A 225,181-nucleotide genomic window follows, 5' to 3' on the forward strand; every position below is an offset into this window, starting at 1 on the left:
CACCCGTTACGAGAAGACAGCCACCATCTACTTGGCCGGACTCCACATCGCGGGCATCTTCCTCTGGTCCGCCCGATGATCCAAACGAAACTGCCGGACCTCTCGGCCCGCACCTGTCCGGGCCTTCCCGGTTGCCGTTACCGGCGGGGCGGGCGCAGGCCCAGGACGCGGTCCTTGAGCGCGGGGAACTGCTCCCGGGTCGTCGCGGTGCGCGCAGGGTCGAACTCGACGGTGAGGACCTCCTCGCCGGCGCCCGCCTCGGCCAGCACCTCGCCCCACGGGTCGACCACGATCGAGTGACCGGCCTGCGGAACCCCGGCGTGCGTCCCGGCCGTTCCACAGGCGAGGACGAACGCCTGGTTCTCGACCGCCCGGGCCCGGGCCAGCAGCGTCCAGTGCCCGCGCCGCCGCTCGGGCCAGCCCGCCGGGATCACCAGGGTCTCGGCGCCGTCGTCGACCAGGGCGCGGAAGAGTTCGGGGAAACGGAGGTCGTAACAGGTGGCCAGGCCCAGGGTGGTCGCGGGCAGACGGACCGTCACCGGCTCCCGCCCGGCGCCCATCAGCACGGCCTCGCCCTTGTCGAAGCCGAAGCGGTGGATCTTGCGGTAGGCGGCCGCGAGGTCCCCGGAGGGGGAGAAGACGAGGGAGGTGTTGTAGAGGGTGCCGTCGGGGTCCCGTTCCGGGACGGAGCCCGCGTGCAGCCAGACGCCCGCGTCGCTCGCCGCCTTGGCCATCGCCTCGTGCGTGGGACCGTCGAGCGGCTCGGCCTCGCGGCCGAACTCCTCGTAGGCGAAGGCGCCCGTGGTCCACAGCTCGGGCAGGACGACGAGGTCGGCACCGGCCTGCTCGCGCACCAGTGCGGCCGTCCGGCGCCGCCGGGACTCGGCCGATTCGTCCTCGTCCACGGCGATCTGGATCAGCGAGGCGCGCACACTACCACCGTCCTGCACTCTAGTTGTCCACACAGGCCTACGATCGTCACACGAAAGCACTGCCGGGGTACCGCACAGCAGCGTAACTTGGGGGTCCCCCAGATTCGAGCGCAGCCGACAGCCGGGGGGAGTTTCCGAGACACCCGCCGTCAGCAGCCACGCCCGCCGGCAGCGCCGCCGCCACCTGCCCGAGTACCGACCGCCGAGGGGTCCCGTTTCCGTGAGTCTGCATCCCACCCTCCAGCCCTACGCCGACGCCTGGACCCACTCCATCGACGCGATATCCGAGCTGGTGCTGCCCCTTGCGGAGGGCGAGTGGAACCGGCGGACCCCGTGCCCGGGATGGTCGGTCCGCGACATCGTGTCCCACGTCATCGGCATGGACTGCGAGATGCTCGGCGACCCGCGGCCCATCCACACCCTCCCCCGCGACCTCTTCCACGTCACCGACGCGCACCAGCGGTACATGGAGATGCAGGTCGACGTCCGCCGCCACCACACGGCACCGGAGATGACGTCCGAGCTGGAGTACACCGTCATCCGCCGCAACCGGCAGCTGCGCAACGAGTCCCGTGACCCCGGCACCAAGGTGCGCGGCCCGCTCGGCACCGAGATCACCCTCGAAGAGGCCATGCGCAACCGGGCGTTCGACGTGTGGGTGCACGAGCAGGACCTGCGCGCCGCCCTCGGCCGCCCCGGCAACCTCGACTCGCCGGGCGCGTACGTCACCCGGGACGTGCTGCTCGGCGAACTGCCCCGGGTCGTGGCCGAGGCGGCGAACGCGCCGCGCAGCTCGGCGATCGTCTTCGACGTGCACGGGCCCGTGGAGTTCCTGCGCACCATCCGCGTCGACATCCAGGGCCGCGGCACCCTGGAGAGCACCCCCGCGCTCGGCCCGGCCGCCACCCTCGGCCTGGACTGGGAGACCTACGTGCGGCTGGCCTGCGGGCGGGTGACGCCGGAGGCGGTCGCGGACCGGGTGAAGGCCGAGGGCGACCCGGAGCTGACGGCGGCGATCCTGCGCAACTTCCGGGTGACGAAGTAGGGCCTGCCGCCGCGCGCAAATCCGGTGTCGCCGGGGGCGGTGCCGGAACTAGCGTGTGCCGCCATGACGACCGACAGCGCCCCCGCACCCGCGGCCCTCGACGAGCGGCCTCCCCGCCTCACCCGCCTCACCTTCCACAACCCCCTCTCCGAGGGCCGGGCCGAGGCCCTGGTGCGGCGCCTAGCCGCGAACGCTCCGCGCAGCGTGCTCGACATCGGCTGCGGCTGGGGCGAGTTGCTGCTGCGGGTGCTGGACGCCGTACCGCAGGCCCGGGGCACCGGGATCGACGTCAGCGGTGAGGACCTGGCGCGCGGGCGCCGCAACGCCGAGGAGCGGGGCCTGGCGGACCGGGTGAGCTTCCACGAGGAGTCCGCGACCGGGACGACGCGCGGCCCCGCCGACCTGGTGCTGTGCCTGGGCTCCGGGCACGCCCTGAGCGACGCCGAGCCGCCCGAGGGCACCGCCGAGGCGCTGGGCGAGCTGCGCCGGCTGGTGAGCGACGGCGGGCGGGTGGTGTTCGGCGAGGGGTTCTGGCAGCGTGAGCCGACCGGGGCCGAGCTGGCCGGTATGTGGCCGGGTGCCTCCGCCGGCGACCAGCTCCCCCTGGCGGCGCTGCTGGACGCCGCCGTGGCCGCCGGGTTCCGGCCCGAGTGGGTGGAGACGGCGAGCCTTCAGGAGTGGGAGGAGTTCGAGTCGGCGTACCAGGCGGACGCGGAGGTGTGGCTGGCCGCGCATCCGGGGCATCCGCTGGCGGCCGAGACCCGCGAGCGCCTCGACCGGCACCGGGGGCAGTGGATGAGCTACCGGGGCGTCCTCGGACTCGCCTACCTCACCCTCGTACCGGTCGCCGCCTGAGCGGCTGACGGCCCGAGCGGCTGAGGGGCGGGCGGACACCCGGGCGCCCGCCCGTCGGGCGGCGGTGCCCTCACGCGGGCACGTGCACCGTCTCCACGCGGCTCGCCACCCGGCGCTCCCGTTCCCGGCGGGCCGCGCGGGCGCGCAGCCGCAGGATCTGGGAGACCCCCAGGGCCTGGAGGACGAAGACGGAGGAGAAGGCGACGGCGTAGTCGTCGCCGGTGGCGTCCAGCAGGACGCCGACCGCGAACAGCGTCGTCATGGAGGCGACGAAACCGCCCATGTTGGTGATGCCGGAGGCGGTGCCCTGACGCTCGGGCGGGTTGGCCGGGCGGGCGAAGTCGAAGCCGAGCATCGACGCCGGGCCGCAGGCGCCCAGCACGGCGCACAGCACCACCAGCAGCCACCTGGGCGCGTGGTCGCCGGGCCAGGCGAGGGTCGCCGCCCACACGGCGGCGGTGGCCGCGACCGTGGACAGGGCCAGCGGCAGCCGGGCCGCGTGGTGCCGGGCGACGACCTGGCCGTAGACCAGCCCGACGGCCATGTTGGACAGCACGACCAGGGTGAGCAGCTCGCCCGCGGTGCCCCGGGTCAGGCCCTGGTCCTCGACCAGGAACGGCAGGCCCCACAGCAGCAGGAAGACCATCGCCGGGAACTGGGTGGTGAAGTGCACCCACAGACCCAGGCGGGTGCCGGGTTCGCGCCAGGAGGCGGCGATCTGCCGGCGCACGTAGCGGGCGCCCTGGTGCGGGAGGGGGCCCGGCTCGTCTTCCTCGGGGTGGTCCTTGAGGAACAGCAGGACCAGGACGAGGACGACCGCGCCGGCCACCGCGCTGCCCGCGAACGCCGGGGTCCAGCCGACGCCGTGCAGCAGGCGGGCCAGGACGAGCGTGGAGACCAGGTTGCCGGCCATGCCCACCAGCCCCGCGAGCTGCGCGACCAGCGGGCCGCGGCGGGCCGGGAACCAGCGGGTGCCCAGCCGCAGCACGCTGATGAAGGTCATCGCGTCCCCGCAGCCGAGCAGCGCCCGGGAGGCGAGGGCCGTGCCGTAGGAGGGGGAGAAGGCGAAGCCCAGCTGCCCGGCCGTGAACAGCACCGCGCCGATGCTCAGCACCTTCTTGGTGCCCAGCCGGTCGACCAGCAGGCCGACGGGTATCTGCATGCCGGCGTAGACCAGCAGCTGGAGGATGGAGAACGTCGACAGGGCCGAGGCGTTGACGTGGAAGCGGTCGGCCGCGTCGAGGCCGGCCACCCCCAGGGAGGTGCGGAAGATCACCGCCACGAAGTAGACCGCGACGCCGATGCCCCAGACCGCGACGGCGCGCCGGCCGCCGGGCGGCTCGCCGGGCCTGCCGAGCGGCGCGGCGGGGTCACCCGGACGGGTGGAGCGTCCGCTCACCGGACCTCACCCCGCGCCAGGTGGGAGAACCAGCTCACGTGCCGGTGCACGACCTCGACGGCCGCGTCCGCGTCCCCGGCGCGCAGCGCCTCCAGGATCTCCGCGTGCTCGGCGAGCGTCTTGGCGATCCGGTCGGGGTGGGAGTGCATGACGGCGACGCCCATCCGCAGCTGGCGGTCGCGCAGCTGGTCGTAGAGCCGGGAGAGGATCTCGTTGCCGCCGCTGCGCACGATCTCGGCGTGGAAGCAGCGGTCGGTGACGGCGGCGGCGGCCAGGTCACCGGCGGCGGCCTGCGCCCGCTGCCGCGCCAGCAGCTCCGCCAGCCGTTCGAGCAGGGCGGGCGGCGCGGGCACGGCCTTGCGCGCCGCGTGCTCCTCGACCAGCTGCCTGGTCTCCACCACGTCCGCGATCTCCTGCGCGGAGACGGGCAGCACCAGGGCGCCCTTCTTCGGGTAGAGCCTGATCAGCCCCTCGACCTCCAGCCGCAGCAGGGCCTCGCGCACGGGGGTGCGGGAGACGCCGACGGCCTCGGCCAGCTCGCCCTCGGTCAGGAGCGTCCCGCCCTCGTAGCGGCGCTCCAGGACGGCCTCTTTGACGTGGGCGTAGACGCGGTCGGCGGCGGGCGGCCGGCGGAGCGGGGCGGGGGGCGCGGAAGGCATGCCCACAGCATAGATACAACACGTACGCAAGGCGTTCCCCGTCCGCGATGTGGACGGTTCCGCGCAGGACGCACAACCTTCTGTGCTACTTACGTGTCACACACGTGCGGCCCTCCTTTCCCGCCACCAACTCGGCCGCATATCAAGGGCATTCAAGACAATCGGGGTACATCACTTTGATTACCGGTATTGCAGGCACCCGCGTCCGCAGAGCAACCGCCGTCGCCGTCTCCTCCGGCGCGCTGCTCGCCGCGGGCGCCTTCTCCGCGGCTCCCGCGCAGGCCGTCACGACGCCCTCGATCGTGGCCAAGGGCGGCTATGTGATGAACAACGCGACGGCCAAGACGCTGTACACCAAGGCAGCGGACACCAAGCGCTCCACCGGTTCCACCACGAAGATCATGACCGCCAAGGTCGTGCTGGCCCAGTCGAACCTGAACCTCGACTCCAAGGTCACCATCCAGAAGGCCTACAGCGACTACGTCGTCGCCAACAACGCCTCGCAGGCCCACCTGATCGTCGGCGACAAGGTGACCGTCCGCCAGCTGCTGTACGGCCTGATGCTGCCGTCCGGCTGCGACGCCGCCTACGCGCTGGCCGACAAGTACGGCTCCGGCTCCACCCGCGCCGCGCGCGTGAAGTCCTTCATCGGCAAGATGAACACCACCGCCAAGAGCCTCGGCCTGACGAACACGCACTTCGACTCGTTCGACGGCATCGGCAACGGCTCCAACTACTCGACGCCGCGCGACCTGACCAAGCTGGCCAGCAACGCGCTGAAGAGTTCCACGTTCCGCACGATCGTCAAGACCAAGTCCTACACGGCGAAGACGGTCACCAAGACCGGCGGCACCCGCACGATGAACCCGTGGACCAACACCAACGGGCTCCTCAGCAGCTACAGCGGCACCATCGGCGTCAAGACCGGCTCCGGCCCCGAGGCCAAGTACTGCCTCGTCGTCGCCGCCACCCGCAACGGCAAGACGGTCGTCGCCACCGTCCTCGCCTCCACCTCCATCGCCCAGCGCGAGGCGGACGCGAAGAAGCTCCTCACCTACGGCTTCGCCAAGATCGGCTGACACCGGTCACCGCACGGCAGAGGGGCCCGCCGCGGCATGCGGCGGGCCCCTCTGCGTACGGCCCCTCTGCGTACGGCCCCTCTGGGCGCGGGCTCAGGACCAGGTGGTCAGGCCCAGGTGATCAGGCGCTTCGGCTGCTCCAGGACCGCGGCCACGTCGGCCAGCACCTTGGAGCCCAGCTCGCCGTCGACCAGGCGGTGGTCGAAGCTGAGCGCCAGGGTGGTGACCTGGCGGGGCTTGACCTTGCCCTTGTGCACCCACGGCTGGAGCTTGATCGCGCCGACCGCGAGGATCGCCGACTCGCCGGGGTTGAGGATCGGCGTGCCGGTGTCGACGCCGAAGACGCCGACGTTGGTGATCGTCACCGTGCCGCCCTGCATCGCGGCCGGGGACGTCCGGCCCTCCCGGGCCGTGGACACCAGCTCGCCCAGCGCGGCGGCCAGCTGCGGCAGCGTCTTGGCGTCGGCGTCCTTGATGTTCGGCACGATCAGACCGCGCGGCGTGGCCGCGGCGATGCCCAGGTTGACGTAGTGCTTGAGCACGATCTCCTGGGCCGCCTCGTCCCAGGAGGCGTTGACCTCCGGGTTGCGCCGGATGGCGACCAGCAGGGCCTTGGCGATGAGCAGCAGCGGATTGACCCGCAGACCGGCCATCTCCTTGTCCTGCTTCAACTCCTCGACCAGCTTCATCGTGCGCGTGACGTCCACCGTCACGAACTCCGTGACGTGCGGCGCCGTGAACGCCGAGCCGATCATGGCCTGCGCGGTCGCCTTGCGCACGCCCTTGACCGGGACGCGGGTCTCACGGGCGCCGTCGTACACCGCCACCGGCGCGGCGGAGGGCGCGGCCGCCGCAGCGGACTCCCGCGTCTGCGGGGCGGCGGGCGCGGACTGCGGCGGGGCCACCGCCGCGTGCACGTCCTCGCGCGTGATGACGCCGCCGGGGCCGGACGGGGTCACCGCGGCGAGGTCGACGCCCAGGTCCTTGGCCAGCTTGCGCACCGGGGGCTTGGCCAGCGGGCGCGCCGCACCGCCGGACGGGGCCGCGGGTGCGGGCTGGGCCACCGGGGCGGGCGGGGCCACCGCGCCGTGCCCGTTCAGCTCGGCCGGGACCTCCTGGGCCGGTGCCGGGACCGTGCTGTCCTGGCCCTTGCGCGGGCGGCGCCGGGTGGAGGAGGCGGCGACGCCGTAGCCCACCAGGACCGGCTGGCGGGCCGCGGGCGCGGACGGCTCGGCCGGGGCCTGCGCCGCCTTCGGCCGTTCGGCCGCGGGCTGCTCCGGGGCGGCCGGTGCGGCCGCCCCGCCCGACACGTCCACCGCGATGATGGACGTGCCCACGTCCACCGTGGTGCCCTCGGGGAAGTGCAGGGCGCGGACCACGCCGTCGTAGGGGATGGGCAGTTCGACGGCCGCCTTGGCGGTCTCGACCTCGCACACCACCTGGCCGTCGGTGACCGTGTCACCCGGCTGTACGTACCACTTGAGGATCTCGGCCTCGGTGAGTCCCTCGCCCACGTCGGGCATCTTGAACTCGCGCACGGACGCTTCCGTCATCGTCGTCACGACCCTCTCCTCAGTACGCCAGGGCACGGTCGACGGTGTCGAGCACCCGGTCCAGACCCGGCAGGTACTCCTCCTCCAGGCGGGCCGGCGGGTAGGGGGCGTGGTAGCCGCCGACCCTGAGCACCGGGGCCTCCAGGTGGTAGAAGCAGCGCTCCGTGATCCGGGCGGCGATCTCCGCGCCGGAGCCGAGGAACACCGGCGCCTCGTGCACCACGACCAGGCGGCGGGTCTTCTCCACCGAGGCCTGGACGGTGTCGAAGTCCAGCGGCGAGATGGAGCGCAGGTCGACGATCTCCAGCGACTTGCCCTCCTCGGCGGCCGCGTCGGCGACCTCCTGGCAGAGCTTCACCATCGGGCCGTAGGCGACCAGGGTGAGGTCGGTGCCCTCGCGGACCACGCGCGCCTTGTGCAGCGGGCCGGGGATCGCCTCGGTGCTGACCTCGGCCTTGTCCCAGTAGCGGCGCTTGGGCTCGAAGTAGATCACCGGGTCGTCGCTCTGGATGGCCTGCTGCATCATCCAGTACGCGTCGGAGGCGTTGGAGGGGCTGACCACCTTCAGGCCCGCCACGTGCGCGAACAGCGCCTCGGGGGACTCGGAGTGGTGCTCGACCGCGCCGATGCCGCCGCCGTAGGGGATGCGGATGACGACCGGCAGCTTGACCTTGCCCAGGGAGCGGGCGTGCATCTTCGCGAGCTGGGTGACGATCTGGTCGTAGGCCGGGAAGACGAAGCCGTCGAACTGGATCTCCACCACCGGGCGGTAGCCGCGCAGGGCCAGGCCGATGGCCGTGCCGACGATGCCGGACTCGGCGAGCGGGGTGTCGATGACGCGGCTGTCGCCGAAGTCCTTCTGCAGGCCGTCGGTGACGCGGAAGACGCCGCCGAGCTTGCCGACGTCCTCGCCCATGACGACGACCTTGGGGTCCGTCTCCAGGGCGCGGCGCAGCGACTCGTTGATCGCCTTGGCCAGTGCCATCGTCCTGGTGCCGCTCTCGGTGGCCACGGTGTTCGTTGCCATGGTCAGACCCCCTCTGCGTCCGCGAACGACGCCTGGTAGGCGGCGAACTGGGCTCGTTCCTCGTCGACGAGCGCGTGCCCGTCCGCGTACACGTTCTCGAAGATGGCGAGGTGGTCCGGGTCCGGCATGGCGCGGACCGCTTCGCGCACCTGCCTGCCCAACGTCTCGCTCTCCGTCTCGAGTTCCGCGAAGAACGCCTCGTCCGTGTGGTTCGAGGCCTCGAGGTACCGGCGCAGCCGCAGGATCGGGTCCTTGGCCTCCCAGGCGGCCCGCTCGTCGTCGTGGCGGTAGCGGGTGGGGTCGTCGGAGGTGGTGTGGGCGCCCATGCGGTACGTGTACGCCTCCACCAGGGTGGGGCCCTCGCCGTTGCGGGCCCGCTCCAGCGCCCACTTGGTGACCGCGAGGCAGGCCAGCACGTCGTTGCCGTCCACCCGGACGCCGGGGAAGCCGAAGCCCTGGGCGCGCTGGTAGAGCGGCACCCGGCTCTGCTTCTCGGTCGGCTCGGAGATCGCCCACTGGTTGTTCTGGCAGAAGAACACCACGGGCGCGTTGTAGACCGCGGAGAAGGTGAACGCCTCGGCCACGTCGCCCTGGCTGGAGGCGCCGTCGCCGAAGTAGGCGATGACGGCGGAGTCGGCGCCGTCCATGGCCACGCCCATCGCGTAGCCGGTGGCGTGCAGCGCCTGGGAGCCGATGACGATCGTGTAGAGGTGGAAGTTGTTGCCGTTGGGGTCCCAGCCGCCGTTGTTCACACCGCGGAACATGCCGAGCAGGTTGGTCGGGTTCACCCCGCGGCACCAGGCGACGCCGTGCTCCCGGTAGGTCGGGAAGACGTAGTCGTCCTCGCGCGTGGCGCGGCCGGAGCCGATCTGCGCGGCCTCCTGGCCCAGCAGCGAGGCCCACAGGCCCAGCTCGCCCTGGCGCTGGAGGGCGGTGGCCTCGGCGTCGAAGCGGCGGGTGAGCACCATGTCGCGGTACAGGCCGCGCAGCTCCTCGGGGGTGATCCCGGCGACGTACGCGTCGTACGCCGCGTTCTCCGCGTTCTGGACGCGTTCACCCTCGGGCGTCAGCAGCTGGACGAGCTGGGGTTCGCCGCTCTGCTTCGCGCTGGTGCGGGTGGTGCGCTTGGTGCCGGTGGTGCCGGCCTTGCCTGCGGCGCTGCGTCGCGGCTTGCGCGCGGCACTGCTGTCCACGGTCACGTGTGCTCCTCCGTCGGTCCGGCCCCCGGGGTTGCCGGTAGGCCTGGGGTCCCCCGGCTCGTATCAGAGCCTGGGGGAGGCTCACCTGCTTCCGACCACCGGGCACGGGGTGGGTGCCACTCGGCCGGGAACAGGCGTGACAGGTGCCCCGGCGAGCGCCCTGCAACAAGCACGTTACCCAGTGCGCCACATTTCTGTGAAACCCCACCTGACCTGCGTTTTTGCTTGGATTTCCAAGTAAATCGACGCGGTGGGGAAGGTCGCTGGTCACAGCCTTGCAGGAGGCCGGAGCAACGGCACGTTATCCCGCCCACCCAGGTCACGGGAAGAGTTCGCGGGTGAATCCGACCCAGGGCGCGAAAGCGGAGGAATGCGGGTGTTCCGCCCGATGGATCACGAAGTTCCCCGTGCGGAGCCGGCACGGGCGGCCTCGGCGGGGCGGGGCCGGGCGAGCCGCGGACCCGGAACATGGCCGGTCGCGACCGAAAGCGACCGGCGATGACTGTCTGTGACAAGGCCCAGCTCACGGCCGCTTTCCGTGCCCTAGCATCGGGCGCGTGCCGCCCCCATGTGTACCACCCCCCGCGCCTCAAGCGCCCCCTCTGGGTGCCTTGCTGCGCCTGTACGCCGCCGGTTCCGCCCTCGCCTGCGAGCCCGTCGACCAGGGCCTGCTCAACCGCGGCTACCGCCTGAGCACCACCCGCGGCCGCTACTTCCTCAAGCACCACTTCGACCCCGACACCGCCGACCCCGCGGCCATCGAACGCCGCCACCGGGCCACCCAGCGCCTGGCCGACCTCGGCGTCCCCGTCGCCCCGCCGCTCGCCCACCGCGACGGCCGCACCGTCGCCGTCGTCGGCGGCCACGCATACGCCCTGCACCCCTGGATCGACGGCAGGCACCGGCACGGCGGCCAGCTCACCCGGGGGGAGAGCGCACGCCTCGGGGCGCTCCTGGGGGCCGTACACGCCTGTCTGGAGCGTGTGATGCCCCCCAAGGGGCACACCCGGCCCGCCACCGGCCCGCACCCCGTGGAGAGCGCCGACCCGGCCGCCACGTTCGCGCTCATCGACGACCTGCTCGCGCACGTGCGCCGCCACCGCCCCCCGGACGCCTTCGACGAGCTGGCCCGCCACCGGCTGCTGGAGCGGCGGGCGCTGCTGGAGCAGCACGTGGACCGGCGCCCGCCGCGCGGCGGCCCGGTCGGCTGGGTGCACGGGGACTTCCACCCGTTCAACCTGCTCTACCGGGGCGACGCCCCCGCCGCGATCGTGGACTGGGACCGGCTCGGCGTGCAGCCGCGCGCCGAGGAGGCCGTACGGGCCGCCGCCATCTTCTTCGTCCGGCCGGCCGGCGAGCTGGACCTGCCGAAGGTGCGGGCCTACGCGCGCGCGTACCGGCGCGCGGCCCGCGCCACCCCGTCGGAGCTGGCGGCGGCCGTGCACCGGGTCTGGTGGGAGCGGCTGAACGACTTCTGGATGCTGCGCTGGCACTACGAGCGCCGCGACACGCGCGCGGACCCCCAGTTCCCGGCCGCCTCGGCGCTCGCGGTGTGGTGGACGCGCGAGTACGACGCGGTGTGCGACGCGTTCGCGGAGTGAGCCGCGCCGCCCGGGCGGCGCGGCTCAGGGCTCAGGTGCTCAAGGGCTTCAGGACGCGCTCGGCGGGGCCGTGGGTGTCCTTCAAGGGCCGCCCTGCCCGGTGCCGTCCGTGGTGCCCTCGTCGGTGCCGCCCGCGGTCTCCGTCGCCGGGTCGGACGGCGGCGCCTCGGACGTCTCCGGGGCCGTCGGCTCCGCGGAGGTCTCGGGGTCCGTCGGCTCGTCCGTGGGGTAGCTGGAGGCCGTGTGCGACGGGGTGTACGACGGGGTCGGTGTCGGCGAGTAGTGGGTGCCGGTGCCCGTGCCCGTGGAGTCGTCCGTGGACGTGTCGGTGGACCGGTCGGTCGCCGTGTCGCTGGGCTTCTCGCTGGGCGTCTTCTTGTCGTCGGTGGTCTTCGTCTGGGTCGGCGACTGGGTGGTGCCCGTGCCGCCGCTGCCGGAGCCGGTGGTGTTCAGCGCCAGCGCGACGCCCGCGGCGATGGCGACCACCGCGAGGACGGCCAGGATCCACAGCTTGCCGCGGCCGCTGCCCTTGTTGCCGTGGCCCTCGAAGCCGCCGTCGTCATGGCCGCCGTACCCGCCGGGCAGGATCGGCTGGGGGATCTGCGTGGTGCCGGAGGCGTCCATGGGATGCGCCATGACGCTCGTCCCGGCGAACCCGGCCACCGGGGTGTGCCGGCCGTCGTGCGTCTCCACCGGGCCGGTGTTCCAGGTGCCGGTGTGGCTGCCCTGCTCGTACAGCATCTGCAGGGCGTACTGGACCAGGCCGCGCATCTCCTCGGCCGTCTGGAAGCGGTCGTCGGGGTCCTTGGCGAGCGAGCGCATGACCAGCCCGTCCAGCTCCGGCGGGCACGCGTCGGAGGCCTCGGAGGGCGGCGTGGGGATGTCCTGCACGTGCTGGTAGACCACCGACAGCGGCGTCTCACCGGTGAACGGGGGCCGCAGCGACAGCAGTTCGTACAGCAGGCAGCCGGTGGCGTACAGGTCGGAGCGGTGGTCGACGGCCTTGCCGAGCGCCTGCTCGGGGGAGAGGTACTGCGGGGTGCCCATGACCATGCCGGTCTGGGTCATCGTCGTGGACGCGCCGTGCAGCGCGCGGGCGATGCCGAAGTCCATCACCTTGACCGCGCCGTTGTCCGTGATGATGACGTTGGCCGGCTTGATGTCGCGGTGCACGATGCCGTGCTGGTGCGAGTAGGCGAGCGCCTCCAGCACCCCGGACACGATGATCAGGGCCTGCTCCGGGCCCGGCGCCTCGGCGTTGAGCAGCAGATCGCGGATGGTGCGGCCCTCGACCAGCTCCATCACGATGTACGGCACCGACTGGCCGCCCACGAAGTCCTCGCCGGAGTCGTACACGGCGACGATCGCGTGGTGGTTCAGCCCGGCGACCGACTGCGCCTCGCGCGTGAAGCGGGCCTTGGAGACCGGGTCCTCGGCGAGGTCGGCGCGCAGCAGCTTGACCGCGACCGTCCGGCCCAGGCGTACGTCCTCGGCCGCGAACACCTCGGCCATGCCGCCCCGGCCGAGCCGGTGGGTCAGCCGGTACCGGCCGTCGCCGACGAGCCCGCCGTTGCCCCACATCTCCGGCGTCTCTGACATGCCGCCGCCAGCCGCCTCGGGGTCGGACGGGCCCTGGGCGCTGTGCGTCTGTGCCATCGGTCCTCGCCGTCGTTTCTGCCCGCGGTGCGCGCGGTGTTGTCACGGTCTCCGTCGGCCACGCTACAGCCTCCGCGCAAGCCGCCGGTCCGGGATCCGCTCCGTGCCCGGTACGGGGACCGGCCCGGGACGGACCGGTCATCAAACCCGCAGCACGCGCTGTCGTGCAAATCCTGTGCACCGGTCGTACGCCCGCTGTAACGCTTGCGCGACGCTTCCTTCGCGTACGGTCACGGAACGGGCACCGAGCTTGACGTGTCGGTGCCCTCGGGCAGACTTGGCCGGGAATGAGACATTCGATCATCGACGGCGCCTGACGGCCAAGTGGGGGACGCGGAATCATGAGCCAGGACGGCGTACAGGGCCGGTACGCGGGGCGGGGGCTGGCGGGGGGCCGCTACCAGCTGCGCGACCTCCTCGGCGAGGGCGGCATGGCCTCGGTGCACCTGGCCTACGACGCCGTCCTGGACCGGCACGTCGCGATCAAGACGCTGCACACCGAACTCGGCCGGGAGCCGGCCTTCCGCGAGCGGTTCCGCCGCGAGGCGCAGGCAGTGGCCAAGCTCACCCACACCAACATCGTCTCCGTCTTCGACACCGGCGAGGACACCGGCGGTTCGCCCGCGGGCGACTCCATGCCGACGCCGTACATCGTCATGGAGTACATCGAGGGCCGTCCGCTGGGCTCGGTGCTGGAGGAGGACATCCGGCGGTTCGGCGCGATGCCCGCCGACAAGGCGCTGAAGATCACCGCCGACGTGCTGGCCGCCCTGGAGGTCAGCCACGAGATGGGCCTGGTCCACCGGGACATCAAGCCGGGCAACGTGATGATGACCAAGCGCGGTGTCGTGAAGGTCATGGACTTCGGCATCGCCCGCGCCATGCAGTCCGGCGTGACGTCGATGACGCAGACCGGCATGGTCGTCGGCACCCCGCAGTACCTCTCCCCCGAGCAGGCGCTGGGCCGCGCCGTGGACGCCCGCTCCGACCTGTACTCGGTCGGCATCATGCTGTTCCAACTGGTCACCGGACGGCTCCCGTTCGACGCGGACTCGCCGCTCGCCATCGCGTACGCGCATGTGCAGGAGGAGCCGGTGGCGCCCTCCTCGATCAACCGCGCGCTGCCCCCGGCCGTGGACGCGCTGGTCGCCCGCGCGCTGAAGAAGAACCCGAACGAGCGCTTCCCGACGGCCGAGTCCATGCGCGACGAGTGCCTGCGGGTCGCCGCCTCCTTCCAGCCGAGCGCGCCGAGCATCGTGCCGGGCGCCGGCCCCACGCAGTCCGGCTCGGGCGTCGGCTCCGCCGTGTTCCCGCCCGTCGACCAGAGCGGCCCCCAGCCCACCGGCCCGGTGCAGACGCCGTACCAGCCGGCCCCGGCGCCGCACCCGTACGGCACCCCGGCGCCCTCGCCCGCCTACGGCTACCCGCAGCAGGGCGGCTACCCGACCCCGGCCCAGGCCGGCTACGGGCAGCACGCGCCCTCGACGCCGCCGCCGTACAACCTCACGCCGCAGACTCCCGCCCCGTCCCCGGGCGGGGGCGGCGGCCGCGGCAGCCGGCCGGTGGTCATCGGCGCCGTCGCGGTGTCGCTGGTCGCCGTCGTCGGGCTGATCGTCGCGCTGACCCTGAACAACAACGGCGGCGACCCCGAGGGCGGCGGTCCGAGCGCCTCGGGCTCCGCCTCCGCGCACGCGGCGGGCTATCGCGGGCCCGACACCTCGAAGACGATCGACAAGACGGAGTGCACCGAACCGCAGGAGTCCTACGACGACCCGGACAAGATCCGGGTCCCGGACTTCAAGTTCAAGTACATCAAGTCCGTCAAGGAGTGCTTCCAGGCCGCCGGCTGGGAGCTGAAGGAGATCCCCGTCGACGAGAACACCTACGGCGACGGCACGGTCATGGAGCAGTTCCCGGCCGCCGACACGGACGTCTCCCCCGACGACATGCCGAAGATCCAGCTCAAGGTCTCCACCGGCAACCCGCCCAGCTGAGCGGAGGCCGCACGCGGGACGAGAGACGAGAGAAGGGCCCGGCGGGAGACCGCCGGGCCCTTCGTACCGACAGGACCGTGGGAAAAGCCCGGGAGCCTAGAGGTAGGGCCCGCCCGAGCGGCCGCCCGCGCGGGGGTCGTCGCCCTCGACGGCCACGCCCGGGGGCAGCGCGCGGCGCATCTGCTCCAGCTGCGCCCGCGCGGCCATCTGCTGGGCGAACAGCGTCGTCTGGATGCCGTGGAAGAGGCCCTCCAGCCAGCCCACCAACTGCGCCTGCGCGATCCGCAGCTCCGCGTCGCTCGGGGTGGCCTCGTCGGCGAACGGCAGCGAGAGCCGCTCCAGCTCCTCCACCAGCTCCGGCGCCAGGCCGTCCTCCAGCTCCTTGACCGAGCTGGCGTGGATCTCCTTCAGCCGGACCCGGCTGGCCTCGTCCAGGGGAGCGACGCGCACCTCCTCCAGGAGCTGCTTGATCATGCTGCCGATCCTCATGACCTTGGCCGGCTGCTCCACCTGCTCCGTCAGCGGGGTCTCCCGGGAGTCGTCGTCACCTCCGCCACCGAGCGCCATGCCGTCCTGGCCCAGGACCAGGATTTGCGGGTTCTGCGGATTCTCCGGCGACCGTTCGTTCCTCGGCATCTCCATGCCGCCATTGTCTCGCACGTGCGCACCTCACCGGCGTGGTGCCCCCCGGGAGAGCCGGTCCACCCGTTCCACCCGTCGGCGCAACCCGGAGTGCCGGGACCGGCACCGGATGTGAGGGTGGTGTCCGTCGGTCCTGACGACTGGGTTCCGGGAGGTGGCCGACGTGACCTCGTGGTCGCGGTACTCACTGCGCGCCCTGCGGCCCCTGCTGGTCCTGGCGGCGGTCCTGCTGCCGTACGCCACGGCCGCCGCGTACGCCCCCGCTCCCGCCCCCTCGGGCTCCGCCCGTCCCTCGGCCTCCCTCAGCCCCCCGGCGTCCGCGCCGCCGTCCTGGGCCGGGAACCTGGCCGGTGAAGGGCGGGTGCGGCCGGGCCGGCCGGAGGGACCCGCCGCGCAGGTCGAGGGCGAGGACACCGGCACCGGGGAGGAGCCGGGGCAGGAGGAGGCGGGGGAGGGCCGCGAGGAGGAGGACACCGCACCGGACGCCGTCGCCTCGGAGGAGGCCGGCACCGGCGCCTCCGAGGGCGCGGCGGTCCGGGACGACGGCGCGCGGACCCCGGAGGCCTCCGGCGGCCCCCGGGAGGCGGACACTCCCCCCGGGACGCCCGAGCCGCCGCCCGCGCCCCAGGACGCCATCGGCACCGAGGGGGTCCCCAGCGGTCCGGTGCTCCAGATCCTGCCGCTGGGCAGCGGACTGGTCCTCATCGGCCTGGGCCTGGGCCTGGCGTTCGTGGGACTGCGGGTCCGGCGGGGTTAGGGCCTTGCGGCCCCGGCCGGGTCAGCCTGCCGGCGGGGCGAGCAGCAGGACCTTGCCGATGTGTCCGCTGGCCTCCACCACCCGGTGCGCCTCGGCGGCCTGCGCCATCGGCACCTCGCGGTCGACGACCGGGCGGACCTTCCCGGCGGCCAGCAACGGCCACACGTGCTCGCGTACGGCCGCCACGATGGCCGCCTTCTCGGCCGGCGGACGCGCGCGCAGCGAGGTCGCGCTGACCGTGCCCCGCTTGCCGAGCAGCGCGCCGATGTTCAGCTCGCCCTTGGCGCCGCCCTGCATCCCGATGATCGACAGCCGCCCGTTGACGGCCAGCGCCTGGACGTTGCGGTCGAGGTACTTGGCGCCCATGTTGTCGAGGATGACGTCGGCTCCGGAGCCGTCCGTGGCCTGCCGGACCTCGGCGACGAAGTCCTGCTCGCGGTAGTTGACCAGGATGTCGGCGCCCAGCTCGGCGCAGAAGTCCAGCTTCTCCTTGGTGCCGGCGGTCACCGCGACCCTGGCTCCGAAGGCCCTGGCCAGCTGTACGGCCATCGTGCCGATGCCGCTGGAGCCGCCGTGCACGAGCAGGGTCTCGCCTTCCGTGAGGCGGGAGACCATGAACACGTTGGACCAGACCGTGCAGGCCACCTCGGGCAGCGCCGCCGCCCGCGCGAGGTCCACGCCGTCGGGTACCGGCAGCAGCTGCCCGGCCGGGACGGCGACCTTCTCGGCGTAGCCGCCGCCGGAGAGCAGGGCGCACACCTCGTCGCCGACGGCCCAGCCGGAGACGCCGGGGCCGAGCGCGGCGATCCTGCCGGAGCATTCCAGGCCGGGGTAGGGGGAGGCGCCGGGCGGAGGGTCGTAGAAGCCCTGGCGCTGGAGGATGTCGGCGCGGTTGACGGCGCCTGCCACCACCTCGACCAGCACCTCGCCCTCACCCGGCACCGGATCGGGGACCTCGTCCCACACCAGCGCCTCGGGACCACCAGGTTCGGGAATCGTGATCGCATGCATGCCGGCGACGCTACTCCCCACCCGGGCGCCACCGGTGGCAGGCCCGCCCGGTTCAGGCCGGGGGCATCCGCCGGACGTCCGGGGCGACCTGGGCGCCGGGGGTGACCCGCTGGATCGCGATCAGACGGTCGGTCAGCTCCAGCGCACCGACGGTCGGATCGTCGTAACCGAGCACCCGGTGGCCGCGGACTACGCTGACCACCAGGTCGTCCGTCTCGCGCGGGCTCTTGCCCACCTCACCCCGGACCACGGGGCGTTCGACGATGTCCAGCCCGCTGCCCTGGTGGACGAGGTCCTCCATGACCATGCCTGCGGCGGGGCTGAGCACGGACAGGCCGAGCAGCCGGCCCGCCGCGCTGGCACTGGTGATGACGGCGTCGGCGCCGGACTGCCGCAGCAGCGGGGCGTTCTCCTCCTCGCGCACCGCGGCCACGATCTTCGCTCCCCGGTTGAGCTGGCGGGCCGTCAGCGTGACGAGCACGGCGGTGTCGTCGCGCTGCGGGGCGACGATGATCTGCCGGGCCCGGTGCAGTTCGGCGCGCTTGAGCACCTCGCTGCGGGTGGCGTCCCCGATGACGCCCGCGTATCCCTCGGCGGTCGCCGCGTCGATCACCTTCGCGTCCGGGTCGACCACGACGACCTGCTGCGGGCGCAGGCCCGTGGCGCGGACGGTCTCGATCGCCGACCGCCCCTTGGTGCCGAAGCCGACGACGACGGTGTGGTCGCGCAAGGCGGACCTCCAGCGGTTCAGGCGCCACTCGTCCCGGGTGCGCTCGGTGAGGACCTCCAGCGTGGTGCCGACCAGGATGATCAGGAAGAGCACCCGCAGAGGCGTGATGACCAGGATGTTGATCAGCCGCGCGCTGTCGCTGACCGGGGTGATGTCGCCGTATCCGGTGGTGGAGAGGGTGACGGTCGCGTAGTAGAACGCGTCGAGGAGGTCGATGGAGGTGTCGGCGTCGTCGTGGTAGCCGTCGCGGCCGGCGTAGACGACCAGCGCGGTCACGACCAGCACGACCAGGGCCATGACGAGGCGCTTGGCGACCTGGCGGATCGGGCGGTCCACCACTTTCTTCGGGAGTTTCACCCGCTGGGTCGTCACGCGTTCGCCCGACTGGCGGGCGATGGCGTCCTGGCCCGGGAGTTTCACGTGAAACACACCCCGATCCCGGCGGCCGCCCAGGGCAGGTCCAGCAGCGCCGCCTCCTGCCCCGGCCGGGCCCCGCCCGGACCCACGACGGCCAGCGCGTCGGCGACGGCGATGCCCCGCAGCATGGCCGGGCCGTTGTAGTGCAGCGGCACGGCGTGGTCGCCGCGCAGCACGACCGGGACGAGCCGGGTGTCGTACGGGTGCCCGTGCACCTCGTCGCGCAGCGGCAGCGTGTACGCCTCGGCGGCGGGGCGGGCGGCGAGGGTGCGCAGCAGCGGTTCGGCGAGCGTGAGCAGGCCGGAGACGGCCGCGAGCGGGTTGCCGGGCAGGCCGACCAGGTGCTGGTCCTCCTTGGTGCGGGCCAGCAGCATGGGGTGGCCCGGGCGCACCTTGACCCCGTCGACGAGGAGTTCGGCGTCGAGGCGGCGCAGGGTGGGATGGACGTGGTCGACCGGGCCGGAGGCGGTCCCGCCGGTGGTGACGACGAGGTCGGCGCCGGAGTCCCGGATCGCCCGGTGCAGGGCCTTGGCGTCGTCGCCGAGCCGGCGCACGGCGGTCACCTCGGCGCCGAGCGCGCGCAGCCAGGGCGGCAGCATCGGGCCGAGCGCGTCCCGGATCAGCCCGTCGTGCGGGAGCCCGGCGGTGAGCAACTCGTCGCCCAGGACCAGGACCTCGACGCGGGGCCGGGGGACGGCGGTCACGGTGTCGTAGCCGGCGGCCGCGGCGAGGCCCAGGACGGCGGGGGTGACCAGGCTGCCGGCGGGCAGCAGCTGGTCGCCGTTGCGGCACTCCTGGCCCCGCGGGCGGATGTCCTGGCCGTGTCCGGGGTCCCGGGTGGCGTGCAGGCGGTCCTTGGCGTCCAGGCGGCCGTGTTCGCTGCGCAGGACGGCGGTGGTGTCGGCCGGGATGCGGGCGCCGGTCGCGATCCGTACCGCCTCGCCGTCGGTGAGCGGCTCGGGCTGGGCGCGCCCGGCGAGCAGGCCCTCCTCGCGGACCGTCCAGGGGCCGGGCCCGGAGACCGCCCAGCCGTCCATCGCCGAGGTGTCGAACGACGGCAGGTCGGTGAGCGCGTCCAGGGGGGCGGCCAGGACCAGGCCGAGGGCGTCTGCGAGGGGAACGGAGACGGGCTCGCGGCGGGTGGCCGCGCGGGCGGCGCGCCCGGCGATCTCCCGGGCCTCCGGCCAAGGGGTGGCCCGGTGCCGCTCGGCGGGCTGCTCGCCGCGCGGTCCGGGGGCGGGCACCTGGCCGGCCGGGGCGCTGTCGTCCTGGGGTTCCCGCACGAGTGCGAGGGCCTCCTCGACATCGAGGTCGTCGCTGTCACCGGCGGGCGCCTGGGCCCGGGTGCCGTGGGCGGTCATCAGGCGTCCGGACCCGGTGCGGAGCGGGCACCGCCGGTGTCGTCCGCGTGGCGCAGCGCCAGCGCGGCTGCCTTGCGGGCGGCCTCGGCCACGGCTTCGGGACCGCCACCGGCCCGGGCCGCGGCGTACCCGACGAGGAAGGTGGTCAGCGGGGCGGCGGGACGGGCGACGCCGTGCGCGGCGTCGCGGGCGAGATCGAGCAGGACGCCGGTGTCGACGTCCAGGTCGATGCCGAGTTCTTCCTTGACTTCGGAGATCCATTCATCCAACACGTGCCCATGCTCCCTGATGCGTGCCCTGGCGGTGGCGATGTCGTCCCAGGTGTCGCAGTCGAAGGACGCGATCGGGTCCGGGACACGGGTGAGGTCGAGGGCGCCGGTCAGCCGGCGCAGGGGCAGGCCGGCGAGCCCGCCGGGGCCGGCGGACAGCGCGGCGAGCGCGCGGCGCAGCGCAGCCGTGCGGTAGGCGGCCACCAGCGGCTGGTCACGGCCGTCCGCGTCGGTGAGCAGCGCGCCGTCGGCGCCGGTGGTGTCCAGCGCGCCGAGCAGCCGGTCCACGGTGTCCTGCCGGAGGAAGGGCAGGTCGGCGGAGAGGACGACGGCGCGGGCCGCCGTGGTGCGGCGCAGCCCGGCGTCCAGCGCGGCGACCGGCCCGCCGCCGGGCGGCTCCTCGCGCGCCCAGCGCACGGGGCGTGCGGTGGGCCGGGGAGCGGCCACCACGACGGTGGTGCGCGCCGTGGCGCAGGCCGCCAGCACCCGGTCGAGCAGCGCCCGGCCGCCGACCCGCAGGCCGGGCTTGTCGGCGCCGCCGAGCCGCCGGGCGGCACCGCCGGCCAGCACGACGGCGTCGTACGGCGCGGCGGCCGCGGAGCCGGAGGGGGCGGCCGGGGTGTGGTCGGTCACCCACCGAGTATGGGCCGCGAGGGGGATCGGCGCCGTCCCCGGTACGGCATGCGGACACCGGCGCGGTCCGCATGCCGGGGGGGCGGGTGCCCGAAGACACCCGCCGCGGCCGGGGTCAGAGGGTGCGCAGGAGGACCGCCGGCTGTTCCACGCAGTCCGCCACGTACCGCAGGAAGCCGCCCGCCGTGCCGCCGTCGCACACCCGGTGGTCGAAGGTGAGCGAGAGCTGGACGACCTGGCGCACCGCGAGCTCGCCCTCGTGCACCCACGGCTTGGGGACGATCCGGCCGACGCCGAGCATGGCCGCCTCGGGGTGGTTGATGATCGGCGTGGAGCCGTCGACCCCGAAGACGCCGTAGTTGTTCAGCGTGAAGGTCCCGCCGGTGAGGTCCGCGGGGGTGAGCCGCCCGGTGCGGGCGGCCTCGGTGAGCCGGGCGAACTCGGCGGTCAGCGCCTCGGTGTCCCGGGCCTGGGCGTCCCGGACGACCGGTACGACGAGGCCGCGGTCGGTCTGCGCGGCGAAGCCGAGGTGCACCTGCTCCAGCCGGACGACCTCGCGGGCGTCGGTGTCGACGAAGGAGTTCAGCTCGGGGAAGCGGGTGAGCGCGGTGGTGCAGATCCGGGCCAGCAGCGCGAGCACGGAGATCTTCGGTCCCCCGGCGGCGTTCATGGCGGCCCGGGCGCGCATCAGCTCGGTCGCGTCGGCGTCCACCCAGCAGGTGGCGTCGGGGATCTCCCGGCGGCTGCGGGACAGCTTGTCGGCGACGGCACCGCGCACGCCCTTGAGCGGCGTGCGCAGACCCCCGGCGCCCGGGATGCCCGGGGCGGCGCTGTGCGCGGGGGCCGGAGCGGTCACGGCCGGTACCGGGGCCGGGGCCGGGGCCGTGCGGGTGCCGGTCGTCCGGGCGCGCAGCGCGTCCTCGACGTCCGCCCGCAGGATCAGCCCGTCCGGTCCCGAGCCCGCCAGCTCGCGCAGGTCCAGGCCGTTGTCCCGGGCGAGCCGGCGCACCAGTGGTGAGATCACCGGCACGGGCCCGCCTGCCGGTACGAAGTGCGCGGGAGAGGCGGGGGCGGCTGGGGTGGCCTCACGGACGGGGGGCGGCGGGGGCGCCGCGGGGGCCGGCGCGAGGGCGGGCGCGGGGCGCTGCGCCGCGCCGTTGCGGGAGGCGGTGACCGACGACGCCCGTACCCGGCGCCGCCGGGCCGCCGGAGCCGCCGTGCCGTAGCCGACCAGCACGTTCCCGGAACCCTCCGGCTCGGCCGCCGGGTCCGCCGGGCCGCCCACCGCGACCGTCAGCAGCGGAGCGCCGACGGGCAGCTCGGCGCCCTCCTCGCCGAAGCGGGCGGTGACGACACCGCCGTAGGGGCAGGGGACCTCGACCATCGCCTTGGCCGTCTCCACCTCGACGACCGGCTGGTCGACGGCGACGACGTCACCGACCCGCACCAGCCAGCGCACGATCTCCGCCTCGGTGAGCCCCTCCCCGAGGTCGGGGAGCCTGAACTCCAGCACCTGTGCCATCAGCCCTCGGCCTCCCACTGCAGACGCGCCACGGCGTCCAGGACACGGTCCACGCCGGGCAGGTGGTGCCGCTCCAGCATCGGCGGCGGGTAGGGGATGTCGAACCCGGCCACGCGCAGCACCGGGGCCTCCAGGTGGTGGAAGCAGCGCTCCGTGACGCGGGCCGCGATCTCCCCGCCCGGTCCGCCGAACCCGCCCGACTCGTGCACGACGACCGCGCGCCCGGTGCGCCGGACCGACGCGCAGACCGTCTCGTCGTCGAACGGCACCAGCGAGCGCAGGTCGACGACCTCCAGGTCCCAGCCCTCCGCCTGGGCGGCCTCGGCGGCTTCGAGACAGACGGGGACGGACGGCCCGTACGTGATGAGCGTGGCACTGCGGCCGGCCCGGCGCACCGCGGCGCGGCCTATCGGCTCCACGTCCGCCGGGTGCTCGGGGTTCCAGGTGTCCTTCGACCAGTACAGCCGCTTGGGCTCCAGGAAGACCACGGGGTCGTCGGAGGCGATGGCCGCGCGCAGCAGCCCGTAGGCGTCGGCGACGGTGGCCGGGGTGACGACGTGCAGCCCCGGGGTCGCCATGTAGTAGGCCTCGGAGGAGTCGCTGTGGTGCTCGACGCCGCCGATGCCGCCGCCGTAGGGCACCCGGATCGTCAGGGGCAGCGGCATGCGGCCGCGGGTGCGGTTGCGCATGCGGGCGGCGTGGCTGATCAGCTGCTCGAACGCCGGGTAGGCGAAGGCGTCGAACTGCATCTCGACGACCGGCCGCAGGCCGTACATGGCCATGCCGACGGCGGTGCCGAGGATGCCCGCCTCGGCCAGCGGGGTGTCGGTGCAGCGGTCCTCGCCGAACTCCTTGGCGAGCCCGTCGGTGACCCGGAAGACCCCGCCGAGGGTGCCGACGTCCTCGCCCATGACGTGCACGGCGGGGTCGGCGGCCATCGCGTCGCGCATCGCGCGCGTGAGGGCCTGCGCCATCGTGGCGGGCTTCACGGCGACGGTGGTCATCGGTGTCCACCTTCCCGGCCGTCGCCGCGGCCGCCGGTTCCTTCGTGGTCGTCGTGCTCGGCGTCGAGTTCGGCGCGCAGCAGGGCGCGCTGTTCGCGCAGCTGCGCGGTGGTCTCGGCGTAGACGTGGTCGAAGAGGTCCATGGGGTCGAGTTCCGGATCGCGGTTCATGCGCTCCCGCAGGTCGGCGGCCATGGTCTCGGCGTCCTCGCGGGCCGCCCGGATGCCGTCCTCGTCGAGCAGTCCGCGCTCGGTCAGCTCCCGCTCCAGCAGGTCGACGGGGTCGTGCCCGCGCCAGGTCTCGACCTCGGTGACGCCCCGGTAGCGGGTGGCGTCGTCGGCGTTGGTGTGGGCGTCGATGCGGTAGGTGACCGCTTCGACGAGGGTCGGGCCGCCTCCCTCACGCGCGCGGCGCACGGCGTCGCCGAGGACCTCGTGCACCGCGGCCGCGTCGTTGCCGTCGACCAGGCGGCCCGGCATGCCGTACCCGACGGCCTTGTGGGCCAGAGAGGGGGCGGCGGTCTGCTTGGCGAGCGGCACGGAGATGGCGAAGCCGTTGTTCTGGACCAGGAAGACCACCGGTGCCTGCCAGACGGCGGCGAAGTTCAGCGCCTCGTGGAAGTCACCCTCGCTGGTACCGCCGTCGCCGACCATGGCGAGGGCCACCACGTCGTCGCCCTTGAGGCGGGCGGCGTGCGCGAGGCCCACGGCGTGCGGGAGCTGGGTGGCGAGCGGGGTGGACAGCGGGGCGACCCGGTGGGCGTAGGGGTCGTAGCCGGTGTGCCAGTCGCCGCGCAGCAGGGTGAGGGCCTGGACGGGGTCCACTCCGCGCGCGATGACGGCGAGCGTGTCGCGGTAGCTGGGGAAGAGCCAGTCCCGCTCCTGGAGGGCCAGCGCGGCGGCCACCTCGCAGGCCTCCTGGCCGGTGCTGGAGGGGTAGACGGCCAGGCGTCCCTGCTTGGTCAGGGCGGTGGCCTGGATGTTGTAACGACGGCCGCGCACCAGCTGGGTGTACAGCCGGCGCAGCAGCTCCGGGTCGGCCTTCGCGGCGGCCTGGGTGCCGAGGACGCGGTAGGGCTCCGCGTCGGGCAGCAGCGGCGCGGGGTCCGTGCGGGGCTGCCAGGCGGGCGGCGGCGACGGCCGGTACGCGCCTCGCTGCTCCATGACCGTCATGACGGCACCTCCTCGTGGGAGTGGCGGGGAGGCGGGACGGCTGTGGCCCGCCTCACCTACCGATTGTTCGGTCGTCGGCACAATTTGGCTACAGGCACCTTCAGGCTGTGGACAAACGGTTCTGCACAGCCTGGAATGAACGCAGGACGTCCACGGCGGTGAGGCGGGGGGACATGGCACCTGAACAAATGGCCGACGGTCCGCAGGAGGGCGCCGTGCTGCCGCCGGCCCGGCCGCTGGACGCCATCGACCAGGACATCCTGCAGATGCTCCAGGCCGACGGCCGGGCCTCGATACGGTCGGTCGCCGAGCGGGTCCACGTCTCCCGCGCCAACGCCTACGCACGCATCAACCGCCTGGTCGAGGACGGGGTGATCCGGGGCTTCGGCGCCCGCGTGGACCACCAGCGCGCGGGCCAGGGCACCTCGGCCTACATCACGCTGAAGATCGTCCAGAACACCTGGCGCACGGTCCGCGAGCAGTTGCGCAAGCTGCCCGGCGCAGCCCACATCGCCCTGGTGGGCGGCGACTTCGACGTGCTGCTGCTGGTGCACACGCCCGACAACAGGGCGCTGCGCGAGCTGGTGCTGACCCGGCTGCAGGCCATCCCGGAGGTGCTCAGCACCCGGACGCTGCTGGTGTTCGAGGAGGAGGACGTCGAACCGCAGGCCTGACCCGGCCGGGGCGGGAACCCGCGGGCCTGACCGGCCGGGGCGCGAGCCCTCAGGCCTGGCCCGGCCGGGGCGGGAGCCCGGCCGGACCGCCGCGCGGGTCAGCCCCGGCGCAGACCGGAGAAGACCAGCCGCGCCACGGCGTCGGCCACCTCGCGCTCGTCCATGCCTCGCCCGTCCGGCCGGTACCACTCCACGATGGAGTTGATCATCCCGAACACCAGCCGCGTCGCGAGCCGCACCTCGACGTCGTCGCGCACGTCCCCCTCGGCGGCCGCGGCCCTCAGCAGCTCGGCCACCCGGTGGTCGAAGTCCCGGCGCCGCTCCAGCGCCCACCGCTCGGTGCCGGTGTTGCCGCGCACCCGCAGCAGCAGCGTCACGTACGGCAGTTCGGCTATCAGCACCTCGACCATGCGCCGCACCACGTACTCCAGGCGGTCCGCCGGCCGCCCCGTGCCCGCCCGCTCCTCCTCCAGGATGGCGAAGAGGCCGTCCAGCGCCCGGCTCACGGCGCGGCGCAGCAGCTCCTCCTTGCCGGTGACGTGGTGGTATATCGACGACTTGGAGATGCCGGCCGCCCTGGAGAGGTGCTCCATGGACGTGCCGTCGTAGCCGCGCTCGTTGAAGACCCGGACGGCGACCGACAGCAGCGTCTCCGGGGTGTACGTGTCGCGCTTGGCGGTGGTCATGAGGTGCCCTCCCGCTTCTCGGATGCGTACGCGTGACGGTAGAGCGCCAGGGAGGGCGCGTACCGTCCGGAGGGGTCGCGCAGGTGCAGGTCGTCCAGGACGTCGTAGGCCCAGCCGCGGCCCAGCCTGCGGCTCCACTCGAAGGGGCCGAGCGGGTAGTTGACGCCCAGGCGCATGGCGGTGTCGATGTCCTCCTCGGTGGCCACGCCCTTGGCGACGGCGTCGTGCGCCAGGTCGACGATCCGGGCGACCGTGCGGGCGACGATCAGCCCGGGCACGTCCCCGATGACGCTGACGTCCTTGCCGAGCGCCTGGAAGAGGCCGGTGGCCTCGGCGAGGGTCTGCGGCGAGGTGTCCTGGGAGGCGGACAGGGCGATGCGGGTGGCGCGGCGGTAGTCGAGCGCGAGGTCGAAGTAGACGACGTCCCGGAACTCCACCGACGTCTGGCCGTCGGCCAGGACCAGCTGGCCGCCGCTCGGCAGCAGCAGCCGGGTGCCGTGGTCCTCGTCCTCCTCGTCCACCTGGATGCCCGCCTCGCGGATCAGCGCCACCAGGCCGGCCGCCGGGCCCAGGTCGCCCTCCACGACGACGCGGGCGGGCGGCCGCGCCGGCTCCGCGGTGTGCGGTTCGGGGCGGTCGGCGCCGTCGGCGTAGTCGTACCAGCCGTGCCCGGACTTGCGGCCGAGCCGGCCGGACTCGACGAGCCGGCGCTGGGCGAGCGAGGGCGTGAAGCGGACGTCCTGGAAGAAGGCCTGCCACACGGAGTGGGTGACGGACTCGTTGACGTCCTGCCCGATGAGGTCGGTCAGCTCGAAGGCGCCCATCCGGAAGCCGCCGCACTCGCGCAGGACGGCGTCGATGGTAGCCGGGTCGGCGGCCTGCGCCTCCAGCACGGCGAAGGCCTCGGCGTAGAACGGGCGGGCGATGCGGTTCACGATGAAGCCGGGGGTGTCCGCGCAGGCCACCGGCGTCTTGCCCCAGGCGCGGGCGGTCTCGTACGCGCGCGTGGCGGACGTGACGTCGGTGGCGAACCCGGAGACGACCTCGACGAGCGGGAGCAGCGGGGCGGGGTTGAAGAAGTGCAGGCCGACGAAGCGGCCCGGCAGGCGCAGGGCGCCGCCGATCGCGGTGACCGACAGCGAGGAGGTGTTGGTGGCCAGCAGGCAGTCCTCGCCGACGACGTCCTCCAGGTCCCGGAAGAGCTGCTGCTTGACGTCCAGCCGCTCCAGGACGGCCTCGACGACGAGCGCGCAGTCCGCCAGCTCCGCGAGGCCGTCGGCGGGCGTGAGCCGGGCTCGGGCGGCGTCCCGGGCCTCGGCGGTGAGCCGGTCCTTCGCGACCAGCCGGTCGAGGCGGGCGCCGATCGCCGCGGCGGCGTCCCGGGCGCGCCCGGGAACGGCGTCGTAGAGCCGCACGGGGTGGCCGGCGACCAGCGCGACCTGGGCGATGCCCTGGCCCATGGTGCCGGTGCCGACGACGGCCACGGGGCTGCTGAGGTCGAGTGCTGTCATGTGCGCGATCCTCCCGCACGGGGTTTTCCACAGATGCGGCAGGCCCCCTTGTCCCGACCGATCGTTCGGTTACTCTAGCTCTGACCGCCCGCTTCCGCTGCTCTTTCCGCCCAGGTCATGAACTCGACGAAGAGTTCTTCAGACGAGGAGTTGGTCCCCCATGGCCGCCCAACTGACCGCGCACGAGCTGATCGCCAGGCACCGGCCCACCCTGGACCAGGCCCTCGAGGCGATCCGCACGCGCGCGTACTGGTCGCCCCACCCCGAGCACCCCAAGGCCTACGGCGAGCACGGCAGCCTGGACGCGGCCGCGGGCAAGGCCGCCTTCGACGCCCTGCTGGGCACCCGTCTCGACCTCGGCCAGCCCGGCACCGACGACTGGGTCGGCGGCGAGGTCTCGCCGTACGGCATCGAGCTGGGCGTGACCTACCCGCACGCGGACATCGACACACTGCTTCCCGCCATGCGGGCCGGGCAGCGCGCGTGGCGGGACGCGGGCGCGGAGACCCGGGCCGTGGTCTGCCTGGAGATCCTCAAGCGGATCAGCGACCGCACGCACGAGTTCGCGCACGCGGTCATGCACACCTCCGGCCAGGCCTTCATGATGGCGTTCCAGGCCGGCGGCCCGCACGCCCAGGACCGCGGTCTGGAAGCGGTGGCGTACGCCTACGTCGAGCAGGTCCGCACCCCCGACACCGCGGAGTGGACCAAGCCCCAGGGCAAACGCGACCCGCTGGCGCTGACCAAGCAGTTCACCGCGGTCCCGCGCGGCACCGCGCTGCTCATCGGCTGCAACACCTTCCCGACCTGGAACGGCTACCCCGGCCTGTTCGCCTCCCTCGCCACCGGCAACGCGGTCCTGGTCAAGCCCCACCCGCGCGCGGTGCTGCCGCTCGCCCTCACCGTGGCGGTCGCCCGGGACGTGCTCACCGAGGCCGGCTTCGACCCCAACCTGGTGGCGCTGACCGCCGAGCGGCCCGGCGAGGGCGTGGCCAAGGCGCTGGCCACCCGTCCGGAGATCCGGATCATCGACTACACCGGCTCCACCTCCTTCGGCGACTGGCTGGAGGCCAACGCCCGCCAGGCGCAGGTCTACACGGAGAAGGCCGGCGTCAACACGGTCGTCGTGCACTCCGCCGCCGACTACAAGGGGATGCTCGCCAACCTGGCCTTCTCGCTGTCCCTGTACAGCGGCCAGATGTGCACCACCCCGCAGAACCTGCTGATCCCGCGTGAGGGCATCCGCACCGACGAGGGACCCAAGACCTTCGACGAGGTGGTCGCGGACCTCGCCCGAGCGGTCGACGGCCTCCTCGGCGACGACGCCCGGGCGAACGCCCTGCTCGGCGCGATCGTCAACCCGGACGTCAAGGCCCGCCTGGAGGCCGCCGCCGGACTCGGCGAGGTCGCCCTGGCCTCCCGTGAGGTCGCCAACCCGGAGTTCCCGGACGCCGTGGTGCGCACCCCGGTCATCGTGAAGCTGGACGGCGCCAAGCCGGACGACGAGGCCGCCTACATGAGCGAGTGCTTCGGCCCCGTCTCCTTCGCCGTCGCCGTCGACTCGGCCGCCGACGCCGTGGAGCTGCTGCGGCGCACGGTCCGGGAGAAGGGCGCGATGACGGTCGCCGCGTACACCACCGACGACGAGGTCGAGCAGGCCGTGCGGGAGGTCTGCCTGGAGGAGGCGGCCCAGCTCTCGCTGAACCTGACCGGCGGGGTCTACGTCAACCAGACGGCCGCGTTCTCCGACTTCCACGGCTCCGGCGGCAACCCGGCGGCCAACGCGGCCCTGTGCGACGGCGCCTTCGTCGCCAACCGCTTCCGGGTGGTGGAGATCCGCCGGGAGGCGTGAGGCCTCACACCGGCGCGCCCCCGGTGGCACTCCAGTGGTACAGCGTCATCGCCACGCTCGTGGCGAGGTTGTAGCTGGAGACCTGGGGGCGCATCGGCAGCGCCAGCAGCCGGTCGGCACGCGCGCGCAGCGGCGCCGACAGGCCGCTGCGCTCCGACCCGAAGGCCAGGACGGCGTCGTCGGGCAGCTCGGTGCCCCGGATGTCCTCGCCCTCCGGATCGAGGGCGAACAGCGGCCCCGGCGGCAGCTCCCCGGCGTCCAGGCGCTCCACGGCGGTCGCGAAGTGCAGCCCGGCCCCGCCGCGCACCACCGTGGGGTGCCAGGGGTCGAGCGTGCCGGTGGTGACCACCCCGGTCGCCCCGAAACCCGCGGCCAGCCGGATCACCGCACCGGCGTTGCCCAGGTTGCGCGGGTCGTCGAGGACCACGACGGGCGCGGTGCGGGGCATGCGGGCCAGCTCCCGCAGCTGCGCCGCGCGGGAGGGCCGTACGGCCAGGGCGGCCACGCCCGTCGGATGCGGCCGCGGCACCAGGGACGCGTACGCCTCCGGCGCCACCTCGGCCAGCAGCGCGTCCAGCGTCCCGCGCACGTCCGGGGCCAGTTCCTCGGCCAGGGCGAGTGCCGCCGCCCGGTCCGCGGCCACGGCCACCAGCACCTCGGCCCCGAAGCGCAGCGCGTGCTTGACGGCGTGGAAGCCGTCGAGCAGCACGGCGGCACCGGCGTGCGCACGCCAGCGGGACAGCGGGTCGGTCATGCCGGGAAGCCTACGCGGGCGGGCTCCCCCTCCCCGCTGTCCCCTTCGCCGCCCCTGACGGGCTTGTCCGCACCGGCGCCGCCGTCCCCGGCGGTGCGGGGCGCCGGCAGCGCTCCCGAGGGCCGCCCGGACAGCCTCCGGCGCCCGCCCGCCACCCAGCCGCCCAGCCGCCGCAGGAAGGACGTCGGCAGGAAGACCGAGTCCGCCGCGATCATCGCCAGCGAGAAGAACGGCAGTCCGAGGACGACCGCGATCACGGCGTGCTCGATCATCATCAGCCCCAGCAGGACGTTCTTGACCCGCCGGTTGAACAGTGTGAACGGGAAGGCCACCTGCACCATGACGGTCCCGTAGGTCACCAGCATGACCATCGTGCCGCTGGCGGACAGCAGGTCGCCGAGCAGGGGCCAGGGGGAGAAGTAGTCCAGGTGCAGCGGGTAGTAGACGGCCGTGCCGTCCTGCCAGCGCGAGCCCTGGATCTTGTACCAGCCGGCCGTGGCGTAGATCAGGCACGCCTCGCCCATGACGACCACCAGGGCGCCGTTGTGCAGGATGTTGGCGATCACGTCCAGCAGGACCCGCGGCTCGGCGGAGCGCGCCCAGCGTCCGACGGCCCACCACAGACCGAGCCCGGCCCACACCGTCCACACCAGCGCGGGCACCAGCCAGCCGCTGCCGAACCGGCCCAGCACGGCCACGGCCGCCAGCGCCAGCCCCAGCAGCACCCACAGCACCGGCCCGACCCGGTCGGCCTGGGGGTGGCCGGGCACCTCCCGCGTCCCGGCGTCACCGGCGCGGCCCTCCCCCGCGCGCGCCGCCCGCCGTGCGTCCAGGGACCACACCTGACCGCAGCGCGTGAACACCAGGTAGACCGACATCAGGTGCAGGACGTTGTCGCCGCCGTCGCCCACGAAGACGCTGCGGTTCTGCAGCGACAGCACGCCCAGCATGAACAGCACCGAGGCGGTGCGGGTGCGCCAGCCCAGCAGCAGCATCACGCTCGCGGCGATCGCCAGCAGGTAGCAGACCTCGAACCAGGCCTGCCCGTCGAACCACAGCAGCGCGGTGAAGGCGTGATTGTCCGCGGTCAGCTGCTGGGCGAGGTCCCGGCTCCACGGGCCGTCGGGGCCGTACAACTCCTGGCGGTGCGGGAACTCGCGCAGCAGGAACAGCAGCCAGGTCCCGGCGAAGCCGATGCGGATCACGGCGCTCTGGTAGGGGCCGAGCGCGGATTCGGTGACCCGGGCGATGGCCCGGGACAGCGTCAGGGAGAACGAGTTCACCGCACACCTCCGGCGGCCTCGGCCGCGGTGACCTGCCACCAGGGCAGCACCCGGTAGACGGGCTTGTCCGAGATCGACTCCGTGCTCCAGTCGGGCGGCAGGACGTTGGTGGTCCGGGAGCGGACCTGGACGCGCTGGACGGCGCCCTCCCGGGCGAGCGTGTCGTTCTCCCGCTGGAGGCGCATGACCACGATCCGGCGCAGGTACTGCTCGGAGAGCGCACCGCGCATGCCCATGGCCTGGTTGTCGGAGCCGTGCGTACCGGAGAAGAAGTCCCAGGCCCGGCGCAGTTCGTTCTGCTGGGTGTGGCTGGGCACCGGGCTGCCGTCGATCGCCGCGCCGTCCTGGGCCGACAGGTCGCTCCAGCCGGTGGTGCGCACCCCGCCGTCCGCCGTCCGCACCTCGGCGCGCACCTGCACCGCGATGTTCTGCTGCAACGGGTTGGGCGCGAACAGCTTCCAGTTCTGCTCGAACTCGGGGTACACCCACGCCTCGATCGCCTTGCCGTGCTTCTTGGTCACGGTGTTCGACGGCGCCAGGCTCAGGAACACCATGCCCAGGTGCACGCAGACGGCCACCGCGATCACGGCGAGCGCCACCGCGGCACCGACCTGGTAGCGGGGCGACAGGGCGGCGACCCCGGTACGCGGCTCGAAGACCGGTGCCCCGGCCTCGGCGGCCCCCGCCCCGGCTTGCGTGGCCCGCGTCCCGGTCTCGGCCGACGGCTCGGCCGCCGGAGCGTTCACCCGGGCCGGGGGATCGGCCGCATCGCGGTGCCCCTCGGCGCGGTGCCCGTCGTCGTCCTCCCGGTCTCCGGCCGCCGGTCGCGCCTGGTCCGATCCGCTCCGGCCGCGCCGGGCCGGCGGATCCTCGTCGTACGCGTCCATTCCGCCCCGATTCCCCGTCTCCGCCGTGTGGTGCGGACGCCCACCACAGGCGCCGCATGCTTCACGGGCACCACTGCGGGCGCCCGACGGAACGGTACTCAGCCCCACCCGTCCGGCGCAGCCCCCGGGGAACCACCCGCGCACACAGCCGTCCCCGATTTCGCCCGCCCGCCGCCCGTTCCGTCCGCCTGTGCACCGGGGAGCCCCACTTGGGCGGCGGGCCGGACCGCCTCCGTCAGAGGACCGAGCCGGGCTTTCCCTCGTCGGTGACGACCGGGCGGCCCACCGCCTCCCAGACCTGCATGCCGCCGTCCACGTTCACCGCGTCGATGCCCTGCTGGACCAGGTACATCGTGACCTGGGCCGAGCGGCCGCCCGAGCGGCAGATGACGTGCACGCGGCCGTCCTGCGGGGCGGCCTCGGTCAGCTCGCCGTACCGGGCCACGAACTCGCTGATCGGGATGTGCAGCGCGCCCGCGGCGTGGCCGGCCCGCCACTCGTCGTCCTCGCGCACGTCCAGCAGGAAGTCGTCGTCCGTGAGGTCCGTGACCTCGACCGTGGGCACACCAGCTCCGAAGCTCATGCCCGCGACGCTACCCGACGCCGGGCCGCTCACGACCGGCCCGCCCCAGCCGATTACCGCCCCTGCCCCTGACCCTGCTCCTGCTCCGGCTCTTCGTCCAGCAGAGCGGCCAGCGCCGCCTCCCGCTCGGCGATGTCGGCGCGGAGGCGGCCGGCGATCTCCTCCAGCAGGGAGTCCGGGTCGTCCGGGGCGAGCCGGAGCATCCCGGCGATCGCGCCGTCCTCCAGTTCCCGGGCGACCAGGGTGAGCAGTTCCTTGCGCCGGGCGAGCCATTCGAGGCGGACGTACAACTCCTCGCTGCGGCTCGGGCGGCGCTCGGCGGGAACCGGACCGGCCGCCCACTCCGCCGCCAGCTCCCGCAGCAACGCCTCGTCGCCCCGCGCGTAGGCGGCGTTGACGCGGGTGATGAACTCCTCGCGCCGCTCCCGCTCGTCGTCCTCCTGCGCCAGGTCGGGGTGGGCCTTGCGGGCCAGCTCGCGGTAGAGCCGGCGCGCCTCCTCGCTGGGCCGGACCCGCTCGGGGGGCCGGACGGCCTGGTCGGTGAGCATCGCGGCGGCCTCCGGGAACAGCCCGTGGCCGTCCATCCACCCGTGCAGCAGTTCCTCGACGCCGGGGATGGGCAGGACCCGCGCCCGGGCCTCCTCGGCGAGGCGGAGGTCCTCCGGGTCGCCGGTCCGGGCGGCCCTGGCCTCGGCGATCCGGGCGTCCAGCTCCTCGATCCGGAGATAGAGGGGCCCGAGCCGCTGCTCGTGCAGCCGGGAGAAGTTCTCGACCTCGACGCGGAAGGTCTCCACGGCGATCTCGAACTCGATCAACGCCTGCTCCGCGGCCCGCACGGCCCGTTCGAGCCGCTCCTCGGGCCGAGGCGGCTGGGACTGCTCAGCTTCCGGGGTCGTCACCCGACCAGCGTAGGCCACGGCCGGAAGCCACCGGACGCGACCGCTCCGCCACGCCGGACAGTCCCCCGGGACCACGTGGTCCCGCCACCCCGGCCAGCCCGCACACGCCGATCGCACACGCCGGTCCGCACCCGCGACCCCGCACACGCCGATCCGCTCAGACCCCCGTATCCGCCGCGATCCGTCCCGCGCGCACCGCCGCCACCAGCTCCGCGTGATCCGCCTCGGTGCGGTCGGCGTAGGCGACCGCGAAGGCGGCTATCGCCTCGTCCAGCTCCTCGTTCTTGCCGCAGTACCCGGCGATCAGGCGCGGGTCCGCGCTGTGCGCGTGGGCGCGGGCGAGGAGGGCGCCGGTCATCCGGCCGTAGTCGTCGACCTGGTCGGCGGCGAGCGCGGCGGGGTCGACGCTGCCCTTGCGGTTGCGGAACTGCCGCACCTGGAACGGGCGCCCGTCGACCGTCGTCCAGCCCAGCAGGATGTCGCTGACCACCTGCATCCGCTTCTGGCCGAGCACCACCCGGCGTCCCTCGTGTTCGGCCCGCGGGGCGTCGAAGCCGGCCGTGGCCAGATGCGGGAGCAGCGCCGACGGGCGGGCCTCCTTCACCTGGAGGACCAAGGGCTCGCCGCGGTGGTCCAGGAGCAGGACGACGTAGGACCGGGTGCCCACGCTGCCGGTGCCGACCACCCGGAAGGCGACGTCGTGCACGGCGTGCCGGGCCAGCAGCGGGCGGCGGTCCGCGGAGAGCGTCGTCACGTACTCCTCCAGGGAGGACGCCACCACCGCCGCCTCCGCGTCCTCGACCCGCCGCAGCACCGGGGCCGCGTCCACGAACCGGCGGCCGCCGTCCCGCGTGGTCCGCGTGGCTCGGGCCGCGAACCGCCCGCTGGTGTTGGCCCGGGCCTTCTCCGAGACCCGCTCCAGCGTGCCGAGCAGGTCGTGGGCGTCGGCGTGGGAGACCAGTTCCTCGTCCGCGATGGCGTTCCAGGCGTCCAGCACCGGCAGCCGGGCCAGCAGCCGCATGGTGCGCCGGTAGGCGCCCGCCGCGTCGTGCGCCGCCGCCCGGCAGGTGTCCTCGTCGGCGCCCGCCTCCCGGCCCGCCAGGACCAGGGAGGCGGCGAGCCGCTTGAGGTCCCACTCCCAGGGGCCGTACACGGTCTCGTCGAAGTCGTTGAGATCGATGACCAGGCCGCCGCGCGCGTCGCCGTACAGCCCGAAGTTGGCCGCGTGCGCGTCGCCGCAGAGCTGGGCGCCGATCCCGGTCATGGGGGTGCGGGCGAGGTCGTGGGCCATGAGTCCGGCGGAGCCGCGCAGGAAGGCGAAGGGCGTGGCCGTCATCCGGCCCACCCGTATCGGCGTCAGCTCGGGGATGCGGCCGCCGTTGGACTCCTCCACCGCCTCGACCGCGCCGGGGCGGGAGCCGTCCCGGTCCAGCGTGCGATGCGCGTCGCGCGGGACGGCGGAGCGCAGCGCCTTGCCCTCCCGCTTCGGTGAACCCTGCGGCGGCCACTGGGCGAACCCGTCCACCCGGGGCAGCCGCCGGGCCGCCCCGCCCACCACGTCCGCCGTCTCCGGCGTCTGCGCCGTCTCTGGCGCCTGCGCGTCGGCCTCGGTCACCGCGACCGCCTCCCCCGGACCGGGCGCCCGCCTGCGCGAACACCCACACGAACATCAACTCGTGCAGACCGTACAGCCGGCGGCGACAACGCGTCAGAGCCTGTGGACAACACCGCGCCTGTGGACAAAGCGGCGGCACCCGCGCGACGAGGCGACGGCCTGAGAGACTCGTCACACCACCCGCACCCGCCGCGCACGCGGCCGGGCACTCGCCGCGAACACGACTACGGGCCCACCGTTTTCACGATGGGCCCGTAGCCACTGTGTGCGCGAGGGGGGAGTTGAACCCCCACGCCCTTTCGGGCACTGGAACCTGAATCCAGCGCGTCTGCCTATTCCGCCACCCGCGCATTGGGTGTGTCTTCCGGGCCCCGCCTTGCGGGCCGGCCCCTTCCGACATCGAGAACATTAGCACGTGGGACAGGGTGGATTCACATCCCTTGTGCGACGCAGGCTTCCGCGCGGGACCCGCCACGGCCGCCCGCGGCGCCCCGCGGGCACCCGGCGCACCGCCCGCCGTCCCGCCCAGGTTTGAAGGAGTCCCTGTTCACGTATCAACCTCGTACCGGTCCAGGCCATCTCACCAGGAGGCGGGCAGGGTCCACAGCCAGGTGCGGGACACTGGTCTTCGGCCGCCTCTACGATCCATGCCAAGAGGAGTCCGGTGACGAGTTCCAAGAGGAGTTCCACGGGCAGTCGCTGGGGGAACCGGCTGATTGCCGGGCGCGTAGATACGATCAGTGAGCAGTACCGGCACGACCAGCACGACAGACAGAGCGGCAGCGACGGAGGAGGTGCCCCATGGGAGTCCTGAAGAAGTTCGAGCAGCGTCTCGAAGGTCTGGTCAACGGCACCTTCGCCAAGGTCTTCAAGTCCGAGGTCCAGCCCGTGGAGATCGCCGGCGCGCTCCAGCGCGAGTGCGACAACAACGCCACGATCTGGAACCGCGACCGCACTGTCGTGCCCAACGACTTCATCGTGGAGCTGAGCGCGCCGGACTTCGAGCGCCTCAGCCCCTACTCCGGTCAGCTCGGCGACGAACTGGCCGGCATGGTGCGCGACTACGCCAAGCAGCAGCGCTACACCTTCATGGGCCCGATCAAGGTCAACCTGGAGAAGGCCGACGACCTCGACACCGGCCTGTACCGGGTGCGCAGCCGTACGCTCGCCTCCTCCGCGAACCAGCAGGCCCCCGGAGGGGCCGCCGGGCCCTCCGCCCCGGCCGGCCGGCCCGGCCCCGGCGGCGCGCCGGGCGGCTACGGCTACCCGCCTGCCGCCGGCCCCGCGGCCGCGCCGCCCATGCCGGCCGCGCCGCCGCCCGGCGCCCGGCCCGGCGGCTACGGCTACCCGCAGCCCGCGGCCCAGCGGCCCGCCGCCGCGGCCGCCGGCCGCACCCGCTACTGGATCGAGATCAACGGCACGCGCCACCAGATCTCCCGCCCGACCCTGGTGCTGGGCCGCAGCACCGAGGCCGACGTGCGGATCGACGACCCCGGCGTCTCCCGCCGGCACTGTGAGATCCGGACCGGAACGCCCTCGACGATCCAGGATCTCGGGTCCACCAACGGCATCGTGGTGGACGGGCAGCACACCACCCGCGCTACGCTCCGCGACGGCTCGCGGATCGTCGTGGGCAGCACCACCGTTATCTATAGGCAAGCCGAAGGGTGAAGCGGGGGCAATGTCAGAGCTGACCCTGACGGTCATGCGGCTGGGTTTCCTGGCCGTACTGTGGCTGTTCGTGATCGTGGCCGTGCAGGTCATCCGCAGCGACCTGTTCGGTACGCGCGTCACCCAGCGCGGATCGCGCAGGGAGGCGGCGCGCCCGCAGCAGGCGGCCAGGCCGCAGCAGCAGGCCGCGCCCCCGCCCCAGCGCGGCCAGCAGGGCGGCGGCCGGCAGCGGCGCAACGCCCCCTCCAAGCTGGTGGTGACCGAGGGCACCCTGACCGGCACCACCGTCGCGCTCCAGGCGCAGACCGTCACCCTGGGCCGCGCGCACGACTCCACCATCGTGCTGGACGACGACTACGCCTCCAGCCGCCATGCCAGGATCTACCCGGACCGCGACGGCCAGTGGATCGTCGAGGACCTCGGTTCCACCAACGGCACCTACCTGGACCGGTCGCGGCTGACGACCCCCACGCCGATCCCGCTGGGCGCGCCGATCCGCATCGGCAAGACCGTCATCGAGCTGCGGAAGTAGTGCTACGTCATGAATGAGCGCGAGCGGAGCGAGCACGCAGCGGCGGACCGCACCCCGGGCCCCGGCGCGCTCCCGACCGGAGGGTGGGCACCGTGCGGATGTACCCGGAGCCGACGGGCGAGGTGCGCATGAGTCTGTCACTGCGCTTCGCCGCCGGATCGCACAAAGGCATGATCCGGGAGGGCAACGAGGACTCCGGGTACGCCGGTCCGCGCCTGCTCGCCATCGCCGACGGCATGGGCGGCCAGGCGGCCGGCGAGGTGGCCTCCTCGGAGGTCATCTCCACGCTGGTCACGCTGGACGACGACGTGCCCGGCTCCGACATCCTCACCTCCCTCGGCCACGCCGTGCAGCGCGCCAACGACCAGCTGCGCTCCATGGTCGAGGAGGACCCGCAGCTGGAGGGCATGGGCACCACCCTGACCGCGCTGCTGTGGACCGGTCAGCGCCTCGGGCTCGTGCACGTCGGCGACTCCCGCGCGTATCTGCTGCGCGACGGCGTGCTGACCCAGATCACCCAGGACCACACCTGGGTGCAGCGGCTGGTCGACGAGGGCCGGATCACCGAGGAAGAGGCCACCACCCACCCGCAGCGCGCCCTGCTGATGCGCGCGCTGGGCAGCGGGGAGCACGTCGAGCCCGACCTGTCCATCCGCGAGGTCCGGGCCGGCGACCGCTATCTGATCTGCTCCGACGGCCTCTCCGGCGTCGTCTCCCACCAGACGATGGAGGAGACGCTCGCCAGCTACCAGGGCCCGCAGGAGACCGTGCAGGAGCTGATCCAGCTCGCGCTGCGCGGCGGCGGCCCCGACAACATCACCGTCATCGTCGCCGATGTCCTCGACCTGGACACCGGTGACACCCTCGCCGGGCAGCTGTCGGACACCCCGGTGGTGGTCGGCGCCGTCGCGGAGAACCAGAACCACCTCCAGGACAACGGGATCATGCAGACCCCGGCCGGCCGCGCCTCGCACCTCGGCCGGCAGGGCCAGGGGCAGCAGGGGCAGAGCCAGGGCAAGGGAGGCGGCGAGTTCGGCCCGCCCGGCTCCGGCGACACCACCGGTTACGTCCCCGCCGGCGGCTTCGGCGACTACACCGACGACGACTTCGTCAAGCCGCGCAAGGGCCGCAGGTGGCTGAAGAGGTCCTTCTACGGCGTCCTCGCGCTGGCCGTCGTCGGCGGCGGCCTGTACGGCGGTTACCGCTGGACGCAGACGCAGTACTACGTCGGCGCCAAGGGCGAGCACGTCGCCCTGTACCGCGGCATCAGCCAGGACCTGGCCTGGGTGTCGCTGTCGAAGGTGGAGCGGGACCATCCCGAGATCGAACTCAAGTACCTGCCGCCCTACCAGCAGAAGCAGGTCAAGAACACGATCGCCGAGGGTGGGCTGACGGACGCCCGGACGAAGGTCCAGGAGCTGGCCGTGCAGGCCTCCGCCTGCGAGAAGGCCGCCCAGCGGCAGGCGGCCGAGAGCGCCCGGAAATCCGCGTCGGGGAAGGACCAGGCCGGCGGCACCGAGGGAACCGCTCGCAGCTCCCTGGCGTCCAAAGCCTCGCCGACACCCACCCCCTCGGCTTCTTCGGCGTCCCCGAAGTCCCCGTCCACGACCCCGTCCGCGACCCCCAGCCCCGGCCCCACCCTCTCGGAGGATGAGCAGAAGGTCGTCTCGCTGTGCGGTAAGCAGTAGGCAAGCCGTGAGAGGCCCTGTCACACGATGAGCAGTACTACCAACACACCGCAGCACCACACGTCGACCATCGGCTCCATCGGCGCGCCGAGCCGGCGCAACACCGAACTGGCGCTCCTGGTGTTCGCCGTCGCCATCCCGGTGTTCGCCTACGCCAACGTGGGCCTGGCCATCGACGACCAGGTACCCGCCGGCCTGCTGAGCTACGGCCTCGGCCTCGGTCTGCTGGCCGGCGTCGCCCACCTCGTCGTCCGCAAGTTCGCGCCGTACGCCGACCCGCTGCTGCTGCCGCTGGCGACGCTGCTGAACGGGCTCGGCCTGGTGATCATCTGGCGGCTGGACCAGTCGAAGCTGCTGCAGTCCCTGCACGTGTCCGGCGGCAAGGCGACCAACCAGCTGATCTACACGGCCCTGGGCATCGCCCTGTTCGTCGCCGCGCTGATCTTCCTCAAGGACCACCGCACGCTCCAGCGCTACACCTACATCTCCATGGTCGGCGCGCTGCTGCTGCTGCTGCTCCCGCTGGTCCCGGGCCTGGGCGCCAACATCACCTACGGCGCCAAGATCTGGATCCAGGTCGGCAGCTTCACCATCCAGCCCGGTGAGTTCGCCAAGATCGTGCTGGCCGTGTTCTTCGCCGGCTACCTGATGGTCAAGCGGGACGCGCTCGCCCTCGCCAGCCGCCGCTTCATGGGGCTGTACCTGCCGCGTGGCCGCGACCTCGGCCCGATCCTGGTCGTCTGGGTGATCTCGATCCTCATCCTGGTCTTCGAGACCGACCTCGGCACGTCGCTGCTGTTCTTCGGGATGTTCGTCATCATGCTGTACGTCGCCACCGAGCGGACCAGCTGGATCGTCTTCGGTCTGCTGATGTCCGCGGCCGGCGCCGTCGGCGTGGCGAGCTTCGAACCGCACGTGCAGACCCGTGTCCAGGCCTGGCTCGACCCGATGCGCGAGTACACGCTCAGCCGGACCGGGGCGAACGACGGCATCGTGCACTCCGAGCAGGCCATGCAGGCGCTGTGGGCGTTCGGCTCCGGCGGCACCCTCGGCACCGGCCTGGGCCAGGGCCACTCCGAGCTGATCCGCTTCGCCGCCAACTCCGACTTCATCCTCGCCACCTTCGGCGAGGAGCTGGGCCTGGCCGGCATCATGGCGATCCTGCTGGTCTACGGCCTGATCGTGGAGCGCGGTGTGCGCACCGCCCTCGCCGCCCGCGACCCCTTCGGCAAGCTGCTCGCCATCGGCCTGTCCGGCGCCTTCGCCCTCCAGGTGTTCGTCGTCGCCGGCGGTGTCATGGGGCTCATCCCGCTGACCGGTATGACGATGCCGTTCCTGGCGTACGGCGGTTCCTCCGTCATCGCCAACTGGGCGCTGATCGGCGTACTGATGCGGATCAGCGACACCGCCCGCCGCCCGGCGCCCGCCCCCGCCGGCAACCCCGACGCCGAGATGACCCAGGTGGTCCGCCCGTCATGAACAAGCCCCTGCGCCGGATCGCGATCTTCTGCGGTCTGCTCGTCCTCACCCTGCTGCTGCGCGACAACTGGCTGCAGTACGTCAAGGCCGACAGCCTCAAGGACGACCCCAAGAACCGCCGGGTCACCATCGCCCGCTACTCCACCCCGCGCGGCGACATCATCGTCGACGGCGACCCGGTCACCGGGTCCACCGACACGAAGACCAGCGGCCTGAACGACCTCAAGTACAAGCGGACCTACAAGAACGGCCCCATGTGGGCGCCGGTCACCGGCTACGCCTCCCAGGCCTTCGGCGCCAACCAGCTGGAGTCCATCGAGGACGGCATCCTCACCGGCAACGACGACCGGCTGTTCTTCCGCAAGACCCTCGACATGGTCACCGGCAAGGAGCAGCAGGGCGGCAACGTCGTCACCACGCTCAACGGGGCCGCGCAGAAGGCGGCGTACGAGGGCCTGAAGAACGTCGGCGGCAAGGGTGCCGCGGTGGCCATCGAGCCGTCCACCGGCAAGATCCTGGCGCTGGCCTCCTACCCGTCGTACGACCCCGCGTCCTTCGCGGGCACCTCGGACACGGACGCCAAGGCCTGGAAGAACCTCCAGAAGAAGTACAACCCCAGCGACCCGATGCTGAACCGGGCGCTGCGGGAGACGTACCCGCCGGGCTCCACCTTCAAGGTGGTCACCGCGGCGGCCGCGCTGGAGAACGGCAAGTACACCTCGGCCGACGCCAAGACCGACTCGCCGCTGCCGTGGACCATGCCCGGCACCACCACCGAGCTGAAGAACGAGGGCAGCATCCCCTGCAAGAACGCGACGATGCGGGTCGCGCTGCAGTACTCCTGCAACACCGTCTTCGGCAAGATCGGCGCCGACCTCGGCAACGACAAGATGCTGGCCGAGGCCAAGAAGTTCGGCTTCGACTCCGAGCAGTTCACCCCGGTGCGCTCCAGCGCCTCGGTGTTCTCCGACGACATGAACGACTCGCAGACCGCGCTGTCCTCCATCGGCCAGTACAACACCGCCGCCACCCCGCTGCAGATGGCCATGGTCGCCTCGGCGGTCGCCAACGACGGCAGGCTGATGAAGCCGTACATGGTGGACAAGCTCCAGTCGTCCAACCTCGACACGGTCGCGCAGACCGACCCCGAGGAGCTGAGCCGGCCGCTGTCCTCGCAGAACGCGCAGATCCTGCAGTCGATGATGGAGACGGTCGTCACGAAGGGCACCGGCAAGAACGCGCAGATCCCCGGCGTCACCGTGGGCGGCAAGACCGGTACCGCGCAGCACGGTGTGGAGAACAGCGAGAACCCGTACGCGTGGTTCCTCTCCTACGCCAAGCTGAGCGACGGCAGCGCGCCGGTCGCGGTCGCCGTGGTCGTCGAGGACGAGAACGCCAACCGCGACGACATCTCCGGTGGCGGCCTCGCCGCCCCGATCGCGAAGAAGGTGATGGAGGCGGTCATCAACTCCAAGAAGTGACCCCGCTCACGTCCCTTTCCCATCGGTGCACGTTGCGATACCGGTCCTGTATCGGGTTACGGGCTTGGCCAGGTCACACGGAGCGAGCCGGGTACGGTAGGCCCGGACGGCAGCCTCCGGCCGCACACAGACGTGGCGGCCGGGACCGACGGAGAGGGCTGGTAGGTAGCTATGGAAGAGCCGCGTCGCCTCGGCGGCCGGTACGAACTGGGCCATGTGCTCGGCCGCGGTGGCATGGCGGAGGTCTACCTCGCCCATGACACCCGCCTCGGCCGCACCGTGGCGGTGAAGACGCTGCGCGCGGACCTCGCGCGTGACCCGTCCTTCCAGGCCCGGTTCCGCCGGGAGGCCCAGTCGGCCGCCTCGCTCAACCATCCCGCGATCGTCGCGGTCTACGACACGGGCGAGGACTACATCGACGGGGTCTCGATCCCGTACATCGTGATGGAGTACGTGGACGGCTCCACGCTCCGTGAGCTTCTCCACTCCGGCCGCAAGCTGCTGCCCGAGCGGGCCATGGAGATGACCATCGGCATCCTCCAGGGCCTGGAGTACGCCCACCGCAGCGGCATCGTCCACCGCGACATCAAGCCGGCCAACGTCATGCTGACGCGGGGCGGCCAGGTCAAGGTGATGGACTTCGGCATCGCCCGCGCCATGGGCGACTCCGGCATGACGATGACGCAGACCGCGGCGGTCATCGGCACCGCCCAGTACCTCTCGCCGGAGCAGGCGAAGGGCGAGCAGGTCGACGCCCGCTCGGACCTGTACTCGACCGGTTGCCTGCTGTACGAGCTGCTGACGGTGCGGCCGCCCTTCGTGGGCGACTCCCCGGTGGCCGTGGCCTACCAGCACGTCCGTGAGGAGCCGCAGCCGCCGAGCGTGTTCGACCCCGAGATCACGCCCGAGATGGACGCGATCGTGCTGCGGGCGCTGGTGAAGGACCCCGACTACCGCTACCAGTCCGCCGACGAGATGCGCGCCGACATCGAGGCCTGCCTCGACGGCCAGCCGGTCGCGGCCACCGCCGCGATGGGCGCGGTCGGCTACGGCGGCTACCCCGACGACCAGCCGACGACTGCCCTGCGCTCCGACGCGGGCGCCGGCGCGACGACGATGCTGCCGCCCATGAACCCGGACGACGGCGGCTACGGCTACGACGACCGCCCCGACCGGCGCCGCCAGCAGAAGAAGAGCGGCAACAACACCTCGACGATCCTCCTCGTGGTGGCGGGCATCCTGGTGCTGGTGGGCGCGATCCTGATCGGCAGGTGGGCGGTCAGCGGCGACGACTCGGGCAACGAGAAGATCCCCACACCGGCGTTCGTGGGCAACACCAAGTCCGTCGCGCAGAAGATGGCCCAGAACGTCGGCCTGAACCTGACGTTCTCCAGCGCGCCGTGCGACAACCAGCCCAAGGGCAGCATCTGCAAGCAGAACCCGAAGCCGAACACGGACATCACGAAGGACGGGACGGTCGCCCTGGTGGTGTCCACCGGAGCGCCGAAGGTCACCGTGCCGGACGTCCAGGGCCTCACCTTCGACAAGGCGAAGGCGCAGCTGGAGGCCAAGGGCTTCGACGTCGACAAGAAGACCCAGGTCTCCGACCAGACCCCGGGTGTCGTCATCGACCAGAACCCGGCGGGCGACACGGAGCGGCAGAAGGGCACCACGATCACCCTCACCGTGGCCAAGGCCGAGGAGAAGATCCAGGTCCCGGACGTCACCGGCAAGTCCTGCGACGAGGCGAAGGCCGAACTCCAGGGCAAGGGCCTGGTGCCGACCTGCGCCGACGTGAACACCACCGACGCCAACCAGAACGGCAAGGTCGTCTCGACCAACCCGGCGGCGGGCAGCTCGGTCTCCAAGAACACGCCGGTGACGGTCAACGTGGGCAAGGCGCAGCAGCAGAAGCAGGTGCCGAACGTGGTCGGCCAGACCGTGAAGAACGCCCGGCAGATTCTTCAGCAGAACGGCTTCACCAACATCCAGTTCGCGGGCGGCAGCTCCTCGGACGACAACGCCTTCGTGGCCAAGCAGGACCCGAACGCCAACACCGGGGTCGACGACCCGGGCAGCACGACGATCACCCTGACGACCATCGGGGGGAACGGCGGCGACGGCGGCAACGGCAACGGCGGCAATGACAACGGCGGGACCAACTTCTTCGGCGGTCTCGACGGCTGACCCGCCGCGACGGAAGACGGGCCCCTGCCGGACGTACCGGCAGGGGCCCGTTGCCGTCCGCGCCGGGGTCCGGCGCGCTCAGCGCAGTTCGCGCGGCGGCGTCCGCTCGCCGTCCACCGGGTCGACCCGGACCAGCTCGCCCCACACCACGTACCGGTACCGGCTGGTGTACACCGGCGTGCACGTGGTGAGCGTGATGTAGTGGCCCGGCTTCGTGCGGCCCGACTCCTTCGGGACCGCGCCGAGGACCCTGACGTTGTACTTGGAGGTCTCCGGGAGGATCGCGTAGACCTTGTAGACGTACCAGTCGTCCTTGGTCTCGAAGACGACCGGGTCGCCCTTGCGCACCTTGTCGATGTTGTGGAACTTGGCGCCGTGGCCGTCGCGGTGCGCGGCGAGGGCGAAGTTGCCGTCCTTGCCGGTGGTGGGCAGCGTGGCCCTGACAGGGTCGGTGTAGTACCCGGCGACGCCGTTGTCCAGCACGGTCGTCGAGGTGCCCTTCTCCACCAGCACCTCGCCGCCGCCCAGCGCGGGCACGTGCAGGAAGCCGATGCCGTCCTTGGTGTCCAGCGCCCCGGGGCCGGTGTCCCGCGCCCAGTGGTCGCGGACCCTGTCGGCCTGCCGGTGGGCGGTGCGGTCCGCCACGACGTTGGTCCACCACAGCGAGTAGACGACGAACAGGCCCATCACCAGGCCCGCCGTGATGAGCAGTTCCCCGAGGACGCTGACGGCGGTGGCGAGCCGTCCGGGGCGCCGGCGCGGCGGTGCGGGCACCTCGCCGGGGACGTCGTCCGTGTGCTCCTGCGTGCCGTCGGCGGTCGCTGCCACTGTTCCTCTGCCCCTACTCGACGAGCGCATCCGGTTTGCCCTTGCTGCGCGGGCGTTCCTCGACCATCCTGCCCCAGACGATCAACCGGTACTTGCTGGTGAACTCCGGTGTGCAGGTGGTGAGCGTGATGTAGCGGCCCGGCCCGGTGAACCCGGAGCCCCGGGGAACCGGGTTCAGCACGCTGGTGTTCGAGGGCGGCGTCACCGGCAGCATCGACGTCACCTTGTACACGAAGTAGGTGTTCTGCGTCTCGACCACGACCGCGTCCCCGGCCCGCAGCCGGTTGATGTAGCGGAACGGCTCGCCGTGGGTGTTGCGGTGCGCGGCGAGTCCGAAGTTGCCGGTCTTCGCGTCCGGCATCGCCGTCTTCAGCGGGGCCTCGCCGTAGTGGCCGACCATGCCCTTGTCGAGCACCTTCTTGTTGCTGACGCCCTCGGCGATCGGTGCCACCACGTCCAGCTCGGGGATGTGGAGTATGGCGAAGCCCTGGCCGGGCGCGAAGACGCCCGGGGAGCGCTTGCCGTCCGCCCAGTCCTGCTGGAGGCTGCTGGTCTCCTTGCCGGCCTGCGCGTGCGCGCGCACGTTCGTCCACCACAGCTGGTAGGTGACGAACAGCAGCATCAGCACGCCGGTGGTGATGAACACCTCTCCTATCGCCCGGCTGGCGACCACCGCGGGGCCCGGGCGGCGCATCCGGGCCTGCCGGCGGGCCTCGACGCGGGACCGCGGTGCCCCCGGCGCGGTCTCCGGCGCGGGTGCGGCCTCCCGGGGGCCGCCGTGCCGCCCGCCACGCCGCTTGGCGGCCTTCCTGCGGGCCGCGCGGCCGCCGGGTGTGGTTCCTGTGGCCGAGGAGGCGGAAGAGGCTCCAGCGGCCCGCCGGGAGCCGTTCGCGCCCGCCGGGGGCGGCTCGGGCAGCCGCAGCGCCATCGTCTCGTCGTCCAGCGGCGCCGACCGCGCCGGACGCGCCCGCCGCGCCGCCGACGGGGTGCCGTCACTCGCCCGGGACACGGAGGCGTACGACGCGTGCGGCGGCGGTTCGCCGTACGCGTCCTCGCGCTCCGGGCGCAGCGCGGTCACGCCGTGGCCCTGCCCACCACCGGGGCGAGCCCCGCAGACCTCGCCACGGCACCCTGGTCGCCGCACTCAGCCAGCCAGTTGGCCAGCATCCGGTGCCCGTGCTCGGTCAGCACGGACTCGGGGTGGAACTGCACGCCCTCGACGCGCAGTTCCCGGTGGCGCAGGCCCATGATGATCCCGTCCCGGGTGCGGGCGGTCACCTCCAGCTCCGCCGGGACGGTGGCGGGCTCGGCGGCCAGCGAGTGGTACCGGGTGGCGGTGAAGGGCGAGGGCAGGCCCGCGAAGACGCCCTCCCCGTCGTGCTCGACCAGGGACGTCTTGCCGTGCAGCAGCTCCGGCGCGCGGTCCACCACGCCGCCGTAGGCCACCTGCATCGACTGCATCCCCAGGCAGACGCCGAAGACGGGCACCCCGGTGGCGGCGCAGTGCCGGACCATGTCCACGCACACGCCCGCCTCCTCCGGCGTGCCGGGTCCGGGCGACAGCAGCACGCCGTCGAAGCCGTCCCCGGTGCCCGGGGCGCGGCCGCGCGCGTGCGCCGTGGTCACCTCGTCGTTGCGCAGCACCTCGCACTCGGCGCCCAGCTGGTAGAGGTACTGGACCAGGTTGAAGACGAAGCTGTCGTAGTTGTCGACGACGAGAATCCGCGCGCTCACTGGTTGTCCACCGTCACATCGTTGAAGGGCAGCAGCGGTTCGGCCCAGGGGAAGACGTACTGGAACAGGACATAGACCACGGCCACGACCAGGACGAGTGAGACCAGCGCCCTCGTCCACGTGTTCCCCGGCAGATGCCGCCAGATCCAGCCGTACATGCCGTCCCTTCCGTCCGCCACGGCACCTGACCCACGCCGTACACCACCAGACTAACGGCGCGCGGCCCCGGGTTCGCGTGTCTCCACGGGGCTGCGCGCGTGTACCCGGACGTACGTGCCGCGGGGCCGATCGCCTCACCGGCGGCGGGACGCTACCGCGCGGGTTCGGCGTAGTGCAGGTCGACGGTGCCCGTGTAACCGGGAAGGGTGACGGTCCCGTCCTCGGTGACCTTCCAGCCGAGGCCGTAGACGTTGACGTACACCATGTAGTTCTGGATCGCCGGCGCGTCGGCGAGCGCCTGCTGGAGAGCCTGCGGGTCCCCGACCGCGGTGATCTTGTACGGCGGTGAGTAGACGCGGCCCTGGAGGATCAGGGTGTTGCCGACGCAGCGGACCGCGCTGGTCGAGATCAGCCGCTGGTCCATGACCTTGATGCCCTTGGCGCCGCCCCGCCACAGCGCGTTGACCACGGCCTGGAGGTCCTGCTGGTGGATGACCAGGTAGTCGGGCTGCGGCTCGGGGTAGCCGGGGAGCTTGGCGGTGGCGTTCGGCGGGGCGTCGTCGAGGGTGACGGTGAGGGCCCGGCCGGACAGTTTCCGGGTGCCCGCGCTCTTCTCCAGACCCGAGAGTTTCTCGTCCTGGGCCCTGGTGCTGCCGTCGTCGCCCTCGGCGAGCGACTCGACCGTGCCGCGCAGGGCCGCGTTGGACTCGTCGAGCCCCTTGTTCTTGTGGCTGCGCTCCTGGATCAGGTCGGACAGCTTGAGCAGGGAGGCGTCCGTGCGGATGTCGGTGCCCTTGGCGGTGTCGAAGCTGGTGAAGAAGATCAGGCCGGCGAGGGCGAACACGGCCGCCGTGAGCAGACGCACCGGCCGCAGCCGCGGCCCACGCCGGACCGCGCCACCCGTTGATCCCGTCCCGGGGGAGTCGGCAGAATTGCTCAACGTACCCTTATCTCCTTCGGCGCCGCGGAAGCACTACGCTAACGGACGCCCGGGGGAGCATTCAGTGAGCCCTTGCTGTCCCCTTGTACGCTGCCCCGGACCCGACCCAGTTACCTGCGCGGCCACGCAGCGCATCGACAGGAGAGACCCTCGTGCCGAAGTCACGTATCCGCAAGAAGGCCGACTACACGCCGCCGCCGTCGAAGCAGGCGACGGCCATCAAGCTCAACAGCCGGACCTGGGTCGCGCCGGTGATGCTGGCCATGTTCCTGATCGGGCTGGCCTGGATCGTCGTCTTCTACGTGACCGACGGTTCGCTGCCCGTCGACAGCCTCGACAACTGGAACATCGTGGTCGGCTTCGGCTTCATCGCCGCCGGGTTCGGTGTCTCCACGCAGTGGAAGTAGCGGATCGGCGCCGGGGTTCCCAGCTCTGCCCAGGACACTCCGGTTAGTTATCCACAGCGGTTTTCCACATGGGGAAAAAGAAAGACGATCTGTGGATAACCTCTCGGAGGTTGACGCCGGTGTGACTGGCTCACCGGCCTCCGCAAGCTTGTTCGCCCCCTGTCCGACCTGGCACAACACACCTGAGCGACAGGGGGCACAGCTGTTCCCGGAGAGTATGCACAAGATCCGGCACACACTGTGGACAACCCGTAGCCGTCAGGTGAGCTGACCCGTCCTGACCAGGGTGAGGACCGCCAGCACGGCCAGCACCAGGACGCAGGAGCCGTACTGGACCAGCGTGCGGTGGCGGCGCGGGGCGTGCACCATCGCGTACCCGGTGAGCACGCCGCCGACCAGCCCGCCGATGTGCGCCTGCCAGGCGATGCCCGGGACCCCGAAGGTGAAGATCAGGTTGACCACCAGCAGGCCGGCGATCGGCCGCAGGTCGAAGTTCAGCCTGCGCATCAGCACGGCCGTGGCGCCGAAGAGGCCGTAGATCGCCCCGGAAGCGCCGAGGGACGGCTGGTTGGGCGCGGCGATCAGATAGGTGAGGACGCCGCCGGCCAGACCCGAGACGAGGTACAGGGTGAGGTAGCGGGCCCGGCCGAGGGCCGCCTCCAAGGGGCCGCCGAGCCACCACAGGCTGAGCATGTTGAACAGGATGTGGACATAGCCGCCGTGCAGGAACATGGCGGTCAGCAGCCGGTAGTACTGCCCCTCGGCGATGCCCTGGAGCGGGCCGTACAGCGTCATGGTGGCCCTGCCGACCAGTTCGAACCGGTCGGTGAAGCTCTTGCCCACGGCCTCCTGCACCAGGAACAGGGCCAGGTTCAGCCCGATCAGCACCTTGGTGACCAGCCTGGGGTCGGCCGTGACGGTGCCGCCCGCGACCGTACGGGGCCGGGCTGCGGCGGCCGGTGCCCGGCCCGGGCCGGAACCGCCGCGGACGCACTCGGGGCACTGGAAGCCCACCGAGGCGCTGACCATGCACTCGGGGCAGATGGGACGCTCGCAGCGGGTGCAGCGCACGCCGGTCTCCCGGTCCGGATGGCGGTAGCACCCGGGCAGGCTCCCGGCGTCCTGCGGAATGCCTCCGGCCTGCTCCATGCGGTCCCCTTGCTCGTCGTGGCCCTGCCCCGGCACTGCCCGGCCCCGATCATCCTTACGGACGAGCGGGACGAATGGTTCCCCCTGCCGGACGACGGCGCGGCCCAGCCCAGCTCGGCCCTGGCCGCTCAGCTCTGGCCCGCTCGGCCCTGACCCGCTCGGCTCTGGCGGCGCTCAGCCCTGGCGGCGCTCGACGACCACCGACTCGATGACGACGTCCTCGAGCGGCTTCTCGTTGGGACGGCTGGTCGGCACGGCGGCGATCGCGTCCACCACCTTCTGGCCGGCCGGGTCGGTGACCTCGCCGAAGATGGTGTGCTTGCGGTTCAGCCAGGTCGTCGGGGCGACCGTGATGAAGAACTGCGAGCCGTTGGTGCCCGGCCCGGCGTTGGCCATGGCGAGCAGGTAGGGCCGGTTGAAGGACAGGTCCGGGTGGAACTCGTCCTCGAACTCGTAGCCCGGGTCGCCCAGGCCGCTGCCCAGCGGGTCGCCGCCCTGGATCATGAAACCGCTGATGACCCGGTGGAAGATCGTGCCGTCGTAGAGCCGGTCCGTACTCGTCACACCGGTGGCCGGGTGCTTCCACTCCCGCTCGCCCTGGGCCAGTTCCACGAAGTTGCGCACCGTCTTCGGCGCGTGGTTCGGGAACAGCCGGATCTCGATGTCGCCGAGGGTGGTCTTCAGGGTGGCGTAAAGCTGCTCAGCCACGGTCTGCCTTCCGTTGTCTTCCTGTGGCTCCCGATCCTCGCACGGATCGGCCCGGCGAAAGCCGGCCGTGTCCTCGCGGCAGGGGAGCGCCGGGCAGCGATCCGTGGCATTGTCGTCGGCGAACTCCGTTGCCCGTTATTCATGCATTTAGGCACCCGGATGCGCGTCTTTGCATGCCCGGCCGTGCCCGGACAGGCATGATCCGTAAAAGGGCGGAAAGTCGAAATAGCGTACCGCCACCGAGGAGGAGGAACCCGTGACCCGCATCGACAGCGTGCGCGCCGCGACCGGCTCGGCGAAGGACAGCGTGCTGCACGCCGCGGAAGTGGTGGCGCCCTACGCCGACACGGCCAAGGAGCGTGCCGCGTTCTACGCCCAGGAGGCACGCGTACGGCTCGCGCCCGTGGTGTCCCAGGCCGCCGAACAGGCCCGCGTGCAGTACGACGCCCGTCTCGCCCCGCGTCTCGACCAGGCCCGTGCGCATGTGCCACCGAAGGTGGACCAGGCCGCGCACGAGGCCGCCGTCCGTACCCGCAAGGCCGCGCGCCAGGCCGCCGCGTACTCGCGCCCCAGGATCGAGCAGGCCGTCGCCGCGGCCGGCCCGGTGCGTGAGGAGGCCGCCGCGCGCGGCGCCGCCGCGCTGGCCGCGCTGCGCGGCCAGGTGACGCCGAAGGAGATCCAGAAGCTGGCCCGCAAGCACCGGCGGCGGGCCAGGGCCGGGCGCGCCTTCAAGACCCTGGCCGTGGTGAGCGCCGTGGCCGGCGGCGCCTACGCCGTCTGGAAGTGGTGGGACAAGCAGGCCAACCCGGACTGGCTGGTCGAGCCCCCCGCCCCGACCGAGGTGAACGACGCCGGCCGCATCGGCGCCGTGGACGGCAGCCCCGACGCCTCGGTGCTGGACCCGGAGGTCCAGGCCAAGGAGGCGGAGGAGCAGGCGAAGGGCGACGACGCCTGATCCGCTCCGAGAGCGACGACAAGAGCCCCCCACCCGCGTTCGCGCAGGTGAGGGGCTCTTCTCTGTGGAGCCTAGGGGAGTCGAACCCCTGACATCTGCCATGCAAAGACAGCGCTCTACCAACTGAGCTAAGGCCCCGTGCGGGAGCGTCCGGCCGGAACAACCGTGTTCCGGCGGGCGCCGCAGACCAGAGTACCGGGTCTCCCCCCGTGCTCCGCAAAAAGATTGGGGGTCCCCGCGCATGACCACTCTCCGTAAGATGCTCGGCGGGGTTCGCGGCAGCGAACCGTGGTTTTTCTGGGGAAGCGATGGGGAGACGCAATGGACGCCGCACAGCAGGAAGCCACCGCCAGAGCGCGGGAGCTGCAGCGGAACTGGTACGGGGAACCGCTGGGGGCGCTGTTCCGCAAGCTCATCGATGATCTCGGGCTGAACCAGGCCCGTCTCGCCGCCGTCCTCGGGCTGTCCGCCCCGATGCTGTCGCAGCTGATGAGCGGCCAGCGCGCGAAGATCGGCAACCCCGCGGTGGTCCAGCGGGTGCAGCTGCTGCAGGACTTGGCCGCGCAGGTCGCCGACGGCAGCGTCAGCGCGGCCGAGGCGACCGAGCGCATGGACGAGATCAAGAAGTCACAAGGGGGCTCGGTGCTCAGCAACGCCACGCAGACCACGAACAGTTCGGGGGCGCCCACGGTCAAGCGGGTGGTCCGCGAGATCCAGTCGCTGCTGCGCTCGGTGGCCGCCGCCGGCGACATCATCGCCGCCGCCGACACCCTCGCGCCCAGCCACCCCGAACTGGCCGAGTTCCTGCGGGTGTACGGCGCCGGCCGCACCTCGGACGCGGTGGCCCACTACCAGTCCCACCAGAACTGAGGGCACCCGCGCGGGAACAGGACCGGCAGGAGCACGGGCACGGAGGACATCCGAGGGGGAGGAGCGGCGGACTGCCATGGGTGAGGTCTTCGCCGGCCGGTACGAGCTGGCCGACCCGATCGGCCGGGGCGGCGTGGGCGCCGTCTGGCGTGCCTGGGACCACCGCAGGCGCCGGTACGTGGCCGCCAAGGTGCTCCAGCAGCGCGACGCGCACGCCCTGCTGCGCTTCGTACGGGAACAGGCGCTGCGCATCGACCACCCCCATGTGCTCGCCCCGGCCAGCTGGGCGGCCGACGACGACCAGGTCCTGTTCACCATGGACCTGGTGGCCGGCGGTTCGCTGGTCCACCTGGTCGGGGACTACGGCCCGCTGCCGCCCGCGTTCGTCTGCACCCTGCTCGACCAGCTCCTGTCCGGGCTGGCGGCGGTGCACGGCGAGGGCGTGGTGCACCGGGACATCAAGCCCGCCAACCTCCTGCTGGAGGCCACCGGAACGGCCCGTCCCCGGCTGCGGCTGTCCGACTTCGGCATCGCCATGCGGCTGGGCGAACCTCGGCTGACGGAGACCAACCTCGTGGTGGGCACGCCCGGTTACCTCGCACCGGAACAACTCCTGGGCGAGGAGCCCGACTTCCCCGCCGACCTGTTCGCGGTGGGCCTGGTCGCGCTGTATCTGCTCGAGGGCGCCAAACCCGACGCCAAGGCGCTCGTGGAGTACTTCGCGGAACACGGCACCCCGGGAGCGCCCAAGGGCGTTCCCGAGCCGCTCTGGCAGGTCGTCGCCACCCTGCTCCAGCCCGACCCGGCCGCCCGGTTCCGCACCGCCACCGGCGCCCGCAAGGCCCTCGCGGCGGCCGCGGAACTGCTGCCCGAGCCCGGCCCGGACGACGAGCGAATAGAGGTTTTCGACCAACTCGGCCCGCTGCCGCCGGGGTTCGGCCCGGACGGCCCGCTGACGCGCTCCGCGGAGGTCGACACGTCCACCGGCACCGGCACCGAGTCCGGCTCGGAGACCGGCACGGGGCCCACCGCGGACGCGGGTGCGGGCGCAGCCGTACGGCACGAGCGGCAGCACGGCGACTCCACCACGGGCGGCGTCCGGGCCGGCGTACCGGTCGATCCGCGCCTGACCGGCGGCGGACCGGCGGCGCCGCCCTGGGCGCCCGCGCCCCACGGGCCCTACGCCGGGGCCGGGGACGCGGCCGGTCCGCCCCGGCCGGACACCGGCGGCTTCCCGCTTTCCCCGCCCCGGCAGCCGGTGGACACCTTCACAGCCGCGTACACCGCCCAGGACCGGCCGGCCGCGCCCCTTTCCCCTGCCCCTGCCCCGGCGCGTCCACCGAAGGGCGGTGGCGGGCGGCGCCGGCGCCGGGCGGTCCGCCGCCCCGGTCCCCCGGCCGCGGTGGTGATCCCGCTCCTGCTGCTCGCGCTGGCCTGCTACGCCGTGGGGTTCTGGGCGCTGGCCCGCGTCTGAGCCCGCCGGGCCGCCACCGTCCACACCCCGAGCCCCAGCAGCAGCGCGGTCCCGGCGCCGATCCCGCCCACCGCCAGCGCGGTCATCGCCGTACCGCCACCGCCGTCGCCGCCGTCGCCGCCGCCCGTGCTGCCGGCCAGCGCCGCCGCCCGGTCGGCGGCCGTGACCGTGAAGAGGCCGTCCGGCACCGATGCCCCGGCGTAACCGGGACCGGCGTGCGCGCTGCCGGCCACCCGCACCCGCAGGGTCACCCCGAACGGCCCCGGCCCGAACGTGCCGGCCATCTGCCTGCTGAGGTGCACGGCCAGGTAGTACGCACCGGCGAAGCGCATCGCGTTCACCCGGTCCAGGACGGCGTACCGGTTGGCGTACTCGACGGGGGGCAGCGGATCGAGGGCGGCCGTCCGCCGGGTGCCGTTGTAGCTGACGGAGACGTCCTCGACGCGGCCGCGGGCCGGGTTGTGCAGCGACAGGCCGAGGGCGCCGCTGACATAGCCGCCGGGCGCGGGGGAAGCGCCCAGCTCGGCGGTGACGGACAGCTGCTGCCCCCAGTCGACGGGCACCTTGTAGAAGACGGTCCGGCCGGGGGCGATGGCGGTGCGCCACACCCCCTGGCCCAGGGCCCGCGCGTAGGCGAAACCGGCGCCGCCGTCCCGTGTGCCGGGCTCACCGGTGACCGGCTCGGGCGTGGCGGAGTCCCAGGTCCCGGGCGCGTCGGTGGCCGGCGCGTGCACCGGCCGCGGCTCGGTGGCCGGGGCGAGTTCCAGGTCCCACACCGGTGACGCGGAGGCCCCGGACGTGCCGGACGCGCCGCCGGACCCGGTCGCGTCGACCCGCTCGACCACCACGTAGTACGGCCCGGCCCCCTGGCACAGCGTCCTGCCGGTGTCCCGCCGCGCCAGCGCCGTGACGGGGTGCGGGCTCAGCCCCGCTCCCATGCTCGCGGACGCGTAGGAGCAAGGGCTGCCGGCCGCGTCCTGGAGGGAGACCCGGACGCCGTCGGTGGCGGCGACCGTGGCGTCGGCCGGGGGTACGGCGGTGACGGGCACGTAGGCCGATGCCGCGGCGGACAGGTCGAGGCGGTAGTACAGCTTGCCGTTCTCCGGCAGGGCGCTGCGGTAGGTACGGCCCGGCTCCAGCCGTGCGGCGCCGGTGGTGCTCGCGGCCCCGGTCACGCGCCGGGCGCCCGGCGCGAAGGCGTACGCGCCCGGCGCTCCGGCGCTCGCTGCGCCCTGGGTGGCGGCGGCAGCACCGCCCGGTGGTGCGGTCACCCCGGCGGCGACGGCGCACAGGACGGCGCCCACGACGGCTGCGCGCGCCGCGGTGGCCGCCGTCCCGCCGCCGTGGCCCGCCGCCCGCCGCCACGCCGTACCCCACCGCCCCATCACGCGCCACCCCTCGTCGTCCTTGCGGCCACTTCCGCCGTACCGGTCACCCGGAGCCCGCCCCGGCCCGCTCAGGCCCTCGCCGTACGGGCACGCGGGGCGGACTCCGCCCCATCCTGCCCCCACCACGATCCGGCGGTCCGGGCAACACAAAACCCCGACCGCGAGGGCGGTCGGGGTCTGATCAGATACCGGTGTCGGTGCTCAGGAACCCGTGGGCACGGAGTCGGTCGCCTCCGTCCACAGATCCTGCTCGGCGCGATCCGCCTGGATCTGGCGGTACACGAGGAGCCCGCCGATGGCGGCCAGTGCGACCAGGAGAAGCTTCTTCACCGCGCTACCTCGTCTTTCCTTGACGTAGGGGACCTCTGGCGCCCGACTATACACACCGCCCGAGACCGATCGGTGACCTGGCACCGGGCCCCAACTCCCGCCCCTGGCAGCGCTTTGCGCCAGGTCCGCGCCACCCGGCCCGGAGCGTGATCACCCCCGCACGGACGGTGAATTTGCTCCCCCTTCACCCGCCCCCACCCCGCTTCGGGAGTTTTCGCCACCTCTTGCGGCCATTCGAGTGCTGTTCATCTGAACATCCACGCGGCGCGGGCGTCGGTCCACCACTTCGCGGTCCACATACACATCATGAGGAAAGTACGCAAATCGCCCGACCCGAAAGTGAGGGGCCATGGACCGCACCAAGGCCATGAAGCTGTGGACCGCCATCGTCACCGCCATTCTCGCGCTGTGCACGGCGCTCGGACTCGTCACCGCGACCACGGCCACGGCCGCACCGCGGACCGAGACGCCGAAGAACGCCGGCACCCACCCGGCGATCCCGGCGACGATGCCCCACCGGACCTGGAGCACCACCACGGCCCTGCCCCCCACGATGAAACAGCGCATCCACGCCGAGGCCCACGGAAAGTCCCCGAGCTGCCGCCACCGCCCCCTCGCCGACACGGACGCGGAGTCGGACGTACCGTCGGAGCCCGTCGCGCCGCTCGCCTGCTGACCCACCGACACCGCACCGCGGCCGCACCGGCCCCGGTGATGCACCGACCAGAGACGTAACGGCGACCTTGCGTACAGACGCCCTACCGACCCGCCGAAGACCCGCGACCACCCCGGTCGCGGGTCGACGCGTTTTCCGGGCCCTTCACCGGCCATGCACCGCCCTGACGCCGTTGACCAGGTTGACGACCGCCCCCAGGACGAAGAACCAGCCGACGACGACGTACACCCGGCCCCAGACCCGCTTGCCCTTGCTGGCCGGCATGACGGGCAGCAGTACGCGGCCCACCCGTACCGGTCTGCCCGGGTGGACGATGCTGCGCCCCGTCCGGCGCTGGTGGCGGCCGACCGCGACGAGCGCCACTCCCACGGCGAGGCAGCAGGCCACTGCCTGGAGGTAGCTCCCGGGCGACGCCGGCTGCGCCGCCGCGTACCGGTGCATCACGTGCGTTCCCTCCCCGGGCCGGACACCCCGCCGCAGCACAGCCGGGCCGACCCCACCGACCGTGCCCATGGACGCCGAAGACCCCCGGTCCTGCTGGACCGGGGGTGTTCGTGCCGGTGGGGCTAACAGGATTTGAACCTGTGGCCTCATCCTTATCAGGTCGATCATGGCGCCCCTGAACGCCGCGGCCAACTCGTCTCCCGCCTTGACTAGTTGTCCGTCGAGGTTCGGCCGTGTCTGTTGCTGTCCAGCCTTGTTGGTGCCAGGTACTGGTGTCGGCGAAAGGGGGCGCTCTTGACAACCCAACACAGTGGACTGGTCCGAGCGTCGTGCCGGTCTCATAGCCCTGGGTCGGCAGCGCGCAGAATGGCGCCATGACGGAACACAACGCTGACTACACGCGTGCTCTGAACAACGCCGAGGAGATCCTTGGTTTCAGCCTGGCGCCGTATGTCGATCCAAGGCCGACGGAACCCGACAACGCCTACGACTTCACACGGATCGCGACCGAACACGCCTTCAATGACGCATGGACTCGCAGCGAGCATCTCGACCTTCGCACCCGTGCGCTCATCTCGGTCACCATCACGGCGAGCCTGGGCATCCTCGAGCCGCTTCGGGGCCAGCTGCGTATCGCTCTGCACAATGGCGTGACCAAAGAGGAGATCGTCGAAGCCTTCATCCAGATGGCCGTCTACGCGGGTGTGGCTCGCGCGTTTGACAGCTACGCCGTGGCACGCGAGGTCTTTGCCGAGCACGCCGAAGCGGACTCGCCCGAGAACTGAAGCGCCGACGTCAGCCGCGTCCGCTGCACCACAACCCTCCCCGGGATGGGAGCACCCCTCACACGCCACTACGCGCCCGCGGCCGGGAGCGGCGCCCCCTCCATCCCGGTGCCGGCCGATCCCCCCGCCGGAGGCTCGTTCTGACCGGGCTGACGTGGGCCGGGGCGGCGCGGGCTGATCGACCCGGTGGGTTTCTCCCGGACCTTCGACCGGCTCGTCAAGCGCGCCGGTGTTCGCCGTATCACGGTCCGCCTCGCCCGGCACACCTGCGGCACCCTGCTGGCCTTCCTGAAGGGGCACCCCAAGGTGGCCCAGGCGATCCTGCAGCACAGTCAGATCGGCATGACCATGGACGTCTACACACACGTGGTGGGCGAGGGTGAGCGGGAGGCGGTCGGCATGCTGGCCGAGCTTCTGGAAGATCCACTCATCGGCTGATGTCAGCCGTGGATGTCAAAGACCCCCAGCCGTTGCCGACTGGGGGTCTTCGTACTGGTGGGGCTAACAGGATTTGAACCTGTGGCCTCATCCTTATCAGGGATGCGCTCTAACCAACTGAGCTATAGCCCCGCCGCGCTCTGCGGTATGTCCCGCGCGCTGACTCCTGAAGATTAGCGCACGACCACGGCAGTCCCAAAATCGGTTGTCCGGGGACCGTCGGCCGAGGTCAGGGGGAGGGACGGGAGCGGGCCGGGGAGGCCGCTCACTCGTCCTCGGCGAGCGTCAGCTCGATGCCGCCCACGAAGCCCGCGGAGAGGTTGTAGATGAACGCGCCGAGGGTCGCCAGGGCCGTCGCGAGGACGACGTCGATGACCGCGATGATCGACGCGAACGTCAGGACGTGCGGCAGCGACAGGTACGCCTGGAGGTCGAAGCCGTTCGCCTCGTTGGAGCCGGTGGCCTCCGAGATCGTGCCGCCGACGGTCGAGAACACGCCCATCGCGTCCATGACCATCCACAGCACCGCCGACGCGACGATCGTGCAGATGCCCAGCGCGATGGAGAGCAGGAAGCTGACCTTCATCACCGACCACGGGTCGGCCTTGGCCACCCGCAGCCGTGCCTTGCGGGTGCGCGGCGTGGTGCGCGCGCCGGTGCGCGGGCGGCGTACCGAGCCGGTGCCGGTCCCGGCGGCCTGCGCCGGGTAGGCCTGCGGCGGGTGGTAGGGCCCGCCGGTCTGCTGCGGCCGGCGCTCTCCGGGCAGCGGCGAGGCCGTCTGCCCGTCGGCGTCGGCGGCCGGACCGGCTCCGGCCGCGTGCTGCCGGGTCCGGGAGCCTCGGGTGTCCGTCACAGTTCCCCCCTGGGATCCATGCGAGTGGGGCGAGGACGAGTCGGCCGCGGGCGCGCTGACCGCCTTCAGGTTGGTCGTCTGCGGGTCCGTCGGGTCCGCGGCGCCCACCGCGCTCGTCGCGGCGGCCGGCACGGTCGTCGTGCCCTTCGTGGCCTTCGCGCCCTTGGGGCCCGCCGCGGTCGCGGCGCTCGTGGCGCTCGTGGCACTCGCGGCGGAGCCACGGCCGCCGCCGTCCGTCTCCGTACCCCTGGAGGTACCGGCCGATCCGGCGCCCGTGGCTCCGCTCACGATGACTCTCTCCTCGTGCTACTCGGCCGAGGGCGCCTCACCCTCGTCCGTGCCGGTGTCCGCGGCACCCTCGGCGGTCTCGTCCACGGCCACGTCGCCGTCGACTTCCTCCGCCTCGCGTCCCGCCTCGGCGTTACGTGCGATACCGACCACGGCATCGCGCTTGCCCAGGTTGATCAGCTGGACGCCCATGGTGTCACGGCCCGTCTCCCTGACCTCGCTGACTCGCGTACGAATCACACCGCCGGAGAGGGTGATGGCGAGGATCTCGTCGCTCTCCTCGACAATCAGCGCGCCGACCAGCGAACCGCGGTCCTCCACGATCTTGGCGGCCTTGATGCCGAGGCCGCCGCGGCCCTGGACGCGGTACTCGTCGACGCGGGTCCGCTTCGCGTACCCGCCGTCTGTGGCAGTGAACACGAACGTACCGGGTCGAACAACATTCATCGAGAGCAGTTCGTCCCCCGGACGGAAACTCATGCCCTTGACGCCCGAGGTGGCACGGCCCATGGGGCGCAGGGTGTCGTCCGAAGCGGTGAACCTGATCGACTGCGCCTTCCTGCTGATCAGCAGCAGGTCGTCGTCGGCCGACACCAGCTCGGCGCCGATCAGCTCGTCGTCGGAGCCGTCCTCGCGCGCGCGCAGGTTGATCGCGATGACACCGCCGGCGCGGGGCGAGTCGTAGTCCTTCAGGGGCGTCTTCTTGACCAGGCCGCCCTTGGTGGCGAGCACCAGGTAGGGAACGGCCTCGTAGTCGCGGATCGCGAGGATCTCGGCGATCGCCTCGTCCGGCTGGAAGGCGAGCAGGTTGGCGACGTGCTGCCCGCGCGCGTCCCGGCCGGCGTCCGGCAGCTCGTAGGCCTTGGCCCGGTAGACCCGGCCCTTGTTCGTGAAGAACAGCAGCCAGTGGTGGGTGGTGGAGACGAAGAAGTGGTCGACGATGTCGTCTTCCTTCAGCTTCGCGCCCCGCACGCCCTTGCCGCCGCGCTTCTGCGCCCGGTAGTCGTCCGCCTTGGTCCGCTTGACGTAACCGCCGCGGGTGACGGTGACGACGATGTCCTCCTCGGCGATGAGGTCCTCGATGGACATGTCGCCGTCGTAGGGCACCAGCATCGTCTTGCGGTCGTCGCCGTACTTCTCGACGATCGCGGCCAGCTCCGCGCTGACGATCCCGCGCTGGCGGACCGGCGAGGCCAGGATGGCGTTGTACTCGCGGATCTTCGCCTGCAGCTCGTCGTGCTCCTGGACGATCTTCTGGCGCTCCAGGGCGGCCAGCCGGCGCAGCTGCATCTCGAGGATGGCGTTGGCCTGGATCTCGTCGATCTCCAGGAGTTCCATCAGGCCGCCGCGCGCGATGTCCACGGTGTCACTGCGCCGGATCAGCGCGATGACCTCGTCGATGGCGTCCAGCGCCTTCAGCAGGCCGCGCAGGATGTGGGCGCGCTCCTCGGCCTTGCGCAGCCGGAACTTCGTCCGGCGGACGATGACCTCGATCTGGTGCGTCACCCAGTGGCGGATGAACGCGTCCAGGGACAGCGTGCGCGGCACCCCGTCGACCAGGGCCAGCATGTTGGCGCCGAAGTTGGTCTGCAGGTCGGTGTGCTTGTAGAGGTTGTTCAGCACGACCTTGGCGACGGCGTCCCGCTTGAGGACGATCACCAGGCGCTGGCCGGTGCGCGAGGAGGTCTCGTCGCGGACGTCGGCGATGCCGCCGATCTTGCCGTCCTTCACCAGGTCGGCGATCTTCTGCGCGAGGTTGTCCGGGTTCACCTGGTACGGCAGCTCCGTCACCACCAGGCACTGGCGGTTCTGGATCTCCTCGACCTCGACGACCGCGCGCATCGTGATGGAGCCGCGGCCGGTGCGGTACGCCTCCTCGATGCCCTTGCGGCCCACCACCAGGGCGCCGGTCGGGAAGTCCGGGCCCTTGATGCGCTCGATCAGGGCGTCGAGCAGTTCCTCGTGCGTGGCCTCGGGGTTCTCCAGGTACCACTGGGCGCCGGCCGCGACCTCGCGCAGGTTGTGCGGCGGGATGTTGGTCGCCATGCCGACCGCGATGCCGGCGGAGCCGTTGATCAGCAGGTTCGGGAAGCGGGCGGGCAGGACGGTCGGCTCCTGGGAGCGGCCGTCGTAGTTGTCCGTGAAGTCGACGGTCTCCTCGTCGATGTCGCGGACCATCTCCATCGACAGCGGCGCCAGCTTGCACTCGGTGTAGCGCATGGCCGCCGCCGGGTCGTTGCCCGGGGAGCCGAAGTTGCCGTTGGAGTCCACCAGCGGCATCCGCATCGACCACGGCTGGGCGAGGCGCACCAGGGCGTCGTAGATCGAGGAGTCGCCGTGCGGGTGGTAGTTGCCCATGACGTCGCCGACGACACGGGCGCACTTGTAGAAGCCGCGCTCGGGGCGGTAGCCGCCGTCGTACATGGCGTACAGGACGCGGCGGTGGACGGGCTTGAGACCGTCGCGGACGTCGGGCAGCGCGCGGGACACGATGACGGACATCGCGTAGTCCAGGTACGAGCGCTGCATCTCCGTCTCGAGCCCCACGGGCTCGACGCGCATCGCGACCTCGCCGCCCTCTTCAGGGGTGACGGGAGTGTTCTCGTCGGCCATTGCTGGTGAAGATCCTTCCCTGTGCGGTCAGCTGAGACCGACTCAGATGTCGAGGAACCGGACGTCCTTGGCGTTGCGCTGGATGAACGCGCGGCGGGCTTCGACGTCCTCGCCCATGAGGACCGAGAACAGGTCGTCGGCCTGGGCGGCGTCGTCCAGGGTGACCTGGCCGAGGACCCGGTGCTCCTGGTCCATGGTGGTCACGCGCAGCTCCTCGGCGTTCATCTCGCCGAGGCCCTTGAAGCGCTGGATGGAGTCCTCGCGCACGCGCTTGCCGCGCTGCCGGCCCAGCTCGATCAGCGCGTCGCGCTCGCGGTCCGAGTAGGCGTACTCGATGTCGTCCCGGCCCCACTTGATCTTGTACAGCGGGGGACGCGAGAGGTACACGTGCCCGGCCTCGACCAGCGGCCGCATGAAGCGGAACAGGAAGGTCAGCAGCAGGGTGCTGATGTGCTGGCCGTCGACGTCGGCGTCCGCCATCAAAATGATCTTGTGATAGCGGAGCTTGGCGATGTCGAAGTCCTCGTGCACGCCGGTGCCGAAGGCGGAGATCAGCGCCTGGATCTCCTGGTTCTGCAGGATCTTGTCGATCCGGGCCTTCTCGACGTTGAGGATCTTGCCGCGGATCGGGAGGATCGCCTGGTACTGCGGGTTGCGGCCGGACTTGGCCGAGCCGCCGGCGGAGTCGCCCTCGACGATGAAGATCTCGCACTTGGTGGGGTCGTTCGACTGGCAGTCGGACAGCTTGCCCGGCAGCGAGGCCGACTCCAGCAGGCCCTTGCGCCGGGTCAGGTCGCGGGCCTTGCGGGCCGCCACGCGCGCGGTGGCCGCCTGGATGCCCTTGCGGATGATGTCCGCCGCCTCGACCGGGTTGCGGTCCAGCCAGTCGTTGAGGTGCTCGTAGACCGCCTTCTGCACGAAGGTCTTGGCCTCCGTGTTGCCCAGCTTGGTCTTCGTCTGGCCCTCGAACTGCGGCTCGCTCAGCTTCACCGAGATGATCGCGGTCAGACCCTCGCGGATGTCGTCACCGGTGAGGTTGTCGTCCTTCTCGCGCAGCAGCTTCTTGTCGCGGGCGTACTTGTTGATCAGCGAGGTCAGCGCGGCCCGGAAGCCCTCTTCGTGCGTGCCGCCCTCGTGGGTGTGGATGATGTTGGCGAAGGAGTACACGCCCTCGCTGTAGCCGCTGTTCCACTGCATCGCGACCTCGAGGGACAGGCTCTTGTCCTTGTCCTCCGCCTCCAGGTCGATGACGGTGGGGTGCACCGCGTCTCCCTTGCGGGAGTTGAGGTACTTCACGAAGTCGACGATGCCGCCCTCGTAGTGGTACGTGACGGTCTTGACCTCGTCCTTCTCGTCCGCACCCGCCTCGTCCGCCCCGGCCGTGGCCTTCGCCGACTCGCGCTCGTCAGTGAGTTTGATCGTCAAACCCTTGTTGAGGAACGCCATCTCCTGGAAGCGCCGCGACAGCGTCTCGAAGGAGTACTCGGTGGTCTCGAAGATGTCCGCGTCGGCCCAGAAGGTGACCGAGGTGCCCGTCTCCTCGATGGCCTCGTGCTGGGCCAGCGGGGCCGTCGGGACGCCCATCTTGTAGTCCTGCGTCCAGCGGTGGCCGTCGGTCCTGACCTCGACGGAGACCTTGGAGGACAGGGCGTTCACCACGGAGACGCCGACGCCGTGCAGACCACCGGAGACCGCGTAGCCGCCGCCGCCGAACTTGCCGCCCGCGTGCAGCACGGTCAGCACGACCTCGACGGCCGGCTTGCCCTCGGAGGGGACGATGCCCACCGGGATGCCACGGCCGTTGTCGATGACGCGCACGCCGCCGTCGGCGAGGATCGTCACGTCGATCGTGTCGGCATGACCGGCCAGTGCCTCGTCGACGGAGTTGTCCACGACCTCGTACACCAGGTGGTGCAGACCGCGCTCCCCGGTGGAGCCGATGTACATACCGGGTCGCTTGCGGACCGCGTCCAGCCCTTCGAGGACGGTGATGGCGCTGGCGTCGTAGGAGGCGGTGACCTCACCGTTGGCGCCGGCGCCGGTGGACGGGATGTTCTCGTTGGGGTTGCCGGAATCGGCCACGAAGCGCCCTTTCTGGCACAGCACGAGCCGGGCTCGTCGGCGGGTTGCCGGAGCGGCTGCGGCATGTTGCGTTGGTAAGCCTTGATCAGCGTTGCTCAGCTTCTCCCGGGCGGTCCCCACGAGTGGGGCGGGATCGGCTTCCAGTCTACCGGTAGCGCCGACAGTGATGGGGGTTTGCCGGTACCTGAGTCCCCATGTGCCGCCCTCAACCGGTCTCGGCCGGGTCCCGATATGCGGAAGGGGGCTCCAAGAGCCCCACGGAGGCATTCAGCGCTTCGAGCGGTCAACCCCTGGCTACTCGGGGGTCAGGGGACGGTACGAACCCCTGTGCGGGCGTACGGCGGACCCCGTGCCGGTGTCTCGGCACGGGGTCCGCGCGGGCTTCCTACGTGAGGTACGTCACCCGTACGTGTCGCCGGGTCCGGTGCTTCCCGGGGCCCGCAGCGGGCCGTACCGGCGGGGCGGGCCACCGGGGCCGCTCACCTTGATCACCTTCACCGTGCCGTGCCCGAGGTCCTCGTTGAGGCGGGCCACCAGCGCGGGCGCGAGCAGCCGCAGCTGGGTCGCCCAGGCCGTCGAGTCGCACTGCACCGCCAGGACCCGCTCGTCCTCGTCGTAGGTGTGCGGCACGCAGTGCTTGGCCAGGTCCTCCCCGACGATCTGCGGCCAGCGGCCCATCACGCCGCCCACCGCGGCCGGGGCCTCCCAGCCGCGCTCGGTGAGCAGCCGGTTGATCGCGGCGCCGAGCGCCATCGGGTCACGGCCGTCGGCGCGGGCGCCGGAGCGCAGACCGCCGCGGCGCGCCTGCCGCGTCTGCCGGGCCGCGTCCCCACGCGCGCGTGCCTGTTCCTTCGCCGCGCGCAGCGCCACGCGCGCGAGGTCGACACCGGAGGGCTCGTCGGCCGCCCCGGCGCCGTCCGCCGTCCCGGCGGCGGGCGGCTCGGCCGCACCGCCGCTCCCGGACGCGCTCCGCCCGCCGCCCGCGGCGCCCCTGCCGGGCGCGGGCCCGTCCGTGGTCATGCGCGCTCCACCGTCCCGTCGGACACCGCGTACCGGGCGCCGGCCAGCACCTGCGGGACGTCGTCGTCGACCGCCGCCGTCACCAGCACCTGCTCGCCGGGCGCCACCAGCTCCGCCAGCCGCTCGCGCCGGCGCACGTCCAGCTCGGCGAACACGTCGTCGAGCACCAGCACCGGCTCGTTGCCCTCGGCGCGCAGCAGGTCGTACGAGGCCAGCCGCAGCGCCAGCGCGTAGGACCAGGACTCGCCGTGCGAGGCGTAGCCCTTGGCGGGCAGCGGGCCGAGTCTGAGGACCAGGTCGTCGCGGTGCGGGCCCACCAGGGTGACACCGCGCTCGATCTCCTGCTTGCGTGCCTCGGCGAGCGCCGCCATCAGCTGCCCGTACAGGTCCTCGCGCGTGTGCGCCTCACCGGGCGCGGACGGCTTGTACTCCAGGGAGACCGGCCCGCCACCGGGGGCGAGCTGCTCGTAGGCCTTGTCGGCCAGCGGCTGGAGCGCGGCGACCAGGTCGAGGCGGGCGGCGAGCAGGTCGGCGCCCACGCGCGCGAGGTGCTGGTCCCACACGTCCAGGGTGGACAGGTCCGTCCCCGGGCCCGCGTCCGCCCGCCCGGCGGGTCCCGCCTTGCGTCCGCCGTGCCGGCGGGCCAGGGCGGCCGTCTTCAGCAGGGTGTTGCGCTGCTTGAGCACCCGCTCGTAGTCGGAGCGCACCCCGGCCATCCGCGGGGAGCGGGCGGTGACCAGCTCGTCCAGGAACCTCCGACGCTCCCCGGGATCACCCTTGACCAGTGCCAGGTCCTCCGGCGCGAACAGCACCGTCCGTACGATCCCCAGCACGTCCCGGGGTCTGACCTGCGAGGACCGGTTGATCCGGGCGCGGTTGGCGCGGCCCGGGTTCAGCTCCAGCTCGACCAGCTGCTGCCGGTCGCCCTGGCGGACCTGCGCCCGGATCACGGCCCGCTCGGCGCCCAGGCGGATCAGGGGGGCGTCGGTGGCGACGCGGTGGCTGCCCAGGGTGGCGAGGTAGCCGATCGCCTCGACGAGGTTGGTCTTGCCCTGGCCGTTGGGGCCCACGAAGGCGGTGACGCCCGGGTCGAGCGGGACTTCGACCCGGGCGTAGGAGCGGAAGTCGGCCAGCGACAGATGCGTGACGTGCATGGTCGTTCGCCGACCTCCCCAAGGGTGTGGATCGCTGGGCGACCCTGTGGATTACTTCTTCTCTACGGCGTGGCCGCCGAACTGGTTGCGCAGCGCGGCGATCATCTTCATCTGCGGCGAGTCCTCCTGTCGGGAGGCGAACCGCGCGAACAGCGACGCGGTGATCGCGGGCAGCGGCACCGCGTTGTCGATGGCCGCCTCCACCGTCCAGCGTCCCTCACCGGAGTCCTGTGCGTAACCGCGCAGGCCCGTGAGGTGCTCGTCGTCGTCGAGGGCGTTGACCGCGAGGTCCAGCAGCCAGGAGCGGATGACGGTGCCCTCCTGCCAGGAGCGGAAGACCTCGCGGACGTTCTCCACGGAGTCGACCTTCTCCAGCAGCTCCCAGCCCTCGGCGTAGGCCTGCATCATGGCGTACTCGATGCCGTTGTGGACCATCTTCGCGAAGTGGCCCGCGCCGACCTTGCCAGCGTGCACCGCGCCGAAGTCGCCCGCCGGCTTCAGCGCGTCGAAGACCGGCTGCACCTTGGCGACGTTCTCCGCGTCGCCGCCGTACATCAGCGCGTAGCCGTTCTCCAGGCCCCAGACGCCACCGGAGACGCCGCAGTCCACGAAGCCTATGCCCTTGGCCGCCAGCTCCTCTGCGTGCCGCTCGTCGTCCGTCCAGCGGGAGTTGCCGCCGTCGACGACCACGTCACCGGGCTCGAGCAGCTCGCCGAGCTGGTCGATCGTGGACTGGGTGGGCTCGCCGGCCGGGACCATCACCCAGACCACGCGCGGGGCACTGAGTTTGCCCACAAGCTCTTCCAGGCTGTGGACATCCGCGAGGTCCGCGTTGCGGTCGAATCCGACGACGGTGTGGCCGGCGCGGCGGATCCGCTCGCGCATGTTGCCGCCCATCTTGCCGAGGCCGACGAGACCGAGCTCCATCAGTTGGTTTCCTTCGGTTGCTGGAGGACGTGACGGGCACGTTCGTACCCGCGTCCGAGCCTAGACCCGGACGCTCACGCACATCCGTGGGCATACGCGCTCATACGTAGGCCCTCACCTGGGGATTCCGTGACGGGAGCAGGACTCCGTGACGGGAGCGGTCAGCCGCTCAGGCGCACCGGCATGATCAAGTACTTGTAGGCCTCGTCCGCCTCCGCGTCCACCGCCGGCCTGCCGCTCAGCAGCGCGGGCTTGGTGGACGTGGTGAACGACAGCTGGGCCACCGGGGAGTCGATGGCGCTCAGGCCGTCGAGCAGGAAGGTCGGGTTGAAGGCGATCGAGATGTCGTCGCCCTCCAGCTGGGCGTCGACTCTTTCCACAGCCTGTGCGTCGTCGCTGGACCCGGCCTCCAGGATGAGCACGCCCTGCTCGAAGCTGAGCCGCACCGGGGTGTTCCGCTCGGCGACCAGGGCCACGCGCTTGACGGCCTCCACGAAGGGGGCGGTCTCGATGACGGCGATCGAGTTGAACTCCGTCGGGAACAGCGTGCGGTACTTCGGCAGGTCGCCCTCGAGCAGGCGGGTGGTCGTCCGGCGCCCGGCGCCCTCGAAACCGATCAGGCCCTCGCCCTTGCCCGAGCCGGACAGCGCCAGGATGACGCTGTCACCGCTGGTCAGCGCCTTGGCGGTGTCCAGGAGCGTCTTGGCGGGCACCAGGGCGACCGCGGAGGCGTCCGGGTTCTCCGGCTTCCACATGAACTCGCGGACCGCGAAGCGGTAGCGGTCGGTGGAGGCCAGCGTGACGGTGTCGCCCTCGATCTCGATGCGCACACCGGTCAGCACGGGCAGCGTGTCGTCACGGCCGGCGGCGATGGCGACCTGCTGCACGGCGGAGGCGAAGACCTCGCCGGGGACGGTGCCCGTCGCGTTCGGCATCTGCGGCAGCGCCGGGTACTCCTCCACAGGCAGGGTGTGGAGGGTGAAGCGGGAGGAGCCGCAGACCACGGTCGCCCGTACACCGTCTGTGGAAATCTCCACCGGGCGGTTGGGCAGGGCCCGGGAGATGTCGGCGAGCAGCCGGCCGGAGACGAGGACGGTGCCCTCCTCCTCCACCTCGGCCTCGACGGAGACGCGCGCGGAGACCTCGTAGTCGAAGCTCGACAGGCTCAGCTGGCCGTCCTCGGCCTTCAGCAGCAGGCCGGCGAGCACAGGCGCCGGCGGACGGGCCGGGAGGCTGCGGGCCGCCCAGGCCACTGCCTCCGCGAGTACGTCGCGTTCCACCCGGATCTTCACCGTAAGCCGCCTCCTGCTTGTTGCTTCTGAGTCCTTCGACTCGGTGTCACCGCCCACAGCGGAGGGCAGGACACCGGGGACCAGTCTGACGCACCGCACTGACAGTAGGTGCCGGTCGGGGTCAAGTCGCCCGGAGGGGCGGTCGGGCAACCGAGAGCGAGTTGTGCACAGGGCCCGCTTCGAAACGGTTTCCCAGCTCTCTCTAGTTGGCAGTAGTAGTAGGGCCTGTGGATACCGTGGATAACCCCGTTTTCCCAGCTCAGAGTGGGAATTTTATCCACTGCCCCTGTGGGTGGAGCCGGTGGACAACTCGAGGTGTCTGTGGAGAACAGAAAGTTCTGCACACTCCGCCCACAGGCCGGGGCTAGTTCTCCCCAGCTGCGTCCCCAGGTTTACCCAGGTTTCCCACACCCCAATCCGGCACCTTGGTGTGACGGCTTTCACTCGACACGGTGATCAGGCCCTTCCGGTTGCCGAACAGTGGACAAGGGTGTGGAGAAGCCGTTGATCACTGGGGACAACCGGCCCCAGCCTGTGGGCCGTCGGTGGACAACTCCGTGCACAGCCTGTGGACCGCCGCTTCGTCCACAGGCTGTGGAGATCTTTTGTCCACCAATCCACAGCCGTGTGAGCTGGGCCGATGCCGTGCGGGCCGTCCGCCTGTGGACGGCGTTCGGGACAACTTCACAGTCCCCAGGGTGTGGACGCAAGAAAGTCGCCCAATCTGTGGAGGGCGGCCGTAACCCGGCGGCCAATCGAACACCAGGTGTCGGCCCAGCCACGGTCGCGTCCGCCCCGGCCGACGGTCGCGGTCGCCCCGGCCCACGAAAAAGGCGCCTCCGGAGACCTCCGGAGGCGCCCTCGGCGGCGCACGGCCGCGGCTGTCAGCCGTTCTTGATGCGGTTGGTCAGCTCGGTCACCTGGTTGTAGATGGAGCGCCGCTCGGCCATCAGCGCGCGGATCTTGCGGTCGGCGTGCATGACGGTGGTGTGGTCGCGGCCGCCGAACTGCGCGCCGATCTTGGGCAGCGACAGGTCGGTCAGCTCGCGGCACAGATACATGGCGATCTGGCGCGCGGTGACCAGCGCACGGCCGCGCGAGGTGCCGCACAGGTCCTCGACCGTGAGCCCGAAGTAGTCGGCGGTCGCCCCCATGATGGCCGTCGCCGTGATCTCCGGCGCGGCGTCCTCCCCGCCCGGGATCAGGTCCTTCAGGACGATCTCCGTCAGGCCCAGGTCCACCGGCTGCCGGTTGAGCGACGCGAACGCCGTCACCCGGATCAGCGCGCCTTCCAGCTCGCGGATGTTGCGCGAGATCCGCGAGGCGATGAACTCCAGTACCTCCGGCGGGGCGTTGAGCTGCTCCTGCACCGCCTTCTTGCGCAGGATCGCGATGCGGGTCTCCAGCTCCGGCGGCTGGACGTCGGTGATCAGACCCCACTCGAAGCGGTTGCGCAGCCGGTCCTCCAGCGTCACCAGCTGCTTGGGCGGCCGGTCGGAGGAGAGCACGATCTGCTTGTTGGCGTTGTGGAGGGTGTTGAACGTGTGGAAGAACTCCTCCTGCGTCGACTCCTTGTCCGCCAGGAACTGGATGTCGTCGACGAGCAGGATGTCCATCTCGCGGTAGCGCTTGCGGAAGCTGTCGCCCTTGCCGTCGCGGATGGAGTTGATGAACTCGTTGGTGAACTCCTCCGAGCTGACGTACCGCACCCGCGTGCCCGGGTAGAGGCTGCGCGCGTAGTGCCCGATGGCGTGCAGCAGGTGGGTCTTGCCGAGCCCCGACTCCCCGTAGATGAACAGGGGGTTGTACGCCTTGGCCGGCGCCTCGGCCACGGCGACCGCGGCCGCGTGCGCGAACCGGTTGGAGGCGCCGATGACGAAGGTGTCGAAGAGGTACTTCGGGTTCAGCCGCGCCGTCGGCTCACCGGGGCCGGCGGCCGGCCCGGGCTTCGCGGCCGGCAGGCCGGGCGCGCCGGCGGACGGGTTCGCCCCGCCCGGGCCGCCGCGGTGGCCCTGACCGGGTCCGCCCGGCGACTCGGGCCGCTCGCGGCGGACCGGGTCGCGCTGGTCGTAGTCGACGCGCTCGTAGTCCGGGCGGGACTGCTCGTACTCGCCGCGGGGGCTCTCGTAGTCGCCACGCTGCTGCTCGTAGGGGGGCCGCTCCCTGGGTTCGCGGCGGTAGTCCCGCGACGGCGGGCCGTAGGAGTCCGCGCCGGATCCGTAGGAGTCCTGCGACGACGGCGAGGCGTAGGGGTCCCGCTCGGGGAAGCCGAGCCGGGGCTGCTGCCAGGTGTACTCGTCCTGCGCGGGCCGCGGCCAGGCGCCGGGCTCGGGGCGCTGGTACTCCGACGGGTACGCGGGGCGCGCGGTGGGCAGCTGATCGCCGCGGGAGGCGGGCGGCTGGTCCCCGCGGGGCGCCTGCTCCCCGCCCGGCTGCTGCTCGGCGCGGTGCCGGCCGTAGCCCTCGTACTGCCCCGACTGCGCCCCGCCCTCGTAGGTGTCGTAGCCGTCCTGGTGGCGTTCGTCGTACCGCTCCTCGTAGCGCGACTGCTGCGCGGAGGGCGCCGGTGTGGGCGGGGGCTCACCCGCGGAGTCGTCCACGGTGATCGCGATCCGGATCGGGCGGCCGCACTCGCGGCTCAGGGTCTCGCTGACCACCGGCGCCAGCCGGCCCTCGAGCACGCCCTTCGCGAATTCGTTCGGTACGGCGAGCAGTGCGGTGTCGGCGACCAGCGCGAGGGGCTGGCAACGCCGGATCCAGTGCTCGTCCTTCGCCTCCACACCCTGCCCGCGGCCCTCACCGAGGAGCTGCTCCAGTACTCGTGGCCACACTGCGGCAAGATCGGCAGGTACGTCAGCCACAGGGCACGCTCTCTCACAGGTCCCACGAACGTGTGGTTCGGGGAGGGTCGGGGTTGTTCATGGGTGGCGGGTGACACAGGGGAACGAATCGGGGTTCAGCCAAGGTAGTCAGGGCGGCGGGTAGGGTTCAAGTTGTTGTCCCCAGCCTGTGGACAGTGTCTCCCGGTGACCCCTGGTTTGACCGGATGGCGTAGCCGCGCGTACCGTAACCAGGTCGAGTTGTCGATGGCTGCTGCCGCCTGCCTCCGATGGGCACAGATCACGTCGGGTGATCGGACAGCGGTGCACTCGGGCGTAACGCGAGCTACTCGTGGGCGCACGGTGACAGCCAGGACGGCACCCCGCCACTACCGATTAATCTCTGGAGCCCCCGAGTGAGCAAGCGCACCTTCCAGCCGAACAACCGTCGTCGCGCGAAGACCCACGGCTTCCGGCTGCGTATGCGCACCCGTGCCGGCCGCGCGATTCTCGCGTCCCGCCGTGGCAAGGGTCGCGCCCGCCTGTCCGCCTGATCCCGATCAGGTCATGACGTCGTGCTGCCCACCGAGAACCGGCTGAGGCGGCGCGAGGACTTCGCGACCGCGGTACGACGAGGTCGTCGGGCAGGCCGCCCGCTCCTCGTCGTCCACCTTCGTAGCGGTGCCACGAACCCGCACGCGCCTGGGGAGAGCGCTCCCCCGACGCGTGCGGGTTTCGTCGTCAGCAAGGCCGTCGGTGGCGCTGTCGTGCGCAATCACGTCAAGCGCCGACTTCGCCATCTGATGCGTGACCGAGTCGCCCTCTTCCCCCCCGGTAGCCTGGTAGTCGTACGAGCGCTGCCCGGAGCGGGCGACGCAGACCACGCACAGCTGGCCCGAGACCTGGACGCCGCCCTCCAGCGGCTCCTGGGAGGGGGCGCGCGATGAAGTACCCGCTGCTGGCTCTGATCAAGCTGTACCAGTGGACCATCAGTCCGCTGCTCGGGCCGGTGTGCAGGTACTACCCGTCGTGCTCCCACTACGGCTACACGGCCATCGACCGGCACGGTGCCCTCAAGGGAACGGCACTCACCGCCTGGCGCATCCTGCGGTGCAATCCGTGGTCGCCCGGCGGTGTGGACCACGTTCCGCCGCGCAAGCGTCCGCGGTGGCACGAAATGCTGCGCGGCGCCTGGCGCGCACGCACGGGCGGGCCCTCCGCCGCCGAACCGGCCATCGACGCGAAGCTCGCTTCCGAGTCTCCTTCGAGCCCGGCCGCAGAGACCTCGTCCCATGCCCAAGGAGCATGATTAGTGGACACGATTGCCAGCCTCTTCAGCTTCATCACGACACCCGTCTCCTGGGTCATCGTCCAGTTCCACACGGTGTACGGCAAGATCTTCGGCCCTGACACCGGGTGGGCCTGGGGCCTGTCCATCGTGTCTCTGGTGATCTTGATCCGCATCTGCCTGATCCCGCTCTTCGTGAAGCAGATCAAGGCGACCCGGGCGATGCAGACGCTGCAGCCCGAGATGAAGAAGATCCAGGAACGCTACAAGAACGACAAGCAGCGTCAGTCCGAAGAGATGATGAAGCTGTACAAGGAGTCGGGTACCAACCCGCTCTCCTCGTGCCTTCCCATCCTGGCGCAGTCCCCGTTCTTCTTCTCCCTGTACCACGTGCTCAACGGCATCGCGACGGGCCAGACGATCGGCGTCATCAACGACCCGCTGCTCGCCAGTGCCCGGCACGCGCACATCTTCGGGGCCCCGCTGGCCGCGAAGTTCATGGACAGCTCCGCCAAGGTCGAGGCGCTGGGCGCCACGCTGCTGGACGTCCGTGTCGTGACCGCGGTCATGATCGTCATGATGTCGTTCTCGCAGTTCTACACGCAGCGCCAGCTGATGACGAAGAACGTCGACACGACGATCAAGACGCCGTTCATGCAGCAGCAGAAGATGCTGATGTACGTCTTCCCGGTCATGTTCGCCGTCTTCGGCATCAACTTCCCGGTCGGTGTCCTCGTCTACTGGCTGACCACCAACGTGTGGACCATGGGCCAGCAGATGTACGTCATCCGCAACAACCCGACCCCGGGTTCGAAGGCACAGGCCGCCTACCTGGAGCGTCTGACCGGCCACGTGACGCAGCACGGCAGGATCCGCCGGCGCAGCGAGAAGGCCATCGTCAAGGCGATCGTCGCCAAGGGCCGCGACCGCAACGAGTTCGAGCGCAAGTTCATCAACGCGCTGAACAAGTCGGGTCTCGCCGCCCAGGCCGACGGCACCGTGACCAAGAGCGAGAGCCAGGTCGCCGTCCAGGTCGCCGAGGACGGCAGCACCGTCACTCCCCCCGCTGCCGCGGCCAAGCGCCAGCAGCCCCGGCGCCAGACCAAGGCCCAGCGCCAGTCCGCCCTCAAGCAGGCGGGCGACGACACGCCGGCCACCTCGCTGGAGAAGCCGGACCAGCCGCAGGACACCAGGCCCGCCGCCGCCCAGCAGGCCGCCAAGCCAGGCTCCGGCACCCGCAGCAAGGCCCAGTCCGGCCAGCGCAAGGGTGGCCCGCAGCGGCCCAAGTCCCCGTCCAAGAAGTAAGAAGGAGTCCATCCCGTGACGGAAGGCACCACCTCCGCCGCTGCCGAGGGTGCAGACACCCTCACCCGCCTGGAGCAGGAGGGTGAGATCGCGGCGGACTACCTGGAGGGTCTGCTGGACATCGCCGACCTCGACGGCGACATCGACATGGACGTCGAGGCGGATCGCGCAGCCGTGTCGATCATCAGCGACTCCGGCGGCCGTGATCTGCAGAAGCTCGTCGGTCACGACGGCGAGGTGCTCGAGGCGCTGCAGGAGCTGACGCGGCTCGCCGTCCACCGGGAGACCGGGGATCGCAGTCGGCTCATGCTGGACATCGGGGGCTACCGCGCCCGCAAGCGCACCGAGCTGTCCGAGCTGGGTGCCAAGGCCGCCGCCGATGTCAGGACCAGCGGCGAGCCCGTGAAGCTCAAGCCGATGTCGCCCTTCGAGCGCAAGGTCGTGCACGACGCGGTCAAGGCCGCGGGACTGCGCAGCGAGTCCGAGGGCGAGGAGCCCGAGCGGTTCGTCGTCGTGCTTCCGGCCTGATCGGTCACCACGTTCCACCGGCCCCGTCTGTAGCGCAGGCGGGGCCGAACTTTGTCAGCCTGGTAGTTCTGGTGGTCGGCGCTCGGAGCGCCGGCACGGTACGGAAGGACGGTCCCCGTGACGGAGGCAGCGGAGCAGCTCCCCCCTGCGCCCGAGCAGGCCCGGGAAGTATTTGGCGATCGATTCGCCGATGCGGTCCGCTACGCGGAACTGCTCGCCGAGGCGGGCGTGCAGCGAGGCCTGATCGGTCCACGGGAAGTGCCCCGGCTGTGGGAAAGGCACCTGCTGAACTGCGCGGTGCTCTCCGAGGCCGTACCCGAGGGGGTGACGGTGTGCGACGTCGGTTCCGGGGCGGGCCTGCCGGGCATCCCGCTGGCCCTGGTCCGTGAGGATCTGAACATCACGTTGCTGGAGCCGTTGCTGCGGCGGACGAACTTCCTCTCGGAGGTCGTCGAACTGCTGGGCCTGGACCATGTGACCGTCGTCCGGGGCCGCGCCGAAGAGGTGCTGGGCACGCTTCAGCCGGTGCATGTCGTGACCGCCCGGGCCGTGGCACCGCTGGACCGGCTGGCCGCCTGGGGCATCCCGTTGCTGCGGCCGTACGGCGAGATGCTCGCGCTCAAGGGCGACACCGCCGAGGAGGAACTGAAGGCGGCGGCCAGCGCCCTGAGCAAGCTCGGTGCGGTGGAGACGTCCATCCTCCAGGTGGGTGAGGGCGTGGTGGACCCCCTGTCCACCGTCGTACGGGTCGAGGTCGGGGAGAGTCCGGGCGGTGTGCGGTTCGCCGCCAAGCGGGCCAAGGCGGCCCGGACGGGCCGTACCCGGCGACGCCGCTGATCCAGTGGTCGGGTAGTAAGAATCCCTGATCGTCCGGTGTCCGGGAGCGAGGGTCACTGATCCGGTCCAGCGATGCGGCGCCGCTGGGCCGGTCCGCCGGTGCGGCGGCACTGATCCGTTGTGACGAAGAGACGTACTCCACACAAGCTGCCGAGCCCACGCAGCTCGGAGTGTCGCGGGGGTTCGGCCACGGCCGCTGTGCATCGTGTTTCACGTGAAACGTCGCTCACTGCTGCACGGCATCATCAGTCGCGGCCGCGCTGCGGCCGAACCCCGCGACCGCAAGCCTCTCGGTTCACTCGGCGAGGCGCCGGTTCCCGAGGCCCCTCCGTCCCCCGAGGGGGGTACGGAGTTGTCCACAGAGGTGGATTTCTCCACAGAACGCCAGGCCTCACTGGTTCACGACCCCGAAGACATGGGAGGCTCTGTTCATTGCGAGCCTGAAGTCGAGGAGAGTGAATCCTTGCGGTCCGACGCCAACATCGCGGGACCGATGACCGACCCGGTCCCCGGTCCCCGTACCGAATCGATGGGGGCGGATGTTTCACGTGAAACACCGCCCCCGATGGACGACACTCCCATCGGTCGTGCTGCCCAGCTGGCGGTAGAGGCTCTGGGACGCGCCGGCGAAGGGCTGCCGCGTCCGGAGAAGACCCGCGTCATGGTGGTCGCCAACCAGAAGGGCGGCGTCGGCAAGACGACGACGACCGTCAACCTTGCCGCCTCGCTGGCTCTGCACGGCGCCCGCGTCCTGGTGATCGACCTCGACCCCCAGGGGAACGCGTCCACCGCTCTGGGGATCGACCATCACGCGGACGTGCCCTCCATCTACGACGTGTTGGTGGAGAGCAAGCCGCTGGCCGAGGTCGTTCAGCCGGTCCTGGATGTGGAGGGCCTCTTCTGTGCTCCTGCCACCATCGATCTCGCCGGTGCGGAGATCGAGCTGGTGTCCCTGGTGGCGCGGGAGAGCCGGCTGGAGCGGGCGATCCGGGCCTACGAGCAGCCGCTGGACTACATCCTCATCGACTGCCCGCCATCGCTGGGCCTGCTGACGGTCAACGCGCTCGTCGCGGGCCAGGAGGTCCTCATCCCGATCCAGTGCGAGTACTACGCGCTGGAGGGTCTGGGTCAGCTGCTGCGCAACGTCGACCTGGTGCGGGGACATCTCAACCCCACCCTGCACGTGTCGACCATCCTGCTCACCATGTACGACGGCCGGACGCGACTGGCGTCCCAGGTCGCGGACGAGGTCCGCACCCACTTCGGCGACGAGGTACTGCGGACCAGCATTCCCCGCTCGGTCCGTATCTCCGAGGCACCCAGCTACGGGCAGACGGTACTGACCTACGATCCAGGATCGAGCGGTGCCCTCTCCTACCTGGAGGCGGCCCGAGAAATCGCGCTGAAGGGGGTCGGCGTCGGCTATGACCCGACGCAGGCCCACATCGGCGCACAGAGCAACCCGAGCATGGTGGAGGGGATCCAGTGAGCGAGCGACGGAGGGGTCTGGGACGTGGTCTCGGTGCCCTGATCCCTGCTGCCCCGACGGAGAAGACGCCGACGCCGGCCGCGATCGGCGGGGGCTCCACCTCGCCCGCCGCGGTTCCGCTGCTGACGACCGAGCGCGGTGTGGCCGCGGCCGCGGTGGCCACGTTGCCGCCTGTCACGCAGGACCTCGGCGAGTCCCCGGTTGGCGCCGACCCGGAGGTTCCCGCACCGCCGGTGGGCGCCCACTTCGCCGAGCTTCCCCTGGACTCCATCTCGCCGAACCCACGTCAGCCGCGTGAGGTCTTCGACGAGGACGCCCTCCAGGAACTGGTCACCTCCATCCAGGAAGTCGGCCTTCTCCAGCCCGTCGTCGTACGGCAGCTGGGTCCCGCCCGGTATGAGCTGATCATGGGCGAGCGGCGCTGGCGTGCCTGCCGCGAGGCGGGACTCGAGGCCATCCCGGCGATCGTGCGAGCCACGGACGACGAGAAGCTCCTGCTGGACGCGCTGCTGGAGAACCTGCATCGCGCGCAGCTGAACCCGCTGGAGGAGGCCGCCGCCTACGACCAGCTGCTGAAGGACTTCAACTGCACGCACGACCAGCTGGCGGACCGCATCGGTCGCTCACGCCCGCAGGTCTCCAACACCCTGCGGCTGCTGAGGCTGTCGCCGTCGGTGCAGCGCCGGGTCGCCGCCGGAGTCCTTTCCGCCGGGCACGCCCGCGCACTGCTCTCCGTCGAGGACTCGGAGGAGCAGGACCGGCTCGCCCACCGGATCGTCGCCGAAGGACTGTCGGTGCGGGCCGTCGAGGAGATCGTGACCCTGATGGGTTCGCGGCCCCAGTCCGCCCAGCGCTCCAAGGGGCCGCGGGCCGGCACCCGGCTCTCCCCGGCGCTGACCGACCTCGCGACGCGGCTGTCGGACCGCTTCGAGACCCGGGTGAAGGTCGACCTGGGCCAGAAGAAGGGCAAGATCACCGTTGAGTTCGCCTCCATGGAGGACCTTGAGCGCATCCTCGGCAGCCTCGCCCCCGGCGAGGGTCCCGTGCTCCAGAAGGGGCTGCAGGACGGCGAGAGCGAGGAGTCGGACGCCTGATCACGGCGCTCCGCTCGTTCGGCCGTAAGGGCGGACCGTGTCCGGTGGACACCGGAACACGGTCCGCTCTTTGCTGTGTGCCGGTGTCGAGGAAATGGCCTGGTGGATACGATGCGAACGGTAGGACGCATCCACCCGGCAGCACCTTCGAGGGGGAGGCGGTGCCCATGCGATCGATGAGCCGCACCGGGCTGCTGAGCGCGGGCCTGGGGCTCGGCGCCATCGGCGGATTCGTCGGCGGCCTGCTCACCGAACGACATGCTCTGACGGCCGCTCGCGACGCAGCGGGCGCAGGAAGCGAGGAACAGCGTTCATGGGGCGTCGGCTCGTACCGCTCACACTGGACAACCTTCAGGACCTCCCGGAGCGCTGTGCCTCGTGCGTGTTCTGGGAACTCGACCCGGTCAGCGGCGAAGCCGCGATAGGGGCGGGCACCGCCGCGCTGGAGAAGGAGTCCTGGATCTCCGCCGTCCTGCTGGACTGGGGATCGTGCGGCCGGGTGGCCTACGTCGACGACGTTCCGGTGGGCTTCGCGCTCTACGCTCCCCCCGCCTACGTGCCCCGGTCCACGGCGTTTCCCACGAGTCCCGTCTCCCCGGACGCCGTCCAGCTCATCACCGGCTTCATCCTGCCCGGCTATCAGGGACAGGGTCTGGGCCGGGTGCTGGTTCAGACGGTGGCCAAGGACCTCCTGCGGCGCGGCTTCAAAGCGATCGAGGCGTTCGGTGACGCCCGCTGGAAGGAACCGGCATGTCTGCTGCCCGCCGACCATCTGCTGGCCGTGGGCTTCAAGACCGTCCGGCAGCACCCCGTCCATCCCCGGCTGCGGCTGGAGCTGCGCTCGACGCTGTCCTGGAAGGAAGACGTGGAGCTGGCGCTCGACCGGCTGCTGGGTGCAGTGCAGAAGGAGCCGGCGCTTCGGCCCCTGTGATCCTCGCCCACAACGAATGGGCCAACCCAAGTGGGTTGGCCCATTCGTGTTTCACGTGAAACATCCGCCACCGGAAGACGGCAGTGGCGTGCGGACGGCGGCGACTACTTGGCCGGCTGCTCGGCGATGAAGTCCTCGAGGTCGCGGACGAGCGCGGCCTTCGGCTTGGCGCCGACGATGGTCTTGGCGACCTCGCCGCCCTGGTAGACGTTCAGGGTGGGGATGGACATGACCCCGTACTTGGCGGCCGTACCAGGGTTCTCGTCGATGTTGAGCTTGACGATCTCGATCTGGTCGCCGTACTCGGCGGCGATCGCCTCGAGGGACGGGGCGATCTGGCGGCACGGGCCGCACCACTCGGCCCAGAAGTCCACCAGAACAGGCTTGTCGTTCTTGAGGACGTCCTGCTCGAAGGTGTCGTCGGTCACGTTCTTCAGAGTGCCGGCCACGGCGGGCTCCTTAACTCGGTCTTGCTGCGGTGGGGCGGAAAGGGGGCTCAGACGGAGGTCTTCTCGGGCTCGGCCTGCTCCTCGTCCGCCAGGGCGGCGAGGAAGCGCTCGGCGTCGAGAGCGGCGGAACAGCCGGTACCGGCTGCGGTGATCGCCTGGCGGTAGGTGTGGTCCACCACGTCGCCGGCGCCGAACACACCGGTCAGGTTGGTCCGGGTGGAGGGCGCGGCGACCTTCAGGTAGCCCTCCTCGTCCAGGTCCAGCTGACCCTTGAACAGCTCGGTGCGCGGGTCGTGGCCGATCGCGATGAACAGGCCCGTCACCGGGAGGTCCGACAGCTCGCCGGTCTTGAGGTTGCGCAGCTTCAGACCGGACAGCTTCTGCTCGCCCTGGATCTCGGCGACCTCACTGTCCCAGACGAACTTGATCTTCGGGTCGGCGAAGGCGCGCTCCTGCATCGCCTTGGAGGCGCGCAGGGTGTCCCGGCGGTGGACGATGGTCACAGACTTGGCGAACCGCGAGAGGAAGGTGGCCTCCTCCATCGCGGTGTCACCGCCGCCGATCACGGCGATGTCCTGCTCCCGGAAGAAGAACCCGTCACAGGTGGCACACCAGGAGACACCACGCCCGGAGAGGGCGTCCTCGTTCGGCAGACCCAGCTTGCGGTGCTGGGAGCCGGTGGTCACGATGACGGCCTTCGCCTGGTGGACCGTGCCCGAGGTGTCCGTGACCGTCTTGATCTCACCGGTCAGGTCGACGGAGACGATGTCGTCCGGAATGAGTTCGGCACCGAAGCGCTCGGCCTGCGCGCGCATGTTGTCCATGAGGTCGGGACCCATGATGCCGTCGCGGAAGCCGGGGAAGTTCTCCACCTCGGTGGTGTTCATCAGGGCGCCACCGGCGGTGACGGCGCCCTCGAACACCAGGGGCTTCAGCGACGCGCGCGCGGTGTAGAGCGCCGCCGTGTAACCGGCGGGCCCGGAGCCGATGATGATCACGTTACGGACGTCGCTCACGGCTTGGTTCCTCGTCTCTGGTCTGTCTGGTCGACCGGTGGAGCCCTTCTCAGGACTCTCACCCCACCCAACGGATCCTACGGGGCCCGCATTCCCGGTGTGTCCGGCCACACGGCGAGCGCACACCGTACGGATTACCGCGCAGGGCGAGACGAAGCGTCCCGCGGCGCGGGGGACGTGGCGATCCGGCCCAGCCGATCCGCAGGAGGGGCTCCGGGAGGGTTCCTCAGTGCCGGGCGAAGGACTGCTTCACCAGCACCGTGCCCGGGGAGACCGGCTGCTTGCCGATACAGGAGGCGTCGACGACGTAGGCCGACACGCGCTTGCTGTCCTGTGCGTCGGACAGAACCACGAGATAGGCGGGCTTGCCCTCGTACATCCCCGTCTTGGCGCCGAGGACGTCACCGGAGCGGTTGATGCCCTCACGCACGCAGTCCGGGACCGCGACCTCGGTCTGGATCAACGTGTTCGCGCTCTCGCCCGAGCCGGGTACGTCCCCGGAGCCGAGGCTGCGGCGCGGCTGCTGACTGTCGGAGCCGTGCGGGGTGCTCTTCTCCGTGGCGAGGAGACCTTCCACCTGACTGGCGAGACTGCCACCGGAGAAGGCGCCCGCGGTCGCGGTGGTCTTCCCCTGGGCCTCGCTCGCAGGCTTGTCGCTCCCGAGCGACTGCACGATCAGTGTGCCCGCGCCCAGCACGGCCGCGGTCAGTACGGCTCCCAGGGCGATCGTCCTGCGGCGCCGTCCCCGTCCGCCGTCCTTGCGGCCCGGTCCGGTCGCGGCCTGCGGGCGGCCTGCGGGACGACTCGGTCCTGCCGGTGTTTCACGTGAAACATCGCCTTCGGTGCCGTCGTCTGCCTGGGCAGGTTCAACGGGGACCGGCGGGGGCGGTGCGGCGGAACCGGGTGCGGCGGCGCTGGGCAGGGCCTCGGCGGCCAGTGCGGCGTCGATGCGTCCGGCGACGTCGGACGGCATACGCGGAGGGCCCGGCAGGCTTCCCAGCAGCCCCCGGATCTCCTGAAGCGAGTCGTGGACGTCCGAGCACAGCGCACACGTCTGCAGATGACGCCGTAGGTCCGCCGTCCGCGCGGGCGGCAGGAGGCCCTCGGTGAGGTCGGAGATCTCCGCGACGTCCGGGTGCCCGGTCGTGTCGTTCGTCGAGGTCACGCTCGCCCACCTCCGCCCTTCACTGCGGCTGGATCATTCGGTCCGGTGCTCCGGGGACCCTTCGGGGAAGGCCCCGCTGCGGGTGGGACGGATGTCCCCTGCGTCCGGTTCCGTGCCGGGCCGAGGTCCTTCCCGTCGCCGGTGTTCTCCGGTCGCAGATGGGTGAGCAGTGGGAGGAGTCTGGCTCTGCCCCGGGCGCAACGGCTTTTCACCGTCCCGGTCGGCACGTCGAGGATCCGGGCGGCCTCGGCGACGGGGTACCCCTGCATGTCCACCAGGACGAGGGCGGCGCTCTGCTCGCGGGGGAGGGTCCCGAGCGCCTCGATGAGCTGGCGGTGCACGTCATTGCGTTCGGCGGGTGCCGCGGCGGATTCGTGCGGGTCCAGCAGCTGTTCCAGTCGCTCGGTGTCGTCCACCGGAGCGGTCTTGCGGGAGGCCGTCTTGCGGGCGCGGTCGAGACAGGCGTTCACCGTGATGCGGTGCAGCCAGGTGGTGACGGCCGACTGGCCCCGGAAGGTGTGGGCGGCCCGGTAGGCGGACACCAGGGCGTCCTGGACGGCGTCAGCGGCCTCCTCGCGGTCCCCCAGCGTCCGCAGGGCGACCGCCCACAGCCGGTCCCGGTGCCGGCGCACGATCTCACCGAAGGCCTCGGGGTCGCCCTCGACGTGGCGGGCGAGCAGCTCCTCGTCCGGTGCGTCGCCGTATCCGGCGCCATCTGCCATGGGCCCCTCCCTCGGGGCATCCTCACGGAATCCGTGGCGGATATCCAGATGCCCTGGTCGAACAGCCCGCGAGGGGCCTCGGCGCCCCTCGGGAGCCGTCAGCTGGTCACCTTGATGTCCGTCACCCGGCCCCGGTACCGGCCCTCGTCCGTCTGCAGCGGCAGTTCGGTCAGCCACACCAGGAGGTAGCGGGCCTTGAGGGCGGAGCCGGGCCTGAGCGCCACGGACTGACCCGAGCCGGTGGCCACCTGGCGGTAGGAGTCGAAGGAGGTGGGCCACGATCCCGGGTCACCGTCGACGGCCCGCAACTGGACCGAGGTGGCCCCGACGAAGCTCACCGTGACCTTGCCGACCTTCTGCACCGTGCCGAGGTCGAGAATGACGCCGAGGCCGGACTTGAGGTTGCCGAACCTGGCGCCCTGATAGAAGTCGGTCTGCCAGTAGGTGGCCGGGTCGTTGTCGAAGATCTTCCCTATGTCGGCAGGCTTCTCCGTCTGGTCCGTGCCGAACGGGTCGAAGTCGCGGGCGCGCTTGACGGCGATCGGCTTGCCGGCCACCACCTGCTTCTGCGGGCTCTTGTCGTTGCTGTCCGTCGTCCGGGTCTTGTTGGTGTCCTCGGACGAGCCGCCCTGGTGCATCAGGGCGTCCGCCAGCTGCCAGCTGCCCAGGCCCAGGGCCGCGATCAGCAGGGCGGAGACCGCCCACTTCAGGGCCTTGCCGGTGCGGCTCTGCAGCGGCGGCGGCGGTGCGGCCAGCGACTGCGCGACACCGGGATGGGACGCCGGACGGCCGTAGGTGCCCTGCTGGTAGGTCGTGCGCTGATACTCCGGCGGTGCGGTGAACGCCGGCTCCGGCGGCCGGATGCGCGGCATCTCGCCGATCGCCTTGACCAGTTCCTCGGGTGTGGTGCACGCCGACTCGTGGCGGGAGGCGGTGGCCCCGTCGTTGACCAGGGCGCGCATCGTGAGTTCGGACAGGCCGCGGTGCACACCGGCGCGTACCTGGTCGGGAGCGATCAGCCCGATGTCCTTGGGCAGCCCGGACAGGCCGTAGGCGTCGTTCTCGTACGGCCAGCGCTGGGTCAGCGCCGCGTACAGCAGGGCACCGATCGACTCGGTGTCGGTGCGCTGCGGGGTCTGCGAGCTGATGCCGCGCAGCGCCGCGTTCACGGCGAGACCGCGGATGCGCCACTGACCGGTGGAGGCGCGCAGCACCGCGTTCGGGTTCAGTCGCAGATGGGCGAGACCCTCGCGGTGGGCCGCCGCCATGGCGGAGGCGACCTGACTGACCATCTGGTAGGCGTCGTGCGGCTCCAGCGGACCGGCCGACAGCAGCGTGGTCAGCTCGGTGGCGTCGGGCAGCCACTCGTGGACGACGTAGACGAGGTCGTTCTCCTCGACGGCGTCCAGCACCTGGACGAAACGGGGGTCACCGAGCAGCGCCGACGAACGGGCGGCGGCCAGTACGGTCCTGGCCCGCGCGTGGTCCGCGGGCAGGATGTGGACGCCGACGGCACGACGGAGCTTCTCGTCGACCGCTCGCCAACTGCTGAAACCGTCCAGACGGGTGACGCACTCCTCGAGACGGTAGCGTCTGGCGAGCTTGTGACCGCTGTGCAGTTCGGGAGTCGAGGCCTTCTCCCCGGGACCGTCCGTCCCGCCGCTCCCCTGTGCCTCGTCGCTGTCCGTGTCCCGCTCCGGGTTCTGGGCCACCCCGTCGGCCGTGGACTGGTCCGCCTTGGCGGTCAGCGGCTCGTCACCGCTGTTGTCTGCCACGTCGACGGCAGCCGTGCTGCGTTCTGCCACCGTCGTTCCTGCCTCCCCATCCGTTGCACGCTGTCCGACGCCGAAACCAATTGTGCCCACAGTCCGCCGCTGTGCACGACACACGGGGGCGGACGATGGTTGTGCGCCTACCCTCGCCTCAGCGCCCCAGACGCCCGCGCACCATACCCACGAGCGAGTTGAGTTCCTCGATGCGCATGCGGCGGGCGGCGACGAAGAAGACGCCGAGCAGTACGGCGCCACCGGCCACGAGTGCGGCGAAGGAGCCGGCGACTCCCTGCCCCAGAGTGTGCCCGATCCCGTAGACGGCCGCGCCACTGAGGAGGGCGGCCGGCACGGAGGCGATGCACAGCCTGGCATACGTCCGCAGCACCCGGGCGCCGTCGAGGTCGCCGCCGAGCCGCTTGCGCAGCCGGTTCCAGGCCACGCCGACACCGGTCGCGTATGCCAGGCCGTAGGCGGCGGACATGCCGATGACCGCCCAGCGGGCCGGCAGCAGCAGGTAGCAGAGCACCGACGCGCCCGCGTTGACCGCGGCCACGATGACGGTGTTGTAGAAGGGGGTGCGGGTGTCCTCGTAGGCGTAGAAGGCCCGCAGCACGACGTACTGCACCGAGTAGGGGACCAGGCCGAGGCCGAAGGCCATCAGCATGTAGCCCATGTTGGTGGCCGCGCCGGTGCCCGAGGAACCGAAGATCAGGGTGCACATCGGAATGCCGAGCGCGAGGAAGCCGAAGGCGATGGGCACGATCGCGACGGCGGTCGTCCGCAGGCCCTGGGAGATGTCGTCGCGGACCGCGCCCGAGTCGCCCTCGGCGGCCGAGCGCGAGATACGCGGCAGCAGCGCGGCCATCAGGGAGACGGTGATGATGGCCTGCGGCAGGCCCCAGATCAGCTGGGCGTTGGCGTAGGCCGCGAAGCCGGTTCCGGCGATCGGGTCGTGGTCGCCGACCACCGTCTTCAGCTGGGCCGACGTGGACAGCTGGGAGACGACCAGCGCGCCCGCCTGGTTGGCGAGGACGAACAGCACGGTCCACTTGGCGAGGGTGGCGGCCTTGCCGAGACCGTGGCCCCGCCAGTCGAAGCGCAGCCGCAGCCGGAAGCCGGTCTCCCGCAGGTACGGGATCATCGCCAGGGCCTGGACGACGAGGCCGAGCAGCACGCCGATGCCGAGCAGCCGCTGGCCCTCCGGCGGAATCGAGGTGACCTGCATCCCGGAGTGCGCGGCGGTGCCGTACACCCAGATGAACAGGCCGAGCGTCACGATGATGACGATGTTGTTCAGCACCGGGGTCCACATCATCGCGCCGAACTTGCCGCGGGCGTTGAGGACCTGACCCATCACCACGTGGATGCCCATGAAGAAGATGGAGGGCAGGAAGTAGCGGACGAAGGTGATACCGACCTCGTTCGCCGCCGCGTTGCTGGCGACCGAGTCGGACAGCAGCCGGATCAGGAACGGGGCGGCCAGGACGGTGACCACGGTGAGGGTGCCGAGCGCCACCATCACCAGCGTCAGCAGGCGGTTGGCGAACGCCTCGCCGCCGTCCTCGTCCTCCTTCATGGCCCGAACGAGCTGCGGCACGAAGACCGAGTTGAGGCCGCCGCCGACGGTCAGGATGTAGATCATCGTCGGGAGCTGGTAGGCGACCTGGAAGGTGTCGCCGAGCAGACCCACGCCCAGCGCGGAGACGATCAGCGCCGAGCGGACGAAGCCGGTCAGCCGGGAGACCATCGTGCCCGCCGCCATCACGGCACTGGACTTCAGCAGCCCGGAGGCCCGGCCGCCCGACTTCGGGGCGGGCGCGGCGGGCGCGGTGTCCGGGCCGGGAGCGGCGGCCGAGGGCGGCACCGCGGCGGCGCCGGGAGCAGGGGCCCCGGCCGCGGGGGCCGCCGGCGGGTAGGCGGCCCGGTACGCGGGCCGGGTCTGCTGGTACGCGGCCTGCGGGTTGGCGGGCTGGGGGTGTCCGGTGTACGGCTGCGTGGTCTGCGGGTGCCCGGGGTGTGCCGTCGGGTACTGCCCGGCGGGGGACGGCGCGGTGGCCGGGCCGGGGACGGACGGCGGGTCCACGGCGGGGTTGCTGCCGCCCTGCTGCTGGTCCCGGAAGAGATGCGCGAAGGCGTCCGGCTCGTGGCGCTCCTCGGCCGAGTGCGTGACCAGGTCGTCGACGCCCACGAACTGCGTGGTGCGGGGATCGTCGCCGTACGGCAGGTGCTGCGTGGCACCCGCCGGCTCGGGCGGCGGGGTCTGCGCCCACACCTGCGGGTCGGGAGCGTACGGCGACTGCGCCGGTGGACCGTACAGCGGCTGCTGCGGCCGGTAGGAGCCCGGGGGCGGCGGGGGGTGCGCGGCACGGTCGTAGAGGGCCTCGGCGACCGGGTCCTGGGCGGCGAGGTCCTGCGCCCGGTAGGGATCCTGGTCGTAGGCGTCCTGGAGGTACGCGTCCGCCGCGTGCTGCGGCGGTACCTGGCCGGGCTCGGGCGGCGGATCGGGGTAGCCCGAGCCGGCCGCGCCCTGGCCGCGGTCACCCTCGTACGGCGCGTTCATGGTTACCCCACCTCATCGTCCCCGGGCCGACCGGCCACGACATCGCTCAACGGTCCACTCTCTCACCCGTGCCGGACGGGTCGGCGCTTTCCGGAGCGGTGTCCGGTGTCGGGTCACTCGGGTGCTCCGGCTCCCCGGCCTCGCCGTCGGCGCCGGACTCGTCCGTGAGACGGTCCTCGGAGCCGTCCTGGTTGCCCGGTCCGCCGGGCTGCGTCTCCTCACCCGGCTCCGGCGGGCCGTCCTCCCTCGCCTGCCGGGCGGCCGCGCGCTTGCGCTGCGTGTACATCCGGAATCCGGCGAGGACGAGGAGCAGCACGCCACCGCCGATCACCAGCATCACCGTGGGGGTGACCTCGGTGACCTTCACGTCGAAGCTCACGGGCGTGCCGTACTCCTGGCCGTCCTCCGTGTACAGCTGGGCGATGACGGTCACGCGGCCGTTGGCGTTGGCGGAGGTGGTGAACTTCACGGACTGGCTGTGCCCGCCGGAGACGCTGACGGGCTGCTCGTAGTAGGCCTCGCCGCCGATCTTCAGACGTGTCGGCATGGTGGAGGTCAGCCGCAGGACCAGGTGGTCGACGCCCTGCACCAGGTTGTTCTGCACGGTCACCGGGATGGTGGCGCTGCGTCCCGAGAGCTTCGTCTCGGACTTGTCGATCAGCTTGACCTGGTCGGTGAGGCCGTCGAGCCAGGTCTCCACGCCGCCCCGGAAGGCCGCCGCCTCCGTGGCCCTGCCGCGCCAGGACGCGGACATCTCGCGGTTTATGGCCCGCCCGAAGGGCGTCACCACCCGGGACTCGTCGCTCAGGATCACCTGGAAGTTGTCGAGCTTGTCCCGGGTGCGGGCGATCTGCTCGAAGGCCGTCGTCGGCAGCTCCTGCCTGCGCAGCGAGGACGGGTAGGCGGACCTCGACGGGATCCGGGTGGTGGCGTCCGCGTCGGGCTTGTCCTTGGCGGCCGCCGTGAGGTTCTGGGGCTGCGACCAGTTGCCGCCCTGCAGCGCCGTCAGCGCCGCGGCCATGGCCTGGGCCTCGCTCGGCGACGGCATGCGCTGCGGGGCGACGACGATGCTGCGCTGCTTGTCCGTCTGTGCGTTCAGCTCCAGGCTCTGTGCGAGGAACTCCTGCACGGCGAGCGTGGCCGAGTCCGCCTTGGTCAGATCGCCCTCGAACGCCGTGGACAGCCGCGCGTCCGCGACGACCGCGGTGGTGCCGCCGCCGATCGGACGGGCCGCGGAGGGCGTGTAGGGCAGGCCGCCGGTCTCCTGGAGGCTGTCGCTGCGGGCGATGACCTTGTCCGCGCCGGCGGAGGTCGCGACCTTGATGATCGACGGGTCGACCGCGCCCTCCACCGGCCAGGCGAAGTCGGCGGTCGGCGTGACGTGCAGGACGGTCTTCACGGTGGTCGCCGCGGCGTCGGTGGCGTCCTTGAGGTGACTGAGGGAGCCGGTGACGCTCGTGCCGTTGTGCGCGAGGGAGGCCAGGTCGGGGTCGGCGAAGGGCAGCGCGACGACCTCCTTGTCGGTCACCGCCTTCTGCAGCTCCGCGAGGAACTGCTTGGCCAGCGCCTGATGGGTGCCGGCCGTGCTGGTGCCACCGGCGCCCTGGACGCTGTAGCTGCTCGTCATCGCGTCCAGGGAGGCCAGCAGGTCCGGGTCGATCACCCAGGTGACGTCCAGGTCCTTGCCGAGCGCCAGCATCTGGGCCAGGCGGCCGCCCGGCGCGATCTCCTCGGCCAGGTCGTCGTTAAGGAAGTAGGGCGTCTGCTGCTCACCGGCGCCCGTCTTCGCGGTCACGTGGACCGTGGAGATCAGCGGCCACAGGTACGTCGTCCTGGTCCTCGTGTCCGCCTCGGCCGGCTGCCACGGCAGGAACGTCCGCTCGATGCCGAGTACCTGGTCCCAGGGCTGCGCGGCGGTCCGGCCGGAGAGGGAGACGCCGAACTCGTAGACCCCGTCCCCGCCGAGGTCCAGCTTGTCGACCGGCACCGAGATGCTGAAGGGCTCGGCGACTCCGGGAGGCAGCTCGGCGAACTTGGTCACGTACTGGCCGCCGACCTCGGCGCCGATGGAGGTGGGGAGGTCGTCGGCGTGCTGGGCGACGTCGTCGATCGCGGAGCGGGTGTCCAGGAGGGGGCCCGTGCGCAGTCCCACATGGGCGTCGGTGACGGCCTGCTTGCCGTTGTTGGTCACCGTTCCGGAGACGGTCAGCGTGTCCCCGTCCGTGGGAGCGCTCGGGCTGAGCGTGTTCAGGGCGACGGACACCGTGTCGGAGACGGCGGCCTGCGCCGGCGCCGCCGCGGGGAGCTGCAGGAGCCCGGCGAGCAGGGGTACTCCGGTGAGGAGCGCTCCGGTGCGCCGCAGCCACCGGCGGGCAGGTGAGGCACTGGTCGCCTGGAAGTCTGCCGCCTCGGCCACGCGCTCGCCCGTCCTCGTCGTGTCAGTGGTCGTCGGAATGTGCGTCCACGCATGGTAACGATGCGCGCTGAGGGGAAGTGCCGCGGTCTGCTCCGCAAGATCGCGGCGTACCACGCACCTGTCCCCTATGGCCAGTATCGGGGGAAGAAGGTGTGAACGCCGTGAGAGCGGCCACTTGCGGGCGTATGGGTGGAGCCGTGCGCCCCCGGTAATGGAGGCGCCCCCGGCCGCCCGGGCCACGTACCCTCTTCTGTTGTGCCGAACGCCAACGAAGACACTCCCCCTGCCCTGAGCCAGGTGCAGCAGCGCGCGGTGAGCGAGCTGCTGCGGGTGGCTCCTGTCGCCGACGACCTCGCCCGACGCTTCCAGGATGCCGGGTTCTCGCTCGCCTTGGTCGGCGGTTCGGTCCGCGACGCGTTGCTCGGCCGGCTGGGCAACGACCTGGACTTCACCACCGACGCCCGCCCCGAGGACGTACTGAAGATCGTGCGGCCCTGGGCGGATGCCGTCTGGGAGGTCGGGATCGCCTTCGGCACCGTCGGCGCGCAGAAGGACGGTTACCAGATCGAGGTGACCACTTACCGGTCGGAGGCGTACGACCGCACCTCCCGCAAGCCGGAGGTGTCGTACGGCGACTCCATCGAGCAGGACCTCGTCCGGCGGGACTTCACGGTCAACGCCATGGCCGTGGCGCTGCCGGAGAAGGAGTTCATCGATCCGCACGGCGGTCTCGCGGACCTCGCGGCACGGAGGCTGAGGACGCCGGGCACGCCCGAGGAGTCGTTCTCGGACGACCCCCTGCGCATGATGCGTGCCGCGCGTTTCGCTGCCCAGCTGGCTTTCGAGGTGGCTCCCGAGGTCGTCACGGCGATGACCGAGATGGCCGGACGGCTGGAGATCGTCTCGGCCGAGCGGGTCCGGGACGAGCTGAACAAGCTCCTCCTCTCCGCGCACCCGCGCACGGGCCTCACGCTGCTGGTCGACACCGGGCTCGCCGAGTACGTCCTGCCCGAGCTGCCCGCTCTGCGGCTGGAGAGTGACGAGCACCACCGGCACAAGGACGTCTACGAGCACACGCTGATCGTCCTGGAGCAGGCGATGGCGCTGGAGGAGGAAGGGCCCGACCTCACGCTCCGGCTGGCGGCGCTGCTGCACGACATCGGCAAGCCGCGCACGCGCCGCTTCGAGAAGGACGGCCGGGTCTCGTTCCACCACCACGAGGTGGTCGGGGCGAAGATGACCAAGAAGCGCATGACGGCGCTGAAGTACTCGAACGAGATGGTGAAGGACGTCTCGCGGCTGGTCGAGCTGCACTTGCGCTTCCACGGCTACGGCACCGGCGAGTGGACCGACTCGGCCGTGCGCCGGTACGTCCGGGACGCGGGACCGCTCGTCGAGCGCCTGCACAAGCTGACCCGGTCCGACTGCACCACCCGCAACAAGCGCAAGGCGGCCGCTCTCTCCCGTGCCTACGACGGGTTGGAGGAGCGCATCGCCGAGTTGCAGGAGCAGGAGGAGCTCGACGCGATCCGCCCCGATCTCGACGGCAACGAGATCATGGCGATCCTGGCTGTCGGGCCGGGGCCGGTCGTCGGCAAGGCCTACAAGCACATGCTGGAGCTTCGCCTGGAGCACGGGCCGATGGAACCGGACGCGGCGGCGGCGGCCCTCAAGGAGTGGTGGGCCGAGCAGCAGGGGTGAGGGCAGTGGAGGTCGTGTTTCACGTGAAACACGACCTCCCGTCGGATGATCCGGGGGCGATGTTTCACGTGAAACATCGCCCTTCGGCGTACCGTGCCGCTCGCGTACCGAGTCGCCCCGTCCGGTGTCCGCCTACGTCGCCCGAGGCGCGGGGATCTCCGTGGCGTGGTCCTCTCGTGAGGTCCGGCGACGGCCGGCTCGGGCCATCGCCACGGCGACGCCTGCGTAGATCACGGCGACGGCGATCACCAGCGTCACCGAGCGGCCGTCCGGGGGGAGGAGCAGTGCGGCGACTGCGGCGGCACCGACGAAGGCGACGTTGAACAGCACGTCGTACACGGAGAAGATCCGGCCGCGGAAGCCGTCGTCGACGCCGGCCTGGACGATCGTGTCCGTGGCGATCTTCGCGCCCTGGGTGACCAGACCGAGGACGAAGGCAGCGGCGAGCAGGGGGCCGGTGGCGAAGGGCAGACCCAGGACAGGGACGAGGATCGCGGCGGTCCCGGAACACACGACGATCCACTGGGCCCGCCCGAGCCGTTCCGCTGCCCACGGCGTCACCACGGCCGCCACGAAGAAGCCCGCGCCGGACACGCCCAGCGCCAGGCCCAGCAGGCGCAGTCCCCCCTCCGGGCTCGAGGTCAGGGCGTACCGGCACAACATGAGGAGCAGGACCAGCAGGGCGCCGTAGCAGAAGCGCATCAGGGTCATCGCCAGCAGCGACCGGGCGGCTTCGCGGCGCCCGGGTGCCGCGAGGTGCCGGACACCCGCCAGCAGTTCCCGGGCGGTGCCGGCGAGGACCGCTCCCAGGCGGGGCGGCACGGCTCGCCGGTCGGGGCCGAGCAGCCCGGGAGCCATGGTCAGGGACACGAGGGCGGCGCACAGATACAGGGCGGCGCCCACCAGGACCACCGCGGCGTCGGAGCCGGAGGTCATGAGCCGTACGGCCAGGGCCAGACCGCCGCCGGCCGTCGCGGCGAGCGTGCCGGCGGTCGGGGACAGCGAGTTCGCCAGCACCAGGCGCTCGGGGCCGACGACCCGGGGCAGGGCGGCGGACAGGCCCGACAGCACGAACCGGTTGACGGCCGTGACACAGAGCGCGGAGACGTAGAACAGCCGGCCCGGGGCGTGACCGGCCACCAGGACGGCGGTGGCGGCGGCGAGCAGGGCCCGCAGCAGATTGCCGTACACGAAGACCTGCCGACGCCGCCAGCGGTCCAGCAGGACACCCGCGAAGGGGCCGACCAGGGAGTACGGGAGCAGCAGGACCGCCATCGCGGCGGCGACGGCACCGGCCGAGGTCTCCTTCTCCGGGGAGAACACGACGTACGCGGCGAGCGCGACCTGGTAGACGCCGTCCGCGCCCTGGGAGAGCAGGCGTACGCACAGCAGGCGCCGGAAGTCCCGCAGGCGCAGCAGGAGGCGCAGGTCACGGACGACGGGCATGGGGAACAGCCTCACACACGACGGAGGGTCCCCGGGCGGTGAACCCGGGGACCCTCACAGCCCTGGCAGGAGCGTGCTGCGGCGACTAGCGCTCGACCTCGCCGGCGATGAACTTCTCGACGTTCTCGCGCGCCTGGTCGTCGAAGTACTGGACCGGCGGGGACTTCATGAAGTACGAGGACGCCGACAGGATCGGGCCGCCGATGCCGCGGTCCTTCGCGATCTTCGCGGCGCGCAGAGCGTCGATGATGACACCCGCGGAGTTCGGGGAGTCCCACACCTCGAGCTTGTACTCGAGGTTCAGCGGGACGTCACCGAAGGCGCGGCCCTCGAGGCGGACGTAGGCCCACTTGCGGTCGTCGAGCCAGGCGACGTAGTCGGACGGGCCGATGTGGACGTTCTTCTCGCCGAGGTCCCGGTCGGGGATCTGGGAGGTGACGGCCTGCGTCTTGGAGATCTTCTTGGACTCCAGGCGCTCGCGCTCGAGCATGTTCTTGAAGTCCATGTTGCCGCCGACGTTCAGCTGCATCGTGCGGTCCAGGACGACGCCCCGGTCCTCGAACAGCTTCGCCATGACGCGGTGCGTGATGGTGGCGCCGACCTGCGACTTGATGTCGTCACCGACGATCGGGACGCCCGCCTCGGTGAACTTGTCCGCCCACTCCTTGGTGCCGGCGATGAAGACCGGGAGGGCGTTGACGAAGGCGACCTTGGCGTCGATGGCGCACTGGGCGTAGAACTTCGCCGCGTCCTCGGAACCGACGGGCAGGTAGCAGACCAGAACGTCGACCTGCTTGTCCTTCAGGACCTGGACGACGTCGACCGGCTGGGCCTCGGACTCCTCGATGGTCTCGCGGTAGTACTTACCGAGGCCGTCGAGGGTGTGGCCGCGCTGGACGGTGACCCCGGTGTTGGGCACGTCGCAGATCTTGATGGTGTTGTTCTCGGAGGCGCCGATGGCGTCGGCGAGGTCGAGGCCGACCTTCTTGGCGTCCACGTCGAAGGCGGCGACGAACTCGACGTCACGGACGTGGTACTCGCCGAACTGCACGTGCATCAGGCCCGGCACCTTGGACGCCGGGTCGGCGTCCTTGTAGTACTCGACGCCCTGCACCAGCGACGCCGCGCAGTTGCCCACGCCGACGATGGCTACGCGAACCGAACCCATTCCGGTTGCTCCCTGTGTGTACGAGTGAGGCCCTGAGTGGGTCTCACGTGGCGGTGTCGTCGGGCGTATCCGGCCGGGACGTCGTCCCGGACCGGGGCAGGCCGCCCGGCGCTCCATGTGTGGTGTCCTGCTGTTGAGCGGGCTCCCCGGGTGCGGAACCCTTCAGGTCCCGCCCGGCCCGTTCGCTCTCGATGAGCTCGTTCAGCCAGCGCACTTCGCGCTCCACGGACTCCATTCCGTGGCGCTGGAGCTCAAGCGTGTAGTCGTCGAGGCGCTCCCGCGTGCGAGCCAGCGAGGCGCGCATCTTCTCCAGCCGCTCCTCCAGCCGGCTGCGCCGGCCCTCCAGCACGCGCATGCGCACATCGCGCGACGTCTGGCCGAAGAAGGCGAAACGTGCGGCGAAGTGCTCGTCCTCATACGCGTCGGGACCGGTCTGCGAGAGCAGTTCCTCGAAGTGTTCCTTACCTTCGGCCGTCAACCGATAGACGATCTTGGCACGCCGCCCCGCGAGCGGAGCGGCGAGGGCGTCCTCGTGGGTGCTGCCCGGTTCCTCGATCAACCAGCCGTCGGCCAGCAGCGTCTTGAGGCAGGGATACAGCGTCCCGTAGCTGAACGCGCGGAACACGCCCAGTGACGTGTTCAGGCGTTTACGCAGCTCATAGCCGTGCATCGGAGACTCGCGGAGCAGACCGAGTACGGCGAACTCAAGAATGCCGGAACGCCGGCTCATGATCGCCTCCTCTCGGCCCGCGGTGTCTTTATCTCACGCTGATGTATCGACTCGATACATCAGCACGATAGAACGGGCTCCCGGCTGCGACAAGAGGGGGGATGGTGAACGGGATCACATCACTGATTCGTAGGAGCCGACTTGCCTGATTTGGGGTGGACTCCGGGGCTAGGGAGGTTTTGACGGTGCGTAGTCTGTGCGGCATGCACACCACCGGGAACCACGTGATGCCGGGGGGCGTCGTCGTCCTCGGTGCAGTACGGGTGAATGCGGGAGCGACCACATCCGTACTTCGGGGGGACCGGAAACCAGCCGCCGCTTCCAGGCGCGCACGGGTGCGCCTGCCCGAGGAGTAATCGTTCGATGAGCGAGCACCGTCGCAAACCGCCGCAGCCGCAGGGAGGCGGACGTGCCGCGGCCCGACGTGGCCAGCCCGGTCCGTCCTCCGGCCGCCGCGCGGCACCGCGAGGCGCCAATGAGTCTCCTTCCGACTCCTACGAGTCCGGTTCCTACGGGGCGGACTCCGCCGGTCCGGGGGGTGAGGAGCGTCCGTACAGCGGCCGCGCCGAGGCCCGCCGGGCGGCGCAGCGCAACGGAGGCGGCCGCCGCAGGGCGGTCGACAGCACGGGACGGCAGGGGCCGGGCGGTCCGGCCGGTCCCGGGCGGGGCAGGGGCCGGGCCCCGGCCGCGCCCGCCAAGAAGCGCCTGGTCGACTACCCCAGGGCCGGGAGGTTCGGCTGGCGCCGCTGGGTGCCGTCGTGGAGGCTCGTCTCCGGTCTGTGCATCGGTTTCCTCGGCAGCCTGGTCGCCATGGTCGGCGTCGGCTACGCGATGGTCTCCATCCCCAACGAGAACGACGCGGCCAAGTCCCAGAACAACGTCTACTACTGGGCCGACAAGACGCAGATGGTGGCCACCGGCACCGGTGCCAACCGGCAGAACATCGACATCGCCCAGATCCCCGAAGCGATGCAGTGGGCGGTGATCTCCGCCGAGAACAAGAGCTTCTACACGGACTCCGGCGTCGACCCCATGGGCATCGCCCGGGCCCTGGCGAACATGGCACGCGGTGGTCAGACCCAGGGCGGTTCGACCATCACCCAGCAGTACGTGAAGAACACCTACCTCAGCCAGGAACAGACGGTCACCCGCAAGTTCAAGGAGATGTTCATCTCCATCAAGGTGGGGACCAAGCTCAAGAAGCCGCAGATCCTGCAGGGCTACCTGAACACGTCGTACTACGGCCGCGGCGCGTACGGCATCCAGGCCGCGGCGCAGACGTACTACGGCAAGGACGCGGTGAGGCTCACGCCCAGCGAGTGCGCGGTCCTCGCGGCGCTCCTCAAGGGCCCGACGTACTTCGACCCGGCCGGCAACCAGGACCTCGACAAGACGGCGACCCCCACGGCCAACCGCAAACGGTCGGAGGAGCGCTGGGCCTGGATCCTCGGCGAGATGCACAAGGACAAGCGCCTCAGCGACGTCGACTACCAGAAGGCGATCAAGCGGTACCCGATGCCTCAGCCCCGCAAGGCGACCAAGGGCATGACCGGTCAGATCAGCTACCTGGCGGACACGGCCAAGAAGTACGTCCTGAGCCACTCCGACATCACCGAGGCCCAGTTCGACCAGGGCGGCTACCAGATCTACACGACCTTCGACAAGAACAAGGTCAACGCCCTGAGCGCGGCGGTGCACAAGATCCAGAAGGACCGCCTCGACTCGAAGAGGAGCCTGGACAAGTACGTCCAGTTCGGTGCGGCGTCGGTGGTTCCGAACGACGGCAGGATCGTCGCCCTCTACGGCGGCGACGGCTACGAGAACGGTCACTTCACCAACAACGCCGACACCCAGGGTGTCCCGGTCGGTTCGACGTGGAAGCCGTTCGTGCTGGCCGCCGCCATGCAGTACGGCACCTACGACAGCGACGGCGAAGGCATCTCGCCGCTGAGCAAGTACAACGGCAACGATCACCTGAAGGTGAGGAAGCCGGACGGGACGTACTACCTCAACAAGGACAACTCGTACTTCTTCCAGAACAACGAGAGTCCCCACCCCTGGGGATACATCACCCTCCGCAAGGCGATGGAGCAGTCGATCAACACCCCGTTCGTCCAGCTCGGCGTGGACGTGGGGCTGACGAAGGTGCGTGACGTCGCCAAGGCGTCCGGCATCCTCGACGGGAGCTTCGAGACACTCAACCCGTCCTTCGCCATCGGTACCTCCACCCCGAGCGCGATCCGCATGGCGGACGCGTACGCGACGTTCGCCGCCTCCGGCAAGCACACGGACCCGTACTCGGTGGTCCTCGTCAAGCACGGCGGCCAGGCGGAGCCGGGCTTCACCCCGCCGAAGGCGAGCCAGGCGATGCCGGCGAACGTGGCCAACAACGTCACGGACACGCTGGAGAACGTCATCCAGAACGGTACGGGCACCAACGCCAAGGCCCTGGGCCGTACGGCGGCGGGCAAGACCGGTACCACCGACAAGAACAAGTCGGCGTGGTTCGTCGGCTACACCCGGCAGCTGTCGACCTCGGTGGCGATGTTCCGCGAGAACCCCAAGGACCACAAGCTGCTGTCCATGAACGGTACGGCGGGTGTGGACTCCATCCACGGTGGCGACATCCCGACGTCGGTGTGGACCGAGTACATGAAGGTCGCGCTGAAGGGCAAGTCCGACATCGGCTTCCCGGACGCCACGGAAATCGGTGGCGTGCACGACGAGGCGGGGGCCCCGACCCCGAAGCCGTCCGTCACCATCACGCCCAGCGCGACGCCGAGCGACACGCCCACGCCCACGCCCAGCAAGACCTCCACCTCGCCGACGCCGACCCCCAGTGACTCCTGCCTGTTCGGCTCGGGCAACTGCGACGACAACGGAGGCGGCGGCAACGGTACGGGCGGCGACGGCATCGGCGGCACGGGTGAGAGCAGTCCCGCGCCGACCCCGACGGACACGGCCGAGCCCGGCAGTACCAGAGGCAATGGCAACGGGGGCTTCTTCGGAGGAACGACGGGTTAGACCACGGTCTGACCGGTTGGCGGCCCTTTCGCCCGCCTAGTGTGTTTCACGTGAAACATGGGCCGCCGTACCCACCGGGTATGGCGGCCCCCGGCGTATTCCCAGACTGGTACGGCAGGATGTGCCCCATGCCCAGTGCAGAGACGACGCCCGCGGGCGTGCAGGAGCCGGATCCGGTGCGGCCGACCAGGGAGGACGAGGTCGCCGCGGCCGGCAGCGAGCTGATCGGCGGCCCCGTCGGGCGCTTCGCCCTGCTCGGGTCGGACTGGTGGACGCCCGTGCGGATCGTCGCCCTGGTGGCGATCGGCATGTTCGCCCTCGGTCTGGTCCAGAAGGCGCCGTGCTACCACAGCGGCTGGTTCTTCGGCGCCAGCTCCCAGTACACGCACGCCTGCTACTCGGACATCCCGCACCTCTACCAGGGACGCGGTTTCGCCGACGGGCTCGTGCCGTACTTCGACAAGCTCCCCGGCGACATGGACTATCTCGAATACCCGGTCCTGACCGGGTTGTTCATGGAGGTCGCCGCCTGGCTGACCCCGGGCAGCGGCAGCATCCAGCACCAGGAGCAGTGGTACTGGTTCGCCAACGCCGGGATGCTCATGGTGTGCGCGGCCGTCATCGCCGTCTGTACGGCCCGCACCCACCGCCGGCGCCCCTGGGACGCCCTGCTGGTCGCCCTGGCACCCGCCTTCGCGCTGACCGCCACCATCAACTGGGACCTGCTGGCGGTCGCCCTGACGGCCGCCGCGATGCTGATGTGGTCCCGGGGCCGCGCTGTCGCCTTCGGGGTGCTCCTGGGGCTGGCCACGGCCGCCAAGCTCTACCCCGTCTTCCTGCTGGGGCCGCTGTTCGTGCTGTGCTGGCGCGCCGGGAGGTGGCGGGCGTTCTTCACGGCGACGGCCGGCGCGGTGGTCGCCTGGCTCGTGGTGAACCTGCCGGTGATGTTCTTCGCCTTCGACGGGTGGTGGAAGTTCTACTCGTTCAGCCATGACCGGGGCGTCGACTTCGGGTCCTTCTGGCTGATCTGGGCCCAGAACACGACGCATCCGCCCACCACCGACTTCGTGAACACCGCGGCCGCCGCGCTGGTGGTCCTGTGCTTCCTGGGCATCGCGGCGCTGACCCTGACCGCCCCGCGCCGGCCGAGGTTCGCGCAGCTGGCGTTCCTGATGGTGGCCGCCTTCATCCTCACCAACAAGGTCTATTCCCCGCAGTACGTCCTGTGGCTGGTTCCGCTGGCCGCGCTGGCCCGGCCCAAGTGGCGGGACTTCCTGATCTGGCAGGCGTGCGAGGTGGCGTACTTCCTCGGGATCTGGATGTACCTGGCGTACACGACGAGCGGGGACGCGCACAAGGGACTGCCGACGCACGGATATCAGTGGGCGATCGCCGTGCACCTGCTGGGCACGCTCTACCTGTGCGCCGTCGTCGTGCGGGACATCCTGATGCCCGAGCGGGACGTGGTGCGCCGCTCGGGCGACGACGATCCCTCGGGGGGCGTGCTCGACGGCGCCGAGGACGCCTTCGTGTTCGGGGCGGCTGCCCGTCCGCCGCGCCACGCGGCCCACTTCGGGGCGCCCCAGGTGGAGTGGGGCCGCTCCGAAACGGCATCCCCCGGAGAGCGTTCGCTCTGAGCGAACAGCGCTGGCTGGTCGGCTTCGACGCGGTCATCGAGGCATGCGAAAGGCCGTACCCGGCGGACGCGGGTACGGCCTTCCGGCTGCCGGGGAATGGCTCAGCGGTCGACGATCCGGTCGAACTGGGTGGTGGTGTGCCGCAGATGGGCCACCAGCTCCTCACCGACCCGCGGCTCCGCGGCCTCGGCCGGCACGAACAGGATCGACACCTGCATGTGCGGCGGCTCCGCGAACCAGCGCTGCTTGCCGTCCCAGACGAACGGGGAGAGGTTCCGGTTGACCGTGGCCAGGCCGGCCCGTGCGACACCCTTGGCGCGCGGCATGACACCGTGCAGGGCCTTCGGTGCCTCCAGACCCACCCCGTGCGACGTACCGCCCGCCACGACCACCAGGAAGCCGTCGGAGGCCGCCTTCTGCTGGCGGTAGCCGAAGCGGTCCCCCTTGGTGACGCGCGTGACGTCCAGCACGGCACCGCGGTACTCGGTGGCCTCGTGATCGCCCAGCCACAGCCGGGTGCCGATGCGGGCGCGGAAACGGGTCTGCGGGAACTGCTGCTGGAGCCGGGCCAGGTCGTCCGCCTTGAGGTGGCTGACGAACATCGTGTGCAGCGGCAGGCGGGCCGCGCGCAGCCGGTCCATCCAGCCGATGACCTCCTCGACGGCGTCCGAGCCGTCGGTGCGGTCCAGCGGCAGGTGGATCGCGAAGCCTTCGAGGCGGATGTTCTCTATGGCGGCGTGCAGCTGCGGCAGTTCCTGCTCGCTGATGCCGTGCCGCTTCATCGAGGACATGACCTCGATGACCACGCGGGCGCCGACGAGGCCGTAGACCCCGTCCACCGACGACACCGACCGGATGACCCGGTCGGGCAGCGGGACGGGCTCCTCGCCGCGCCGGTAGGGCGTCAGCACCAGCAGGTCACCGCCGAACCAGTCCTTGATCCGGGCGGCCTCGTAGGTCGTGCCGACGGCGAGGACGTCCGAGCCGAGCCGCGTGGCCTCCTCCGCCAGCCGCTCGTGCCCGAAGCCGTAGCCGTTGCCCTTGCAGACCGGGACGAGTCCGGGGAACTGCTCCTGCACGTGCTTGTGGTGCGCCCGCCAGCGCGCGGTGTCGACGTAGAGCGTGAGCGCCATGGCCGGACCCGGGACCTTTCTCGTGGCTGCGGTGGAGAAGTGTGAGACCTGTGAAGGCTAGGCGATCGGACGCCCGCCGCTCAGCGACGCGACATGTAGATGTCGAGCGCCTTGTGGAGCAGCTTGTTCAGCGGGAAGTCCCACTCGCCGAGGTACTCGGCGGCCTGCCCGCCGGTGCCCACCTTGAACTGGATCAGACCGAACAGGTGGTCGCTCTCGTCGAGCGAGTCGGAGATGCCGCGCAGGTCGTACACGGTGGCGCCCAGCGCGTAGGCGTCGCGCAGCATCCGCCACTGCATGGCGTTGGAGGGCCGGACCTCGCGGCCGATGTTGTCGGAGGCCCCGTAGGAGTACCAGACGTGGCCGCCGACGATCAGCATGGTCGCCGCGGACAGGTTCACGCCCTCGTGCCGCGCGAAGTACAGCCGCATGCGGTTGGGGTCCTCGGTGTTGAGGGCCGTCCACATGCGCTGGAAGTACGACAGCGGGCGGGGCCGGAAGTGGTCGCGCACCGCGGTGATCTCGTACAGCCGCTGCCACTCGGCGAGGTCCTGGTAGCCGCCCTGGACGACCTCCACACCCGCCTTCTCGGCCTTCTTGATGTTGCGGCGCCACAGCTGGTTGAAGTTCCTGTGGACCTCTTCCAGGGAGCGGTTGGCCAGCGGCACCTGGTAGACGTAGCGGGGCTGGACGTCACCGAAGCCGGCGCCGCCGTCCTCGCCCTGCTGCCAGCCCATCCGGCGCAGCTTGTCGGCCACCTCGAAGGCGCGCGGCTCGATGAAGTCGGCCTCGACGTCGCGCAGCCGCTTCACGTCAGGGTTCTGGATGCCCTGCTTGATGGAAGCGGCCTCCCAGCGCCGGATGATCACCGGCGGGCCCATCTTCACCGAGAAGGCGCCCTGCTGCTTGAGGTGCGCGAGCATCGGCTGGATCCAGTCGTCCAGGTTCGGTGCGAACCAGTTGATGACCGGGCCCTCGGGAAGGTAGGCCAGATAACGCTTGATCTTGGGCAGCTGCCGGTAGAGGACCAGACCCGCGCCGACCAGTTCACCGGTGCGGTCGTCGAACCAGCCGAGGTTCTCGGAGCGCCACTCCGCCTTGACATCGGCCCAGGCCGGGACCTGCATGTGGCTAGCCGACGGCAGGCTCTGGATGTAGGCCAGATGCTGCTCTCGGCTGATGGTCCTCAGGGTCAGGCTCATTCAGGGCGCTCCTCGGGCTGGTGTGTCCCCATGGGTACAGGGGCTCCGGCTCTAGGCCCTGTCGTCACATCCCCGTCTGTCCCGCGACGCCATGCACGCACTCTCACCGCGCCGGGCCCAGACCCGAGTACATCCAGTACGAGGGCCTGGGCCCGGCGCGGTGAGAGTGCGTGCATGGCGTCGCGGGACCCGCCCTCCGGGCGGATGACGGGAATCTGACGACAGGCCCTAGCGCCGAAGCCTACTGCTCCCTACGAGCGCCCCGAATGGGCGTACGGCACCTTCGTCCCGGCGGGAGGGCCGGGACGGGGTCCCGCGTGTGCTGCGCGCCTGTCCGGGCCGTGCCCGGGGCGTCAGTGGAAGAGTCCGCCGAAGAGGCCGCCGTTCGCCATGCCGAGGAGGAACCCGACACCGGAGGCACCGAGACCCAGGATGAGGCCGAACCGCTCGCGCGTGGTCTCCGAGATCCACTGTCCGTACGCGCCGGTGCCGATCCCCAGCAGGCCCGCCCAGGAGCTGAGCAGGTGGAGGCCGGGGAAGAACGCGCTGATGAAGGCCGTCACTCCGAGCACCAGCGTGGTCGCCGCCATGGCCCGCTGGCGCGGATGGGGCCGGCCGTCCGTGGCGAAGAGGGATCCGGCGGTGTTGGGTCGCAATGCCTGTGCCATGGGGCACCTCCTGCGGATCGCGGCGCACGGTAGCGCCCTCCGTACCCGATGTGTACAGATTGACCGCCCTCACCGCCGGATTTCAACCGGAAGCCGGTGTGCGGGTAGTCTGTAGCGTCTGTACCGGTGTCTGCCCAGGCATGTCCTGGTCACTGCGCGGGTCCCCGGGGAAATCCTCGGGGAAGCCCGGTTGTCAGTGGTGGCGGATACCGTTGCGTACGCATCACGACCCTCCTGCCACGGAACGACCGTGGCCGCTGAGTCCAAAGGAGGTGGGTTCCACATGCGTCACTACGAAGTGATGGTCATCCTCGACCCCGATCTCGAGGAGCGCGCTGTCTCCCCGCTGATCGAGAACTTCATGTCTGTCGTCCGCGACGGCGGCGGCAAGGTGGAGAAGGTCGACACCTGGGGCCGTCGTCGTCTCGCCTACGAGATCAAGAAGAAGCCCGAGGGCATCTACTCGGTCATCGACCTGCAGGCCGAGCCTGCGGTCGTCAAGGAGCTCGACCGCCAGATGAACCTGAACGAGTCGGTCCTCCGGACCAAGGTCCTCCGTCCCGAGACCCACTGAGCCTCCCGCTCAGCTGATACCGGGATCCGAGTAGCAGCACCCAGCAGCCAGCAGCAAACCCGCCGAGAGGTTCCCCCATGGCAGGCGAGACCGTCATCACGGTCGTCGGCAATCTTGTCGACGACCCCGAGCTGCGCTTCACCCCGTCCGGTGCGGCCGTCGCGAAGTTCCGTGTCGCGTCCACGCCCCGCACCTTCGACCGCCAGACGAACGAGTGGAAGGACGGCGAGAGCCTGTTCCTGACCTGCTCGGTCTGGCGTCAGGCGGCGGAGAACGTCGCCGAGTCGCTCCAGCGAGGCATGCGCGTCATCGTGCAGGGCCGGCTGAAGCAGCGGTCCTACGAGGACCGTGAGGGCGTCAAGCGCACGGTCTACGAGCTGGACGTCGAGGAAGTCGGCGCCAGCCTGCGCAGTGCCACGGCCAAGGTCACCAAGACCGCCGGTGGCGCTCGTGGCGGCCAGGGCGGTTACAGCGGCGGGGGCGGCCAGCAGGGTGGCGGCGGCTGGGGCGGCGGCCCCGGTGGCGGCCAGCAGTCCGGCGGCGCTCCGGCCGACGACCCCTGGGCCTCCGGCGCTCCTGCCGGTGGCGGCAGTGCCAACCAGGGCGGCGGCGGTTGGGGCGGCAGCTCCGGCGGCGGTGGCGGCTACTCGGACGAACCCCCCTTCTGAGCCTCGGCACCGGGTCCTGCGGGACCTGGTCGGGGTCGAGGGCGGGTCGTTACCCACACTTCTTGATCACACAGGAGAAACACCATGGCGAAGCCGCCTGTGCGCAAGCCTAAGAAGAAGGTCTGCGCTTTCTGCAAGGACAAGGTCACGTACGTGGACTACAAGGACACGAACATGCTGCGGAAGTTCATTTCCGACCGCGGCAAGATCCGTGCCCGCCGCGTGACCGGCAACTGCACGCAGCACCAGCGTGACGTCGCCACGGCCGTCAAGAACAGCCGTGAGATGGCGCTGCTGCCCTACACGTCCACCGCGCGATAAGGGAAGGGTGACCGACTCATGAAGATCATCCTCACCCACGAGGTCTCCGGCCTCGGTGCCGCGGGCGACGTCGTCGACGTCAAGGACGGTTACGCTCGCAACTACCTGATCCCGCGGAACTTCGCTATCCGCTGGACCAAGGGTGGCGAGAAGGACGTCGAGCAGATCCGCCGTGCTCGCAAGATCCACGAGATCCAGACCATCGAGCAGGCCAACCAGATCAAGGCCCAGCTCGAGGGCGTGAAGGTCCGTCTGGCCGTCCGCTCCGGCGACGCCGGTCGTCTCTTCGGTTCCGTCACCCCCGCCGACGTCGCTTCCGCGATCAAGGCGTCCGGTGGCCCCGAGGTCGACAAGCGCCGCATCGAGCTGACCGCTCCGATCAAGACCCTGGGCGCCCACGAGACGTCCGTGCGTCTGCACCCCGAGGTTGCCGCCAAGGTCAACGTCGAGGTCGTCGCGGCCTGATCGCCGCGCTCGGTCTGAGCAGCTCCGAAAGGGGTCGCACCCACTCGGGTGCGGCCCCTTTCGCACGGTGTTTCACGTGAAACGCTCAGCGGACGGCGCCGGTCACGATCCAGCGGCCCGAGCGGGAGCGCAGCCACAAGGTGAGCATGCGGACCGTCATCATCAGTGTCATGGCCGCCCACAGCGCGGTCAGGCCGCCGCCGAGGACCGGGACGAGCAGTGCCACCGGGCAGAACACCGCAAGGGTGAGGACCATGGCCCAGGCCAGGTACGGTCCGTCACCCGCGCCCATGAGGACGCCGTCCAGGACGAAGACCACTCCGCAGATCGGCTGGGAGAGCGCCACCATCAGCAGCGCGGGGAGCGCGGTGTGCGTGACCAGGGAGTCGCCGGTGAACAGGGGCAGGAACAGCGGCCGGGCGGCCACGACGAGGACGCCCAGGACGACACCGGTCGCGACACCCCACTCCACCATGCGGCGGCATGCCTGACGGGCCCCTTCGGCGTCGCCCGCACCGAGGTAGCGCCCGATGATGGCCTGTCCCGCGATGGCGATCGCGTCGAGGGCGAAGGCCAGCAGGCTCCACAGCGACAGGACGATCTGGTGGGCGGCCATGTCGGCGTCCCCGAGCCGGGCCGCCACGGCCGTCGCGATCATGAGGATCGCCCGGAGCGACAGCGTGCGGACGAGAAGGGGGACACCGGCCTGGGCGGAAGCCCGGATGCCGGCGGCGTCGGGGCGCAGGGAGGCCCGGTGCGCGCGGGCCCCTCGGACGACCACGGTCAGGTAGACCGCCGCCATGCCGCACTGGGCGATGACGGTGCCCCAGGCGGAGCCGGCGATGCCGAGACCGGCTCCGTAGACGAGCCCGACGTTGAGGACGGCGTTGGTGACGAAGCCCGCCACGGCGACGTAGAGGGGGGTCCTGGTGTTCTGCAGTCCGCGCAGTACGCCGGTGGAGGCGAGCACGATCAGCATGGCCGGGATGCCGAGGGCGGAGATGCGCAGATAGGTGGTCGCATTCGTGGCCGCCGCGGCCGAGGCGCCGAAGAGGTGGACGATGGTACCCGCCAGGGGCAGGACGACGGCGATGACGGCGACGCCGAGGAGCAGGGCCAGCCAGATGCCGTCCATGCCCTGCCGGATGGCTGCCGGGAGATCGCCGGCGCCGACCCGGCGGGCCACGGCGGCGGTGGTGGCGTAGGCGAGGAAGACGAAGACGCTGACCGCGGTGGTCAGCAGGGCCGAGGCCACGCCGAGGCCGGCGAGCTGGGCCGTGCCCAGGTGACCGACGATGGCACTGTCGGCCAGGACGAACAGAGGCTCGGCGACGAGCGCACCGAAGGCCGGGACGGCCAGCGCGACGATCTCTCGGTCGTGCCGTCGGCGGGTGGTCCCGGGGGGCGCGGAAGCCTGTGTCATGAGCACCAATCTAATCGTCCACAGGTAAGAGATGCAAACGGCTTGCAACCCTTACTTGGTCCGGTGTGGCGTGTGTTCTCGCGCACTGTTCGAGGCGATCTTGGTCCGACTGGGAAACTTTTTCTTCTGCACAGCCAGTGGACGGTGAAATAGCAGGTCAGAGGCTTCCGCTTGTGATGATGGAGGGCTTGTTCACAGGGCTGTCCACCGGGTCGTGCACAGGTTTCGGCGAGTTCTCCACAGCATCGGGCCCGTCGTCCACATGGCCTGTGGATAACCAGATTGGCTGACGGTGCCGACAGGCCTACGGTGGTCCGGCGCTCGCTCCGTCCGCCGGCCTCGGAAACCCCGTGAAAAGGCCGTGCGACAACCGGAGTCGAGCCTCTCAATTTGTCAGAGCCGTGCCGTACAACAGAGGGCACGGCGAAGTCCGCCGCGCGGACGGGAGGAGGTGGCTCGGTGAGTATTTCCGAGCCCTTGGACGATCCGTGGGCCGACAGCGGACCCAGTGATCGTCTGCCCGCTTCCCGCAGGCGAAGTGACGGCGGCCGGGGGCGTGACGAACAGCACGACCGGGGCCGGGAGGGCGGTGCGTGGGACACCGCCGGCTCGTCGTTCGAGCGGGTGCCACCGCAGGATCTGGACGCCGAGCAGTCCGTCCTCGGCGGCATGCTGCTGTCCAAGGACGCCATCGCCGACGTCGTGGAGGTCCTCAAGGGCCACGACTTCTACAAGCCCGCGCACGAGACGATCTACCAGGCGATCCTCGACATCTACGCCAAGGGGGAGCCGGCCGACCCCATCACCATCGCCGCCGAGCTGACCAAGCGCGGCGAGATCAACAAGGTCGGTGGCGCCGCCTACCTGCACACCCTCGTCCAGACGGTGCCCACGGCGGCGAACGCCGAGTACTACGCGGAGATCGTCCACGAGCGGGCCGTGCTGCGGCGCCTGGTCGAGGCCGGCACCCGGATCACCCAGATGGGATACGCGGCCGACGACGACGTCGACGAGATCGTCAACCGCGCGCAGGCGGAGATCTACGCCGTCACCGAGCAGCGCACCAGCGAGGACTACCTGCCGCTCGGCGACATCATGGAGGGCGCCCTCGACGAGATCGAGGCGATCGGCTCCCGCAGCGGCGAGATGACCGGTGTGCCCACGGGGTTCACCGACTTCGACTCCCTCACCAACGGTCTGCACCCGGGGCAGATGATCGTCATCGCCGCACGTCCCGCCATGGGAAAGTCCACGCTCGCGCTGGACTTCGCCCGGGCGGCGTCGATCAAGCACAACCTGCCCAGCGTGATCTTCTCGCTGGAGATGGGCCGCAACGAGATCGCGATGCGCCTGCTGTCCGCCGAGGCACGGGTCGCCCTGCACCACATGCGCTCCGGCACGATGACCGACGAGGACTGGACCCGGCTGGCCCGCCGTATGCCGGACGTCTCGGCCGCCCCCCTCTACATCGACGACTCCCCGAACCTGTCGATGATGGAGATCCGGGCCAAGTGCCGCCGTCTGAAACAGCGCAACGACCTCAAGCTGGTCGTCATCGACTATCTCCAGCTGATGCAGAACGGCGGCTCCAAGCGCGCCGAGAGCCGTCAGCAGGAGGTCTCGGACATGTCCCGTAACCTCAAGCTGCTCGCCAAGGAGCTGGAGCTCCCGGTCATCGCGCTCTCGCAGCTCAACCGTGGTCCCGAACAGCGCACCGACAAGAAGCCGATGGTGTCCGACCTGCGGGAGTCCGGGTCCATCGAGCAGGACGCCGACATGGTCATCCTGCTGCACCGCGAGGACGCGTACGAGAAGGAGTCCCCGCGCGCGGGCGAGGCCGACCTCATCGTGGCCAAGCACCGCAACGGCCCCACGGCGACGATCACCGTGGCCTTCCAGGGCCACTACTCCCGCTTCGTGGACATGGCCCAGACCTGACCGGGCGGCTGTGGGGTCTCAGATGTCGTGTCGGAATCTCACGGTCGACTTCGGACAGAAGCCGGATCCGACATCGACCGAGCCGAAGGGGTGGAGGAGCATGCGGGTCGCCATTGACGGGGCACACATCGGAAGCCAGGCGGACCTGCACCGGGTTCTTGCCGGGCCTCTGGACTTCGGTCCGTACTACGGGCACAACCTGAGCGCCCTGTGGGACCGTCTGAGCAGGGATGTCGAACGCCCGGTCGAGATCGTCTGGGAGAACGCTGCAGTCAGCCGTGGTCGCATGGGCGATGAAGCGTTCGAGGCGATCGCGTCCGTCCTGGTCCGAGCTGCCGCGGAGGACGAGGTGAACGCGCCGGACAAGAGGCTGACCGTGCGTTTCACCTGATGTTGAGTCCGGCGGCGAGCGGTCGAACGTCGTCAAGACGCGTCATACGTCGCTGAAACGGGTCAAGCGGGTCGGGCCGCCGCAAGCGGTCTCGGCGCGGCGGCGACCACCGCCGTCTGCACCGCCTGCGGCCGGACGGGCTCCAGCCTCCTCGGCGCCGGATCGCGGCCTGCGCGCTGGCGGTCTGGGGGATCTGGGGGACCGACAGGTGGCTACCGCGCGACGACGCGCTCTTCGTCCTCGTCCGTGCAAGCGGGCGCGCGTCAGGCGGAGGCGGACTCGACCGGCCCCGGCCAGGTTCCCCGCCGCACCCCCATCGGCCTCGCAGCGCTAGCTCCCGGGCCCCTCGGCACGCCCTCGGTTCGGCGGAGACTCCCCTGCCGAGTTGCCGAGTTGCCGAGTTGCCGAGCCACGGTCGGGCGGGCTGGGCGGCCGTCCCCGGGGATATGGATTCGACGCCGGCCGCCCTCAGCGGATGGACTGGGGGCATGACGACATCGCAGGAAGAACTGCTCCCCGGGACCCGGCGGGCGCTGGCGCACCGGATCGCCGTGGCGCAGGCCGAAGGGCGGGCACCGTCGCTGGTGGCCGCCGTCGTACGGGGCGGACGTGCCGTGTGGCACGGCGCGCGGACCTCGGTCGACGGACACGGGCCGGACGAAGGCGTCCAGTACCGGATCGGGTCGATCACCAAGACGTTCACCGCCGTCCTGGTGCTGCGACTGCGGGACGAGGGGGTGCTCGATCTGGGCGATCCGCTGGAGAAGCACCTGCCCGGCACCTCAGTGGGGGAGGCGACGATCGCCGAACTCCTCGCGCACACCGCCGGTTTGGCCGCCGAATCACCGGGGCCGTGGTGGGAGCGGACCCCGGGCTCGCTGCGTCCCGAGCTGAGCGATGTGCTCGGCGAACAGCCCCTCCTGCACCCCGTCGGCAGGCGCCACCACTACTCCAACCCGGGTTACACCCTGCTCGGCGCTCTGGTGGAGGAGGTGCGGGGCGCACCCTGGGAGGACGTCCTGCGCGCGGAAGTGCTCCTCCCACTGGGCCTGAACCGCACGAGCAGCCGGCCGCAGGCGCCGCACGCGGGCGGCTGGGCGGTGCACCCCTGGGCCGACGCACTGCTGCCCGAGCCGCTGGAGGACCTCGGCCGCATGGCACCGGCCGGTCAGCTCTGGTCCACCACCGGGGACCTGGCGCGGTTCGCCGCCTTCCTCGCCGGGGGAGACGACCGGGTGCTGAGTGCGGACTCGCTGCGCGAGATGAGGACGCCCGCCGCGCCCGCCGAACCCGCGGACGTCATGGACGGGGCCACCTACGGGCTCGGCATGCAGATCCAGCGTCGTGGCGGCAGGCTCCTCGTCGGGCACTCCGGCTCGCTGCCCGGCTTCCTGGCGAACCTGACCATCAGCGTGGAGGACGACGTGGCCGCCGTGGTCCTCGCCAACTGCACCTCCGGCCCGCTGCTGGGAGTGCTGGGAGGCGACCTCGTCCGTATCGTCGCCGAGGCCGAGCCGCGCATCCCGGAACCGTGGCGGCCGCTGCGGCACGTGGACCCGGAGGACCTGGAGATGACCGGGCAGTGGTACTGGGGGACGCATCCCTTCGCCGTACGGCTGAGCGCCGACGGGCTGCTCTCGCTGGGGCCGCTGGCGGGGGCCGGCCGCCGTGCCCGCTTCCGGGCCAACGGCGACGGGACCTGGACCGGCCTGGAGGGCTACTACGCCGGCGAGCCGCTGCGTCCCGTGCGTCGCGCCGACGGTTCCCTGAGCCATCTCGACCTCGGGTCGTTCGTCTTCACCCGTCGGCCGTACGACACGGAGGCTCCCGTGCCCGGTGGAGTGGACCCGGACGGATGGCGAGGCATCGGATAGGCACCGACGCGGGACGCTGCCGCCCGACGACCGTCCTCCGGCCGTGGAGGTGAAGGGGCACGGGCGGCGTGTTTCACGTGAAACGGGCCGCCCACCGCGAGCGCGCCACACTCACCCGCCGGCTCACAGGGCCAGCTTGAACCCCTCGTGCGAAGCCGTGAAACCCAGTCGCTCGTAGAAGCGGTGAGCGTCGGTGCGCGACTTGTCGGAGGTCAGCTGTACCAGCCCGCAGCCCTGCTGCCGGGCGGTGTCGACAGCCCACTCGATGAGCTGGGTGCCCAGCCCGCTGCCGCGTTCCCCGGAGTGGATGCGTACCCCCTCGATGACCGCGCGGGTCGTCCCCCGGTGGGAGAGGCCCGGGATCAACGTCAACTGGAGCGTGCCGACGACGCGGTCGTCGCGGACCGCCACCATCACGTACTGGTTCGGGTCCGCGATCAGCCGGTCCAGGGCCGCACGGTACGGCGTGAGGTCGTCCGGAGACTCCCGCCGGGCGCCCAGCGGGTCGTCGGCGAGCATGGCGACGATCGCCGGGAGGTCGTCGGCGGTCGCGCGTCGCACAGCGAGATCGGTCATGGCCGCACCTTACGCGGTGACGTGCAGTGACTCCACGGCCCGCACCAGCGGCGCGAGTTCGGGGCTCCGGGCGGCTTCGTCCAGGGCCGCGCGCAGGGCGGCGTCATTGGTGGGCCGCGCTTCCTCGAGCAGGCGCAGACCGGTGTCGGTGACGTCCGTGTAGATGCCGCGGCGGTCGGTCGGGCACAGGTAGCGCTGCAGCAGGCCGCGGTCCTCCAGGCGGGTCACCAGCCGGGTCGTGGCGCTCTGACTGAGGACGACGGCGTCGGCGACCTGCTTCATCTGCAGATGGCCCCCCACACCGTCGTGCTGCCGGCTGAGCACGTCGAGCAGCGAGTACTCGCGCACGCTCAGATCGTGCTCGGCCTGCAGGACGCGCTCGATGTGCGCCTCGATCCTCCCGTGCAGCAGCGAGAGAGCGCACCAGCCCTGTGCGAGAGCGGTGAGCGCGGGGTCCGTCGCTGTCATTGGCGTTTCCTCCGTCCCGGAGCGGCTGACACCAGGGTAGAGCACCCGTGCAATATCCCGCGTTTGCAAGTATCCCGCGTTTGCAACTATTGTGGACGCACGCTAAGCGCTCCTGCAATCATTTGAAAGGTATCTCCTCCATGCCTCTCGCGCTTCTGGCCCTCGCGATCGGGGCCTTCGGAATCGGCACGACGGAATTCGTGATCATGGGCTTGCTGCCCGAGGTCGCGGGTGACTTCGGGGTCTCGATCCCCACCGCCGGCCTGCTGGTCACCGGGTACGCGCTCGGGGTGGTGATCGGAGCCCCGCTGATGACCGTCCTGGGCACCAAGGTGCCCCGCAAGCGGATGCTGATGCTGTTGATGGGCCTGTTCATCGTCGGCAACCTGGTCTCCGCCGTGGCCCCGGCCTTCGCCGTCATGCTGATCGGGCGGGTGATCGCCTCCCTCGCCCATGGCGCTTTCTTCGGTATCGGCTCGGTCGTCGCGGCCGAACTGGTGGCCCCGGACAAGAAGGCCGGCGCCATCGCGATGATGTTCACCGGCCTGACCGTCGCCAACGTCGTGGGCGTCCCGCTGGGCACGCTCCTGGGACAGGCCATGGGCTGGCGGGTCACCTTCGCCGTCGTGGCCGCCCTCGGCGTCATCGGCCTGGCCGGTGTCGCCAAGCTCGTTCCCGAGATGCCCCGGCCGCAGGGCGTGCACCTCCGGCACGAACTGGCCGCCTTCAAGAACGCCCAGGTCCTGCTCGCCATGGCGATGACCGTGCTCGGCTTCGGCGGCGTCTTCGCGGCCATCACCTACATCGCGCCGATGATGACCCACATCGCCGGTTTCGCCGACGGCTCGGTCACCTGGCTGCTGGTCCTCTTCGGACTCGGCATGGTCGGCGGCAACCTCGTCGGCGGCCGGTTCGCCGACCGGGCCCTGATGCCCATGCTCTACGTCTCCCTGGGCGCCCTGGCCGTCGTCCTCGCGCTGTTCACGCTGACCGCGCACAACAAGATCGCGGCGGCGGTCACCATCGCGTTGATCGGCGCGCTGGGCTTCGCCACCGTCCCGCCGCTGCAGAAGCGCGTCCTGGACCAGGCCCACGGAGCCCCGACGCTGGCCTCGGCCGTCAACATCGGCGCCTTCAACCTGGGCAACGCCCTCTCCGCCTGGCTCGGCGGCATCGTGATCGCCGCCGGCTTCGGTTACACCGCCCCCAACTGGGTCGGTGCCGCCCTCGCCGCGGGCGCCCTCGTGCTCGCCGTCTTCTCGGCCGCCCTGGAGCGCCGCGGCAGCGTCCCCACCGGCGCGACGGCCACCGGTGCGCCCGTCGCCGAGCGGACCGCCGTCCCCCACTGAGCCCACCCGGAGCGCCGGTCCGGACACCCGGTCCGGGGCTTCCCCCGGCCGCACGGCACATCACGTGCGCGCCGACAGCACCAGATCCCCTCCAGCACAGGCACAAGGAACACCACTCATGAGCACCACCGCAGTCGCCCCGCTCACCGTCGAGGACGCCGAGCTGCTCGTCACCGCGGCCCGCCGCGCCGCCGAGGACGCCGGAGTCGCCGTCAGCATCACCGTCCTGGACGCCGGTGGCCATCCGCTCGCCTTCCGCCGCGACGACCGGGCCGTGCTGATCTCCGGCGAGACCAGCACCCGCAAGGCCTACACGGCGCTGCAGCTGGACGCCGCCACCGCCGATGTCGTCGACGCCGTCCAGCCCGGCGGGCTGTTCCACACGCTGCCCACCGCGCTCGACCGCCCCCTGCTGTTCATCGCGGGTGGCGTGCCGCTTCACCGGGAGGGCCGGCTGATCGGCGCCGTGGGTGTCGGCGGCGGAGCCCCGGACCAGGACCACGCGTTCGCCACCGCCGCGGTGCGAACCCTCGCCTGACCAGAGCCCGGCAGCGGCGAACGCCGGCCCCGCGCGACCGCGGGGCCGGCGTTCGCGGTGCCACTCAGCCCGCGGCCACCGTCAGCGGTGCGAAACGCCGTGTCCAGTCACCGGGCAGCGCCGTGATGCCGTAGGTCATGACCGCGTTGAACGCCACCGACGCCAGCCCCCGTTGCTTCGCCCATGCCACCAGCTCCTCGTGACGCACGTCGATGTCGGTGCGCAGCGGGCGGTCGGTGTGGGCGGCGAGCGAGGCGATCAGAGCCTTGGCGGTCTCGGTGTCACGGGCGATCAGCGGCCCGACCACATGCGTGTCCATGTTCGGCCAGGCAGCCGTGTACCCGGTGATCCGGTCGTTGTCCTCGGCTACGCGCAACTGGTCGGCGAAGGCCGGCAGCCTGGTGATCAGCGGCGTGCGATCGGTACCGAACACCTCCTCGTCCAGCCGGAGGATCGCGGGAAGGTCCTCCGCGGTGGCCGCACGGGTCGCTGCCCGTGGCTCCGGGTCGCCCGGGACGAAGCGGCCCAGCAGCATCTCCGCCCGGCCGGTGACCTTGAAACCCAGCTCCTCGTACAGCGGGCGGCCGTACGGCGTGGCATGGAGGGTCAGGGGTGTGGTGCCCATCGCCGCGATCACGTGACGCATCAGCCGGCGTCCGACTCCCTGGCGGGCGTGCCGTCCGGCCACCAGGACCATGCCGATCGCGGCCAGATCCGGCCGGTCCCACGGGCCGTACTCCGTGACGACGCAGGCGGCGACGAGGCCGCCCTCGGGATCCTCGATGCCGTATCCCTTTCCGGCGGTGAGCAGAAAGCCCCACTTGTGTTCCTCGCGTGGCCACCCCCGGTCTTCGGACAAGTCGGCGCAGGCGGTGAGATCGCGAAGCGTCAGACGGCGAATGGGCAGCGCGGTGAGAGAAGGAGTAGGCACGCAGGTCAGGCTGTCTGACCGCCACCCCGTGCGTCCACCGCTTTCGGGGTGGACGTACGTGCTTTTGGCCATGTCGTGGCCATCCGTACAGCGCAAGGACAGCCAGACGCTGTTTCACGTGAAACAGCGGCCGCCCTCATGTACCTCAGTGACGTCCTCTTCGAACTGGCGCGTGCCGAGCCGGACTTGAGGGCGTCCATGATGCGCTCCGGCATGATCCGCCGATGGCGGGCAGGGTACTTGTGTGTGTCGCGGCGGCCGGTAGGGTCGACTGCGGTTCACGCCCAGGGGCGAGGTCGCGCACCTGTCCCCCGCGTGCCGAGAACGGGGCAATGCACTTCAACGGGGCGGGGAGATCGAAGACCTGTATTTCCGGGTATGCGACCGACGCATTCGAGCAGGACGGGATGCTGCCGTTCCTGTGCGGTCGAACGGATCGCTGGGCCAGAACGGGAGACCCGAGCCGTCTGCGGGAATGAGGCGCTTTCCGGCCGGGAAATGCGCAGACCGACCGAAAGATGTTCGAGGCGAGGCACACCATGGACGCTCCGACCACCGGGTCGGCCGACAACGGGACGTCCGGCGGGACCGGCTGGTTCACGCCGCGCAAGCCGCCGGAGGAGGACGTGGAGAGGCCCGCGGAGCGCCGCCCGGCGGTGGTGCGACGAGTGGGCCGGCCCTCGGCGGAGGAGAACACGCCACCTGCGGTGGACGTGCCCGTTTCGCAGGCTCCCGGCGGCGCCGCCGGGGCGGACCGGGAACGTGTCCCACCACCGGGACAGCTCACGCCCGCCGTCATCGCCCCCGCACCCCCGCAACGTGTGGCGGCCGAGGGCGGCTCGTCGGACGCGGTCCGCATCCGACGCACCATGACCGAGATCGCCGCGGTGGCCGACAAGGTCACGTCCTACTTCTACGCGCTGCTCTTCGTACGCCACCCCGACCTGCGCTCGCTGTTCCCGGCCGCCATGGACACCCAGCGGGACCGACTGCTGCAGGCTCTGCTCACGGCGGCCGAGCACATCGACAACAAGCCTGTCCTGGTCGACTACCTGCGCGCCCTGGGACGCGGGCACCGTAAGTACGGCACTCGCCCCGAGCACTACCCGGCGGTCGGTGAATGCCTCATCGGCGCGCTGGGCAGGTTCGCCTCGGCGGTCTGGGACCCGGAGACGGAGGCGGCCTGGGTCCGGGCCTACACGACCATCTCCCAGGTCATGATCGACGCGGCGGCCGCGGACGAGCTGCGCGCCCCCGCCTGGTGGCACGCGGAGGTGGTCACCCACGAACTGCGGACGCCCGACGTCGCCGTCCTCACCCTCCGCACGGACCAGCCCTACCCCTTCCTCGCCGGGCAGTACACGAGCCTGGAGACGCCGTGGTGGCCACGGGTCTGGCGGCACTACTCGTTCGCCTCCGCGCCCCGGTCGGACGGCCTGCTGACCTTCCATGTGAAGGCCGTTCCCGCCGGCTGGGTCTCCAACGCGCTGGTGCACCGGGCCCGGCCCGGTGACGTCGTCCGCCTCGGGCCGCCCGCCGGCTCGATGACCGTCGATCACACCACCGACAGCGGACTGCTCTGCCTGGGCGGCGGTACCGGCATAGCGCCCATCAAGGCACTGGTCGAGGACGTGGCGGAGCACGGTGACCGCCGTCCGGTGGAGGTGTTCTACGGGGCCCGCACCGACCACGACCTGTACGACATCGACACCATGCTCCGGCTCCAGCAGAGCCATCCGTGGCTCTCGGTCCGCGCGGTCATCGACCAGCAGGCGCACCGCCGGCTGCCCGACGCCGTTCGCGAGTACGGCCCGTGGAGCGAGTGCGACGCCTATCTGTCGGGACCGCCCGGCATGATCCGCAGCGGCGTCGACATGCTCCGCAAGGCCGGCATCCCGACCAGCCGGATACGGCACGACTCGGTAGAGGAACTGGTGGTCGTCGGAAGCTGACCCGGACCGGACCCGACCGGCACCCTGCCGTCACCCGAGGTCGGGCGCGTGCATGGCGCGTACGCCCTCGATGTTGCCGTCCAGATAGTGCCGCAGCGACAGCGGCACGAGGTGCACGGAGGCGATGCCGACCCGGGTGAACGGCACGCGGACGATCTCGTACTCGCCCGCCGGCTCCTCCACCTCGGGTCCGTGACGCAGAGCGGGGTCCATGGACTCCAGCCGGCAGACGAAGAAGTGCTGCACCTTGACGCCGGTGGCACCGCCGTCCTCACCGATGTGTTCCACGGTGTCGACGAAGCAGGGCACCACGTCAGCGATCTTGGCGCCGAGTTCCTCATGGACCTCGCGGTGCAGGGCGTGCACCACGGTCGGGTCCTCCGGTTCGACGCCGCCACCGGGGGTGATCCAGTAGGGATCGAGACCGGGCTTGGTGCGCTTGATCAGGATCAGGTCGTCACCGTCGAGGAGAACGGCGCGGGCGGTGCGCTTGACCACGGGTCGAACGGTCATGGGAGGAATGTGGCCCGGCTGGTTCCACGTGAAACATCGCGCAGCGCCATCTCGTACGACCGCACAGCGCGCGCGGGGCGATTCAGCACCAGGCCGTGGCCGCCCGCTGCAGCCACTCGTGCGCCCGTGCGATGTGCGGCAGGGCGAGCGTGCCGGTGCGCACCGCCAGGAAATACGTCCGCAGCGGGGGCACCGCCGGCTCGTGCAGCGTCAGCACCTCACCGCGTTCGAGAGCGGCGGCACACAGATAGCGGGGCAGTACGGCGAGTCCGGCGCCCGCCCTCGCACACGCCAGCACCGCCCGCAGGTCGGGCACGATGACGGCGCCCGAGGCGGTGGGGCGGGAGTCGAAGACGGACGCCCAGTAGCGGGCGACGAACGGCAGCGATTCATGGACCTCGACGAGGGGCAGGCCCTCCAGGACCGGCGCGCCCTTGTGACGCAGTGCCTCGGAGTCGACCTGCCCGGCCCAGCGCGGCGCGGCGACCAGCACATGCTCCTCGTCGCAGAGCGCGGTCGCGGTGAGCAGGCCTCCGCGCGGCCGTACCGTGCTGATCGCCAGGTCGTGGTGTCCGGCCGCCAGTCCTTCCAGGGTCTCCTCGGCGGTGCCGAAGGAGGCGCGCAGCGCATAACCCTGGCCGTCGTCGCCGGTCAGCTCGGTGAGCGCGGGAAGAGCGCGGGCCGCGGTGAACTCGGGTGGTCCGGCCAGGTGCAGGGTCCGCACCGCGGACTCGTCGTCCAGGCCGGTCTCCGTTATCTCCACCAGGGCGTCGAGATGAGGCGCGGCCTTGTGGGCGAGTTCGTTGCCGATGCTCGTGGGCGTCACCCCGCGGGCCTGCCGCAGGAACAGCGGGCGGCCCACCTGCCGCTCCAGAGTGCGGATCTGGGAGGTGACCGCCGGCTGCGAGAGGCCGAGCAGTGCGGCGGCGCGTGTGAAGGAACCGGCCCGGTGCACGGTGACGAAGGTGCGCAGCAAGGCCAGATCCACGGCACGCCCCTTTCCCTGCCCCGCTCCGGCCCCGGGCAGGGCCCAACTATAAATAAGTCGATAGGCCTCTGTCGCTAGCGTGATTGGACACTGACACAGAGTCAACTAGCCTTGTCGACACGGTTCTTGGCCCGCGGAACCGGGGACGGTCCGAGCCACGAGGGGGGAGGTTCGGACCGTCCGCCGCGCGCGGCCAATCCGGCGGGACGTGCCTTCTGTGGTCAGCCGGCCGACTCGTCGAGCGCGTGCAGCACGTCCGCCACCAGATCCTCCGGGTCCTCGGCACCGACGGACAGCCGGATGAAGCCCTCCGAGACCGCGTCCCCGCCCCAGCGCCGCCGACGCTCGGCCGTGGACCGGACCCCGCCGAAGCTGGTGGCGTCCTCCACGAGCCGCAGCGCCCGGAGGAACTGCTCGGCACGCGCGCGCGTGGACAGCTCGAAGGAGATCACGCACCCGAAGCGGCGCATCTGCTGCGCGGCGACCTTGTGCGAGGGGTCGCCGGGCAGCCCCGGGTAGCGCAGCCCGGTTACCTCGGGCCGCTCCCGCAGCGCTTCCGCGAGCACGCGCGCGGTGGCGTTCTGCCGGTCCACGCGCAGCTGGAGCGTGGCGATGGAGCGGTGGGCCAGCCAGGCCTCCATGGGGCCGGCGATCGCGCCGACGATCTTGCGCCAGCGGCGTACGGCGGCCATGTTCCGCGCGTCGCGGCCGACGACGTAGCCCAGCAGGAGGTCCCCGTGCCCGGTGAGCTGCTTGGTGCCACTGGCCACGGAGAAGTCGGCGCCCAGTTCCAGCGGCCGCTGGCCGAGCGGTGTGGCGAGGGTGTTGTCGACCGCGACCAGGGCGCCGCGCGCGTGTGCCGCCTCGACGAGCCGCCGGATGTCGCAGACGTCGAGCCCCGGGTTGGACGGTGACTCGATCCACAGCAGCTTCGCGCCCTCCAGCACCTCGAGCTGGGCGTCGCCGCCGGTCGGCGCGGTACGCACCTCCACGCCGTACGCCTCCAGCTGGGCGCCGACCATGGGCAGCACCTGGTAACCGTCGGAGGGCAGCACCACCGCGTCGCCGGCGCGCAGCTGCGAGAAGAGCACCGAGGAGATGGCGGCCATGCCGGAGGCGAACACCAGCGTCTCCGCGTCGTCCCGGCCGGGGGCCTCCAGCTCACCGATGGCACTCTCCAGCAGCGACCAGGTGGGGTTGTCGTCCCGGCCGTAGGTGAAGGGCCCCGTCACGTCGCCCGGCAGGTGGAAGTGGGCGGCGAACACCGGACCGGGCAGGGTCGGCTCGTGCTTGACCGGCTCGGGCAGACCGGCCCGTACCGCGCGCGTCCCGTCGCCGGTACGGCCGTCGTCCTCGGTGTGGTGGCTCATGCGGCCCGTCCCTCCAGTTGTTCCCGTACGGCGGCGAGCAGACCGGTGCTCGCCGCCTCCACCTTCTCAAGGCACTCCTGGAAGCCGTCCGCGCCCCCGTAGTAAGGGTCCGGGACGTCGAGATCGTCGCCCGCGGCCGGGTCGTAGGAGCGCAGCAGCCGCACCTTGCGCGCGTCCTCCTCGGTGGGCGCGAGGCGGCGCAGGGCGGTGAGGTGGCCGCTGTCGAGGGCGATGACGAGGTCGAGGCGGGCGAACCACGACGCCTGGAACTGCCGGGCCGTGTGGTCGCTGTCGTAGCCGTGCTCCCGCAGGACGGAGACGGTGCGCGGATCGGCGTCCTCGCCCTCGTGCCAGCCCCCGGTGCCGGCGCTGTCGACCTCGACGCGGTCGGCCAGCCCGGCGTCCGCCACCCGGCTGCGGAAGACGGACTCGGCCATCGGGGAGCGGCAGATGTTGCCGGTGCAGACGAAACAGACGCGGTAGGTCATGGGCTGTTCAGTCCTCGTCGGGCAGGACGATGTGCAGTGCCCAGGACACGATCGCGATGATCAGGCCGCCGACGATGGCCGTCCAGAAGCCCTCCACGTGGAAGCTCAGGTCGAGCTTGCCGCACACCCAGGAGGTCAGCAGCAGCATCAGGGCGTTGACGACCACGGCGATCAGGCCGAGGGTCAGGATGAACAGCGGAAAGGTGAGCACCTTCACCAGCGGCTTGATCAGGAAGTTCACCAGGCCGAAGATGAGGGCGACGACGATGAGGGTGCCGGTCTTCTTGGCCGTGCTGTCACCCGTGAGGGTGATCTTGTCGAGCAGCCACACGGCGACCGCCAGCGCGCCCGCGTTGGCGATCGTCTTGACTAGGAAATTCTTCATGTGTCTGATCGTGGCAGAACGGATCCACGGCGAGCAGTGTGGCGAGGGCGGCAACGGCGATGAAGGCATTCCGGCTGGACGATCTGGAGGCGGAGCGCGCCGCCAACGACGGGGCCTACCTGCAGTTCCTGCGGGAGCGGAACATGTCGGTCGGCCTGTACGCCCTCGGCAAGGGGGAGCACGACCCCCAGCAGCCGCACAACCAGGACGAGGTCTACTTCGTCGTGAGCGGCCGGGCGTCGGTCAGCGTGGGCCTGGAGACCACCGAGGTGGCGCGGGGCAGCGTGGTGTACGTGCCGGCCGGGGTCGCGCACAAGTTCCACCACATCAGCGAGGACCTGAGGGTGCTGGTGGTCTTCTCTCCACCTGAGGCGTGATCCGCGCCGGTGATTCCCTAGGGGACGGTTCAGGGGTGGACAGGGGGTGCGAGGTGCCCTCGGGGACCCTTCACGGCCCTAGCATCGAGTGCAGGACAACGGGACGCTCGAGACGCAAAGGACGAGGCAATGCGAGAGATCTTCGCGGGACTGCCGTGGTGGGTGAAGTGGGTCGCGGTGCCGGTCATCGCCCTGGTCGTGTTCGGTGGCCTGATCGCCACGGTGGTGGGTTTCGTGATCGGCCTGCTCTTCAAGGCGCTGATCTTCGTGGCCCTGGTCGGGGGGCTGGTCTACATCGTGCGCAAGTTCACGGCATCCTCGTCGCGCGGCGACTGGTGAGAACGGCGGGAGCCGGCGAGGGGTAACAGAAATCGCCGGTTCCCTCGGGGGAGGGAAGTTTCCCCCGCGGTCCCTCGGCGAGCGGTGGCAGACGGTTAGAGTCCGGAACCCCACGCGGGATCCAGCCCGCGGGCGGCGTAGCCCCCACCCGTGTAGCTCCGCACGGGCTGCCCCTCGCCCTTCGGGAGTGACCCTTGGCCACGGTTGACACCGCACCGGCAGAACCCCACGCACCCCCCGCCCAGCCGCGCTCCTGCGCGCCGCCCCTGCAGCGGCCGCCCGGCCCGGCCGCAGCCGAGCAGACGCACTCCGCGACCCTCATCGGGTCCGTGCAGCGTGCGATGCGCCTGCTGGAATGCGTCGCCGGACACGAGCACGGCGCACCGGCGAAACAGCTGGCCCGCGAGACCGGCATCGCGCTGCCCACCGCCTACCACCTGCTGCGCACCCTGGTGCACGAGGGATATCTGCGCCGCGACAAGGGCCTGTTCTTCCTCGGTGAGGCGGCCGAACGGCTGAGCGGCAGCGGAGCGCGGCAGAAACGTCGCACCCAGGTCGTCGACACCCTCGCGCACTGGCGGGACGCCATCGGCGTCCCGGTGTACTACGCGATGTACCAGGACGGCGAGATCGAGGTCATGTGCGTCTCGGAATCCCCGGGCGCCCCGGCGGTCGAGGAGTGGGCCGACTTCCGCGAGACGGGGCACGCGCACGCGATCGGCCAGTGCCTGCTGTCCCAGCTGGACGAGGACGGCCGCCGTGACCACCTCGGCCGCTACCCGGCGCAGTCCATCACCCCGTACACGGTCCGCGACGGCCACGTCCTGCTGCGGCGGCTGGACCGGACACGGCGGATGGCGCCCGTCGTGGAGCGGCAGGAATACGCGCTGGGGACGGTCTGCGCGGCGATCCCCATCACCGTCGGGACGACGGCGGCCACGATGGCGATCTCGCTTCCCCTCCACCAGGCCGACCGGCTGCTGCCCGCCGCCCGGCAACTGCAGACCGAGATCGGACGTCACCTGGGTGCGCTCAGCCTCTCTATCAGCATCTGAAAACTTACTCCTTGTGATCTATCGCATACGTTGAGCAAGATTTGACCACAGTCACAGGGATCCCTCCCGGCCGGTCGGCCTCATCTGACGGGGTAAGCGATGCGCGAGTCCGTACAAGCAGAAGTCATGATGAGTTTCCTCGTCTCCGAGGAACTCTCCTTCCGCATCCCCGTGGAGTTGCGCTACGAGACCTGCGATCCCTATGCCGTCCGGCTGACCTTCCATCTGCCCGGAGACGCCCCGGTGACCTGGGCCTTCGGGCGGGAACTGCTGATCGACGGCGTGGGCCGGCCGTGCGGGGAGGGGGATGTGCACATCGCGCCCGCCGATACGGAAGTGCTGGGCGAGGTGCTGATCCGGCTTCAGGTCGGGGGCGACCAGGCCCTGTTCCGGTCCTCGGCGCCGCCGCTGGTGGCCTTCCTCGACCGGACGGACAAACTCGTCCCGCTCGGCCAGGAGGGAGCGCTCGCCGACTTCGACGCCCACCTCGAAGAGGCCCTCGACCGCATCCTGGCCGAGGAGCAGAGCGCCGGCTGAGGCATCGACACGCCGCGGGCCTCCGCCCTGTCCCCTGTCCGCCCTGACGTCCGACACGGAGCAGGAACGCTTCTCCACAGGGGTCCGGCCCTCAGCCGCCGGGCCCGCCGGGTCTCACCGCTTGCGCCGTCGGCCCCCGCGACCGCGTGCCGTGGTGGACCGGGTGCCCGCCGGCGCCCCTCCCGCCGGAAGCTCCGTCAGGGCGGGCCGGTCGGCGGACACCACCAGGGCGGCGAGGGCGGTGGTGACCGGTACCGAGGCGACCAGCCCGATCGAGCCCACCAGCGTGCGCACGATCTCCTCGGCCACCAGTTCACTGTTGGCCACGGTCGCCACGCTGCTCTGCGCGATCGAGAACAGCAGCAGCAACGGCAGCGCGGCCCCGGCGTAGGCCAGGACCAGGGTGTTGACCACCGACGCGATGTGGTCGCGGCCGATGCGGATGCCCGCCCGGTACAGTCCGCGCCAGCCCATCGACGGATTCGCCTCGTGCAGCTCCCAGACCGCGGACGTCTGGGTCACCGTCACGTCGTCCAGCACGCCCAGCGACCCGATGATGACGCCGGCCAGCAGCAGGCCGCTCAGGTCGATCGACGGGTACAGCCCGTGGATGAGGCCGGTGTTGTCGTCCGTGTTGCCGGTCAGCGCCGCCCAGTCGATGAACTCCGAGCCGAGCAGGCCGATCAGCGACAGGGAGACCAGGGTGCCGAGCACCGCCACCGACGTACGCGCTGACAGGCCGTGGCACATGTACAGGGCGATCAGCATGATGGCGCTCGAACCGACCACCGCCACCAGCAGCGGGTTCGCCCCCTCCAGGATCGCCGGCAGGATGAAGAAGGTCAGCACCAGGAAGCTCACGGCCAGGGCCACCAGCGCCATGACCCCGCGCAGCCGGCCCACCACGACGACCGCCAGTGCGAAGACCCCGGCGAGCAGCGCCATCGGGAACGTGCGGACCACGTCGGTGACCGAGTACTGGAGGTCCTTCGGCGCCGAGGGCTCGTAGGCGACCACGACCTTCTCACCCTGCTCCAACTGCCGGGTCTGGTCGGGCTGCACGATCTCGATGAACGTACGGCCCGTGTCGTGGCCGGTGTCGACCCGGACCGTCGCCTTCTTGCAGGTGCCGTTCTCCTTCTGCCGCGCGGGGTCGGTCCCGGAGGCGGTTGCGGTGGGGGAGCCGCCGGAGGCGTTCACCGACCGGCAGCTGACCTCGGCGACCGCGGTGACCGTGGCCTGCTGCGTCTGCCGGTCGAAACCGACCCCGGTGCGCTCGTGCACCGGTGCACCGCCGGGCCACAGCACCACGAGGCCGACCACGACGGCCGCCGTGAACGGGATGAGCACGGCCGCGATGACCTTGCGCAGGTGCTGGGAGACGGGCGCGGCCGGGCCGTGACTGTGCGTGTGACCGTGGCTGTGCCCGCCCCCGGCGATGTGCCGGTGCCCGCCGCCCGTTGCCCGCTCATGCCCAGCCTCCCGCCCATGGCCTCGATCCGCGCCGTGCTCGGATCCGCCCTCTCCGGAGCCGTCTCCGCGCGGGGGCTCGGGGGGCAGACCGGGATACTGCTGCGTCGTGGTCACCGCCCGATCATCGCAAGAACGGCAGGGGCCCTCTGTTCACCGCGCCCGAATTGACGCTAGCGTGGAGGCACCTTTGCACACGCGGGAGCTCGGAGCACCGGGCTGAGAGGGCGCTGACCTCCGTATTCGCGATGTTTCACGTGGAACGAGCGACGTTCCACAACAAACGCCGCCGGACGGAAGCCGCTGCGTCGACCGCCGAACCTGTTACCGGGTAATGCCGGCGTAGGGAGTAGGTCTCATGACCCACAAGGACGCACGCACGCCTGCCTCCGCTCAGGACGAACAGTCCCCGGAGGCCGGAAAGTCCATCGGCTGGCACAAGGCGTACGTCGAGGGTTCGCGCCCCGACCTGCGCGTGCCGGTCCGTCAGGTGCACCTCACCAACGGGCAGTCGGTCACGCTGTACGACACCTCGGGCCCGTACACCGATCCGCTCGCCGAGACGGACGTCCGCCGGGGGCTCGCGCCGCTGCGGGAGAACTGGATCATCGGCCGCGGGGACACCGAGGAGTACACCGGCCGGCCCGTCCGTCCCGAGGACGACGGCATCAAGCACACCTCGCCCCGGGGCGGTCTGCGCAACCTCGACGCGGTGTTCCCCGGCCGTCCGCGTCAGCCGCGCCGCGGCCGCAGCGGTCAGGCGGTCACCCAGCTCGCGTACGCCCGCCGGGGCGAGGTCACCCCGGAGATGGAGTTCGTGGCTCTCCGGGAGAACGTCTCGCCCGAGGTGGTCCGGGAGGAGATCGCCGCGGGGCGCGCGGTCCTTCCGGCCAACGTCAACCACCCGGAGATCGAGCCGATGATCATCGGCAAGCGGTTCCTGGTGAAGGTCAACGCCAACATCGGCAACTCCGCGGTGACGTCCTCCATCGAGGAGGAGGTGGAGAAGATGACCTGGGCGACCCGCTGGGGCGCCGACACGGTCATGGACCTCTCCACCGGCCGCAACATCCACACCACTCGCGAGTGGGTGCTGCGCAACTCCCCTGTCCCCATCGGCACGGTGCCGCTCTACCAGGCCCTGGAGAAGGTGGACGGCAGGGCCGAGGAACTGACCTGGGACATCTACAAGGACACGGTCATCGAACAGGCCGAGCAGGGCGTGGACTACATGACGGTGCACGCCGGGGTGCGCCTGCCGTACGTCCCGCTCACGGCCAACCGCAAGACCGGCATCGTCTCGCGCGGCGGCTCGATCATGGCCGCGTGGTGCCTGGCGCACCACAAGGAGTCCTTCCTGTACGAGAACTTCGAGGAGCTGTGCGAGATCCTCGCCGCCTACGACGTCACGTACTCGCTGGGCGACGGCCTGCGGCCGGGCTCCATCGCGGACGCCAACGACGAGGCGCAGTTCGCGGAGTTGCGCACGCTCGGGGAACTCAACCGGATCGCGAAGCGTTTCCATGTACAGACGATGATCGAGGGCCCGGGACACGTCCCGATGCACAAGATCAAGGAGAACATCGACCTTCAGCAGGAGATCTGCGATGAAGCTCCGTTCTATACGCTCGGCCCGCTGACGACGGACGTCGCGCCGGCGTACGACCACATCACCTCCGGCATCGGTGCGGCCATGATCGCCTGGTGGGGGACGGCGATGCTCTGCTACGTCACGCCCAAGGAGCACCTGGGGCTGCCCAACCGGGACGACGTGAAGACCGGTGTCATCACCTACAAGATCGCCGCCCACGCGGCCGACCTCGCCAAGGGGCACCCGGGCGCGCAGGAATGGGACGACGCGCTGTCCGACGCGCGGTTCGAGTTCCGGTGGGAGGACCAGTTCAACCTCGCCCTGGACCCGGACACGGCACGGGAGTTCCACGACGAGACGCTGCCGGCCGAGCCCGCCAAGACGGCCCACTTCTGCTCGATGTGCGGCCCGAAGTTCTGCTCGATGAAGATCTCGCAGGACATCCGCCGCGAACACGGCGGCAGCCGGGGTGAGATCGAGGAGGGAATGGCCCAGAAGTCGAAGGAGTTCGCGGCCGCGGGCAACCGGGTCTATCTGCCCCTCGCGGAGTGACCAGGCCGTCGCCGACCCGCCCGTCGCCGGGCGGGTGGTGCCGGTCGAGCCGTCACTCCGGCTGGTGTTCCGGTCCGCCGTAGTCCGGGCTGCTGTAGTCCGGGCTGGTGAAGCTGGGGCGGGAGCCGGACGCGGTGCCGTCGTCGGGGCTGCTGAAGCCGGGGCGTCCGTAGCCGAGGCGGGGCATGCGGCCGGCCGCGGCGGGTGGGGTCGGGCGGCGCCGCGGCGGTCCCGGCTCGGCGAGCGCGTCCCGCAGGAAGGGCAGGATGCCGCGTTCCAGCAGGGCCTCCCGCCAGGCCTCTCTGGCCCGGGCCACCTCCCCGCCGGCCTCGCCCTCGGGTCCCGTGGACGGCGCCGGGCTGTTGCGCAGGGCGGTGAGCAGCAGTCCGACGGCGGCGACGAGGATCGCGGCCGCGGTGACCGCGGCGAACACCCAGCCGACGGTGAGCATGGTCCGGGCGAACACCGGCTCGGGGTCCAGCAGAGTGAGGATGTAGCCCACGAGCAGGAAGAGCGCGGCGGCGGTCCCGGCGAGCACCGGGGCCAGGACGGCGACCACGGCGACGGCTCCCGCGCCGGTGGCGGCCTCGCCGAGGGCGGTGGCGACGCCCGGCTCGACCGTCTCGGGGGAACCGGACTCCCGGAGCGACGAGGTGGGGGCCGGCGTCGGACGGCGCAGCTGTTCGCGGACCGTCACGTAGTGCTGGTACTCGGCCGTCGCGGCCGCGGTGATCAGGGCGATGGCGTTCAGTGCCATGGTGCGCAGCTGTTCGGTGGTGAGCCGCTGCCCCACAGCGGCCAGTTCGGGCCGGTGCGGTGCGGAGCGCAGCGCCTCATCGAGGATCCGCTCGTATTCCTGGCGGTCCTCGCTCAGCAGGTGCTGCGGAACGCTGTTCATGTGCATCCCCCGATGCTCCGTAGGGCTGGGGGCTCGCACGCCGGCGAGCCGTCGGGCAGAAACGGAGGGGAGCCTGCTACGGATAAGCCGATGGTAGAGCCGCGACGGGACGCGGTGACAGGGGGTTGCCGGAAAATTGGGTGCCGGACCCGCGCGGTCCGCCTGCGGGATGCTGCCGAGGGAACGGTCAGTTGTCCAGGGGAAGTTGCTGGACCAGCAGCTTTCCGGCCATGGTCACTCCGCCGTCCATCGCGATGGCGAGCCCGCCCGCGTAGACGTGCGGTCCCTCGACCACGGGGCCGCCGTCCTCCTCGCCGTCCTCGGAGCCGACCTCGCCGAGCAGGTACGGGATGGGGCTGTGACCGTGCACCACCCGGCTGCCGCCGTAGGTGTCGAGGAGGGAGCGCACGGCGTCCGCGCCGCCCTCGTCGCGGAAGGAGAAGCGCTTGGTGAACTTGCGGAACAGGTCCCAGACCTCGTCCGCGTCGTTACGGGTGAGGGCCTCGCGGACGGTGTCGTTGACCGCCTCGATCGAGTCGCCGTAGTCGAGGTAGGCGGTGGTGTCGGAGTGCAGGAGCAGGTAGCCGTCGACCTCCTCGACCGCGTCGAGCCGGGACATCCACTGCAGGTGGTGGTCCTGCAGACGGTCCATGTCGGTCTTCTGGCCGCCGTTGAGCAGCCAGGCCGCCTGGAAGGTGGCGGTGCCCGCGCCGGAGGTGACGGGCGTGTCGCCGAACCGCTTGGCACCGAGCAGCAGCAGTTCGTGGTTGCCCATCAGGGCCTTGCAGTAGCCGCCGGCCGCGGCCGCCTCGGCGGACAGCCGCATGACCAGGTCGATGACGCCGATGCCGTCCGGGCCGCGGTCGGTGAAGTCGCCGAGGAACCACAGTCGGGCGGTGCCCGCGCACCACTGGCCCGCGGCGTCGATGAGGCCCTGCTCCCGCAGGGCGCTCACCAGTTCGTCGAGGTAACCGTGCACGTCACCGACGACGAACAGCGGGCCGGGGCCGGCCGAGGGAGGTTGCGGGGCCGGGGCGGGAGCCGGTTCGGCGGGGACCTGAAGCGTGTCACCACGGGTGATGACGGGCAGGTCGCGCTGGGTCGGCGTGTACCCGTCCGGGTAGGTGTCCGGAACGGGCCGGGTGGTCTCGCCCGGCTGGGTGCTGGTGGCGAACGGACCGGTCTCGTGCACGTACGCGGGTACCCGGAAGTCGCGCAACGTCGCCGTCCGCTCCACCTCGGGTCCCCGACCGGCCCCCTGAGTCATCAGACCCCTCCACCATCGCGCCGCAGCTGCACCGCTTCGGACTGCCTGGTCGCAGCGGCCCGCGGTGTCGTGGGCCCATCATAGGAATGCGCGTAGCGCTGTGTGGTGACCCAGGGGTGGTGAATCAGAGCAAGACTCCGGTTCGCCGCGGCTTTCGCCCCGTTTGGGCAGGGGTTCGTCCAGGTGCCGGGCCTCTCGCTCCGGTGCGGGAGCTCCGCCGGACCACCGGCGGCGGGTTCCGCCGCCGGGTGTGCCGGGGGCCGCGCTCACCCTTCCGGGAGCCGCGGCGGGCTGATGGTCGTGCGCGGCGGGCGCCGCTGCGATGAGGTGCGCACGATCAGCTCGGTCGGTATCACCTGCTCGACGGGCCGGTCCGAGTCGACCCCCTCGATGGCGTCGATGAGCAGCTGGACCACGGCCGTGCCGATGCGGCGGGGCTTGAGGGAGAGCGTGGTGATGGCCGGTTCGGTGTTGGCGTACACGGTGGACTCGCTGCAGCAGACCAGCAGCAGGTCTTCGGGGACGCGCAGGCCGTAGCGGCGGGCGGCGGCGAGCAGGTCGGTGCCGTTGGGGTCGAACAGGCCGTAGACGGCGTCGGGGCGGTCGGGCCGGGCGAGCAGCCGGTCGGCGGCGACGGCACCCGCACACGGGTCGTGCGCCGGGTAGGCCTCGTACACCGGGTCCTGGCCGACCCGGTCGCACCAGCGCAGGTAGGCGGTGGTGGACAGGTGGGTGTAGGTGTCCGTGGTGGTGCCCGTGAGCAGGCCGATGCGGCGGGCGCCCGCGGCGGCGAGGTGGTCGAGGATGCCGAGGACGGCGGCCTCGTGGTCGTTGTCGACCCAGGCGGTGACCGGCAGCGAGCCGGCCGGGCGGCCGTCGGAGACGACCGGCAGGCCCTGCCGGACGAGTTCGCTGACCACCGGGTCCTGGTCGGAGGGGTCGATGACGACCGTGCCGTCCAGGGCGACGTTCGACCACACGTCGTGGCGGGAGGTCGCGGGCAGGATGACCAGGGCGTAGCCGCGGGCGAGCGCGGCCGAGGTGGCGGCCCGGGCCATCTCCGCGAAGTACGCGAACTCCGTGAAGGTGAAAGGTTCATCCCCGTACGTCGTCACGGTCAGGCCGATCAGTCCGGACTTGCCGGTACGGAGGGTGCGGGCGGCGGCCGAGGGGCGGTACCCCAGCCGGTCGGCGACCTCACGGACGTGGCGCCGGGTGGCATCCGGGAGCCGGCCCTTGCCGTTGAGGGCGTCGGAGACGGTCGTGATGGAGACCCCGGCGGCGGCGGCCACGTCTCTGATGCCCGCCCGGCCCGGCCGGCTTCCTCGACGTGAGGTTTCCGCGCGGCTCACCTGGTGCTTCCCTGCTGCTGTCATGGCGAGCCGATAGTAGGGCTCATGCGGTGGGGTAGTGCGGACGCATATGCACACATTGACAGGCACGTTTCTGCAAGGTCGATAAGCATCAACTGCCTTGGAAACAAAGGCAGTTGATCGCTTTCTTTGCAGGACGTGACGTGTCGACGCGTATGGGCCTGCCGACCCCCCGATGTCTCGAAGAGGTCTCAACTCACCTTCACGGGGGATGCGCGCCAGGGAGTGAGCTACCGGCGCGTAGATATATGTACGGCGCGCCCCCCGGTACGTACGCCTTCGGGCGATGATGCCCGTGATGCCCCCGGGGTCGGAGGGGTTCGTCGCACAGCTGTGTCCGGCGGCGGCGAATCCTCATAAGGTAAGCAGCATTGGAAGCCGGCGGCGTCGACGGTCCGCCGGTGGTCGCGAGGAGGACTGCGGTGAGCGAGACGAGCCCCAAGCTGCGCGCCGAGCTGGCGGGTATCCCCACCTACAAGCCGGGCAAGCCCGCCGCGGCCGGCGGGCAGGCCGCGTACAAGCTGTCCTCCAACGAGAACCCGTATCCGCCGCTGCCCGGCGTGATGGAGAGCGTCACCGCGGCGGCCTGCTCCTTCAACCGCTACCCGGACATGGCCTGCACCGGACTGATGGAGGAACTGTCGGACCGCTTCGGTGTGCCGCTCTCCGACCTGGCCACCGGCACCGGTTCGGTCGGTGTCGCCCAGCAGCTGATCCAGGCCACCAGCGGCCCCGGGGACGAGGTCATGTACGCCTGGCGGTCGTTCGAGGCGTACCCGATCATCACGCAGATCAGCGGGGCCCGGTCGGTGCAGGTGCCGCTCACGCCCGGCGAGGTGCACGACCTGGACGCGATGGCGGACGCGATCACCGACCGGACGCGTCTGATCTTCGTCTGCAACCCCAACAACCCCACGGGGACGGCCGTGCGGCGTGCGGAGCTGGAGCGGTTCCTCGACCGGGTGCCCGCTGACGTGCTGGTGGTGCTGGACGAGGCCTACCGGGAGTTCATCCGCGACCCCGAGGTGCCCGACGGTGTGGAGCTGTACCGCAAGCGGCCGAACGTCTGCGTGCTGCGGACCTTCTCCAAGGCCTACGGCCTGGCCGGACTGCGCGTCGGTTTCGCCATCGCGCACGAGCCGGTGGCGGCGGCGCTGCGCAAGACCGCGGTGCCGTTCGGGGTGAGCCAGATCGCGCAGGAGGCGGCGATCGCCTCGCTGCGGGCCGAGGACGCGCTGCTGGGGCGGGTCGGCTCGCTGGTGTGCGAGCGCACCCGCGTGGTCGACGCCCTGCGCGGCCAGGGCTGGACCGTTCCCGACTCCCAGGCCAACTTCGTGTGGCTGCGGCTGGGGGAGCGCACGCTCGCGTTCGCGGCGGCCTGTGAGGAGCACGGCGTCGTCGTCCGGCCGTTCGCGGGCGAGGGCGTCCGGGTGACGATCGGGGAGGACGAGGCGAACGACATCTTCCTGAAGGCGGCGGAGGAGTTCCGCAAGCAGCTGTGAGGGTGAGCGGCTTCACCGCTTCCCGAGGATTCTCATGGGGGCCCGGGGAACTTCGTGGCGGCTCGCTCCCCGCTGAGCGGGACCTTCCGCACCCGATCCGTGCGGGGCGCGTCGTCCCCGCACGGTGATCATTCGCCCACCACCTCCACACGCACGGGGTCGCCGTCCCGCACGGTCGCCAGGATGCCGGCGTCCCCGTCCACGCGCCCCAGGACATTGCACGGGCTCGCGAGGCGGCACTCGTCGCCTCGCGAGATCGGCGTCGGCCCATAGGGGAGGGCGAGGGCGTCGCCGTCGGTCCAGAAGGCCACCGTGCCCCGCTCGACGACCTGCCGGGCGTCCGTTTCACGTGAAACAGACACTCCCGTATCGAAATAGACCTCCTCGCCCCAGGTGTGCGCGCTGGAGGCGAGAGGCAGCGCCTTGGCGAGTGCCTGGGTCGTCGGGGTGTCGCCGAGGGTCGCGGTGAGGTGTCCCGCGGGCCAGGAAATCCGTATCTGCATGGCGCGCAAGTCAACAAGATGTTGAAGTCGCTGCCAAGGGGTTGACCGTTCCGGCGAAGGTGACCCCCCGGTGCCACGTCGAAAATCGGTACGTCATAATGGCTTGTGAATGTGAACGCTTTCACAAGCGCGTCCGGTAGCTCCCGTGATGTGCGTGACAAAAGGGGCAAGCCGCCGCTGTAGCTCGGCGACGTAAGGAGACTGAGACGTGGAGTTGGCTTTGGCGCCGGAGACACTGGCACGCTGGCAGTTCGGCATCACCACCGTCTACCACTTCCTGTTCGTCCCCCTGACGATCTCCCTGGCCGCCCTCACGGCCGGGTTGCAGACCGCGTGGGTGCGCACGGAGAAGGAGAAGTACCTCAGGGCGACGAAGTTCTGGGGCAAGCTCTTCCTGATCAACATCGCGATGGGTGTGGTCACCGGCATCGTGCAAGAGTTCCAGTTCGGCATGAACTGGTCGGACTACTCGCGCTTCGTCGGAGACATCTTCGGCGCGCCGCTCGCCTTCGAGGCCCTGATCGCGTTCTTCTTCGAGTCCACCTTCATCGGCCTGTGGATCTTCGGCTGGGACAAGCTCCCCAAGCGGATCCACCTGGCCTGCATCTGGATGGTCTCGGTCGGCACGATCCTGTCGGCCTACTTCATCCTCGCGGCCAACTCGTGGATGCAGCACCCGGTCGGCTACCGGATCGATGAGGCGAAGGGGCGCGCTCAGCTCACCGACTTCTGGGCCGTGCTGACCCAGAACACGGCGCTCAGCCAGGCCTTCCACACCCTCTCCGCGGCCTTCCTGACCGGTGGCGCCTTCATGGTCGGCGTCGCCGCCTTCCACCTCTCCCGCAAGAAGCACATCCGCGAGATGAAGACCTCGCTGCGGCTGGGCCTGATCACCGTGGTCGTCGCCGGCCTGCTCACCGCGGTCAGCGGCGACACCCTCGGCAAGGTCATGTTCAAGCAGCAGCCGATGAAGATGGCCGCCGCCGAGGCGCTGTGGGACGGCCAGGGCCCGGCGCCGTTCTCGATCTTCGCCTACGGCGATGTGGACAAGGGCCACAACAGTGTCGCCGTCGAGGTACCGGGCCTGCTGTCCTTCCTGGCGAACGACGACTTCACCTCGTACGTCCCCGGGATCAACGACGTCAACAAGGCCGAGCAGCAGAGGTTCGGCCCCGGCGACTACCGGCCCAACATCCCCGTCGCCTTCTGGGGCTTCCGCTGGATGATCGGCTTCGGCATGGCGTCCCTGACCATCGGCCTGGCCGGGCTCTGGCTGACGCGGAAGAAGTTCATGCTGCCGGAGCACCTGCGTGTGGGCGAGGACGAGGTGCCCCACCTGGTGCTGCTCCCCCGCAAGGCCCTGAGCCCGAAGCTCACCGCCTGGTACTGGCGCATCGCCGTCTGGACACTGGCTTTCCCGCTGATCGCCAACTCCTGGGGCTGGATCTTCACCGAGATGGGCCGCCAGCCGTGGGCCGTCTACGGCGTCCTGCAGACCCGGGACGCGGTCTCCCCCGGTGTCTCCCAGGGCGAGGTGCTCACCTCGCTGCTGGTGTTCACGGCGCTCTACGCCGTTCTCGCCGTGGTCGAGGTCCGGTTGCTCGTGAAGTACGTCAAGGCCGGACCGCCCGAGCTGACCGAGGCCGACCTCAACCCGCCCACGACGATCGGCGGCGACACCCGTGACGCCGACAAGCCGATGGCCTTCTCGTACTAGGCCGAAGGAGCAGTCATGGAACTTCACGACGTCTGGTTCGTCCTGATAGCCGTCCTGTGGACGGGCTACTTCTTCCTCGAGGGCTTCGACTTCGGGGTGGGCATCCTCACCAAGCTGCTGGCCCGCGACCGTCCGGAGCGCCGGGTGCTGATCAACACCATCGGTCCCGTGTGGGACGGCAACGAGGTGTGGCTGCTCACCGCGGGCGGTGCGACCTTCGCCGCCTTCCCCGAGTGGTACGCCACGCTCTTCTCCGGCTTCTACCTGCCCCTGCTGGTCATCCTGGTCTCCCTGATCGTCCGGGGTGTGGCCTTCGAGTACCGTGCGAAGCGGCCCGAGGAGAACTGGCAGCGCAACTGGGAGACGGCGATCTTCTGGAGTTCGCTGGTCCCGGCGTTCCTGTGGGGCGTGGCCTTCGGCAACATCGTGCGGGGCGTGAAGATCGACCGGGACTTCAACTACGCCGGCAACGTCGTCGACCTGCTCAATCCGTACGCGCTGCTCGGCGGCCTGGTGACGCTGACCCTGTTCACCTTCCACGGTGCGGTGTTCACCGCGCTGAAGACGGTCGGGGACATCCGGGAGCGGGCCCGGAAACTGGCCGGACGGGTCGGTCTCGTCACCGCCGCCGTGGCGCTGGTCTTCCTCGTGTGGACCCAGGCCGACAGCGGGGACGGCAAGAGCCTGGTGGCCCTGGTCGTGGCGGTCGCCGCGCTGCTCGCCGCCCTGGTGGCCAACCGGGCGGGGCGTGAAGGGTGGTCCTTCGCCCTGTCCGGCGTGACCATCGTGGCGGCCGTGGCGATGCTCTTCCTGTCGCTCTTCCCGGACGTCATGCCGTCCTCGCTCAACGCGGACTGGAACCTCACGGTCACCAACGCCTCGTCGAGCCCGTACACCCTGAAGATCATGACGTGGTGCGCGGCGATCGCCACGCCGCTCGTCCTGCTCTACCAGGGCTGGACCTACTGGGTGTTCCGCAAGCGGATCGGCACACAGCACATCGCCGACGCCGCGCACTGAGTCCGACGGGGTGTGTTTCACGTGAAACACACCCCTGGGCCGAAGGGCATGTTTCACGTGAAACCGATCGATCCACGTCTTCTCCGCTACGCCCGTGCCACGCGGTGGTTCATGGTGGCGGTCACCGGCCTGGGGGCCCTCGGGGCGGGGCTGGTCATCGCCCAGGCCATGCTCATCGCCGACCTCGTGGTCGGCGCCTTCCAGCGCGGCCTGTCGGCCGGCGAACTGCGCGCTCCCCTGCTGCTCCTGGTGGCCGTCGCGGCCGGCCGGGCACTGGTCGCTTGGGCCACCGAACTCGCCGCACACCGGGCGAGCGCGGCGGTGAAGTCCGAGCTGCGCCGCCGGCTGCTGGCACGGGCCGTGGACCTCGGGCCGCAGTGGCTGGACGGACAGCGCACCGGCTCGCTGGTCACCCTCGCCACCCGCGGTGTCGACGCCCTCGACGACTACTTCTCCCGCTACCTCCCCCAACTGGGCCTCGCGGTGGTCGTGCCGGTGGCCGTGCTCGCGCGGATCGTCACCGAGGACTGGGTGTCCGCGGCGATCATCACCGCCACGCTGCCGCTCATCCCCGTGTTCATGATGCTGATCGGCTGGGCCACCCAGTCGCGCACGGACCGGCAGTGGCGGTTGCTCTCGCAGCTGTCCGGGCACTTCCTCGACGTGGTCGCCGGGCTGCCCACGCTCAAGGTCTTCGGGCGGGCCAAGGCGCAGGCGGAGTCCATCCGCCGGATCACCGGTGAATACCGGCAGGCGACCATGCGCACCCTGCGCATCGCCTTCCTCTCCTCGTTCGCGCTGGAGCTGCTCGCCACGCTCTCGGTCGCCCTGGTCGCCGTGACGATCGGGATGCGGCTCGTCCACGGCGACATGGACCTGTACACCGGGCTCGTCATCCTGGTGCTGGCCCCCGAGGCCTATCTGCCGCTGCGTCAGGTGGGCGCGCGGTTCCACGCGGCCGCGGAGGGCCTGGCGGCGGCCGAGGAGATCTTCGCCGTACTGGAGAGTCCGCTGCCGCGGTCCGGGACGGGCGCGGTGCCCTCGGGCGCGCTGGCCTTCGAGGACGTCACGGTCCGTTACCCCGGGCGCGCCGAGGACGCCGTGTCCGGGGTGTCGTTCACCGTGCGGCCCGGTGAGACGGTCGCGCTGGTGGGGCCGAGCGGCGCGGGCAAGTCGACGCTGCTCGCCGCCCTGCTGGGATTCGTCCGGCCCACCGCGGGCCGGGTGAGCATCGGGGGAGCCGACCTCACCGGCCTCGACCTGGAGCAGTGGCGGTCGCGGGTCGCCTGGGTGCCGCAGCGGCCGCACCTGTACGCCGGGTCGATCGCGGAGAACGTACGGCTCGCCCGGCCCGGGGCGGACGACACCGCCGTGCGTGCGGCGCTGCGGGACGCGGGCGCGCTGGAGTTCGTGGACGCGCTGCCCGAGGGGGCCGGCACGGTGCTCGGCGAGGACGGTGCCGGGCTGTCCGCCGGCCAGCGGCAGCGGCTCGCGCTGGCCCGGGCCTTCCTCGCGGACCGGCCCGTACTGCTGCTGGACGAGCCGACGGCAGCGCTCGACGGCGCTACGGAGGCCGAGGTCGTGGCGGCCGTACGGCGGCTGGCCGTGGGCCGGACGGTACTGCTCGTCGTCCACCGCCCGGCGCTGCTCGGGCTGGCGGACCGGGTGGTGCGCCTGGAGACGCCCGAGGCGCACGCGCGGCCGGAGCCGGAGCCGGCAACCGCGCGAGACCCCGGTTCCCCAGCCCTGCTCCCCGGCCCCAGGGCACCCCGTTCCTCCATGACCCCCGAGCGGGACGGCGGCGCGGACGCCGGTGACGGGACACCGGCGGATGGTGCGGCGCCGGGCGGAGGGCGCGTCCTCGGCCGCGTCCGCGCGCTCGCGGGACCGCGGCGCGGACGGCTCGCCCTCGCGCTGCTGCTCGGCACCCTGGCGCCGGCCAGCGCGGTCGGACTGATGGCGACGTCCGGCTGGCTCATCTCACGCGCCGCGCAGCAGCCCCCGGTGCTCTATCTGATGGTGGCCGTGACGGCGACCCGCGCCTTCGGGATCGGCCGGGCCGTCTTCCGGTACGCCGAGCGGCTGGTGTCGCACGACGCCGTGCTGCGGATGCTGGCCGACACCCGGGTCGCCGTCTACCGGCGCCTGGAGCGGCTGGCGCCGGCCGGGCTGCGCACCACCCGCAGGGGCGACCTGCTGTCCCGGCTGGTCGCCGACGTGGACGCGCTCCAGGACTACTGGCTGCGCTGGCTGCTGCCCGCCGCGGTCGCGGCGGCCGTCTCCGCGGTCTCCGTCGCCTTCACCGCCTGGCTGCTGCCCGCGGCCGGCGCCGCGCTCGCGGTGGGCCTGCTGGCGGCGGGCGCCGGGGTGCCCCTGGTGACCGCCGCCGTGGCCCGGCGGGCCGAGCGGCGGCTGGCGCCCGCCCGCGGCACCCTGGCGACCCGGGTGACCGACCTGCTCACCGGCACCGCCGAACTGTCGGTGGCCGGCGCGCTGCCCGCCCGCACCGAGGCGGCCCGGAAGGCCGACGGCACCCTCACCCGGATCGCCGCACGCTCCGCCACCGCCACCGCGCTCGGAGACGGGCTCACCGCGCTGGTGTGCGGCCTGACCGTGACGGCCGCCGCGCTGCTGGGCGCCCAGGCGGTCGCCGCTGACCGGCTGGACGGGGTCACGATGGCCGTGGTGGTCCTCACCCCGCTGGCCGCCTTCGAGGCCGTACTGGGCCTGCCGCTCGCCGTGCGGCACCGGCAGCGGGTCGGCAGGAGCGCCGAGCGCGTGTACGAGGTCCTGGACGCCCCCGAGCCCGTACGGGAGCCTCGGCGGCCCCGGCCGGCACCCGCGTCGCCGTTTCCCCTCGTGCTCGCCGGCCTGACCGCCCGCCACCCCGGACGGCACCGGGACGCACTCGCCGGTCTCGACCTCACCCTGCGCCGGGGGCACCGGATCGCCGTGGTCGGGCCGTCCGGCGCGGGCAAGTCGACGCTCGCGCAGGTGCTGCTCAGGTTCCTCGACCCGGCCGCCGGCTCCTACACGCTCGCGGGCACGGACGCCCGCGCGCTCGACGGCGACGACGTCCGCCGGCTCGTCGGACTCTGCGCCCAGGACGCGCACCTCTTCGACAGCTCGGTGCGCGAGAACCTGCTGCTCGCCAGGAAGGGCGCCACCGAGGCCGAGCTGCGCGACGCGCTGGCCCGGGCCCGGCTGCTCACCTGGGTGGACGGACTGCCCGACGGCCTGGACACCTTGGTGGGCGAGCACGGCGCGCGGCTGTCCGGCGGCCAGTGCCAGCGCCTCGCACTCGCCCGCGCGCTGCTCGCCGACTTCCCCGTCCTCGTCCTCGACGAACCGGCGGAACACCTGGACCTGCCCACCGCGGACGCCCTCACCGCCGACCTGCTGGCCGCGACCGAGGGCCGTACGACCGTGCTCATCACGCACCGGCTGGCGGGTCTGGAAGCCGTGGACGAGGTGATCGTGCTGGACGCGGGGCGGGTGGCGCAGCGCGGGAGGTACGAGGAGCTGATGGCGGTGGACGGGCCGCTGCGCGGCATGGCGGAGCGGGAGGCACGGGCGGAATCGCCGACCGAACCCCTGGTGGGGTCGCCCGCGTGGTCCCGCTCCTGAGCCCGGCGCCGCGGGAGAGCGGCGCCGGGACCGCTACCGCTGGGCCAGCAGCTTCTCGATGACGACTGCGACACCGTCCTCGTTGTTGGCCGCGGTGCGGCCCGAGGCGGCGGCGACGGCGTCCGGGTGGGCGTTGCCCATCGCGTAGGACTGCCCGGCCCAGGTCAGCATCTCGACGTCGTTGGGCATGTCACCGAAGGCCACCACCTCCTCGTGCGAGATCCCGCGCTCCGCGCAGCACAGGGCGAGGGTGCTGGCCTTGGAGACGCCGGGTCCGCTGATCTCCAGCAGGGCGCTCGGGCTGGAGCGGGTGACGGTGGCCCGGTCCCCGATGGCGAGGCGGGCGAGGGTGAGGAAGGCGTCGGGGTCGAGGTCGGGGTGGTAGGCGAGGATCTTGAGCACGGGCTCGTCGCCTCCCGGGCCGTCGGCCGCGAGCAGGGCCTCGGCGGGCGCCAGGGTGTCCGGTATCTCCACGTGCAGCTTGGGGTAGTCCGGCTCCTGGTGGAAGCCGTAGGTCTGCTCGACGGCGAACACCGTGCCGGGTGCCGCGTCGCGCAGCAGTCGTACGGCGTCGAGCGCGTTGCGCCGGGCCAGGTCGCGCACCTTCACGAACCGGTGGGCGCCGGGCCCGCCGTGCAGGTCGACCACGGCGGCGCCGTTGCCGCAGATGGCGAGGCCGTGACCGTGCACGTGGTCGCTGACGACGTCCATCCAGCGGGCCGGGCGGCCGGTGACGAAGAAGACCTCGATGCCCGCCTGCTCGGCCGCGGCGAGGGCGGCGACGGTTCGCGGCGAGACCGACTTGTCGTCGCGCAGCAGGGTGCCGTCGAGATCCGTGGCGATCAGCCGTGGCGGGACGACGAGGGCACCTCCTTGCTCCAGCGGGGTCTCAGGCGTGGGGGAGGCCGGGGGCTCGGGCTGTCGCGTCGCAGAGGTCACCGGGCCATTCTCGCGCATATGCGCGCACGGCCGGGCGGAACCGTGCACAGATGAGTCACGGATCGCACCCGGCCGCATACAGCGCAGGCCCCGCCGAACCGTCCCACCGGGCGGGCACGGCAGCCCGGTTCAGCCCAGCTGGGTCAGGGCCTCCGTGGCGATCTGCTCGAACACCTTCTGGTCCGCGGCGAAGTCCGAGTCCGGGATGGGCCAGTGCACGACGATCTCGGTGAAGCCCAGCTCGCGGTGGCGGCCCGCGAAGTCCACGAAGGCGTCCAGGGACCGCAACGGCTCCCCGCGGTCCGGGGTGAAGCCGGTGAGCAGCACCTTGTCGAGCGCGCCGACGTCCCGGCCCGTCGCCGCGCAGGCCTCGGCGAGCTTGCCGATCTGCCCGCGCAGCGCCTCGACCGACTGCTGGGGCGTGCCCGTCTCGTAGAGCTTGGGGTCGCCGGTGGTCACCCAGGCCTGTCCATGGCGCGCGGCGAGCTTCAGCCCGCGCGGTCCGGTGGCCGCGACCGCGAACGGCAGCCGGGGGCGCTGTGTGCAGCCGGGGATGTTGCGCGCCTCGAAGGCCGAGTAGAACGTGCCGTCGTAGGACACCGTGTCCTCGGTGAGCAGCCGGTCCAGCAGCGGGACGAACTCGGCGAAGCGGTCGGCGCGCTCGCGCGGGGTCCAGGGGGCCTGGCCGCTCGGCATCAGGGCGGTCGCGTCGAAGCCGGTACCGCCGGCGCCGATGCCGAGGGTGACCCGGCCGCCGGAGATGTCGTCAAGGGAGATCAGCTCCTTGGCGAGGGTCACCGGGTGCCGGAAGTTCGGTGAGGTGACCAGCGTGCCCAGGCGCAGCCGGTCGGTGACGGCCGCGGCGGCGGTCAGCGTGGGCAGGGCCGCGAACCACGGCCCGTCGCGGAAGGTGCGCCAGGACAGGTGGTCGTAGGTGTACGCGGTGTGGAAGCCCAGCTGTTCGGCCCGCTCCCACGTCGAACGGCCACCCTCGCTCCAGCGGCGGTACGGCAGGATCACGGTACTCAGACGCAGACTCATGCCTACGAGCCTAAGCGGCCGCACCGGGCACGCCGAAACGGACACCGGGCCTCAGTGCGGTCCGGGGAAGCGCAGGTAGCGGGGCGGCACCGAACGCGTCAGCCACACCCCGTTGGCACTGACGTGGAAGACGTGCCCGTCGCGGTGCATGGCACCGGCGTCCACCGCGAGGACGACGGGGCGGCCGCGGCGGGCGCCGACGCGGGTCGCGGTCTCGCGGTCGGCCGAGAGGTGCACGTCGTGCCGGTTCATGGGCCGCAGGCCGTCGGCGCGGATCGCGTCCAGGTGACGGGCCACGGTCCCGTGGTAGAGGTACGGCGGCGGGGTCGCCGGGGGCAACCGGAGGTCGACGTCGACGCTGTGGCCCTGGCTGGCGCGGATCCGGGTGCCCTCGACGGCGAAGCGCTGTTTGTCGTTGGCGGCGACCACGTGGTCGAGTTCGGCGCGGGTGAAGGGGAAGCCGTGCGCGGCGGCCGCGGCGATCAGTGTGTCGATCTCGACCCAGCCGGCCGCGTCCAGGGTCAGCCCGATCCGCTCGGGCTGGTGGCGCAGGTGTTTCGAGAGGTACTTCGACACCCTCACCGTGCGTCTGTCGTCCATGGGACTCTCGTTCATGTCCACAGGGTGCCGGGCGAGACACGCGTCACGCAGGTTGTTTTCGCCCCGAGGTTTGATCCACAGGCAAGTGTGGTTATCCACAGGCCAGTTGAAGCTTTTGTGGACAACTACTGGACATCACCACGCCTTTCGTCAAGAGCACCACCTGTGCCGGTTCTTGGTGCCATATCGTCCAAGGCGCGTGCCAGGACCTCCCGTTCGGCGGCCAGCGCGATGAACTCCGGTGCCCGCTCCGCGCCAACCAGCCGCTGCACGGCCCGGATCGTCTCCGCGGGCAGGTGCACGGGCCGGGTCCCTTCCTCCGGTCGCGGCGCCTGCGCCGCTCCGAGTCGCGTGCGCAGGGTGCTGGTGGCGAACATCCGCATCGCGCGCGCGAGTTCGGCGTCCACCGTCTGCTGGGCCAGCGGGCGAAGGCGCCGTACGAGGCAGGCGGCCTCGGCGGCGTGGGCGTCGGTGCGACGGCCGGGATCGTCGAGGTAGCGGCCGAAGACGTGCTCGGTGGTGAACTCCAGGAAACGGGACGCTATGTGCTCGACCTGCACCCTCAACTCCCTCAAGTGGTCCGCGATGGCGGTGAGGGGTACCCCGGCCGCGTACAACTCGGCGGCGACGGACAGCTCTTGGAGGCTGGGGACGACGAACGAGTCCGGGTCGTCGTCGGCCGGCCGCAGCACGCCGAGGTCGATCGCCTCGGCCACGGCGCTGTCACCGGGGGAACCGCCGAAGCGGGCGTCCAGCTCCGCGCGGGAGACGCGGGCGGGTTCCTCGTCGGTCCACGGACCCTCCACCTCGGCGACCAGGCCGAGGACGCCGCCCAGGCCGCGCCCGGTGTCCCAGGCGTCCAGCAACTCCTTGACGGACGCCAGGGTATGGCCCCGGTCGAGCAGGTCGGCGATCTGGCGGAGGCGGGTGACGTGGACGTCGGAATAGACGTTGGCCCTCCCGCGGCGTTCGGCGCGCGGGAGGAGTCCGCGGTCCTGGTAGGCGCGGATGGTGCGGACCGAGGTGCGGGTGTGGTGCGCGAGGTCCTCGATGCGGTAGGCCGTGGGCTCGTCGGTCATGCGGTTCTCCTGCGGCGCACCGGAGCGGTCACAGCTTCGGGTCGACGCGCGCGAGCGCCCGCAACGCCCCTGGCAGGAAACGCGACATGACGTGCGCCCCGCGCGCCTCCGGCGTCACCGGGACCACGGCCCGGTTGTGGACGACGGCCTCCAGGATCGCCCTGGCGACCTTCTCCGGCGGGTAGTTGCGCAGCCCGTACAGGCGGGCCGACTTCTGCTGCCGGCGGCGTTCCTCGGCGGGGTCGGCGCCGGCGAAACGGGCGGTGGAGGTGATGCCGGTGTTCACGATCCCGGGGCAGATCGCGCTCACCCCGATGCCCTGGCCGTCGAGTTCGGCGCGCAGGCACTCGGAGAGCATCAGCACGGCCGCCTTGGAGGTGCTGTAGGCGGGAAGCACCCGGGAGGGCTGATAGGCGGCCGCGGAGGCGATGTTGACGATGTGGCCGCCCTGGCCGCGCTGCGCCATCCGTCCGCCGAAGAGGCGGCAACCGTGGATCACACCCCACAGGTTGACGTCCAGGACCGCGCGCCAGTCCTCGGTGGTGGTGTCGAAGAAGGAGCCCGACAGACCGATCCCGGCGTTGTTGACCAGCACGTCCACCACGCCGTACGCGCTGTGGACCCGCTCGGCGAGCTTCTCCATGGCCTGCTCGTCGGAGACGTCGGCCGTCTCCGCCCACGCCTCGGGGGCGCCGATCAGCCGGGACCGCTCGGCGGTGCGGGCGGCGGCCCCGGCGTCGCGGTCGACCGCCACGATGCGCGCGCCGGCCTCCGCGAACGCGAGCGCCGTGGCCCGGCCGATGCCGCCGCCCGCGCCGGTGACCAGCACGAGCTGCCCGCCGAAGCGGTCGGCGTGCCGGCCGGGGGCCGAGGGCCCGGGGCGGCCGTCCTCGACGGAGGCGACGAACTCCCCGATCCACGCGGCGAGCTGGTCCGGGCGGGTGCGCGGCACCCAGTGCTTGGCGGGCAGCGTGCGCCGGGTCAGCCGCGGCACCCACCGCTCCAGGTCGTCGTAGAGCCGCTGCGACAGGAAGGCGTCGCCCTCCGGGACGATCAGCTGCACGGGCGCGTGCGCGTAGGCGTCCGGGCGGGGCCTGCGCAGCCGGGCGCGGACGTTGTCCCGGTACAGCCACGCCCCGTGCGCCGCGTCGGTGGGCAGCGACGGCGTCGGGTAGTCCTCCCCGGAGATCTTCTCGGCCCGCCTCAGGATGCCCGGCCAGCGCTTGCCGAGCGGGCCGCGCCAGGCCAGCTCGGGCAGCACCGGTGTGTGGAGCAGGTAGACGTACCAGGACTTGGCGCCCTGGCCCAGGAGCTGGCCCACCCGGCGGGGCGTCGGGCGCTTCACGCGCGCGTCGATCCAGTGCCCGAAGTGGTCGAGGGACGGGCCGGACATCGACGTGAAGGAGGCGATGCGGCCCTCGGTGTGGGCGACCGTGACGAACTCCCAGGACTGCACCGAGCCCCAGTCGTGCCCCACCAGGTGCACCGGGCGGTCCGGGCTGACCGCGTCCGCGACCGCGAGGAAGTCGTCCGTCAGCTTGGCCAGGGTGAAACCGCCGCGCAGCGGCTTCGGCGCCGAGGAGCGGCCGTGGCCCCGGACGTCGTACAGCACCACGTGGAAGCGGTCGGCGAGGCGGACCGCGACCCGCGACCAGACCTCCTTGCTGTCCGGGTAGCCGTGCACCAGCAGCACCGTCGGCCGCGCGGGGTCGCCCAGCTCCGCCACGCACAGCTCGACCCCGCCGGTGCGCACCCTGCGCTCCCTCGCGTCCCCGAGTCCCGCCGGTGTGCCCACTGCCGTCACCTGTCCTCCGCCCAGCGCGTCCGGGCCGTCCCCACCGGCCGCGATCCGCGTTCGTACGTGACACCGGTGAATGTGACAGTTGTCAGAGGTCGCGTCAACAGGGGATGCCCGGACCCGGCACACAGGGGTACCCCGACCGCGGACACCGCGTCGTCCGGGCCGGTGGCGACCGCGCGTAGCCCTCAGGCAGGGGATCCCCTAAGGCCCCGTACGACTGGAGGCGGATCCGGGAACGGCTCTGAGGTCTGATGACCGCAGTGGTCCGCGTCACTACTGTCGGAGGCGTGACTGTGATCGCGACCGAAAGCCTGAGCAAGCGGTTCCCCCGGGTGACCGCGCTTGACCGGCTCTCCGTGGACGTCGGACCCGGTGTGACCGGGCTCGTCGGCGCCAACGGGGCCGGCAAGTCCACACTGATCAAGATCCTGCTGGGTCTGTCCCCCGCCACCGAGGGCCGCGCCGAGGTGCTCGGGCTCGACGTCGCGACCCATGGGGCCGCCATCCGCGAGCGCGTCGGCTACATGCCCGAGCACGACTGCCTGCCGCCGGACGTCTCGGCCACCGAGTTCGTCGTCCACATGGCGCGGATGTCCGGCCTGCCGCCCACCGCGGCCCGCGAGCGCACCGCGGACACCCTGCGACACGTCGGCCTCTACGAGGAGCGCTACCGGCCCATCGGCGGCTACTCCACCGGCATGAAGCAGCGGGTGAAACTCGCCCAGGCCCTGGTGCACGACCCGCAGCTGGTCTTCCTCGACGAGCCGACCAACGGCCTCGACCCGGTCGGCCGCGACGAGATGCTCGGCCTGATCCGCCGCATCCACACCGAGTTCGGCATCTCGGTCCTGGTCACCTCCCACCTGCTGGGCGAGCTGGAACGCACCTGCGACCACGTCGTCGTCGTGGACGGCGGCAAGCTGCTGCGCTCCAGCTCCACCACCGACTTCACCCAGACCACGACCACCCTCGCGATCGAGGTCACCGACAGCGACGCACACCCCGACGGCACCGAAGCGGTCCGCGAGGCGCTGCACGCGCGCGGGGTGGCCACCCACGCCGAGGGCGGCGGCCTGCCCGGCGCCGGACACATCCTGCTGCTGACCGCGCAGGGCGAGGACACCTACGACCTCGTGCGCGACGTGGTCGCCGACCTGGGCCTCGGCCTGGTGCGCATGGAACAGCGCCGGCACCGCATCTCCGAGGTCTTCCAGGACAGCGACGAGCAGCAGCAGAAGGAGGCGGTCGGCCATGGCGGTTGAGCAGCCCCTGCGGACCCCGGCCCCGCCGCCGGGTGAGCAGACCCGTATCCACAACATCGGCTACCGCACCTACGACGGCCCCCGGCTGGGCCGCGCCTACGCGCGCCGCTCGCTGTACTCGCAGTCCCTGCGCGGCTCCTACGGCCTGGGCCGCTCGGTGAAGTCCAAGGTGCTGCCCATGCTGCTGTTCGTGGTGATGTGCGTGCCGGCCGCCATCATGGTGGCCGTCGCCGTCGCCACCAAGGCCAAGGACCTGCCGGTCGACTACACCCGCTACGCGATCGTCATGCAGGCCGTGATCAGCCTGTACGTCGCCTCGCAGGCACCCCAGTCCGTCTCCCGCGACCTGCGCTTCAAGACCGTGCCGCTGTACTTCTCGCGGCCCATCGAGACCGCCGACTACGTGCGCGCCAAGTACGCGGCGCTCGCCTCGGCGCTGTTCGCGCTGACCGCCGCCCCGCTGCTGGTGCTGTACGTGGGCGCCCTGCTGGCCAAGCTCGACTTCGCCGACCAGACCGAGGGATTCGCACAGGGGCTGGTCTCCGTGGCACTGCTCTCCCTGCTCTTCGCCGGCCTCGGCCTGGTCATCGCGTCGGTCACCCCGCGCCGCGGCTTCGGCATCGCCGCCGTGATCGCCGTCCTGACCATCTCCTACGGCGCCGTCTCCACGCTCCAGGCCATCGCCGACGCGCACGGCAGCACCGGGGCCATCGCCTGGATCGGCCTGTTCTCGCCCGTCACCCTCATCGACGGCGTGCAGTCCGCGTTCCTGGGCGCGAGTTCGGCGTTCCCCGGCGGCGTCGGACCCACGAACGCCGAGGGCGCGGTGTACGTCCTGGTCACCCTGGGCCTCGTCGCCGCCGCCTACGGCCTCCTGCTGCGCCGCTACCGAAAGGTCGGACTGTGACCACGCTCACCATCGATCACGTCTCGCGCTGGTTCGGCAACGTGGTCGCCGTCAACGACATCACCATGACGATCGGCCCCGGCGTCACCGGCCTGCTCGGACCCAACGGCGCCGGGAAGTCCACCCTCATCAACATGATGGGCGGCTTCCTCGCCCCCTCCACCGGCACCGTCACCCTCGACGGCCGGCCGACCTGGCGCAACGAGGAGATCTACAAGCACATCGGCATCGTCCCCGAGCGTGAGGCCATGTACGACTTCCTCACCGGGCGCGAGTTCGTCGTCGCCAACGCCGAGCTGCACGGCCTGGGCGCCAAGGCCGCCCAGAAGGCGCTGGCCACGGTGGAGATGGAGTACGCGCAGGACCGGAAGATCGCCACGTACTCCAAGGGCATGCGCCAGCGCGTGAAGATGGCGTCGGCGCTGGTGCACGAGCCGTCGCTGCTGCTGCTCGACGAGCCCTTCAACGGCATGGACCCCCGCCAGCGCATGCAGCTCATGGACCTGCTGCGCCGGATGGGCGACGAGGGCCGCACGGTGCTGTTCTCCTCGCACATCCTCGAAGAGGTCGAGCAGCTCGCCCGGCACATCGAGGTCGTCGTCGCCGGACGCCACGCGGCCAGCGGCGACTTCCGCCGCATCCGCCGCCTGATGACCGACCGCCCGCACCGCTACCTGGTGCGCTCCAGCGACGACCGCGCCCTCGCGGCCGCGCTGATCGCCGACCCGTCGACCGCCGGCATCGAGGTCGACGTGGCGGAGGGCGCGCTGCGCGTCCAGGCCGTCGACTTCGGCCGTTTCACGGCCCTGCTGCCGAGGGTCGCCAGGGACCACGGCATCCGGCTGCTCACGGTCTCGCCGTCCGACGAGTCCCTCGAGTCCGTGTTCTCGTACCTGGTCGCGGCGTAGGAGGCCCTGATGTACGACCCCACAGTCGCCCGGCTCACGTACCGAGCCCTGCTCGGCCGCCGCCGGGCCCTCATCCTCGGGGCACTGCCCCTGCTGCTGATCGCCGTCTCCGTGGTGGTGCGCGGCCTCGCCGGAGCCGACGACCAGACGGCGTCGGACCTGCTGGGCGGGCTGGCGCTGGCCACGATGGTGCCGATCATCGGCGTCATCGCCGGCACCGGCGCGATCGGTCCGGAGATCGACGACGGCTCGGTGGTGTACCTGCTGTCCAAGCCGCTGAAGCGGCCGACGATCATCTTCACCAAGCTGATCGTGGCCGTCGCCGTGACGATGGTCTTCTCCGCGCTGCCGACACTGATCGCCGGGCTCATCCTCAACGGCAACGGTCAGCAGATCGCGGTCGCCTACACGGTGGCGGCGCTGGTCTCCTCCATCGCGTACGCGGCGCTGTTCCTGCTGCTGGGCACGGTGTCCCGGCACGCGGTGGTCTTCGGCCTCGTCTACGCGCTCGTCTGGGAGGCCCTGTTCGGCTCCCTCGTGCCCGGGGCGCGCACGCTGAGCGTCCAGCAGTGGTCGCTGGCCGTCGCCCACAAGGTCGCGGGCGGCGACCTGGTGACCTCCGACGTCGGACTGACCACGGCCACGGTGCTGCTGGTCGCCGTCACCGTCCTCGCCACCTGGTACGCCGGGCAGAAGCTGCGCGCGCTGACCCTCGCCGGCGAGGAGTGACGGGACCCGGCTCCTGACGTGGACCTCACCTCCGCCCGGCGAGACCGGGCGGAGGTGAAGGACGACGGGGAGGTGCCGGGACGGCCGGTGAGGCGTCACCGTACGACGGACCCGGACGGCCCGACGACAGCGGCGAGGCCGGCGAGAGCGGCGTGAGCGGTAAGAGCGGCGACGCCCGGGACGAGGTCGTCCTCGACGAGGACTCCATACGGTCCGCCGGGACCGCCGAGCCGTCCGCCCGGGCCCGGATGCTCGCCGCCCGCCGGCGCGCCGGGGGTCCCGAGCCGCAGCCGTGGCGCACCGACGAGCCGCCCGCGGGCTGCTTCTTCAGCACGGCCCGCCGCCGCGGACGGCGCCGCCGGTAGGTGCCCTGGCAACGAAGACCGGCGGCCGCCGGGCGGCGCCGGATCAGCTCAGCAACCGCTCCAGGACGACCGCGATGCCGTCGTCGTCGTGGGAGGCGGTGACCTCGTCCGCCACCGCCTTCAGGTCCTGGTGGGCGTTGGCCATGGCCACGCCCCGGGCCGCCCAGCCGAACATCGGGATGTCGTTGGGCATGTCGCCGAAGGCGATCGTGTCGGCCGCCTTCAGGCCCAGGCGGCGGGCCGCGAGCGAGAGCCCGGTCGCCTTGGACAGACCGAGCGGCAGCAGCTCCACTATGCCCTCGCCCGCCATGGCGACCGAGACGAAACCGCCCGCCGTCGCGCGCGCGGCCTCGGCCAGCTCGTCGTCCGTCAGCGTCGGGTGCTGGATGTAGATCTTGTTGAGCGGCGCGGCCCACAGGTCGGACACGTCCGTGAACGGGACGGCGGGCAGCCTGCCGACGACCGCGTACCCCGGGCCCACCAGCACCTCGCCGTCCAGGCCGTCGCGGCTGGCCGCCAGGTGCAGCGGGCCCACCTCGGCCTCGATCTTGGCCAGCGCCACGCCCGCCAGCTGCCGGTCGAGCGTGACCGAGGTCAGCAGGCGGTGCGTACCGGCGTCGTAGACCTGTGCGCCCTGGCCGCAGACGGCGAGGCCGTCGTAGCCGAGGTCGTCCAGGATGGGCCGGGTCCAGGGGACCGCGCGGCCGGTGACGACGATGTGCGCGGCGCCCGCCGCGGTGGCCGCGGCGAGCGCGTCACGGGTGCGCCGCGAGATCGACCCGTCGGAGCGCAGGAGCGTTCCGTCGAGGTCGGTGGCGACCAGCCCGTAGGGGAAGCCCTGGCTCACTTGGCCACCGGTTCCAGGACCTCCCGGCCGCCCAGGTAGGGGCGCAGCACCTCGGGCACCCGGACGGAGCCGTCGGCCTGCTGGTGGTTCTCCAGGATCGCCACGATGGTGCGCGGTACGGCGCACAGCGTGCCGTTGAGCGTGGCCAGCGGCTTGACCTGCTTGCCGTCGCGCATCCGGATCTGCAGCCGGCGGGACTGGTACTCGGTGCAGTCCGAGGTGGAGGTCAGCTCGCGGTACTTGCCCTGGGTCGGGATCCACGCCTCGCAGTCGAACTTGCGGGCGGCCGAGGAGCCGAGGTCACCGGTCGCGACGTCGATCACGCGGAACGGCAGCTCCAGCGAGGTCAGCCACTGCTTCTCCCAGGCCAGCAGGCGCTGGTGCTCGGCCTGCGAGTCCGCCGGGTCGACGTACGAGAACATCTCGACCTTGTCGAACTGGTGGACGCGGAAGATGCCGCGGGTGTCCTTGCCGTGCGAACCGGCCTCGCGGCGGAAGCAGGGCGAGAAGCCCGCGTAGCGCAGCGGAAGGCGGTCGGCGTCGATGATCTCGTCCATGTGGTACGCCGCCAGCGCGACCTCGGACGTGCCGACCAGGTACAGGTCGTCGTTGTCGAGGTGGTAGACGTCCTGCGCGGCCTGGCCGAGGAAGCCGGTGCCGGCCATGGACTGCGGGCGCACGAGCGCCGGGGTCAGCATCGGCGTGAAACCGGCCTCGGTGGCCTGCGCGATCGCCGCGTTGACCAGGGCCAGCTCCAGCAGGGCGCCGACGCCGGTGAGGAAGTAGAAGCGGGAGCCGGAGACCTTGGCGCCGCGCTCGACGTCGATCGCGCCGAGCAGGTGGCCGAGCTCCAGGTGGTCCCGGGGTTCGAAGCCCTCGGCGCCGAAGTCGCGGATGACGCCGTGCGTCTCCAGCTCGACGAAGTCCTCCTCGCCGCCGACGGGCACGTCCGGGTGGACCAGGTTGCCGAGCCGGAGCACCAGCTCCTGGGTCTCGGTGTCGGCCGCGTCGCGCTCGGCGTCGGCCGCCCTGACGTCGGCCTTCAGCTGCTCGGCCCGCTTGAGCAGCTCGGCCTTCTCGTCGGCCGAGGCCTTCGGGATGAGCTTGCCGAGCTGCTTCTGCTCGGCTCGCAGCTCGTCGAAGCGGACGCCGGACGACCTGCGCCGCTCGTCGGCAGACAGGAGAGCGTCGACGAGCGCGACGTCCTCTCCACGGGCGCGCTGGGAGGCGCGCACACGGTCGGGGTCCTCACGGAGCAGGCGAAGGTCAATCACAGGGGCAAGGCTACCGGTGCACGGTCGCCGCCCACGAACCCCTATTCCGAACTACGTCTTACGTACCGGTATGGGGGCATTGCGCGTGCTTGCACCAGGTGTCAATAAACATCGTCTCACTCCCTGGGACGAAGCATGCCCCGGATGCCCCGTTGACCGGATTCCCTTGTGCCGACCGGGACTTGGGGGGCCGGTTGTCCACAGGTGGCCGCCACTGCCGAAGAGTTATCCACAGGCTGTGCGGAAAATCTGTGGATGTCGGAATGGATCACTCCGGAACCGGCGTGGTGACCGGTGAATTCCCAAGTCAAAGCGGTCCGACGCCTGCATTCGAGTGGAAAGAGGTCGCCGTGGGAGATGAACCTCAGGGAATGGGTGAACAAAGGAGGGCGGGCGGGCGGATGGCCCGGCCATCGGGCCGCAGGCCGATTTGTCGACCCGGTGCCCCCTGGTGTCGACTTGTCCCCAGGTCGAGAAGGCCACCTGTGGATAACTCCTGTGGATAACGAAGATCTGCTGGTAGGACCGGCGAGTCGCGATCCTAGAAACGGCCGTCCTGGCACCGCGCCACCCAGTCCGCCGCCCCGACGAACTCCGCGTCGGACGTCCCCGGCAACGCCGGCCGGGCGTCGGCCGGCCTGATGTCCGCCCGGGGGTACGAACCGAGGAAACGCACCTGGAGGCATATCCGCTTCAGGCCCATCAGCGCCTCGGCCACCCGCCGGTCGGAGATATGGCCCTCGGCGTCGATGCAGAAGCAGTAATTGCCGATTCCGGCACCGGTCGGCCGCGACTGCAGCAGCATGAGGTTGATGCCCCGGGTGGCGAACTCACCGAGCAGGTCCCGCAGGGCACCGGGGTGGTCGTCGCGCTGCCACAGCACCACGGAGGTCTTGTCGGCCCCGCTCGGGGCGGCGGGCCGGGCCGGGCGGCCGACCAGGACGAACCGGGTCTGCGCGTTCTCGGCGTCGTGGATGTCGGTCTCCAGCGGCTGGAGGCCGTACCGGGCGGCGGCGAACTCGCCGGCGAAGGCGGCGTCGAAGCGGCCCTCCTGCACCAGACGGGCGCCGTCCGCGTTCGAGGCGGCCGACTCCCACACGGCGTCCGGGAGGTGGGCCTTCAGCCAGTTGCGCACCTGCGGCTGCGCGGCCGGGTGCGCGGTCACCGTCTTGATCTCGGACAGCTTCGTCCCCGGCCGGACCAGCAGCGCGAAGGTGATCGACAGCAGCACCTCGCGGTAGATCATCAGCGGCTCGCCCGCGACCAGCTCGTCCAGGGTGGTGGTGATGCCGCCCTCGACGGAGTTCTCGATCGGCACGAACGCGGCCTCGGCCTCACCGGCCCGCACCGCGTCCAGCGCGGACTGCACCGACACGTACGGGATCAGCTCCCGGGTGGCGGCCTCCGGGAGGGTGCGCAGGGCGACTTCGGTGAAGGTGCCTTCAGGACCGAGATACGCATAACTCGCTGGCATGACCTCACCCTAATGGCCGCCCGCGGACCCCGGCAGAGCCGTCTCACGGGCAGCCCCTCCGCCGGGTGAACCGGGCCGGTTCACGCCTCCAGCAGCCGCTGCCCCACGTACTCTCCCTCGGACGCACCGCCCGGCACCGCGAACAGACCGCTCGCCTCGTGCCGGATGAACGCCGACAGCGCGTCCCCCCGGTCGAGCTTGCGCTGCACCGGCACGAAGCCGCGCGACGGGTCCGCCTGCCAGCAGATGAACAGCAGACCCGCGTCGGGCGTCCCGTCCGCGTCGAAGCCGTCGTGATAGGAGAACGGCCGCCGCAGCATCGCCGCGCCGCCGTTCTGGTCGGGGCGGCTGATCCGGGCGTGCGCGTTCAGCGGCACGACGTACTCACCCGCCGCGTCGGCCTTCTCCAGGTCCATCGCGCTCGTCTCGCCACCCCCGGTCAGCGGCGCCCCGTCCCGCTTGCGGCGCCCGATCACCGCCTCCTGGGCCGCCACCGACAGCTTCTCCCAGTCGTCGAGGAGCATCCGGATGCGGCGTACGACGGCGTAGGAGCCGTCGGCCATCCACGCGGGAGCGTCCGAGCCCGAGGCGGGCACGAAGATCCGCTCGTCGAAGTCGGCGTCGGCCGGCCGGGGATTGCGCGTGCCGTCGAGCTGGCCCATGAGATTGCGGGCGGTCATGGGGTGGGCCGTGGCGCCCGGGGTGCGGTTGAAGCCGTTCATCTGCCAGCGCAGACGGGCCGCGCCGCCCGCCTCCTTCTGGATCGCGCGCAGGGCGTGGAAGGCGACCAGGGCGTCGTCGGCACCGATCTGCACCCACAGGTCGCCGTCGCTGCGCCTGCGGTCGAGATGGTCGGAGGAGAAGGCGGGCAGCGGGTCGAGGGCGGACGGCCGCTGCTTCTCCAGCCCGGTCCGGGCGAAGAAGCTGTGACCGAACCCGAAGGTGATCGTCAGCGAGGACGGGCCGGCGTCCCGCGCCACGTCCGTGTCGCCGCTGCCCGTCGCCTCGCCCGCCATCAGCCGCTCGGCCGTCGCCGACCAGCGGCGCAGCAGGGCGGCGGCCTCCGTGCGGCCGGCCCCCGCCGTCAGGTCGAAGGCGACGAGATGGCCGCGCGCCTGGAGACCGTCCGTGATGCCCGGCTGATGTTTCCCGTGAAACATCACCCGCCCCGAGCCCACGGAGGCCAGCGGTGTGGCCCCGGCGGGCGCGGCGGCGTACCCGACGGCCGCGCCGGCCGCGCCGAGCGCGAGCCCGGCCGCCCCGGCGGTGCCCAGCAGCGCCCGCCGGGAGACGCCCCCGGGACGGGCGTCGCCGGAGGGGGCGGCGTCCGGCCCGCTGCCGGGGCGGCCGTCGCCGGGGACGGACTTCGTGAGAGCGGGAGCGGGAGCGGCATCGGGCGTGCGGGTCGCCGGTGAGGTCTGGTCAGCCATGGTTCGGTTCAGCCGATCTGCGCGTTCTTGGAGACGGTCGCCTGGTCGATGTCGGAGGTCCGCACGGTCACGGCGATCTTCCAGTCGCCGGCCATGGGTATCTGCACTCCGGTCGCCGCCCAGTGACCGGTGGTGATGTGGTCGGGCGTCACGGGCAGCGGCCCGATCTTCCTGGCGTCGAGGGTGAAGGAGACCTTCACCTCGGGGATGTCGAAGGCACGGCCGTTGGGTCGCTGGACGAAGACGTGCATCTCGTTGCCGCCCACGCGCGCGGGATCGAGGTCGAGCCGGACGAGGCCCTTGCCGTCGGTGCCGCCGGTGTCGAAGGGCATGTCCAGGGTCAGCGCCCCGGACGACGAGGACGATGACGGCGACGACGAGGCGGAGGAGGACGACGACGTGGCGGCCCGGGCGTCCTGCTCGGTGCGTCCCGGCTCGGTCTGCGTCAGCACGGTGGTGACGGCCAGCAGGACGACCGCGACACCGGCCTCCGCGAGCACCGAGCGGCGTAGCCCCGAGCGGTCGGGATCGGCGTCCCGCAGCCGCTTCTGCCGGGCGGCCTCCCGCGCGGCCTGCTGCCGGGCGAGCTGAACGGCCCGCTCGCCGTCCCCGCCCCCGGCGGCCGCGCCGACCCGCTCCTTCACCCGCGCCGTCGCCGGCTCCCGCTCCCCGTCCGACGCCGGCCTTTCCGGGCCGGCCTCGGCGGCATCCGTGTCCGCCGTCGCCGTCGCCGCGGCTGCCGTCGCCGCCGGTGCCGTGGTCGCCGTAGCCGTCCTGTCGGCCAGGCGGGCCGTCCAGCGCCGGGACACCGACGCGGTGCCGACCAGCAGCGCCACCAGGGCGATCTTCACCAGCAGCAGCTGCCCGTAGCGGGTGTCGGTGAAGGCCGACCACGAGCCGAGCTGGCGCCAGGACTGGTAGGTGCCGGTGAGGACGAGCGTGACGACGGAGCCGAAGGCGATACGGGAGAAGCGGCGCACGGCGGCGGAGTCGAGCGGTGTCTCGGCGGGTGCCCGGTACAGCGCCGTCAGCAGGGCGGTCAGCCCGCCCAGCCACGCGGCGACGGCGAGCAGGTGCAGCACGTCGACGGGCATGGCGAGGCTCGGCTGGAGGCCCACCGAGGCGTGTTCGGCCATCGCCCAGCTCGCCGCCAGCCCGGCGGCGACCACGGCGCCGCCGATCGCCAGACCGAAGGCCAGATCGCGCTTCTCCGCGTCCGCGCCCGGATCAGGCAGCCGCTCCGCGCCACCGCCGTCCGGGGAGGCGTCCGGTACCGCGTCCGGGGAGTCGTCCGGGGGGGAGGCGGGCGTCGGGCGGGCGTAGGCGCCGAAGAGGACGGCGATGAACAGCGCGGCCGCGGCGAGCAGCAGCAGCCGGGAGACCAGCGCCGCGCCGGTCTTGGTCTGCAGGACCTGGCCGAGCAGGTCGAGGTCGAGGATGTCGCCGGCCCTGCCGGTGCTGGTGTACGAGCCGCGCAGGAGCAGCAGCCACAGGGTGGCCGCGGTGAGCGCCAGCCAGCCGCCGACGACGAGCCGCTGCATCACCCGCACCCCGGAGCCGCGCTGCCAGCACGCCAGCACGAAGGCGGCGCCGCCCGCCAGCACGATGAACCCGGCGTAGGACACGTACCGGCCCAGTCCGTACAGCCAGCCGACGACCCCGCCGCCGGCCGTCTCCCCGGAGACGGAGACGGTGGTCCGCGAGGGCGCCCCGACGGAGAAGGTGTAGGCGCCCGAGACGGGATGGCTGTCGGCCGAGACCACCTGGTAGGCGACCGTGTACGTGCCCTTGGCCAGCCCGTCCTTGAGCCGCACGGCGTACGTCGTCCCGCTCACGTTGCCCGGCTGCCCCCGGTCGACCCGGGCGCCCGCGGGATCGAGGACGCGCAGCGAGTCGCCGTTCATCGCAACCTTCTCGGAGAAGGTCAGCGACACCTGGGTGGGCGCCTTGGCGACCACCACCCCCTGCGCGGGGTCGCTGCCGGTCAGCGCGGCGTGCGCGGCGGCCGGTGCGGCGCCGCCCAGCAGCAGGCCGCCGACGGCGAGCAGCAGCAGCACCACGGCCCGCAGGCGGGGGGTGACGGTCCGGGTCAAGGCGGTCCCTCCTCAGTGACCGGTCATGTCCGGTCGGCAGTGTCCGGTCAGTGTCCGGTCGACGGGGTGTACGTGGCGGACCGCACCGGCATCTCGACGGTGCGGGTGCCCGACTCGGCGAACGTCAGGGTGACGGTGACCGTGTCGCCCTGCCGGGGCCGGTGCTTCAGCTGCTCGAACATCAGGTGGTTGCCCCCGCTGGCGAACACGACGCGGCCGTGCGCGGGGACGGTGAAGGAGTCGGCCTCCCGCATGGCACCGCCGCTGGTGCTGTGCATGGTGACCGAGCCCGCGAGGTCGCTGCCGACCGAGGTCAGCTCGTCCTTGGCGCCGCCCTTGTTGACGATCGTCAGGAAGCCCGCGGCCATGTCGGCCGACACCGGCTGAGGCATGTAGGCGGCGCTGACGGACAGCTCGGGAGCGGAGTCCCCCGGGTCCCCGGCGTTCTGGGAGTCCCCGGAACCGCCGCAGCCGGCCAGGGTCAGCACGCCCGCCACGGCGGACGCGACCAGGGCCGCGCGGCGCCTCACGGGTTGGCTCCCTTGACGATCCTGGGCAGGTCCTTGGTGTAGTCGTCGACGGTGGTGTCCTCGCCGTAGAGGAGGTAACCGCCGTCGGTCTTCGGCGAGAAGGCTATGACCTGGGTGCCGTGCACGGAGACGGTCTTGCCGTTCTTGTCCTTCGTCGTCGGCTCGATGGAGATGCCGAGGGACCGGGCACCGGCCTGGATGGTGGCGAAGTCGCCGGTGAGGCCGACGAACTGGGGGTCGATGCCCTTGAGCCAGCTGCCGAGTTCGGCCGGGGTGTCCCGGGCGGGGTCGGTGGTGACGAAGACCACCCGCAGCCTGTCCTGGTCGGCCTTGGGCAGCGCCTTCTTCGCGACCGCGAGGTTGTTCATGGTCAGCGGGCAGACGTCGGGGCAGTGGGTGTAGCCGAAGTAGATCAGCGTCGGCCTGCCCTTGGTCTCCTTGCGCAGGTCGTACGGCTTGCCGTGGGTGTCGGTGAGGACCAGGTCCGGCTTCTCGAAGGGCTGGTCGAGGACGGTGGCGGCCCGGTCGGAGCCGGAATCCTCGGAAACCACGGAGATGGGCGAGGTGCCGTCGTCACCGCTGCCGCAGGCGGAGAGGGGCAGGGTGGCGGCGGCTAGCAGCGCCGCCGCGGCGAACGTCGTCTTGCGCATAGAAAAATGTCCCAGATAGGAGAATTCCGGCGCGCACCGGGGGTGGTACCCCGACCGGCCGGTTCCGGCCGGCCTCAGGTGCGGGGGCCGTACGACAGCGTCGCACGACCCCCGGTGCGCGTCGCCGAACCGTCGGACGGCTCCGGCGGTTCAGGCGGTGCGGGCAGTGCTGCGGACGGTGCGGGCGGCTCAGGCGGCGGTCCGGCGGCGGCCGGCGAAGACGCCGTAGGCCACTCCCGCCAGGCCGGCGACGATACCCACCACGCCGAGGACGCGGGCGGTGGTGTCGCTGGAGGAGCCGGACGCCTCGGTGGCGGCGGCCGCCTTCGCGGTCGCGCCGGAGGCGCTGGAGGAACCGGCGGCCGGGGAGCCGTGGTGGTCGTCGGTGGCGGCGGACAGCGCCAGCACCGGGGCGGGGTTCTCCGGCTCCTCCTGGCCCTCCTGCTGCGCCTCGATCCAGCGGACGACCTCCTTGTTGGAGTACGTCTGGATCGCCTTGAACACCAGCTCGTCGGTGTCCTCCGGCAGCGCGCCCACGGAGAGCGGGAACTTCTGGAAGTAGCCGGGCTGGATGCCCTTGCCGTCCGCGGTCCAGGTGACCTTGGTGACGGCCTCGCTGATCTTCTCGCCGTGCATCTCCATCGGCTTGTCCAGCTTGGACTTGGTGACCGTCACGTTCCAGCCGGCGATCGGCTCGGGCATCACCGAGGCCAGCGGGTGGTCGGCGGGGAAGTTGACCTCGACCTTGGTGGTGGAGGCCTTGTCGCGCTCGTTCGGGACCTTGAAGTCGATCACGGCGTAACCGCCCTTGGCGGCCGTGCCCTCGGGCTGTACCGAGACGTGCGCGAAGGCCGGCACGGACAGGGCGAGGACGGACGTGCCGGCGACGGCAGCGGCGGCGGCGATACGGGAAGCCTTCATGGTGGTGAGCACTCCACTCGGTGAGTAGCGGTGATGGCGGGGTTGCGGAGGGATACGCGCGCGTGCGCCGCGGAAGCGGGGTGCCGTGGACGCGGCGTGCGTGAACGCGGCGTGCGGGGACGCGGACCGCCGGCGGACACCGGGCGTCGGCGAACGGGCCGCACCGGCGGCACGGGCGAGGCCCGGACCGGCGACGGAGCGTTCATGACACGTGGGCGTTCAGGGCGGAGGCGTCGACGACGTGGGCGTTCACGGCGCGGGGCGTCGCGGACGGGCACGCGCGGGGCCGCGTGACGGCGGCCGGCCCTCTCCCGTACCGGGTGAGCGGTGTGGTCGCGTCGCGTCAGGCGGCGAGGGCGAGCGCGGGCGGGCCGCGCCGGATCACCGTGTGCTGGAGCGCGGCGGTGTGCGGGGCCGGCGGTTCGTCCCGGGCGGCACGGGGCCCGCGGGGCCACGTCCCGGTGTTGGGGAGCAGACCGGCGTACAAGGCGCGCACCAGCGTGAGCGCAGCGCGCAGCGCCCGTACGAGCGCCCCCTCGGTGACTCCCTGCGCCGAGAGGTCGATCAGCCGCAGCACGGCCACGTCGCCCCGGCGCAGCAGCCACCCGACGGTCAGGGCCGCCAGGAGGTGGCCGAGCAGCATCGGCAGGGACGGCAGCAGGGACGCGGTGGCGCCGGTGGCGTCGGCGGCGTGGTGCATGCCGCTCATCCCGCCCATGCCGGTCATCCCGCTCATCCCGGCCGTGCCTGCGGTGCCGGCCGTACCGGCCGTGCCGCGGGCGGGCGCGTCGAGGAGGTGGGCGTCGGCGAGGAGGCGGTAGGCGTGGGCGGGGCTGATCGCCGCCGCCGTGGTGCCGCACACCAGCCGCGCGGCCCGTTCGACGAGCGCGGCGTCGCTCAGGGCCGAGGCCGCCGAGCCCGCCGTACCGCCCTGGCCGAGCGCGGCGCCGTGACCGGACGGGCCGGCCGTTGCCGCAGGGGCCGCCCCGGAGGCCGTCGTCATCGCCCCGGATGCCGCGGTGGCCACGCCCCGCTGGGCCAGCCCGAACAGCGTGTGCAGCACGGTCTGGCAGAGGGCGAGCAGCGTGACGATCCCCGGCAGCGAGCGGGTGCGCCCGGCGAGGGGCGTCACCAGCGCCAGGGCGCCCAGAAATCCCGCGCCGAGCGTCCACAGCGGGACGGTCGTGCAGGAGGCCAGGATGTGCCCGCCCGCGGCCAGCACGACGCAGACCGCGGCGAACACCGCGGCCCGCAGAATCCGGACGTCGCGTCCGGAGCGTGCCGTGCACGGGTGGGGGGCAGTCATGGCGGGGGACATCATCGCACTGTGCCCCCTCGGACCTCACCCCAGGGCCGCGATATTCCGGTACGGGCGGTGACGGGCGGCAACCGCCCGGCGGCGAGAACCGGCCCCGCATACACCGATTCCTTCCCGGCCGCATCCACCATATGGGCGGCGTCACGCCGACTCTGCGCTTACATCCGCCTACGGGCGGCAATACGTAACGGTATGTCGAGCCGCAGCCAGGAGGCTGGAGCATGAGCATCTGGTGGTCACTCCATCTGCGGCGCGACGCCGCCAGCGTGCCGCTCGCCCGCCGGCTGCTGATCGGCACCATGGAGACCGCGGGCGTCGACCCCGACATCTCCTACGACCTCTCCGTCGCCCTCAGCGAGGCCTGCGCGAACGCCGTCGAGCACGGCGGCGACGCCGCCCCCGGCGATCCCGCCGAGGCCTACCGGGTGACCGCCTACCTCGACGGCGAGAAGTGCCGTATCGAGGTGACCGACTCGGGCCCCGGCTTCTCCCGCCCGCCGGGCTTCCGCACCGCCCGCGCGGACGCCGAGCACGGCCGGGGGCTGTGTCTGATCCGGGAACTCGCCGATCACGTCCACATCGGCGACAAGCCCGGCCGCGGCGGCACGGTGGTGAGCTTCGACAAGGTCCTCAAGTGGAAGAAGGACCCCTCCCTGCTCACGGCCTGACGATCCGGCCGGCCCGCCCACCCGGACGACCTCCCGGCGGTGCCGGGTTCCAGGGTGCACGCATGTCTGCCGACGCAGGGGCGCCCCCTGCCGCCTCGGGTCCCGCTCGGCCGCGCTCCGCTCAGCCCGCGAGCGCCGCCCGGCCGGCCGCCCCTGCCGGGCGCCCGGCGGCGGCCCGGCGCGCCGCCGGGCCCATGGCGTACGACGCCGCCAGCGTGGTCCCGCCCAGCAGCAGCCAGCCGGGGGTGCCCCAGCGCACCAGGAGTGCCGTCAGCACCAGCGGTCCGAGGGTGCGGGCCACGGTGACGCCGGTGCCGAAGAAGCCCTGGTACTCGCCGATCCGGTCGGCCGGGGCCAGGTCGAAGGAGAGCTGCCAGACGCCCGCCGACTGCCCCATCTCGGCGGCCACCTGGAGCACCGCCCCGGCCGTCAGCAGTCCCACGGCCGTCCACGGTCCGGCTCCGGCCGACAGCGCGAGCACCGCGCAGGCGGCCAGCATCACCCACCCCGAGCGCCGCACGGCCCGGGTGGCCGACGCCAGGCCGGTGATCCCGCGGGCCGCCCGCACCTGGAACAGCGTCACCGCCCCGGTGTTGAGCACGAACAGCGCGGACACCACCCAGGTGGGCGCCTGGGTCCGCCCGGCGATCCACAGCGGCAGGCCCAGGGACAGCAGCGGCATCCGCAGCAGCAGCACGGTGTTGAGGAGGGCGACGACCACGTAGGGACGGTCCCGCAGCACGCCGGAGCCGCCGGGGCCACCGGGCCCGCCGGAGCGTCCGCGTACCGGCGCCGGGTTCACCGCGGGCAGCCGCAGCAGCAGCCCGGCACACAGCAGGAACGTCACGGCGTCCATCGCGAACACCGCCAGGTACGCCCCCCGCGTCCCCGCGTGCAGCGCCAGTCCGCCGAGGCCCGCGCCCGCCGCGAGACCGGCGTTGAGCGCCGACTGCAACCGGGCCAGCAGCCCCGTCCGCCCGGCCGCGGGCACCAGCCCCGCGAGCAGCGCCTGCCGGGCCGCGCCGAGCCCGGACTGCGCGCACGCGTAGCCGCAGGCGGCCAGGACGAACGGCCCGAAGCCGCGCACCACGAGGAAGGACGCCACCGCCAGCCCCGTCGCCAGTGCCAGCAGCACGGCCGTGCCGCGCGGCCCGCGCCGGTCCGCCAGCCGGCCCAGCGGCACCCCCACCACCGAGCCGACCGCCCAGGCGAGCGTCAGACCGAGGCCCACGCGCGTGGGGGCGAGTCCGACGACGCGCGTGAAGTACAGCGCCGAGGTCACGTAGTAGGCGCCGTCCCCCACCGAGCCGGCGAGCTGGGCGAGGGCCAGGAGGCGCTGCGGGCGGTTCGTCGTCATACCGAGGACGCTAGGCACCCGGTGGGCTCACGGGCAGACCCAATCGGCCTCCCCGCGGCTGGCCCAATCGCCCCTCCCGCGGCTCAGGCGTTCAGCACCTTCGCCAGCACCTCAAGCGCGTCCGGGTACAGCCGCTCGCGGGGGGTGCCGTAGCCGACGACCAGGCCCTGCGGGCGGTCCTCGCCCGGTGTGTGCCAGTGCTCACCGAGGCCGCCGACGGCGAGTCCCTCCGCCTCGGCCCGGGCCAGCGCGTCGGCCTCGTCGGGCACGTCGATCAGCGCGTGCAGCCCGGCCGCGATGCCGCGCACGCCCCGGTGGCCGCCGAGGCGGGCCAGCAGCTGGTCCCGGCGGCGCCGGTAGCGCAGCCGGCACGCGCGCACGTGGCGGTCGTAGGCGTGGCTGTCGATGAGCTCGGCCAGGGCCAGCTGGCCGATCGTCTCGGTGTGGTGGTCGCTGTGCAGCTTGGCGTCGGCGACCGCGTCGGCCAGGTGCGGCGGCAGCACCATCCAGCCCAGCCGCAGCGCGGGCCCGAGCGTCTTGGAGGCGGTGCCCAGGTACGCCACCTGGCCCGGCGCCATGCCCTGGAGCGCGCCGACGGGCTGGCGGTCGTAGCGGAACTCGCCGTCGTAGTCGTCCTCCACGACGAGCCCCCCGTGCGCGCGTGCCCAGTCGCTGAGCGCCCGCCGCCGCTCCGGGTGCAGCGTCACACCGGTCGGGTACTGGTGGGCGGGCGTGACCACCACGGCGCTCGCCGCCCCCAGGTCCCGTACCCGGACGCCCCGTTCGTCGACCTCGGCCGGGACGACCGTGCCGCCGTTGCGCCGCACCACCTCCCGGTGGAAGGGCAGCCCGGGGTCCTCCATGGCGACGGTGCCGCCGTCCAGCACGCGGGTGAGCAGCGCGAGGCCCTGGACGTACCCGGAGGTGATCACGATGCGCTCGGGCGGCGCGATCACCCCCCGGGCCCGCCCCAGGTAACCCGACAGCGCCGTGCGCAGCTCGATGCGCCCGCGCGGGTCGCCGTAGTCGTACGCCAGGGAGGGCGCCGTCGCTATGGCCCGGCGCAGCGCGCGCAGCCAGGCCGCGGCCGGGAACGCGCCGACGTCCGGGCTGCCGGGCCGCAGGTCGAAGTGCGGGGCTTGCGCGCGCGTGCGGGCCTGCGGGGCCTCGGAGGCCGGGGAGGGCAGGGCGGCGACCCGGGTGCCGGAGCCCTGCCGGGCCATGAGGTAGCCCTCGGCGACGAGCTGGTCGTAGGCCGCTTTCGCGGTCCCCCGGGATAGGCCCAGCTCGGCCGCGAGCCGCCGGGTGGCCGGCAGCCTGGTCCCGGGCGCGAGCCGCCCGTCCCGCACCGCTTCCCGCAGCGCCCGCTCCAGACCGACCCGGCGCCCGTCCGCCCCGTCCGGCTCCAGATGCAGGTCGACCCCGACACCGGACCAGAAGTCGTCCACGAAGACCCTCCCCCTAGGCACGTGAAACGGCCGGACACCCCTCGGATGCCCGGCCGGCTGTGTCCTACCAGTCCTACCAGTCCTGCCGTCCTGCCGGTCCCGTGCGCCTCACGCTCGCGCCGGTCCCGCCGTCCCGTCAGCCCTTGAGCGACGCCATCCAGGCCTCGACCTCGTCGGAACGGCGCGGCAGGCCCGCCGACAGGTTGCGGTTGCCGTCCCCGGTCACCAGGATGTCGTCCTCGATGCGGACGCCGATGCCCCGGTACTCCTCGGGAACCGTCAGGTCGTCGGCCTGGAAGTACAGGCCGGGCTCGACGGTGAGGACCATGCCCGGCTCCAGCGTGCCCTCCACGTACGTCTCCGTCCGGGCGGCCGCGCAGTCGTGCACGTCCATGCCGAGCATGTGGCCGGTGCCGTGCAGGGTCCAGCGGCGCTGCAGACCCAGCTCCAGGACGCGCTCCACCGGTCCCTCGACCAGGCCCCACTCCACCAGCTTCTCGGTCAGCACGCGCTGGGCGGCGTCGTGGAAGTCGCGGAACTTGGCGCCGGGCCGGACGGCCTCGATGCCGGCCTCCTGGGCCTCGTACACGGCGTCGTAGATCTTCTTCTGGATGCCGGTGTACGTGCCGTCGATGGGCAGGGTGCGCGTGACGTCGGCGGTGTACAGGGTGTGCGTCTCGACGCCCGCGTCGAGCAGCAGCAGGTCGCCCGGGCGCACGGGGCCGTCGTTGCGCACCCAGTGCAGCGTGCAGGCGTGCGGGCCGGCCGCGCAGATGGAGCCGTAGCCGATGTCGTTGCCCTCCACGCGCGCGCGGAGGAAGAACGTGCCCTCGATGTAGCGCTCGGAGGTCGCCTCGGCCTTGTCGAGGACCTTCACGACGTCCTCGAAGCCGCGCACGGTGGAGTCGACGGCCTTCTGCAGCTCGCCGACCTCGAACTCGTCCTTGACCAGGCGGGCCTCGGAGAGGAAGACGCGCAGCTCCTCGTCGCGCTCGGCGGTGACCTTGTCGGTCAGCGCCGCCTCGATGCCGGCGTCGTGACCGCGCACGACGCGCACCGGGCCGGTGGCCTCGCGCAGGCGGTCGGCCAGCTCGCGCACGTCGGCGGCCTTGATGCCGTACAGCGCCTCGGACTCCGCCAGGGAGTGGCGGCGGCCGACCCACAGCTCACCCTGGCCGGAGAGCCAGAACTCGCCGTTCTCCCGGTCGGAGCGCGGCAGCAGGTAGATCGTCTCCCGGTGGCCGCCCGCGACGGGCTCCAGGACCAGGACGCCGTCCTCGGTCTGGTTGCCGGTGAGGTACGCGTACTCGACCGACGCGCGGAAGGGGTACTCGGTGTCGTTGGAGCGGGTCTTCAGGTTGCCCGCGGGGATCACCAGGCGCTCGCCCGGGAAGCGCGCGGAGAGCGCGGCGCGGCGGCGCGCGGTGTGCGCGGCCTGCTCGACCGGCTCCAGGTCGCGCAGCTCGGTGTCGGCCCAGCCGGACTGCATGTTCTCGGCCAGCTCGTCGGAGACGCCCGGGTACAGGCCGTTCTTCCGCTGCTTGATGGGCTCCTCGGACTCAGCTTCCGGGGTCTCCGGGTTGAGTTCGTCGGCCACGTGATCCTCCTCGATACGGCATGTGATCTCCCCCGGGCCCGCGACGCTCGGGACGGGGCCGGAGCAGGGGGACCACCATCATCGTACGGTCGTACCGGGAGCGGACCGGGGCGGATGCGCTGATATGGCCTCCCATGTCAACGCCGCGCCGCCGGGGGCCGCGGCGCCCTCAGTCGAAGCAGGCCGCCAGCAGGACCACGTCCTCCTCGCTGTCGGCCCGGTCCAGGCCGTCCGGCAGCACGGTGCGCAGCACGTGGTCGGCGACGGCTCCCGGGTCGCGGCGCAGCGCGCGCGGGACGCTCGCGCCCGCCGCGTGCAGCCGCGCGAAGGCGCGGTCCATGCAGTCGCCGGTACGGTGCAGCAGCCCGTCGGTGTACAGCAGCACCGTTTCGCCTGCGTCCGCCTCGATCTCCACGCTGGGGGCCTCCCAGCAGGCGAGCATGCCCAGCGGCGCCGAGACGGTGGTCTCCGCGAACTCGGTGCGGCGCTCGCCGATCAGCAGCGGCGGGCTGTGACCGGCCCCGGCCAGGGTGATCTTGCGCGCGGCGGGCTCGCAGTAGGCGAAGAGGGCGGTCGCCGAGCGGGCGGGCTCGGTCAGCCGCAGCAGCAGCTCCAGGTCGGACAGGACCGCCACCGGGTCCTCGCCCTCCATCACGGCGTACGCGCGCAGGGAGGCCCGCAGCCGCCCCATCGCCGCGACCGCGCTGGGTCCGGAGCCGGTCACCGAGCCGACCGAGAGGCCGAGCGCGGCGTCCGGCAGCGGCAGCGCGTCGTACCAGTCGCCGCCGCCGCGCGGGCCGGTGCGGTGCCGGGCGGCGAGCTGCACACCGGCCACCCGCGGCAGCCGGGACGGGAGCAGTTCCTCGGCGAGGGTCGCCACGCACGCGCGCGTGCGCTCCACCTCCAGCAGCCGCGCCAGGTGCTCGGTGGCGTAGCGGAGGTACAGGCCGACGAGGTGCCGCTCGCGCGCGTGCGGCTCGGCGGGCTCGTCGTAGAGCCAGACGGCCGCGCCGAGGCGGCCCGCGGCGTCGGTGGCCAGCGGCAGCGCGTAGCTGGCGGCGTATCCGAGGCGGGCGGCGACCTCGCGGTGGCGCGGGTCGAGGCCGTCCTCGGCGAACAGGTCGGGGTGGACGCTCTCGCCCGGCCCGCCGGCCGCGCCGGCCGTGCTCGTGCCGCCGGGGCGCGCGGCGGTGTCGAGCAGCTCGCCGTACGGCAGGGCGCCGCGCGGCACGGTCTCCAGGTGGCCGAGGTCGGCGCGGCCGAGGCCGAGGCCGACGGTGGTGCGGGGGCCGAGTCCGTCGCCGGGTTCCAGGACGAGCAGGCCGCGGCGGGCGCCGACGAGCGCGGCCCCGGCACGCAGCAGCTCCCGCAGCGCGGTCTCGAGTGCGGTGGTGCGCGCCAGGCGCTCGGTCAGTTCGTGGAGGGTGGTGAGGCCGGAGACCCAGCCGGCCAGCCGGTCCTGGAGCAGGGCGCCCGGTGCGGGGGACCCGGGGGCCGGGAGCGGAGGGGCGCCCGGGACGGGGGATGCGGGCGCGACAGTGTGTGCGGGCGTGGGAACCGTTGAATCGATTCCAGCCACTTTCGGAGGATGCGGGGCGCTCATCTCGTCCGGCTTCCAGACCGGTGCGTATTGCTCAGAAGCATCGCAAACCCCCATGTCATTCTGCACCGCTAGCAGTGTCTCCACATGTACACGCACTCGTGAGGGGATGTCCAGCATTGTCCTGCTGGGATTCCTGGTGTCCGTGGGCCTCTCGGGGTTTGTGCCGGACCCCTTGCCGATTGGGGAAGTTGGCTTGAAAATGACTGGGGTATCGGCTCATTGCGGTCGACTGACCCTGCTCCACAGAGCGTCACAGCGGTCGTGATGGGTACGTACTCGGAGAAGGCCAGGGGTGGCTGGGGGCCACCCGGGAACCTGGCGACGGACCCGGGCGTCTTAACCACCGACGACCGTGCCCCATCCTCCCGCGGCGGAGGCGGAGAGAACCACGCGCGACGTAAAACGCCAGACTTCGCCACCCCCGCGCCGCGACTGTGCTTTTGATAGACGCACGACGGACGCGGACGAAGCGGACGCGGTCGATGTTCGACCCCCTGGGGGTCCCCCTGCTCCACGCAGGGGTGTGATGCGCCAACAGGTACGCACGGTGAAGTGATCGACACATGGTGTGATGTGGTCCACGGTGTTGCCAGCGGTGCAACGGAAAGGAACGAGCGCTCATGCGCGAGATCCTCGGAAGGCGACGCAGGCTCCTGTCCAGGCGGAACGCCGGACGGCCTGAGCTGATCAGCGCGGCCCTGGCCTTCGCGACCCAATGGCAGTGGCCGGTGCTCCCGGGCGTGGCCCCGGACCCGCAGGGCCGGGCGGGCTGCGCCTGCCCCGACCCCGAGTGCACGGTGCCCGGAGCCCATCCCTTCGACCCCGGCCTGCTCGCGGCCACCACCGACGGGCGCATGGTGCGCTGGTGGTGGGGCAACCGCCCGAGCGCGCCCATCATCCTCGCCACCGGCGGCGCCGCTCCCTGCGCGGTCAGCCTGCCGGCCCTCGCGGCGGCCCGCGCCCTCGCCCTGCTCGACCGGCGCGGCATGCGCCTGGGCCCGGTGATCGCCACGCCCACCCGCTGGGCGCTGCTGGTCAAGCCGTACTCCATGGAACAGCTGGGCGAGCTGCTCTACGCCAAGGACTTCGTGCCCGGCTCCCTGCGCTTCCACGGCGAGGGCGGCTACCTCGCCCTGCCCCCGTCGGAGACCGGCCAGGGCGCCATCCGCTGGGAGCGCGCGCCGCTGCCCGGCTCGGCCGCCCCGTGGGTGCCCGATGTGGAGGCCGTCGTCGACGCCGTCGTCGACGCCCTCACTCGTACGGGTGTGAGCGCGCCCGAGTTGTAGGGGTGTCGGGCGCGGCCGCGGCCCTGCGGCGGACCGTGCTCGTTACATTCCCTTTATGAACCTTCGTCTGCTCGCCCTCGTGGGCGTCATGGCGGCCGCGGTCGCGCTGCCCCTGGCCGTGGCGTCCGCGGGGCCGACGGGCGAGGCCGCACGGCCCGCCGACGACCGGGACCGGGCGGCCGCGGACGTCTCGCACCGCGACGACGCCAAGCTGCCCGTCCCCGCCCGCTCCCCGCTGCTGCTCGGCCTGGGACTCGCCACCGCCGCCCGCTGCGGCCCCGAGCTGTCCTCCCCGGAGGGGGTCGAGGCGCAGACGTGCGTGCTGACCCAGGGCGAGGACACCTGGGCGCGCACCTACTACCGCAACGCCACCGGTGACGTGCTGGAGTCGGTGCTGAGCCTGATGGGGCCGGCCGGCCGGTCCGTGCGGATGCGCTGCGCCGCGCAAGCCGACGACGAGCCCGCCACCTGCGAGACGCCCCGCTGGCGCACGAAGGGCACCCTGGACGCCTACACGGCCGTGTCGGAGTTCGCCGCGCCCGGCGCGGACGGACCGCTGCTGCTGCGCTCGGGAAGCAACTCCGAGGTATCCGGCGGCAGTTGACGCACCGCGGCGCCGTGTACAGCGGCGCGGACAGCGGACGCGGACATGAAAAGACCCGGTTGCTGGCGACGGGGGATGCACCAGCAACCGGGCTACTCGAACGGTAACAAGAGATCGGCTGTTCGCAAATTCGATCTCGGCTATTCGGACACGGATTGGCTTGTCACGCCCGGGAGTTGTGACAGGAGTCACCGGACGCGGCGCGGCCGCCCGGACCGGACGGACGGTCGGCCCGGGCTCCGCCGCTCGCTGTGCGTCAGCTGAGCGTGACCTGCCGGTTGGTCAGTCCGCCGCGCGCCCGCCGCTCCTCGGGCGTGAGCGGAGCATCGGCGGCGAGGGCGGTCGCGAGGCGCTCGGCGAACTCGGCCGCCGGCTTCTCCACCTCCTCGGCCCCGACCCCGCTCGGCAGGTCCCAGACCGGGACGGTGAGCCCGTGAGCACGGAAGGAGCCGACCAGCCGGGTGCCCTCGCCGAGGCTCGAGCCGCCCGCCGCATGGAGTCGGGCCAGAGCGTCCAGAAGCCGCTCCTCCGGATGCGGCATGACCCAGCGCAGGTGGTTCTTGTCCGGGGTCTCGCACCAGTACGCGGCGTCCACACCGGCCAGCCGGACCGTGGGGATGGCCGCGGCGTTGGCCCGCTCCAGCGAGGCGGCCACCTCGGGGCTGGCGTTCTCCGGGTCCGGCACCCAGAACTCGAAGCCGCTGTGCACAACTGGCTCGAACGCGCCTTCGGGGTCGAGCAGGTCCTGCAGCCGCGGTCCGTCGGCGGGCGCGCGGCGGGCCTGCACCGGCGTGCCCGGCTCGGCGGACAGCGCCCGCCGCAGGGTGTCGGCGAGGTCGCGGCTGATGTCACCGGAGGGCGTGTCGTTCTGCAGGCCCAGCAGCACCGAGCCGTCGTCGCGGCGCAGGGCCGGCCAGGCCATCGGCAGCACGGTGGCGAGCGTGACCGACGGCACGCCCTCGGGCAGGCCGTCGCGCAGCGGCAGTTCGACGGTGGCCGCCGGGACCAGCTCGCGCAGCGCCACCCAGTCGCACTCGCCCGGCAGGCCCTCGAACGGGCGCTGCACCAGCTCGGTCACGGCGTGCGCGGCGGCCCGGCCGTGACAGGCCTTGTAGCGCCGGCCGCTGCCGCACGGGCAGGGCTCACGGGCGCCGACGACCGGGATCTCCGCATCGCTGAGCTGCGGCCGCTTGGCCTTCGTCTGGGGTCGCTTCTTGGCCATCTGGGTGTCTCCCGGTTACGGCTCGTCTGGTACGGCGGAGCCTAGCCGTTCACGCCAGGGGCGACAGGGACCTGTGGACGAGCGGAGCGGCCGCGCCGAGGCGCCGCGGGATCATGGGCCGGCCTGGCCGGCCTGGCCGGCCAGCCGGCCTGCCGCGGCGACGGGCCGCCGGCGGTACGGCCACCACCACCGCCGCCGCACGGGCGGCGGGGCGGTGGGCGGCCGCGTCGGGCGGTGGGCCGGTCCGGACCGGCCCGGTCAGTCCAGGTCGTCGAAGGCGTCCGCGAAGTCCAGGTCCACCATGGCGGGAACCGCCGGGGCCGTGACGCGCGTAGCGAAACCGTCGCCGCGGTGCCGGGCACCGGGACGGCGCACGTCCCCGTGGACCACGACCCACACCGTCACCTCGCCCCGGACCCCGTCCCGGACGCCCCAGTCGTCGGCGAGCGCGGTGATGATGTTCAGCCCCCGGCCGCCGCGCGCGGTCACCGACGGGGTGGCCGGCGCCGGGCGGGTCGGGCCGCCGCCGTCCGTGACCTCGACGACGAGCCGGCCGCACGGGTCCACCCGCCAGGCGGCCCGGACGTCTCCGTCCCCCGCCGCCGCGTCGCCCAGCGGACGCCCGTGCTTGCAGGCGTTGCTCAGCAGTTCGGAAAGGATCAGTACGGCGTCGTCGATGACCGATTCCGATACGCCCCCGCCGCGCAGCTGATCGCGCATGCGGTGCCGCGCCCTGCCCACGCCCGCAGGGCCATGGGGAACGGCCATGCTCGACGACGTGGGCACTTCCTGTGCCACCACCAACGCCACCCCCGAGACCTCCTTTGCCCCACGCCACGGTGTGGATGCCCCATTGGCCTGTACCGGAAACCGGCCAGACCGGGCCCGGCGACGCATTCACCGTGGCCGAACACGCACCGAACGCGCCGGAGCACTCCCTGTCACCATGTGGCTGGATTTCGATGGTGTGGCCGGGAGTGGAGGATGGTGCAGGTGGGACTGCTGGTCAAGGGGTGACGCATGATCCCGCTGTTTTTCGTGTTTTCCACCCCTGGGTCCGCGAGGGTGAGAGGCGGGAGAGGAGGCCGGGGGCCTCGTCTCAGCGGCCGAGCCGGCCGAGCACCGCGCGCGGGCGGTTGGTGATGATGGCGTCGACCCCGAGGCCCGCGCAGAGGTCGACGTCGGCCGGCTCGTTCACGGTCCACACGTGCACCTGGTGTCCGGCCCGCTTCAGCCGCTCGATGTACGCCGGGTGGCCGCGCACGATGCGCATCGAGGGCCCGGCGATGCCGACGCCGACGGGCAGCCGGCCGTCGCGCAGCCGGGGCGAGACGAACTGCATCAGGTAGACCGTCGGCAGCGTCGGGGAGGCCGCCTGCACCCGGTGCAGCGAGCGCGCCGAGAAGCTCATGACCCGCACCGGGGACTCCTCCGCCGAGGCCGGCGCGTCCAGCCCGAACCGTTTCAGCAGCGCCAGCAGCCGCTCCTCGACCTGGCCGGCCCAGCGCGTCGGGTGCTTGGTCTCCACGGCCAGCTCCACCCGCCGCCCCGAGTTGGCGACCAGTTCCAGCAGCCGTTCCAGGGTGAGTACGGAGGTGTCCGCCGGGTCCTCGGGGCGGTGCTCCCAGTCGGGCTCCTCGTCGCGGCCGCGCCAGGCGTCGCGGGTCTTCCAGGAACCGAAGTCCAGGGCGGCCAGGTCGGCGAGTTCCAGGGCCGAGACCGCGCCGCGGCCGTTGGACGTGCGGTTCACCCGGCGGTCGTGGACGCAGACCAGGTGTCCGTCCGCGGTCAGCCGGACGTCGCACTCGAGGGCGTCGGCGCCGTCCTCGATCGCCTTCCGGTAGGCGGCCAGGGTGTGCTCGGGGGCGTCGTCCGAGGCTCCCCGGTGAGCGACGACCTGGATCTGGTGCTGTCGTGCGTGGGTCACCGCGTCATGGTGCCACCGCCGCGGGGAAGACGGGCACGAGCACGGCGCACGAGCGCGGAACGCACTCCCTCCCGCACTCCGGCTCCACAGCGGTGCCCGAATTGCCCGCATAAATGGAACATTCGTCGTAGAGGCCCTATATAAGGAGTGACCCTGGACCCACAGCCACCGCTTATGGTGCTCTGACGGCCCATGGGAAAAGCTGACCGCGTACAAAAGCACAAGCACATGCACAGCTGCATCGCGCAAGGGTCGACGACGAGCGTGAACGAATGTGACCGAGTGCCACCGAGAACAACAGCCGTGGATCGAGGAGAAGAGCTGTGAGCACCGAGAACGAGGGCACCGCGGTACCCCCGGCCCCGTCCGCACCTCCCGTGCCGGTGGCATCTCCCGCTGCTTCCCCGCAGGCAGCCACGCCCGAGGGGGGCACGCCGACGACTCCGCTCCCGCCGGTGCCCCAGGGGGCTCCCGGCGCGCCGGAGCACGCGCCGCAGCCGTACGCCCAGGCGCCCGCGCAGCCGTACGCCGCCTACCCGCCGCCCACCGCCCATGACCAGGCGGGCCGGCCGGGCCAGGCGGGCTACGGGAACCAGGCGGACGCCCATCAGGCCTCCGGTTCCGCGCCGGAGGGCGCGTGGCCGCCCCCGGCCCCGGCCACGCCGTCCTACGCCGACGGCGGTGCCGGCGCGGGCGGCGGCTGGGGCTCGTCGTACCAGCAGCCCGCGCCCAAGCCCCGCAGCGGCCGCGGCGGGCTGCTCGCGGCGGTCCTGGTGGCGGCGCTGGTGGCCGGCGGCCTGGGCGGCGGTCTCGGCTACACCCTGGCCAAGAACGGCGACGACAGCGGCTCCACCACCGTCTCCGCCTCCGACAGCAGCGCCTCCCAGGTCAAGCGCGCCCCGGGCACCATCGCCAACGTGGCGGCCAAGGCGCTGCCCAGCACGGTCACCATCGAGGCGGAGTCCACCAGCGGCGAGGGCGGCACCGGCACCGGGTTCGTGTTCGACACCCAGGGCCACATCGTCACCAACAACCACGTGGTGGCGGACGCGGTGGACGGCGGCAAGCTGACGGCCACCTTCCCGGACGGCAAGAAGTACGACGCCGAGGTCGTCGGCCACGCCCAGGGCTACGACGTCGCGGTCATCAAGCTCAAGAACGCCCCCTCGGACCTCAAGCCGCTTCCCCTCGGCAACTCCGACCAGGTGGCCGTCGGCGACGAGACGATCGCCATCGGCGCCCCCTTCGGACTGTCCAACACGGTGACGACCGGCATCATCAGCGCCAAGAACCGCCCGGTCGCCTCCAGCGACGGCAGCGCCTCCAGCAAGGCCTCCTACATGAGCGCCCTGCAGACCGACGCCTCCATCAACCCGGGCAACTCCGGCGGACCGCTGCTGAACGCGAGCGGCGCGGTGATCGGCATCAACTCCGCGATCCAGTCGTCGAGCAGCGGCGGCCTGGGCAGCTCCGGGCAGTCCGGTTCGATCGGCCTGGGCTTCGCCATCCCGATCAACCAGGCCAAGTACGTCGCCCAGCAGCTGATCAAGACCGGCAAGCCGGTCTACGCCAAGATCGGCGCCTCCGTCTCCCTGGAGGACACCACCTCGGGCGCGAAGATCACCGACCAGGGCGCCAGCGGGTCCTCCGCGGTCGAGTCGGGCGGCCCCGCCGACCGGGCCGGCCTCAAGCCCGGTGACGTCATCACCAAGCTCGACGACTCGGTGATCGACAGCGGCCCGACCCTGATCGGCGAGATCTGGACCCACCAGCCGGGCGACAACGTCAAGATCACCTACAAGCGCGGCGGCCAGGAACACACGGTCGACCTCACCCTGGGCTCCCGCACGGGCGACAGCTGACCCGGCGCGGCCACCACCCCGGCCGCGCCCACCGCACGAGCCGGCTCCGCGCTGCACGCGACGGGGCCGGTGCCGGTACTCTGTACCCGCTCCGCCCCAGGTGGGCGGAGCGCGGGTGGGTTGCCCGAGCGGCCTAAGGGAACGGTCTTGAAAACCGTCGTGGCGCGAGTCACCGTGGGTTCAAATCCCACACCCACCGCACGTGAACGGCCCCTGACCAGGAACATCGGTCGGGGGCCTTCGCCATGCGCGGTACCTGCTGGTGACCGTGGTTGCCCGTGAGTTCCCGGTCCATCGGGCACGGATGGGGCACGGGTCTTCAGTCGCCCTGGAACCACAGATAGCTGCATGGAGTGCCGGCGCACTGCTCCAGCAACTTCGCAAGGTCGTCCAAGGCAGCCAGCTGACGCTCATCGGTGCACCGTTGCCGTAGATCGGGGATCTCGCCGAGAGCAACGGCAGCCTCCTGCTCGTTCATCAGAGCATCGCCGTAGGGGTCCACGGCGGTCAGCCGCCCAGGCACTCCGAGCAGCCGGAGCGAGCCGATCGCATCGGCCAACGCCTCCCCGTGCCCGTACGAACTCTGAAGCAGCGTCGCTCGGGACTTGCGCCAGTTACGCGTTGGCCGTGCCGAGTGCAGCTCCACGTCTATCCCCACGGGTTCATGATGCCTGCTACAGAGGCGCAGCATCTGATTCGTAGCTCTATGCGGGCCGCTCAGTGACGGTCAATTCAGTCGTCCAGGAAGCGTCGGTGGGGGCGGCTACGGGTGGCCCGTCATGCGGGCGGCCGAGGCGATGGTCGCGCGGGCCTCGCGCTCGCTCAGGCCCGTGTGCAGGGCCGCTTCCACCAGCGGGTCGACGAGGTCCGGGCCGAATCCGTTGTCGTAGGCCCGGCAGGCCGCCCAGAACAGGCGGGTGTTGCGCTGGCCCTCGTGGGCGGCGAGGACGAACTGCACCAGGCCCCGGCCGTGGTCGCCGGCCGGTGGCGGCGCGGCGTGCGGGGCGCGCGGCGGTGGCAGGAGCAGCCGCAGCAGGGACGGCGGGCAGGGCGCGGGCGGCAGGTGGGCGGTGCCGGGTGCGGTGCCGTAGACGCCGTGGTCGGTGCGGGAGCCGGGGCCGACCAGGTAGCCGCCGGCGCCCCGGATGTCGATGCCGGGGGCCAGCCGGCCGGCCGAGTTGGGGACGACGACGTCCGGCGGGCCGGTCAGCCACAGGTGGCGGCCGCCGCTCGGGGTGAGGACGACGACCGTCTCCGGGATGGTGAACAGGTGGCGCAGGGCCAGCTCGCGCAGGGCGGCCGAGGAGTCAGTGCCGGACTTGGTGTCGAGGTCGACGCCGATCAGGTGGTGCGGGGGCAGGCCGCAGGCGATGCCGTAGCCCGTGGCCCAGGGCGCGGCGGCGAACAGGCGGCGGATGTGCGCGGGGTCGGTGGAGGCGTCGTACACGCCGTGCCCGAAGCGGCCGCACTCACCGTGGCAGGGGCGGGCGCCGGGCCGGTCGCGGTGCGGGGAGCGCAGGGCGGGGAGCTTCGTGCGGGACAGGGGGATCACCGCCAGGCCGCGTTCGGCGGCTGACAGGGCGTGTGCGAGGGCCAGTGTCGCGGCCTGCCGGTCGGTGGTGGCCATGACTCCATGTTCGTACGCATGTTCGAAAAAGGGAAGAGGGCGGCGCCGGGAGGGGGTCGGGATCCTGGGTGCCGGGCCCGTCCCGCGGACCCTGTGACCGGCCCCGCCGGCGGGCCGGTGTCCGGGTCGGTGTCCGGGCTGGTCCGGGCGGTGGGCGGTCCGCCCCTCAGGGATGACCCGCACAGGGCCGCACCCCGGCTCTCCACCTACAGGAGGTGGGGCCGGCCCCACCCCTACAACCTGAGGGGGACTCCGCTTCGGGACCTGCGGCCGATCCGCGCGACGGGGCCCGCTCCTAGCGTGGAGCCATGACCACTGCCGTCCGCCCCCGTGCCTCGGCCGACCCCGCGCCAGCGGGACAGCCGGCGGGCCAGACCCTCCCCCGCCCCCGGAGCGGCGAGGCCTGCCTGTACCCGTCGTTCGCCTCGTACGTCCGGGCCCGCCAGCCGGTCCTGCTGCGCACCGCGCGATCGCTGACCGCCAACCCCAGCGACGCCGAGGACCTGCTGCAGACCGCGCTCGCCAAGACCTACGTCGCGTGGGAGCGGATCGAGGACCACCGGGCGCTCGACGGCTATGTGCGCCGGGCGCTGCTGAACACCCGGACCTCGCAGTGGCGCAGGCGCCGCGTCGACGAGTTCGTCTGCGACGAGCTGCCCGAGCCGCCGGAGTCCGCGCCCGGCGGCTACGACCCGGCGGAGCGGCAGGCGCTGCACGACGCGATGTGGCGGGCGATCATGAAGCTGCCCGCCCGGCAGCGGGCGATGGTCGTCCTGCGCTATTACGAGGATCTCAGCGAGGCCCAGACCGCCGAGGTGCTCGGGGTGTCGGTGGGCACGGTGAAGTCGGCGGTGTCCCGGGCCCTCGGCAAGCTGCGCGAGGACCCCGAACTGGGCCCGACGCGCTGAGCCGACCCGGCGGCGCGGTGGCCCCATGACCCGGCGGGCGTCCCGGTGACCCCGTGGCCGAGCGGGTCCGTACCCCATGGCCGGGTGGGGCCGTACCCCGTGGCCGAGCGGAGCCGTACCCCGTGGCCGGGCGGGTCCGTCCCGGTGCCGGCCGCGAGACCGTGACCTACCACCTAGTGACATACCAAGTGGTATGTGAGCAGAATCAGCGCAGCCCTTACCACCGCGTAGGCAACGCCGCCCCGGGAGGACGCCGTGCTGAGCACCATGCAGGACGTACCGCTGACCGTCACCCGCATCCTGGAACACGGGATGCGCGTGCACGGACGGTCCCAGATCACCACCTGGACCGGTGAGGGCGAGCCGCAGCGCCGCTCCTTCGCCGAGGCGGGAGCACGGGCGGTACAGCTGGCGAACGCCCTCCGCGACGAACTGGGGGTGCGCCGGGACGACCGCGTCGCCACCCTGATGTGGAACAACGCCGAGCACGTGGAGGCGTACTTCGCGGTGCCCGCCATGGGCGCGGTGCTGCACACGCTCAACCTGCGGCTGCCCGCCGAGCAGCTGGTGTGGATCGTCAACCACGCCGCCGACCGCGTGATCGTCGTCAACGGCTCGCTGATCCCGCTGCTCGCCCCGCTGCTGCCCAAGCTGCCCACGGTCGAGCACGTCGTCGTCTCCGGCCCCGGCGACCGCTCCCCGCTGGACGGGGCGACGGCGCGGGTCCACGAGTACGAGGAGCTGATCGCCGGCCGGCCCACCACGTACGACTGGCCCGAGCTGGACGAACGCCAGGCCGCCGCCATGTGTTACACCTCCGGCACCACCGGCGACCCCAAGGGCGTCACCTACAGCCACCGTTCCATCTACCTGCACTCCATGCAGGTGAACATGACCCAGTCGATGGGCCTGACCGACCGGGACACCTCGCTCGTCGTGGTCCCCCAGTTCCACGTCAACGCCTGGGGCCTGCCGCACGCCACTTTCATGACCGGCGTGAACATGCTGATGCCGGACCGCTTCCTCCAGCCGGCCCCGCTCGCCGAGATGATCGAGTCGCAGCGGCCGACGCACGCCGCGGCCGTGCCCACCATCTGGCAGGGCCTGCTGGCCGAACTCACCGCCCGCCCCCGGGACGTGGGGTCCCTCACCCAGGTCACCATCGGCGGCTCGGCCTGCCCGCCCTCCCTCATGGAGGCGTTCGACCGGCTCGGCATGCGCGTCTGCCACGCCTGGGGCATGACGGAGACCTCACCGCTGGGCACGGTGGCCCGTCCGCCGGCCCACGCGGCCGGCGCCGAGGAGGAGATGGCCTACCGCCTCACCCAGGGCCGCTTCCCGGCCGGCGTCGAGGCCCGCCTCACCGGCCCAGGCGGCGAACGCCTGCCCTGGGACGGTGAGTCGGCGGGCGAGCTGGAGGTGCGCGGCCCCTGGATCGCCGGCGCCTACTACAACGGCCCCGACGCCGAACCCCTGCGCCCCGCCGACAAGTTCAGTGAGGACGGCTGGCTGAAGACCGGGGACGTCGGCACCATCTGCCCCGACGGCTACCTCACCCTCACCGACCGCGCCAAGGACGTCATCAAGTCCGGCGGCGAGTGGATCTCCTCGGTCGACCTGGAGAACGCGCTGATGGCCCACCCGGACGTCGCCGAGGCCGCCGTGGTCGCCGTCCCCGACGCCAGGTGGGGCGAGCGCCCGCTGGCCACGGTCGTCCTCAGGCCGGGCGCCAGCACCGACTTCGAGGCCCTGCGCGCCTTCCTCGCCGCGGAGGGCCGGATCGCCAAGTGGCAGCTCCCCGAGCGCTGGACGGTCATCGAGTCGGTGCCGAAGACCAGCGTGGGCAAGTTCGACAAGAAGGTCCTGCGCAGGCGCTACGCGGACGGCTCCCTGGACGTCACCGAACTCTGACCCGCACACCGCACACCGCGCACCGAGCACGGGGCACCGAGCACGGGGCACCGGCAGGCGCGGGCGGCAGGGCCGACGGGGGGCCGGACCTCCACGGTCGGCCCTGCGGCCCGTGTCGGGCTCATTCCGGCCGCCCCGCGTCGGTCACCCCACCCGGGTCACTCCCCGGTGGGTCAGTTGGTGCCGATCCGCGCCAGCAGGTCCACGATCCGGCCCTGCACCTCCGTGCTGGTGGACCGCTCGGCGAGGAACAGCACCGTCTCCCCGGAGGCCAGCCTGGGCAGGTCGGCCGGGTCGACGGCGGCGGTGTAGACGACGAGCGGGGTGCGGTTGAGCTGCCCGTTCGCCCGCAGCCAGTCCACGATCCCGGCCCGGCGGCGGTGCACCTGGAGCAGGTCCATCACCACCAGGTTGGGCCGGAACTGCCCGGCGAGGGCCACCGCGTCGTCGTCGCTCGCGGCCCGCGCCACCTGCATGCCGCGCCGCTCCAGCGTCGCCGTCAGCGCCAGCGCGATCTCCGCGTGCTCCTCGATCAGCAGCACCCGCGGCGGATGCTGCTCGCTGTCGCGCGGCGCCAGCGCCTTCAGCAGGACGGCGGGGTCGGCGCCGTACGCCGCCTCGCGCGTCGCCTGCCCGAGCCCGGCCGTCACCAGCACCGGCACCTCGGCGGCCACCGCCGCCTGCCGCAGCGACTGCAGGGCGGTACGGGTGATCGGCCCCGTCAGCGGGTCCACGAACAGGGCGGCGGGGAAGGCCGCGATCTGCGCGTCGACCTCTTCGCGCGAGTGCACGATGACGGGCCGGTAGCCCCGGTCGCTCAGCGCCTGCTGGGTGGTCACGTCCGGCGCGGGCCACACCAGCAGCCGGCGCGGGTTGTCCAGCGGCTCGGGGGGCAGCTCGTCGTCCAGTGGCTGCGGATGCGGGGTGTCCGCCACCTCGACGGCCCCGCCCGGACCGTCCAGCGGCTCGGGCCCCTCGGCGGCGTTCTCGTCCGGTGCGCCTATGGCGTACGACCGTCCGGCCCCCTCGGTGGCCGGGGCGAGCCTGGCCTGCCCGGCGAGCGACGGCTGTCCCGGCATCGGGGCGGCAGCGGGCTGTTCGGCCGTCGGATGCGGCCTGGCGCCCTGCTCCGGCTGCGGCTCCGGGCGGGCCGCCGGGTCGGGCGGCGTGCCCAGCTTGCGGCGGCGGCCGGAACCGTTCGGCGCGTGCGGCGGCGGCGTGGCCGTGGGCTGCTGCACCTGGGCGGCCTGGCGGGCGAACGGCACGCCCTGCCCCAGCGTCCGCACGCTGAACGCCCGCCCCTGGGTGGAGTCCGGGTCGACGGGAGCGCCCGCCGCGGCCTCGGCGGGCAGCGGCTGCGCGGCACGCGGCGCCCGCGCGGCGGCGTGCTCCGGCGGCAGCGGCGTACCGGCCGCGGGCGTACCGGCACCACCCGGGGCTACGGCGGCGGGGGCCACCGGGGTTCCGGCGGCGGGGGTCCGGTCGGTACCGGGCCACTGGTGCGGCACGGCGGCGCCCGGCTGGGCCGCGCCCGGCTGAGCCGCGGAGGCCTGGGCCGCCGGTGCGGGGAGGGGCTGCGCGGGCAGCGGCTGCGCGGCGGCCGGTGCGGTGACCGGCTGATCGGGAGCGACCGGGGCGGCCTGACCTGCGGTGCCCTGAGCCGGTACGGCGGCGGGCGGCAGCGTATGCCCGGCGGGGACCTGCGGAGCCGGGGCCTGCGGGACGCCGCCCTGGCCGGGGGCGGCCTGGACGGGTGCCCCGGGTACCGCGGGCGTCCCGGGGGCCTCGGCCGGCTGGGCCACGGCCCGTCGGCGCCGGCCCGTGGGGGCGGTGGTGGGATGCGGCTGGGGCGGGGTGTGGTCGTCGGCCTGGTCGAGCGGCACGGCGTCGTGCCGGCCGTCGTCCTCCGCACCGGCCGCAGGGGCGGGCACCTGAACCGGACCGGGGGCCGCCGCACCCGGCACCTGCGCCTGGCCGGGCACCTGCGCCTGGCCGGGCGCCTGAGCCTGGCCGGGAACCTGGGCCTGCGCCGGAACCTGGGCCTGGGCCTGCACCGGAATCGGGGCCTGGGCCTGCACCGGAATCGGGGCCTGGGCCTGCATTGGAATCTGGGCCTGGGCCTGCGCCGGAATCTGGCCCTGGATCTGCCCCGGAACCTGGGGCTGCCCCGCCACCTGCGCCGGACCGGCAGCCGGAACCTGACCGGGCAGCTGAACCGGACCCGGACCCTGCGCCGCACCCTGCGCCGGACCTGCGACCGGAACCTGCGCCGAACCGACCTGCCCCGGCACCCGAGGGACCGCAGCCCCGGCCCCAGTCGCAGCTCCGGTCGGAGCGCCAACCGCGTCCGCCGCTCCGGGAACCCGGTCCGCCTCGGCGGGCGGCAGGGCGAAGACCTGGCGGGCGCCGCCGCCCGCCTCCGCCGCGGCGGCCCGCTCGGCGGCCGCGGCCAGCGCACGCCGGCGCCGTCCGGTCGGCTCCCCGCCCTCGGCCGTCTCGACGGCGTCCGCGGCGTCGGTCCGCGGTCCCGCCTCCGGTGCCTGCGCGGGCGGCAGGGCGTTCTGCGGCGCGCCGGTCTCCCGCCGGGCCCGCCGGCCCGTGGGCACGGGCACGCCCTGCGGCGGAACGGTGCCGCCGAGCCCGTTGCCCGAGGCGGCCGCGCCCGCCGCGTGCTCGGCCGCGGTCACCACGGCACCCTCGGTCGTCGAACCACGTCGCCGGCCGGTCCCGCCCGAGCCGTCACCCGGGCCCTGCGCGTCCATCTGTTCCAGTTCCCCGGCCGGCTCCCCGGCCGCCGCGCGCCTGCGCCGCCGCCCGGTGGGCACGGACGCGTCCGCCTCCCCGGCGACCTGCGGCAGCGCGAGCATCGCGCTCCCGGGGTTCCCGGCGCCTTCGGCGCCGTCCAGGAAGGCGTCCGTGGAGGACCGCCGGGCCCGCCGCCGCCCGCCGGCGCCCGCGTCGGGAGCACCGTCCACGGCGGCCGTCCGGTCGTCGGCCGCCGGGCCCTCGCCCGCCCGGGCGTCGGGCACCTGGTCCGCCGCGACCGCACCCGCCCCGCCGCCGATCGGCACCTCGAGCACGTACGCGCTGCCGCTCATGCCCGGCACCTCGTGCGTCTGGAGCACACCGCCGTGCGCCCGCACGATCCCGCGCACGATCGGCTCGTGCACCGGATCGCCCCCGGCGTACGGCCCGCGCACCTCGATGCGTACCACCTCGCCGCGCTGCGCGGCCGCCACCACGACCGTATTGTCCAGGTAACCGCCCGCCGAGACGGGCGAGTTGCCGGTGGCGTCGACACCGGCGACGTCGGCGACGAGGTGCGCCAGCGCGGTCGCGAGGCGCTGCGGGTCGACCTCGGCCTCGATGGGCGGCGCGTGCACGGCGAACTGGATGCGTCCCGGGCCGACGAGTTCGACGGCCCCGTCGACACCGGCGGCGACGACCGCGTCGAGCATGACCTTGGTCCGGGTGACGTCCTCCAGGCCCGCGTCGAGCCGCTGGTAGCCGAGGACGTTGTCGATGAGCTGCGTGATGCGCGAGTAACCGGCCGACAGGTGGTGCAGGACCTGGTTGGCCTCGGGCCACAGCTGTCCGGCGTCGTCCGCGGCGAGGGCGGCCAGCTCCCGGCGCAGCTCGTCGAGCGGACCGCGCAGCGAGCGCCCGAGCAGGGTCAGCAGCTGCTCGTGCCGCCCGGCCAGCGCCTCGTACCGGTCCTTCTCCCGCTCGCCGAGCGCGGCGTAGCGCTCCTCGCCGGCCGCCAGCTGCTCCTCGTGCCGCTCGCGCTCCTCCTCGAGCTGGGCGACGTGCTCCTGGCGCAGCGCGGTGAGGTCGGAGGCGTGCTCCTCGGAGAGCCGCTCCAGTTCGTCGGCGTGCGCCTTCTCCAGGGCCTCCTTCTCCTGGACGACCGAGTCGTACGGGCGCCGGTCGGTGAAGGTCATCACGGCGCCGACGAGCTGGTCGCCGTCGCGCACGGGCGCGGTGGTCAGGTCGACCGGCACCCTCTTGTCGCCCTTGGACCACAGCACCTGGTTGCGCACCCGGTGCTTGCGTCCGGAGCGCAGGGTGTCGGCGAGGGGCGACTCGTCGTACGGGAAGGGCGAACCGTCCGCGCGCGAGTGCAGCACCAGGTTGTGCAGCTCCTTGCCGCCGAGTTCACCGGCCCGGAATCCCAGTATCTGGGCGGCGGCCGGGTTGACCAGGACGATGCGTCCGTCGGTGTCGGTGCCCACGACGCCTTCCGAGGCGGCGCGCAGGATCATCTCGGTCTGCCGCTGCGAACGGGCCAGTTCGGCCTCGGTGTCGACGGTGCCGGTCAGGTCCCGTACGACGAGCATGAGCAGCTCGTCGCCGCTGTAGCCGTAACCGTCGTAGGCCTGCTGGCCGTTCTCCAGGTTCGCACTGGTGACCTCGACCGGGAACTCGGTGCCGTCGGTGCGCCGGGCGACCATCCGGGTGGGCTTGGTGCGCCCGCGCGGGTCCATGTGGTCGGGCCGCCGCATGGACCCCGGGATCAGCCGGGAGTCGAACTCGGGCAGCAGATCGAGCAGCCCGCGCCCGACGAGCGCGGTGCCCGGGGCCTCGAACGCCTCCAGGGCGATGGTGTTGGCGTTGACGACCGTGCCGTTTGCGTTGACCAGGACCAACGCGTCGGGCAGCGCGTCCAGTATGGCTGCGAGGCGAGCAGCGCCTCGGGATGGCCTGCTGCTCACGCGACGCTTCCTCCCTGTTACCGCACCTTGCCGACCGCTCGGGCCATATTGCCAACCGGCCCGCGACGTGTCACGCGAGGGAGTCTAAGGGCACGGGTTGCGCTCGCGACGCGGATGAGAGGGAGGTCGCACGACGAAGTGACGACAAACCCCGGACCACCTGCTCGGCTTCGCGAGTCCTTCGCGGGACTTTTACGAAACCGGGGATTCCGCCATGAAACGCCTGTGCGAGCCGTCCCCCCTGGCGTCGCCCCTCGCGCCGATCGCCGGCAGCAGGGGCACCAGGCGGTCCCAGCGGGCGATCTCGCACCCGTTGCTCCGGTCGTAGACGGCGTCGACCGGGCGGCCGGCCCAGACACCGGTGACGTGGGCGGTGGCCGGGCCGCCGTAGCGCAGGGTGCAGGCGCTGCCGGGGGCGGTGGGCGCGAAGGTGTCCCGGCCCCAGCGGGTGTTGCGGTCGAGGGCCCGGCAGGCGCCGCCCACGTCCGGGTGGCTGCCCGCGCCCGGGTGGCAGCCCACCTCGTACCGCCCGTCCCGGCCGGGGCCGGCGTGCCGGACGACGACGGTCAGCCGATCACCGGACGGCAGACCGGGCCGGTCCTCGGCCCGCACGGGCGGCGGGGCGGACAGGCGGGCCGGTACGGCCCCGAAGGCGGGGACGGCGGGAACGGTGGGAACGGCGGGAGCCGCGGAGGCGGACGGGAGGGCGGCGCAGAGCGAGGCGAGGGCGGCGGCGGAGGCCGCGGCGGCTCGGGAGATGACCAGCAGCATGCCCTGTCCAACGCGTCCGGGCTCCGGACGGTGCGCCGACGCACGGGCGCCGGGAACGGCTTTGCCCTGCGGGGCGACTGCCTAGTACCGTAGGGGGCGATTGGTGACACCACGCTTGGCTGTGTCATCATCTGCACGCACCACTCGCGGGCTCGCGTGGTGGTTGTGCTGGAGGCGTCGCCTAGTCCGGTCTATGGCGCCGCACTGCTAATGCGGTTTGGGTCTTAAAGCCCATCGAGGGTTCAAATCCCTCCGCCTCCGCACTGATCGTCGAAGCCCCGGTCCCAGCGACCGGGGCTTCGGCGTTTCGTACCCCCGTCGCACGGTGTTTGCGCAGCTCACAAGGGGTGCGGGGAACGGATTTCACATGGCGGCGGCAGTCATGTAATGTTCTTCCTGTCGCCGCGAGCGGGCCGGAAGGGCCGGGAGCGAAGACGAAAAACTCAACAAGCACTCGTAGCTTAACGGATAGAGCATCTGACTACGGATCAGAAGGTTGCAGGTTCGAATCCTGCCGAGTGCACAAAGAAACACCAGGTCAAGGCCCTGATTCTCCCAGGTGGAGGTCAGGGCTTTTGCGTTGGTGTCTCACAGAATCCATGTGTCACCGTACGTGGCTGACCAGTTACAGATCAGCCGAGTGGTTCGCAATCGTCGACCACGACGCGGCCGGATGCCTTGCCGGCGGCCAGGGTGCGGGTGATCTCGACACGGATGGCGCCCTGCTCCAGGTCGACGTCCATTCAGCGCAGGCCGACGGTCCGTCTGGGCTTGGTTCGTCTCAGATGCTGTAGAAGGCCCGGTTCGACTCGTACACCTGGTCCGCCGCGGTCGCCAGCAGATCGTCGCTGGAGCCCCTGTCGCACGTGGCGCCCAGATCCACCTCGAACTCTTGATCGCGCTTGTCGAGGGAGTTCGGTCGCCCTCGGTGCTGCTGGACAGACGCGTCAGGGCGAGCGCAACGTCCGTCGCACTGCACTGATGAGGTTCTGAGCGTCAACGCCGTACACGGCGGACTCCCGGAGCGTGTTCCAGACCCGCAGGTAGGTGGCCACGCTCTCGGCGTCGTCCAGCCACAGCTCCGCATGCCAGTCCTCGGTGATCACGAGCCTGTCGTCCAGGATCCAGAAACCGTTGGCTGTCGGGATCTTGAGCGAGGCACCGAGCGGAATGATCCCCAGCTCCACGGTGTCCATGCCGACGATGCCCGCGAGTCGATCGAGTTGGCCGGCGAGGACAGACGGAGGACAGATCAGGGCGTGTAGGGCCGCCTCCCACACCAGGGCGTGGAACTTCCGTCCTGCCTCGTACAACCACTCCTGGCGCCGCATGCGAGCGCGGACGGCAGCATCTGTGTCGCGGACCGAGCCCTGGAGGTCTGCATACCGCAGGAAGATGTGCCGTGCGTAGTCGGCAGTCTGCAGCATGCCAGGGACGACAGACTCCTCCCAGGCGTGGATGACTTGGGACCGCCCGACCTCAAGATTCCAACTGTCCTGCACGGGCCGGTGCCCGGCGGCCAGTTGCCGGCGCCAGGAGCGGATGTGGGACTCGAAGCCCTTGAGTCGGGCGTCCAGTTCATCGAAGACGTCCGGCAGGCCGACGCCTCCGGCCCAGGCCCGCAGGTCTTCGCTGGTGGCGGTCTGCTGGCCGTTCTCAAGCTTGTAGATCTTGGAGTGCGGCCAGCCGAGTCGCTGAGCCAGTTGCGTGCCGGTGAGCCGTCCTCCCGGGGCCGACAGCCGGATTTCCCTCAAGCGCAGCCCGAGGGCCTCCCTGGCCTGCTGGAAGTCTGTGCTCACTGATTCCGCTCGCTAGCGGTCGGCGGCGAGAAGCGCCGCGAACTCGTCGTACCGGACTGACCCGTGCACCGCGGCGTCACGGACCTGGCAGTACCGCAAGACCTCGGCAGGCTCCGTGATGATCTCGACGTCATGGAAGGCGTCCTCGTCGTCGAAGCGCAGCACGGCCACCAGCCGACTGTCGAAGATCCAGAAGTCCTCCGCGGGCAGCCGGAGCCGCTCCGCGTCCTCGCGCCACAGGTTCCGCACGTCCTCACCCGTCGCCGCGTTGCACTTCGCATAGTCGAGCAGGAACAGCTGTCCCTCGGTCGGCGGGTCGTCGACGACGCGCACTCGTCCCACGTACTTGCCGCCGGCCGTCTGCCGGCGGATGTTGGCGCACCACTCGCTGTCAAGGTCGTACGGGGCCGTGCCGGTGGAGAGGAACTCCGCGTACCCAGGATCCTCCCGGTCTGATGCGTAGCCCCGCCGTGACTCCAGGTGCCAAGCCGAGTGCTCGAAGGTCTCGAAGAGCCGCCCGAACTCCTCCAGACCGATCAGCTTGGGCACGCGGGTGAACTCCTTGGGCCCGTGGTTGACGAGGAGTTCACGTGGCACGATCACTGCGGCATCGCCGGGGCCGAAGTGCTGGAGCTGGGCGATGTCCTCGGGGTCGGTGAGCGGCGCCCCTTGAACGAGGATCTCACCGGAGTCGAGATCCTCGTGAACGGCGGGGCAGCCACCGTTTTTGCTGTCGGTGCCGTTGAAGCGCAGTCGTCGTGCCACGGTCGCCTCCCATGGTGTGGGGCCCTGTCGCCAAACAGCTTCACCGGCGCTGATGTGCCCGCACCACAGCGTGCACCCCCTCGCGTGAGACCACACGAGAACATTCAGCCAGGCTGAGAGAACATACGAGAACATCGCATAGCAACGAGTAACTCCCCGTCCTTACCGTCCTGTCCATGGCCACAGCACGCGACGATGTCGAAGCCTTCGCAGCCATGGAGTCCCTGCGAGCGGCTCTCGATCAGGCACGCGTCGTGCTGCCATCGCTCGGAGTCGATGCCGGCTCGCCCGCTCTTGAGCTCGTGGAACTGGGGCGTGTACGCGCCGACGTGGCCATGCGACTGGCAGAGGCGCTCCGACACGGCGGCGACGAGTGAGCGGCGCGGGTGGGCCCGGCGAGGACGGTGGTCTCTCGCCTCGGATGACCACGCCCGTTCCAGCCAGATCACCCAGTAGCTCTCGCTGGGACGGGATCCGCAAGGCGCACGCACCGCGCGTCCAGGCCTGGACAGGCTGGCAGACGGGGCGGGCTCGAACCGGTACGGCACGACCTGTCTCCAAAGGAGTAGTCCATGACCGTTACGCTCGACCGACCTACGAGCACCCGCACACGGGACCCGAAGGAACTCCTCAACGCCGTCCAGCCCCACATCAAGCACCTGACGATCAACGTGCTGGACACCGGCATGACCCTCTGGGACCGCGAGGTCGCCCTGCTGCTGCGTGACCACACGATGGTTCGCGACATGGCCGAACGCATCCTCGGCAACGCCGTCATGTACACCATCGGCTGCATGCAGCACCCCGAGGTCCACCTGGGCGTCGGCAAGCTCATCGACATCGGCGTTCACCAGCTCATCCTCGACACACCGGTGTGGTGGGCCCTCTGCGACGTGTACAACGAGGGCCGCTACAAGCACCACGCCCCGTTCATCGAGCGCCGCCGCGACGGTCTGTGCCTGCGCACGGCGGACTTTCTGAAGTCCATCGGCTTCGGCGTCGACGAGGAACTGTGGGCGATCGACGGTACGGACTGCTCGCCGTGCGACAACAAGGTCCCCGACAGCCACTGAACGGCCCTACGCCGGCCCCTGTCCTCGGTCCTCCGGAGGACAGGGGCCGGCCCTGGTGAAGAGGAATCGCCTTGCCCGCACAACACGACATCGCCGCCGAGACGGAGCTGTGGGACACCTTCGCCGCGTCCGCCTTCAATGACGACGCGGAGCCAAGCTTCTGCTGGACCCAGTACGCCGGTCACGGACCGGGTCCGGAACTACTCGGCGATCCGCGCTCCGTTCTGGAGATCGGCTGCGGCACCGGTCGCGCCCTCGCCCACCTCGCTCAACACGGCATCACGGCTCGGGGCGTGGACCTGTCTCCCGTCATGGTTAAGAAGACCACCACGAAGTGGGCCGGCACCGGCGCGGAGTTCGTGTGCTCCGAGGTCCTGGAGTACCTGGGCGAGCACGAGGACACGTACGACGCCGTCTACTCGATCTTCGGAGCCGCCTGGTTCACTGACCCGAGCCGCCTCTTCCCTCTTGTCCGTCAGCGGCTCACCTCCGGTGGTGTCTTCGTCTTCTCGCAGCCTCCCGCCATCCCTGGCGCTTACGGGCCCCAGGGCATGTACAAGGGAGGCTTCGCCGGCAAGGCGATGTTCACCTACCGCTACAGCTACCGTCCGGCCGTGTGGGAGCGCCTGCTCACCCGGGCCGGCTTCGCCACGGCCAGCGCGCAGATCCTCGACGCACCGCAGGCTGGGCATATCGGAACGCTACTGGTCCGCGCCGTGACCCCATGACGATGTTCCCCAGTCGTGGATGGGCCCGATTCCGCGAGCTTCACCGCCCGTCTGGCCGGAGGCCGGCTCGCGATCTCGGACGAGTCCACGGAGCTGCGGTTCGTCAGGCCGGAGGAGATCGATCAGCTGCCGATGCACCACACACAGCGGCTCCGGATCCGTCACTTCCTGGAACACCGTGAGCGGCCCCACCTCGGCTGATCGCGCCCGCGACCCCCGCTTCAGGATGGCTGCCCGTTGCTTCCCTCGAACCGCTGGGCGCCCTACGCGCTGATGGGGAGTGCTCTCGCCCGCTCGCGCGCCCTGGCCCGCAGCTCCTTGAGGGAGCCGTGGAAGGCGTTGTGGCGGTTCTGATCGAGGTTCAGTGGCAGGTCGAGCCGGGAGATGAGTTCCGACTCCAAGGTCCACGGTTCATGGTGCTCCAGCCAGCACACTCGCGCGTTGTCGGCCATCCACTGGCTGAGGACGTCTTCTCCGGCCTTGCCGAAGGTCAGGCGGGTCCCGCTGCCGACACGGCGTAGCTCCAGGCCGAGGAGGCAGCCGAGGGTGAGCCGAAGCGTGGATCCGGCCGCGTTGCCCCGATAGTGATAACGCACGCGTTTCCGCAGATTCTGCGTGCTGGTCCGGTTGGCCATGTGGCGCGGGGCTATACCGACGTAGAGCAGTCGTCCGGAGGCCACTTCGGGGTGGGGCGACTCACTGAAATGCCACCCGTAGACCCCGGCCGCAGCCGGCACCGGACTCGGACTCGCCAGGACCTCTCGCGCCGACCACAGTCGATCAGGGCAGACGAGGGCAGTAGCGTCCACAGAGCCTCCGACGTTGGCATGCGCATTACGGTGCAGACTACTGGGAGGCCCATGCCGCCCACGGGTGGGAGGCACGTGCCGGAGCGGGGCGATACCGCCGGCGTCGGCCGAGACACCTCCTCGCTCCACCCGAGAGCTGAGTACTCCTACTCATGCGGACGCCTCGCCCGGGCGAGCAAGGTTGCGGGTATGGACCTGCCCGCTGCACCGCCGGCCTTCGACGCGACCACCGGCCCGCGGCAGCGCCGCCGTGCCGACCGGGGTGCCGACATCGGAGCCGGATGCGGTCTGGTGTTCCTGGAGCTGATCGCCCTGGCGGCCGTCTTCGGGCGCTGGCTGCTGTCCGCGTTCAACCTGGACCCGGCCAGGACGGTCGTCGTCGACTCGTTGTGGGCGTACCTGGCTGCCGCCGGCATAGTGGGAGTCGTCGCCGTCGCGGCTGCCGTGATCGCCGCGCGGGCCGGGGCCGTGGTGACGGTGGTCGCCCAGGGCGTCATGGCGGTGCTGATCTGTGCCCTCGTGTTCTGCGGGGCCGCGGCGCAGTCCCATCAGGATCGGCTGTGCCGTGACATGCCGTCGGCGTCCGGCTGCCCGGCCGGCCACTAGGAGCCGGCGTCAGCAGTCCTCGTCCGGGTCGTTGCGGTTGAGCTTCTCCAGGTACTCGTGGGCCAGGGCGGTCGCGCGGGTGAACCAGTCGGTGAGGCTCGCCAGCTCGTCGGGGGAGTAGTCGGCGAACAGGACCATGAGGCGCCGGTAGTGGCCCCCGTAGACCGCCTCGACGCGGGTGACCGCGTCCGGTACGGCGGCCACCCGGACGCGGCGCCGGTCCGCGGGGTCCGGGCGGCGGGTGACGTAACCGGCGCGCTCCAGGCGGTTGAGGATGCCGGTCACCGCGCCGGTGGTGACGTGCGCGCGGGTGGCCAGGTCGCCGGCCGTGAGCAGATCCTCCCCGGCTTCCAGGACGAAGCCGAAACACGTCAGGTCCGTGACGTTCAGGCCCAGCCGCCGGGCCAGTTCCTGCTGGCCGATCAGGTGCGCGGCGATGAGGTGGTCCATCGCCGACAGGGCCTCGACGGGAGTGGCGGCCGGTCGCGGCGTGCCGTGCATTTCACTGTTCCCTTAGCTTGTGAGACATTGAGGTTGTAAATTGCTTACGCGGTGAGGGAAGTGGGGCTCCCCCACGCGAGTCTTTCCGCTGCCCGGGAGAGGGAGGCGTCCATGAGCGCGCATCTGCACGACGAGGGTCACACAATCGCCGGCTGGACGGGGGCCGGCATTGCGATCGCCGGGACCGCCGTACTGGGTCTCGGGGTGTGCACGGTCTCCGTCCCGGTGCTGGTCACCGGGGCGGCGATCACCGTCCTGAGCGTCCTGGTCACGTGGGCGCTGCACCTCACCGGCTGGGGCAAGCCGTCCGGGCCGCGGCCCCGGGAGCAGTGGGCCATGCGGGTACGGGACAACGGGGCCCGCGCGGGCCACGCCGGCTGCGTCGGCTGCCGGATGGCGGGACGGGGCCGGCGTCCGCGGGGCGGGGAGCGGACCGCGCCCGCCGCCGTCGGCCCGCAGCCGGAGCCGCGGGACGTGGCGGAGCCGGAGCCCGTGGCGGTCGCGGCCGGGAGCTGAACCCCGGGCGGCGCCCGACTCCTCGGCGCGGCGCGTTGTCAGTGCCCCCTCCTACCCTCGTCGGTGATGCCACAGCTATGGACGTGCTCGGGGGTGCGCTGGTCGCCGGAAGGGCCCGCGCTGGTGTGGAACGGCGCGGGCGGCCGCCGGGAGAGCGCGCTGCCGTGGGGGAAACGGGTGGCCTTCCAGGTCGCCGAGGGGACCGTACGGCGCTGCGTGGGAGCGCGCGGTCACGCCTGTCCGCGCGCTGTCGCGGTCCCGGCGCGGGGGACGAGCGCCCGGTGCGAGGAGTGCGCGCGGCTGGAGCGGGCGCACTCCGTCGCCGCCGACACCTTCACGGACGACCCACGGCCCTACCACGTGTATCTGGCGTGGTTCGGGCCCGGCATGGTCAAGGTCGGGATCACGGCCGTCGAGCGCGGCCCGGCGCGGCTGCTGGAACAGGGTGCCGTCTGCTTCAGCTGGCTGGGCGCGGGCCCGCTGATGGCCGCCCGGCGCACCGAGGAGGTGCTGCGCGCCGCCCTGGGCGTGCCGGACCGCGTCCCGTACGCGGCCAAGCGGGCGGTGCGTTCGGCGCTGCCGGGGACGCCGGACGAGCGCGCGGCCGAGGTGCGGGAGCTGCACGCACGGGCCGCGGCGCTCGCGGGGTGGCCGGAGACCCTGGCGCGCGAGCCGTGCCGGCCGGTGGACCTGGCCGGGGCCTTCGGGCTGGCGGGGCTGCGGCCGGCCGGTGCGGAGGTGACCGGCCTGGTCGCGGGCGGGACGCTCAGCGGTGAGCTGCTGGCGGCCGCCGGACCCGATCTGCATCTGGCGGCCGGCGGACCCGGTGCCGTGATCCTCGACACCCGGCTGATGAGCGGCTGGGAACTGGCCCCCCTGCCGGGCAGTGCCGGCGACGACCGGTGCACCCTGCCCCTGCGCGGGCTCGCGGCACCCGAACCGGACGGCCAGGACGGCCTGTTCTGACGGCCGCAGCCCGCGGCCGGCCCACCGCCGGACGCCGGCGGGGCGGCCGCCCGGAGCGCTTCCCAGGCGTTTCCTGAGAGGCGCCTGTGCGTTTCTCAGCGAAATCACAGATTGTGGAAAGGGCGTTCTCAGAGGACCCCGACATGGTGTCCACCATGACCACGACCTCGCCCCAGGGGCGCACCGAACTGCTGAGGCCGGACGGGAGCCCCGTCCGCGTGCTGGTGGTGGACGACGAGTTGTCGATCACCGAACTGCTGAGCATGGCCCTTCGTTACGAGGGCTGGCAGATCCGCAGTGCGGGCGACGGGCAGGGCGCCATCCAGGCGGCCCGTGAGTTCCGCCCCGACGCGGTCGTCCTGGACATGATGCTGCCGGACATGGACGGTCTCGCCGTGCTGGGCCGGCTGCGGCGCGAGCTGCCCGAGGTGCCCGTTCTCTTCCTGACCGCCAAGGACGCGGTCGAGGACCGGATCGCCGGGCTCACCGCCGGCGGCGACGACTACGTCACCAAGCCCTTCAGCCTGGAGGAGGTCGTGGCGCGGCTGCGCGGGCTGATCCGGCGCTCCGGCGCGGCCGACCGGCGCTCCGACTCCGTGCTGGTCGTCGGCGACCTGACCCTCGACGAGGACAGCCACGAGGTGTCGCGGGGCGGGGACAACATCCACCTCACGGCGACCGAGTTCGAGCTGCTGAGGTTCCTTATGCGCAACCCGCGGCGCGTGCTCAGCAAGGCGCAGATCCTGGACCGGGTGTGGTCCTACGACTTCGGCGGCCAGGCCAACGTGGTCGAGCTGTACATCTCGTACCTGCGCAGGAAGATCGACGCCGGGCGGGAGCCGATGATCCACACCCGGCGTGGGGCCGGCTACCTGATCAAGCCCGCCACGTCATGAGCGGGCGACGGCGGCCGCGTACGCGGAAGCGGCGGGCACGGCAGCCGCGGACCCTGCGGACCCGGCTCGTCGTCGCCTCGGTGATGCTGATCGCCGTGGTCTGCTCGGTGATCGGCGCCGTGACCACGGTGGCCCTGCGCTCGCACCTGTTCGAGCAGCTGGACGGGCAGCTGGGCGAGGCGGTCGCGCGCGCGTCCGGCTCGTTCGGGCCGCCCGGTCCCGATCCGACGGGCGGCGCCGCCGATCCCGGTGGCGGGAAGTTCAAGATCCACCCGATGGTCCTCGACCAGTTCGTCACCAAGGCTCCGCAGCCCCAGGGTTCGGTCGCGGCCAAGGTGACCAAGGGTGTGATCACCGAGGCCCGGCGCGGCGAGAAGTCCACCAGCGACTACGAGATGGACCCCAAGCCGCTCACCAAGGCGCAGACCGCCGCCCTGGCCGCCGTCCCCCGCGACGGCCGCCCGCACACCGTCGGCCTCTCCGGACTGGGCGGCTACCGGGCCGAGTTCCGCACCGGCGAGAACGGCAGCTACTACGTCGCCGTACCGACCTCGGACGTCGACAACACCATCAACACGCTGCTCCTGGTCGAGGCGAGCGTCACCGTGGCGGCGCTGATCGCCGCCTCCCTGGCGGGCACCGTCATCGTCAGCCTCGCCACCCGGCCGCTGCGCAAGGTCGCCGCCACCGCCACCCGCGTCTCCGAACTGCCCCTGCACACCGGCGAGGTGAACCTCAGCGAGCGGGTGCCGGAGGCCGAGTGCGACCCGCACACCGAGGTCGGCCAGGTCGGCGCCGCGCTCAACCGCATGCTCAACCACGTGCACGGCGCCCTGCACGCCCGCCAGCAGAGCGAGACGCGGGTACGGCAGTTCGTCGCCGACGCCAGCCATGAGCTGCGCACCCCGCTGGCCTCGATCCGCGGCTACGCGGAGCTGACCCGGCGCGGCCGTGAGCAGGTGGGCCCCGACACCCGGCACGCCCTGGGCCGGATCGAGTCCGAGGCCGGGCGGATGACCCTGCTCGTGGAGGACCTGCTGCTGCTCGCCCGGCTGGACGCGGGCCGCCCGCTCCGGTTCGAGCACACCGACCTCGTACCGCTGGTCGTGGACACCGTCAGCGACGCCCGGGCGGCCGGCCGGGACCACAACTGGCGGCTCGACCTGCCCGAGGAGCCCGCCGTCGTCTCCGCCGACGCGGCCCGCCTCCAGCAGGTGCTGGTCAACCTGCTGGCCAACGCCCGTACGCACACACCGCCCGGGACGACCGTCACCGCGCGCGTGCAGCGGCGCGGACCGTGGACGTGCGTGGACGTCGAGGACGACGGCCCGGGCATCCCGCCCGAACTGCTGCCGCGCGTCTTCGAGCGGTTCGCGCGCGGCGACTCGGCGCGCTCGCGCGCCACCGGCTCGACCGGGCTCGGCCTCGCCATCGTGCAGGCCGTCGCGACCGCGCACGGCGGTGCCGTGACCGTGGACAGCGTGCCCGGCCGCACCGTGTTCACGGTCCATCTGCCGGCGATCGCCCCGGACGCGGCGCTCCCCGCGCCCCGCACGGACGACGCGGCGCTCCCGGCCCCCGGGCCGGACCGGGCCTGGGACTCACAGCCGCAGCACAGTGCCACCATATGGGTGCGACAGGGCAGTTGACGAAAGTCGGTGCCATGCGAACCGACTCTTCTCCCGGCACCCTGCCGGCGCGGGAGCACCTCCCGGCCGGACACGCCGGTACGCCTGTCCTGGACGTAGTGATCCCCGTCTACAACGAGGAGAAGGACCTCCAGCCCTGTGTGCTCAGGCTGCACGAGCACCTCACCCGCACCTTCCCGTACGCCTTCCGCATCACCGTCGCGGACAACGCCTCCACGGACAGCACCCCGCGGGTGGCCGCGCGGCTGGCCCGGGAGATCCCGGAGGTCGCCACCTTCCGGCTGGAACAGAAGGGCCGGGGGCGTGCCCTGCGGACCGTGTGGTCGGCGTCGGACGCCCCGGTCCTGGCGTACATGGACGTCGACCTGTCCACCGACCTCAACGCGCTGCTGCCGCTGGTGGCGCCGCTGATCTCCGGCCACTCCGACCTGGCGATCGGCTCCCGGCTGGCCCGCAGCTCCCGCGTCGTGCGGGGCCCGAAGCGGGAGTTCATCAGCCGGGCCTACAACCTCATCCTGCGCGGCTCGCTCCAGGCCCGCTTCTCGGACGCGCAGTGCGGCTTCAAGGCGATCCGGCGCGACGTCGCCCAGGTGCTGCTGCCGCTGGTGGAGGACACCGGCTGGTTCTTCGACACCGAGCTGCTGGTGCTCGCCGAGCGGGCGGGCCTGCGCATCCACGAGGTGCCGGTCGACTGGGTCGACGACCCGGACTCGACCGTGCACATCGTGCGGACGGCGACCGACGACCTCAAGGGCGTGTGGCGCATCGGCAGGGCGCTGACCAGCGGTTCGCTGCCGCTGGACCGGCTGGCCCGGCCGTTCGGCGACGACCCGCGCGACCGCGAGATCCAGGACGTGCCCCGGGGCCTGGCCCGGCAGCTGGTCGGGTTCTGCGTGGTCGGCGCCCTGTCCACCCTCTTCTACCTGCTGCTCTACAGCGCCTTCCGGCAGTTCGCCGGCTCCCAGCTCGCCAACGCGCTCGCCCTGCTGGTGTCGGCGGTCGCCAACACGGCGGCCAACCGGCGCCTGACCTTCGGCGTGCGCGGCCGGGGCGGCGCCGTCCGGCACCAGGCGCAGGGCCTGGTCGTGTTCGGCATCGGGCTGGCCCTCACCAGCGGTTCGCTCGCCGCCCTGAGCGCGGCCACCGACGACGCGGCCCACTCCACCGAGCTGGCCGTCCTCATCGCCGCCAACCTCGCCGCGACCGTGCTGCGGTTCCTGCTCTTCCGCGCCTGGGTGTTCCCCGACCGCGTCGACCCGGACCACGCCACGCCCGACCCGGGGCGGCCCGGCCCGTTCGCGCTCCCGCGGCAGTCCCGCGGCCCGTACGCCGGTGTCCGGCAGCACGCCGCCTCACCCGGCACCCCGCACGACACGACGGCGTACGACACGACGGCGTACGACACGACCCCGTACGGCACGACGACGCACGACATGACGGCCTGCGACACGACGACCGAGGTCCGCGCCGGTGACGCCGCGGACGGCACCTGGAGGGACGCGACGATGCGGCTGCAGCCGGTCCGCTCCCACGACACCGACCCGGGGGACCTCCGATGAGCACCCACACCGACCGCACACCCGCCGCGGGAGCTCCCGGCCCCTCCGGCTGGGGCCCGCCCGAGGCCGCCGCTCCCCCGGCCCCGCCAACGGCCGTCGCGCCGACCGGGCCGACCGCGTCTACCGGGCCGACCGGGCCGACCGGGCCGGGTGAACCGGGGCAGCGGCGGCCCCTCGTCCACCGCCTGTGGCGCGGCCGCCCCGAGGACCCCCGCTGGGCCCGCCCGGGCCTCCTCGGCCTGCTGGCCCTCACCCTGGTCACCTACCTGTACGGCCTCAGCGCCTCCGGGTACGCCAACTCCTTCTACTCGGCGGCCGTCCAGGCGGGCAGCACGTCCTGGAAGGCGTTCTTCTTCGGCTCGCTGGATGCGGGCAACGCCATCACCGTCGACAAGCCCTCGGCGTTCCTGTGGCCGATGGAGCTGTCGGTGCGGGTCTTCGGCCTGAACTCGTGGGCGATCCTGACCCCCCAGGTTCTCATGGGCGTCGCCACGGTAGCCGTCGTGTACGCCTCCGTCCGGCGCAGGTTCAGCCCCGCGGCCGGTCTGATCGCGGGTGCGGTGCTGGCGCTCACCCCGGTCGCGGCGCTGATGTTCCGGTTCAACAACCCGGACGCGCTGCTGGCCCTGCTGTCGTCGCTGGCCTGCTACTTCGTCCTCCGTGCCGTGGAGGACGGGCGGACCCGGTGGCTGGTGTGGGCGGGCGCGGCGATCGGCGTCGCGTTCCTCGCCAAGACGCTCCAGGCGTTCCTGATCCTGCCGCCGCTGGCGATCGTGTACGCGGTGTGCGGGCCGGTGCGGCCGCTCAGGCGGCTGGCGCAGCTGGGTCTGGCGACGGCCGCGCTGGTGGTCTCCGGCGGCTGGTGGGTGGCGGTGGTCGAGCTGTGGCCGGCCTCCTCGCGCCCCTACATCGGCGGTTCCCAGAACAACAGCTTCCTGGAGCTGACCTTCGGCTACAACGGCCTGGGCCGCATCAGCGGCGACGAGACCGGCAGCGTGGGCGGCGGGGGCGGCACCGGTACCGGCCGCTGGGGCGCCACCGGCTGGAACCGGATGTTCAACTCCGAGATCGGCAGCCAGGTCTCCTGGCTGATCCCGGCCGCGCTGCTGCTGCTCGCCGCCGGCCTGTGGGCGACCCGGAGGGCCCGGCGGACCTCCGTCACGCGGGCCTCGTTCCTGGTGTGGGGCGGCTCGCTGCTGACGACCATGGCCGTCTTCAGCTACATGGCGGGCATCTTCCACCAGTACTACACCGTCGCCCTCGCGCCCTACATCGCCGCCGTGACCGGCATGGGCGCGGGCCTGCTCTGGGAGCGGCGCCGCGACATCCGGTCCTCGGTCACGCTGGCCGCCTCCGTCGTGGCCGCCTCGGCCTGGGGTTACGTGCTGCTCAACCGCGTCCCCGACTACCTGCCCTGGCTGAGGTGGCTGGTGCTCGTGGGCGGCCTGCTCGCCGCGCTCGGGCTCGTCTTCGCCGGCCGGCTCTCCCGGCGGCTGGCCCTCGGTGCCGCGGCGGCGGGCCTGCTGGCGGCGCTCGCCGGTCCGACGGCGTACACCCTGTCCACCGTGGGCTCCGCGCACACCGGTTCCATCCCGACGGCCGGTCCGGCCGGTGCCATGGGATTCGGCGGGGGCGGCCCCGGCGGCGGTGTGCGCGGCGGCTTCGGCGGCGGCATGCCTGGCCAGACCCCGCGGAACGGCACCGGAGGCTTCCCCGGCGCCACCGGCGGCACCGGCGCCTTCCCCGGCGGGGGCATGCCGGGCCAGGGCGGGCCGAACGGCACCGGCGGCACCCAGAGCCCGCCGAACGGCACCGGCGTGCCCGGCGGCCGGGCGGGCGAGGGCGGCCGGGCGGGCGGCGCCGGCGGTCTGCTGAACGGCGCCACGGTCACCGCCCAGGCCAAGAAGCTGCTCCAGGCGGACGCGGACCGCTACACCTGGGCCGCCGCCTCCATCGGCTCGCAGAACGCCGCGAGCTACCAGCTCGCCACCGGGCGGCCGGTCATGGCGATCGGCGGCTTCAACGGCACCGACCCCGCCCCGACCCTGGCCCAGTTCCAGAAGTGGGTGGCGGACGGCCGGGTCCACTACTTCATCTCCGGCGGCGGCATGGGCGGCATGGGCGGCAGCTCCGACGGCACGTCGTCCCGGATCACCTCCTGGGTGGAGAGCACCTTCAAGAAGGTGACGGTCGGTTCGGCCACCTTCTACGACCTGACCCAGCGCACCGGCTGACGGCCCCGACCGGGCGGAGGCGGTGGCCCACGGCCACCGCCTCCGCCGGGTCGCCACCTGGCCGCCTCGCTGCCTCGCCGCATGTCCCCTGTACAGCGTATAACTGTCGCTCTACGCTGTACGGCATGACGACGACGCCCGAGGCGCATCCCTCTGACGGCGATGCCCGACCCGATGACGGCGGCCCGGCCGCGCAGGACCGGCCGCCCGCGCAGGGCCACCCCCGGCGCTGGCTGATCCTCGGTGTCATCTGCCTGGCGCAGCTCACCGTGCTGCTGGACAACACCGTCCTCAACGTGGCCATCCCCTCCCTGACCCGGGAGCTGCACGCGACCACCTCCGACATCCAGTGGATGATCAACGCCTACTCCCTGGTGCAGTCCGGCCTGCTGCTCACCGCCGGCAGCTCCGCCGACCGCTACGGCCGCAAGAAGATGCTGGTCGCGGGGCTCGTCCTGTTCGGCGCCGGTTCGCTGGTGGCCGCACTCGCCCACTCCACGGCCCAGCTGATCGCCGCGCGGGCCGGCATGGGCGTCGGCGGCGCGCTGCTGCTGACCACCACCCTGGCCGTGGCGATGCAGATCTTCGCCCCCGCGGAACAGCCCCGGGCCATCGGCGTCTGGGCCGCGGTCAACGCCCTGGGCTTCGCGACCGGCCCGCTCATCGGCGGTCTCCTGCTCAACCACTTCTGGTGGGGCTCCATCTTCCTGCTCAACCTGCCCGTCGCCGCCCTCGGCGTGATCGCGGTGCTGGCCCTCGTACCGGAGTCGAAGAACCCCAGCGGTGACCGCCCGGACCTGGTCGGCGCGGTGCTGTCCACCATCGGCATGACCTCGCTGGTCTTCGCGATCATCTCCGGCCCCCGGCACGGCTGGGCCTCGGGCCGGGTGCTGCTCACCGCTGCGGTGGCGGTCGTGGTGCTGTGCCTCTTCGCGTACTGGGAGAGCCGCGTCCCCTTCCCCATGCTGGACCTGAACCTCTTCCGCGACCGCCGGTTCACCGGGGCCGTCGCGGGGGCCGTGCTGATCACCTTCGGCATGGGCGGGGCGCTCTTCCTGCTCACCCAGCACCTGCAGTTCGTCCTCGGCTACGGCCCCCTGGAGGCAGGGCTGCGCACGGCGCCGCTCGCGCTGTCGGTCGTGGTGCTGAACTTCTCCGGGCTGTCGGCGAAGTGGGCCGCGAAACTCGGCGTGTCCCCGGCCATCGCGTTGGGGATGACGCTGATGGCGCTGGGTCTGGTGTCGATCGCCGCCGGTCCCGGCGGCTACCCGGGCACGCTGCTGGGGCTGCTGCTCATCGGCGTGGGCTGCGCCGTCGCCAACCCGGCCATGGCGCACGCCGTCATGAGCGCGATCCCGGTGGAGAAGGCCGGGGTGGGGGCCGGCGTCAACGGCACGCTCGCCGAGTTCGGCAACGGGCTGGGCGTCGCGGTGCTCGGGGCGGTGCTCAGCTCGTCGGTGGCGTCGGGCAGGTCCCTGGCCGCCGGGCTGGAGGCGGGCCAGCTGGTGGGCGCGGCGGCAGTCCTGGCCGGCGGCCTGGTGGCGGCGGAACTGCTGCGGCGGGCCCAGAAGGCGGAGGCGGCGACCGCCCGGGTGAACGGTCACGCGGGAGCGGCCTGACGTGCCGCCCGGCCGGCACGGTGGCGACAGGACCTGGTTGGTTCACCGCGGCACCAGGGCTTGTCCGGCGATTCGCGTGGCAGACGGGAATGGCCGGACAGGCCCTAGCATCGTGCCGAGTGGCCGGAATCTTGCGGGAAGGTGCGCCGATGGTGAAGGCAGCCGAGCGGTCGGCGCGGACCAGTGTGTGGCTGGAGGGGAAGGCGCGGCGCGGCGGGCGCGGCGGCGGGCAGCCCTCCGGGCTGGACCGGGAGCGGATCACCGAGGCGACCGTGCGGCTGCTGGATGCCGAAGGGCTGGAGAAGTTCTCCATGCGGCGGCTGGCAGCCGAGCTGAACGTCACCGCGATGTCCGTGTACTGGTACGTCGACACCAAGGACGACCTGCTGGAACTCGCCCTCGACGCGGCCTTCGGCGAGCTGCGGCTGCCCGACCCGCGGGCGGCCGGCGAGGACTGGCGCGAGCAGCTGCGGGCGCTGGCCACCGACTACCGGCGCCTGCTGGTGCGCCACCCCTGGCTGTCGCCGCTCGCCGGGCGCTACCTCAACATCGGCCCCCGCTCGCTGGCCTTCTCCCGCGTGGTGCAGCGGGTCGTGCGCCGCGCGGGGCTGCCGGCGCACGGGGTGACGGGGGCGATCTCGGCCGTCTTCCAGTTCGTCTACGGCTACGGCACGGTCGAGGGCCACTTCCTCGCCCGGGTCGAGGACGCCGGTGTGACCCCCGACGACTACTTCCAGCAGGCCATGAGCGCGGTGAGCGAGGTCCCCGAGACCGCCGAGGTGATCGAGGAGTCCCGGGAGATCATGGCGGCCCGGGGCGGTGACACGGTCGGTGAGATGCTGGACCGGGACTTCACCTTCGCGCTGGACCTGCTGGTCGCCGGCATCGAGGCGATGGTCGCCCGCGGCTGACCGGGCGGCCCGGTGGACCGAGGGGGCCGGGTGGGCCGGGGCTCAGCCGTTGTCCGCCAGTGGGGCCGGGAAGCCGCCGGTGGCCACCGGGCCCCAGCGCTCCGGTGTCACCCGGATGATGGACTTGCCCTGCCTGAGCATCGCCGCGCGGTACTCGTCCCAGTCGGGGTGCTCGCCGGCGATGGTGCGGTAGTACTCCACCAGCGGCTCCACGGAGTCGGGCGCGTCGATCACCTCGGCCGTGCCGTCGATCTGGACCCAGGGGCCGTTCCACTCGTCGCTCAGCACGAGCAGGCTGACCCGCGGGTCCCGCTTGGCGTTGCGGGTCTTGGCGCGCTCCGGGTAGGTGGAGACCACGATCCGGCCCGCGTCGTCGACTCCGCAGGTCAGCGGCGAACCTTGCGGGCTGCCGTCGGCGCGGCGGGTGAGCAGCAGGGCGCGGTGGCGGGGGCGGACGAAGTCCAGCAACTCGTCCCGGGACACGCTGGTGTTGGTCGCGATGTTCGGTGCCATGGAGGCAGCCTAAGCCGGGTGAGGGCTCGTCAGCCTGACCCTGTGAGGGCCACGTTCACGGTGTCAGGGCGTCGACGAGGTTGTCGTACACCGGGACGTCCCGGCGCAGGCCGGTCAGTTCCAGGACGCGGCTGGGCAGCTCGAAGGGGAGCGCCACCACCCGGACCTCGGTGCGCCGGGGCAGCCGGCCGCGCACGTCCTCGATCATCCGGGCGCCCTGCGAGTCCATGAACCGGGTGGGCGAGAGGTCCAGGACCAGCACACGCAGCCGCTCGGTGCGGGTGTGCACGGCGGACATGACGTGGTCGAACAGGGCACCGACGTTGCACAGATCGACCTCGTCGGGGAAGGCGAGCAGCGTGCAGCCGGGGAAGTCGCGCGGTTGGCAGGGGCTCGGGAAAGGGGTCACCACACTCACCTGACGGAAGGTGTCGGCTGGATGTCCGCGTCCGGCTGGGTCGCCGGATTCCGGTAGGCCGCTTCATGACCCGCGGTTCCATTGCACCATGCCCCGCCCGGACGGGGAAGCGGGTAACTCCACGACGCCCACCGAACGTCACCTCGCCGCAATGGAGCAGCTAAAGTTGCGATGTCCTGTGCTCGCAGTCGGGAATGTGCTGCGGAGCTCTCCTGAGCATGGCCGCAAGGCCGTGCCATCCGAGAGGTTCGTGGTGGCTGCGTCCGATTTTTCCGATGTGACCCGTGATGCGGTCGGTCTCGAGCTGGCCGAGGCGCTCACGGCGGCGGCTCAGCAACTGCATGAGACGACCACGCCGGACGCCATGCTGAGTACGGCGGTCCGACTGGCCGTCACCCTGCTGCCCGGCGCTCAGCACGCGGGAATCACCGAGATCGAGCGAGGCGAGTCCCGTCGTACGGTCGCCTGGAGCGACGACATCGCGCGGGACGCCGAGAGTCCCGACCGGCCGCACTGGGAGCAGCTGTGGACCTCACCGGTGGTGCGCAGCGGCGACGGTGACGCCGACAAGGACGACGGTTCGCTGTCCGACCTGGGCCTGCGCTCGGTGCTGTCGCTGCGGCTGCGCGCCGACCGCCGCAAGCTGACCGTGCTCACCGCCTACTCCAGCGAGCCAGGCGCCTTCGACGAGGACGCCGCCCGCCTGGGCCGCCTCTTCACGGCCCACGTCAGCCTGGCCCTGAACTCGGTCACCGTCCGCGAGCAGCTCACCGAGGCCATGCGGACCCGGGACCTGATCGGCCAGGCCACCGGCATCCTCATGGAGCGCCTCGACATCGACGCGGCGGCCGCCTTCGAGAGCCTGGTCCGCGCGTCCCAGCGGGAGAACGTCAAGCTGCGCGACCTGGCCCGCCGCATCGTGGGCTCGAACGACACCGTCTAGGCCACCCCGGAACGGGGGCCGCTTTCGTGCAGGATTCGGGGAGGACCCGCGCAGGTTTTCGGCGGACGCGGCGCGTCGCGCGCCGGGGCCGGCCCGTACCGCGCTGCTTCATCGGGCGGTGCCGGGATACACGTACGGACATGAGAGCTGAGTCCCCGGACACGCTGGACGCCGCCCTGGCGCAGGGCGAGGGTCTCGACACGCTGCTGCGCGACCTGACCGACCGGGCGGTGCAGGAGGTGCCCGGCACCGCCGCGTGCAGCATCACCCTGCGCCGCGCCGACCGGCTGCTCACCCTCGCCGGCAGCGGCGGACTGCCCAGCGGCCTGGACCAGCGGCAGTACGAGAACGGGTCCGGCCCGTGCGTCGACGCGGCCGAGACGCGGCAGGAGCAGTACGCCCCCGACCTGGCCCGGGAGAGCCGCTGGCCGGGGTACACGTCGTACGCGCTGTCCACCGGGGTGCACTGCGTGCTGGCGCTGCCGCTGGAGACCGAGGGCGAGCCGGGGGCCGCCCTCAACCTCTACGGCGTCCGGGCCGGCGCGCTGGACGAGGGCCGGGAGACCGCCCGGCGCTTCGCCGCCCGGGCCGCCGACACCGTGAACGTGGTCCTGCGCATCGAGCGCGAGCGGGCCTCGGCCGCCGACGTGCGCCTCGCGCTGCTCTCCCGCAGCGTCATCGACCAGGCCATCGGCATCCTGATGGCCCGCGACCGGATCGACGCCCAGGCCGCGATGGAGCGGCTGCGCCGCGCCTCCCAGGACCGCAACGTCAAACTCCGCGACCTGTGCGCCGACCTGGTCCAGCGGGTGGGCGGCGGTGGCCGTCCGGCGTCAGGCGGCCGGTAGCGAGGTGCCCTGCACGGCCTGGATGTCCAGCTCCACGCGCAGCGTCGTGCCGATGGCCGCGATGCCCGCCTGGAGGACCTGGTTGTAGTTCATCGCGAAGTCCTCGCGGTGCAGTTCGGCGGTGGCGCGGAAGGCCGCCCGGGTGCCGCCCCAGGGGTCGGCGCCGGAGCCGAGGTAGGCGAGGTCCAGGTCGACGGCGCGCACGACGCCGTGCATCGACAGCTCGCCGTGGACGGTCCAGCGGTCGGGGCCGGCCGCGGTGATGCCGGTGGAGCGGTAGACGATCTCCGGGTGCCGTTCGACGTCCAGGAAGTCCGCTGAGCGCAGGTGCGTGTCGCGCATCGCGTTGCCGGTGTCGACGGACGCGGCGCCGATGACCGCCTCCACCCGGGACTTGGTGACCTCGTCGGGCGCGATCTCGATCGTGCCGCCGAACCGCGTGAACCGGCCGTGCACGCTGGAGATCCCCAGGTGCTGTGCCACGGCGGCCACGGAGGAGTGCGCCGGGTCGATGGTCCACGGCCCGGGCGGCGGCAGCTCGGCCCCGCCCTGCCGGGCCAGGGTCACCGTGCCGACCTCGGCCCGCCCGCCGGCGGTGACGAGCGCCCCGACGGCCACCGGCGCGTACCCGACGGCGGTGACGATCACCGTGTACGCCCCCGGCGCCAGCTCGGTGGTGTCCCGTACGGCGCCCTCCGCGTCGGCCTCGGCGCGCAGCACCTGGCTGCCCGTCATGTCGGTCACCGTGACGACCGCGTGCGACACGGCCCATCCGTCGCGGGTGCGGATCCTGGCGGTCAGTCCCATCCCGTTCTCTCCTTCACAAGCCTTGCATACCGGTCGAAATAAACCGGCCCGTGGCGTACGCGCCGCCGCTCGGGGCGCGCCCGCCACGGGCCGGGGTGGGGAACTACTCGCCGGGGTGGGCGAGTTCGACGACGTGTCCGTCGACTCCGGGGCCGGAGACGGTCAGGGCCGTGGCCACGGGCGGGTAACCGGTCGCGATGACGGTGTACTCGCCACTGTCCAGGTCGGTGAAGGCGTACGCCCCGTCCGTCCCGGTGGTGGCGGTGCCGACCACGTTGCCCGCCGCGTCGACCAGCGTCACGCGGGCGTCGGCCAGCGGACCGTGCGGCGCCCGGACGACACCCTGCAACTGGGCGCCGGCGTCCAGGTCGACCTCGACCCGGGTGACCCCGGCGGCACCGACCTCGACCGGCAGCGCGCGGGGCCGGAACCCGGCCGCGTTCACCGCGACGGTCACCACGCCGGGCACCAGCTCGGCGAGGGCGAACTCGCCCTGCTCACCGGTGGCGGCGGTGGCCAGCAGGTCGCCGCGGACGTCGGTGACGATGACCATGGCGTCCTTGACGGGCAGCGCGCTGCCCACGGCCCGCACCACACCGCTCAGCCCACTGGTGCCGCTGAGCAGGATGTCGTACGACACCGGCTCCTCACCGACCATGACGGTCGACGCCTGCGGCTGGTAGCCGTCGGCCGAGGCGATCAGCACGTACGAACCCGTGCCCGGCGCGGCCAGCGTGTAGGAACCGTCGGCGTGGGCGACCGCGCGGCCCAGCTGGCGGCCGGACAGCGAGATCAGGGTGACCGCGGCCTGCGGGACCGGGGCGCTTTCGGCGCCGCGGACGTAGCCGTGCACCGGGGTGCCACCGCCGGTGGCGGGTCCGGCGACCGTGGCGACGGCGGCCGCGGGCCGCGCCTCGGTGGCCGCTTGCTCACCGGTGACGGCGGGCGCGGCCCAGCTCGGGACGTTCTCCGCGGCCGGGGCCGGGGCCGGGGCGGCGGGGGCCTGGGCCTCCGCGACGGCCGGGGCGGCGGCGGGGTCGGCGACGGGGGCCTCGTCCGCGGCGGCCTGGGCGAGGGCGCCCCGGGTGCGCAGCGGCACCTCCTTGATGAACAGCGTGATCAGGAAGGCGACGGCGGCGAGGCAGCCGGCGATGAAGAAGACGTCGGCGATGCCGTGGCCGTAGGCGCTCTCCATGACCGTGCGCAGCGGCGCGGGCAGTGTGTCCATGTCCGGGATGCTGTCGCTGGCGCCGGAGGAGGCCAGGGCGGCCGCGTACTTCGGGTTGAGGGCGGCCAGGCCGTCCTTGACGTAGTCGGTGATCCGGTGGGACATCACCGCGCCCAGCGCGGAGACGCCGACCGCACCGCCCAGCGAGCGGAAGAAGGTGACCGTGGAGCTGGCCGAACCGAGGTCGCGGGGCTCGACCTGGTTCTGCGTGCACAGCACCAGGTTCTGCATCATCATGCCGATCCCGAGGCCCAGCAGGGCCATGAAGATCGCCATCTTCCAGTAGTCGGTGTCGTACCGGATGGAGCCGAGCAGCAGCAGGCCGGCCGTGACCAGCACGCCGCCGCTGACCAGCCAGGCCTTCCAGCGGCCGGTGCGGGTGATGAACTGACCCGAGACGGTCGAGGAGACGAACAGACCGCCGATCATCGGGATGGTCATCACGCCGGACATCGTCGGCGACTTGTCGCGGGCCAGCTGGAAGTACTGGCTGAAGAACACCGTGCCGGTGAACATCGCGATGCCGACGAACAGCGAGGCGAGCGAGGCGAGGGTGATGGTGCGGTTGCGGAACAGCCGCAGCGGGATGATCGGCTCACGGGCCTTGGACTCGACGAGCACGAACAGCGCGCCGAGGACGACCGAACCGGCGACCATCGCGTACGTCTGCCAGGACACCCAGTCGTACTTGTCACCGGCGAAGGTGACCCAGATCAGCAGCAGCGAGACGGCGGCCGAGATCAGCACCGCGCCGCCCCAGTCGACCTTGACCTCGCGCTTCACCACGGGCAGGTGCAGCGTCTTCTGGAGCACGATCAGCGCGATGACCGCGAAGGGGACGCCGACGTAGAAGCACCAGCGCCAGCCCAGCCAGGAGGTGTCGGTGATGACACCGCCGAGCAGCGGGCCGCCGACGGTGGCGACGGCGAACGTGGCGCCCAGGTAGCCGGAGTAGCGGCCCCGCTCGCGCGGGGAGATCATCGCGGCCATCACGATCTGGGCCAGGGCGGACAGACCGCCCACGCCGATGCCCTGCACCACGCGGCAGACGATCAGCATGCCGGGGTTCTGCGACAGGCCGGCGCACATCGAGGCGACGACATAGATGACCAGGGCTATCTGGACGAGCGCCTTCTTGCTGTACAGGTCGGCGAGCTTGCCCCACAGGGGAGTGGCCGCTGTCATCGACAGCAGGGCGGCCGTGACCACCCAGGTGTAGGCGGACTGGCCGCCGCCGAGATCGCCGATGATCTCCGGCAGGGCGTTGGAGACGATCGTGGACGACAGGATCGCCACGAACATGCCGAGCAGCAGCCCGGAGAGGGCCTCCATGATCTGCCGGTGCGTCATCGGGGCCTCGTCGGAGCCTCCCCCGTGCTTGGCGTGAGCCCGCACACCGGCTGGTGTGGTCGTTGCCATGGGCTTCCTTTTCCTACGTGTCGTCATGCGGGTGTACGGGTGGTCGTGTCGAGTACGGGTGGCGTGCGGGCCGGGAGCGGGGCCGGGGCGTGCCCGGTGCGGCAGTCGCCGAAGCTCTTGTGCAGCCGGGTCATGAGGACGATCAGCTGGCCGACCTCGTCGTCGCTCCAGTCGCTCAGCCGCTCGGCCAGCAGTTCGGCGCTGCGCCGGGACAGTTCGTCGAGCGTCTCCCGGCCGGCGGGCGTCAGGCGCAGGATGCGCGAGCGCTTGTCGGCGGGGTCGGGGGACCGGAGGATCCAGCCCCGCTCGGCGACGTGGGCGACGTGTCGGCTGGTCACCGACATGTCCACGGCGAGCAGCTCCGCGAGCTTGCTCATGCGCATGTCGCCGTGGCGGCCGAGCAGCGTCAGAACGGCCGCGGAACCGGCCGGGCAGTCGTGCGGCAGGATGCGCCCCATGTCCCGTTTGACGGTTCCGACGGCGCTGAGCTGACGCGCGAGCTCCTCGAACTGCGCCTGCTCCGCCATCACACCTCCCGTAATCGTTGCTTGGGGCAACCATAGAACTGCTTGGTTGCCGCAGGCAAATATGTGAGTGGGCTACGGGGCAAAAACTTGGCAAAGGCACGTATTGCTGGTGTGAATGTGCAGGTGAGTGCGGGCGGGCTGGACCTCGGGTGCGGCGCGGGCGGGCACCGACTGGGCACCGGGCTGGCGCCGCACTGGCGCCGGGTGGGCATCGGGCGGGCATCGGGCGGGCTCCGGGTGGGTGTATCGGCCCACGGGGACCCGCACTTGGGCCGCACCCCCGGATTCGCTAGTGTCTCGGCCCATGGCTAACACCCAGGGCCCGCAGGGCAACTACGACCCCGCCGGCAGCACCCAGATGTTCCGCGCGTTCGTCGACGAGGCCCCGCAGGGCCCGCAGCAGACCGCCGCCCCGAGGGGCCCCCGCATCGGCCTGATCATCGGTGTCGTGGTGGCGCTGGTGATCGTGGCGGGGGTCGCCTGGCTGGCGCTGAAGTAACGGGGGCGAGGGACCGCCCGGTCCGGCCGGGACCGGTCCCGCCCTCGTCCGGACGGGCGACGGCCGCCGACGCTGCCGTGAACGGCGCCTCGGCGGCCATGTCCATGCCGGTGATGTGGCCCGGGTCGGCCCCGGGTCAGTCGGAGATCAGCCCTTCGCGCAGGTGGGCCAGGGTCCGGGTGAGCAGGCGCGAGACGTGCATCTGGGAGATGCCGACCTCCTCGCCGATCTGCGACTGGGTCATGTTGGCGAAGAAGCGCAGCATGATGATCCGGCGTTCGCGCGGCGGGAGCTTGGCGAGCAGCGGCTTGAGGGACTCGCGGTACTCGACGCCCTCCAGCGCCGTGTCCTCGTAGCCCAGGCGGTCCGCCAGGGAGCCCTCGCCGCCGTCGTCCTCGGGGGCCGGGGAGTCGAGGGAGGAGGCGGTGTAGGCGTTGCCCACCGCCAGGCCGTCGACGACGTCCTCCTCCGACACGCCCAGCACGGCGGCCAGTTCGGTCACCGTCGGGGAGCGGTCGAGCTTCTGGGAGAGGTCGTCGCTGGCCTTCGTCAGGGCCAGGCGCAGCTCCTGGAGCCGGCGCGGGACGCGCACCGACCACGACGTGTCGCGGAAGAAGCGCTTGATCTCCCCGACCACCGTCGGCATGGCGAACGTCGGGAACTCCACGCCGCGTTCGCAGTCGAAGCGGTCGATCGCCTTGATCAGCCCGATGGTGCCGACCTGGACGATGTCCTCCATCGGCTCGTTGCGGGAGCGGAAGCGCGCCGCCGCGTACCGGACCAGCGGGAGGTTCAGCTCGATGAGGGTGTCCCGGACGTAGCCACGTTCGGGGCTGTCCTCGCCGAGTGCGGCGAGCCGCAGGAACAGGGAGCGGGACAGGGTGCGGGTGTCGAGGGCCTCCGGGGCCGTGACGGCCGGGGCCGGTGCGGCCTGGAGGTCCGGGGCCGTGACGGTGTCGAGCACGTCGAGCGTGTCGAGCACACTGGGTGCTGCCTCGCCCGTCGTGGGCGTGAGCACCTTCGAGCTGCCCTGGTCTGCGGACATGCCACCCCCTTTGGGTCGCGGGACGGTCGTGGCGGACGTCCCGTCGGAGGAACGCAGCCTTCACCTGAATACCGGAGCCGGAGCCGCGGCAAACGCTCTTCCCGCAGAATGTCACATGTCGGCAACACGCTGTAGTGACATGTCGACATGTGAGAGGTGAATAGGCCCTGGAAAGAGGGGGTCTGACGGTTTTTCAGCCAGTGACTGTCGGGAACCGCCCAGGTGAGCGATTCGCTCGTGACGGTGATGGCTCGATCGTGCTTACGGTTCCCCGATCGGCCCGACGCACACTCAGGCGTCGATCCGGTTGGCCGACCGCAGCCGCTGGAAGCTGCGCGCGAGCAACCGCGAGACGTGCATCTGCGAGACGCCGAGTTCCGCGCTGATCTGTGACTGGGTGAGGTTGCTGTAGTAGCGCAGCAGCAGGATGCGCTGCTCGCGCTCGGGGAGCTGGACCAGCAGATGTCGGACCAGGTCCCGGTGCTCCACGCCGTCCAGCGCGGGGTCCTCGTAGCCGATCCGGTCCAGCAGCCCGGGCAGCCCGTCGCCCTCCTGGGCGGCCTCCAGCGAGGTGGCGTGGTACGACCGTCCCGCCTCGATGCAGGACAGCACCTCGTCCTCGCTGATCCGCAGCCGCTCGGCGATCTCGGCGGTCGTCGGGGAGCGGCCGTGGGCGGTCGTGAGGTCCTCGGTCGCGCTGTTGACCTGCACCCACAGCTCGTGGAGCCGGCGCGGTACGTGGACCGTGCGGACGTTGTCGCGGAAGTACCGCTTGATCTCGCCCACCACGGTCGGCATGGCGAAGGTCGGGAACTGCACGCCCCGCTCGGGGTCGAAGCGGTCGATGGCGTTGATGAGCCCGATGGTGCCGACCTGGACGACGTCCTCCATCGGCTCGTTGCGGGAGCGGAAGCGGGCGGCGGCGTAGCGCACGAGCGGGAGGTTGGCCTCGATCAGTGCCCCCCGCACCCGGTGGTGCTCCGGCGTGCCCGGCTGGAGGTCCTTGAGCTGGGCGAAGAGCACCTGGGTGAGGGCCCGGGTGTCGGCTCCCCGGCGCTTCTCGGGGGCCACCGGGGCGGGGGCCTCCTCCTGGGGCGGCGCAGTACTGGCCGACACGGTCAACGCCACCTCTTCATCGGTCAATCATCCGTCAAAAGCGGTCATAGCATCACAAGACATGTGCACAGTGTGCAAGCACCGCATAACACCGTGTTGAGGGCCGGACGCCAAGTCGGCCCCCGGGCCTCGCGGAACGGGCTGATGGAACGGCCTGATGGATACGGGCTGGTGGAAGCGGCTGAGGGAAGCGGGCTGACGGGTATGGGTCGATGGGCATGGGCTGGTGGGAATGGGCTCGTGGCAGGGGTACGTGGAGGCGGACCGGTGGGGACGGACTGATGACGCCGGTCCGGTGGCGGCGGACAGCGGACATGTTCCGGAGACAGTGGACGCGCTGGAGCGCACGCGCGGGCGCGGACACGCGGGAGCAGGCGCGAGAAAGCCCCCCACCGGGGCCGGCGGGGGGCTGAGGGGCGTAAGGCCCGAGGGGAGCCGGGGGTCAGATCTCGTAGTCGGCGATCACCCAGGTGGCGAACTCGCGCCACAGCGCGACGCCCGCCTGGTGCGCCGGGTGCTCCAGGTAGCGGCCCAGCGCATCCGCGTCCTCGACCGCCGAGTTGATCGCGAAGTCGTAGGCGATGGGCCGGTCGCTGATGTTCCAGCCGCACTCCCAGAAGCGCAGCTCCTCGATCCGGCCGCCGAGGGCGCGGAAGGCGGCCTCGCCCGCCACGACGCGCGGATCGTCGCGCTCGACGCCCTCGTTGAGCTTGAACAGGACCAGGTGGCGGATCATGGGCGTTCCCTCAGCTCTTTCCTCCGTCGGCGAGCCAGGTCATGAAGTCACCGACTGCCTTGGCCGCGTCCGATATGCCCTCGAAGCCTATCTGGACGTAGTCGGCGGCCTTGGCCGGGTCCGTGATGATCACGTACAGAGCGAAGACCACGAGCACGTACACGGCGATCTTCTTGGCGTTCACCGCCACCGCGGCCTCCCCTGTGCCTCGTCCGGCCCGGAGGGCCCCCTGTCGACGGCGGCGAGTGTAACCTTCGGCCCCCGCCCGGCGGCCAACACCCCGCACGTCCGGGGCCCTTGTACGCGCGAAGGGTCCGGCTCGATGAGCCGGACCCTTCGTCCACGCGGTAGCGGAGGGATTTGAACCCTCGGTGACTTGCGCCACACTCGCTTTCGAGGCGAGCTCCTTCGGCCGCTCGGACACGCTACCGAGGGAGACCTTACAGCACGGCGGGGCGAGGTTTGAAATCGATAGGGAGGTGCGGACGGACCGCCTGTCGTCAGCGCGCGCGGAAGAAAGCGGTGAGCAGACCCGCGCACTCCTCGGCCAGCACACCCTCGACGACCTCGGGCCGGTGGTTGAGCCGCCGGTCGCGCACGACGTCCCACAGGGAGCCCGCCGCGCCCGCCTTGTCGTCGCGGGCGCCGTAGACGACACGCTCCACCCGGGACTGGACCAGGGCTCCGGCGCACATCGTGCAGGGCTCCAGCGTCACCACCAGGGTGCAGCCGGCCAGCCGCCATTCACCCAGCCGCGCGGCGGCCCGCCGCAGGGCGAGGACCTCCGCGTGCGCGGTGGGGTCCGCGGTGGCCTCGCGCTCGTTGTGCCCGGTGGCGAGCACCGTCGTACCGTCCGGGGACAGTACGACGGCGCCGACGGGGACGTCCCCGCCCCGGGCGGCCCGTCCGGCCTGGCCCAGGGCGAGCCGCATCGCGGCACGCCAGCGGTCGCGTACCGGGTCCGGCGTCCGGTGTGCGGCGCCCGGCCCGGTTTCCTCAGGTGCGTTCAGCGGACGGTCTCCAGGACCTCCGAGGCGCCCAGGGCCTCGGCGATGGTGCCCAGCGCGTCGTCGGCGTCCAGGGCGCGCAGCTCCTTGTGGCTGATGCCCAGGTCGTCGAGGATCTCGCTGTCGCCCACCGGGCTGTGCGGCACCGCCTCGCCGGTGGGGCCGGCCTCCTCGTCCTCCGTCTCCTCGTCGTCGGACTCGCCGTCCTCCGTGCCGTCGAGATCGAGGGCGTCCAGATCGGGGACGTCGTCGCCGGGTTCGCGGCCGAGCAGTTCGTCGGTGAGCAGCAGCTCGCCGTAGGCACTGCGGGCGGCGGCGGCGGCGTCCGAGACGTAGATGCGAGGGTCATCCTCGCCGTCCACGCGGACGACGCCGAACCAGGCGTCCTCCTGCTCGATCAGGACCAGCACCGTGTCCTCGTCGGGAGAGGCTTCCCGGGCCAGGTCGGCCAGATCCGACAGGGTCTCCACATCGTCCAGCTCCGTGTCGCTCGCTTCCCACCCGTCTTCGGTGCGCGCGAGCAGTGCGGCGAAGTACACCGTGACTCTCCCACTGGTCATAGGCGTGCCGGTTGGGGGTCCCCCCGGCGGAGGTCTGGGCGGAGAGAGCTGTGCTCCGAGCCCCGCCCACTCGGAATCGTGGCAGAAACAAGGCGTTCAGGGGACGTCTTCGGCTCCCTGTGTCCGGCAGTTTCGACCGGACGTCCGTCGCGGCCCACCGGCGCGCTCATTGCCGCCACCTGCGGATCGTACGCGGCTTTTCCCGGCGGCCACGTACCCCGCCTCGGAAACGTCGGGGCGGGCTTCGATCTTCCCCGCGCTCCGCCGGATCGCGCGCCCGGCCGTTCGGCGGAGCGTGCGGCGCGGCGTTCGGTGGAGCGTTCGGCGGGTCGCGCGGTGTCCTGGCCGCCGGCGCCCTACCAACGGAAGGTGCGCATCCGCATCGCGTGCCGCAGCCGGGCGGCCTTGGCGCGCCGCGGCTGCACCCGGTCGCGCAGTTCACGGGCCTCGGCGAGGTCGCGCAGGAACTGGGCGCGGCGGCGCCGGCGCTCCGCGTCGGTCTCCTCCGCGGCCCGTTCGGCAGCCCGTTCGGCAGCCCGTTCCACGGCGCGTCCGGTGGCCCGTTCAGCGGTCTGTCCGGTGTCCTCGCGGGAGCGTCGAGCGGCGCGCTCGTCGGCGTGTTCGCGGGACCGGTCACCGGCGCGTTCGCGGGAGCGTTGGCCGGCGCGCTCGTCGGCGCGCTCGCGTGAGCGCTCACCGGCGCGTTCACCGGCGCGCTCGGCACCCCGGCCGGTGCGGCGGCCCGCTCGGCGGGCGCTCGTGCGGCCGGGCGCGTCGCCTCCGCGCTCGGGCAGGTCAGGCAGGTCAGGCAGGTCGGGCACGGTCTCACCACCCCAGTCCGTCCCTACCGCCTTCCCCCGCACGGGCCGTTTGATGCCAGCACGGGGTGCGGGTGGGCGCGGTTACTGTTAAGGACATGCGTCTCCACGTCGTCGACCACCCTCTGGTCGCCCACAAGCTCACCACCCTGCGCGACCGGCGCACCGATTCCCCGACCTTCCGCCGGCTGGCCGACGAACTGGTCACCCTGCTCGCCTACGAGGCCACGCGGGACGTGCGTACCGAGGCGGTCGACCTCCAGACCCCGGTGGCCCGGACCACCGGAGTCAAGCTCGCCCGTCCGCGTCCGCTGGTCGTGCCGATCCTGCGGGCCGGCCTCGGCATGCTGGACGGCATGATGCGGCTGCTGCCGACGGCCGAGGTCGGCTTCCTGGGCATGATCCGCAACGAGGAGACGCTCCAGGCGTCCACCTACGCCTCGCGCATGCCGGAGGACCTCTCGGGCCGTCAGGTGTACGTGCTCGACCCGATGCTCGCCACCGGCGGCACCCTGGTCGCGGCCATCCAGGAGCTGATCAGGCGCGGCGCCGACGACGTGACCGCCGTCGTCCTGCTCGCCGCCCCTGAGGGCGTCGAGGTGGTGGAGCGCGAGCTGGCGGGCACGCCGGTCACGGTGGTCACCGCGGCGGTCGACGACCACCTGAACGAGCACGGTTACATCGTCCCCGGCCTCGGCGACGCGGGGGACCGGCTGTACGGCGCGGCCGAGTAACCGACCCGGACGGCAGCTCTCGGCGAGCTTCAGCGGCCTCCTGCGGGCTTCGGCCCGCAGCGGGCTTCAGCAGTCCTTCTCCGGCGTGGCGGCCTTCGTCCGTGCCGTGGCCAGTGCGGCCAGGGCACGGTCGGCGGCCGTCCGTGCGGTGAGGCCCTTGAAGCCGTCGCCGATGATCAGGTCGACGGAGTCGCCCTTGCGCGCGGCGTCGGTACGCGGCTGTGCGCCGGCGAGCTGGGTGGCCAGCACCGGCAGCGAGGTGTTCAGAGCGGCGGCGGGCCCGAGGACCACCCCGGTGCCCTTGACCTTCTTGTCGTACGCCTTGCCGGCGTTGCCCACCTGACCGATCTTGAAGCCGCGCTTCTTCAACTCGTCCGCGGTGGCCTTGGCGAGCCCCGTGCGGTCGGTGGCGTTGAGGACGTTGACGGTGATCAGCGCGGGCCGGGGCAGCACCTCGCTGCGGGTGTGCGCCGCGGGGCTCGCCTTCGCCGGGCAGACCGTGCCCGATCCGGCCTTCGTGTCCTTCGAGCCACCGCCGGTGAAGACGTCGACGAGCTGCAGGGTGCCCCAGCCGATCAGCCCGAGTACGGCGACGGAGGACACCAGGCCGAACACGAGCCTGCCGCGCCGCCGGGGAGGGCGCATCCGGGGGTACGTGTCACCGGTGATCCGGTACTTCCCACCCATGCCGGGGGGAGTCAGCATGCTCATGGGCGCAGCGTAGTGCGCGCGGGCGGCGATGCCTACTAGATGATCATTCGACGCCGCTCAGCGGACCCGAAAGGGCCAACCGCCCGCCCGTCCCCGCCCGTCCGTTCGTCCCCGGTCGGTCGAGCCCGGCTGTTCGTCCCTGGTCGGTCGAGCCCGGTCAGTCGAGTTCGAGCACGCGCGCGTGCAGCACCTGGCGCTGCTGGAGCGCGGCGCGTACGGCACGGTGCAGGCCGTCCTCCAGGTACAGGTCGCCCTGCCACTTCACGACGTGCGCGAAGAGGTCGCCGTAGAAGGTGGAGTCCTCGGCGAGGAGGGTCTCGAGGTCGAGCTGGCCCTTGGTCGTCACGAGCTGATCGAGGCGGACCGGGCGCGGTGCGACGTCCGCCCACTGCCGGGTGCTCTCCCGGCCGTGGTCGGGGTACGGCCGGCCGTTTCCGATGCGCTTGAAGATCACACGGAAAGCCTACCGGCCCAGGCGTTCCGGGCGCAGCCATGGCGGCGCAGCGCGGCGCTGCAAAAAGTGCTGGATTTCGGCTGATACCGAGACAAGAACGATCACCGTCGAGCGCCGGCGAAGCGTCCGCCGGGGCGCGGCGTCGTGCACAGGCTGTGGACCGTGCCGCGGGCCGCGGGCAGTCGGGCGCGGGCCGCGTCCGGGGCACCGGCCGCGCGCGGACGTACGGGAAGTCGACGGTGGGCGGGCGTACGGCGAGTTGACGGTGGTGGGCCCGGGTGACGCGGGTGACTCCGCGGCATGCGGGGGCCGTTCGGCCGCCCGGTCGGCCGTCACCCGATCGGCCGCGCGGCCTGCCCGCCGGGTACGGCCCGGCGGAGGCGGGAGCCGCCTCCGCCGGTGGGTCAGCGGTCCCCGTCCTTCCGGGGCCGCTGCGGTCGTGGGGGCGTCGACGGCGGCTTGGGCGCCGCGCTGCGCACGGCCTCCGCGCGCAGCAGGGCGCGCAGGACCGCGTACGGGTCTGCGGGCATGGCGGTGTGTCCTTGTCCGTGTTCCTGACGTCGTTGTTCACGACGGCTGACGTGCCTACCGGCCGAGTGGCCGACTGGTGTGCGGCCGGGGACGGTCAGCAGCGCAGGACCACGGTGCGCGGCGGCGGGGGCGGCAGCGGCGGGGCGTACGGCGGCCGGGGCGCGCCACGGCCGGGACCGGACGGGTGGCCGGCGGCGGCCGGGCCCGGCAGGGGCGCGGGGCGCAGGGGCGCGCCGGGGCGGTGGGCGGCACACGGGGGCGGTCGCAGCGCGGTGTCGGGCAGGTCGTACTCGCCGGCCTCGGCGGACGCAGCCACGGTGGCGGCCGCGGCGGCCTGGAGATGCACGCCGGGCAGCAACAGGGCGAGCAGCAGCACCAGCACCCGCAGCCCACCACGGCCCCGTAGGACGCAGTGGCTACGGCTACGGGTATGGCAGCGGCTGCGGCCACGGTCCGGGGAGAGACCCGCTGTCCCGCTCACGCCGCATCCCTGCCCGGGCCGGGGACGCGGGACGGCGCGCCGCGCCCGGGAACCGCCCGTTCGGAGCACCGGCGGAACGCGAAGCCGGTGGGGCCGGTCACGGGAGGCCGGTCGCTGGGCCGGCCGCGGTCACAGCTCGCGCGGGACCCGGCGGGCACGGGTGCGGAGGCCGATCGCGGTGACGATCTCGACGAGGCCGACCACGACCAGCCAGATGCCGCCGACCAGGGTGAGCACGGCGACCGACTCGAGCGGCGAGTCGATGAGCACGATGCCGGCGAGGAAGGTGACGATCCCGAGGAACACCTGCCAGCCGCGCGCCGGCACGCCGGGGTCGGACACGGCGGCCATCGTCTGCGTGATGCCCCGGATGAGCCAGCCGATGCCGACCCACAGGGCGAGCAGCAGGGTCGACTGCATGGGCCCGCGGAAGCAGAACAGCCCCAGCAGGATCGACACGGCACCGCTGATGAAGGCCAGCACGCGCAGCGCGGTCCGCTTGTGCGTGCCGAACGCGGAGATCAGCTGGAAGACGCCGCTGATCAGCAGGTACAGCCCGAACAGGACGCCGGCGGCGCGCAGCGAGGCGCCCGGCCAGATCAGCACCAGCACGCCCAGGACCAGGGAGGCGATGCCGGTGAACAGGACGACCTGCCAGGCGGCCTGCGCCAGGGCGTGCAGGGGGCCCTCGAAGGGGGGCTCCGCGTCGTGGTGGTCGTGCGGTGACCGGGCCGCGCCGGCCCCGGTCGGCGTCCCGCCGGAGGCGGAAGGGGCGGCGAAGGACCCGGGAGGGGTGGCGCCGGACCCGGGGGTGGCCGCCGTGGGGACCTTGCGGTCGTGGAAGTCCGGGTCCGGGGCGGGTCCGCTGCTGGGGGGCTCGTTCATGCTCCATGGTGGGAACGGCCCCCGGGGTCCTGCCAGCCGGGAGCGCCCGCCCGGATGAGCGGCGCGGCCCCGGCCCGCACCGGATCGGGTCACCGGGCCACCGAGGCAGCCGAGGCAGCCCCGGCCGGGGCTAGGGCCTGTCGTTTGGATCATGTCGGCGTCGCGGGGCGTGGCACGCACATCTGCGGCGTTCTCCCTCCTCCGCCTTGCGGCTGCACGCACCACGCCCCGCTCGGGTCGGCCGGAAGGCGCAGTTCCTCTCAGCCGACCTGATCCGAACGACAGGCCCTAGTGGACGGCCTTCGCCGCCTTCGCCGCCGCCTTCATCTCCTGCTTGTGCGCACGTACCTTGGCGAGGGACTCGGGCCCGGTGATGTCGGCGACGGACCGGAAGGCCCGCTCCTCGCCGTACGGCCCCGCCGCCTCCCGCCAGCCCGTGGGCCGCACCCCGAGCTGCTTGCCCAGCAGGGCCAGGAAGATCTGCGCCTTCTGCTTGCCGAAGCCCGGCAGGTCCTGCAACCGCTTCAACAGCTCGGGCCCGCTGCCGACGTCCCGCCACAGCGCCTCGGCGTCCCCGTCGTACCGCTCGACGAGGTACTGGCACAGCTGCTGGACGCGCTTGGCCATGGACCCCGGATAGCGGTGCACGGCGGGTTTGTCGGAGAGCAGCGCGGCGAACGCCTCCGGGTCCCGGGCGGCGATGTCGTGGGCGTCGAGGTCGTCGGCGCCGAGCCGCGCCGCGATGGTCGCGGGGCCCTTGAACGCCCACTCCATCGGCACCTGCTGGTCCAGCAGCATGCCGATCAGCGCGGCGAGCGGGCTGCGGCCGAGCAGCGCGTCGGCCTCGGGGTCCTGGGCGAGGTGCAGCGTGACGTCCATGCCTCGATGATCCCGCGCCCGGTACGCCCCCACCACCTATCCCAGTGCATAGTTAGGCTAGCCTTACCTAAAGATCCACGAGGAAGAGGGCACGGTGACCGCCGAGACCTACCGCGACTCCTGGGGCATCCCGCACCTGCGGGCCGGCAGCGCCCGCGAACTGGCCCGGGCCCAGGGCCGGGTCACCGCCCTGGACCGGGCCTGGCAGCTCGAGACCGAGCGGCACCGGGCGGGCGGCACCTCCGCGTCCTTCCTCGGCGCCGCCGCCCTGTCCTGGGACGTCTTCGCCCGCCGCGCCCGCCTCGACGACACCGCCCGCCGCTGTTTCGCCGCCCTGGAGCGCCGCGACCCGGGGACCGCGGACTGGGTCGGGGCGTACGTCGACGGCGTGAACGAGGGGCTCGCGGCCGGCGCCCGCCGCGCCCCCGAGTTCGCCGCCACCGGTCTCGCCCCCGGCCGCTGGGAGCCCTGGACCCCGCTCGGCGTCTGGCTCGCCACGCACATCCTCTTCGCGGGCTTCCCGGCCAAGCTGTGGCGCGAGCAGGCGGTACGGCACCTGGGCCCGGAGGCGGTGGCGCTGTTCGCCACCGACGGACCCGGCACCGCCGGCAGCAACGGCTGGCTGGTCTCCGGCGAGCGCACGGTCACCGGGCAGGCGGTCATCGCCGGCGACCCGCACCGCTTCATCGAGGACCCCGGCGTCTACCAGCAGATCCGCCTGGCGTGCCCCGAGTTCGACGTCACGGGCCTGGCCGTACCCGGTGTCCCCGGCATCGCGCACTTCGCCCACACCGGCACGGTCGCCTGGGCCATCACCAACGCCATGGCCGACTACCAGGACCTCTACCGGGAGCGGCTGCGCCGTACCGGGGCGGGCGTGGAGGCGCTCGGACCCGACGGCCGCTGGCACCGCGCGGCCCGGCACACGGAGACCGTGACGGTGGCCGGCGAGGACCACCCGGTGGAGGTCGAGGTCATCGAGACCGACCGCGGCCCGGTGATCGCAGGCGGCCCCGAAGGCCTGGACGGCGGGGCAGCGAGGCCGGGGCCGGGCGACGGCTTCCCCGCCGCCCTCGCGCTGCGCTGTCCGCCCAGGGTCACCGGCGACCTCGGCTTCAGCGCCCTGCTGCCGCTGCTGCGCGCCCGCCGCGTGGCCGACGTGGACCGGGCCCTCGACGCCTGGGCCGAGCCGGTCAACGTCGTGCAGGCCGCCGACACCGAGGGCGGGGTGCTGCACCGGGTGGCGGGCCGGGTCCCGGTGCGGGCGGCGGCCAACCTGGTCGGGCCCGTGCCCGCTTGGGAACCCGGGCACGCGTGGCGGGGCTGGCACGAGCCGCCGTACGCCGGACTCGCCGACGGCGTCGCCGTGATGGCCAACCAGCGCGGCCCCGCCGCCCCGCTCGGCGTCGAGTTCGCCCCGCCGCACCGCGCCGACCGCATCCGGGACCTGCTCGCCGGGCGCCGCGCCTGGTCCGCCGCCGACATGCCCGCCATCCACACCGACACCCACCTCGCGTCGGCCGGCGCGCTCCTGGACCGGCTGGCCGCCCTCGACGGCCTCGGCCCCGCGGCCGCCCTGCTGCGTGACCGGCTGCTGGCCTGGGACCGCCGGATGGACGCGGACAGCACCGACGCGGCCCGCTACGCGGCGGTGCGCGCGGCGGTCGTACGCCGGCTCGCCGCGCACCCGGCGTTCGCCGCGCTCGCCGAACCGCCCGCGTACCCGGAGGTGCTGCTTCCTTGGCTGGCGCTCACCCCGCGCATCGGCTTCGCCCTCGAGCACCTGCTGCGCGCCGAGGAGTTGTACGGCATCGACCGCCCCGCGGTGGTGCGGGCCGCCCTGGAGGAGGTGGCCGCCGCCGAGCCGGCCGGCACCTGGGCCGACGTCCACCGGCTCGCCCCCTGGCGGGCGCTGCCGACGCGGCGGTGGTCCGAGCCGGGTCTCGCCGGTGACCACGACTGCGTGCTGTGCACCTCCGCCGTGCCCGGCGTCACCGAGCTGAGCGCGCGGGGCCCGGCCGCCCGCTACGTCTGGGACCTGGCCCGCCGCGAGGACAGCCGCTGGGTGGTGCCCTTCGGCGCCGACGGCGTCCCCGGTTCGCCCCACCACCGCGACCAGCTGCCCCACTGGCTGCGTGGAGACCTCGTCCCGGTCGTCACCGACTGGGACCGTCTGAGCAAGGAGACCGTGACCTTGGAGAAGGAGAGCATGACCCTGGACCGGGAGAGCGTGACCCTGGAGAACGGGACCATGGCCGACCCGTACGCCGCCCCCGTCCGCGAGGCCGTCCACGAACAGCTCGTCGAGGGCTTCGGCACCGTCCGGCTGCTGCCCCTCGACCCGGCGGCCGACGCGGGCGTCGTGCACGCCTGGGCCGCCGAGGACCGGGCCGCCTTCTGGGGCATGAACGGCCTCTCGGTGGCCGAGGTCCAGGAGATCTACGCCCACCTGGACACCCTCGACACCCACCACGCCTTCCTGGCCCTGAAGGACGGCGAACCGGTCGGGCTGCTGCAGACCTACGAGCCGGCGTCCGACCGGGTCGGCGCGTGCTACGACGTGCGGCCCGGTGACATCGGCGTCCACGTCCTGCTCGCCCCCGCCGGACCGGCCGGCCCGCGCCCCGGCTGGTCGGCGGCGCTGCTGGCCGTCTTCATCCGCTATGCCCTGCTCGGCCTGGACCGGCAGCGGATCGTCGTCGACCCGGACGTGCGCAACGACAGGGCCGTCACCCGCTTCCGCCGCCAGGGTTTCACGTCGGGCCCGGCCGTGGTCCTGCCGGAGATCGACCTGCCGGACGTCCGGCTGCCCGAGAAACACGCCCGGCTGGCCTTCCTGACCCGGCGGGCCGCCTTCCCGGCGGACCCGGGCACGGACACGGAGACATCGGTGGGCACCGGCACCGCGAACTGAACGCGCCGCGCACCGCACACGTATCCCACCCGAGGCCGGGGCGGGGCCGGAGGCCGGAGGCCGGCAAGTGCGAAGCGGGAGAGAACGTGCGCCGACTGCGGAACGAGGGACGACGCCGGCGGGCGCTGCGGCACCTGCTGCTCCTGGCCGGGATCCTGCTCACCCTCCTCGCCGGCGGTGCCGCGCCCGCCTCGGCGCACGCCACGCTGCGCGCCACCGACCCCGCCGACGGGAAGGTCCTGCCGTCGGCGCCGCGCTGGATCACGCTGACGTTCACCGAGTCGGTCGGCCTGCTCGACGACTCCCTGCGCGTCTACGACCCCCGCAACCACCGCCTGCGCACCGGCCCGGCGCGGCACGCACCGGACCGCTCCGACACCGTCCGGGTCGGGCTGCCTGCCGCCGCCGGCCGGGGCACCTTCACCGTGGCGTGGCGGGTGGTCTCGGCGGACAGCCATCCGGTCTCCGGCGCGTTCACCTTCTCCGTCGGCGAGCGCTCCGCGACGGTCACCGGCATCGACCCCGGCCCGGTGGAGCACCCGCTCACCGGCAGGCTGTACGACCTCGCCCGCTACGCCGCGTACGGCGCCGCGGCCCTGCTCATCGGCACCGCCGCGTTCGTCGCGCTGTGCCGCCCGGCGGACACCGCGGCGCTGCGCACCGCGCTGCGGGCGGGCTGGTGGGGGCTGCTGGCCGCCACCGTGGTCCTGCTGGTGCTGCGCGGCCCCTACGAGACGGGCACCGGCCCGCAGACGGCCCTCGACCCCGCGTCCCTGACCCGCGCCCTGTCCGCCCGCCCCGGCCTGGCCCTGCTGGCCCGGCTGGCCCTCCTGCTGCTCACGGGCGTCCTGCTGCGCCGGGTACGGCGGCCCTCCTCGCGCCCGGTCCTGGCGGGCGGGGCCGTACTGGCCGTGGCGCTCGCCCTGACCTGGGCGGCCGCCGGACACGCCTCGGCCGGTGTCCAGGTACCGCTCGCCATGACCTCCACGGTGCTGCACCTGCTGGCCATGGCGACCTGGCTCGGCGGCCTGACGGCCCTGCTGACGACGCTGAACCGGGCACCGGCCGACGGGATCGCGGCCGTCACCGCCCGCTTCTCCCGGCTGGCGTTCACCTCGGTGACGGTCCTCGTCGTCACCGGCGTCTACCAGTCCTGGCGCGGCCTCGGCTCCTGGCAGGCCCTCACCACGACGTCCTACGGCAGGCTCCTGCTCGCCAAGGCCGCGGTGGTGACCCTCCTGCTCATGGCGGCGAGCCGCTCCCGCCGCCACACGACCGGCGTGGCGCCGGTGCCGTCCGCGACAGCCGCGGACCTCGCGGCTTCCGGGGCCCTGAAGGCACCCGAGGCGGAGCGCGCGCCGGTGACGGTGCCCGCCGGGAAGGACACCGCCCCCCGGACACCCCTCCCCCCGTCCGCGCCCCCTGCGTCACCTTCCTCCGCGGGTCGGGGTGAGGCGGACCGCCGGGCCCTGCGCCGCTCGGCGCTGGCGGAGGTGGCCGTGGCCGTGGTCGTCCTGGGGGTCACGACCGTCCTGACGAACACGGTCCCGGGCCGGGCGGCGGCCCGGACCCAGGAGGCGGCGACGGCCTCGGCGGCCGGCGGGCTGCCCACGGCGTCGGTCACCACGCTGCCCTTCGCCGTCGACGCCGCCGGCACGCCCGGCGCCCACGGCACGGTGCAGGTCACCCTGGACCCGGGCCGGACGGGCCGCAACTCCGTCGAAGCCGTCGTCTACGGCGCCGACGGCGGCCTCGCCACGGTCCCCGAACTCCGGCTGTCCTTCACCCTGCCCGCCCGGGACATCGGCCCGCTGAACGCCGGGCTCACCGACCGCGGCGGCTACTGGGCGGCCCCCGCCGTCGACCTGCCCATGGCCGGCACCTGGACGATGAGGGTGACCGTACGGGTCTCCGAGCTGGACCAGGTGACCGTCTCCGAGCCGGTGCGCATCACCCGGCGCTGAGCCCGGCGTTCACCCGCCCGGGTCGCCCGGGTCGCCCGCACCGCACCGGGTGGAATCTCCTTGGGGTCATGAGCAACGGCGACGAGCAGCTGTCGGCCAGGGAACGCACGGAGCTGGACGAGCTGCGCGGCCGGGTGAGCGCCCTGGAGGGCGGTGGCGCGTCGGGGGCGGCCGGACACCACCGGCTGCGGTCGCTCGGCTCGGCCCTGCTGATCCTCCTGGCCGCGCTGCTGTCCCTGCTGGCCGTCGTGGCGGTGTGGGCGAACAGCATCGTCGACGACACCGACCGCTACGTCGCCACCGTCGCCCCGCTGGCCGAGGACCCCGATGTGCAGCAGGCGGTCACCGCCCGGGTGACCACCGCCGTGCTGGCGCAGATCGACGTGGACGCCCTGGTCAAGCAGCTGTCGGACGCGGCCTCGGAGAAGGGGGTGCCCCCGCGGGCGGCGCAGCTGGTGAACCAGCTGGACGGGCCGATCACGAGCGGCCTCAAGCAGCTGGTCGGCGCCACGGTGGAACGGGTGATCCGCAGCGATGCCTTCCAGACGGCCTGGGTGGAGGGCAACCGCAGGGCCCACAGCGCCCTGGACGAGGCCCTGACGGGCGAGGCGGGCGGGGCCGTCTCGCTGAAGGACAACCAGGTGACCATCGACCTGGCGCCGATCGTCGCCCAGGTCAAGGACCGGCTGGTCGCCGCCGGTCTCGCACCCGCCGCGAGCATCCCGGCCGTGCACACGCAGTTCGTGGTGTTCGCCTCGAAGGACGTGGGCAAGGTCAGGACCGCGGTGCGGGTGCTGGAGATCCTGGGCGGCTGGCTGCCGCTGATCGCCCTGCTGGTCGCCGCGGCCGGTGTGTACCTGGCCGTCCACCGCCGGCGCGCCCTGATCGGCGCCGCGCTGGCGGTGTTCGTGGCCATGGTCGTCCTCGGTGTCGCCCTGACCGTGGCCCGCGACATCTACCTCGGCCACCTGCCCCCCGGCACCTCCCAGGCCGCGGCCGGCACCGTGTACGACGCGCTGATCAAGTTCCTGCGCGCGGCCGTACGGGCACTGGGCGCGGTCGCCCTGTTCACCGCGCTGGGCGCCTTCCTCGTCGGCCCGAGCCGCGCCGCCGTCACCACCCGCACCGGCTGCCGCCGGGGCATCGGCGCCCTTCGCGACGTGTCGGCCTCCGCGGGCCTCCGCCTCGGCGCCACCGGACGCTTCGTGCACCGCTACAAGCACTGGATCGGCGTGGCCGTCCTGGTGATCGCGGCGGTCGTCCTCTTCACCTGGAGCTACCCCACCACCGCGGTGGTGATCTGGACGGCCGTCCTCACCCTCCTGGCCTTCGCCCTCAGAGAATTCCTGGACCCCGGCGATGACACCGGCACCCGGCCGGCACCGCCCGCGAACACCCCACCCGGCGAACCGACCGCAGGACACTGACCTCACCGGTCACGCACGACGAAGGGCCCCACCGCGAACGGTGGGGCCCTTCGACATCGTGCCCGGTGAGGCACTGGCGGAGGATACGAGATTCGAACTCGTGAGGGGTTGCCCCCAACACGCTTTCCAAGCGTGCGCCCTAGGCCTCTAGGCGAATCCTCCGCTCGGAACATTACATGACCGAGGGGAGTGCTCGCGAACTCGTTCTCGCAGGCCGGGATCGGGTACTCTTTCGGCAGCCCCTCACGCGGCGCTATCTGACTGAACTCCCCCAGGGCCGGAAGGCAGCAAGGGTAGGTCGGCTCTGGCGGGTGCGTGGGGGGCGTCTGCGTTCCCGGGCGGAGCGGGAGCGGGGAGGCCGCGGCGGGCCGTCGGGGCGGGCCCGCGGGTGGGGCGGCCGGGGCGGAGATCGTCGGCGGGGTCGCGGGTTGTGGGCGATGTCTCGGGCGGGGCTCGTTGTCGGTGGGCGCCTATAACCTCGTATGCGTGTCGTCTCTCGCGCTGTACCGCCGCTATCGCCCGGAGTCCTTTGCCGAGGTCATCGGGCAGGAGCATGTCACGGACCCGTTGCAGCAGGCGCTGCGGAACAACCGGGTCAATCACGCGTACCTGTTCAGCGGACCGCGTGGCTGCGGCAAGACGACCAGCGCCCGCATCCTGGCCCGCTGCCTGAACTGCGAGCAGGGCCCGACCCCCACCCCCTGCGGGAAGTGCCAGTCCTGCCAGGACCTCGCGCGCAACGGCCCCGGTTCCATCGACGTCATCGAGATCGACGCCGCCTCGCACGGCGGTGTGGACGACGCCCGTGAGCTGCGCGAGAAGGCGTTCTTCGGGCCCGCGGGCAGCCGGTACAAGATCTACATCATCGACGAGGCCCACATGGTCACGTCGGCCGGCTTCAACGCGCTGCTGAAGGTCGTCGAGGAGCCCCCGGAGCACCTGAAGTTCATCTTCGCCACGACCGAGCCCGAGAAGGTCATCGGGACCATCCGCTCGCGCACCCACCACTACCCGTTCCGGCTCGTGCCGCCGGGCACCCTCCGGGACTACCTGGCCGAGGTCTGCCAGAAGGAGGACATCCCCGTCGCGGACGGCGTGCTGCCGCTCGTCGTGCGGGCCGGCGCCGGTTCCGTGCGTGACTCGATGTCGGTCATGGACCAGCTGCTCGCCGGCGCCGGGGCGGACGGTGTGACGTACCCCATGGCCACCTCGCTGCTCGGCTACACCGACGGCTCCCTCCTCGACTCCGTCGTCGAGGCCTTCGCCACCGGTGACGGGGCCGCCGCCTTCGAGGTCGTCGACCGGGTCATCGAGGGCGGCAACGACCCGCGCCGCTTCGTCGCCGACCTGCTGGAGCGGCTGCGCGACCTGGTGATCCTCGCCGCCGTCCCGGACGCCGCGGAGAAGGGGCTGCTCGACCACCCCGCCGACGTCGTCGAACGCATGCAGGCCCAGGCCGGCACCTTCGGCGCCGCCGAGCTGAGCCGCGCCGCCGACCTCGTCAACGAGGGCCTGACGGAGATGCGCGGCGCCCATTCGCCGCGCCTCCAGCTGGAGCTGATCTGCGCCCGCGTGCTGCTCCCCGCCGCCTACGGCGACCAGCGCGCCCTCATGGCCCGCCTCGACCGCCTGGAGCGCGGCGTCAGCTTCTCCGCCGGCACCGGCGCGCCCGCGATGGGCTACGCCCCGGGTCCCGAGGCCCACGGCGGCCCGGAGACCGGCGCCGGCACGCCCCCGTCCACGGCCGCACCGCTGCCGCCCGGCACCGGCGCGGCCGCCGCCCGCGCGGCCGTACGGCCCCCGGTCGCCGCCGGTGGCGGTACGGGGAGCGGCGCGGGCGGTACGGCACCGGGCCCGGCGCCCGCGGCCCCCGTGGCACAGGGCGGCCCCGCCGCCCCGGCACCGGCCCCGGCAGCTGCCGCGACACCCCCGGCACCGGCACCGGCACCGACGGCGCCCGCCGCCCCCGCCCCGCAGGCCCCGGCCGCCACCGCCCCCGGCGCCTGGCCCACCGCCGCGGCCGTCGGCGGCGGCCGGCGCCCCGGCGGCTGGCCCTCGGCCACGCCGGGCGGAGCGGGCCAGGGCCAGAGCCAGGGACAGCCGCAGAGCGGGCCCCCGGCCGCTGCCACCCCCGCCCCGGCCCCCGCGCCCACGGCCGCCCCGGCACCGGCCTCCGCCCCCGCCGGCGGCCTCGACCCCCGCACGCTCTGGCCGAACATCCTGGAGGCGGTCAAGAACCGCCGCCGCTTCACCTGGATCCTGCTCAGCCAGAACGCCCAGATCACCGGCTTCGACGGCACCACCCTCCAGCTCGGCTTCGTCAACGCCGGCGCCCGTGACAACTTCGCGGGCAGCGGCAGCGAGGACGTCCTGCGGCAGGCGCTGTCGGAGCAGTTCAACGTGCAGTGGAAGATCGAGGCGGTCATCGACCCGTCGGGCGGCTCGGCCCCCGCGACGACCGGCGCCCCCGGTGGTCCCGGCGGCTTCGGCGCCTCCCCGGGCGGTGGCTACGGCGCCGCACCCACCGGTGGCTACGGCGGTGGCGGCCAGGCGGGCCACGGCGGCTCGGCAGGCCCCGGCGCGTATCAGGCGGGCGGCTCCGCGCACTCCGCCGGGTCCCCCTCCGGGTCCCCGGGCCCCGCCGCGTCGCAGGCCCGCGGCGCGGCCCCGTCCGCCCCGGCGCCGGGTCCCCGGTCCCAGGCCGCGCCCGAACCGCCCCCGGCCAACGTCGCCCCCGAGGACGACACCCCCGAGGACGACGACCCCGACCTGGACGAGTCGGCCCTCTCCGGTCACGAACTCATCGTCCGGGAACTGGGGGCGACGGTGATGGAGGAGTTCACCAACGAGTGACCGGCGAGCGGACTCCGGCGTGCCCGGCGCCCCCGCGTTCGGAGAAACGCACAGCCCACCGCTCCCTCCCCCTTCGGCGGCCCGCACAAAGCGCCGCACCCCCGGCCCGTTAGGCTGACCCCCGTGAAGGTCCTCGTCATCGGCAGCGGTGCCCGCGAACACGCCCTGTGCCGTTCCCTGTCCCTCGACCCCGACGTGAGCGCGCTGTACTGCGCCCCCGGCAACGCCGGCATCGCCGAGGTCGCCGAGCTGCACGCGGTCGACGCCCTGGACGGCAAGGCCGTGGCCGCGCTGGCCACGGACCTCGGCGCCGGTCTCGTCGTCGTCGGTCCGGAGGCCCCGCTGGTCGCCGGGGTCGCCGACGCCGTGCGCGACGCGGGCATCCCCGTGTTCGGCCCCTCCGGGGAGGCGGCGCTGCTGGAGGGCTCCAAGGCCTTCGCCAAGGACGTGATGGCGGCGGCCGGGGTGCCGACCGCCCGGTCCTACGTCTGCACGACCGCCGACGAGGTCGCCGAGGCCCTCGACGCCTTCGGCGCGCCGTACGTCGTCAAGGACGACGGGCTGGCCGCCGGCAAGGGCGTCGTCGTCACCTCCGACCTGGAGGCCGCCACCGCGCACGCGGCCGCCTGCCTGGCCGTGCCGCCCACGCCGTCCAGGCCGCGGGGCAGCGTCGTCATCGAGGAGTTCCTCGACGGCCCCGAGGTGTCGCTGTTCGCGATCACCGACGGCGTGACGGTCGTCCCGCTCCAGCCCGCCCAGGACTTCAAGCGCGCCCTGGACGGCGACGAGGGCCCGAACACCGGCGGCATGGGCGCCTACTCGCCGCTGCCCTGGGCCGACCCGGAGCTGGTGGAGGAGGTGCGGCGGACCGTCCTGCAGCCCACCGTGGACGAGCTGCGCCGCCGCGGCACCCCGTTCTCCGGGCTGCTGTACGCCGGTCTGGCCATCACCGGCCGCGGCATCCGGGTGATCGAGTTCAACGCCCGCTTCGGCGACCCGGAGACCCAGGTGGTCCTGGCCCGGCTGCGGACCCCGCTGGCCGGTGTCCTGTTCGCCGCCGCCACCGGCACCCTCGCCGACCTGCCGCCGCTGCGCTGGAGCGAGGACGCCGCCGTCACGGTCGTCGTCGCCTCCCACAACTACCCCGGCACCCCGCGCACCGGTGACCCGATCACCGGCCTGGACGAGGTCGCCGCCGAGGACGCCCCGCACGCCTACGTCCTGCACGCCGGGACCCGGCTGGACGGCGACGCCGTCGTCAGCGCCGGCGGGCGTGTGCTGTCCGTCACCGCCACCGGCGCCGACCTGACCGAGGCCCGCGAGCGCGCCTACCGTGCCGTGTCCCGCATCCGCCTCGACGGCTCCCAGCACCGCACCGACATCGCCGCGAAGGCGGCCGCGGGCGCCTGACCTGGCCCTTCCGCACCACCGCAGCCCCTCAGGCCCCGGACGAGGAATCCGGGGCCTGATCTTTGCTGTCCGTCATCCAGCTTTGACCAAGGCCATTCCATCGAGTGACCGATGCCTTTTCCTGCTGACGTGGGCCGGGGCCCCAACTAGGGTGCGGCGCAAGCGTTCCGGCACTTGGCCCACCGGCATTGCGATGTCGGTGGCGGGTGCCACAGTGGGGGAGTGAGCAAGAGCCAGGGCAGCGCGACGCAGGGAGGGGGTGTGGTCCGCGCATGACCGGAATCGGTGCGGAGATGGGCGCGCAGGCAGCGCGTTCCAGGGCCCTCGCCGTGCTGCGCGTGCGCGGCCGGGCCCTGGGCGTGGCCGTGCTGCCCGCGGCGGTGGCGGTGGTCCTGCTGGCCGGCGGCCACAGCGGCCACTTCACCGGTGCGGGCTGGGACGCGGCCCGCTGGGCGGTGGGCGCGCTCGCGCTGCTCGTGCTGCTGGCCGCGGCCGGTGTCGCCCTGGTCGTCGCCCGCGCCCGCCCGGCGGTGACCCCCACGGTCCGGGTCGCCGAGGAGGCGGCCCCCGACCTGTACCGGATGGTGCGCGACCTCGCCGACCGCCTGGACGTGCCCGCCCCGTCCGCCATAGCGCTCACCCCGGACTGCGACAGCTGGCTGGAGGACCGCACCCACCCCGCGCACGGCCCGCCCCCGCGCGAGGCGGCCGACGAGACAGCGGACCCCGGCCGGCGCGCCCAGCGCCGTACGCCCGCCGCGCCCGTCCTCGTCATCGGCTCCCCGTTCCTGTGGTGGATGCGCGTCGGGGAGCTGCGCGCGGTCCTCGCCCCGGTCGTCGCGGGCACCGGACCCTCGGCGCACCCCGACATAGCGGCGGCCCGCCGGTTCGTGCGGGGCCTGGACGCGGCGGTCGCGGTCGCCGCGACGCCCGGCCGATGTCCGCTGACCCGGGGTCTGTGCGCGGCCGTCGGCTGGGTGGCCCGGCTGCTGCTGCGCGGCTGCCGGGAGCACGCGGCCCTGATGGAGCGCGGGGTCGCCGCGGCGGCGGCCGAGCGCGCCCAGGCCGTGGACTACGGCCTGCGGATCGTCGCCCAGGAGCAGGTCGGGCTGGCGTACGCGGGCTGGGACCGGCTGCTGACCAGGGTGGCGCTGCCGGCCTGGCGGATGGGCCGCTGGCCCTCCCGGCTGGACGCGGGC

The 225,181-nt window shown here is 72.2% G+C and carries 199 protein-coding genes, 8 tRNA genes, 1 other RNA gene and 2 pseudogenes (1 of these 210 cut by a window edge); 90 read left to right on the forward strand and 120 right to left on the reverse strand.

Annotated features, from left to right (window positions below; genetic code table 11):
* Window positions 1-137 precede the first annotated feature (137 nt).
* Entirely contained in the window at window positions 138-932 is a 795-nt protein-coding gene (locus ACZ6CZ_RS19820; RefSeq protein WP_469022638.1) for a carbon-nitrogen family hydrolase, read from the reverse strand.
* 220 nt (window positions 933-1,152) lie between these two features.
* Here ACZ6CZ_RS19820 and ACZ6CZ_RS19825 point away from each other — a divergent pair, with 220 nt between their 5' ends.
* Entirely contained in the window at window positions 1,153-1,977 is an 825-nt protein-coding gene (locus tag ACZ6CZ_RS19825; RefSeq protein ID WP_469022641.1) for a maleylpyruvate isomerase family mycothiol-dependent enzyme, read from the forward strand.
* Window positions 1,978-2,040: 63 nt separating this feature from the next.
* The gene (locus ACZ6CZ_RS19830) at window positions 2,041-2,832 is read left to right on the forward strand and encodes an SAM-dependent methyltransferase (protein WP_469022644.1); all 792 of its coding nucleotides are present in this window, start codon (window positions 2,041-2,043) and stop codon (window positions 2,830-2,832) included.
* Between the two features lie 70 nt (window positions 2,833-2,902).
* On the opposite strand, the gene ACZ6CZ_RS19835 is transcribed toward ACZ6CZ_RS19830, so the two are convergent.
* On the reverse strand, window positions 2,903-4,231 hold the full coding sequence (locus ACZ6CZ_RS19835) for an MFS transporter (RefSeq protein WP_469022648.1): 1,329 nt from the start codon (window positions 4,229-4,231) through the stop codon (window positions 2,903-2,905).
* The gene (locus ACZ6CZ_RS19840) at window positions 4,228-4,890 is read right to left on the reverse strand and encodes a GntR family transcriptional regulator (protein WP_469022651.1); all 663 of its coding nucleotides are present in this window, start codon (window positions 4,888-4,890) and stop codon (window positions 4,228-4,230) included. The genes ACZ6CZ_RS19835 and ACZ6CZ_RS19840 overlap by 4 nt, the downstream gene beginning before the upstream one ends.
* Window positions 4,891-5,066: 176 nt before the next feature.
* Between ACZ6CZ_RS19840 and ACZ6CZ_RS19845 the strand changes: the two genes are divergently transcribed.
* Window positions 5,067-5,969 (forward strand): D-alanyl-D-alanine carboxypeptidase family protein, encoded by a 903-nt coding sequence (locus tag ACZ6CZ_RS19845; RefSeq protein WP_469022653.1) that lies wholly within the window; start codon window positions 5,067-5,069, stop codon window positions 5,967-5,969.
* 107 nt (window positions 5,970-6,076) lie between these two features.
* On the opposite strand, the gene ACZ6CZ_RS19850 is transcribed toward ACZ6CZ_RS19845, so the two are convergent.
* Genes ACZ6CZ_RS19850 through pdhA (ACZ6CZ_RS19860) form a run of 3 tightly spaced genes read right to left on the reverse strand, consistent with a single transcriptional unit; the run spans window position 6,077 to window position 9,748 of the window.
* Window positions 6,077-7,531: a dihydrolipoamide acetyltransferase family protein gene (locus ACZ6CZ_RS19850; protein WP_469022656.1), complete on the reverse strand. Its 1,455-nt coding sequence runs from the start codon at window positions 7,529-7,531 to the stop codon at window positions 6,077-6,079.
* Window positions 7,532-7,541: 10 nt separating this feature from the next.
* Window positions 7,542-8,507, reverse strand: a complete 966-nt coding sequence (locus ACZ6CZ_RS19855; protein ID WP_469023373.1) for an alpha-ketoacid dehydrogenase subunit beta — start codon at window positions 8,505-8,507, stop codon at window positions 7,542-7,544.
* Between the two features lie 44 nt (window positions 8,508-8,551).
* Window positions 8,552-9,748 (reverse strand): pyruvate dehydrogenase (acetyl-transferring) E1 component subunit alpha, encoded by a 1,197-nt coding sequence (pdhA, locus tag ACZ6CZ_RS19860; RefSeq protein WP_469022659.1) that lies wholly within the window; start codon window positions 9,746-9,748, stop codon window positions 8,552-8,554.
* A 557-nt stretch (window positions 9,749-10,305) separates the two neighbouring features.
* Between pdhA (ACZ6CZ_RS19860) and ACZ6CZ_RS19865 the strand changes: the two genes are divergently transcribed.
* Window positions 10,306-11,349, forward strand: a complete 1,044-nt coding sequence (locus ACZ6CZ_RS19865) for a phosphotransferase (protein ID WP_469022662.1) — start codon at window positions 10,306-10,308, stop codon at window positions 11,347-11,349.
* Window positions 11,350-11,430: 81 nt separating this feature from the next.
* Here ACZ6CZ_RS19865 and ACZ6CZ_RS19870 read toward each other — a convergent pair whose 3' ends face one another.
* Window positions 11,431-13,005 carry a protein kinase domain-containing protein gene (locus ACZ6CZ_RS19870; RefSeq protein ID WP_469022665.1) on the reverse strand — a complete coding sequence of 525 codons (1,575 nt, stop codon included), beginning with the start codon at window positions 13,003-13,005 and terminating at the stop codon, window positions 11,431-11,433.
* A gap of 341 nt (window positions 13,006-13,346) precedes the next feature.
* Here ACZ6CZ_RS19870 and ACZ6CZ_RS19875 point away from each other — a divergent pair, with 341 nt between their 5' ends.
* Window positions 13,347-14,999: a Stk1 family PASTA domain-containing Ser/Thr kinase gene (locus tag ACZ6CZ_RS19875; RefSeq protein WP_469022668.1), complete on the forward strand. Its 1,653-nt coding sequence runs from the start codon at window positions 13,347-13,349 to the stop codon at window positions 14,997-14,999.
* Between the two features lie 96 nt (window positions 15,000-15,095).
* Here ACZ6CZ_RS19875 and ACZ6CZ_RS19880 read toward each other — a convergent pair whose 3' ends face one another.
* Window positions 15,096-15,641, reverse strand: coding sequence for a bacterial proteasome activator family protein (locus tag ACZ6CZ_RS19880; protein WP_469022670.1), 546 nt, complete (start codon window positions 15,639-15,641; stop codon window positions 15,096-15,098).
* Between the two features lie 163 nt (window positions 15,642-15,804).
* Here ACZ6CZ_RS19880 and ACZ6CZ_RS19885 point away from each other — a divergent pair, with 163 nt between their 5' ends.
* Window positions 15,805-16,398 (forward strand): hypothetical protein, encoded by a 594-nt coding sequence (locus ACZ6CZ_RS19885; protein WP_469022673.1) that lies wholly within the window; start codon window positions 15,805-15,807, stop codon window positions 16,396-16,398.
* Window positions 16,399-16,419: 21 nt separating this feature from the next.
* Here the strand turns inward: ACZ6CZ_RS19885 and ACZ6CZ_RS19890 are convergent, their stop codons facing one another.
* The 7 genes from ACZ6CZ_RS19890 to pdhA (ACZ6CZ_RS19920) all read right to left on the reverse strand — a co-directional run bounded on the left by ACZ6CZ_RS19890 (window position 16,420) and on the right by pdhA (ACZ6CZ_RS19920) (window position 24,517).
* Window positions 16,420-17,409 carry an NAD(P)H-quinone oxidoreductase gene (locus ACZ6CZ_RS19890; protein ID WP_469022676.1) on the reverse strand — a complete coding sequence of 330 codons (990 nt, stop codon included), beginning with the start codon at window positions 17,407-17,409 and terminating at the stop codon, window positions 16,420-16,422.
* Between the two features lie 52 nt (window positions 17,410-17,461).
* On the reverse strand, window positions 17,462-18,559 hold the full coding sequence (locus ACZ6CZ_RS19895) for a potassium channel family protein (protein ID WP_469022679.1): 1,098 nt from the start codon (window positions 18,557-18,559) through the stop codon (window positions 17,462-17,464).
* Window positions 18,556-19,917, reverse strand: coding sequence for a molybdopterin molybdotransferase MoeA (locus tag ACZ6CZ_RS19900; protein ID WP_469022682.1), 1,362 nt, complete (start codon window positions 19,915-19,917; stop codon window positions 18,556-18,558). Before ACZ6CZ_RS19900 ends, ACZ6CZ_RS19895 begins: the two co-directional genes overlap by 4 nt.
* On the reverse strand, window positions 19,917-20,819 hold the full coding sequence (locus tag ACZ6CZ_RS19905) for an NTP transferase domain-containing protein (RefSeq protein WP_469022684.1): 903 nt from the start codon (window positions 20,817-20,819) through the stop codon (window positions 19,917-19,919). The genes ACZ6CZ_RS19900 and ACZ6CZ_RS19905 overlap by 1 nt, the downstream gene beginning before the upstream one ends.
* 115 nt (window positions 20,820-20,934) lie before the next feature.
* Window positions 20,935-22,341, reverse strand: coding sequence for a dihydrolipoamide acetyltransferase family protein (locus ACZ6CZ_RS19910; protein ID WP_469022686.1), 1,407 nt, complete (start codon window positions 22,339-22,341; stop codon window positions 20,935-20,937).
* Complete coding sequence (locus ACZ6CZ_RS19915) at window positions 22,341-23,345, reverse strand: alpha-ketoacid dehydrogenase subunit beta (protein WP_469022689.1); 1,005 nt, start codon at window positions 23,343-23,345, stop codon at window positions 22,341-22,343. The genes ACZ6CZ_RS19910 and ACZ6CZ_RS19915 overlap by 1 nt, the downstream gene beginning before the upstream one ends.
* The gene (gene pdhA, locus ACZ6CZ_RS19920; protein ID WP_469022692.1) at window positions 23,342-24,517 is read right to left on the reverse strand and encodes a pyruvate dehydrogenase (acetyl-transferring) E1 component subunit alpha; all 1,176 of its coding nucleotides are present in this window, start codon (window positions 24,515-24,517) and stop codon (window positions 23,342-23,344) included. Before pdhA (ACZ6CZ_RS19920) ends, ACZ6CZ_RS19915 begins: the two co-directional genes overlap by 4 nt.
* Window positions 24,518-24,690: 173 nt before the next feature.
* On the opposite strand from pdhA (ACZ6CZ_RS19920), the gene ACZ6CZ_RS19925 reads away from it, so the two are divergent.
* A complete protein-coding gene (locus ACZ6CZ_RS19925; protein ID WP_469022695.1) occupies window positions 24,691-25,191 on the forward strand; it encodes an Lrp/AsnC family transcriptional regulator in 501 nt (166 codons plus the stop codon).
* A gap of 98 nt (window positions 25,192-25,289) precedes the next feature.
* Here ACZ6CZ_RS19925 and ACZ6CZ_RS19930 read toward each other — a convergent pair whose 3' ends face one another.
* Entirely contained in the window at window positions 25,290-25,877 is a 588-nt protein-coding gene (locus tag ACZ6CZ_RS19930) for a TetR/AcrR family transcriptional regulator (protein ID WP_469022698.1), read from the reverse strand.
* A complete protein-coding gene (locus ACZ6CZ_RS19935) occupies window positions 25,874-27,388 on the reverse strand; it encodes a 3-hydroxyacyl-CoA dehydrogenase (protein ID WP_469022699.1) in 1,515 nt (504 codons plus the stop codon). Before ACZ6CZ_RS19935 ends, ACZ6CZ_RS19930 begins: the two co-directional genes overlap by 4 nt.
* A gap of 160 nt (window positions 27,389-27,548) precedes the next feature.
* Between ACZ6CZ_RS19935 and paaN the strand changes: the two genes are divergently transcribed.
* On the forward strand, window positions 27,549-29,240 hold the full coding sequence (paaN, locus tag ACZ6CZ_RS19940; protein WP_469022702.1) for a phenylacetic acid degradation protein PaaN: 1,692 nt from the start codon (window positions 27,549-27,551) through the stop codon (window positions 29,238-29,240).
* Between the two features lie 4 nt (window positions 29,241-29,244).
* On the opposite strand, the gene ACZ6CZ_RS19945 is transcribed toward paaN, so the two are convergent.
* The 7 genes from ACZ6CZ_RS19945 to ACZ6CZ_RS19975 form a co-directional block, all read right to left on the reverse strand.
* The gene (locus ACZ6CZ_RS19945; RefSeq protein WP_469022704.1) at window positions 29,245-29,994 is read right to left on the reverse strand and encodes a TrmH family RNA methyltransferase; all 750 of its coding nucleotides are present in this window, start codon (window positions 29,992-29,994) and stop codon (window positions 29,245-29,247) included.
* The gene (locus ACZ6CZ_RS19950; RefSeq protein WP_469022707.1) at window positions 29,991-31,277 is read right to left on the reverse strand and encodes an HTTM domain-containing protein; all 1,287 of its coding nucleotides are present in this window, start codon (window positions 31,275-31,277) and stop codon (window positions 29,991-29,993) included. The genes ACZ6CZ_RS19945 and ACZ6CZ_RS19950 overlap by 4 nt, the downstream gene beginning before the upstream one ends.
* Window positions 31,274-32,164 (reverse strand): DUF5819 family protein, encoded by an 891-nt coding sequence (locus ACZ6CZ_RS19955; protein WP_469022709.1) that lies wholly within the window; start codon window positions 32,162-32,164, stop codon window positions 31,274-31,276. Before ACZ6CZ_RS19955 ends, ACZ6CZ_RS19950 begins: the two co-directional genes overlap by 4 nt.
* Window positions 32,165-32,399: 235 nt before the next feature.
* Complete coding sequence (locus tag ACZ6CZ_RS19960; RefSeq protein WP_469023376.1) at window positions 32,400-32,729, reverse strand: rhodanese-like domain-containing protein; 330 nt, start codon at window positions 32,727-32,729, stop codon at window positions 32,400-32,402.
* 71 nt (window positions 32,730-32,800) lie between these two features.
* The gene (locus ACZ6CZ_RS19965) at window positions 32,801-33,646 is read right to left on the reverse strand and encodes a hypothetical protein (RefSeq protein ID WP_469022712.1); all 846 of its coding nucleotides are present in this window, start codon (window positions 33,644-33,646) and stop codon (window positions 32,801-32,803) included.
* 157 nt (window positions 33,647-33,803) lie between these two features.
* The gene (locus ACZ6CZ_RS19970) at window positions 33,804-35,261 is read right to left on the reverse strand and encodes a DUF2252 domain-containing protein (protein ID WP_469022718.1); all 1,458 of its coding nucleotides are present in this window, start codon (window positions 35,259-35,261) and stop codon (window positions 33,804-33,806) included.
* A 266-nt stretch (window positions 35,262-35,527) separates the two neighbouring features.
* Window positions 35,528-35,611 (reverse strand) — tRNA-Leu (locus ACZ6CZ_RS19975).
* A gap of 451 nt (window positions 35,612-36,062) precedes the next feature.
* Between ACZ6CZ_RS19975 and ACZ6CZ_RS19980 the strand changes: the two genes are divergently transcribed.
* From ACZ6CZ_RS19980 to pknB, 6 genes are all read left to right on the forward strand, one after another.
* Entirely contained in the window at window positions 36,063-36,932 is an 870-nt protein-coding gene (locus ACZ6CZ_RS19980; RefSeq protein ID WP_469022723.1) for an FhaA domain-containing protein, read from the forward strand.
* A gap of 10 nt (window positions 36,933-36,942) precedes the next feature.
* Window positions 36,943-37,464 (forward strand): FHA domain-containing protein FhaB/FipA, encoded by a 522-nt coding sequence (locus ACZ6CZ_RS19985; protein ID WP_469022726.1) that lies wholly within the window; start codon window positions 36,943-36,945, stop codon window positions 37,462-37,464.
* Window positions 37,465-37,562: 98 nt separating this feature from the next.
* Window positions 37,563-39,152 carry a Stp1/IreP family PP2C-type Ser/Thr phosphatase gene (locus ACZ6CZ_RS19990; protein ID WP_469023378.1) on the forward strand — a complete coding sequence of 530 codons (1,590 nt, stop codon included), beginning with the start codon at window positions 37,563-37,565 and terminating at the stop codon, window positions 39,150-39,152.
* A 27-nt stretch (window positions 39,153-39,179) separates the two neighbouring features.
* A complete protein-coding gene (locus tag ACZ6CZ_RS19995) occupies window positions 39,180-40,631 on the forward strand; it encodes an FtsW/RodA/SpoVE family cell cycle protein (protein ID WP_469022729.1) in 1,452 nt (483 codons plus the stop codon).
* Window positions 40,628-42,112: a peptidoglycan D,D-transpeptidase FtsI family protein gene (locus ACZ6CZ_RS20000; protein WP_469022731.1), complete on the forward strand. Its 1,485-nt coding sequence runs from the start codon at window positions 40,628-40,630 to the stop codon at window positions 42,110-42,112. The genes ACZ6CZ_RS19995 and ACZ6CZ_RS20000 overlap by 4 nt, the downstream gene beginning before the upstream one ends.
* A gap of 171 nt (window positions 42,113-42,283) precedes the next feature.
* Window positions 42,284-44,299 carry a Stk1 family PASTA domain-containing Ser/Thr kinase gene (gene pknB, locus ACZ6CZ_RS20005; RefSeq protein ID WP_469022735.1) on the forward strand — a complete coding sequence of 672 codons (2,016 nt, stop codon included), beginning with the start codon at window positions 42,284-42,286 and terminating at the stop codon, window positions 44,297-44,299.
* A gap of 78 nt (window positions 44,300-44,377) precedes the next feature.
* On the opposite strand, the gene ACZ6CZ_RS20010 is transcribed toward pknB, so the two are convergent.
* The 5 genes and pseudogenes from ACZ6CZ_RS20010 to ACZ6CZ_RS20030 all read right to left on the reverse strand — a co-directional run bounded on the left by ACZ6CZ_RS20010 (window position 44,378) and on the right by ACZ6CZ_RS20030 (window position 47,960).
* Complete coding sequence (locus tag ACZ6CZ_RS20010) at window positions 44,378-45,127, reverse strand: class E sortase (protein ID WP_469022738.1); 750 nt, start codon at window positions 45,125-45,127, stop codon at window positions 44,378-44,380.
* A gap of 13 nt (window positions 45,128-45,140) precedes the next feature.
* Window positions 45,141-46,205, reverse strand: coding sequence for a class E sortase (locus ACZ6CZ_RS20015; RefSeq protein ID WP_469022741.1), 1,065 nt, complete (start codon window positions 46,203-46,205; stop codon window positions 45,141-45,143).
* Window positions 46,202-46,861, reverse strand: a complete 660-nt coding sequence (locus ACZ6CZ_RS20020) for an aminodeoxychorismate/anthranilate synthase component II (protein WP_469022744.1) — start codon at window positions 46,859-46,861, stop codon at window positions 46,202-46,204. The genes ACZ6CZ_RS20015 and ACZ6CZ_RS20020 overlap by 4 nt, the downstream gene beginning before the upstream one ends.
* A pseudogene (locus tag ACZ6CZ_RS20025) lies at window positions 46,858-47,066 on the reverse strand (hypothetical protein). Before ACZ6CZ_RS20025 ends, ACZ6CZ_RS20020 begins: the two are co-directional and overlap by 4 nt.
* A gap of 105 nt (window positions 47,067-47,171) precedes the next feature.
* A complete protein-coding gene (locus ACZ6CZ_RS20030) occupies window positions 47,172-47,960 on the reverse strand; it encodes a DUF881 domain-containing protein (protein WP_469022747.1) in 789 nt (262 codons plus the stop codon).
* 152 nt (window positions 47,961-48,112) lie between these two features.
* On the opposite strand from ACZ6CZ_RS20030, the gene crgA reads away from it, so the two are divergent.
* Complete coding sequence (gene crgA / locus ACZ6CZ_RS20035) at window positions 48,113-48,367, forward strand: cell division protein CrgA (protein ID WP_469022750.1); 255 nt, start codon at window positions 48,113-48,115, stop codon at window positions 48,365-48,367.
* 258 nt (window positions 48,368-48,625) lie between these two features.
* On the opposite strand, the gene ACZ6CZ_RS20040 is transcribed toward crgA, so the two are convergent.
* On the reverse strand, window positions 48,626-49,516 hold the full coding sequence (locus ACZ6CZ_RS20040; RefSeq protein WP_469022753.1) for a rhomboid family intramembrane serine protease: 891 nt from the start codon (window positions 49,514-49,516) through the stop codon (window positions 48,626-48,628).
* A 174-nt stretch (window positions 49,517-49,690) separates the two neighbouring features.
* Window positions 49,691-50,224: a peptidylprolyl isomerase gene (locus tag ACZ6CZ_RS20045; RefSeq protein WP_469022756.1), complete on the reverse strand. Its 534-nt coding sequence runs from the start codon at window positions 50,222-50,224 to the stop codon at window positions 49,691-49,693.
* Window positions 50,225-50,480: 256 nt separating this feature from the next.
* Between ACZ6CZ_RS20045 and ACZ6CZ_RS20050 the strand changes: the two genes are divergently transcribed.
* A complete protein-coding gene (locus ACZ6CZ_RS20050; RefSeq protein WP_469022759.1) occupies window positions 50,481-51,179 on the forward strand; it encodes a DUF5324 family protein in 699 nt (232 codons plus the stop codon).
* 65 nt (window positions 51,180-51,244) lie between these two features.
* On the opposite strand, the gene ACZ6CZ_RS20055 is transcribed toward ACZ6CZ_RS20050, so the two are convergent.
* Window positions 51,245-51,317, reverse strand: a tRNA-Ala gene (locus tag ACZ6CZ_RS20055).
* Window positions 51,318-51,500: 183 nt separating this feature from the next.
* Between ACZ6CZ_RS20055 and ACZ6CZ_RS20060 the strand changes: the two genes are divergently transcribed.
* Both ACZ6CZ_RS20060 and ACZ6CZ_RS20065 read left to right on the forward strand, forming a co-directional pair.
* The gene (locus ACZ6CZ_RS20060) at window positions 51,501-52,049 is read left to right on the forward strand and encodes a helix-turn-helix domain-containing protein (protein WP_469022762.1); all 549 of its coding nucleotides are present in this window, start codon (window positions 51,501-51,503) and stop codon (window positions 52,047-52,049) included.
* A gap of 76 nt (window positions 52,050-52,125) precedes the next feature.
* On the forward strand, window positions 52,126-53,523 hold the full coding sequence (locus ACZ6CZ_RS20065; protein WP_469022764.1) for a serine/threonine-protein kinase: 1,398 nt from the start codon (window positions 52,126-52,128) through the stop codon (window positions 53,521-53,523).
* Here the strand turns inward: ACZ6CZ_RS20065 and ACZ6CZ_RS20070 are convergent.
* Window positions 53,487-54,908, reverse strand: coding sequence for a hypothetical protein (locus ACZ6CZ_RS20070; protein ID WP_469023380.1), 1,422 nt, complete (start codon window positions 54,906-54,908; stop codon window positions 53,487-53,489). The two genes, ACZ6CZ_RS20065 and ACZ6CZ_RS20070, sit on opposite strands and share 37 nt — an antisense overlap.
* A gap of 204 nt (window positions 54,909-55,112) precedes the next feature.
* Window positions 55,113-55,241 carry a DLW-39 family protein gene (locus ACZ6CZ_RS20075; protein WP_003999697.1) on the reverse strand — a complete coding sequence of 43 codons (129 nt, stop codon included), beginning with the start codon at window positions 55,239-55,241 and terminating at the stop codon, window positions 55,113-55,115.
* 349 nt (window positions 55,242-55,590) lie between these two features.
* On the opposite strand from ACZ6CZ_RS20075, the gene ACZ6CZ_RS20080 reads away from it, so the two are divergent.
* Entirely contained in the window at window positions 55,591-55,917 is a 327-nt protein-coding gene (locus ACZ6CZ_RS20080) for a DUF6344 domain-containing protein (protein WP_469022768.1), read from the forward strand.
* Window positions 55,918-56,061: 144 nt separating this feature from the next.
* Here ACZ6CZ_RS20080 and ACZ6CZ_RS20085 read toward each other — a convergent pair whose 3' ends face one another.
* Complete coding sequence (locus ACZ6CZ_RS20085; RefSeq protein ID WP_469022771.1) at window positions 56,062-56,358, reverse strand: hypothetical protein; 297 nt, start codon at window positions 56,356-56,358, stop codon at window positions 56,062-56,064.
* A 377-nt stretch (window positions 56,359-56,735) separates the two neighbouring features.
* Between ACZ6CZ_RS20085 and ACZ6CZ_RS20090 the strand changes: the two genes are divergently transcribed.
* Window positions 56,736-57,146, forward strand: coding sequence for a carboxymuconolactone decarboxylase family protein (locus ACZ6CZ_RS20090; RefSeq protein WP_469022774.1), 411 nt, complete (start codon window positions 56,736-56,738; stop codon window positions 57,144-57,146).
* A gap of 186 nt (window positions 57,147-57,332) precedes the next feature.
* Window positions 57,333-57,584 (forward strand): tyrosine-type recombinase/integrase, encoded by a 252-nt coding sequence (locus tag ACZ6CZ_RS20095; RefSeq protein WP_469022778.1) that lies wholly within the window; start codon window positions 57,333-57,335, stop codon window positions 57,582-57,584.
* Between the two features lie 55 nt (window positions 57,585-57,639).
* Here the strand turns inward: ACZ6CZ_RS20095 and ACZ6CZ_RS20100 are convergent.
* The 9 genes from ACZ6CZ_RS20100 to dnaA all read right to left on the reverse strand — a co-directional run bounded on the left by ACZ6CZ_RS20100 (window position 57,640) and on the right by dnaA (window position 70,674).
* Window positions 57,640-57,716, reverse strand: a tRNA-Ile gene (locus tag ACZ6CZ_RS20100).
* Between the two features lie 133 nt (window positions 57,717-57,849).
* Window positions 57,850-58,569 carry a DUF3566 domain-containing protein gene (locus ACZ6CZ_RS20105; RefSeq protein WP_469023383.1) on the reverse strand — a complete coding sequence of 240 codons (720 nt, stop codon included), beginning with the start codon at window positions 58,567-58,569 and terminating at the stop codon, window positions 57,850-57,852.
* A gap of 174 nt (window positions 58,570-58,743) precedes the next feature.
* Window positions 58,744-61,338 (reverse strand): DNA gyrase subunit A, encoded by a 2,595-nt coding sequence (gene gyrA / locus ACZ6CZ_RS20110; RefSeq protein WP_469022781.1) that lies wholly within the window; start codon window positions 61,336-61,338, stop codon window positions 58,744-58,746.
* 42 nt (window positions 61,339-61,380) lie between these two features.
* Window positions 61,381-63,444, reverse strand: coding sequence for a DNA topoisomerase (ATP-hydrolyzing) subunit B (gene gyrB, locus ACZ6CZ_RS20115; RefSeq protein WP_469022784.1), 2,064 nt, complete (start codon window positions 63,442-63,444; stop codon window positions 61,381-61,383).
* A gap of 375 nt (window positions 63,445-63,819) precedes the next feature.
* Window positions 63,820-64,440, reverse strand: a complete 621-nt coding sequence (locus ACZ6CZ_RS20120; protein ID WP_469022786.1) for a DciA family protein — start codon at window positions 64,438-64,440, stop codon at window positions 63,820-63,822.
* On the reverse strand, window positions 64,437-65,594 hold the full coding sequence (recF, locus tag ACZ6CZ_RS20125; RefSeq protein WP_469022788.1) for a DNA replication/repair protein RecF: 1,158 nt from the start codon (window positions 65,592-65,594) through the stop codon (window positions 64,437-64,439). Before recF ends, ACZ6CZ_RS20120 begins: the two co-directional genes overlap by 4 nt.
* A gap of 51 nt (window positions 65,595-65,645) precedes the next feature.
* On the reverse strand, window positions 65,646-66,521 hold the full coding sequence (gnd, locus tag ACZ6CZ_RS20130) for a phosphogluconate dehydrogenase (NAD(+)-dependent, decarboxylating) (protein ID WP_469022791.1): 876 nt from the start codon (window positions 66,519-66,521) through the stop codon (window positions 65,646-65,648).
* A gap of 161 nt (window positions 66,522-66,682) precedes the next feature.
* Window positions 66,683-67,813, reverse strand: coding sequence for a DNA polymerase III subunit beta (gene dnaN, locus ACZ6CZ_RS20135; protein WP_469022794.1), 1,131 nt, complete (start codon window positions 67,811-67,813; stop codon window positions 66,683-66,685).
* A gap of 884 nt (window positions 67,814-68,697) precedes the next feature.
* Window positions 68,698-70,674 (reverse strand): chromosomal replication initiator protein DnaA, encoded by a 1,977-nt coding sequence (dnaA, locus tag ACZ6CZ_RS20140; RefSeq protein ID WP_469022798.1) that lies wholly within the window; start codon window positions 70,672-70,674, stop codon window positions 68,698-68,700.
* 374 nt (window positions 70,675-71,048) lie between these two features.
* Here dnaA and rpmH point away from each other — a divergent pair, with 374 nt between their 5' ends.
* The 9 genes from rpmH to ACZ6CZ_RS20185 all read left to right on the forward strand — a co-directional run bounded on the left by rpmH (window position 71,049) and on the right by ACZ6CZ_RS20185 (window position 78,104).
* Window positions 71,049-71,186, forward strand: coding sequence for a 50S ribosomal protein L34 (rpmH, locus tag ACZ6CZ_RS20145; RefSeq protein ID WP_003949374.1), 138 nt, complete (start codon window positions 71,049-71,051; stop codon window positions 71,184-71,186).
* A 21-nt stretch (window positions 71,187-71,207) separates the two neighbouring features.
* Entirely contained in the window at window positions 71,208-71,579 is a 372-nt protein-coding gene (rnpA, locus tag ACZ6CZ_RS20150; protein ID WP_469022801.1) for a ribonuclease P protein component, read from the forward strand.
* Entirely contained in the window at window positions 71,576-71,941 is a 366-nt protein-coding gene (gene yidD / locus ACZ6CZ_RS20155) for a membrane protein insertion efficiency factor YidD (RefSeq protein ID WP_469022804.1), read from the forward strand. The genes rnpA and yidD overlap by 4 nt, the downstream gene beginning before the upstream one ends.
* 3 nt (window positions 71,942-71,944) lie before the next feature.
* Entirely contained in the window at window positions 71,945-73,225 is a 1,281-nt protein-coding gene (gene yidC / locus ACZ6CZ_RS20160) for a membrane protein insertase YidC (RefSeq protein WP_469022806.1), read from the forward strand.
* Window positions 73,226-73,240: 15 nt separating this feature from the next.
* Window positions 73,241-73,753 (forward strand): Jag family protein, encoded by a 513-nt coding sequence (locus ACZ6CZ_RS20165; RefSeq protein ID WP_469022808.1) that lies wholly within the window; start codon window positions 73,241-73,243, stop codon window positions 73,751-73,753.
* 117 nt (window positions 73,754-73,870) lie between these two features.
* On the forward strand, window positions 73,871-74,590 hold the full coding sequence (rsmG, locus tag ACZ6CZ_RS20170) for a 16S rRNA (guanine(527)-N(7))-methyltransferase RsmG (protein ID WP_469022811.1): 720 nt from the start codon (window positions 73,871-73,873) through the stop codon (window positions 74,588-74,590).
* A 415-nt stretch (window positions 74,591-75,005) separates the two neighbouring features.
* Window positions 75,006-76,079: a ParA family protein gene (locus ACZ6CZ_RS20175; protein WP_469023385.1), complete on the forward strand. Its 1,074-nt coding sequence runs from the start codon at window positions 75,006-75,008 to the stop codon at window positions 76,077-76,079.
* Window positions 76,076-77,173, forward strand: coding sequence for a ParB/RepB/Spo0J family partition protein (locus tag ACZ6CZ_RS20180; protein ID WP_469022813.1), 1,098 nt, complete (start codon window positions 76,076-76,078; stop codon window positions 77,171-77,173). Before ACZ6CZ_RS20175 ends, ACZ6CZ_RS20180 begins: the two co-directional genes overlap by 4 nt.
* Before the next feature lie 313 nt (window positions 77,174-77,486).
* The gene (locus ACZ6CZ_RS20185; protein ID WP_469022815.1) at window positions 77,487-78,104 is read left to right on the forward strand and encodes a GNAT family N-acetyltransferase; all 618 of its coding nucleotides are present in this window, start codon (window positions 77,487-77,489) and stop codon (window positions 78,102-78,104) included.
* Window positions 78,105-78,208: 104 nt separating this feature from the next.
* On the opposite strand, the gene trxA is transcribed toward ACZ6CZ_RS20185, so the two are convergent.
* From trxA to ACZ6CZ_RS20220, 7 genes are all read right to left on the reverse strand, one after another.
* Entirely contained in the window at window positions 78,209-78,553 is a 345-nt protein-coding gene (gene trxA, locus ACZ6CZ_RS20190) for a thioredoxin (RefSeq protein ID WP_469022820.1), read from the reverse strand.
* Window positions 78,554-78,600: 47 nt separating this feature from the next.
* The gene (gene trxB, locus ACZ6CZ_RS20195; RefSeq protein ID WP_469022823.1) at window positions 78,601-79,569 is read right to left on the reverse strand and encodes a thioredoxin-disulfide reductase; all 969 of its coding nucleotides are present in this window, start codon (window positions 79,567-79,569) and stop codon (window positions 78,601-78,603) included.
* Window positions 79,570-79,795: 226 nt separating this feature from the next.
* On the reverse strand, window positions 79,796-80,734 hold the full coding sequence (locus ACZ6CZ_RS20200; RefSeq protein WP_469022826.1) for an anti-sigma factor family protein: 939 nt from the start codon (window positions 80,732-80,734) through the stop codon (window positions 79,796-79,798).
* On the reverse strand, window positions 80,731-81,456 hold the full coding sequence (sigM, locus tag ACZ6CZ_RS20205) for an RNA polymerase sigma factor SigM (protein WP_469022828.1): 726 nt from the start codon (window positions 81,454-81,456) through the stop codon (window positions 80,731-80,733). Before sigM ends, ACZ6CZ_RS20200 begins: the two co-directional genes overlap by 4 nt.
* 98 nt (window positions 81,457-81,554) lie before the next feature.
* Window positions 81,555-83,261 (reverse strand): protein kinase family protein, encoded by a 1,707-nt coding sequence (locus ACZ6CZ_RS20210; RefSeq protein WP_469022831.1) that lies wholly within the window; start codon window positions 83,259-83,261, stop codon window positions 81,555-81,557.
* A 118-nt stretch (window positions 83,262-83,379) separates the two neighbouring features.
* Window positions 83,380-85,788: a murein biosynthesis integral membrane protein MurJ gene (gene murJ / locus ACZ6CZ_RS20215; RefSeq protein ID WP_469022834.1), complete on the reverse strand. Its 2,409-nt coding sequence runs from the start codon at window positions 85,786-85,788 to the stop codon at window positions 83,380-83,382.
* Window positions 85,789-85,834: 46 nt separating this feature from the next.
* A complete protein-coding gene (locus ACZ6CZ_RS20220) occupies window positions 85,835-88,204 on the reverse strand; it encodes a DUF6049 family protein (RefSeq protein WP_469022837.1) in 2,370 nt (789 codons plus the stop codon).
* 255 nt (window positions 88,205-88,459) lie between these two features.
* Between ACZ6CZ_RS20220 and ACZ6CZ_RS20225 the strand changes: the two genes are divergently transcribed.
* Entirely contained in the window at window positions 88,460-89,905 is a 1,446-nt protein-coding gene (locus tag ACZ6CZ_RS20225; RefSeq protein WP_469022840.1) for a CCA tRNA nucleotidyltransferase, read from the forward strand.
* A gap of 132 nt (window positions 89,906-90,037) precedes the next feature.
* Here ACZ6CZ_RS20225 and ACZ6CZ_RS20230 read toward each other — a convergent pair whose 3' ends face one another.
* The 3 genes from ACZ6CZ_RS20230 to ACZ6CZ_RS20240 all read right to left on the reverse strand — a co-directional run bounded on the left by ACZ6CZ_RS20230 (window position 90,038) and on the right by ACZ6CZ_RS20240 (window position 93,249).
* Window positions 90,038-91,351 (reverse strand): MFS transporter, encoded by a 1,314-nt coding sequence (locus tag ACZ6CZ_RS20230; RefSeq protein ID WP_469022843.1) that lies wholly within the window; start codon window positions 91,349-91,351, stop codon window positions 90,038-90,040.
* An 85-nt stretch (window positions 91,352-91,436) separates the two neighbouring features.
* Entirely contained in the window at window positions 91,437-92,519 is a 1,083-nt protein-coding gene (locus ACZ6CZ_RS20235) for an inositol-3-phosphate synthase (RefSeq protein WP_469022846.1), read from the reverse strand.
* A gap of 43 nt (window positions 92,520-92,562) precedes the next feature.
* Window positions 92,563-93,249 (reverse strand): PadR family transcriptional regulator, encoded by a 687-nt coding sequence (locus ACZ6CZ_RS20240; protein WP_469022848.1) that lies wholly within the window; start codon window positions 93,247-93,249, stop codon window positions 92,563-92,565.
* Window positions 93,250-93,612: 363 nt separating this feature from the next.
* Between ACZ6CZ_RS20240 and ACZ6CZ_RS20245 the strand changes: the two genes are divergently transcribed.
* Window positions 93,613-96,273: a transglycosylase domain-containing protein gene (locus ACZ6CZ_RS20245; protein ID WP_469022850.1), complete on the forward strand. Its 2,661-nt coding sequence runs from the start codon at window positions 93,613-93,615 to the stop codon at window positions 96,271-96,273.
* A gap of 128 nt (window positions 96,274-96,401) precedes the next feature.
* Entirely contained in the window at window positions 96,402-97,910 is a 1,509-nt protein-coding gene (locus ACZ6CZ_RS20250; protein ID WP_469022853.1) for a glycosyltransferase family 87 protein, read from the forward strand.
* Window positions 97,911-98,011: 101 nt separating this feature from the next.
* Here the strand turns inward: ACZ6CZ_RS20250 and ACZ6CZ_RS20255 are convergent, their stop codons facing one another.
* The 3 genes from ACZ6CZ_RS20255 to ACZ6CZ_RS20265 all read right to left on the reverse strand — a co-directional run bounded on the left by ACZ6CZ_RS20255 (window position 98,012) and on the right by ACZ6CZ_RS20265 (window position 100,913).
* Window positions 98,012-99,043, reverse strand: coding sequence for an alanine racemase (locus ACZ6CZ_RS20255; RefSeq protein WP_469022855.1), 1,032 nt, complete (start codon window positions 99,041-99,043; stop codon window positions 98,012-98,014).
* Between the two features lie 80 nt (window positions 99,044-99,123).
* Complete coding sequence (gene femX, locus ACZ6CZ_RS20260) at window positions 99,124-100,245, reverse strand: peptidoglycan bridge formation glycyltransferase FemX (RefSeq protein WP_469022857.1); 1,122 nt, start codon at window positions 100,243-100,245, stop codon at window positions 99,124-99,126.
* A gap of 353 nt (window positions 100,246-100,598) precedes the next feature.
* Window positions 100,599-100,913 carry a hypothetical protein gene (locus ACZ6CZ_RS20265; RefSeq protein ID WP_469022859.1) on the reverse strand — a complete coding sequence of 105 codons (315 nt, stop codon included), beginning with the start codon at window positions 100,911-100,913 and terminating at the stop codon, window positions 100,599-100,601.
* A 283-nt stretch (window positions 100,914-101,196) separates the two neighbouring features.
* Between ACZ6CZ_RS20265 and rpsF the strand changes: the two genes are divergently transcribed.
* The 4 genes from rpsF to rplI all read left to right on the forward strand — a co-directional run bounded on the left by rpsF (window position 101,197) and on the right by rplI (window position 102,941).
* A complete protein-coding gene (gene rpsF, locus ACZ6CZ_RS20270; protein WP_070028831.1) occupies window positions 101,197-101,487 on the forward strand; it encodes a 30S ribosomal protein S6 in 291 nt (96 codons plus the stop codon).
* A gap of 77 nt (window positions 101,488-101,564) precedes the next feature.
* Window positions 101,565-102,155 carry a single-stranded DNA-binding protein gene (locus tag ACZ6CZ_RS20275; RefSeq protein WP_469022862.1) on the forward strand — a complete coding sequence of 197 codons (591 nt, stop codon included), beginning with the start codon at window positions 101,565-101,567 and terminating at the stop codon, window positions 102,153-102,155.
* 84 nt (window positions 102,156-102,239) lie between these two features.
* Window positions 102,240-102,476 (forward strand): 30S ribosomal protein S18, encoded by a 237-nt coding sequence (gene rpsR, locus ACZ6CZ_RS20280; protein WP_003949403.1) that lies wholly within the window; start codon window positions 102,240-102,242, stop codon window positions 102,474-102,476.
* Window positions 102,477-102,494: 18 nt separating this feature from the next.
* Window positions 102,495-102,941 carry a 50S ribosomal protein L9 gene (gene rplI, locus ACZ6CZ_RS20285; protein ID WP_469022865.1) on the forward strand — a complete coding sequence of 149 codons (447 nt, stop codon included), beginning with the start codon at window positions 102,495-102,497 and terminating at the stop codon, window positions 102,939-102,941.
* A gap of 85 nt (window positions 102,942-103,026) precedes the next feature.
* Here the strand turns inward: rplI and ACZ6CZ_RS20290 are convergent, their stop codons facing one another.
* Window positions 103,027-104,364 (reverse strand): MATE family efflux transporter, encoded by a 1,338-nt coding sequence (locus tag ACZ6CZ_RS20290; RefSeq protein WP_469022867.1) that lies wholly within the window; start codon window positions 104,362-104,364, stop codon window positions 103,027-103,029.
* A gap of 459 nt (window positions 104,365-104,823) precedes the next feature.
* Here ACZ6CZ_RS20290 and dnaB point away from each other — a divergent pair, with 459 nt between their 5' ends.
* The 3 genes from dnaB (at window position 104,824) to ACZ6CZ_RS20305 (ending at window position 108,567) form a co-directional block, all read left to right on the forward strand.
* Window positions 104,824-106,302, forward strand: a complete 1,479-nt coding sequence (gene dnaB / locus ACZ6CZ_RS20295; RefSeq protein ID WP_469022870.1) for a replicative DNA helicase — start codon at window positions 104,824-104,826, stop codon at window positions 106,300-106,302.
* Between the two features lie 100 nt (window positions 106,303-106,402).
* Window positions 106,403-106,693 carry a barstar family protein gene (locus tag ACZ6CZ_RS20300; protein WP_469022872.1) on the forward strand — a complete coding sequence of 97 codons (291 nt, stop codon included), beginning with the start codon at window positions 106,403-106,405 and terminating at the stop codon, window positions 106,691-106,693.
* Between the two features lie 488 nt (window positions 106,694-107,181).
* The gene (locus tag ACZ6CZ_RS20305; protein ID WP_469022875.1) at window positions 107,182-108,567 is read left to right on the forward strand and encodes a serine hydrolase domain-containing protein; all 1,386 of its coding nucleotides are present in this window, start codon (window positions 107,182-107,184) and stop codon (window positions 108,565-108,567) included.
* 123 nt (window positions 108,568-108,690) lie between these two features.
* Here the strand turns inward: ACZ6CZ_RS20305 and ACZ6CZ_RS20310 are convergent, their stop codons facing one another.
* Complete coding sequence (locus ACZ6CZ_RS20310) at window positions 108,691-109,143, reverse strand: GNAT family N-acetyltransferase (RefSeq protein WP_469022877.1); 453 nt, start codon at window positions 109,141-109,143, stop codon at window positions 108,691-108,693.
* Between the two features lie 9 nt (window positions 109,144-109,152).
* Window positions 109,153-109,611, reverse strand: coding sequence for a MarR family winged helix-turn-helix transcriptional regulator (locus ACZ6CZ_RS20315; RefSeq protein WP_469022880.1), 459 nt, complete (start codon window positions 109,609-109,611; stop codon window positions 109,153-109,155).
* Window positions 109,612-109,751: 140 nt separating this feature from the next.
* On the opposite strand from ACZ6CZ_RS20315, the gene ACZ6CZ_RS20320 reads away from it, so the two are divergent.
* Window positions 109,752-110,960, forward strand: a complete 1,209-nt coding sequence (locus ACZ6CZ_RS20320; protein ID WP_469022882.1) for an MFS transporter — start codon at window positions 109,752-109,754, stop codon at window positions 110,958-110,960.
* A 118-nt stretch (window positions 110,961-111,078) separates the two neighbouring features.
* Complete coding sequence (locus tag ACZ6CZ_RS20325; RefSeq protein ID WP_469022885.1) at window positions 111,079-111,498, forward strand: GlcG/HbpS family heme-binding protein; 420 nt, start codon at window positions 111,079-111,081, stop codon at window positions 111,496-111,498.
* A 64-nt stretch (window positions 111,499-111,562) separates the two neighbouring features.
* Here ACZ6CZ_RS20325 and ACZ6CZ_RS20330 read toward each other — a convergent pair whose 3' ends face one another.
* Entirely contained in the window at window positions 111,563-112,429 is an 867-nt protein-coding gene (locus ACZ6CZ_RS20330) for a GNAT family N-acetyltransferase (protein ID WP_469022887.1), read from the reverse strand.
* Window positions 112,430-112,968: 539 nt separating this feature from the next.
* Here ACZ6CZ_RS20330 and ACZ6CZ_RS20335 point away from each other — a divergent pair.
* Entirely contained in the window at window positions 112,969-114,381 is a 1,413-nt protein-coding gene (locus ACZ6CZ_RS20335; protein ID WP_469022891.1) for a globin domain-containing protein, read from the forward strand.
* Window positions 114,382-114,411: 30 nt separating this feature from the next.
* On the opposite strand, the gene ACZ6CZ_RS20340 is transcribed toward ACZ6CZ_RS20335, so the two are convergent.
* The 5 genes from ACZ6CZ_RS20340 to ACZ6CZ_RS20360 all read right to left on the reverse strand — a co-directional run bounded on the left by ACZ6CZ_RS20340 (window position 114,412) and on the right by ACZ6CZ_RS20360 (window position 118,125).
* Window positions 114,412-114,894: an NUDIX domain-containing protein gene (locus ACZ6CZ_RS20340; RefSeq protein ID WP_469022893.1), complete on the reverse strand. Its 483-nt coding sequence runs from the start codon at window positions 114,892-114,894 to the stop codon at window positions 114,412-114,414.
* 82 nt (window positions 114,895-114,976) lie between these two features.
* Window positions 114,977-115,882, reverse strand: coding sequence for a LysR family transcriptional regulator (locus ACZ6CZ_RS20345; protein ID WP_469022896.1), 906 nt, complete (start codon window positions 115,880-115,882; stop codon window positions 114,977-114,979).
* Window positions 115,883-116,103: 221 nt separating this feature from the next.
* Window positions 116,104-117,252 carry a cystathionine gamma-lyase gene (locus ACZ6CZ_RS20350; protein ID WP_469022898.1) on the reverse strand — a complete coding sequence of 383 codons (1,149 nt, stop codon included), beginning with the start codon at window positions 117,250-117,252 and terminating at the stop codon, window positions 116,104-116,106.
* Window positions 117,249-117,740, reverse strand: a complete 492-nt coding sequence (locus ACZ6CZ_RS20355; protein ID WP_469022901.1) for a low molecular weight protein-tyrosine-phosphatase — start codon at window positions 117,738-117,740, stop codon at window positions 117,249-117,251. Before ACZ6CZ_RS20355 ends, ACZ6CZ_RS20350 begins: the two co-directional genes overlap by 4 nt.
* A gap of 7 nt (window positions 117,741-117,747) precedes the next feature.
* Window positions 117,748-118,125 (reverse strand): phage holin family protein, encoded by a 378-nt coding sequence (locus ACZ6CZ_RS20360; RefSeq protein WP_469022903.1) that lies wholly within the window; start codon window positions 118,123-118,125, stop codon window positions 117,748-117,750.
* Window positions 118,126-118,184: 59 nt separating this feature from the next.
* Here ACZ6CZ_RS20360 and ACZ6CZ_RS20365 point away from each other — a divergent pair, with 59 nt between their 5' ends.
* From ACZ6CZ_RS20365 to ACZ6CZ_RS20380, 4 genes are all read left to right on the forward strand, one after another.
* Window positions 118,185-118,502: a cupin domain-containing protein gene (locus tag ACZ6CZ_RS20365; protein ID WP_469022905.1), complete on the forward strand. Its 318-nt coding sequence runs from the start codon at window positions 118,185-118,187 to the stop codon at window positions 118,500-118,502.
* Between the two features lie 129 nt (window positions 118,503-118,631).
* Window positions 118,632-118,841 (forward strand): DUF5326 family protein, encoded by a 210-nt coding sequence (locus ACZ6CZ_RS20370; RefSeq protein WP_469022907.1) that lies wholly within the window; start codon window positions 118,632-118,634, stop codon window positions 118,839-118,841.
* A gap of 194 nt (window positions 118,842-119,035) precedes the next feature.
* Window positions 119,036-119,896 carry an IclR family transcriptional regulator gene (locus ACZ6CZ_RS20375; RefSeq protein WP_469022910.1) on the forward strand — a complete coding sequence of 287 codons (861 nt, stop codon included), beginning with the start codon at window positions 119,036-119,038 and terminating at the stop codon, window positions 119,894-119,896.
* A 99-nt stretch (window positions 119,897-119,995) separates the two neighbouring features.
* Window positions 119,996-120,433, forward strand: a complete 438-nt coding sequence (locus ACZ6CZ_RS20380; protein WP_469022912.1) for an SsgA family sporulation/cell division regulator — start codon at window positions 119,996-119,998, stop codon at window positions 120,431-120,433.
* A gap of 114 nt (window positions 120,434-120,547) precedes the next feature.
* Here ACZ6CZ_RS20380 and ACZ6CZ_RS20385 read toward each other — a convergent pair whose 3' ends face one another.
* A complete protein-coding gene (locus tag ACZ6CZ_RS20385; protein ID WP_469022915.1) occupies window positions 120,548-122,020 on the reverse strand; it encodes a YibE/F family protein in 1,473 nt (490 codons plus the stop codon).
* Between the two features lie 241 nt (window positions 122,021-122,261).
* Between ACZ6CZ_RS20385 and thiC the strand changes: the two genes are divergently transcribed.
* Window positions 122,262-124,046, forward strand: coding sequence for a phosphomethylpyrimidine synthase ThiC (gene thiC, locus ACZ6CZ_RS20390; RefSeq protein WP_469022917.1), 1,785 nt, complete (start codon window positions 122,262-122,264; stop codon window positions 124,044-124,046).
* A 52-nt stretch (window positions 124,047-124,098) separates the two neighbouring features.
* Here the strand turns inward: thiC and ACZ6CZ_RS20395 are convergent, their stop codons facing one another.
* The 3 genes from ACZ6CZ_RS20395 to ACZ6CZ_RS20405 all read right to left on the reverse strand — a co-directional run bounded on the left by ACZ6CZ_RS20395 (window position 124,099) and on the right by ACZ6CZ_RS20405 (window position 127,587).
* On the reverse strand, window positions 124,099-124,950 hold the full coding sequence (locus tag ACZ6CZ_RS20395) for a hypothetical protein (protein ID WP_469022920.1): 852 nt from the start codon (window positions 124,948-124,950) through the stop codon (window positions 124,099-124,101).
* A 181-nt stretch (window positions 124,951-125,131) separates the two neighbouring features.
* Window positions 125,132-126,211, reverse strand: a complete 1,080-nt coding sequence (locus ACZ6CZ_RS20400) for a metallophosphoesterase (RefSeq protein WP_469022923.1) — start codon at window positions 126,209-126,211, stop codon at window positions 125,132-125,134.
* Window positions 126,212-126,477: 266 nt separating this feature from the next.
* Entirely contained in the window at window positions 126,478-127,587 is a 1,110-nt protein-coding gene (locus tag ACZ6CZ_RS20405) for a LacI family DNA-binding transcriptional regulator (protein WP_469022925.1), read from the reverse strand.
* A 419-nt stretch (window positions 127,588-128,006) separates the two neighbouring features.
* Here ACZ6CZ_RS20405 and hisC point away from each other — a divergent pair, with 419 nt between their 5' ends.
* Window positions 128,007-129,086 (forward strand): histidinol-phosphate transaminase, encoded by a 1,080-nt coding sequence (gene hisC, locus ACZ6CZ_RS20410; protein WP_469022927.1) that lies wholly within the window; start codon window positions 128,007-128,009, stop codon window positions 129,084-129,086.
* A 128-nt stretch (window positions 129,087-129,214) separates the two neighbouring features.
* Here hisC and ACZ6CZ_RS20415 read toward each other — a convergent pair whose 3' ends face one another.
* Window positions 129,215-129,589 carry a cyclophilin-like fold protein gene (locus ACZ6CZ_RS20415; protein ID WP_469023388.1) on the reverse strand — a complete coding sequence of 125 codons (375 nt, stop codon included), beginning with the start codon at window positions 129,587-129,589 and terminating at the stop codon, window positions 129,215-129,217.
* 208 nt (window positions 129,590-129,797) lie between these two features.
* Between ACZ6CZ_RS20415 and ACZ6CZ_RS20420 the strand changes: the two genes are divergently transcribed.
* The 3 genes from ACZ6CZ_RS20420 to cydD are packed head-to-tail and all read left to right on the forward strand — an operon-like array spanning window position 129,798 to window position 135,953.
* Window positions 129,798-131,306, forward strand: coding sequence for a cytochrome ubiquinol oxidase subunit I (locus ACZ6CZ_RS20420; protein ID WP_469022930.1), 1,509 nt, complete (start codon window positions 129,798-129,800; stop codon window positions 131,304-131,306).
* A gap of 15 nt (window positions 131,307-131,321) precedes the next feature.
* Window positions 131,322-132,326 (forward strand): cytochrome d ubiquinol oxidase subunit II, encoded by a 1,005-nt coding sequence (gene cydB, locus ACZ6CZ_RS20425; protein ID WP_469022932.1) that lies wholly within the window; start codon window positions 131,322-131,324, stop codon window positions 132,324-132,326.
* Window positions 132,327-132,383: 57 nt separating this feature from the next.
* The gene (cydD, locus tag ACZ6CZ_RS20430; RefSeq protein ID WP_469022934.1) at window positions 132,384-135,953 is read left to right on the forward strand and encodes a thiol reductant ABC exporter subunit CydD; all 3,570 of its coding nucleotides are present in this window, start codon (window positions 132,384-132,386) and stop codon (window positions 135,951-135,953) included.
* 33 nt (window positions 135,954-135,986) lie between these two features.
* Here the strand turns inward: cydD and ACZ6CZ_RS20435 are convergent, their stop codons facing one another.
* The 5 genes from ACZ6CZ_RS20435 to ACZ6CZ_RS20455 all read right to left on the reverse strand — a co-directional run bounded on the left by ACZ6CZ_RS20435 (window position 135,987) and on the right by ACZ6CZ_RS20455 (window position 141,407).
* Complete coding sequence (locus ACZ6CZ_RS20435) at window positions 135,987-136,910, reverse strand: HAD hydrolase family protein (protein ID WP_469022937.1); 924 nt, start codon at window positions 136,908-136,910, stop codon at window positions 135,987-135,989.
* A gap of 111 nt (window positions 136,911-137,021) precedes the next feature.
* Window positions 137,022-137,933: an LLM class flavin-dependent oxidoreductase gene (locus tag ACZ6CZ_RS20440; RefSeq protein ID WP_469022939.1), complete on the reverse strand. Its 912-nt coding sequence runs from the start codon at window positions 137,931-137,933 to the stop codon at window positions 137,022-137,024.
* Between the two features lie 51 nt (window positions 137,934-137,984).
* The gene (locus ACZ6CZ_RS20445; protein ID WP_469023390.1) at window positions 137,985-138,533 is read right to left on the reverse strand and encodes an RNA 2'-phosphotransferase; all 549 of its coding nucleotides are present in this window, start codon (window positions 138,531-138,533) and stop codon (window positions 137,985-137,987) included.
* A 125-nt stretch (window positions 138,534-138,658) separates the two neighbouring features.
* On the reverse strand, window positions 138,659-139,612 hold the full coding sequence (locus ACZ6CZ_RS20450; protein WP_469022941.1) for a MerR family transcriptional regulator: 954 nt from the start codon (window positions 139,610-139,612) through the stop codon (window positions 138,659-138,661).
* Window positions 139,613-139,640: 28 nt separating this feature from the next.
* On the reverse strand, window positions 139,641-141,407 hold the full coding sequence (locus ACZ6CZ_RS20455; RefSeq protein ID WP_469023393.1) for an SDR family oxidoreductase: 1,767 nt from the start codon (window positions 141,405-141,407) through the stop codon (window positions 139,641-139,643).
* A gap of 299 nt (window positions 141,408-141,706) precedes the next feature.
* Between ACZ6CZ_RS20455 and ACZ6CZ_RS20460 the strand changes: the two genes are divergently transcribed.
* From ACZ6CZ_RS20460 to ACZ6CZ_RS20480, 5 genes are all read left to right on the forward strand, one after another.
* Window positions 141,707-142,675, forward strand: coding sequence for an ABC transporter ATP-binding protein (locus ACZ6CZ_RS20460; protein ID WP_469023396.1), 969 nt, complete (start codon window positions 141,707-141,709; stop codon window positions 142,673-142,675).
* Window positions 142,665-143,582, forward strand: coding sequence for an ABC transporter permease (locus ACZ6CZ_RS20465; protein ID WP_469022944.1), 918 nt, complete (start codon window positions 142,665-142,667; stop codon window positions 143,580-143,582). Before ACZ6CZ_RS20460 ends, ACZ6CZ_RS20465 begins: the two co-directional genes overlap by 11 nt.
* Window positions 143,579-144,490, forward strand: coding sequence for an ABC transporter ATP-binding protein (locus ACZ6CZ_RS20470; protein WP_469022946.1), 912 nt, complete (start codon window positions 143,579-143,581; stop codon window positions 144,488-144,490). The genes ACZ6CZ_RS20465 and ACZ6CZ_RS20470 overlap by 4 nt, the downstream gene beginning before the upstream one ends.
* A 9-nt stretch (window positions 144,491-144,499) precedes the next feature.
* On the forward strand, window positions 144,500-145,219 hold the full coding sequence (locus ACZ6CZ_RS20475) for an ABC transporter permease subunit (protein WP_469022948.1): 720 nt from the start codon (window positions 144,500-144,502) through the stop codon (window positions 145,217-145,219).
* Window positions 145,220-145,371: 152 nt separating this feature from the next.
* Window positions 145,372-145,584, forward strand: coding sequence for an SGM_3592 family protein (locus ACZ6CZ_RS20480; RefSeq protein ID WP_469022950.1), 213 nt, complete (start codon window positions 145,372-145,374; stop codon window positions 145,582-145,584).
* A gap of 43 nt (window positions 145,585-145,627) precedes the next feature.
* Here ACZ6CZ_RS20480 and ACZ6CZ_RS20485 read toward each other — a convergent pair whose 3' ends face one another.
* The 9 genes from ACZ6CZ_RS20485 to ACZ6CZ_RS20525 all read right to left on the reverse strand — a co-directional run bounded on the left by ACZ6CZ_RS20485 (window position 145,628) and on the right by ACZ6CZ_RS20525 (window position 156,109).
* Entirely contained in the window at window positions 145,628-146,431 is an 804-nt protein-coding gene (locus tag ACZ6CZ_RS20485) for an HAD family hydrolase (RefSeq protein WP_469022953.1), read from the reverse strand.
* Window positions 146,428-147,705 carry a serine--tRNA ligase gene (gene serS, locus ACZ6CZ_RS20490; protein ID WP_469022955.1) on the reverse strand — a complete coding sequence of 426 codons (1,278 nt, stop codon included), beginning with the start codon at window positions 147,703-147,705 and terminating at the stop codon, window positions 146,428-146,430. Before serS ends, ACZ6CZ_RS20485 begins: the two co-directional genes overlap by 4 nt.
* A gap of 541 nt (window positions 147,706-148,246) precedes the next feature.
* The gene (pheA, locus tag ACZ6CZ_RS20495) at window positions 148,247-149,179 is read right to left on the reverse strand and encodes a prephenate dehydratase (protein ID WP_469022958.1); all 933 of its coding nucleotides are present in this window, start codon (window positions 149,177-149,179) and stop codon (window positions 148,247-148,249) included.
* Between the two features lie 80 nt (window positions 149,180-149,259).
* A complete protein-coding gene (gene efeB / locus ACZ6CZ_RS20500) occupies window positions 149,260-150,609 on the reverse strand; it encodes an iron uptake transporter deferrochelatase/peroxidase subunit (RefSeq protein ID WP_469022960.1) in 1,350 nt (449 codons plus the stop codon).
* A gap of 8 nt (window positions 150,610-150,617) precedes the next feature.
* On the reverse strand, window positions 150,618-152,702 hold the full coding sequence (locus ACZ6CZ_RS20505) for a copper resistance CopC/CopD family protein (RefSeq protein WP_469022963.1): 2,085 nt from the start codon (window positions 152,700-152,702) through the stop codon (window positions 150,618-150,620).
* A gap of 47 nt (window positions 152,703-152,749) precedes the next feature.
* Complete coding sequence (locus ACZ6CZ_RS20510) at window positions 152,750-153,232, reverse strand: copper chaperone PCu(A)C (RefSeq protein ID WP_469022965.1); 483 nt, start codon at window positions 153,230-153,232, stop codon at window positions 152,750-152,752.
* Window positions 153,229-153,882: an SCO family protein gene (locus ACZ6CZ_RS20515; protein ID WP_469022968.1), complete on the reverse strand. Its 654-nt coding sequence runs from the start codon at window positions 153,880-153,882 to the stop codon at window positions 153,229-153,231. Before ACZ6CZ_RS20515 ends, ACZ6CZ_RS20510 begins: the two co-directional genes overlap by 4 nt.
* A gap of 189 nt (window positions 153,883-154,071) precedes the next feature.
* Complete coding sequence (locus ACZ6CZ_RS20520; protein ID WP_469022970.1) at window positions 154,072-154,803, reverse strand: YcnI family copper-binding membrane protein; 732 nt, start codon at window positions 154,801-154,803, stop codon at window positions 154,072-154,074.
* A gap of 343 nt (window positions 154,804-155,146) precedes the next feature.
* The gene (locus tag ACZ6CZ_RS20525) at window positions 155,147-156,109 is read right to left on the reverse strand and encodes a hypothetical protein (protein ID WP_469022972.1); all 963 of its coding nucleotides are present in this window, start codon (window positions 156,107-156,109) and stop codon (window positions 155,147-155,149) included.
* A gap of 233 nt (window positions 156,110-156,342) precedes the next feature.
* Between ACZ6CZ_RS20525 and ACZ6CZ_RS20530 the strand changes: the two genes are divergently transcribed.
* Window positions 156,343-156,789 carry an ATP-binding protein gene (locus tag ACZ6CZ_RS20530; RefSeq protein WP_469022975.1) on the forward strand — a complete coding sequence of 149 codons (447 nt, stop codon included), beginning with the start codon at window positions 156,343-156,345 and terminating at the stop codon, window positions 156,787-156,789.
* A 121-nt stretch (window positions 156,790-156,910) separates the two neighbouring features.
* Here the strand turns inward: ACZ6CZ_RS20530 and ACZ6CZ_RS20535 are convergent, their stop codons facing one another.
* From ACZ6CZ_RS20535 to ACZ6CZ_RS20550, 4 genes are all read right to left on the reverse strand, one after another.
* Window positions 156,911-158,146 carry an MFS transporter gene (locus tag ACZ6CZ_RS20535; RefSeq protein ID WP_469022978.1) on the reverse strand — a complete coding sequence of 412 codons (1,236 nt, stop codon included), beginning with the start codon at window positions 158,144-158,146 and terminating at the stop codon, window positions 156,911-156,913.
* Between the two features lie 83 nt (window positions 158,147-158,229).
* Complete coding sequence (pdxR, locus tag ACZ6CZ_RS20540; RefSeq protein WP_469022981.1) at window positions 158,230-159,594, reverse strand: MocR-like pyridoxine biosynthesis transcription factor PdxR; 1,365 nt, start codon at window positions 159,592-159,594, stop codon at window positions 158,230-158,232.
* 136 nt (window positions 159,595-159,730) lie between these two features.
* Entirely contained in the window at window positions 159,731-161,191 is a 1,461-nt protein-coding gene (locus tag ACZ6CZ_RS20545; RefSeq protein WP_469022983.1) for an aminopeptidase P family protein, read from the reverse strand.
* Between the two features lie 169 nt (window positions 161,192-161,360).
* The gene (locus tag ACZ6CZ_RS20550; protein ID WP_469022986.1) at window positions 161,361-162,911 is read right to left on the reverse strand and encodes a PP2C family protein-serine/threonine phosphatase; all 1,551 of its coding nucleotides are present in this window, start codon (window positions 162,909-162,911) and stop codon (window positions 161,361-161,363) included.
* A gap of 503 nt (window positions 162,912-163,414) precedes the next feature.
* Between ACZ6CZ_RS20550 and ACZ6CZ_RS20555 the strand changes: the two genes are divergently transcribed.
* Together ACZ6CZ_RS20555 and ACZ6CZ_RS20560 are read left to right on the forward strand one after the other, a co-directional pair.
* Window positions 163,415-164,080, forward strand: a complete 666-nt coding sequence (locus ACZ6CZ_RS20555) for a bifunctional DNA primase/polymerase (protein ID WP_469022989.1) — start codon at window positions 163,415-163,417, stop codon at window positions 164,078-164,080.
* A 55-nt stretch (window positions 164,081-164,135) separates the two neighbouring features.
* A complete protein-coding gene (locus tag ACZ6CZ_RS20560) occupies window positions 164,136-164,684 on the forward strand; it encodes a hypothetical protein (protein ID WP_469022991.1) in 549 nt (182 codons plus the stop codon).
* 256 nt (window positions 164,685-164,940) lie between these two features.
* On the opposite strand, the gene ACZ6CZ_RS20565 is transcribed toward ACZ6CZ_RS20560, so the two are convergent.
* The 3 genes from ACZ6CZ_RS20565 to ACZ6CZ_RS20575 form a co-directional block, all read right to left on the reverse strand.
* A complete protein-coding gene (locus tag ACZ6CZ_RS20565; protein WP_469022994.1) occupies window positions 164,941-165,906 on the reverse strand; it encodes a DUF5926 family protein in 966 nt (321 codons plus the stop codon).
* A 258-nt stretch (window positions 165,907-166,164) separates the two neighbouring features.
* A complete protein-coding gene (locus ACZ6CZ_RS20570) occupies window positions 166,165-166,803 on the reverse strand; it encodes an ATP-binding protein (RefSeq protein ID WP_469022996.1) in 639 nt (212 codons plus the stop codon).
* A gap of 202 nt (window positions 166,804-167,005) precedes the next feature.
* Window positions 167,006-167,833 (reverse strand): glycerophosphodiester phosphodiesterase, encoded by an 828-nt coding sequence (locus ACZ6CZ_RS20575; protein ID WP_469022999.1) that lies wholly within the window; start codon window positions 167,831-167,833, stop codon window positions 167,006-167,008.
* 323 nt (window positions 167,834-168,156) lie between these two features.
* Here ACZ6CZ_RS20575 and ACZ6CZ_RS20580 point away from each other — a divergent pair, with 323 nt between their 5' ends.
* Complete coding sequence (locus tag ACZ6CZ_RS20580) at window positions 168,157-169,695, forward strand: S1C family serine protease (RefSeq protein ID WP_469023003.1); 1,539 nt, start codon at window positions 168,157-168,159, stop codon at window positions 169,693-169,695.
* Between the two features lie 114 nt (window positions 169,696-169,809).
* A tRNA-Ser gene (locus ACZ6CZ_RS20585) sits at window positions 169,810-169,894 on the forward strand.
* A 120-nt stretch (window positions 169,895-170,014) separates the two neighbouring features.
* On the opposite strand, the gene ACZ6CZ_RS20590 is transcribed toward ACZ6CZ_RS20585, so the two are convergent.
* Window positions 170,015-170,353 carry a hypothetical protein gene (locus ACZ6CZ_RS20590; RefSeq protein ID WP_469023006.1) on the reverse strand — a complete coding sequence of 113 codons (339 nt, stop codon included), beginning with the start codon at window positions 170,351-170,353 and terminating at the stop codon, window positions 170,015-170,017.
* 105 nt (window positions 170,354-170,458) lie between these two features.
* Window positions 170,459-171,322: a bifunctional DNA primase/polymerase gene (locus ACZ6CZ_RS20595; RefSeq protein WP_469023009.1), complete on the reverse strand. Its 864-nt coding sequence runs from the start codon at window positions 171,320-171,322 to the stop codon at window positions 170,459-170,461.
* 308 nt (window positions 171,323-171,630) lie between these two features.
* Here ACZ6CZ_RS20595 and ACZ6CZ_RS20600 point away from each other — a divergent pair, with 308 nt between their 5' ends.
* Both ACZ6CZ_RS20600 and ACZ6CZ_RS20605 read left to right on the forward strand, forming a co-directional pair.
* Window positions 171,631-172,230 carry a SigE family RNA polymerase sigma factor gene (locus tag ACZ6CZ_RS20600; RefSeq protein WP_469023011.1) on the forward strand — a complete coding sequence of 200 codons (600 nt, stop codon included), beginning with the start codon at window positions 171,631-171,633 and terminating at the stop codon, window positions 172,228-172,230.
* Window positions 172,231-172,485: 255 nt separating this feature from the next.
* Window positions 172,486-174,141, forward strand: a complete 1,656-nt coding sequence (locus ACZ6CZ_RS20605; RefSeq protein WP_469023014.1) for a long-chain fatty acid--CoA ligase — start codon at window positions 172,486-172,488, stop codon at window positions 174,139-174,141.
* 173 nt (window positions 174,142-174,314) lie between these two features.
* Here ACZ6CZ_RS20605 and ACZ6CZ_RS20610 read toward each other — a convergent pair whose 3' ends face one another.
* Together ACZ6CZ_RS20610 and ACZ6CZ_RS20615 are read right to left on the reverse strand one after the other, a co-directional pair.
* Window positions 174,315-178,853, reverse strand: a complete 4,539-nt coding sequence (locus ACZ6CZ_RS20610; RefSeq protein WP_469023016.1) for a hybrid sensor histidine kinase/response regulator — start codon at window positions 178,851-178,853, stop codon at window positions 174,315-174,317.
* 192 nt (window positions 178,854-179,045) lie between these two features.
* Window positions 179,046-179,624, reverse strand: coding sequence for an SSI family serine proteinase inhibitor (locus ACZ6CZ_RS20615; protein ID WP_469023019.1), 579 nt, complete (start codon window positions 179,622-179,624; stop codon window positions 179,046-179,048).
* Between the two features lie 170 nt (window positions 179,625-179,794).
* On the opposite strand from ACZ6CZ_RS20615, the gene ACZ6CZ_RS20620 reads away from it, so the two are divergent.
* Window positions 179,795-179,885, forward strand: a tRNA-Ser gene (locus ACZ6CZ_RS20620).
* 189 nt (window positions 179,886-180,074) lie between these two features.
* Window positions 180,075-180,147, forward strand: a tRNA-Arg gene (locus ACZ6CZ_RS20625).
* A gap of 424 nt (window positions 180,148-180,571) precedes the next feature.
* Here the strand turns inward: ACZ6CZ_RS20625 and ACZ6CZ_RS20630 are convergent.
* Together ACZ6CZ_RS20630 and ACZ6CZ_RS20635 are read right to left on the reverse strand one after the other, a co-directional pair.
* Window positions 180,572-181,423 (reverse strand): helix-turn-helix domain-containing protein, encoded by an 852-nt coding sequence (locus ACZ6CZ_RS20630; protein WP_469023022.1) that lies wholly within the window; start codon window positions 181,421-181,423, stop codon window positions 180,572-180,574.
* Window positions 181,424-181,435: 12 nt separating this feature from the next.
* Window positions 181,436-182,188 (reverse strand): DUF6879 family protein, encoded by a 753-nt coding sequence (locus tag ACZ6CZ_RS20635; RefSeq protein ID WP_469023025.1) that lies wholly within the window; start codon window positions 182,186-182,188, stop codon window positions 181,436-181,438.
* Window positions 182,189-182,364: 176 nt separating this feature from the next.
* Here ACZ6CZ_RS20635 and ACZ6CZ_RS20640 point away from each other — a divergent pair, with 176 nt between their 5' ends.
* The 4 genes and pseudogenes from ACZ6CZ_RS20640 to ACZ6CZ_RS20655 form a co-directional block, all read left to right on the forward strand.
* Complete coding sequence (locus tag ACZ6CZ_RS20640) at window positions 182,365-182,565, forward strand: hypothetical protein (protein ID WP_469023028.1); 201 nt, start codon at window positions 182,365-182,367, stop codon at window positions 182,563-182,565.
* Window positions 182,566-182,760: 195 nt separating this feature from the next.
* Entirely contained in the window at window positions 182,761-183,261 is a 501-nt protein-coding gene (locus ACZ6CZ_RS20645; RefSeq protein WP_469023030.1) for a hypothetical protein, read from the forward strand.
* A gap of 71 nt (window positions 183,262-183,332) precedes the next feature.
* Window positions 183,333-183,989, forward strand: a complete 657-nt coding sequence (locus tag ACZ6CZ_RS20650; RefSeq protein WP_469023032.1) for a class I SAM-dependent methyltransferase — start codon at window positions 183,333-183,335, stop codon at window positions 183,987-183,989.
* A gap of 39 nt (window positions 183,990-184,028) precedes the next feature.
* Window positions 184,029-184,190, forward strand: a pseudogene (locus ACZ6CZ_RS20655) (DNA mismatch repair protein MutT); the annotation flags it as partial.
* A gap of 62 nt (window positions 184,191-184,252) precedes the next feature.
* Here ACZ6CZ_RS20655 and ACZ6CZ_RS20660 read toward each other — a convergent pair.
* Window positions 184,253-184,927 (reverse strand): GIY-YIG nuclease family protein, encoded by a 675-nt coding sequence (locus tag ACZ6CZ_RS20660; RefSeq protein WP_469023035.1) that lies wholly within the window; start codon window positions 184,925-184,927, stop codon window positions 184,253-184,255.
* Window positions 184,928-184,987: 60 nt separating this feature from the next.
* Between ACZ6CZ_RS20660 and ACZ6CZ_RS20665 the strand changes: the two genes are divergently transcribed.
* Window positions 184,988-185,404 (forward strand): DUF6234 family protein, encoded by a 417-nt coding sequence (locus ACZ6CZ_RS20665; RefSeq protein WP_469023037.1) that lies wholly within the window; start codon window positions 184,988-184,990, stop codon window positions 185,402-185,404.
* A 9-nt stretch (window positions 185,405-185,413) separates the two neighbouring features.
* Here ACZ6CZ_RS20665 and ACZ6CZ_RS20670 read toward each other — a convergent pair whose 3' ends face one another.
* A complete protein-coding gene (locus tag ACZ6CZ_RS20670; RefSeq protein WP_469023042.1) occupies window positions 185,414-185,905 on the reverse strand; it encodes a MarR family winged helix-turn-helix transcriptional regulator in 492 nt (163 codons plus the stop codon).
* A 111-nt stretch (window positions 185,906-186,016) separates the two neighbouring features.
* Here ACZ6CZ_RS20670 and ACZ6CZ_RS20675 point away from each other — a divergent pair, with 111 nt between their 5' ends.
* The 8 genes from ACZ6CZ_RS20675 (at window position 186,017) to ACZ6CZ_RS20710 (ending at window position 196,255) form a co-directional block, all read left to right on the forward strand.
* Complete coding sequence (locus tag ACZ6CZ_RS20675; RefSeq protein ID WP_469023045.1) at window positions 186,017-186,421, forward strand: HGxxPAAW family protein; 405 nt, start codon at window positions 186,017-186,019, stop codon at window positions 186,419-186,421.
* Between the two features lie 66 nt (window positions 186,422-186,487).
* Window positions 186,488-187,387 carry a DUF2797 domain-containing protein gene (locus ACZ6CZ_RS20680; protein ID WP_469023048.1) on the forward strand — a complete coding sequence of 300 codons (900 nt, stop codon included), beginning with the start codon at window positions 186,488-186,490 and terminating at the stop codon, window positions 187,385-187,387.
* Between the two features lie 155 nt (window positions 187,388-187,542).
* Window positions 187,543-188,283, forward strand: coding sequence for a response regulator transcription factor (locus ACZ6CZ_RS20685; RefSeq protein WP_469023052.1), 741 nt, complete (start codon window positions 187,543-187,545; stop codon window positions 188,281-188,283).
* Window positions 188,280-189,932, forward strand: a complete 1,653-nt coding sequence (locus ACZ6CZ_RS20690) for an ATP-binding protein (RefSeq protein WP_469023054.1) — start codon at window positions 188,280-188,282, stop codon at window positions 189,930-189,932. Before ACZ6CZ_RS20685 ends, ACZ6CZ_RS20690 begins: the two co-directional genes overlap by 4 nt.
* Window positions 189,933-189,946: 14 nt before the next feature.
* Entirely contained in the window at window positions 189,947-191,491 is a 1,545-nt protein-coding gene (locus ACZ6CZ_RS20695; protein ID WP_469023057.1) for a bifunctional glycosyltransferase family 2/GtrA family protein, read from the forward strand.
* On the forward strand, window positions 191,488-193,725 hold the full coding sequence (locus ACZ6CZ_RS20700; protein WP_469023060.1) for a glycosyltransferase family 39 protein: 2,238 nt from the start codon (window positions 191,488-191,490) through the stop codon (window positions 193,723-193,725). Before ACZ6CZ_RS20695 ends, ACZ6CZ_RS20700 begins: the two co-directional genes overlap by 4 nt.
* Window positions 193,726-193,850: 125 nt before the next feature.
* On the forward strand, window positions 193,851-195,344 hold the full coding sequence (locus ACZ6CZ_RS20705; protein WP_469023063.1) for an MFS transporter: 1,494 nt from the start codon (window positions 193,851-193,853) through the stop codon (window positions 195,342-195,344).
* A gap of 149 nt (window positions 195,345-195,493) precedes the next feature.
* Window positions 195,494-196,255, forward strand: a complete 762-nt coding sequence (locus ACZ6CZ_RS20710) for a TetR/AcrR family transcriptional regulator (RefSeq protein ID WP_469023065.1) — start codon at window positions 195,494-195,496, stop codon at window positions 196,253-196,255.
* A gap of 42 nt (window positions 196,256-196,297) precedes the next feature.
* Here the strand turns inward: ACZ6CZ_RS20710 and ACZ6CZ_RS20715 are convergent, their stop codons facing one another.
* Both ACZ6CZ_RS20715 and ACZ6CZ_RS20720 read right to left on the reverse strand, forming a co-directional pair.
* On the reverse strand, window positions 196,298-196,768 hold the full coding sequence (locus tag ACZ6CZ_RS20715) for a PPOX class F420-dependent oxidoreductase (RefSeq protein WP_469023068.1): 471 nt from the start codon (window positions 196,766-196,768) through the stop codon (window positions 196,298-196,300).
* 55 nt (window positions 196,769-196,823) lie between these two features.
* Window positions 196,824-197,177, reverse strand: coding sequence for an STAS domain-containing protein (locus ACZ6CZ_RS20720; protein WP_469023072.1), 354 nt, complete (start codon window positions 197,175-197,177; stop codon window positions 196,824-196,826).
* Between the two features lie 286 nt (window positions 197,178-197,463).
* Here ACZ6CZ_RS20720 and ACZ6CZ_RS20725 point away from each other — a divergent pair, with 286 nt between their 5' ends.
* Entirely contained in the window at window positions 197,464-198,129 is a 666-nt protein-coding gene (locus ACZ6CZ_RS20725) for a GAF and ANTAR domain-containing protein (RefSeq protein ID WP_469023074.1), read from the forward strand.
* Between the two features lie 140 nt (window positions 198,130-198,269).
* Complete coding sequence (locus ACZ6CZ_RS20730; protein ID WP_469023077.1) at window positions 198,270-198,977, forward strand: GAF and ANTAR domain-containing protein; 708 nt, start codon at window positions 198,270-198,272, stop codon at window positions 198,975-198,977.
* Here ACZ6CZ_RS20730 and ACZ6CZ_RS20735 read toward each other — a convergent pair.
* The 3 genes from ACZ6CZ_RS20735 to ACZ6CZ_RS20745 form a co-directional block, all read right to left on the reverse strand.
* A complete protein-coding gene (locus ACZ6CZ_RS20735) occupies window positions 198,963-199,784 on the reverse strand; it encodes a YceI family protein (protein ID WP_469023079.1) in 822 nt (273 codons plus the stop codon). The two genes, ACZ6CZ_RS20730 and ACZ6CZ_RS20735, sit on opposite strands and share 15 nt — an antisense overlap.
* Before the next feature lie 103 nt (window positions 199,785-199,887).
* Window positions 199,888-202,362, reverse strand: a complete 2,475-nt coding sequence (locus ACZ6CZ_RS20740; protein ID WP_469023399.1) for an MFS transporter — start codon at window positions 202,360-202,362, stop codon at window positions 199,888-199,890.
* Between the two features lie 92 nt (window positions 202,363-202,454).
* Entirely contained in the window at window positions 202,455-202,958 is a 504-nt protein-coding gene (locus ACZ6CZ_RS20745) for a MarR family winged helix-turn-helix transcriptional regulator (protein ID WP_469023082.1), read from the reverse strand.
* A 304-nt stretch (window positions 202,959-203,262) separates the two neighbouring features.
* Between ACZ6CZ_RS20745 and ACZ6CZ_RS20750 the strand changes: the two genes are divergently transcribed.
* Complete coding sequence (locus ACZ6CZ_RS20750) at window positions 203,263-203,457, forward strand: hypothetical protein (RefSeq protein ID WP_469023085.1); 195 nt, start codon at window positions 203,263-203,265, stop codon at window positions 203,455-203,457.
* A gap of 136 nt (window positions 203,458-203,593) precedes the next feature.
* Here the strand turns inward: ACZ6CZ_RS20750 and ACZ6CZ_RS20755 are convergent, their stop codons facing one another.
* The 8 genes from ACZ6CZ_RS20755 to ACZ6CZ_RS20790 all read right to left on the reverse strand — a co-directional run bounded on the left by ACZ6CZ_RS20755 (window position 203,594) and on the right by ACZ6CZ_RS20790 (window position 208,742).
* Window positions 203,594-204,502, reverse strand: coding sequence for an RNA polymerase sigma factor SigF (locus ACZ6CZ_RS20755; protein ID WP_469023087.1), 909 nt, complete (start codon window positions 204,500-204,502; stop codon window positions 203,594-203,596).
* 291 nt (window positions 204,503-204,793) lie between these two features.
* Window positions 204,794-205,630, reverse strand: coding sequence for an RNA polymerase sigma factor SigF (locus ACZ6CZ_RS20760; RefSeq protein WP_469023401.1), 837 nt, complete (start codon window positions 205,628-205,630; stop codon window positions 204,794-204,796).
* Between the two features lie 430 nt (window positions 205,631-206,060).
* The gene (locus ACZ6CZ_RS20765) at window positions 206,061-206,354 is read right to left on the reverse strand and encodes a Dabb family protein (RefSeq protein WP_469023089.1); all 294 of its coding nucleotides are present in this window, start codon (window positions 206,352-206,354) and stop codon (window positions 206,061-206,063) included.
* Window positions 206,355-206,364: 10 nt separating this feature from the next.
* Window positions 206,365-206,544, reverse strand: coding sequence for a hypothetical protein (locus tag ACZ6CZ_RS20770; protein ID WP_469023092.1), 180 nt, complete (start codon window positions 206,542-206,544; stop codon window positions 206,365-206,367).
* A gap of 155 nt (window positions 206,545-206,699) precedes the next feature.
* Window positions 206,700-206,784: transfer RNA gene (locus ACZ6CZ_RS20775), tRNA-Ser, on the reverse strand.
* A 70-nt stretch (window positions 206,785-206,854) separates the two neighbouring features.
* On the reverse strand, window positions 206,855-207,286 hold the full coding sequence (gene tadA, locus ACZ6CZ_RS20780; RefSeq protein WP_469023095.1) for a tRNA adenosine(34) deaminase TadA: 432 nt from the start codon (window positions 207,284-207,286) through the stop codon (window positions 206,855-206,857).
* 74 nt (window positions 207,287-207,360) lie between these two features.
* The gene (locus ACZ6CZ_RS20785; RefSeq protein WP_469023403.1) at window positions 207,361-207,900 is read right to left on the reverse strand and encodes a tRNA adenosine deaminase-associated protein; all 540 of its coding nucleotides are present in this window, start codon (window positions 207,898-207,900) and stop codon (window positions 207,361-207,363) included.
* A gap of 377 nt (window positions 207,901-208,277) precedes the next feature.
* Window positions 208,278-208,742, reverse strand: a complete 465-nt coding sequence (locus tag ACZ6CZ_RS20790; protein ID WP_469023097.1) for a response regulator — start codon at window positions 208,740-208,742, stop codon at window positions 208,278-208,280.
* 95 nt (window positions 208,743-208,837) lie between these two features.
* Here ACZ6CZ_RS20790 and upp point away from each other — a divergent pair, with 95 nt between their 5' ends.
* Complete coding sequence (gene upp, locus ACZ6CZ_RS20795) at window positions 208,838-209,473, forward strand: uracil phosphoribosyltransferase (RefSeq protein WP_469023100.1); 636 nt, start codon at window positions 208,838-208,840, stop codon at window positions 209,471-209,473.
* 66 nt (window positions 209,474-209,539) lie between these two features.
* Here the strand turns inward: upp and ACZ6CZ_RS20800 are convergent, their stop codons facing one another.
* The 6 genes from ACZ6CZ_RS20800 to ACZ6CZ_RS20825 form a co-directional block, all read right to left on the reverse strand.
* Window positions 209,540-210,184, reverse strand: a complete 645-nt coding sequence (locus ACZ6CZ_RS20800; RefSeq protein ID WP_469023103.1) for a LytR C-terminal domain-containing protein — start codon at window positions 210,182-210,184, stop codon at window positions 209,540-209,542.
* A 157-nt stretch (window positions 210,185-210,341) separates the two neighbouring features.
* Window positions 210,342-210,638, reverse strand: a complete 297-nt coding sequence (locus ACZ6CZ_RS20805; protein ID WP_003999914.1) for a type II toxin-antitoxin system VapB family antitoxin — start codon at window positions 210,636-210,638, stop codon at window positions 210,342-210,344.
* 404 nt (window positions 210,639-211,042) lie between these two features.
* Window positions 211,043-211,168 (reverse strand): hypothetical protein, encoded by a 126-nt coding sequence (locus ACZ6CZ_RS20810; protein WP_469023105.1) that lies wholly within the window; start codon window positions 211,166-211,168, stop codon window positions 211,043-211,045.
* A gap of 95 nt (window positions 211,169-211,263) precedes the next feature.
* Window positions 211,264-211,551, reverse strand: a complete 288-nt coding sequence (locus tag ACZ6CZ_RS20815) for a hypothetical protein (protein ID WP_469023107.1) — start codon at window positions 211,549-211,551, stop codon at window positions 211,264-211,266.
* A 228-nt stretch (window positions 211,552-211,779) separates the two neighbouring features.
* Window positions 211,780-212,535 (reverse strand): HdeD family acid-resistance protein, encoded by a 756-nt coding sequence (locus tag ACZ6CZ_RS20820; protein ID WP_469023110.1) that lies wholly within the window; start codon window positions 212,533-212,535, stop codon window positions 211,780-211,782.
* A gap of 288 nt (window positions 212,536-212,823) precedes the next feature.
* Window positions 212,824-213,414 carry an HhH-GPD-type base excision DNA repair protein gene (locus ACZ6CZ_RS20825; protein WP_469023112.1) on the reverse strand — a complete coding sequence of 197 codons (591 nt, stop codon included), beginning with the start codon at window positions 213,412-213,414 and terminating at the stop codon, window positions 212,824-212,826.
* A gap of 94 nt (window positions 213,415-213,508) precedes the next feature.
* Between ACZ6CZ_RS20825 and ACZ6CZ_RS20830 the strand changes: the two genes are divergently transcribed.
* The 3 genes from ACZ6CZ_RS20830 to ACZ6CZ_RS20840 all read left to right on the forward strand — a co-directional run bounded on the left by ACZ6CZ_RS20830 (window position 213,509) and on the right by ACZ6CZ_RS20840 (window position 219,719).
* Window positions 213,509-216,328: a GNAT family N-acetyltransferase gene (locus ACZ6CZ_RS20830; RefSeq protein WP_469023114.1), complete on the forward strand. Its 2,820-nt coding sequence runs from the start codon at window positions 213,509-213,511 to the stop codon at window positions 216,326-216,328.
* 137 nt (window positions 216,329-216,465) lie between these two features.
* Window positions 216,466-218,292, forward strand: a complete 1,827-nt coding sequence (locus ACZ6CZ_RS20835) for a copper resistance CopC/CopD family protein (protein ID WP_469023405.1) — start codon at window positions 216,466-216,468, stop codon at window positions 218,290-218,292.
* Between the two features lie 68 nt (window positions 218,293-218,360).
* Complete coding sequence (locus ACZ6CZ_RS20840; RefSeq protein ID WP_469023115.1) at window positions 218,361-219,719, forward strand: RNA-binding protein; 1,359 nt, start codon at window positions 218,361-218,363, stop codon at window positions 219,717-219,719.
* 74 nt (window positions 219,720-219,793) lie between these two features.
* Here the strand turns inward: ACZ6CZ_RS20840 and ACZ6CZ_RS20845 are convergent.
* A tRNA-Ser gene (locus tag ACZ6CZ_RS20845) sits at window positions 219,794-219,881 on the reverse strand.
* A gap of 73 nt (window positions 219,882-219,954) precedes the next feature.
* Between ACZ6CZ_RS20845 and ffs the strand changes: the two genes are divergently transcribed.
* The 4 genes from ffs to ACZ6CZ_RS20865 all read left to right on the forward strand — a co-directional run.
* An RNA gene (gene ffs, locus ACZ6CZ_RS20850) (signal recognition particle sRNA small type) lies at window positions 219,955-220,049 on the forward strand.
* Window positions 220,050-220,205: 156 nt separating this feature from the next.
* Window positions 220,206-222,572, forward strand: a complete 2,367-nt coding sequence (locus tag ACZ6CZ_RS20855) for a DNA polymerase III subunit gamma and tau (RefSeq protein ID WP_469023118.1) — start codon at window positions 220,206-220,208, stop codon at window positions 222,570-222,572.
* A gap of 123 nt (window positions 222,573-222,695) precedes the next feature.
* Window positions 222,696-223,982, forward strand: coding sequence for a phosphoribosylamine--glycine ligase (gene purD, locus ACZ6CZ_RS20860; protein ID WP_469023120.1), 1,287 nt, complete (start codon window positions 222,696-222,698; stop codon window positions 223,980-223,982).
* 272 nt (window positions 223,983-224,254) lie between these two features.
* A protein-coding gene (locus ACZ6CZ_RS20865; RefSeq protein ID WP_469023123.1) for a M48 family metalloprotease crosses the window boundary here: on the forward strand, window positions 224,255-225,181 show its 5' end (the start). 987 nt of this gene lie beyond the right edge of the window; only the first 927 of its 1,914 coding nucleotides appear in the window; its start codon is at window positions 224,255-224,257; its stop codon lies off the right edge, out of view.

The sequence above is a fragment of the Streptomyces sp. NPDC041135 genome (assembly GCF_055592085.1).

What these genes read in the sequence shown, in the direction of transcription:
- ACZ6CZ_RS19830 (WP_469022644.1), top strand. Translation starts at nt 2,041, where the DNA reads ATGACGACCGACAGCGCCCCCGCACCCGCGGCCCTCGACGAGCGGCCT.
- ACZ6CZ_RS19840 (WP_469022651.1), bottom strand. Translation starts at nt 4,890, where the DNA reads ATGCCTTCCGCGCCCCCCGCCCCGCTCCGCCGGCCGCCCGCCGCCGAC.
- ACZ6CZ_RS19855 (WP_469023373.1), bottom strand. Translation starts at nt 8,507, where the DNA reads ATGGCACTGGCCAAGGCGATCAACGAGTCGCTGCGCCGCGCCCTGGAG.
- ACZ6CZ_RS19870 (WP_469022665.1), bottom strand. Translation starts at nt 13,005, where the DNA reads ATGGCACAGACGCACAGCGCCCAGGGCCCGTCCGACCCCGAGGCGGCT.
- ACZ6CZ_RS19875 (WP_469022668.1), top strand. Translation starts at nt 13,347, where the DNA reads ATGAGCCAGGACGGCGTACAGGGCCGGTACGCGGGGCGGGGGCTGGCG.
- ACZ6CZ_RS19880 (WP_469022670.1), bottom strand. Translation starts at nt 15,641, where the DNA reads ATGGAGATGCCGAGGAACGAACGGTCGCCGGAGAATCCGCAGAACCCG.
- ACZ6CZ_RS19890 (WP_469022676.1), bottom strand. Translation starts at nt 17,409, where the DNA reads ATGCATGCGATCACGATTCCCGAACCTGGTGGTCCCGAGGCGCTGGTG.
- ACZ6CZ_RS19900 (WP_469022682.1), bottom strand. Translation starts at nt 19,917, where the DNA reads ATGACCGCCCACGGCACCCGGGCCCAGGCGCCCGCCGGTGACAGCGAC.
- ACZ6CZ_RS19910 (WP_469022686.1), bottom strand. Translation starts at nt 22,341, where the DNA reads ATGGCACAGGTGCTGGAGTTCAGGCTCCCCGACCTCGGGGAGGGGCTC.
- ACZ6CZ_RS19915 (WP_469022689.1), bottom strand. Translation starts at nt 23,345, where the DNA reads ATGACCACCGTCGCCGTGAAGCCCGCCACGATGGCGCAGGCCCTCACG.
- pdhA (WP_469022692.1), bottom strand. Translation starts at nt 24,517, where the DNA reads ATGACGGTCATGGAGCAGCGAGGCGCGTACCGGCCGTCGCCGCCGCCC.
- ACZ6CZ_RS19925 (WP_469022695.1), top strand. Translation starts at nt 24,691, where the DNA reads ATGGCACCTGAACAAATGGCCGACGGTCCGCAGGAGGGCGCCGTGCTG.
- ACZ6CZ_RS19930 (WP_469022698.1), bottom strand. Translation starts at nt 25,877, where the DNA reads ATGACCACCGCCAAGCGCGACACGTACACCCCGGAGACGCTGCTGTCG.
- ACZ6CZ_RS19935 (WP_469022699.1), bottom strand. Translation starts at nt 27,388, where the DNA reads ATGACAGCACTCGACCTCAGCAGCCCCGTGGCCGTCGTCGGCACCGGC.
- paaN (WP_469022702.1), top strand. Translation starts at nt 27,549, where the DNA reads ATGGCCGCCCAACTGACCGCGCACGAGCTGATCGCCAGGCACCGGCCC.
- ACZ6CZ_RS19945 (WP_469022704.1), bottom strand. Translation starts at nt 29,994, where the DNA reads ATGACCGACCCGCTGTCCCGCTGGCGTGCGCACGCCGGTGCCGCCGTG.
- ACZ6CZ_RS19955 (WP_469022709.1), bottom strand. Translation starts at nt 32,164, where the DNA reads ATGGACGCGTACGACGAGGATCCGCCGGCCCGGCGCGGCCGGAGCGGA.
- ACZ6CZ_RS19980 (WP_469022723.1), top strand. Translation starts at nt 36,063, where the DNA reads ATGGGAGTCCTGAAGAAGTTCGAGCAGCGTCTCGAAGGTCTGGTCAAC.
- ACZ6CZ_RS19985 (WP_469022726.1), top strand. Translation starts at nt 36,943, where the DNA reads ATGTCAGAGCTGACCCTGACGGTCATGCGGCTGGGTTTCCTGGCCGTA.
- ACZ6CZ_RS19990 (WP_469023378.1), top strand. Translation starts at nt 37,563, where the DNA reads ATGTACCCGGAGCCGACGGGCGAGGTGCGCATGAGTCTGTCACTGCGC.
- ACZ6CZ_RS19995 (WP_469022729.1), top strand. Translation starts at nt 39,180, where the DNA reads ATGAGCAGTACTACCAACACACCGCAGCACCACACGTCGACCATCGGC.
- ACZ6CZ_RS20000 (WP_469022731.1), top strand. Translation starts at nt 40,628, where the DNA reads ATGAACAAGCCCCTGCGCCGGATCGCGATCTTCTGCGGTCTGCTCGTC.
- pknB (WP_469022735.1), top strand. Translation starts at nt 42,284, where the DNA reads ATGGAAGAGCCGCGTCGCCTCGGCGGCCGGTACGAACTGGGCCATGTG.
- ACZ6CZ_RS20040 (WP_469022753.1), bottom strand. Translation starts at nt 49,516, where the DNA reads ATGGAGCAGGCCGGAGGCATTCCGCAGGACGCCGGGAGCCTGCCCGGG.
- ACZ6CZ_RS20060 (WP_469022762.1), top strand. Translation starts at nt 51,501, where the DNA reads ATGGACGCCGCACAGCAGGAAGCCACCGCCAGAGCGCGGGAGCTGCAG.
- ACZ6CZ_RS20065 (WP_469022764.1), top strand. Translation starts at nt 52,126, where the DNA reads ATGGGTGAGGTCTTCGCCGGCCGGTACGAGCTGGCCGACCCGATCGGC.
- ACZ6CZ_RS20070 (WP_469023380.1), bottom strand. Translation starts at nt 54,908, where the DNA reads ATGGGGCGGTGGGGTACGGCGTGGCGGCGGGCGGCGGGCCACGGCGGC.
- ACZ6CZ_RS20080 (WP_469022768.1), top strand. Translation starts at nt 55,591, where the DNA reads ATGGACCGCACCAAGGCCATGAAGCTGTGGACCGCCATCGTCACCGCC.
- ACZ6CZ_RS20085 (WP_469022771.1), bottom strand. Translation starts at nt 56,358, where the DNA reads ATGCACCGGTACGCGGCGGCGCAGCCGGCGTCGCCCGGGAGCTACCTC.
- ACZ6CZ_RS20090 (WP_469022774.1), top strand. Translation starts at nt 56,736, where the DNA reads ATGACGGAACACAACGCTGACTACACGCGTGCTCTGAACAACGCCGAG.
- gyrA (WP_469022781.1), bottom strand. Translation starts at nt 61,338, where the DNA reads ATGGCCGACGAGAACACTCCCGTCACCCCTGAAGAGGGCGGCGAGGTC.
- ACZ6CZ_RS20120 (WP_469022786.1), bottom strand. Translation starts at nt 64,440, where the DNA reads ATGACCACGGACGGGCCCGCGCCCGGCAGGGGCGCCGCGGGCGGCGGG.
- recF (WP_469022788.1), bottom strand. Translation starts at nt 65,594, where the DNA reads ATGCACGTCACGCATCTGTCGCTGGCCGACTTCCGCTCCTACGCCCGG.
- gnd (WP_469022791.1), bottom strand. Translation starts at nt 66,521, where the DNA reads ATGGAGCTCGGTCTCGTCGGCCTCGGCAAGATGGGCGGCAACATGCGC.
- yidD (WP_469022804.1), top strand. Translation starts at nt 71,576, where the DNA reads ATGAAGTACCCGCTGCTGGCTCTGATCAAGCTGTACCAGTGGACCATC.
- ACZ6CZ_RS20175 (WP_469023385.1), top strand. Translation starts at nt 75,006, where the DNA reads ATGGGAGGCTCTGTTCATTGCGAGCCTGAAGTCGAGGAGAGTGAATCC.
- ACZ6CZ_RS20185 (WP_469022815.1), top strand. Translation starts at nt 77,487, where the DNA reads ATGGGGCGTCGGCTCGTACCGCTCACACTGGACAACCTTCAGGACCTC.
- sigM (WP_469022828.1), bottom strand. Translation starts at nt 81,456, where the DNA reads ATGGCAGATGGCGCCGGATACGGCGACGCACCGGACGAGGAGCTGCTC.
- murJ (WP_469022834.1), bottom strand. Translation starts at nt 85,788, where the DNA reads ATGAACGCGCCGTACGAGGGTGACCGCGGCCAGGGCGCGGCCGGCTCG.
- ACZ6CZ_RS20230 (WP_469022843.1), bottom strand. Translation starts at nt 91,351, where the DNA reads ATGCCCGTCGTCCGTGACCTGCGCCTCCTGCTGCGCCTGCGGGACTTC.
- ACZ6CZ_RS20235 (WP_469022846.1), bottom strand. Translation starts at nt 92,519, where the DNA reads ATGGGTTCGGTTCGCGTAGCCATCGTCGGCGTGGGCAACTGCGCGGCG.
- ACZ6CZ_RS20240 (WP_469022848.1), bottom strand. Translation starts at nt 93,249, where the DNA reads ATGAGCCGGCGTTCCGGCATTCTTGAGTTCGCCGTACTCGGTCTGCTC.
- ACZ6CZ_RS20245 (WP_469022850.1), top strand. Translation starts at nt 93,613, where the DNA reads ATGAGCGAGCACCGTCGCAAACCGCCGCAGCCGCAGGGAGGCGGACGT.
- ACZ6CZ_RS20250 (WP_469022853.1), top strand. Translation starts at nt 96,402, where the DNA reads ATGCCCAGTGCAGAGACGACGCCCGCGGGCGTGCAGGAGCCGGATCCG.
- ACZ6CZ_RS20255 (WP_469022855.1), bottom strand. Translation starts at nt 99,043, where the DNA reads ATGGCGCTCACGCTCTACGTCGACACCGCGCGCTGGCGGGCGCACCAC.
- femX (WP_469022857.1), bottom strand. Translation starts at nt 100,245, where the DNA reads ATGAGCCTGACCCTGAGGACCATCAGCCGAGAGCAGCATCTGGCCTAC.
- ACZ6CZ_RS20265 (WP_469022859.1), bottom strand. Translation starts at nt 100,913, where the DNA reads ATGGCACAGGCATTGCGACCCAACACCGCCGGATCCCTCTTCGCCACG.
- rpsF (WP_070028831.1), top strand. Translation starts at nt 101,197, where the DNA reads ATGCGTCACTACGAAGTGATGGTCATCCTCGACCCCGATCTCGAGGAG.
- ACZ6CZ_RS20275 (WP_469022862.1), top strand. Translation starts at nt 101,565, where the DNA reads ATGGCAGGCGAGACCGTCATCACGGTCGTCGGCAATCTTGTCGACGAC.
- rpsR (WP_003949403.1), top strand. Translation starts at nt 102,240, where the DNA reads ATGGCGAAGCCGCCTGTGCGCAAGCCTAAGAAGAAGGTCTGCGCTTTC.
- rplI (WP_469022865.1), top strand. Translation starts at nt 102,495, where the DNA reads ATGAAGATCATCCTCACCCACGAGGTCTCCGGCCTCGGTGCCGCGGGC.
- ACZ6CZ_RS20290 (WP_469022867.1), bottom strand. Translation starts at nt 104,364, where the DNA reads ATGACACAGGCTTCCGCGCCCCCCGGGACCACCCGCCGACGGCACGAC.
- ACZ6CZ_RS20300 (WP_469022872.1), top strand. Translation starts at nt 106,403, where the DNA reads ATGCGGGTCGCCATTGACGGGGCACACATCGGAAGCCAGGCGGACCTG.
- ACZ6CZ_RS20305 (WP_469022875.1), top strand. Translation starts at nt 107,182, where the DNA reads ATGACGACATCGCAGGAAGAACTGCTCCCCGGGACCCGGCGGGCGCTG.
- ACZ6CZ_RS20310 (WP_469022877.1), bottom strand. Translation starts at nt 109,143, where the DNA reads ATGACCGATCTCGCTGTGCGACGCGCGACCGCCGACGACCTCCCGGCG.
- ACZ6CZ_RS20315 (WP_469022880.1), bottom strand. Translation starts at nt 109,611, where the DNA reads ATGACAGCGACGGACCCCGCGCTCACCGCTCTCGCACAGGGCTGGTGC.
- ACZ6CZ_RS20320 (WP_469022882.1), top strand. Translation starts at nt 109,752, where the DNA reads ATGCCTCTCGCGCTTCTGGCCCTCGCGATCGGGGCCTTCGGAATCGGC.
- ACZ6CZ_RS20325 (WP_469022885.1), top strand. Translation starts at nt 111,079, where the DNA reads ATGAGCACCACCGCAGTCGCCCCGCTCACCGTCGAGGACGCCGAGCTG.
- ACZ6CZ_RS20335 (WP_469022891.1), top strand. Translation starts at nt 112,969, where the DNA reads ATGGACGCTCCGACCACCGGGTCGGCCGACAACGGGACGTCCGGCGGG.
- ACZ6CZ_RS20340 (WP_469022893.1), bottom strand. Translation starts at nt 114,894, where the DNA reads ATGACCGTTCGACCCGTGGTCAAGCGCACCGCCCGCGCCGTTCTCCTC.
- ACZ6CZ_RS20350 (WP_469022898.1), bottom strand. Translation starts at nt 117,252, where the DNA reads ATGAGCCACCACACCGAGGACGACGGCCGTACCGGCGACGGGACGCGC.
- ACZ6CZ_RS20355 (WP_469022901.1), bottom strand. Translation starts at nt 117,740, where the DNA reads ATGACCTACCGCGTCTGTTTCGTCTGCACCGGCAACATCTGCCGCTCC.
- ACZ6CZ_RS20360 (WP_469022903.1), bottom strand. Translation starts at nt 118,125, where the DNA reads ATGAAGAATTTCCTAGTCAAGACGATCGCCAACGCGGGCGCGCTGGCG.
- ACZ6CZ_RS20365 (WP_469022905.1), top strand. Translation starts at nt 118,185, where the DNA reads ATGAAGGCATTCCGGCTGGACGATCTGGAGGCGGAGCGCGCCGCCAAC.
- ACZ6CZ_RS20370 (WP_469022907.1), top strand. Translation starts at nt 118,632, where the DNA reads ATGCGAGAGATCTTCGCGGGACTGCCGTGGTGGGTGAAGTGGGTCGCG.
- ACZ6CZ_RS20380 (WP_469022912.1), top strand. Translation starts at nt 119,996, where the DNA reads ATGCGCGAGTCCGTACAAGCAGAAGTCATGATGAGTTTCCTCGTCTCC.
- thiC (WP_469022917.1), top strand. Translation starts at nt 122,262, where the DNA reads ATGACCCACAAGGACGCACGCACGCCTGCCTCCGCTCAGGACGAACAG.
- ACZ6CZ_RS20395 (WP_469022920.1), bottom strand. Translation starts at nt 124,950, where the DNA reads ATGCACATGAACAGCGTTCCGCAGCACCTGCTGAGCGAGGACCGCCAG.
- ACZ6CZ_RS20400 (WP_469022923.1), bottom strand. Translation starts at nt 126,211, where the DNA reads ATGACTCAGGGGGCCGGTCGGGGACCCGAGGTGGAGCGGACGGCGACG.
- ACZ6CZ_RS20405 (WP_469022925.1), bottom strand. Translation starts at nt 127,587, where the DNA reads ATGACAGCAGCAGGGAAGCACCAGGTGAGCCGCGCGGAAACCTCACGT.
- ACZ6CZ_RS20415 (WP_469023388.1), bottom strand. Translation starts at nt 129,589, where the DNA reads ATGCAGATACGGATTTCCTGGCCCGCGGGACACCTCACCGCGACCCTC.
- cydB (WP_469022932.1), top strand. Translation starts at nt 131,322, where the DNA reads ATGGAACTTCACGACGTCTGGTTCGTCCTGATAGCCGTCCTGTGGACG.
- ACZ6CZ_RS20435 (WP_469022937.1), bottom strand. Translation starts at nt 136,910, where the DNA reads ATGCGCGAGAATGGCCCGGTGACCTCTGCGACGCGACAGCCCGAGCCC.
- ACZ6CZ_RS20440 (WP_469022939.1), bottom strand. Translation starts at nt 137,933, where the DNA reads ATGAGTCTGCGTCTGAGTACCGTGATCCTGCCGTACCGCCGCTGGAGC.
- ACZ6CZ_RS20445 (WP_469023390.1), bottom strand. Translation starts at nt 138,533, where the DNA reads ATGGACGACAGACGCACGGTGAGGGTGTCGAAGTACCTCTCGAAACAC.
- ACZ6CZ_RS20450 (WP_469022941.1), bottom strand. Translation starts at nt 139,612, where the DNA reads ATGACCGACGAGCCCACGGCCTACCGCATCGAGGACCTCGCGCACCAC.
- ACZ6CZ_RS20465 (WP_469022944.1), top strand. Translation starts at nt 142,665, where the DNA reads ATGGCGGTTGAGCAGCCCCTGCGGACCCCGGCCCCGCCGCCGGGTGAG.
- ACZ6CZ_RS20475 (WP_469022948.1), top strand. Translation starts at nt 144,500, where the DNA reads ATGTACGACCCCACAGTCGCCCGGCTCACGTACCGAGCCCTGCTCGGC.
- pheA (WP_469022958.1), bottom strand. Translation starts at nt 149,179, where the DNA reads ATGCCAGCGAGTTATGCGTATCTCGGTCCTGAAGGCACCTTCACCGAA.
- efeB (WP_469022960.1), bottom strand. Translation starts at nt 150,609, where the DNA reads ATGGCTGACCAGACCTCACCGGCGACCCGCACGCCCGATGCCGCTCCC.
- ACZ6CZ_RS20515 (WP_469022968.1), bottom strand. Translation starts at nt 153,882, where the DNA reads ATGCGCAAGACGACGTTCGCCGCGGCGGCGCTGCTAGCCGCCGCCACC.
- ACZ6CZ_RS20520 (WP_469022970.1), bottom strand. Translation starts at nt 154,803, where the DNA reads ATGAAGGCTTCCCGTATCGCCGCCGCCGCTGCCGTCGCCGGCACGTCC.
- ACZ6CZ_RS20525 (WP_469022972.1), bottom strand. Translation starts at nt 156,109, where the DNA reads ATGACTGCCCCCCACCCGTGCACGGCACGCTCCGGACGCGACGTCCGG.
- ACZ6CZ_RS20530 (WP_469022975.1), top strand. Translation starts at nt 156,343, where the DNA reads ATGAGCATCTGGTGGTCACTCCATCTGCGGCGCGACGCCGCCAGCGTG.
- ACZ6CZ_RS20535 (WP_469022978.1), bottom strand. Translation starts at nt 158,146, where the DNA reads ATGACGACGAACCGCCCGCAGCGCCTCCTGGCCCTCGCCCAGCTCGCC.
- ACZ6CZ_RS20550 (WP_469022986.1), bottom strand. Translation starts at nt 162,911, where the DNA reads ATGCTGGACATCCCCTCACGAGTGCGTGTACATGTGGAGACACTGCTA.
- ACZ6CZ_RS20555 (WP_469022989.1), top strand. Translation starts at nt 163,415, where the DNA reads ATGCGCGAGATCCTCGGAAGGCGACGCAGGCTCCTGTCCAGGCGGAAC.
- ACZ6CZ_RS20560 (WP_469022991.1), top strand. Translation starts at nt 164,136, where the DNA reads ATGAACCTTCGTCTGCTCGCCCTCGTGGGCGTCATGGCGGCCGCGGTC.
- ACZ6CZ_RS20565 (WP_469022994.1), bottom strand. Translation starts at nt 165,906, where the DNA reads ATGGCCAAGAAGCGACCCCAGACGAAGGCCAAGCGGCCGCAGCTCAGC.
- ACZ6CZ_RS20570 (WP_469022996.1), bottom strand. Translation starts at nt 166,803, where the DNA reads ATGCGTCGCCGGGCCCGGTCTGGCCGGTTTCCGGTACAGGCCAATGGG.
- ACZ6CZ_RS20595 (WP_469023009.1), bottom strand. Translation starts at nt 171,322, where the DNA reads ATGGCCACCACCGACCGGCAGGCCGCGACACTGGCCCTCGCACACGCC.
- ACZ6CZ_RS20600 (WP_469023011.1), top strand. Translation starts at nt 171,631, where the DNA reads ATGACCACTGCCGTCCGCCCCCGTGCCTCGGCCGACCCCGCGCCAGCG.
- ACZ6CZ_RS20615 (WP_469023019.1), bottom strand. Translation starts at nt 179,624, where the DNA reads ATGCTGCTGGTCATCTCCCGAGCCGCCGCGGCCTCCGCCGCCGCCCTC.
- ACZ6CZ_RS20640 (WP_469023028.1), top strand. Translation starts at nt 182,365, where the DNA reads ATGGCCACAGCACGCGACGATGTCGAAGCCTTCGCAGCCATGGAGTCC.
- ACZ6CZ_RS20645 (WP_469023030.1), top strand. Translation starts at nt 182,761, where the DNA reads ATGACCGTTACGCTCGACCGACCTACGAGCACCCGCACACGGGACCCG.
- ACZ6CZ_RS20665 (WP_469023037.1), top strand. Translation starts at nt 184,988, where the DNA reads ATGGACCTGCCCGCTGCACCGCCGGCCTTCGACGCGACCACCGGCCCG.
- ACZ6CZ_RS20670 (WP_469023042.1), bottom strand. Translation starts at nt 185,905, where the DNA reads ATGCACGGCACGCCGCGACCGGCCGCCACTCCCGTCGAGGCCCTGTCG.
- ACZ6CZ_RS20675 (WP_469023045.1), top strand. Translation starts at nt 186,017, where the DNA reads ATGAGCGCGCATCTGCACGACGAGGGTCACACAATCGCCGGCTGGACG.
- ACZ6CZ_RS20680 (WP_469023048.1), top strand. Translation starts at nt 186,488, where the DNA reads ATGCCACAGCTATGGACGTGCTCGGGGGTGCGCTGGTCGCCGGAAGGG.
- ACZ6CZ_RS20685 (WP_469023052.1), top strand. Translation starts at nt 187,543, where the DNA reads ATGACCACGACCTCGCCCCAGGGGCGCACCGAACTGCTGAGGCCGGAC.
- ACZ6CZ_RS20690 (WP_469023054.1), top strand. Translation starts at nt 188,280, where the DNA reads ATGAGCGGGCGACGGCGGCCGCGTACGCGGAAGCGGCGGGCACGGCAG.
- ACZ6CZ_RS20695 (WP_469023057.1), top strand. Translation starts at nt 189,947, where the DNA reads ATGCGAACCGACTCTTCTCCCGGCACCCTGCCGGCGCGGGAGCACCTC.
- ACZ6CZ_RS20700 (WP_469023060.1), top strand. Translation starts at nt 191,488, where the DNA reads ATGAGCACCCACACCGACCGCACACCCGCCGCGGGAGCTCCCGGCCCC.
- ACZ6CZ_RS20705 (WP_469023063.1), top strand. Translation starts at nt 193,851, where the DNA reads ATGACGACGACGCCCGAGGCGCATCCCTCTGACGGCGATGCCCGACCC.
- ACZ6CZ_RS20710 (WP_469023065.1), top strand. Translation starts at nt 195,494, where the DNA reads ATGGTGAAGGCAGCCGAGCGGTCGGCGCGGACCAGTGTGTGGCTGGAG.
- ACZ6CZ_RS20715 (WP_469023068.1), bottom strand. Translation starts at nt 196,768, where the DNA reads ATGGCACCGAACATCGCGACCAACACCAGCGTGTCCCGGGACGAGTTG.
- ACZ6CZ_RS20730 (WP_469023077.1), top strand. Translation starts at nt 198,270, where the DNA reads ATGAGAGCTGAGTCCCCGGACACGCTGGACGCCGCCCTGGCGCAGGGC.
- ACZ6CZ_RS20735 (WP_469023079.1), bottom strand. Translation starts at nt 199,784, where the DNA reads ATGGGACTGACCGCCAGGATCCGCACCCGCGACGGATGGGCCGTGTCG.
- ACZ6CZ_RS20740 (WP_469023399.1), bottom strand. Translation starts at nt 202,362, where the DNA reads ATGACGCACCGGCAGATCATGGAGGCCCTCTCCGGGCTGCTGCTCGGC.
- ACZ6CZ_RS20745 (WP_469023082.1), bottom strand. Translation starts at nt 202,958, where the DNA reads ATGGCGGAGCAGGCGCAGTTCGAGGAGCTCGCGCGTCAGCTCAGCGCC.
- ACZ6CZ_RS20750 (WP_469023085.1), top strand. Translation starts at nt 203,263, where the DNA reads ATGGCTAACACCCAGGGCCCGCAGGGCAACTACGACCCCGCCGGCAGC.
- ACZ6CZ_RS20755 (WP_469023087.1), bottom strand. Translation starts at nt 204,502, where the DNA reads ATGTCCGCAGACCAGGGCAGCTCGAAGGTGCTCACGCCCACGACGGGC.
- ACZ6CZ_RS20765 (WP_469023089.1), bottom strand. Translation starts at nt 206,354, where the DNA reads ATGATCCGCCACCTGGTCCTGTTCAAGCTCAACGAGGGCGTCGAGCGC.
- tadA (WP_469023095.1), bottom strand. Translation starts at nt 207,286, where the DNA reads ATGCGGCTCGCCCTGGGCCAGGCCGGACGGGCCGCCCGGGGCGGGGAC.
- upp (WP_469023100.1), top strand. Translation starts at nt 208,838, where the DNA reads ATGCGTCTCCACGTCGTCGACCACCCTCTGGTCGCCCACAAGCTCACC.
- ACZ6CZ_RS20800 (WP_469023103.1), bottom strand. Translation starts at nt 210,184, where the DNA reads ATGAGCATGCTGACTCCCCCCGGCATGGGTGGGAAGTACCGGATCACC.
- ACZ6CZ_RS20810 (WP_469023105.1), bottom strand. Translation starts at nt 211,168, where the DNA reads ATGCCCGCAGACCCGTACGCGGTCCTGCGCGCCCTGCTGCGCGCGGAG.
- ACZ6CZ_RS20820 (WP_469023110.1), bottom strand. Translation starts at nt 212,535, where the DNA reads ATGAACGAGCCCCCCAGCAGCGGACCCGCCCCGGACCCGGACTTCCAC.
- ACZ6CZ_RS20825 (WP_469023112.1), bottom strand. Translation starts at nt 213,414, where the DNA reads ATGGACGTCACGCTGCACCTCGCCCAGGACCCCGAGGCCGACGCGCTG.
- ACZ6CZ_RS20840 (WP_469023115.1), top strand. Translation starts at nt 218,361, where the DNA reads ATGAGCAACGGCGACGAGCAGCTGTCGGCCAGGGAACGCACGGAGCTG.